Consider the following 205,212-nt stretch of genomic DNA (forward strand, 5'->3'; position numbering starts at 1 on the left):
ATCAGCCGGCTGGCGCTGAAAAACGGCAACGGCGCCGATGTTGTCGACATCGAATCGCTGCCGACGGCGGCCTTCGCCGATCTTGGCGCCGGCTCCGTCCACCATGTCGCCTTCGCCGTCGAGAACCGCGCCAAGCAGCTCGAAGTGCGCAAAGCGTTGATGGACACCGGCTATGGGGTGACGCCGGTGATCGACCGCGACTATTTCTGGGCGATCTATTTCCGCACACCGGGCGGTGTGCTGTTCGAAGTCGCCACCAACGAACCGGGTTTCGACAGGGATGAGGATACCGCTCATCTCGGGGAGGCGCTGAAGCTGCCGACGCAGCACCAGCATCTCAGACCCTATCTCGAACAGCATCTGCAGAAACTGGAAGGCTGAAGCCATGAGCAAGGACGCCTACATTCACAAGGTGCTGCCCGGTTCGCCCGGCGGTCCGCTGCTCTTCGTCTTCCATGGCACGGGAGGCGATGAGAGCCAGCTTGTCTCACTGGGGCGCGATCTCGCGCCCCAGGCCGCCATCATCTCGCCGCGTGGCGATGTGTCCGAACAAGGTGCGGCGCGCTTCTTCCGCCGTACCGGCGAGGGCGTCTACGACATGGACGATTTGGCGCGGGCGACGGGCAAGATGGCCGGCTTCGTCAAGGCGCATGTCGAGGCTGCGAAGCCCTCGGCGGTGTTTGGCCTCGGCTATTCCAACGGCGCCAACATCCTGGCCTCGGTGATGTTTGCCGCACCAGAGCAGTTCGATGCCACCGTGCTGATGCATCCGCTGATCCCGTTCGAACCACAGGTCAACGGCAGCCTCGCCGGCCGTCACATCTTGGTGACCGCCGGCAAGCGCGATCCGATCTGCCCGCCGAACCTGACGACGCGGCTCGAAGCCTATTTGCGTGCCGACGGCGCCGATGTCACAGTGGAGTGGCACGATGGCGGGCACGAGGTGCGGCCGAACGAAATCGAGGCGGCCCGGCGGTTTTTTGCCGGCGCCGCGCAAGGAGCTTAGAGATGCCCGACCAACTGCCTGAGATCGAACTGGAGGATCGCGGCTCCAAGGGTCGCTATGTCTTGCGCGGCCCCGGCGGAGCCGAGGCTGAGATGACCTTCACCAAGATCGGCGAGCACCAGATCATCATCGATCACACAGAAGTGCCGGACGCGTTTCGCGGCCAGGGTGCCGGTCTTCGGCTCGTAACCCGCGCCGTCGAGGATGCGCGAGCGGCGGGCAAGAAGATCATCCCGCTTTGTCCGTTCGCCAATGCCCAATTCCGCCGGCATAAGGAATGGGCCGACGTGCTGAAGCAATAGGACCGAACAGGCGGGTGATCAGCTGCGCGGGGACAACAGGTCAGCCGCCGGCACGGCTTTGTAATTTGCGCGGGTAGCACATCGTGCCTAAGTGGGTATGATAATCGCTCCCGCGCCGACAAACGAACCGAATGATCCCCCAATGACCGCATCCGATCTCGTCCCCGTCTTCGACGGCCATAACGACACGCTGCTCAGGCTGTATCAGTCCAAGGACCCTGACGTCGAAAAGCTGTTTAGCGAGGGGAAATCGGGCGGCCACATCGATCTGCCGCGCGCCAAGGCCGGCGGCTTTGCCGGCGGCATGTTCGCCATCTTCCCGCCGCCGGTCGAGAAAGCCAGGCGCAGCGCCGTACCCTCGGCACCGAGCGACAGCGAGCCTTTGCCTCCCGAAGTCCCGCGCACCGATGCGCTCAACTCGACGATCGCGATGGCCTCGATCCTGTTTCGGCTGGAACGGGCCGGAGCGCTTGCCGTTTGCCGCAGCGCCGCCGATGTCCGCGACGCCATGGCGCGCGAGACGATCGCGGCGGTGTTCCACATCGAAGGCGTCGAGGCGATCGATCCCGAACTCACCATGCTCGACGTGCTGCATGCCGCGGGCCTGCGTTCGCTCGGTATCGTCTGGAGCCGGCCGAATGCCTTTGGCCATGGCGTACCGTTCCGCTTTCCCTCTTCGCCCGACACCGGGCCCGGGCTGACCGACGCCGGCAAGGCGCTGGTCAAGGCCTGCAACGAGCTGAAGATCATGATCGACCTCTCGCATCTCAACGAGAAAGGCTTTCGCGACGTGGTTGGGCTTAGTGATGCACCGCTGGTTGCCACGCACTCCAACGTGCATGCGATCTGCGGCCATTCGCGCAACCTCACCGACTGGCAGCTCGGCGCGATCCGCGAGTCCGGTGGCATGGTCGGGCTGAACTTTGCCACCGGGTTCCTGCGCGAGGACGGCCGCATGAATGCCGACACCAGCCTCGATATCATGGTGCGCCATGTCGATTCCCTGCTGCAGGCCTTGGGCGAGGATGGCGTCGGTCTCGGCTCGGATTTCGATGGCGCCATGATCCCGGCAGTCATCGGAGATGTGGCCGGCCTGCCGAAGCTGATCGACGCGCTGGCCGCGCGCGGCTTCGGGCGGGCGCTGATCGAGAAGATCGCTTACCGCAACTGGCTGAGCATGCTTGAAAAAACGATAGGCTGAACGACCTATTCGAAGCCGATGCGCTTCAGCCAGTCCTTGCCGACGCCACGATCCCTGATGATCGGCAGCGGGTTTTCCGAATCGAGCCTTGCGCAGATGCGATAGACTTCGAGCGTCTCGGCGCTCATCTCGCCGCGTTTGTAGAAGTACATGGCGGCGGCATAGCGCGTGCGGCCGGACCATTTCTCGCCGAGCGGCGTGTTGACCAGCTCCCACTGCTCGGCGGCTTCCGCATCTTCTTCCTGCTTGTCTGTCTCGTCGGCCATGGTCAGAAATCCGCCGGCGGATTTGCGGTGCGGCGGTCGAGTTTTATGAAGGGCCGCGCCACCACCTTGGCCCGCTTCATCAGCTTTTGGTATTGCAGCTCGCGCATGGCGTAGATCTCGACCCACAGGTCCTCCACGACAGTATCACCGTAGGGCCGCGCCAGCGATGCGATGGCGATGTTGCGCTTGGCCATCGGCGACCACATGGCGGCGCTGACCAGACCGACCTCCTGGCTTTTCTTGTGGTAGACAATGGCGTGTTCGGCCGGGACGTTGCCTTCGATCTCCAGTCCGACCAGCACATGGCGGAGCCTGCGTTTCGCGCGGGCCTCGAGAATAGCGCTGCGGCCGTTGAAATGGCCTTTTTCGGGATCGATCATGAAGCCGAGCCCGATCTCGTCCGGCATGCGCAGGCGGTCGGCGCGAATGGCGTGCTCGGCTGTGGTGAAGTCCGCATTGGCGACGATCAGCCCGGCCTCGAGCCGCGCACGATTGAGTGCGGTGTAGCCGATGGCGCGGATACCACGCGGTTCGCCCGACGCCATCAGCCGGTCCCAGAGGCTTAGCGCTCTGTCGGCCGGCACGAACAGTTCGTAGCCGAGATCGCCGGTGAAGCCGGTGCGCGAAATGCTGACGGTACCGCCGTCATGGGGAAAATCGGCGAGGTCAAACACCTTGAGTTTCTCGACGCCGACGAACCCGGCATCGCGCAGGACAGCAAAGGAGGTCGGCCCTTGCAGCGCAAGGCCGGCGACGGCCTCGGTTTCTTCCTCGACCGTAACGCTGAAGCCAATGGCGCTGTCGAGAAGCCAGGGCAGATGCCGCTCCTGCGAACACAGCCGGAAATGGGTCGGCGACAGCCGGAACAGCGTGCCGTCGTCGAGGACGAAACCTGCGTCGTCGCACCACGCCGTATAGTGGACGCGGCCGGGCTTGAGTTTCGCCACATCGCGCAAGGTGACGCGGTCGAGGAAGGCTTCGGCGTCCGGCCCTTCGATCCGGTATTTGGTCATCGGCGAAATGTCGAACAGCGCCGCCTGGCTGCGGATGGCGAAATATTCGAGCTCCTCGTCCCACAGTGAATGCGGCGCGCGATAGCCGGCCCAATTGTACCAGTCCTGGGTCTTGGCCAGCGCATCGAGGCGCGGCTGGAACGGCGTGCCGAGGCGCAGCGTGCGGAAATGGGATTGCGCCGCGATACGGGTTTTCAGTTGCACCTTGTTGAGCTGGCTGGTCATGATGGCATTCCTTCGCGCCCCCCTCTGTCCTGCCGGACATCTCCCCCTCTTGGGGGGAGATTGGACGTCGTCGGCGATTTCGCCAATTCTCGACGTTGCAAGGAAAGCGCCGACCGAGCGGACTGCCAATCTCCCCCCAAGAGGGGGAGATGTCCGGCAGGACAGAGGGGGGCGCCGTAGGGCTGGACTTCCGTGAATAGAAAAACCATGCTCACCCCTTCATCGCAATAATACGCCGCGCGGCATTGAGCCCGGGTGCCCCGGAGACACCGCCGCCAGGATGCGAGCCGGCGCCGGCCAGGAACAGTCCGTCGAGCGGGGTGTCGTAGCCCGACCAGCCGGAAACGGGGCGTGAGATCAGCATCTGGTCGGCTTGCAGTTCGCCGTGGTGCCAATGGCCGCCGGGCATGCGGTAGCGCGCCTCGATGTCGGCCGGTGTCAGGAGCTCGGCATGGACGACGCTCTTGCCGATGCCGGGTGCGTAAGCCTCGAGCTGCATCATGATAGCCTTGAGGAAGTTCGGCTTGCCGGCAGCCCAGCCTTCTTTCAACGCGTAGGGGGCATATTGCACCACCGCCGACAGCACACAGGCGCCATCAGGCGCAAGCGACGGATCGGCAAGGCTGGGCAGAGTGATTTCCATCACCGGTTCGGGCGAGAACGCGCCATATTTGGATGGGTTGAAGGCGCGCTCGACGTGATCGGGCGAGGGAGCGATGACCAGGCGGCCCTTGTGACCGGCGGCATCGACGCCGGCGAATTGCGGCGGCCGGTCGAGCGCCAGATTGAGCTTTGCGGCATCACCCTTCATGCGAATGTTCTTCACCTTGCGCACGAAGCCGGTGTCGATCTGGCGCGGGCCGACAAGATCGAGGAAGGTGGTTGCCGGGTTGATGGCGGAGACGATTGTTCTGGCGCGCAGCTCCTCGCCATTGTCGAGCGCGACACCGACGGCGCGGCCGTTCTCGACAATGATTTTTGCGACCGGAACCGATGTGCGGATTGTCACGCCGGACTTCTCCGCCGAAGCGCGAATGGCGGTGACGACCGCACCCATGCCGCCTTGCGGCAGCATCTGCGCACCAGCCGCCCCGCCGGTCTCGCCGGCCAAGCGATAGTAGAGGCCAAGCAGCGAAGTCGGCGAGCGTGGACCGAGATGGCTGCCGAGCGTCGCGTCGAAGGCGAGCAGGCCTTTCAGCCTGATATCGGTAAGCTGTTCGTCGAGCAGGTCGGCCACGTTCATCAGCAGCACGCGCAGGAAATCGCGCATGTCTTCCTTGCCGAGCTTCTTCAGCGCCAGCGCGGCCTGGCCGAGGGCAGCCGTCTCAAGCAGCGACATACCGGCAAGATCGAGCGGCCGGCGGGAGAGGAACGGTTTCAATATGCCGGCGTAACGCAGCAGCTGCGCGCGCAATTCCTTCCAGGCCGATTGTTCGGAGGAACTGGCGCCGGTCAGCACCTCGCCATAGGCGCCATGCAGGACAAGCGGCGGACCATCCGTGGACAGAGCAACCGAGGGCATGAAGTCGGCGCGCGCGATCTTTAGCCCGTGCTTCTCCAGTTCCAGCCTTTTAACCACATCGGGATGCAGCCGGTTCAGCAGATGAGCGACGGACGAGACGCGAAAGCCGGGCGCGAATTCCTCGGTGCGCGCGGCGCCGCCGATTTCGGTTCCGGCTTCCAGAACCAGCGCCTTGCGGCCGGCTTTGGCCAGCGTGGCGGCGGCGATCATGCCGTTGTGGCCGCCGCCGATGACGATTGCATCAAATGACGTCATGGGCCGGGCTCACATGCGAGGTGGATTTGGCGAGATCGCGCAGGATTTCCGCCGCCGCGTTGCGGCCGGGCGCACCCATGACGCCGCCGCCTGGATGGGTCGAGGAGCCGCACATATAGAGGCCACCGAGCGGCGAACGGTATTGCGCGTAGCCGGGCACCGGGCGGTTGAACAGAAGCTGGTCGAAGGTCAGTTCGCCCTGGAAAATGTTGCCTTCGGTGAGGCCGACCTCGGCCTCGATCTCGCGCGGCGTGCGCACCTCCATATGGATGATGCGGTCGCGGAAACCCGGCGAGTACTCGGCGATCTGCGCGATCACGCTTTCGGCGAAGCCGTCGCGATCGGCGTCGGTCCAGTCGCGGCCGTTCACCTTGGGCGGCGCATACTGCACGAAGCAGCTCATGAAGTGCTTGCCCGGCGGCGCCATCGTCGGGTCGAGCGTTGTCGGGATCACCATGTCGAGGAACGGGTCGGCCGACCAGCGACCGGCCTTCCAGTCGTCGTAGGCGCGCTCCATGCGCTCCATCGAATCGGTGAAATGCATGTCGCCGCGATAGACTGGTGAATCCTTCGGCAGCGCCGGAAATTCCGGCAGCGAATCGAGCGCGATGTTGACCTTGCCGGAGGAGCCGCGGATCTTGAAGTTCCTGACCCGGCGCAGGAAAATGTCGGGCAGCTCCTTTTCCTCGACCAGCTTGAGGAAAGTGCGCTTCACATCGGCGTTGGAGACGACGAGCTTGCCGTAAATCTCCTCGCCGCCGGCCAGCACCACGCCCTTGGCCTTGCCTCGGTTCACCAGCACATGGTCGACCTCGGCGCCGGTGCGGATGGTGCCGCCCGAGGCCTTGAACGAAGCGGCCAGCGCTTTGGTCACCGCGCCCATGCCGCCGCGCGCATAGCCCCAGGCGCCGACCGAGCCGTCGACCTCGCCCATATAGTGGTGCAGCAGCACGTAAGCCGTACCCGGCGACATCGGCCCCAGCGCGGTGCCGATGATGCCGGACAAAGCGAAGTTCGCCTTGATGACATCGGTCTCGAAATATTCGTCGAGGAACTCCGAGATCGACATGGTCCAGAAGCGCAGCGTCAGCGCCATTTCTTCCGCCGACAGACCGGCGAATTTCTTGCCGAGATAGAGCAGCTCGCCGAGGTCGCGCGGCTTGAGGCTGGTCGGGTCGGGCGCGGTGCGCATCAACAGCGGCTGGATGAAGCGGCACTGCCGCGTCACATCGCGGGCGTAGCGGTCATAGGCCTCGGCGTCGCGTTTGGAGAAGCGGGCGAATTCGCGCCGATGGGCATCGTGGTCGCGGTAATTGGCGAGATAGTCGCCGTCGCGGGTGAACACCGCTCCACCTTCGTAGGAGATGACTTGCAGGCCGAAGCGCGGCAGTTCCAGGTCCCGCATGATCTCGGGACGGAACAGCGAGCAGACATAGGAGCAGTTGGAATAGAGGAAGCCCGGGGTCAACTCGCGGCTGGTGGCGGCGCCGCCGACCCAGTCGTTCTTCTCGACCAACAACACGTCGAGCCCGGCGCGCTGCAGATAGCAGGCGTTGACCAGCCCGTTGTGTCCGCCGCCGATGATGATCGCATCCCAAGCTTTCATTTTGGCCCAATTCTCACGTGCGACCCGCTGTTCATTTTTGCGTGATCTGTTCCCGATTGCGCGGAATTTGGCATGGCATCCGCCATTCTGTCCAGCCATACTGAATGAATGTTCAACAAATGATGTTGCGTTTTCCTTCGCATGCGCTACGCTTTGCCGACGTTCGAAACGGGCATTCATCGATTGGGGATCGTATGATCGAAACGGCAGATGCCGAGCCGGAGTATGACGACACCGCCATCCGCTTCCTCGAGGCGCTGTGGGGCGATGGTTACCTGTCGCCAGGTGGACCCGAGGAGGTCGACCGGGTGGTCCAAGGTCTTTCGCTTGAGGGCAGGACGATCCTCGATATCGGCTGCGGCTCGGGCGGCGTCACGCTGCATCTGGTCGAGCGCCATGGCGCCGTCCATGCAATCGGTTTCGATGTCGAACAGCCGGTGATCGAGGCGGCCCGACGGCGAGCCGCCGCGCGGGGGCTCACGGAGCGCGCCAGCTTCATCCAGGCGCCACCGGGACCGCTGCCTTTCGCCGATCGCTCCTTCGATGTCGTTTTTTCCAAGGACGCGCTGCTGCATGTGGCTGACAAGGACGCCTTGTTCGCCGAGATATTCCGCGTGCTGAAGCCCGGCGGTGTTTTCGCGGCCTCCAACTGGATGATTGGGCATGACGGCGAACCGTCACCCGAGATGAAGGCGTATGTCGACGCCGAAGGGCTGTCCTTCGCCATGGCATCGCCGGCGCGCTATGCGCAGGCGATGCGCGGTGCGGGCTTTGCCGATGTCACCATCAGGGACCGCAATCCCTGGTATCAGGAGGTGGCGCGCGGCGAGCTGGAAAGGCTGAAAGGACTACTCTATGCGCCGGTCGCAGCCGTGGTCGGCGCGGCCTATGTCGACAAGAATATCAGGACCTGGGAAGCCATGCAGAAGGTGCTTGACAGTGGCGAGCACCGTCCCACTCATCTGCGCGGTTGGAAGCCGGTTGGATAGCCGGCAATGCTGGAGACCGTCACATCCATGAAGACTTCCGAAGCCAGGGACATTCTCGCTGAAACGGCGCCAAAGGGCGATGCCGAAAAGCGCGGCCGCAAGGCCTCGAAGGAGGTCCGGCGGCTGCAGCTGATCGAGGCGACGATCGATTCACTGGCCAAGCGCGGCTATGCCGAGACGACGATGGCCGATGTCGCCGATGGCGCGGGCCTCTCGCGCGGCATCGTCAACTTCCATTTCGAGAGCAAGGAAAAGCTGCTGATCGCCACGCTGCAGCATATGTATGACGAGTATTCGGTGCATTGGCGCGCCTCCCTGCAGAAGGCAGGCGACGATCCGGCGCGGCAGCTGCAGCAACTGGTGTGGGCCGACTTCGACCGCTCGATCTGCAACAAGCGCAAGCTCGCCGCCTGGCTGGCCTTTTGGGGCGAGGCCAAGTCGCGGCCGACCTATCAGGCGCTGAGCAGTTCGCGCGACAACTATTACCAGCAGGTCTTCATCGACCTTTGCACGACGCTCAAGCACAGCGGCTCCTATGCCTATGAACCGCAGGCCATGGCGCTGGCGCTGTCGGCCATGCTGGAAGGCCTGTGGCTGCGGCTGATGATGGGAACAGAGGACACTACCCGCGAAACCGCCCTGCTGGCGGCCAACGAATTCCTGTCGGCGGCTTTCCCGAAGCACTACCCGCTGAAAGGCGCGACCAAAGCATAAGAAGACCACAGAGGATGGAACAGCAATGAAGACATTGACGAGACGCCTGACACTGACGCTCGCGCTGGCGGGAACGCTGGCGGCCTCGGCCGCCGCATTGGCGATCGCCGCCGACAAGGATCTGGTCGTGTTCGACTGGTCTGGTTATGAAGACCCCAGCTTCCACCCGAAATATGTCGAGAAGAACGGCGATTCGCCGACCTTCGCCTTCTTCGGCGACGAGGATGAGGCCTTCGAGAAGGTGCGCTCCGGCTTCAAGGCCGACCTCGGCCACCCCTGCTCTCAGAGCGTGACGAAATGGCGTGAGGCCGGCCTGCTGCAGCCGCTCGACACGTCGAAGATCACCGGCTGGAAAGACCTCAATCCCGGCATCATGGCGATGAAGAACCTTGCCACGACCGATGACGGCAAGGCGTGGTTCATGCCCTGGGACTGGGGCAACACGCAGCTGACCTACAATTCCTCCAAGATCGACGAGAAGGACGTCCAGTCGCTGAAGGCGTTTGCCGATCCGAAGTTCAAGGGACGGGTGTCGATCGGTGACAATGTCGACGATGCCTATGCGCTGGCGAGCCTTGCCATCGGTGTCAAGGACTGGACCAAGATGACAGACGACCAGTTCAAGCAGGCGTCCGACTTCCTGCGCCAGGTGCACAAGAACGTGCGCTCCTACTGGACCGACACCACCGACGTCGTTCAACTGCTGAGCGGCGGCGAGGTCGACCTTGCCTGGGCCTGGAACGATGCGACGGTGCAGTCGGTCGCGGCCGGCGTGCCGATCAAGTCGAAGAAGGACACCAATGAGGGTATCTCAACCTGGGTCTGCGGCTATGTGCTGTTCAAGGATGCGCCTGGCAATATCGACAAGGCCTATGACTATCTGAACGCCGTCAACGATCCGGAGACCGCCAAGGTGCTGGTCAAGGACTGGGGCTACGGCCAGGCCAACGCCAAGGGGATGGCGGGCGTCGATCAGGCGATCCTGAAGGAAAAGGGCTATGACGACGTGCAGAAATTCATCGACAAGACCCTGTTCCAGTCGCCGGTTCCCTCGGATCTCAAGCTCAAGATGATCGCTGAGTTCGAGAAGATCAAAGCCGGCTACTGAGCCGGTTTCGACTATCCGTCCACTCGCCGGGATGGCGGGTGGACGGGCTCGCCAAGAGAGCCGAATTCTCCTAACCTCGCAGCAGCTTTTTTCGCGATGGGGGAGTTTGCCATGACGTCAGTGCTACGCCGCCTTGCCCTTGCCACTGTCTGCATGATCGGCACCGGCGCGGTCCATGCCCTCGCCGAAGGCGGTGGCGATCTCGTGGTGTTCGACTGGTCGGGCTATGAGGATCCGTTGCTGCACCCGACCTACACGATCAAATATGGCGCCGAGCCTACCTTCGCCTTCTTCGGCGACGAGGACGAGGCCTTCGAGAAGATGCGGGCGGGCTTCAAGGCCGACATCGCCCATCCCTGCTCGCAAAGCGTGGTCAAGTGGCGCGAGGCCGGCATGCTACAGCCGCTCGACACCTCCCGGATCGCGGGCTGGAAGGATCTCAATCCCGGCATCATGGCGATGAAGGACCTTGCAGTCACCGCCGATGGCAAGGCCTGGTTCATGCCCTTCGACTGGGGCAACACGTCGTTGCTCTACCGCACCGACAAGGTAACGGCCGACGAGGCGCAGTCGCTCAGGATCTTCGCCGACCCGAAATATAGCGGCCGCGTCACCATCGGCGACAATGTCGATGACGCCTATGCACTGGCAAGCCTGGTCATCGGGCTGAAGGACTGGACCAAGATGACGGACGAGCAGTTCAGCCAAGCTTCCGCCTTCCTGCGCGACGTGCACAAGAATGTCCGCTTCTACTGGACCGACGACACCGATCTCAACCAGGCCTTCACCGGCAACGAGGTCGACCTGGTCTGGGGCTGGAACGAGACCTATGTGACGCTGAAGGGGCAAGGCCTGCCGATCGCCATGAACCGCGACAGCAAGGAAGGCATTTCGACCTGGGTGTGCGGCTATGTGGTGATGAAGGATGCGCCGGGCAAGCTTGATGAGGCTTATGACTTCCTAAACGCGGTCAATGCTCCCGCGGTTTCGGACTATCTGGTCAAGACCTTCGGCTATGGCCACGGCAACGGCGCCGGCATGGCCGCGATCGACCACAAGGTGCTGGCCGACCGCGGCTTCGACAATCTCGACAAGTTTCTCGACAAGACGCTGTTCCAGCAGCCGGTGGCGCCGGAACTGAAGCAACGCATGGTCGCCGAGTTCGAGAAGATCAAGGCCGGCTATTGACGAGCGAATTGGAAAGCACCGATGTCATCATCGTCGGCGCCGGTTTCACCGGCCTGTCGGCAGCGCTCGAGCTGAAGAAGGCCGGCATCGATTTCCTGCTGCTGGAAGCACGCGCCCGCGTCGGCGGCAGGGTCGAAGCTGTTCGCAACGGGCTTGGCGAACGGATCGACAGTGGCGGACAGTTTTTCTGCGAAGACATGCCGGAAGTGACGACGCTGGCCGCGGCGCGCGGCAAGGCCTTCGTCGAAACCTATGTGAATGGCGATTTCATCAGCCATCCGTCGATGTCGATCGAAGAGGCCGAGCGAACCTACCATGGTGCGATGGCGATCCGCGAGCGGATGAACAGGATCGATCCCGACGATGCCTCGATTGCCGGACTGACCGTCGCCGACTGGCTTGCCCGCCAGCACGATCCGGCCGATGCCAAGGCGGCCTTCCGTTCGATGATCGAAGGCCTGTGGTGCCTGGCGCTGGACCAGGTGCCGCTCTGGCATCTGATCGACAATGACCGGCGCATCACCAACGAGGTGCCGGAGCTGCAATATTTCCTGCGCGACACCATGCAATCGCTGGCCGACGATCTGGCGGGCGATCTGGGCCGCCAGGTGCGGCTCGGTGAACCGGTCACGCGCATCGAGCACGGCCCGCAAGGGGTTCGTATCGTCTCGGCCAGCGGCGCCATAGAGGCGCGAGAAGTGCTGGTCGCGCTGCCGCCGGCGACGGCCGCGAAGCTCGATTTCGCGCCTGCTTTGCCGGCGGTCCTCAACAAGGCGCTTGGCGTGTGGGAAAGCGGCGCGGTGATCAAGATCCTGGTGCGCTATGCCAGGCCGTTCTGGCGTGATCGCGACTTGTGCGGCATGGTGATGTGGCGCGACCTGCCGGGACTGTTTGCCTGCGACGCCAGCAAGGATGTCGACCATGCCGCGCTCGTCGTGTTCATTGGCGGCCCGCTGGCGCTGCGCTGGCGTGATCTTGGCGAGCCTAGGCTGCGCGCGGAAGTCACCGCCCGCCTGGAGGCAGCCCTCGGCCCGGATGCCGGCGCCGTCATCGATTTCAGTTGGCGAGACTGGACACATGACCGCTGGAGCGGCGGCGCCTATAGCGATCTCGTCGTCGACGTGACGGCGAGGGACGCCGAGCGAACGATCCTTGCCGGCGCGCCGCCCGTGCATTTCGCCGCGTCGGAACTGTCGCCGTCATTTCCGGGCTATGTCGAGGGCGCGATCGTGGCGGGGCGCATCGCTGCCAGGAAGATCGCGGCCGCGCTTCAGTCCGACATCGCCACCAAGGCCTCGGGGTCGTAGGCGAGGCGGATCGGGGTGCCGACCGGAATGTCGTCGGCACCGAAATCGTTGGTCTCGGTCACCGACAGCGGCTTTTCCAGGCCCGGTACCTCGACGATCAGATGGGTGATCTCGCCGAAATAGTGGCGCTCGACCACCTTGCCGGCGACCTCGAATTTCGCGGTTGCATTGTCCCACAGCACGCGCAGGCGCTCCGGCCTGATACCCAGCGTAGCGCCACCGCCATTGCGCACGAAAGCCTTCGGCTTGTCGGTCTTGACGCGGCCGAAGCCCAGCGTGTCGACGACCAGCGAGGCACCGTTCTCCTCGACGATCTCGGCCTTGACGAAGTTCATGCCGCCGAGGAAATCGGCGACCTGGCGATTGACCGGGCGCTGGTAGATCTCCTTCGGCGAGGCGACCTGCGCGATGCGGCCGCCGAACATCACGGCGATGCGGTCCGACATGGCGAGCGCCTCATACTGGTCGTGGGTGACCAGCACGAAGGTGATGCCGACCGCCTGCTGCAGGCGGCGCAGTTCGACTTGCATCTGCTCGCGCAGCTTCTTGTCGAGCGCCGACAGCGGCTCGTCAAGCAAGAGTACCTTGGGCCGCATCACCAGCGCGCGGGCGAGCGCCACGCGCTGCCGCTGGCCGCCGGAGAGTTCGGTGGCAAGCCGCTTGCCGAGCCCGGTCAGCGACACCTGCGCCAGCGCTTCCTCGACGCGGCGCTTCTCCTCGCCGCCTTGCAGCCTCAGCCGCTTCAGCCCGTAGGCGACGTTCTGCTCGACATTGAGATGCGGGAAGATCGNCTCGCCGCCTTGCAGCCTCAGCCGCTTCAGCCCGTAGGCGACGTTCTGCTCGACATTGAGATGCGGGAAGATCGCGTAGCTCTGGAACACCATGTTGGTCGGCCGGCGGTTGGCCGGGATGCCTTCCATCGGCTGGCCGCCGACCGCGATCGAACCGCTGGTCGGATTGTCGAAGCCGGCGATCATGCGCAGCAGCGTGGTCTTGCCGCAGCCGGACGGGCCGAGCAGCGAGAAGAACTCGCCTTCCCTGATGGTCAGCGAAGCATCGTCCAGCGCCTTGAATGCTCCATAGCTGCGGGTGACGTTGCGGATCTCGATCATGGATCGCTGCGCCTGCTCAGGCATAAAGGCCTCCCTCGTTCTGGGTGCGTCTGGCCGCGCGCCGACGCAGGATTTCGGCGATTGTCATCAGCAGGAAGGAGGCAACCAGAAGCAGCGTGCCCAATGCCAGCACGCCCGGCAGCTTCGCCGCGAAGCGCAACTGGCCCCAGATGTAGATCGGCAGCGTCGCTTCGGTGCCGGTCAGGAAGAAAGCGATGATGAATTCGTCGAGCGAGATGGTGAAGCAGACCAGCAGGCTGGAGATGATGGCCGGCGCCACCATCGGCAGCGTCACCCGCCGGAAGGTGCCGAAGGCGCTTTCGCCGAGATCGGCGGAGGCTTCCTCCAGGCTGCGGTCGAAGCCTTCGAAGCCGGAGGTCAGCACCGTCATCGAATAGGGAATGCAGATCAACACGTGGCCGAGCACCACGGTGAACAGCGAGAGGCTCAAACTGAGTTGCAGCATCACCAGCAGCATCGAGATGGCGACGATCACTTCGGGCAGCACCAGCGGTGCCATGATCAGGCCGTTGATGGTGCGGCGGCCGGGATAGCGGTAGCGGGTGATCGAGCGGGCGGCGAGGATNATCAGGCCGTTGATGGTGCGGCGGCCGGGATAGCGGTAGCGGGTGATCGAGCGGGCGGCGAGGATGCCGAGCACCGTGGCGAGAACCGAGGCGCAGACGCCGACCTTCAGGCTGTTCCAGGCGGCGTCGAGCAGGGCCGGGGTGTTGGGCAGATCCTCATACCATTTCAGCGTAAAGCCGGAGAGCGGAAACTTCGGCGTCGCTGCCGTGTTGATCGAGAAGATCGGCAGGAAGATTACGGGCAGATAGAGGAAGGCGACATAGAGGAAGGCATAGGCGGACAGCCAGCCGCTGGACAGGAAGCGCCGCACCGCCGTCATCGTGCCAGCCTCTGCAGCGCCCGAATGACCAGCACCGTGGCCCCGGCCATCAGCGTCACGATCACCATGGTGGTAACGGAAAGGGCGGCGCCCAGCGGCCAGTTGGAAGCCTTGCCGAACTGCGCCTGGATGGCGTTGGCGATCATGACGCCGTCCTTGCCGCCGACGAGCTTGGGCGTGACATAGTCGCCGACGGTCGGGATCATGACGATCAGGGCCGCCGAGATGACGCCCGGCGCCGACAGCGGCAAGGTCACGCGCAGGAACGAACGCAGCGGACCGTCGCCGAGGTCGGTCGCCGCCTCGACCAGCGTGCGGTCGACCTTTTCCAGCGAGACGAAGATCGGCAGGATGGCGAAGGCCGCCCAGGCATGGGTCAGCGTGATGATGACGGCGCTCGAATTGTAGAGCAGCGCGGTCGACGGCTCGTCGATGATGCCGAGGCCCATCAGGCCGGAATTCAAGACGCCGTTGTAGCCGAGAATGACCTTCCACGACATCACGCGCAGGAGATAGCTGGTCCAGAACGGGATGGTGATCAGGAACAGCCAGAGGCTCTTGTGACGGCCGCCATGGAAGGAAATGAAATAGGCGATCGGGTAGGCCAGGACGACGGTGAACAGGCTGACCGTCAGCGAGATGTAGAGCGAGCGCCACAACAGATCGCGATAGATCGGCTCGGTCAGCGCGACGCGGTAGTTCTCCAGCGTGAAGGTGCGGTCGATGGTCAGGTAGTGCTGCGTCCAGAAGGAGTGGGCGATGACCACCAGGATCGGCAGGACCAGCAGGATAAGCGCGTAGAGAAAGGTTGGGCTGATCAGGGCAAAGCCCTGTACGGGTTCGGATTGCAGAAGGGCATTCCGTCTGGCCCGCGTCATGCGCAACGGAGGCGACCCTTCCGCGGCCGCCGTCATTGCCAGACTCCGCAAGGCCAGACTTCGGGGGGCCAGACTCCGGGGAACAAGACTCCAGAGGGCACGGCTCCGGGTGTGATCTCGGTTGCTGGCCTGGACTGTCCCGCCATGCGGCATCCCATTGTGCTGGCGCCGGCTGTGTTCCCATTTTGGTTTCGGAGCGCGATCGGACGCAAAACCGGTGACCACTTTTGCTGATCGCGTTCCTAGCTTGCCGGCTTTCTTTCATCATGCGCGCATCCGCCGATTGAAATCAAGCGCTATTTCTGAGATATTGATTGAATGGACATTCAAAATAAGGTGAAGAAAGCCGCCATTTCCGGCATTTCCGCCGATTTCCAGTCCGAGAAAAGATTGACAGGCGGTATGGAGGCGACGATGGCGGCGGTGAGAGACCTGAAGGCGACTGAAATGGCAGCGCATGGCCGCGACGATGCGATCGAACTGGGAAAGCGCCACCTCATCCAGCCTTGGCCGTATGCCGGTTCCGTCGGTGCCGAAGCGCGCGCGCTGATCGGCGAGGGCGACGGGATCTACATTACCGACAGCACAGGCAAGCGGCTGATCGATGGGCCTGCCGGCATGTGGTGCGTCAATGTCGGCCACCGCCGCGAGGAGCTGGCCCGAGTGATGTACGACCAGGCGATGGCGCTGTCCTACAACACGCCGTGGTACACGATGAACGCGCCGTCGGCGGAGCTGGCGATGCGCATCGCCGGCCATGCGCCCGGCGATCTCAGCCACGTCTTCTACACCACTGGCGGCTCTTCGGCCGTCGAGACGGCGCTGCGCTTCATGCAGTTCTACAACAATGTGCGCGGCCGGCCGGAAAAGAAGCTGATCCTGAGCCGGGGCGGCGCCTATCACGGCTCGACCTATCTGTCGGCCTCGCTCAACGGCCGCCCGCGCGACCGCGACTGGATGGACGGCGCCGACGAACTGGTGATCAAGCTGTCTTCGCCCGATCCGTTCCGCCGCCCGCACGGCATGAGCCTTGCCGCCTTCACCGATTTCCTTGTCGACCAGTTCCGCGACACCATCGCCCGCGTCGGCGCCGACAAGATCGGCGCTTTCGTCGGCGAGCCGGTGCAGGCCTCCGGCGGCGTCGTCGTGCCGCCCGACGGCTATCTCAAGCGCATCCGCCAGATCTGCCGCGACAACGACATCCTCTATGTCTCCGACGAGGTGGTGACGGGCTTCGGCCGGCTTGGCCATGTCTTTGCCTCGGGTGACGTGTTCGGCATCGATCCCGACATGATCACCTTCGCCAAGGGCGTCACCTCGGGCTATTTCCCGCTCGGCGGCGTCATCATTTCGGAGCGGCTGCTGGAGGAACTGCGCCGCTCGAACCATCCCGACGCCTTGTTCGGCCATGGCTTGACCTACACCAGCCATCCCGTCGGCTGCGCCGTGGCGCAGAAAAACCTCGACCTGCTGGAACAGGGCGTGCTTGCGCATACGCAGGCGGTCGCGCCCTATTTCCAGGCGCAGTTGAAGACGCTGGAACAACTGCCGCTGGTCGGCGAGGTTCGTGGCATCGGGCTGATGGGCTGCGTCGAATGCGTCGCCGACCGCGAAAGCAAGGATCCGCTGCAGCTCGACAAGGACGTCGGCAAACGCATCGACGCGCATTGCCACGAGCTCGGCCTGCTGGTGCGGCCGCTGATCAATATGTGCGTGATGTCGCCACCGCTGATCATTTCGCGAGAGCAGATCGACGACATGGTCGCCATCCTGCGCGAAGGCATTTCGCGCACCATGGACGATCTCAGGAAAGAGGGCGTGTGGCGGGGGTGAGGCTTGTCCCTTCTCCCCGTTTCACGGGGCGAGGGTGCCGGCAGGCGGATGAGAGCCGGCGCCGGCGTTGGCGATTGTTCGCATTCGCATCTCGTTGCCTGCCCGATGCAATTCCGCAAGGCTGCCCTTCACCTGCCTGCCGGCACCCCCTCCCGTAGACCGGGCGAGAGGGACGCTCGCTTCGCGGTCAGCATCTTACGAACGCGACCTGAGCGCGTCGTTCAAGTTCCACATGTCCTTCTCCTCCGGCGCTGTCTCCAGGCCCAGCACCGGCAGCATCTTGCGCAGGTGGTCGTGGTGGGTGCGCACGCCATATTCGAGGTCGGAGAGGTAAAACCCCTCGAAGGCTTCGGACAGCATGGATTCGTTCGACCACACCGAGAGCTGCACGTCTTCCGACATCGTGTCGCGGTCGATGCGGAAGGAGAGGTAGCGGGCGGCGGCCTGCTCGCGGCTCTCGTCGCGGTAGCGGTATATGGCGCCGCGCAGCAGCGTCTGCCCGGTCGACAGCGGAAACTCCTGGTAGAACTGCACCGATTCCGGCATCACCGAAATGACCGCATTGGGGAAGATGCCGTAATAGACCCAGGCTTTCTTCAGATAGTCCGGCAGATGCGTGGGCTCGGGCGCGATCTTGACGTAGTTCCGCACGCTCCAGCGGCGGCCCGCATGCGGGTTGTAGGTGGCGAAGGAGCGCGACACGCCGTTGATGAAAGGCTCGTCGAAATAGGTCGCGCCATAAAGATCCTGCAAGGCAGGATGGGCCATGGCGACATGATAGCCTTCATTGTCGACATCGCGCACCGACTTCCAGTTGACCGGCGTCTTCTGGGTCCAGATGCCCCAGGAGGGCACCATGTCGGCGGCCTTGTAATGCGCGAATTCGGGCTCGATCGGCTTCATCAGTTCGGCGACCGAAGGCTGCGGCCCGCCATTGCGGAAACGGATGAAGATGAAACCCATCCAGATTTCGAGATCGAGCTGCATCAGTCCGAACTCGGTCTTGTCGAGATCGGGGAAAGAGCGCGGGCGCGCGGCGCCGCGCAGCGTGCCGTCGAGATTGTAGACCCAGCCATGGAACGGGCACACCAGCGCGTTCTTGCAATTGCCCTGGCTGTCGGCGACGACGCGGCTGCCGCGATGGCGGCACATGTTGTTGAAGCCGCGCACCACGCCATCCTTGCCGCGCACGATCAAGGCACGCTCGCCGACCACGTCCATGGTCAGATAGTCGCCGGCGTCGGGTACGTCGGAGACATGTCCGACGATCTGCCAGTGGTTGCGAAAGACATGTTCCTTCTCAAGCTCGAGAAGGGCATCGGAATGGTAACTCCAGCCCGGTAGTCCCCGCCGGTCCCAATCGTTGGGGATCACCACGTCACGGAGGTGCGGGTTCATAAAAGTCTCTTCTTTTTATTGAATAATCATTCAATAAAAGCATATTTTGCATTGAAATGCAATGGCTTGCGAATATCATCACGATTCATCGATGAAATCCGAGCTACGTTTCCGGTTGAATTTGATTGGGCTGTTGGCCGGGAAATCCCGGAGAATCCGGGTGTTAGTGATGGTTTCCAGGGTGCTGTCCCGGCTCGATTCCGCATGGCGTGCCGACGGACGGACAAGGCTTGTTGCGAGGGATCAAAATGGCGTGGCCGGCTCTGTTCCGCGCTGCTGCGGCGCCCGGGATCGGGTCCGAAACCGGCGGCGCGAACCTTTGTTCGACGAGCGTGCGGGCTGCGTATTGACCTTTTTGCCCGATTTTGCCCGGAACCATGTTTCGTTTCGGTTACATTGGCAGGCTCGCGTCACCTTTGCGCCGTTACAAAGTGCGGGTAGGTTCGTTTCATCACCAAAAAGAAACTCAGCGAAGGGGAAGGCAATGTATGCGAAAGTCGAGATCATCAGCAGCGAGCACCGCCTTGAGGCTCCAGAGCGCGCTGACATCCGCCCGAAACTGGCGTTACGCCAACGCGCCAGCGACCACCCGATGGCCATGTTCATGGGGCTGGCTGCTTGCGCCTTCCTCGGCATGGCGCTTACGCCGACGGTCGGGCCGGCTTTCGCTTCGCTGAACCCGCCGGCCAACGCCATCGATGGCGCGCCGACAACCATCAAGACCGCGCGCCTGCCGATGCGCGCAATCGACTTCGCCTGCAAGGGCCAGTCCTGGGGCGCCGAGAGCGTGGATTGCCTGCGCGCCATTGCCGAGCAGTCCGGTACGCACAAGAACCGCGCCATCCGCATGATCGCCAACGCCGCACCGTTGACCGACACGCCGAACGTTTTCTGATTTCCGTCGAGGCATGATCCCGAACCGGTTCCCTCTCGGGATCGTGTCCTGACCTCCCCGAGCGCTCCTCCAGCGCTCCATTCGGCTCCCGCGGCGCAATCCGCCGGGGGCCACTTTTTTATCCTTTGACCGTCGCCTGTTCGGCAATGGCGGACAGCACGCTACGCACATCGAGCGTGCTGAACGGCTTTTCGAGGATCTGTGGCCGCTGCTGCGCCGGCAAGGCTTCGATCTCCGCTTTCGCACCGATCAGGTCGCCGGTGACCAGCACGAAACGCCGCGCCAGATCAGGCCTTTCGGCCAGCAGTTCGCGATAGATAGCGATGCCGCTGATGCCAGGCATGCGCAGGTCCGAAAACACGATGTCCGGCGGCATGTAGCCGCTCAAGGTGGCGGCGCCCGATCCCCAGACGAGCGCGACCCGCGACTTGATCCCCATCAATTCGAGAATGTCGGACAGCGAGCCGGCGACGTCAGGCTCGTCGTCGATGATCAGGGCATGGCGCAGGCCACTCGAGCGCGGCTGGTTCTCTCCGGCGGCAGCGATGCCGGCTTCAATGGCCGGCAGCTGGACGACGAAACGCGCGCCTCTCGGCAACACTTCCTCGAACCAGACATTGCCATTGTGCCGCTCGATGATCGACTTCGAGATCGACAGGCCGATGCCGGTGCCGACCCCAACCGGCTTGGTGGTGAAATAGGATTCGAAGATGCGGGAGCGGATCGCTTCGGGCACACCGGGCCCGTTGTCCTCGACCGAAAAGCCGGGTTTGCCCAGGTCGCCGCGGAACGTCCGTACCTTGATCAGCCGATCGCCGGCGACGCCGGCCAGCGCATGCTGGCTGTTGATGAGGAAATTCGCCGCCACCTGCGTCACGTGGTCGGCATCGGCCATGGCCAGCAGCGGGCCGGCGGCGAAATCCGTGTCGATGATGATGCCGCTCGATCGTGCGCCATAGGCGGTGACCTCGAGAGCGGCGCGGATCACCTGGTTGAGGTCGGTTTCGGCCTGTGCCGCCGGATGAAGGCGGACCATCGACAGGAAGCTCTTGACGATGCGCCCGCAGCGCTCGGCGGCGGCGCGGACTTTCTCGGCACGAACCTTGGTCTGGGGGTCGGAAGCGAATTCGTGCAGCAGCGTCGATTGCGCGACCACCACCGCCAGCGGGTTGTTGAGCTCGTGCGAGACGCCGGCCAGCAGCGAACCCATCGCCGCCATCTTCTCGTTCTGGTGCAGCTTCTCGCGCTGCCGGTTGATTTCCTCCTCGGCGCGCAGCCTGTCGCGCAGGTCGCGGATCGAGCCGAAGATCAGGCGACGGTCGCCGACGCGCATCTCGGTCGCCGTCAGCTCGATCGGAAACACCTCGCCGGCGGCATTCTGCGTCACCGTTTCCAGCCGCTGGCCGACCATCGGCGCGCCGCGCCCCGACATGTAGTCGGCGCCCGACGTATAGCCCTTGCGGTAGTATTCCGGCACGACGGTGTCGAGCAGATCCTTGCCGAGGATGTCGCTGCGCTGGAAGCCGAACATCTTTTCGGCGGCTGGATTGAATTCGATGATCGATCCGGCCTCGTCGATGACGATGATGGCGTCCAGCGAGGCCTGCAGCATCGTGCGGCGGATGACCTCGCTGGCATGGGCGTCGGAGAGCGAATGTTCGATGGCGTCGCCGATGGCGAGCGCGATGATATGCAGGGTCGCCTCTTCCTCGTCGGTCCACTCGCGCTCGTCGACGCAGTCATTGACCGCCAGCGTGCCCCACAGATGGCCATGCGCGAAGACGGACACGGACAGGAACGACTTGATGTTCTGCTTTTCGAAGTCGGTCCTCAGGAAACCCTCGAGATCGCGCGTGTGTCCGGCGAAGATCTTGCCCTGGCGTTCGTCCTCGGCCACCCGCTCCAGCAGCGGATCCGAATTGACGATCGACTGCATGATGACGGTCGGCGCCGCCAGCTCTCCGCCGAAGTCGGGATCGATCCAATAGGCGGCGACCGACTGGGCAAAACCCTGGCCGGGCAGTTCGCGCAAGCGGAACAGGATACCGCGCTGGCATTCGATGGCGCGGCACAGCGTTTCCAGTATGCCGTCCATTTCGCGCTGCCAGTCGCCGGCCTCGCGCAGCCGGCGAACCACGCGCACGGCCGCCATCGCCGCGCCCTGCCTGAGCCCTTGCATATCCGTGCTTGCTGTTTCAGCGGTCATCGTCAGCCGTTATTCCCAAGTCCTGCCAATTCGCTCGGCCCAATTCGCTCGGCGAGCCACGGCTGAGAACCTGAAACTGTAGGCCTGGCTTTCAGTTGCCGTCGCCGGTCGGCAGCGAGAAGATATAGCCTTCGCCGCGCACCGTCCGCAGGAATTTCGGGTTGGCAGGGTCGGTCTCGATCTTCTTGCGCAGGCGCATGATGCGAATGTCGACTGCGCGCGATGATTCCGGATCCTCGGTGAAGCCGATCGCCTCGGAAATCGCGGCGCGGGTCAGCAGCCGGTTGGCACGCGTCAGGAAAACCTCGAGCACGTCGAATTCGCTCTTTGCCATGTCGATCACCGCGCCGTTGACGCCGGTCACCAACCTGCCGTCGAGATCGGCCTGGAAGGGGCCGAAGGCAACGGAGCGGCGATCCGTCCTGGCTTTCCTGTCCAGCAGTTCCGACGGCTGCGGAACACGGCGCAGCACGCTGCGCACCCGCGCCAGCACTTCGCGCAGCTCGTATGGCTTGACGATATAGTCGTCGGCGCCGAGCTCCAGCCCGACGATGCGGTCGAGCGCGGTGCCGGCGGCGGTCGCATAGATGATGCCTATCGGCATTCTCGAGCGCAGCCAGCGGCCGAGCGACAGTCCGTCCTCGCCCGGCATGGCGATGTCGAGGATGGCCAGATGGAAGGGCTGCGTCTCGATCAGGATGCGGGCCGCGGCGGCGGTTTCCGCGGTCGCAACGTCATAGCCGGCGGCGTCGAGATATTCGGCGACCGCGTCCCTCAGGTCGGGCTCGTCCTCGACGATGACAATTCTTGCCCGCACGATGCTCTCGCTCCCACTTTCAGTGGAAAGTAGATTGGGTATAAACATGATGTCCAGCACTCATATCGGGTTGCCAGGGAACGGTTGAAGAATATGGCCCCACGAGCCGTCATTGCGCTTGTTTCCGTCGCCGACGTGATTGCGACGGAACTTGCCGATCATCTCGAGCGGCGTGGCCATGACGTGCGTCAGGCGCGGCAGCCCTGGGAAGCCGAATCGTTGCTGTCTGGGAAGGGCGTCGATGTCGTCGTCGTCGGCGACAGCCTCAGCCAGGCGGATGGCCGGGATCTGCTGCGGCGTTACGGCGGTCAGGGGAATGGCGGCGAGGACGGACCGGATTTCATCCTGATCTGCCGGCCGGCCGACCTCGTCGACAAGGTGCTGGCGCTCGAGCTTGGCGCTGCCGATGTCGTCGAAAGCCCGCTCAATGTCAGGGAACTCGCCGCCCGTGTCGGCGGCCTGCTTTCGCGACGCGGCAGGGGCAACCAGGAACTGATCGTGCTGGAGAACGCGACCGTCGACTTGAGGTCGGCGATGGTCATGCATCGCTCCGGCACCGAAGAGCAGCTGTCGCCCGGCCAGGTGGCGCTGCTCAGGCTGTTCCTGGCCAGTCCGCGCAAGGTGCTGACGCGCGACGACATCATCGCGGCGGCGCCGGCCGAAAACGCCGACGCCTTCGACCGTTCGATCGATTCGCGCATCGTGCGGCTGCGCCGCAAGCTCGACACCGAAACCATCACCACCATCCGTGGCGCCGGCTACCGGTTCGATCCGCCGCGTCAATTCGCCGACTGACTGCTGGGCACTCTCGGTGACGGTTTGGCCGAGCATCGGATTTTCCTACTCGCCAATGCTCCCGGAGTTCAGCGTACCACCAGCAGCGACGGACCCGATGGCATGTCTTTGCTCATGACGAGTTCGTTTGCCTGGGCGCGCTCCTTGAGGAGCACCGTGGCAAGGGCGGCAAAGCCAAGCAGGCCCTGCGCATAAAGCAGTGCGGAAAGCACCGAGGCCGCGAATTTCGTTTTCATCGTCCGACTCCCAGAATGTGAATTCTTCAAAAAATGAATGTTTCGCGGGTCGCCTCGGGAAACTCCCGAAGTGCCCGCGCCGCCCACGGAGCCCCCCGCAGCGGCGCGGGCCTTCGGTCCTCTCGGCAGCAAGTTGCCGGAGGGGCCGCGCAATGCCAGCAGCCGAAGGCCAACCCGCCAGAGGGCCTTCAATCGGGCGATGCGCACGCTGGTGGTAATCCAGACCGAGGCAGAAAACAGAGCGACGTGCAGGGTAGAGATCTCGCTCGAACTCATCGCCAGCCTTGTCACGGGGGCGCCGGCAAGAATGCCGACACTACCTATGGCCGCTGCCGTGATGCTGATCCTGAAGAACCAGAACTGCGTGTTCGCTTTCGTTCCCGTGGCCGTTGCCGTCTGCTTTCGTTACGTCAACCTTGCCGGCCAGCTGTATCGGCTTCATGCCGCTTGATGCCGCGCTTTGTTGCAGATTGGTTTCGGGAAATCGGCTCTATCCTTTCATTAAGGGAAGTTCGAACTTTCGTTTCGGACTGAATACCTATGTGCGGTATTTGCACGCTCGTTCGGCGACAGCGATCGCGCCACCCGATGACTTAGGCCGTTAACCAGAGGAAACAGATTCGAAACACAAACGAGCATTTCGCGAAATCTCTCCGAAACATGCGGAGCCGATAAGCCCCCCATCGAATTGGAGCCGGCCAGACCGGCAGAGAGAGGGGACGTCATGCACACCACCATCACCGCGAAGCTCATCAACATCACCGCCGCCACGCTCACCGGCGCCGCGCTTCTGTTCGGCGCCAACGCCGCTCACGCCGCCAACAAGATCGTGGCGCGGGTCTCGCTTTCGCAGCAGGTCATGGAGATCTCGGTCGATGGCCGGCCGACTTTCGCCTGGAAGGTCTCCACCGGTGACAGGGCGCATGTGACTCCGACCGGCTCGTTCAAGCCGACCCGCATGCATGAGATGTGGTATTCGAAGAAATACGACAACGCGCCGATGCCGCACTCGGTCTTCTTCAGCGGCGGCTATGCGGTCCACGCCACCTATGCCATCAAGCGTCTCGGGCAGCCGGCCTCGCATGGCTGCGTGCGGCTACACCCGGACAATGCCGCCGATTTCTACCAGCTGGTCGAGACCTTCGGGGCCGCCAACACCAGCATCGTCATCGTCAAGTAGCAGGCTGAAGAAGCGGGCCGGTTTACCGCCGTGCCCGTGTTCAGGCTCCCGCCGGAAATGTCCGCGGTATCGAGCTCGCTCAAACCGGTGATATTGAGCCCGCTCAAACCGGCGGTTTGAGCACAGCCAAAAAAAGAGGCCGGGGATTTTTCCGGCCTCTTTTTTGTTCTTCGGCTTTTCTATCAGTCCGGCAGGGCCGGCATCAGCTTCGGATCCGGCTTTTCCGCCAGATGCGGCAGGTCCTTGCTGGCGATGAAGGTGTAGAACATGGGCACCACGAAGAGCGTGAACATGGTACCGACCAGGATGCCGGTGAAGATGACGAGGCCCATCGAATAGCGGGCCGCGGCACCGGCACCGCTGGACGTGATCAGCGGCACGACGCCGAGCGCCATCGCCGCCGTCGTCATCAGGATCGGCCGCAGGCGCACCTTGGCCGAGGCGATGATGGCATCACGCCGTCGCATGCCGTGGAGTTCGCGCTGCTGATTGGCGAACTCGACCAGCAGGATGCCGTGCTTGGTGATCAGGCCGATCAGCGTGATCAGGCCGACTTGCGTGTAGATGTTGAGGGTGCCGAGGCCCAGATTGAGCGGCACGATGGCGCCGAAGATCGACAGCGGCACCGCCATCATGATGATCAACGGGTCGCGGAAGCTCTCAAACTGCGCCGCCAGCACCAGATAGATGACGATGACGGCAGCCCCGAAAGCGATCAGGATCGTGTTGCCCTGCTCCTTCTCCTGCCGGGACTGGCCGGAGTAGTCGATGAAGAAGGTGTCGGGCAGGCTCTCCCTGGCGATGTCCTCGAGCACTTTCAAACCATCGCCGGTGGTAACGCCGGGCAATGGCAGCGCGGAAATCGTCGATGAATTCAGCTGGTTGAACTGCTCGATCGCGGCCGGCGAGGCATTGTTCGAAATTTTCACGACGGCCGACAGCGGCACCATCTCGCCCGTCACGCTGCGCACGAAGTATTGCCCGAGTTTTTCGGGGTTGTCGCGGAATTCCTGCGGCACCTGCGGAATGATGTCGTAGCTGTTGGAGTCGCGGTCGAATTGCGCCACTTCGGCGCCGCCGACCAGCAGCGTCAGCGTCCGGCCAATATCGGCGATAGGCAGGTTGAGGGCCGCGGCGCGATCGCGGTCGATGGTGACCGTCACCTGCGGCGAATCATAAGACATCGAGTTCTGCACGACGATGAAGCGGCCCGAGGCCTGTGCCTTGTTCTTGATCTGCTCGGCTTGCTGGTACACTTCCGAGGAATCGCCGGTCGAGCGCACCACCATGGCGATCGGCAGGCCGCCGCCGGACCCCGGCAGCGTCGGCGGGGCGAAGACGAAGGCCTGGACGCCCGCGACCTTGTTGATACGGGCCGTAATGTCGGCCTGCAGCTCCTTGGAATTGCGCTTGCGCTCAGCCCAATCCTTGAAGGCAAAGCCGACGAACGCGCTGTTTGTCGTGCCACCGAAGGCCACGGCGGAGAACTGCGCCCGTGTTTCGGGAATGTCCCTCACCAGGCCGAGAATCTGGTTGACGTAGGTCTCGGTGTAATCGGATGTCGCATAGGCCGGCGCGGTCACGAGCGAGAGCAGAAAGCCCTGGTCTTCTTCCGGCGCCAGTTCGCTCGAGGTCTTGGTAAACATGAAGCCGGTCACGCCGACCAGCGCCAGCACGATGAGCAACGTCAGCGGGCGATAGTTCAGCGAACCGGTGACGGCACGCTCGTAGACATGCTCGACCCGCGAGAAAACGCCGTCAACGATGCGCTGGAAACGGCCGGCGTTGCCGGGCTTCAAGAGACGCGCCGACATCATCGGCGTGATGGTGATGGCGATGACGCCCGACAGCACCACCGAGCCGGCGAGCGTCACGGCGAATTCGCGGAACAGCGCACCGGTCAAGCCACCCGTGAAAGCCAGCGGCGCGAACACGGCGGCCAGCGTCATGGTCATGGCGACGATAGCGGAGGCGATTTCGCGCATGCCGCTGAACGCCGCTTGCATGGGCGTCATGTGGTCTTCTTCCATGTGGCGGTGGATGTTTTCCACCACCACGATGGCGTCGTCCACGACAAGGCCGATTGCCAGCACCATGGCCAGCAGCGACAGAAGATTGATCGAATAGCCGACCGCGAACAGAAGGAAACAGACGCCGACCAGCGACAGCGGGATGGTGATGATCGGCATCATCACCGAACGGAAAGAGCCAAGGAACAGAAGGATGACGACGACTACGATGGCGACCGCCTCGGCGATGGTCTTGAACACCTCGTCAATCGAGGCGCTGATCTGCCCGGTGGCGTCGTAGACGACCTCGATCGTCATGCCTTTCGGCAGCGTTTCCTGGATCTGCGGCACAAGCTTGGTGAGCGCGGCCGCTGTGGTCAGCGGGTTGGCCGCCGGGGTCGGGAAGATGGCGAGGAAGGTGCCGGGCTTGCCGTTGAAGGAGACCCTGGTGTCGGTGTTCTCGGCGCCGAGTTCGACGCGGGCCACGTCACGCAGCCGCACGACATTGCCGTCGGTCGAGCGCAGCGGCAGTTCGGCGAAGGCTTCCGGCGTCTGCAGCGTCGAGCGCACGGTAATGGAGGAAACGACATATTCGTTCTGGGTGTTTCCGGGCGCAGACAGGAAGTTGGAGTTGTTGATCGCTGCCAGCACTTCCGCTGCCGTCACCCCGCGCGCGGCAAGCCGGACCGGGTCGATCCAAACGCGCATCGAATATTCCTGGGCGCCGAAGATCTGCACGTCGGCGACACCTTCGACCGTCGACATGCGGGGCCTGATGACGCGCTCGATATATTCGGTCAGCTGCTCCTTCGTCATGTTCGGATTCTGCATCGAGATGTACATCATCGCGAACTGCTGGCCGGTGCCCTTGACGATGACCGGGTCCTTGGACGCGTCCGGCAAGGTGCCGCGCACGCCCTGGACCTTGGACAGCACTTCGGTCAGCGCCACGTCGGGGTTGGAGCCGAGCTTCATCTGCACCGTCACGGTGCTGGACGACGGACGGCTGGACGAGGTGACGTAGTCGATGTTTTCGGTCGAGGCGACGGCGCGCGCGATCGGGGCGGAAATGAAGCCCTGGATCAGGTCGGCGCTGGCACCCGGATAGGCGGTCGTGATGGTGATCGCCGTTTCATCAACCTTCGGATACTGCCGGATCGACAGGTTGAAGATGCCCTGGAACCCGAGCAGCAGGATCATGCAGGCAAGGACCGTCGAAAGGACGGGCCGGCGAATAAAGAGATCGGAAAAGCTCATTGCTGGTCGGCCTGCTTGTTCGCCGATTTGGTCGGGTCGATGGTGTTGTCGACGTTGACGGACATGCCGTTGAAGAGGCGGTTTTGGCCCGCGGTGACGACCTCGTCGCCTGCCTTCAGCCCTTCGACGATCTCGACCATGCCCTGGTTGCGGCGACCGGGCTTGACGAAGACCTGCGACAACACCAGCGCTGGCTTGTCGCCTTCCGCCGCCGGCTTGGCCGCATCGGTAGCGGGCTTGTCGGCAGGTTTAGCCGCATCGGCCGCGGGCTTGGCCGCTTCAGCGGACGGCTTCATGGCATCGGTTGCCGGCTTCATCGCGTCCGCCGGCTTGGCATCCGCAGGCTTGGCATCCGCCGCCTTGTCGGTAGCCGCAGCGGGTTTTTCTTCCGGCTTGGCCGGCGCCGCCGCAGCCGGTTTGGCCGGTTGCACGACGAAGACGTAGTCGCCGTAGAGGCTGGTGGTCAGCGCCGTCTGTGGCAGTATCAGCACGTTCTGCTCCTCGGGCAGTTCGACACGCACCTGCACGAACTGGCCGGGGGTCAGCTTGCCGTCGGGGTTGGCGACCTCCGCCCGGATGTTCACCAGTCGGCTGGACGGGTCGATCTTGGGGTCGATGCCGCGAATGGCGCCGGCAAACGGCTTGTCGTCGCCACCAAGTCCCAAGCGAACCGTCTGGCCGATCTTGAGCAGCGGGAGCTCCTGTTCGGGAACCGTGAAGTCGGCCCGCATCGTGTCGAGATCCTGCAGTGTCACAACGGAAGTGCCGGGCGACAGATACTGGCCGAGGTCGATCTTCGGGATGCCGACCGTACCGGCGAAGGGAGCCGTCAGTTGCTTCTGCTCGAGCACGGCCTGGAGCCTGGTGACCTGGGACGCCGAAGCGGACGCCGCCGCCCGCGCGCTGTCCAGTGTCGAGTCGGAGCCGACGCCGCGTTTTGTCAGTTCGAGGGCGCGGTTCAGCGACACCTGATCGAGCGCGGCCTGCGCTTTCTGCGCGTCGAGATCGGCGCGCTCGACGGCGTCGTCGAGTTGCAGCAGCACCGCGTTGGCCGCGACTTTCTCGTTGGCATGAAAGGGGATTTCCTTGACGATGCCGGCGGTCTCGACCGTTAGGTCGACACCACGCACGGCTCGCACGGTGCCGATCGCCTCGACGCCGGGCGTCCAGCTCGATGGCTTGACGATGGTCGTCGACACGGTCGCCGCGGGCGGCTTCATGGTGGCGAAATACTGCTTGATGCCGTTGTCGCGCAGGAAGTTGAAGCCGACGATGCCGCCGACCACGATGACGAGCACGGCCAGGACCGCAATGATGATAATGATACGGAGTAAGCGCTTGAACAAGGAAGTCCCCTCAGTCGAAATCCGGCGCAAAGCGCGGACATCGGGACACATATCGACTGCAGGCCCCGATTTCAAATAGCGGCGGTCTTACTGTACCGTCTGGACGGTCTTGTCAATTGGGCCTAAGCTTGCCAAGGGAGGCGCCATGAGAGCCCAACGACCGAATTCGCGCGAGAAGATTCTCGCCGCGGCGGCAGATGTTGCCCGGGAAACCGGGCCCGGCAGCCTCTCGCTGGAGGCCGTCGCCAGCCGCGCCGGCGTGTCGAAAGGCGGGCTGCTCTACAATTTTCCGACCAAGGCCAAATTGATGCAGGGGCTGGTCGAGGACTATCTGCGCGAATTCGAGCGGGCGTTGGAAGTCGCCAATCGCAATGGCGAGGGTAAAAACCCGCTCGCCGTCTACATCAGGCTGTCGGCCAATGACTGCGAGGAAAAGCAGCCCTCGGCCTCCTGGATCTTTTCGGCGATCGCCGAGGATCCCGATTTCATGACGCCGATCAAGACGTTCAAGCGCCAGCTTTTCGAACGGCTGAAGGGCGAAACATCAGACCTCAAATCGCTGCTGGTCTGCTATCTCGCCATCGAGGGGTTGCGCAGCATGAACCTCTTCGATTCCGATGTGCTGTCGAAAGACGAGCGGGAGCTGTTGGTCTCCTCCCTGCTGGAGATCGCCAAATAGTCGGGGCGGTGCGAGCCGACAGCGCTGCCCCGTGCGCGGCTTGTCTCAGGCCGTTGGCAGGGCCTTGCCTGTCGAAGGGTCGAATAGGCGAAGCGCAGCTTCGTCGAAGGTGAGGCTGTGGTTTTCGCCCTTGGCGACCCGGGCTCGCGGCGGCAGGCAAGCGGTTAGCCTTTGCGTGCCGATCCGTGCCGTCGTGACCAGTTCGGGGCCGGTCAATTCGACAACCTCGATCTCCACGGGCAATGACAGTTCCGTCGCGGCGTCGCTCGCCACGCGAAGCGCTTCGGGTCTGATACCGACGATCACCGGAGCGCCTTCGCGAGCCGCGTTCGCATAGCGCGCGGGCAGAGGCATCCGCACATCGGACTCGGCAACGGCCAGCTTGCCGCCGGTGATGATGGCCTGAAGCATGTTCATCGACGGTGCGCCGACAAAGCCCGCGACATAGAGCGTTGCCGGCTCGTTGTAGATCTCTTCCGGCGTACCGAGCTGCTCGATCCTGCCGTCGCGCATGACCGCGATGCGCGTCGCCAGCGTCATCGCCTCGATCTGGTCATGGGTGACGTAGACGACGGTGGTCTGCAGCATCTGGTGCAACCGCTTCAGCTCGGTGCGCATTTCCAGGCGCAGCTTGGCGTCGAGGTTGGACAGCGGCTCGTCGAACAGGAAGACCTGCGGCTTGCGCACCAGCGCCCTGCCGATGGCGACGCGCTGGCGCTGGCCGCCGGAAAGCTGGCTCGGCTTGCGGTCGAGCAAGGTCTCGATCTGCAGGAGTTTCGCCGCCTCGCTCACGGCCGTCTCGCGCTCATCGGCCGCAACCCCGCGCATCTCGAGCCCGAAGCCGATATTGCGGCGCACGGTCAGGTTCGGATAAAGCGCATAGGACTGGAAGACCATGGCGATGTCGCGGTTCTTGGGGTGAACGCCGAGGATCGAGCGGCCGCCGATCAGCACATCGCCGCTTGTCGCTTCGGCGAGCCCGGCGATGATGTTGAGCAGCGTCGACTTTCCGCAGCCGGACGAGCCGAGCAGCACCAGAAATTCGCCGCTCTGCAGTGCGATGTCGATGCCCTTCAACGTCTCGACGCTGCCATAGCTCTTGCGGATGCCGCGGATTTCAAGCGCGCTCATGCATAGGCTCCTCGAGATGCATCGGCCCGCCATAGTTGCGGGGCAGAGTGGAAATGGCGCGCGAAGCGACACGCGTCGCGGCGAGAAGGCAGGCGGACAGCGGCCGTTCCTGGGCGAGGGCCGCCAGGAAGGCGGCGTTGAAGACATCGCCGGCGCCGATCGTGTCGACAACGCGGACATCGGGTGCCGTGGCTTCAACGAGGTTCTCGTCCGGACCGATGGCGATGGCGCCTTGCGGCCCGCGCTTGACGACGAAGGTCGCACCCTGCCGCATGCTGGAGCGGATCGCGCGCGCGGCTTCCACCGGGCTTGGGGTTGCCGCCAGCGTCACCGTCTCGACCTCGTTGAAAAGGGCGAGGTGGCAGCGCGAGAGCCATGCCCTTGTCGCGGCGCAGTTGGCTTCGGTCCAGCCGTCGATCGGCCAGCCGCTGTCGAGCGCGACGGCAATGCCGTGGCGGTCCGCCCAGTCGAAAAACGCCTCGTAGTCGCGCGTCAGGTCTTCGGTCAGGAAGGAGCCGCACAACAGCGCGTAGCCGCCAGAAAGCGCGTTGCCATCCAGAACGGACAGCACGTCGGCAAGGCTGAAGCGCGGCAGGTGGCCCCGGGTGGTGAAGAAGGTCCGTTCGCCGTCTGGATGGGTCATGCCGACCGACAGCGTCGTGCCTTCGGGACGCACCGGCCATTTTTCGGCGCGGCTTGCGAAAGCCTCGCGAAGCCAGCGGCCGAACTGGTCGTCGCCGACATTGGCGGCAATAGCGAAGTCGACGCCCAGCGCCTGCCAGGCCAGTGCGCTGTTGCCGGCCTGGCCGCCCACGCGCAATTCGTCATGGTCGACGACGGTCTCGGTTCCCGCCTTCGGCCACGGCGCGACCGGGCCGAGGATCAGGTCGACATTGACGTTGCCGATCACCGCGAGTGGACGCATCACTCGCTCCTGGTGATCTTGGTGGTGCGGACAGGGGTGCCGGCATTGTCGACACGGGCATCGGCGAAAGCGATCATGAGGCGCTGGGCGACCGGCAGCATGGCAAAGATGGCGGCCATGCCGGAGGCCGGCTTGAACGGAAGCGTGACGGCACCCGCCACGGGTGGTTGCCCCGACGAATCGAAGATGACGAGTGGCGCGCCGGCCTCGACCACGGAGGTGGCCATGGCGGTCACCAGCTCCGCTGTCGGCTCGTTGCCGCGAAACAGGATGACGCCGATCCGCGGGCCGAGCATCTCCATCGGCCCATGCCGCAACTGGCCGCCTTCGAGTGAAAAGCACGGCAACCGCGACAGTTCGGTGAGGCCGAGCGCCAGGGCCTCGGCGACGCCCTGCAGACGGCGACCGGAGGTGACGATGGTCGTCACCTTCTCCAGTGCCGCGAGCGCCTGCTTGATGTCCGTGTCGTGCGGCTGGTCCAGCGCGCCGAGCGCGGCATCCGGGTCGTCGCCGAGGGCTGCAAGGATGGCCAGGTGCAAGGCGAAGCTCACGGTCAGGCTGCGGGTCGCGGCAAAGGCCAGTTCGGTGCCGCCGGCGCCGACCAGGCAAGGCACCGTGCGCGCCAGGAAGGAGGTGCTTTCCAGCGTCAGGCCGAAAACATCGACAGTACTGCCGGCCTCTGCAAACCACCTGACGACCTCAGCGCTCTCGCCCGATTGCGAGGTGACAAGCACCGTCCGTCCCGCCAGCGGCAGGGGCTGGCCGAGCTGTTCGGAAAGCGGCAGCGCCAGGGCATCTATGCCGAGCGCGCGATAGAGCGGCTCGACAGCGCGTCCAACCGCATGCGAACCACCCATGCCGAGCAGAAGCAGGCGTCCGGTCTTCCCGATCGCGGCGGCGACCTGTTGCGCCACGGCGGCGTTCTGTTCGAACGAAGTGCGCGCGTCGGCATGCTGTCGCGCCATTTCGCGGTCGATCGCGGCCAGTCCGGCCGGCCGGGTTTTTGTCGCAGTCATCATCATCCTTTCACACCGCCGCTGGTCAGGCCCGAAATCAGCGCCCGCTGCATGACCAGGCCGATCAGCACCGGCGGCAGAGCGGCGAGTACGCCGGCGGTGGCGATCAGCCCATAATCGGAAACACGGCCGCCGGCCAAATCGGCGATGGCGACGGTCAGGGTCTTGGCGCGCTGGTCGGAGGTGAACAGCAGCGCATAGAAGAATTCATCCCAGGCGAGCAGCACGGCAAACAGCGCGGAGGTCGCCATCACCGGTGCGGCGAGCGGCAGCGTGATGATGCGCAGGGTCTGGAACAGGCCGGCGCCGTCGATCATCGCCGCCGCCTCGATTTCGCGCGGGATGGAATCGAAGCCCGATTTCATCAGCCAGGTGGTGAAGGGCGCCAGTATGGTCAGGTAAACCAACGCCAGGCCGAAGACATTGTTGAGCAGGCCGAGATGCGACAGGCCCATATAGAGCGGCACGGCCAAAGCCACCGGCGGCAGCATGTAGGTGGCGATGACCATCGACAGCGACCAGCCGATCGTGGGCGTGCGCGAGACCGCCCAGCCGGCGGGGATGGCGAGGGCCAATGCCGCCAGCGTCGCCATGCCGGCGATCTCCAGGCTGTTGCGCAGCGACGAGGTGAAGGCGGCGCCGGCGCTGTTTTCAGCGGTCGACAGCAATTGCCGGTAGCGCGAGAAGTCGGCGGCCTGCGGCCACCAGCGCAGCGGCTTGGCGGCAAGGTCGACGGCCGGCGATATGCTCATGATGAACAGCCAGGCGATGGGCGCCAGGATGATTGCGGCGAGCAGCAATGCGCAGGCGTGGATGAAGATGGTGAAGCCGAGGCTCTTGCGTTCCATCAGGCGGCACTCCCGGCGGTCTTTCGCACCAGGGTCGCATAGGCGACGGCGAGCACCGTCACGAGCAGCGTGACGATCAGCGCCAGCGACGCGCCGGAGCCGGCGCGCTGGAAGGAGAAGGCCTCCTGGTAGACGAGGATCGACAGCGTGCGCGTGCTGTTGGCCGGGCCGCCGCGGGTCATCACCCAGATAATGTCGAAGACCTTGAACGCCTCGATGGTGCGCAGCACCAGCGCCACCATTAGCGGGCCGACGAGATAGGGCAGGATGACGAAGCGGAAGCGGTTGAAGGGCCCGGCGCCGTCGACCAGCGAGGCTGCGGTGATGTCGCGCGGCACCGCCTGCAGGGCGGCCAGCGCAATCAGCGCCACCAGCGGAAAATTCTTCCAGCAGTCGGCGACGATCAGGGCCGCCAGCGCCGTGCCGGGCTCACCGAGCCAGGAGCGATAGGCGTCGATCAGATGGAGTTGCGTGAGAGCCGCGTTCAGCGCGCCATATTCAGGATTGTAGATCAGCCGCCACAGGGTGGCGTTGACCACCGTCGGCAACGCCCAGGGCAAGATCATCAGGGCACGCAGGACGGCGCGGCCGTGGAACTCCTGATTGAGCAAAAGGGCCGCGAGAACGCCGATCACCATCTCGGCGGCAACCGAAATGACCGCGAACAGCGCCGTGGTGACCAGCGTGCGCGAGAAATTCGTGCTCGACAGCATCTTCGTGTAATTGTCGAAGCCGACGAAATCGCCACCCGTGCCGACCAGCTTGGCATCGGTGAAGGAAAGGCTGACCGTATCGACCAGCGGCCAGCCGATGACGGCGATCATGACCACGAGCAGCGGCAGCATCAGCAACCACGCACGGGTGGTCATCCAGGTGCCCGACATCAGAGCAGCCTCTCTTCATTCATCGTGATTTCAGACATAGCACGGGCGGCACTAGGCCGCCCGCAACCGGAGAAAGGTGCTCAGAGACCGCTGTTCTGCGCGGCGGTCTTCAGGGCGTCTTCCGGCGAGGACTGGCCGAGCAGCGATTCCTGGATCGCCTGCTGCAGCGCGGTCGACAGCTCCTGGTATTTCGGCGTGGTCGGACGCGGATACATCGCGGCCAGGCCGAGCTTGGCGGCGGCGATCAGCTCTTCCTGACCCTTGGTGACGGCCGGGTCGTCATAGGATGAGGCCCAGATCGGCAGCGAGAGCTTGGCATACTGGTTCTGCGTCGCCTGCGAGGTCATGAACTCGATGTATTTCCAGGCCTCGTCCGGATGCTTCGAGACAGCCGTGACGCCAAGGCCCATCGAGCCATTGACGGCCGAAACCTCGCTGGTGCCGGCAACGCCCGGCGCCGGCACAACGCCGACCTTGCCGACGACCTTCGAATCCTTCGGATCGTTGGCCATGTTGTACATGTAGGTCCAGTTCAAGGCGAAAGCGGCATCGCCGTTTTCGAAAACCTTGCGCACGTCCTCCTCCAGGAACTCCTTGGAGTTCGGGTTGGTGAGGCCGGACTTGTAGCTGTCGACCATGTATCTCAGCGCCTCGAGGCCGCCGCCGTTCTGGAAGTCCGGCTTGCCGTCCTTGAGGAAGTCGCCGCCATAGGCGCTGACCAGCGTGGTGTAGTCGCAGATCGCGGCTTCGGCTTGCGACCAGCTCCAGGCGATCGGCGTCTTCAGCAGACCTTTGTCCTTGATGATCTTTGCCTGTTCGCCAAGCTCTTCCCAAGTCTTCGGCGGCGTCTTGATGCCGGCTTTTTCCAGGATTTCCTTGTTGTAGAACAGGTATTTGGTGTCGAGGATCCAGGGCATGCCATAATATTTGCCGTCGTAGCGGACGGTGGTCCAGGCGCCGGGCAGCACGCCTTTCTTCATGTCGTCGGTGATTTTGGACGACACATCGACCAGCACCTTGTTGGTGGCGTATTCGGCTGGCCAGATGACGTCGAACAGCACGACGTCGTAGCCGCCGCCCGAGCCTTGGGCGAGCACGGTCTTGTCGTGCAGGCCTTCATAGGGGACGAATTCGAGATTGACCTTGAGGTCCGGATTGGCCTTGGTGAAGGCATCCGTCATGGCGCGCACATCGGCCTCGCTGTAGGCGGCCTGGGCCATGAAAAGCGCGTTGAGCGTGGTTTCGGCGAAAGCGTGCGGAACGAACAGTCCGCCAGCGAAGACCGCGCCGACCAGTGTTTTGGTGATTGTCTTAAGCATCTTCTTCTCCCATTTCCGGCGTTGAGGGGCCGGCGGTGCGGATGTTTCGCATCGTCTTCCCGGATCCATGTCGCGTGACCTGATGATCACCCGGCTGCCCAGTGGCGACGGGCCGAGGCCCTGGCCATCTTGTTTTGCGGCATTCGGTTCGCATTAAGTCAACTCGCTTGACTTAATTAGTCGATCAATATTCTAATGGAGTCAAGAGGGGAAACGCCGATGGATGACATCAGCCCGATCCGCGCCAAAAGCGGCACCAATCAGGAAGGCACCAGCGCGCACAACCGCCGTGTGATGATCGAGGCGTTGCGTCTCAATGGTGCCCTGTCGCGCGCCGACCTGGCGCGGGCGACGCAGCTAACCAAGCAGGCGGTTTCCAACATCATCGAGGATCTCGAAAGCGACGGCCTAGTCGTGGCGCTCGATGCGGTGCGCAAGGGCAGGGGGCAGCCCTCGACACCCTACAGGCTGGTTCCCGAAGGCGCCTTCGCCATCGGCCTGCAGATCGATCGCTACCTGACGCGGGCGGTCGCGGTCGATCTGATGGGCAGTGTGCTGGCGCGCGCCGAGGCGAACCTGCCGTTCGATGAGCCGTCGAAGGGCGTCGAGGTGATCCTCGGCCTGATCAACGGCGTCCGGCGCGACCTGGCCGGGATTTCCTCGCAGTCGGAGAAACGGCTGGTCGGTCTCGGCGTGGCCATGCCCGGCCCTTTCGGGCTGAAGGATTCGGACGACAAATGGATGATGCCGGCCTGGCAGAAGTTTCCGCTGCTGGAGACGCTGGCCAAAGGCACGGGGCTGAATGTCGGCCTGCAGAACGACGCCGCCGCTTGTGCGACGGCGGAACGCATCGTCGGCGCGGCGCATGGCGTCGATCACGCGGTCTGCCTCTATGTCGGCTACGGCATCGGTACCGGACTGATCCTCAATGGCGAACTCTACAGCGGCGGCCACGGCAATGCCGGCGAAATCGGCATGGCCTTGCTGTCGCCGGCCGGCCCCGGCTCGACGCCGCTCGAACATCGCGCATCGCTGGCCTCGCTCTACCAGCATCTCGGCCTCAACCCGGCGGACAGCGATATCTACGAGCAGATGAACGCCCTGGTCCTGGCCGGGACCCCCGGGATGATGGCCTGGATCGACGGCGCGGCGCATGATTTGCGCTGGAGTGTGCATCTGATCGAGACGATCTTCGATCCGCAGACCGTCATCCTGACCAGCGGCGCGCCGGAAGCGCTGGCCCGCCGGCTGGTCGAGGCGATGCATCCGCTGCTGCCGTCGATCGCCGACCGGCCGGGCCGGACCTTGCCGCGCCTGCAGCTCGGCACCACCGACCCTTGGTCGATCGCGCTCGGCGCCGCCGCGGCGCCGATCAGCCGCGCCTTCGACCCGCTGTTTTCGGCAATCCTGAAGACAAGCTCCGGCCCGGCCTAGGAGCTTCAGGGGTCCACCCCGGCGTCACACAGGGTTCATCGTCCGGACATAGCGTCGTTCCCAGTTCTTTGCTGCAATGCAAAAGGAGTGGGACATGGTGGACATAGTTTCTAGCGAGGCGGGCATTCCGAGACCGGAGCATCCGCTGGATCATTCAGGTGGCGCGAAGTGGTTCCTGCCCGCCTTCGGTGTGCTGGTGCTGGTCGGCATCGTCTATGTCGGCTACGCGCTCAGCCAGGATCTGGCGGTGGCCAAGACCGTGCCGTGGATACTGCTCGGCATTGCCTTGCTGATCGCGCTCGGCTTCGAATTCGTCAACGGCTTCCACGACACCGCCAATGCGGTGGCGACCGTCATCTACACGCGCTCCCTGCCGGCCGAATTCGCCGTCATGTGGTCGGGCGTCTTCAATTTCCTCGGGGTCCTCACGTCCAGCGGCGCGGTCGCCTTCGGCATCCTGTCGTTGCTGCCGGTCGAGCTGATCCTGCAGGTCGGCTCCTCTTCGGGCTTTGCCATGGTGTTCGCGCTGCTGGTTGCCGCCATCCTGTGGAACCTCGGCACCTGGTTCCTCGGCCTGCCGGCCTCGAGTTCGCACACCATGGTCGGCTCGATCATCGGCGTCGGCCTTGCCAATCAGTTCATGGCGCCGGCCGGCAGCGCCACCAGCGGTGTCGACTGGTCGCAGGCGACCAATGTCGGCACCACCTTGCTGGTGTCGCCGATCGTCGGCTTCTTCGCCGCCGCCATCCTGCTCTATTTGATGAAGCTTCTGGTGCGCAATCCGGCGCTCTACGAGGCGCCGAAGGGCAATGCCCCGCCGCCCTGGTGGATCCGTGCTCTGCTGATCTTCACCTGCACCGGCGTCAGCTTCGCGCACGGCTCCAATGACGGCCAGAAGGGCATGGGCCTGATCATGCTGATCCTGATCGGCGTGGTGCCGACGGCCTATGCGCTGAACAGGACGCCCGACATCAACTACCTCGAAGCCTACAAGTCGGCCTCCGTCAATGTCGAGACGGCGCTCGGCAAATATGCAAAGCCCGGCATCACCGTCGCCGACGCCAAGGCCGCTGTCCAGGATGCCGTTCGCACCCGGACGTGGAGCGACCAGACCACCGTGGCGCTGCAGACCTATGTCCACAACACGACCGCCGGGCTGCAGCCCTATGCCTCGGTCGACAACGTGCCGACCGATCTGGTCAGCAACGCCCGTAACGACATCTATCTGATCGGCGAGGCGCTCAAGCTGATCGACAAGAAAAAGCTGCTGCCGATGGAAGCGGCCGACCTCAAGGCGGTCACCGACTACCACAAGGCGGTCGACAACGCGACGAAGTTCATCCCGCTATGGGTGAAGATCGCCGTCGCCCTGGCGCTTGGCCTCGGCACGATGGTTGGCTGGAAGCGCATCGTCGTCACCGTCGGCGAGAAGATCGGCAAGAGCCACCTGACCTACGGCCAGGGTGCGGCCGCCGAACTGGTGGCGATGGTGACCATCGGCATGGCCGACAGGCTCGGCCTGCCGGTGTCGACAACCCATGTGCTGTCGTCGGGCGTCGCCGGAACGATGGCCGCCAACGGCTCGGGCCTGCAGTGGTCGACGGTGCGCAACCTGCTGCTGGCCTGGGTGCTGACCCTGCCGTGCTCGATCGCGCTCGCCTTCGTGCTGTTCATCATCTTCCGCCAGGTGTTCTGAAGAGGCGTATAAGCTTCCAAGCAAAGGCAGCGCCGGTCGCCGGCGCTGCCTTTTTCATTCCGATGTGTCGGCGGGACAGCACCCCGCTCTGGCCTGCCGGCCATCTCCCCCGCAAGGAGGGAGATTAGCAGTTCATACGCCCCGCCAGTTTTGAGAGCTATTGGAGATTGACGAAGGCGCAGCCCTCATCGACCTCCCCCCATGCGGGGGAGATGTCCGGCAGGACAGAGGGGGGTGTGAAGGAACTCGACGGCGGATTGTCGCGGGTACCGCCCCTGCCCGACTCTAAGTCGGGTCCTCGCGGTGCAGGTCGTGGATGGCAACGCCATCGACATTGGTCGGCAGGGTCAGCCATTTGCGATGGCGCAAGGTGCGCTGGGTGTCCTCAAGGCCTGTCTCCCAATGCTCGCGCATCGAGGTGCCGGAGAACTCATAGTCCTTGGCGTGACCTTCATAGCCCTTGTGCTGGTAGATCAGGTGCACGATGTTGACGATGCCGGCGTCGGAATAGTCCGCGATCAGCACTTCCTCATCCGGCGTCAGCTGCTCCTTGGGCACCCGCTTCAGCGCGTCGAGCAGGCGCATCTTCAGGCCGTGGATGCGCTTGAAATTGTCGGTGTTCTGGCGCGTGCGGCTGGAATACATGATGTCCTTGTGACGCGACAGCACGTCGGGCATGCTGCGCGGCAGGACACCGCGGGCGCTGAACAGGTCGACCTGGAAGACGAGCGAAGAACGGTCCTCTTCCTGGTCGAGCAGATATTGCAGCGGCGTGTTGGAGACGATGCCGCCGTCCCAGTAATACTCGCCCTCGATGCGGATCGCTGGGAAAGCAGGCGGCAGCGCGCCGCTGGCCATGATGTGCTCCGGTCCGATGCGGACCTTGTCGGTGTCGAAATAGACGAAGTTGCCGGTACGGACATTGACCGCGCCGACGCTCAGCCGCTTCTTGCCGTCGTTCAGCACGTCGAAGTCGATCAGGCTCTCCAGCGTGTCCTTCAACTCGGCGGTGTCGTAGAAGCTGGTGGCGCCCTCGGCGCCCTGCTGCTCGAACCAGGGATTAGGGCTGCGCGGCTTGAAGAAGCCGGGCTGGCCCATGGTCATCGTCATCCAAGAGGAGGTGCGGTTGCGGATATCGCGATAGATATCGCCCTCGGGCGTATAGGACCAGATCTTGCGGCCCGAGATCGTCTGCCAGAACTGCTCCAGACGCTGGAGGCGGCGGCTTGACTCATTGCCGGCGATGATCGCCGCATTGATGGCGCCGATCGAGACGCCGGACAGCCATGTCGGCTCGCAGCCGGCGTCGGCCAGCGCCTGGTAGACCCCGGCCTGGTAGGCGCCGAGCGCGCCGCCTCCCTGAAACACCAGCGCGATACGGTCGTATTGCGCCGAGATTTCCTCGATGGTGGCGGTGGCCTCCTTCTTGCGGTTGCGTTCAAGCATGGGCTTTCTCCAACTGGTTGGCGGCGCACAGGCCGTGATCGCCGAGATAGTCGTGGACCACCTCGCCCAGTCCCAGCGTCAGGTCGGCTTTGAAATGAACGGCGGATACGATGTCGAGCACCGGCAGCTTCGCCACGTCGGCCATGACGTGTGGCCTGAGATCGAGCGCCGCCGGCGCAGTCCAGGCCTCCTTCAGCGTGATATCGGTGAGGTAGTAGCGCACCAGCTCGCAGATGCGCGGGCTTCCGTCGACATGCGGGATGATCTTGATCAGGAAATTGGGCGCGGCGAGCGCTGCGAGCACGGAATCGTGGTCGGCCTCGCGGTGCTTGTAGCCCATGGTGCCGGTGGCGCACAGAACGCTGCCATAGTGCAGCGTGCCGACGATCACCTCGCCCTCATGGACGATCTTGGGGTTGGCCAGCTTCTTCGGGAAACCCCACAGCTCGCGGCCGCCGGCGATCGGCGCGTCGTCGTCGAGATACATCGAATGGACGTAGCCGCCATGCTGGCCCTTGTAGCGCACGGGGATGACCTGGCCGGTCTCGGTATAGTCGCCGAAGCCGGTCGAGTCGGGCATGCGGATGAACTCGTACTTGACCAGCGGCTCGTCGATCTCCAGCGGCGCCGGCACGACCGCCTCGAGCGCTTCGCGCGTCGTGCGGTAGGTGATGATGATGTATTCGCGGTCGAAGAAACGGTAGGGGCCGGGCGGGAAGGACGGGTTGGTCAGCGGCATCGCATAGGCGCGCCTCACGACATCGGCGATTTCCAAGCTGCACCCCCAAGGTTTGTCAGACGAAGTTCTTTTCGGGCAATATTTTCGTCAGGAATGACCGCGCGAATGCGCAAGCGATTATGTTGCACGGCACCATGACAGGGCCGTGTCAGGCTCACGACCATGGTTCCGAACGGGGCGAGGGGCCGTGCCGACGCTGTCGTCTGGCTGTAATCGCATCGACACATGGCTCTGTCATTGTCATGTTGCGACGCACAATTATATCGTCATGTTCCCTCCCACTTCGCGCGAGATCACCATGGGTTCCCTGTCTTCGAAGAACGCCCTCGTCACCGGCTCGACCAGCGGTATCGGCCTGGCCATCGCCCGCGCCTTCGCCGCCGAAGGCGCCAACGTCACCATCAATGGCCTTGGCGATGCCGCCGCGATCGAGCAGGAACGCGCCGGCATCGAGAAGGATTTCGGCGTCAAGTGCCGCTACTCCGACGCCAACATGATGGACGGGGCGGCCGTGAGCGCCATGGTGCACGACGCTGAGGCCGCGTTCGGCAGCCTCGACATCCTGGTCAACAATGCCGGCATCCAGCACGTCGCACCGATCGAGGAATTCCCCGACGACAAGTGGGAGGCGATCATCCGCATTAACCTCCTGGCGGCGTTCTATGCGATCAAGGCGGCACTGCCGGGCATGAAGAGCCGCAAATGGGGCCGCATCGTCAACACGGCTTCCGCGCATGCGCTGGTCGCCTCGCCGTTCAAGTCGGCCTATGTTTCGGCCAAGCACGGCATTGCAGGCCTGACCAAGACGGTGGCGCTGGAAGTGGCGCAGGACGGCATCACCGTCAACGCGATCGCGCCGGGCTATGTCTGGACGCCGCTGGTCGAAAAGCAGATCCCCGACACGATGAAGGCGCGCGGCATGACCGAGGAACAGGTCAAGCACGACGTGCTGCTCGCCGCACAGCCGACGAAGGAATTCGTCACCGTCGAGGAGCTTGCGGCGCTGACGCTTTTCCTGTGCTCGGACGCGGCCAGGCAGATCACCGGCACGACCTTGCCGATGGATGGCGGCTGGACGGCGCAGTAGAGGGTAGCCAGCGCGTTCCGTTTGCCGGCTGATGCCGACGGCGTCGGCAGGCAAGCCTTCGGTCAGGACCATGAAAATCATCCAGCTCTCCGATCCGCATCTGATAGCACCTGGCGGTCGCCTGTACGGCAGCGATCCGCTGGCGCGGCTGGATGCCTGCCTTGCCGATATCGTCAAAAACCACGCCGACGCCGAGCTCGTGGTGATTTCGGGCGATCTCACCAATGACGGCGAGCGCGCCGCCTATGCGGCGTTGAAGGAAAGACTGGCGGCATTCGTTCCGCCTTGCCGGCTGATGCTCGGCAACCATGACGACCGGGCGCTGTTTTTCGAGATGCTTCCGCAGGCGGCCGCCGAAGGGGGCTTCGTCCAGAGCGTTTTCGATGGCAGCCAAGGCCGCCTGATCCTGCTCGACACGCTGGACAGCGGACATGTCGAGGGCAGGCTATGTCAAGCGCGTCTCGACTGGCTGGACCAACGGCTGCAAGAGGCGCGAGACCGGTCGGTCCTCCTGTTCATGCACCACCCGCCGTTCCGGATACACATTCCGGTGCTCGACGAGGCCAGGCTCGCCGGCGCCGATATCTTCCATGACGTCCTGTCGCGCCACGGCAATGTCCGCCACATCTTCGCCGGCCACGTTCACCGGCTGATCGCCGGCAGCTGGCGCGGCATCCCGGTCAGCACGCTGCGCAGCACCAACCACCAGACGGCGCTCGATTTTTCGGAAAGCTGGAGCCTGGGTCACGAACCTCCCGCCTATGCCGTGGTCTTCATCGACGCCGATGGGGTGGTCGTGCATTTCCACGATTTTCCCGTTGCCGGCGGCATCTGATCGAGCTCCGTAGGGCTCTCCACACTGAAGACGGTCCGCTTTCATAGCGGTCGTTATGGCCATGGACCGGCCTGCTTGTTCCCGGCGTCGGGAGGCCCCGCCGCCGCGCCCGCCTGTCGATATGTGTCCGGCGTGCGGCCGCCATTGCCTGGGGTCGACGCGGCCTCCGCGAAGGCGCGTCAAAAAGCACCGAATTTGGACATTAGTCTTGACAGGAATACATATGTTCAATACCCGTCAAGCACTTGAACATGGCCTGCACTACGGGAGGAATGAGCGGTATGGCTTCCAATGTTTCATTGACGGGCCTTGCCCGCGATCTCGAGGAACGCGGCAAGTCGGGCAAGCCCATTCGTATCGGCCTGATCGGCTCCGGCGAGATGGGAACCGATATCGTTACCCGCGTCGCGCATATGTCCGGCATCGAGATCGGCGCGATTTCCGAACTGAACCTGCCCGCCGCCAGCAAGGCGGTGGACATTGCTTTCCAGGAAACCGGTCACGCGCGCGAGGTGTCGAACGCTTCGGCGATGACGGCCGCCATGGAGGCCGGCAAGGTGGCGGTCACCAACGACGCCGACCTGGTCATCAACAATGACCTCATCGACGTCGTCATCGACGCCACCGGCGTTCCCGCTGTCGGCGCCGAGATTGGGCTGCGGGCCATGGAGCACGGCAAGCACCTGGTGATGATGAATGTCGAGGCCGACGTCACCATCGGCGCCTATCTGAAGAGCGAGGCCGACAGGCTCGGCGTCACATATTCGCTTGGCGCCGGGGACGAGCCGTCCTCCTGCATGGAACTGATCGAGTTCGTCTCGGCCATGGGCCATCCGATCGTCGCAGCCGGCAAGGGCAAGAACAACCCGCTCAATATCGACGCCACGCCGCCGGCCTATGAGGAAGAGGCCACGCGCCGGCACATGAATGTGCGCATGCTGGTCGAATTCGTCGACGGCTCCAAGACCATGGTCGAGATGGCGGCGATCGCCAACGCCACCGGGCTGGTGCCCGACAAGGCCGGCATGCATGGCCCGGCCGCGACGCTCGGCGAACTCTCGAAAGTGCTGGTGCCGCAGAAGGATGGCGGTGTGCTGTCCAGGGTCGGCGTCGTCGACTACTCGATCGGCAAGGGTGTCGCACCCGGCGTCTTCGTCGTCGCCGACATGTCGCATCCTCGCATTTCGGAGCGCATGGAAGATCTGAAGATGGGCAAGGGCCCGTACTTCACCTTCCACCGCCCCTATCACCTCACCTCGCTCGAAGTGCCGCTGACCTGCGCCCGCGTCGTGCTCTACGGCAAGGCCGATATGGTGCCGCTGGCCAAGCCCGTGGCGGAAGTCGCCGCCGTGGCCAAGAAGGACATGCAGCCGGGCGAAAAACTCGATGCGATCGGCGAATATTGCTACCGCGCCTGGATCATGACGGCGCCGGAAGCGCATGCCGCCAAGGCCATTCCCTGCGGCCTGCTGCAGGGCGGTTCGGTGACGGCGCCGATCAAGAAGGGCGAGCTCATCACCTATGCCAATGCGACCCCGGCTCCGGGCTCCAAGATCGCCGAACTGCGCGCGCGCCAGGACAAGCTCGTCTATGGAACCGTTGGAGCCTGACCATGGCTGGATTGAGCAAAGCCGTGGCGGACAGCCGCGCCAACCTGCCCTTCGTCTATCGCCAGTACAGCGCCGAGCAGCTCAAGCAGGTGCTCTACAAAATGTACCTCATCCGCCGCTTCGAAGAGGGCGCGGAGGAGTGCTACACGCGCGGCCTCATCCACGGCACGATGCATTTGTCGATCGGCCAGGAGGCCAGCGCCATGGGCATCTGCATGCCGCTTGGCGAGGATGACCAGATCACCTCGACCCATCGCGGCCACGGCCACTGCATCGCCAAGGGCGCCGAGGTCAAGCGTATGTTCGCCGAGTTCTTCGGCAAGACCACGGGCTACTGCAAGGGCCGCGGCGGCTCGATGCACATTGCCGATGTCGGCAAGGGCAATCTCGGCGCCAACGGCATCGTCGGCGGCGGCATTCCGATCGCGGTGGGGGCAGCGCTCTCCTCCAAGAGGATGAAGACCGGCAAGGTCGTGGTCTCCTTCTTCGGCGACGGCGCCAACAATGAGGGCGCCTTCCACGAGGCGCTCAACATGGCCGCGATCTGGAAGCTGCCTGTCATTTTCGTCTGCGAGAACAACGGTTACGGCATGTCGACGTCGACGGCCCGTTCCACTGCGGTGAAGAACATCGCGGAGCGCGCCGCCGCCTATTCGATGCCGGGCGTCGTCGTCAACGGCAACATCTTCTCCGAGGTCGCCGAGGCGTCCTACAGGGCCGTCGAGCGTGCCCGTGCAGGCGAGGGGCCGACGCTGATCGAATCCAAGACGTACCGTCATCGCGGCCACTCCAAGAGCGACCGCAACCGCTATCGCACCAAGGAAGAGATCGAGGACTGGATGTCGAACCGCGACCCGATCGCGCTGTTCGAAAACGAGCTGCGCGAATTCGGCTTCATCGACGACAAGGGCATCGAGGCCATCCGCGATGCGGTGGCGCGGGAAATCGCCGACGGCATCGAATTCGCCAAGGCAAGCCCGGCGCCGGACATCAGCGAGACCGGAAATTATGTCTATACGGAGCAGGCGTGATGGACGCGATGGTGCGTGAACTGAGCTACGCCCAGGCGATCCAGGAAGCCATGGCGATCGCCATGGACATGGACGAACGCGTCTTCCTGATGGGCGAGGATATCGGCGTCTATGGCGGCGCCTTCCAGGTGACCGGCGATCTGGTCGAGCGCTATGGCGCGGACCGCGTGATGGACACGCCGATTTCGGAACTGGGCGGCGCCGGCGTCGCGGTCGGCGCGGCCCTCACCGGCATGCGGCCGATATTCGAATTCCAGTTTTCCGATTTCGCGACGCTCGCCATGGAGCAGATCGTCAACCAGGCGGCCAAGATGCGCTTCATGCTGGGCGGCGAGGTTTCGGTTCCCGTGGTGATGCGCTTTCCCGCCGGCTCCGGCACCGGCGCCGCCGCGCAGCACAGCCAGAGCCTCGAAGCCTGGCTCGGTCATGTGCCGGGTCTCAAGGTCATCCAGCCGGCGACGCCCTACGATGCCAAGGGCATGCTTTTGGCGGCGGTCGCCGATCCCGATCCGGTGATGATCTTCGAGCACAAGCTGCTCTACAAGATGAAGGGCCCGGTGCCCGAAGGTTACTACACGGTGCCGATCGGCAAGGCGGACATCCGCCGCGAGGGCCGCGACCTCACCATCGTCGCCACCTCGATCATGGTGCAGAAGGCGCTCGACGCCGCGGCCACCCTGGAAGCCGAAGGCATCGACGTCGAGGTCGTCGACCTCAGGACCATCCGGCCGATGGACAAGCGGACCGTCATCGACAGCGTCAAGAAGACGTCGCGGCTGATGTGCGTCTACGAAGCGGTCAAGACGCTGGGCATCGGCGCCGAGGTCAGCGCCATGATCGCCGAGAGCGAGGCGTTCGACTATCTCGACGCGCCGATCGTGCGGCTGGGCGGCGCCGAGACGCCGATCCCCTACAATCCGGAGCTGGAAAAGGCCACCGTGCCGCAGGTTCCCGACATCATCAGCGCCGCGCGCGACCTCGTGAAAGGGGTTCGCTGAGAGATGCCGACCGAAGTCATTCTTCCCAAGGTCGACATGGACATGGCGACCGGACAGATTTCGCGCTGGTTCGCCGAGGAAGGCGCCCACGTCAACAAGGGCGACGTCCTGTTCGAGATCGAGACCGACAAGGCGGCGATGGAGATCGACGCACCGGCCAGCGGCGTGCTGCGCGACGTCACCGGCAAGGAAGGCGTCGATATCGCGGTGGGCGCGGCTGTTGCCTGGATCTATGCTGATGGGGAGGCGTATGGGGACAAGGCGCCAATCTCCCCCCTCGAGGGGGAGATGTCGGCGACGCCGACAGAGGGGGTCGTCTCAGGAGGCACCGCTCCTGCGTTGAGCCCGGTCGAACCGACCCCACCCGACCGGCCTGCGGCCGGCCACCCTCCCCTCGAGGGGGAGGGGAAAACCCGCGCGACGCCTTTGGCTCGGCGCTTGGCTCGTGAAGCAGGCATTGCACTTTCCAATATCGCAGGCACGGGTCCATGCGGCCGTGTTGTAAAAGCCGACATAGACGCCGCGCTTTCCCCCCCCCTCGAGGGGGAGGTGTCCGCGAAGCGGACGGAGGGGGTCGCCTCAGAAGGCACCTCCTTCGCGCCGAGCCTCGTCGAGCCGAGCCCAGTCGAGCCGACCCCACCCGACCGGCCCGCGGCCGGCCACCCTTCCCTCAAGGGGGAGGGGGACGTGCTGCGCCTGTTCGAACTCGGCTCCTACGAACTCGTCCCGCACGACAATATGCGCAAGACCATTGCGCGGCGCCTGGTCGAGGCCAAGACCACCATCCCGCATTTCTACTTGACGCTCGACTGCGAGCTCGATGCGCTCTTGGCGTTGCGTACGCAGATCAATGCGGCGGCGCCGGTGAAGAAGACCGACAAGGGCGAGGCACCCGCCTACAAGCTGTCGGTCAACGACATGGTGATCAAGGCAATGGCGCTGGCCTTGAAGGCGGTGCCGGATGCCAATGCCTCGTGGACCGAAAGCGCCATGGTCAAGCACAAGCATGCCGATGTCGGCGTTGCCGTCTCGATCCCCGGCGGCCTGATCACGCCGATCATCCGCAAAGCGGACGAAAAGACGCTGTCCACCATCTCCAACGAGATGAAGGACCTGGCGAGCCGCGCCCGCAGCCGCAAGCTGAAGCCGGAAGAGTATCAGGGCGGTACGACGGCGGTTTCGAATCTGGGCATGTTCGGCATCAAGGACTTTGCCGCCGTCATCAACCCGCCGCATGCGACGATCCTGGCGGTTGGTGCCGGCGAGGAGCGGGCGGTGGTCAAGAATGGCGAGATCAAAATCGCCACCGTGATGTCGGTGACGCTGTCGACCGATCATCGCGCCGTCGACGGAGCGCTCGGCGCCGAACTGCTGGTCGCCTTCAAGCGGCTGATCGAAAATCCGATGGGCATGCTGGTCTAGGCCCTCTGTTGCAAGCCGGTGCCGATTGGTGCGCCGGCTTACGACGGAAATGACTTGTCAGGCGCCGACCCTTGCCCCATCTTTTCTGTGGACCGCGATCCAGGGAGGCCAGCATGCCCGCATTCGACCCATCTGATGTCAAAACCCTGTTTGGCAAGGTCATGGGCGCCTCGCCATCCGACATCAAGCTGGTGGCGCAGCGCCTGCACGACCATGCCTTCGAACCGCGCATGTCGGCGGAAGAGACGAAGCAGCTTGTCGCAAGCCTCGGCTACGACAGCTTGGATGCATTCTGTGCCGATATCGGCCTGCCCATGCATATCGCCGAGCGGTGGAGCCGTTTTGGCGTTTCCGGCGAGATGAAGCAGGTGTTCACGCTGCTGGCCGCCCAGCGCAAGCGGGTGGCCGAGGCGATCGCCGAGTTCGAATCCATGACCCATGTCGGCGTCGAGGATTTTTTGCGCGAACGCGGACTTATCTAGTTCGAACAGGAATCGAAGCTCTCCTAACCGCTTTTCGCCAGCAGCGCGGTCGCCGTGTCGCTGTCGGTGATCAGCACATTGGTGCTGACGGCCTTCAGCGCGGCGAGGATCGCGGCCACCTTGCGTTTTCCGCCGGCGGCCAGCACGACATTCGGCACCTGGCCGACCATTTCGAGATCGATGGCCATGACGCGCCCATTGACCTCGTGGTCGACCAGCCTGCCCGCGGCATCGACGAAGTAGCACAGCATGTTGGCGACCGCGCCTTTCGCCTTCAGCGACGCGATCAGCGACGACGGCACGATGCCGTGCCGGAAGATGGTGGCGTCCGGCGACATGTCCCCGACGGTGAGCAACGCGATGTCGGCGGCGGCCGCACGCCGGCGCACATCCTGCAGGGTTGGCTGCGCCCACAGGAGACCGCGAAGCGAGGGATCGTCGACCGTCACCGGCGCGGTGATCTGGTAGCTGTCGACCTCGAAGACATCGGCGACCTTGGCGGCGACGATCGACGGGTTGATCCATTGCGAATGCGGCAGGCTGCCGACCAGCGCCACCACCGAGGCGCGCTTCAACTGCCGGCGGGCGAGAAAGCCCAGGCTGGCATGCAGCGTCGCGCCGCCGCCGATGGCGAGCGTCATGCCGTCTTGCATCTGCTCGCCGAGAAAGGCGGCGACGGCGTGGCCGATCGCCTTTTCCAGATGGTCCTGGGCCGAGGGCGTCGGAATGACGACCGCGGCATTGAGGCTCCAGCGCTTCTCAAGCGCCCGTTCGAGCGCCACCTGCTCGGCGGTCGGCGCGTTGATCATGGTGACGACGATGCCTTCGGCGGTGCAGGCGGCCAGCGTGCGCATGACCTTCACCCGGGAGACGTCGAGCTTCTCGGCGATCTGCTCCTGCGTGAAGCCCTCGACATAATAGAGCCAGGCCGTCTTGACGTTGAGATCGGACGACACCATCGGCAAAAGGGCCGGTGTGGATTTCTGCGTGGGCATGTCTTCTCGTCCCTCATCAGCCATGGCCGGGCCGCGTTCTCCTCATCGGAGAAACGCCGGCCGGATGTCAATCGGATGCCGGGTTGCGGCCTGCCGATAGTTGCACATCTCTGTTCATTTGTAATTGACATTGTACATATGAACATATTTTGTGGGTTTCACGCGCTGTGTCATCCACCAGTCATATGCGCCGTGCAGGGAGGAAGAGACGGGGAGCCGGCCTGGGCCGGACCGGTCATGCACAGACAAGACAGGAGGTCTCATGAAGACGCATTTCATCAAGCGGCTGGCCAGCCAGCTGGCGCTCGCGGCAACTTTGTTTGCCGGCGTGGCAAACGCCGAGACACTGACGCTCTACACATCGCAGCCCGAGGCCGACGCGGCCAAGACCGTGGACGCCTTCAAGAAGACGCAGCCCGGCATCGACGTGACCATCTATCGCTCCGGAACCAGCGACATCCTGACCAAGATGGCGGCCGAGTTCGCCGCCGGCAGCCCGCAGCCCGACGTGCTTCTGATCGCCGACGCGGTCTCGATGGAGCTGTTGAAGAAGGACGGCCGGCTGATGCCTTATCCCGAGGCAAAGCTCGACGGCATCGAGGCCGATGCCTATGATTCCGACAAGACCTATTTCGGAAGCAAGCTGATCACCACCGGCATCGTCTACAACACCGCGGCCGCCGAAAAGCCGGAGCATTGGGCCGATCTCGCCAAGCCCGCCTATGCCGATGGCCTGGTCATGCCGAGCCCGCTCTATTCGGGAGCAGCCGCCTACCTGCTCTCGGGCTTCGTCGGCGACGCCAATTATGGCTGGGATTTCTTCCAGAAGCTGAAGACCAACAACACCGTCAGCGTGCGCGGCAATGGCGCGGTGCTGAAGTCGGTGGCATCGGGCGAGAAGCCCTATGGCATCCTGGTCGACTTCATGGCGATGAATGCCAAGAAGAAGGGCTCGCCGGTCGAGTTCGTGTTCCCCAGCGAGGGCGTGCCCGCCGTGACCGAACCGGTCGCCATCATGAAGACCGCCAAGAATGTGGAAGGCGCCAAGAAGTTCGTCGACTTCATTCTTTCCGATGACGGCCAGAAGCTGGCGCTGTCCATGGGCTACCTGCCGGCGCGCGCCTCGATTGGCCGTCCCGACTGGATGCCGGAAGGCGTCAAGGTCAAGGTGATGTCGTTCGACACCAAGGCGATCGTCGCCAAGACCGACGCCGACAAGGCGAAGTTCTCCGAGCTGTTCGGCGGCTGAGCCGGCAATCGCTTCGGGGTGCCGCCTCGACGGCATCCCGAAGCGCTACGAACAAAGCCGTTCGCGGATCGATCTCAGGAAAATCAATCATGTCCACACGGATAAGGGAAAGTCGGGGCCAGGAAACGGCCCTGACGGCGGCGGTGGCCGTCGTCATCGTGCTGCTTTCCCTGCTGCCGATGCTGCGGCTCCTCAAGGAGATCGTGGCGCCTGGCGGCACGATGTCGACCGTGGCCATCGAGGCCGGGCTGAGAAGCCCGGCGACCTGGATCGCCACCTGGCACACGCTGGTCATCGGCATCGGCGGCACCCTGCTTGCGGTGCTGTCGGGAACGCTGGTGGCAGTTCTCGTCTCGCTGACGGACATTCGCGGCCGTAGCGCGCTGGTGCTTTGCTATGTCATGCCGCTGATGATCGCGCCGCAGGTGACGGCGCTGGCCTGGCTGCAACTGTTCGGCCCGGCCAGTCCGTTTCTCAAGCTGTTCGGCGCAGCACCGCCGCTAGGCACCAAAAACCCGCTCTATTCGACCTCGGGCATCATCCTGCTGCTCGGCGTGCAGTATGGCCCGCTGGTCTTCCTGCTGGTGCGTGCCGGCCTGCGCAAGCTGCCGCGCGAACTGGTCGAGGCGGCCCGCGCCGGCGGCGCCGGCTGGTTCACCGTGCTGGTCACCATCGTGCTGCCCTTGATGACGCCGTCGATCATGGCCGCGGCGGCACTCGCCTTCGTCTCCTGCGTCGGCAATTTCGGCATCCCGGCCTTCCTCGGCATTCCCGCCAACTATCTCGTGCTGCCGACGCTCATCTACCAGAAGCTGGCCGGCGGAGGCCCCGCCGTGCTTGGCGAAACGGCCTTCCTGTCGGTGCTGATCGGCGTCATCGCCATGGCGGGCATTCTCGCCCAAGAGCTCATGAGCCGCCGCCGCGACTACCGCATCAGTTCCACCTCGCTGTCGGCCGAGCCCTACGAGCTTGGCCGCTGGCGCCCCGCCGTCCAGGCCGGCATGTGGCTGCTAATCGTGCTGGTGCTGTTCCTGCCCTTGTTCGGGCTGGTGCTGACCTCACTGGTGCCCGGCTACGGCATTGCGCTCACCGCCAAGACGGCGACGCTCGACAATTATCGCTTCGTGCTGTTCGAGCACGATGCGGCGAGCCGCGCCTTCTTCAACAGTTTCTGGCTGTCGATCGCGGCGGCCTTCTTCGCGGTCCTCGTCGCAGTGCCGATCGGCTATCTGATCGCCTGGGGCAAGCAGCGCTGGGTGCGGCTGCTCAATCTGTCGGTGGAGCTGCCCTATGCCTTGCCCGGCGTGGTGCTGGCGATCGCTTCGCTGCTGCTCTTCCTGCGGCCGATCCCGCTGACCGGCATCCAGCTCTACAATACCGTCTGGATCATCCTCTACGCTTATCTCGCCCGTTTCCTGGTGCTGGCGCTGCGGCCGACCATCAGCGGCTATCACCAGATCGACCGGGCGCTGGAAGAGGCGGCGCAGGTGGCGGGCGCCGGGCTGTTCACGCGCATGCGCACCATCATCTTTCCACTGGTGGCACCGGCGGCGATCGCGGGCGGACTGCTGATCTTCATGACGGCGCTCAGCGAACTCACCGTCTCGGCGCTGCTGTGGTCGTCCGGGTCGGAGACGATCGGCGTCGTGATGTTTTCCTTCGAGCAGGGCGGCGATTCCAACTACGCGGCGGCGATGTCGGTCATCACGGTCGCGGTCACCTTCGTGCTGATGCTGGTGACCAATCTGCTTGCCCCTCATCTTCCGAGTGGAGTTCTGCCATGGCGCGACTGACCCTGGACCATGTGACCAAGAGCTTCGCCGATTTCGACGCCGTGAAGGACGTATCGATCGACGTCGCCGACGGCGAGTTCCTGGCGGTGCTCGGGCCGTCCGGCTGCGGCAAGACCACGCTGCTCAGGCTCGTCGCCGGATTCGAGAAGGTGACGTCAGGCGAGATCCGCATCGGCAGCGAAATCGTGTCGGCCAAGGGCGGCAGCGTCGCGCCGGAAAAGCGGCGCGTCGGCATCGTCTTCCAGAACTACGCGCTGTGGCCGCATATGACGGTCGCCGAAAACATCGGCTATTCGCTGAAAGTGGCGAAGCTCGACAAAGCGGTGGCGCGCCGGAAGGTCGAAGATGCACTCACCCTGGTCAATCTGCAGGGCTTGGGCGATCGCAGGCCCGCCAATCTCTCCGGCGGCCAGCGTCAACGCGTTGCCTTGGCGCGCTGTCTGGTCGCCGCCCCCTCGCTGGTGCTGTTCGACGAGCCGCTCGCCAATCTCGACGTGCATTTGAGAGCCTCGATGGAAGACGAGTTCGCCGCCTTCCACAAGCGCACGGGCACGACCATCGTCTATATCACCCACGACCAGGCCGAGGCGATGGCGCTGGCCGACCGCATCGCGGTGATGGATCACGGGCGCCTTGCGCAGCTGGCGACGCCACGCGAACTCTATCATGAGCCGGCAAATGAGATGGTGGCTTCCTTCATCTCGCAAGGAATTTTGCTCCCTGCCGATGTGCTGAGTGCCGAAAATGCCGGTCATTGCAAGGTCAGGGTTCTCGGAACCGAGTTGGTGGTGCGCTGCCGGGCCGGTGAGCAGCCACGCGCCGGCGCAAAGATATGCTGCCGCTCCGCCGATCTCGACGTTTCGCCTGACGGACCCGGCTTTGACGGCCTCGTCAAGCGGGTGATCTACCAGGGAGGTGCCGCGCGCATCGAATTCACGCCTTCCGCCGGTCCCGATCTCACCTTGCATTTCGAACAGCCCGATCCCGTGGTGCTGGAGAGCGGAGCCCAGGCACGGCTGCGCATAAAGTCCGGTTGGCTGATCCCGGGGACCCAACCGTGATGATGCTGGATTTGCTCGGCGGCTTTGGCGAAAAGGGCCGCACCAGCCTCGCAGTCAGCAGCGGCAGCGATCGCATCCTGCTCGATGTCGGCATCAAGGTTGGCGCGACGGGGGCGGAATACTATCCGGCGCTCGACGGTTCGGTTGCCGGCATCGACGCGGTCTTCGTCTCGCATGCCCATGAGGATCATGTCGGTGCGCTGAGCTGGCTGCTGTCGCGCGGCTATGCCGGCCCGATCTTCATGACGGCCGAGACCCGCGAAGAGGCGCCGGCGACGCTTGCCGCCTATGCCGATCCCGCGGACTTCAAGCGTTTTCCAATTCCTGACGATCGTATCGAAATCTTCGAACCCGGCGACACGCTGAAAAGCGGCAATCTGGCGATCAGGACGGGACGGTCGGGGCATGTCGTGGGCGGCGTCTGGTTCGCCATCGATGACGGGAAAAGCCGTGTCGCCTATTCGGCCGATGTCGTACCGGACAGCAATGTCTTCGTCATGGATACGATCCCGCACTGCGATCTCCTGGTCTTCGATGCCTCCTACGGCGCGGACCCTGTGCCGGGCGCGGCGCGGGCACGCGAAATTTCGCAGTGGGTGGCAAGGCATTCAGATGGGTGCCTGCTGCCGACGCCGCTGTCGGGACGATCGCTGGAACTGATCGCGGCCTTGCCGGGGCCGTTTGCCGTCCACGCCGGCATGCGAACGTCGCTGGAAACGCAGATCGGCGCCACGGCGGCCTTGCTGCCCGGCGTTTGCGAACTGCTGCGTGCTCGCTTGGCAAGTGCCGCCGACTGGACAGATGCGGATCCGTTGCCGCTTCTGCCGCTGCTCGCGGATGACGGCATGGGCGCCGCCGGTCCGTCGTCGCGCCTTCTGCCGCGCGCCGACCAGGCCGGGTTGCCGGTGCTTCTTACCGGACATCTGCCTGCCGGTTCACCGGGCGATCTCCTGCACAAGGCCGGCCGTGCCGACTGGGTGCGCATGCCCACCCATCCGACGCTTTCCGGCAATGTCGGTATCTGGGAGAAAGCGGGACGGCCCGACGCGCTCGGTCATTCCTGCACCACCGATCTCCTGGATGACCTGAAAAGCCACATCCCGTCGCTGCGCACCCAACGCCGTACCGGCCAACGCATCGCGGTGCCGGCTCTAAATCGAGGAGATCGAGCATGATGTCGTCCGAAAAACCGCTTCACACTTTTCGGCATCATGCTCTGGGGAGCGAACAATGAGAATCCTGATCTGCAACGATGACGGTATCGAAGCGCCGGGACTTGCCCGTCTCGTCAACGCGGTCACTGGTCTGAGCGACGATGTCTGGGTGGTCGCGCCCGATGGCAAGCGCACCGCCGCCGGGTCGTCGCTGACGATCGCGAGAGCCTTTACGATGCGGCGCGTCAAGCCGAACTGGTACTCCTGCTCCGGCACGCCGGCCGATTGCGTGGTGAGCGCGATGACATGGCTCTTCGCCGATGAGAAGAAGCCGGACCTCGTGCTGTCGGGCGTCAATGACGGCCGCAACGTCGCCGAGGATCTCGCCTATTCCGGCACGCTCGGCATTGCGCGAGAAGCGACCTTCTGGGGCGTCCCGGCGATCGGCTTTTCGCGTGTGAAGAATCCTGATTTTACTGATGGCGACGACCACTGGCTCGGCACGTTGATTGCTTCATTGTGGCAATCGCGCGGGGATTGGACGAGCGAGGGACATTGGCTCAGCGTCAACCTGCCGACTTCGCTGCCGGCCGAAATCCGGCAGCCGCGCATCGGCCGTGACAAGATTGGCCGCACCGCCGAAATCCTTGAAAGCGATGGCGATCGCACCGTCATCGCCGTGCCGCGCGGTCGTTCCCATGCAAGCAAGCCGGGCGACGAGAACGCGGCGATCGATGCCGGCTTCGTCAGCATCAACCGGCTGAACTGGTTTGGCGAAACGCGGCTGGACGAACGGTTTCTGGACGGGATTCTGGGCTGATCTTCTGCGCGTGATCATCCAGATCACCAAGCTGTCAGCGGCCAAATTGCGCCAATCCTGTGCTTATGCTTGAAGCCGCCGCTATTTCATTCCACATCGGTCAGGATGAAGGACGAGGCACGAGAACGGCGTCGGAATCTGCTGTGGGGCATTCCCGCATCGCTGATCCTGCACGCGCTTATCGCGGCGCTGCTGGTTTATGGCCTGCGCGTGCCTCCCCCACAGCCGCTGGAGGAGCAGCCGGTCAATGTCGCGATCGTGCCGCCGCCCGAGACGCCTAAGCCGAAACCTGAACCAAAGCCGCCGGAGCCGACACCTGAGAAGAAGGCTGAAAAGCCGCCTGAACAAAAGCCGCCTCCGGAACCGCCGAAACCACCAAACGACCAGGTTCTGAAGCGCGTTTTCCAGTACGGCCAGAAAGATACCGGGCCGGAGAAATCGCTCGACGGTGGCAGCGCCAAGCCCAACACGCCGTCGCCGGCCAAGGATCAGGCGGCGAAGCCGCCTGTAGCACCGACACCCACGCCGACCGAGCTTGCCCCGGCTGCAACGCCACAACAGAAGGCAGAGCCCAGCAAGCCGGACGAAAAGCCAGCCACCGTTGCGCCGGACGAAAAGCCCGCGCAAAGCGAGGAGAAGCAGGCGGCCGAGGACACTGACAAACAGCCGCCGGAGGTCGCACCGCAACCCGCCGAAAAGCAAGCGGCCGTGACGCCAGAGCCATTGCCGCCTGAGACGGGTGGCAAGCCGGCGCCTCCGGCCTCGGCCGAAAAGGCAAAGCCCAAACCTTCAAAGCCTATGAAGTTCAAATCCGCAAGAGCCTTGAAGGCCCCAGGCGGGAATGCAGGGAAGCCAGGTTCGACGAACAACGAGGTTGCGGGATCGCCGATCTATTCCGGCCTTCCGGGCGTCAGAAAGCTTTACTCGCAGGGGGCAACCGGCAATGCGTTCGCCACAAGCTCCATGGAGAACGTGCCGCGCGATCAGCGCATTGCCAACCTTTGCGCCAACGTACTGAATCAGGAATTGCAGCAGGCCGACTATTCTCCCAAATGGCTGCCAACCATTCCGCTCAAGGCAGGCAACGTTCTCAGCCGACCGGAGGCCGCCTTCAGCACGATGACCACTTGGTACCAGCTGAGCTTCCGGTGCGAGGTCGATACCGAGGCGACGAGGGTCTTGTCGTTCAACTTCCGTGTCGGCGCCGTGATCCCACGGAGCCAATGGCCGCGGCCTCTCTAGAATTGCTCCAACGCCTAGCCTAGGCGGGCACGCCGAGCCCAGACAATTGCCGGCTAACTTCATGCCAGTCGGCGCAGACGAAATCGGCGCCGGCCGCCGTCAACCGCGCGCCATGCTCGGAATAGGTGTGGCCGCCGCCGGTGTAGCCGATCGCCGTCATGCCGGCGGCGACCGCGCCCTGGATGCCGAAGGGGGAATCCTCGATGACGATGCAATCGGCTGGATTGGCGCCCATCCTGGCGGCGGCGAACAGGAAAATATCCGGCGCGGGCTTGCCGTTCTTGACCATCGAGGAACTGTAGATCGCGTCGCCGAAGAAATGCGCCAGGCCGGTGACGGCAAGGCTGTGGTTGATGCGCTCGACCGACGATGACGAGGCAACGCAGCGGTCGCCCTCGAGCGTTTCCAGGAACGCCGCGATCCCCGGCGTCGGGTTCAGCTCTTCGGAGAACAGGATCTTGGTCTCGGCCCAGATGTCGCCGTCCGCCGAAGCGGGAAACTGGTGACCGGTTAACTCTTTGATTCGGATGATGATGTCGGACTGCTTCATGCCGACGCACTGGGCGATGATGCCGCCATGGACGCCGGGCATGCCGTGCTTTTCATAGACGCGTTCATAGGCCTTGGCGGCAAGTGGCTCGCTGTCGACGAGGACGCCGTCGCAATCGAAAATGATGGGCCTTGGTCGCGCCACGCGCTTCTCTCCGGACTCGATTTCGCACATCGCTATCGGCAAAAAGTCAAATGTTCAATAGCGCGATGTTTTTAGCGGGGTCAAAGCTGGCGCAGTGCGTCGCTGGCGCGGGCGGATCCGAGCGCCCGTTGCATGGCTTGCCGGGACTGCGCGCGGTCGGGCGTGATCCAGTTCGGTTCGGCGCCGAGGAAGCGGTCGAGGAAAGCCACCGCGTAGGCCGGCATCTCGGTGACGTTCTCGCGATAGGACCACCAGGTACGCAGATCGTCGGCACATTTGTCGATGCTGGGTGCCGTGCCGAATTCCTGCTCGTAGATCGCCGAAATGACCGAGACGCAGTAGTTGGTGTAGAGGAAGCCTTCCGGCCAGAAGCGGATGATTTCCAGCGTGCCGGCATTCTGGTCCGTCTCGATGAGCTGCGCGAGGCCCGAGATTTCCCTGGCCGGCGCCTGCTTGATCAATTCGCGCAGCACGAGGCCGGCGGCGAAGACGATGAAGTCGGCGCGGTCGACCGCGGCGAAGCGCTTCTGCTCTTCCATGATCTCGACCCAGTCGAGAAAAGCCCGGGTCAGCTTCGCCTCGTCGATCTCGAAACGCACGCCGAACGTGTCCGAGACCACCTTGGCGCTGCCGCGGAAGGTGGCGCGGAACCAGCGCAGCTGCCGCAACCGGTGGCGCAGGTCGGGCATGAGGGCCAGTTCGTCCCTGAAGGGCAGTTCCATTTCACGCATCCCGTTTCGTCACAGGCTAGCACAGCCGTGCCGCCGCCGAAATCGGCCGACGGCCCGGTGGATGACCGTGACCAGGGTCAATATCATACATATTGACATTCGTGGAAACAAATGTTCTCACTTTGCTGTTGTCGCGCGCCGGTCCAAGGTGCGCTTCAACTGAGACTTCGGGAGGAGAACCGAATGGCGATTTGGCAGTGGGGACTGCTTCTGCTGGTTATTGTGTGGGCGCTGCAGTCGCTCGGCGTCTGGCTGCAGATGCGGCACTATTCGGATGTCTTCCGCGGTGTCACCGACCAGTACAAGGATGGCTTTGTCGGAGCCGGCAATTTTCGCGGCCGGCTGGCCAAGGGCACCATCGCGCTGGTCGTGGTGACGCCTGACCTGGTCGTGCGCCGCGTGATGGTGATGAGCGGCCGTTCCGTCTTCACCAAATTCAAGAGATTTCAAGAATTCGAGGGCGTTGCCCTCGATCGACTCCGGTCCAACCCTGCAATCATGGGGGAGGGGGAACCCGGTGTGGCCGAGGCCGTGAAGCGCGCGATCGAGCAGATCGACAAAGCACGGTCGGAGCCGGGGAAGAAGCCGGGCCTATCCGGTTTGAACGTAGCAAGGGCCTAAAGCACGCCGCGCACCGACTGGGATAAACCGGCGGGCGGCATAAGGAGGAGAAATGTCTGTATTTTCGTTGTTGGCGCAGCATGCCGACATGGCCGTGCACAATCTGCATGTCGCAGGTGCCATGGTCTCGGATGCTGCTTTGCATGGCAAGCTCGCCGTCGAGCATGCCTCCGACCATCTCGTTGTCCTCGCACAGGCGGACAGCGGACCGATCACCGTCGATCAGTTCAAGGAAAAGCTGAAAGAGGTCCAGCAGGAAGAGCAGCTCGGCTGGCTGACCGCCATCGGCAAATACTTCATCGGCATCTTCCAGAAGGGCGGCGAAGTGTTCGCCGGCTTCGTCACCGGCATCATCCCGACGCTGGTGGTGCTGATGACCGCCTTCTATGCCGTCACCGAGCTGGTCGGCGAAGAGCGCGTGCATGGCCTGGCGCGCGGTGCCGGCCGTATCGCGCTAACGCGCTACACGCTGCTGCCGCTGCTGGCGGTGTTCTTCCTCACCAATCCGATGGCCTATACGTTCGGATCGTTCCTGGAAGAAAAGCACAAGCCGGCCTTCTATGACGCGGCCGTGTCCTACGTGCACCCGCCGCTTGGCCTGTTCCCGCACATCAATCCCGGCGAATATTTCGTCTGGGGCGGCATTCTCGTCGCGTTGCTGGAGCTGGAAAAGAAGGGTGCGGTCGTTGCCGGTTACCACGTCAAGGTGGCGATCTGGTACGCCATCGTCGGCCTCGTCGTCATCCTGCTCAAGGGCATGCTGACCGAGCGCATCACCGCCATCATGGCACGCCGCCAGGGCGTCGAGCTGTAAGGGCGGGGAGGACAACATGGCCAAGACATACAAAGCCGTACGCATTTCCAGGGGCAACACAGGCTGGGGCGGCCCGCTCGTCATCGAGCCAACCGCGCAGCGCGACAAGATCGTCTCCGTTACGGGAGGCGGCATCCATCCCGTGGCACAGCTCATCGCCGACATGACCGGCGCCACGGCTGTCGACGGCTTCAAGGCGCCGCCGGTCGAAGGCGAGATGGCGGTCGTCGTCGTCGATTGCGGCGGTACCGCCCGCTGCGGCGTCTACCCGCGCAAGCGCATCCCGACCGTCAACCTGACGCCGGTCGGCCAGGCTGGGCCGCTCGCCCAGTTCATCACGGAAGACATCTACGTTTCGGGCGTGAAGCCGGCCAACGTCACAATGGCGGACGGATCCGAAACGGTCACCACTGCGGGGGGAGCAGCATCGATGAGTTCAAACAATAGCAATGCAGCCGCGGCACCACAGCCGCTGCCGAGCGAAGGCGGGCTTATCGGCCTGATCAGCTCGATCGGCCGCGTCATGGGTCGTGTGGTCGGCATCTTCTTCAATTCCGGCCGCCGCACCATCGACCAGGTCGTGCGCAACGTGCTGCCGTTCATGGCCTTCGTGACCATGCTCATCGGCCTGATCCTGTACACCGGCATCGGCGACGTGCTGGCCCAGCCGATGGGACCGCTGGCCAACAACATCGTCGGCCTGCTGATCATCTCGGCGATCTGCGGCCTGCCGTTCCTGTCGCCCATCCTCGGGCCAGGCGCGGTCATCGCGCAGGTCATCGGCGTCGCCATCATCGGTCCGCAGATCGCCAACGGCACGATTTCGCCGGCGATGGCCCTGCCGGCGCTGTTTGCCTACAACACCCAGGTCGGCTGCGACTTCGTTCCGGTCGGCCTGGCGCTGGGCGAAGCCAAGCCGAAGACGATCGAAATCGGTGTGCCGGCGGTGCTCATCAGCCGCCAGATCATGGGTCCGGTCTCGGTGCTGATCGCCTGGGTCGTCAGCCTGATCGTGTTCTAAGAAGCAATTCCAGGAAAAGTGTTCCACGGTTTTCCGTCCGGAATTGCTTCAAAACAAAAGAGATAGAGTGGCTCGCCGTTTCCATAAAACGATGAGCCACTCTATCTCAGGAGAGTTGGAAAATGAGGTTCGCCATATGACCGTTCTGTTGAGAACACGGGTCACAGCCATCGGACCCGAAGTGGCGGACCTTGCCGAAGGGGGCGTGGTCATCCTGTTCGCGGATGGCTCGCCGCCCGAGCTCGCCGAGGTTTCCGTGCTCCACAAGATGGAGCACGGACCTAGCGACGGCGCGCCCCAGAAGGGCGCGTCGATTACCCTTGGCGATGTTTCCGCGACCATAACCGCGGTCGGCTCCAGCGCATGGAGCAAGGTCCTCGAGATGGGCCACGTCGTCATCTCCTTCAACGGCGCCAGCGAGGCCGAGAGGCCGGGCGAAATCTGTGCATCGCAGGTCGATACACAAGCGCTCGTGGCCGCCCTGAAGACAGAGGCGATCATCACCATCGCCGCCTGAAAGCATCGCGCCGCGACCCATCTGGTTTTGGCGCTCAAAAAAGCAGAGTATTTGCCATGGAACGCTCGACCATCGTCAGAGTGCATGAAGGTCTGCACGCCCGTCCCGCCACGCGGTTCGTCAAGCTCGCCAAGGGTTTCGAATCCGATGTCGAGCTGGTCAAGGACGGCAAGGCGGTCAGCGCCAAGAGTTCCGTCAAGCTGATGCTGCTGTCGGTCAAGGAAAACCAGGAAGTCACGGTGCGGGCGAATGGCGCCGACGCCATCGAGGCCATCGAGGCGCTGATCGGCTATCTGGAAAACCCCAAGGCCGGTCTCGACGATGAAGAACCGCAGAGCCCGGCGAATGATGCCGCACCTGCACCGGCGCCCCAACCGGCGCCGGCCGCATCCAGCGAAGCAAACAGCTTGCGCGGTGTCGCCGCAAGCGAAGGCGTCGCCATCGGTCCGGCCTTCGCACATTTCCCGCCTGACATTGCCGGGCAGGGCCGCCTGTTGCAGGCCGATGAGATCGCCGGCGAGATCGACAGGTTTCGCGCCGCCATTGCCGCGGTCCAGGCGCGCATGGACCGGGCGTTGGCGCAGGACAGCCTGTCGGCCGGAGATCGCGGCATCGTCGCCGCACTCAGGGATATCGCCGCCGACGACAGCCTGACCGGCGAGGCCGAAAAAGCCATCAGGGGCGGCAATGATGCTGTTTCGGCCGTCATCACCGCCGCCTCTACCATCGCCGCCGATTTCAGCGCCGTTGACGATCATTATCTCAATGCCCGGGCCGACGATGTCCATGCCGTCGGGCGGCAGATATGCCTGGTGCTGCTGGGCCAAGACGACGTCAGCCTGGAAAATATCCCGGAAGGGGCCATTCTCATCGCCGACGACATCGGCGCCTGGGATCTGGCGCGCGCGCCGCTGAAACGCATCGGCGGGGTGGTTTGCGGCCATGGCGGCGCTACCTCGCACATCGCCATCATCGCCCGCTCGCATGGCATTCCGGCGGTGCTGGGCCTCGGCAACAAGGTCAATGCCCTGCGTGCCGCTCAAGAGGTGGCGCTCGACGGCAATAGCGGCCATGTGATCGTCGACCCCGATGCGGCGACGCGCGCCGATTTCGCGGGCCGCGTCGAGGCGGCGGCAAAGGAGCGTGCCGGGCTTAGCGTCTTCAAGACGGTGACGCCGAAGCGCGCCGACGGCAGGGTTATCGAGGTCGCCGCCAATATCGGCTCGCTGGAAGAGATCGAGGCGGCGCAGGAAGCCGGCGCCATGGGCGTCGGCCTGTTCCGCACCGAGCTTCTGTTCATGCGCCATATGCATCTCCCCTCGGAGGACATGCAGGCGGAGACCTATGCGGCGCTGGCCAAGGCCTTCGCACCCTACCCGGTCATCGTGCGCACGCTCGATATCGGCGGCGACAAGCCGATTGCCGGCATCGAATTCCCCGACGAGGAGAATCCTTTCCTCGGCTGGCGCGGCATCCGCATGTGCCTCGACCGGCCCGACATCTTCAAGCGCCAGCTCAGGGCGCTGCTCCGGGCAGCCGTGCACGGCAACATCAAGGTGATGCTGCCGATGGTGTCCGATATTTCCGAAGTCACGCGCACCCGCGCACTGGTCGATGAATGTGCCGCCGAGCTGAAGGCCGAAGGCGCGCCTTACGCAACGTTCGACCTCGGCGTGATGATCGAGACCCCGGCCGCCGTGCTGATCGCGCCGGCGCTGGCAAAAGAAGTGGCCTTCTTCTCGATCGGCACCAACGATCTCACCCAGTACATCATGGCCGCCGACAGGCTGAACCCTACGGTGGCCAAGCTCAACGACGTCAGCAATCCGGCCGTCATGTCGGCGATCGAGCTCACGGCCAAGGCCGGCGTCGCGGCCGGCATCATGGTCGGCATGTGCGGTGAGGCGGCCGGGCGGCCGGATCTCATCCCCACCTTCCTCGAGATGGGGCTGACCGAACTTTCGATGAGCCCGGCCTCGATCCAGCGCGCCAAGAAAACGATCATGGCCATCGCCGGGGACTAAATCCCTGAGCTACGGCAAATGCGCAAGCAGGGTGGCGAAGACAGGCGTCAGTTCATTGACCGGGCTCGCCCTGCCGCAGGCCTGAGCGATGCGGTCGTGACGTATATCGGCCGCCAGGATCGCGATCTCCAGCATGTCGGGCTCCGGCGCGCCGTCGCGGCCGGTCGTCGCCAGGCCGCAAGCCAAGACGACCGGTGCCAGACAGCTTATGTCGAGTGCCCGGTCACCCGCCGCCGTCGTTTCCGGGGCGGTTTCGCCAAAGCGGACCGGACGCTGGGCGAGGCACTCAACCAGCAGCGCCGAACAGGTGGCCGCGATCGCCTGCAGGCCGGCACCGGGCGCGGTCAGCGCGGCCAGCAGATCGCCATGCCGCTTGCGCATCGTGGCATGAACGGCGGCGAAATCGGCTTCATGGATACGGGCATTGTCGATCTTCAGCCCGGCAAGCACCGCCTTGGTCAGATAGTACATGTCGCGCCGGAACAGGCGCTCCGCGCTCAACTGCCGGTCCTCGTTTCCGGCCGGGAAATAGGTGCCGAGGCCCTTTACGGTCGTTCCGTCGACCTTGATCGGGCGCTCGTGCGGGACAAAGGATTCGGCGATCGACAGGGCTTCGTCGACGGCACTCGCGGCGTGGCTGAGCAGGCCTTCGATGCCTTTGCCCGGAAATGGCGGCAGGTGACTGGTGGCTTCGTGCAGCAGGCTGGCGTCGCCGGTGCCGTCATGGCGGCTCTGGCGGATGATGTCGCGGACTTCCCGCAACCGGTCCTTCAGGTTGACGCGGACATCTTCGGAGATTTGTCGGAGCATCGCGGGTCGCCTCGAAAGTGCCGTGGAGGGCCGTCAGCAGCAGCCAGCCACCAACACTACATTGTTCCTATCGATTGGCAGATCAATAGGCGATACTAAAACGGCACGCAGAATCGGCAATGGCGTGCTGGTCCATCGCTGCGGGGGAGGAATGATTTGGGCAGGCGACGACAAACCGGAGAGGGGCGGGTCGACGAGGGGCGGATCGGAGCCGGAGCGACCGAGCAGGTCGCCAGCGAGAGCCGGACGGATCGCCTCAGGATCCGCGCCGCCTGGATGTATTTCGTCGAGCAGATGACGCAGAACGAGATCGCCGACGTGCTCGGCGTCGGCCGCGTCACCATCGTGCGCATGCTGGCGGAGGCCCGCGCGCGCAACGAGGTGAAGATCACCATCGAGAGCGAGCTCCTGGAGATCGTGCGGCTGGAGCGTGCGCTCGAAAGGACCTTCGGCCTGCAGCAGGCGCTGGTGGCGCCGCTGACGGCGGCCAATGCCGATCCGATCCCGGCAATCGCCGCCAAGACCGGCATGTTCCTGTCCGATGCGATGAAATCGGGCATGCGGGTCGGTGTCGGCTGGGGTGTGACGCTGTTCCACACTTTGCCGTTCATCAGCGCCAAGTCGCTGACCGATTTCAGCGTGATATCGCTGCTTGGCGGTGTTGGCGTCGCGCGCCGGGTCAACCCGGCCGAGTTCGCGTGGCGCTTCGCCCAGATCTTCCAGGGTGACGGCTATCTGATGCCGACACCGGCCGTGGTCGACAGCATCGAGACCAAGATCGCGCTGGTCGAGCGCTGCGGCCTGCAGGAGATTTTCGAAATGGCCGACGCGCTCGATGCCGTCCTGCTGAGCGTTGGCGGCATCGCTTCGGCCACCACCTTCTCGCGCGGCGGCTTTCTCAAGGAAGCGGACCGGGAGGCCCTGCTTGCGCGTGGCGCCGTCGGCGACCTTCTGTTCCATTTCTACGACCGCAACGGCGATCTGGTCGACCATCCCGTCAACAGCCATGTGATGTCGGTGGATGTCGATCGCCTGCGCAAGGCGCCGATCCGCATCCTCACTTCCGGCGGCGAGGAGAAGACAGCGGCGCTGCTCGGCGCCATGAACCTGATCGCGCCGACGATCCTGATCACCGACGAGGAAAGCGCAAGGCGCATGCTTGATGCGGTCAGCGGAAGCTGAAGGAAGCAGTGATGTAGTCCGGCCAGGCCTGCTGTTCGTCGAAAACAGGGGCAAGATCCGATGTGTCGGCCAGGATTCCGCTCAGCACCAGCGCCGTGGCGACGCCGGCGCCATTTCCGCCCGCTATGTCGTGCTCGACGCTGTCGCCGACGCAGACCACCCTGCCACGATCCGGCTCGCCGGCCAGCGCAAGCGCGGCGTCGAAGATCGCCGGATAGGGCTTGCCGATGCGGGTGACGCTGCCGCCAAGGCTTTCGTAGAGATCGGCGAGTTCGCCCGCGCCGAAGCGGGGGCCGACCGCCGTCAGCATGATCCTGTCGGGATTGGTGCAGAAGCATGGCACCTGCCGTGCCGCCGCCGGAGCAAACAGCCTGCGATAGTGGTCGAGCTCGTAGCGGTCGCCCTCGCTGGCCGAGATCAGCACCAGTTCGGCCTCTTCGCCTGCCTCGGTCGGCACAAAGGGCAGGCCGTCGATCGCCGTGCGGTCGCCGTCGCGGCTGATCAGCAGGCATTTTGTCCCCGGCCGCAGCTTTCCCGATGCCGCCATGTCATTGAAGGAGCGCCATGCCACCTCGCCGGAGGAGACGAAATGATCCCAGCTTCCGGCGGCGAAGCCGAGCTTGAGCAGGCGCTCCTCGTTGGGCCTGGCGCGCTTGCCGGAATTGGAAATCAGCACCACCGTCTTGCCGGCGTGCTTCAACGCCGACAATGCCGCCACCGCGCCGGGATAAGGAGCCTGGCCGTCATGCAGCACGCCGAACTGGTCGAGCAGGAAAACCTGGTAGCGCTCAGCCAGCGGCGCGATGCCGTCGAGACGTTCGATCCTTTTCGCGATCATGCCAGTCCTGCCTTGGCCGCGCCCTTCAGCGCCAGCCTGGCGGTGCCGGCTGCAGCCTCGTCGGACAGCGTGGGCAGGAAATCGACGCCGAGCTTGCGCTGCCGGATCGCCGTCCATGCCGGATTTGCCGCGCCGCCGCCGACGCTCCTGACCGATGTCAGCGCCGGTGCGCCAAGCTCTGCCAGCCTGCTGTAGCCGAGCGCCTCGATCGCGGCCATGCCCTCGAGCATCGCTTTGAGATAGTCGGCGTCGTCTGCCGGCTTAGGGGTGAGGCGTGGCGGCAGGGCCGGATCGGCGATGGGGAACCGTTCGCCCGCTGTGCTCAGCGGATAATAATCGAGGCCGGTCTCGGTCGTAGGGTCGATCGCCGCACTGAGTTCGATGATCCGCGCTAGCGGAAAATGCTGGGCCAGTACCTTGCCGCCGGAATTCGAAGCGCCGCCCGCCAGCCAGGTGTCGCCGAGCCGATGGCTGTAGATGCCGAAGCGCGGCGCCGAGATCGGCCGGTCGGACAGGATCTTGATGGTCAGCGAGGATCCCAGCGCGGTGACGCCGTCGCCGGTGGCCGTAGCGCCGGTCGCCAGGAACGAGGCGCAGCCATCGGTGGTGCCGGCAACCACGGCCACATCGCGCGGCAGGCCGAACAGATCCGCCATGGCTGGGGTGAGGGTGCCGGTGACATCGCCAGGCTTGACCACGCGCGGCAGCAAGTCCATGCGCATGCCGGCTGCCGCGATCCAGTCCGGCCAGCGCCGGGCCTCGACGTCATAGCCCGTCTTCAGCGCGTTGTTCTCGTCGCTGACATCGAAACGTCCGGACAGGTTTCCCGCGATCCAGTCGGCCTGGTGCAGCACTGCCGCGATGCCGGGCAGATGCTGGAACAGCAAAGCCTTGGCGAGGCCCGACGTCGCCCCGTGTGCGGCGCTTGCCTCCGGCGCCTCGCGCGCGATCGCGGCCAGGATTCCGCCGTCGGCGACCTTGTCGTTGTACATCAGCGGTTCCGCCAGCGGCCGCCCGGCGGCGTCGACCGGCAGCAGCGTGCCCGACGTGCCGTCGACGGCGATGGCACGAACCGCGGCGCCGTCGATGCCCGAAAGCAGCTCCGTCAGCGCCGCCTGGACCGCCTGCCACCATGCCGAGGGCGCGCGTGGATCCTGGCTGAACGTGTCGAGGCGGACAGCGGACTGGCCTGCAATGGAAAAGTCCGGACGCATGGCGACGGCCCGCGCGCCCGATGTGCCGATGTCGATGCCGATCACAAGGGGCATCATCTCAGTCCTTTGCTAGCCGCCGGCCGCGTTGAGCTTCTGGCGATACTGCTCGGCGTCCCAGTTGACCAGTTCGTCGTTTTCGGCGGCAGTGAGATAGTTCAGACGCGCCGCCACGTCGACGCGTGCCGTCACGTCGGCGAGGCAACGCTGCATGGCATCGGCACCGGCACTGGCGTCGCCGCGCATCAGGATCCCGGCGCCGGGAAACAAGATCGCCACGGGTGCGGCGCCGAGCCGCGCGATGACACCGGCCGCGCCTTCGCCTGGCTCGGCCACGACCGAGCCCTGGCCGAGGAAGATGACATGGTCCGGATAGAGGCTGCCGGCCTCGGCCATGCGGCGGCTTTCCGGATCGAGCGCGACCGCATGCGCCTCGATATCCGCCGGCAATCGGTAGACGCTGTCGCCGGCAAGCGTTGTCAGGGCCGCGATGTCTGGCGCGGCGGTGACGCGTGCCGGTCGCGCCAGGAGCGACCGGACGCGGCGCAGCAGGAGGTCAGCCTCGGCCACGGTTTCGGCGGCGACGACCAGCCCGTGATTGCCAAGGACCAGCACATCGACACCGGGCCGCAGCTTCTCGGCAATGCCGCGGGCGAGCGGCAGACCTGGACGGAAATAGGGGACATAGGCCCATTCGATGCCGTCCAGCCGCCTGGCGACCTCGGTCTCGCCATTGGCCTGCACGGCAAGCGAAATCGTATCGACGCAGTGGACATGCAGAACCACGCGCTGCGGCATCAAGGCATGCACCGTGGTCTCGATCGATGGGCGCAGGCCGCGCGGATTGAGTTCATCGATGGCAAAGGCCTGCGGCTTGTCGGCTGCCGGATTGCGCTCTTCGACCGCCTTGAGCAACGGCGCCATCGCCACCGGCACCATGATGTCGTCGCTGAGCGCATCCTTCAGCCATGTGCCCGAAGCCTTGATCCACAGCGTGTCGCCGGCCTTGAGCGAGGTGTTGCCGCCCGCCGCCTGGGTCATGTGCGGGTTCAGCCCGATGCCGGCCGAAAGCGCCCGCAAGGCTGCCAGTTCCTGTGCATCAGCCTGGTTTGCCATGGCGCCTTCTTCTCCCTGCACGAAATCCCGTCGCCGGGACCGACATTTGGCGGAGATATCGCAGATATGAGTGATCTACGTCAACAGTGATCTAATATCCTCAAAACAGCTTGCAATCCGACTAATGTTGAGTAAGTTGCGCCAATTGTCATGAAAAATGGCATTTCGGGAGGGAAGTGTTGAGCGACTTCGGCCGCCAGCGTCAGATCGTCGAACTGCTGCGGGACCGCCCGTTCGCCTCGGTACGCGAGTTGCAGGAGCGGCTCGGCGTTTCGGCGGCGACGGTCAGGCGCGATATCGACAGGATCGACGAAGCCGGGGAAGCACGGAAGGTCTATGGCGGCATCTCGGCGCTCGACGGCGCTGCCCATGCGGGCGTCGCCTATGCCCGGCCCTATGACGAGAACCGTGACCTCGCCGTCGAGGCCAAGCGGCAGATCGCAGCCGTTGCCGCGACCATGGTGCGCGACGGTGATGCGGTCATCGTCCATGGCGGCTCGACCTGTTTCCATCTCGGCGTCAAGCTCGCCGAGCGCAACATCCGGCTCTACACCAATTCGATGCCGCTCGCGGCCTATCTCAGCGATCACGGCCATTGCAGCCTGACGGTTGCCGGCGGCGAGCTGCATCGCGAACCCGGCATCATCCATTCGCCGACCCAGGCCAACTCCTTCTACGCCTCGAAATTCTTTCTGGGCGCGCAAGGCCTCAATCAGGAAGGGCTATTGGAGTCGCACCCGCTGCTGGTGCGCTCGATCGTCGATCTCAGCCTGTGCGCCGACCAGATCGTGGTGCTGGCCGACAGCCGCAAGCTTTCCATCCACGCGCGCAATGTCTCGCTGCCGCTGTCGCGCATCGGCACGCTGATCACCGATGATGGCCTCTCCGATGGCGATGCACGCATGCTGGAAGATGCCGGCGTCATGGTGCGGATTGCTTCCACCTTGGGAGCCGTCCCATGAAACTGGCGGTGCTCGACTTCGGCAAGACCAATTCGAAGCTGTTCGTCTTCGGCCAGGACGGGCGCATCCTCGACGAGCGCCGGACCCAGCCGAAATGGACGCGCCAGAACGGCTTCAGCGTGCTTGACGAGGCCGACCTCCACGATTGGGCGCTCAGTGCCGTCACTGACGCGGTCGACAACAATGGTGTCGAAGGGGTGATGGTATCCGGCCATGGCTGCACCTTTGCCCTGGTGGACGATGAGGCGCTGACGCACCCGATTCTCGACTACGAGCAGGAGCCGCCGGCCGAGATCGCCGCTCGGATCGATCCTCGCATTCCGGGTTTTGCCGAGACGTTCTCGCCGCGCCTGCCGCTCGGTTTCAACTATGGCCGCCACATGCTGTGGCTGCAGGAGGTTGATCCCGACGCATTCGCGGCGGCGACATCGATCCTCGGCTATCCGCAATACTGGAGCTGGCGTCTGGGCGGCAGGCCGGTTTGCGAAGTGTCCTATCTCGGCTGCCATTCGCATTTGTGGGCGCCGCGCCGGCGTGATTTCTCTTCGCTGGTCGATACCGAAGGCTGGCGCGGCCGGATGCCGACCTTCGCGCGTGCCGGCGCCGTCATCGGCGAGCGGCATCTTGGCGGCGCCGCGCGGCCGGTCGCCGTCCACAACGGCGTCCACGATTCGAATGCGGCTCTCCATGCCTATCGCCGGCAGGAGCTTGGCCCGCTGACCGTGGTGTCGACCGGCACCTGGGTGGTCGTGCTCAATCCCGATTGCCCGCTCGAGGCACTCGACCGGGACCGCGACATGCTGGTCAATGTCGATGTCGACGGCGGCCCGGTGCCGACCATCCGCTTCATGGGCGGGCGCGAATTCGCCGTCATCAGCGATGGCTGGCAAGGCGCGATCCCGAATGGCTCGATCCAGCAGGCAATCGACGCCGGCATCATGGCGCTGCCGAGCTTCGCGCCGGGCGGCCCGATGCCGGATCGCCCAGGCCGGCTGCTTGGGCGCATGCCCGATGCCGGAGAGCGCGCGGCCGTGGCACTGCTGTATGTCGCACTGATGGTCGACCTCTGCCTCGACCTGATCCATTCGCAAAACACCGTCATCGTCGATGGCGGGCTGAACGCTGGCGGACTGCTTGCCGAGCTGCTGGCGCAGCTGCGTCCCGGCCAGGGCTTTATGCAGGGCGCCTCGCTGGAAGGCAGCGCCACGGGTGCGGCGGCGCTCGCCTTCGAGAGTGTCGGGCGCGAATTCGCCGCCGAGGTACCGGGACCGGTGACCGCGGCGCGCTTCACCGGCCTTGCCGGCTACCGCGACGACTGGCGCGATCTCGTCGCCGGCCGCGGCACGGCGGGCAAAGTGGCGGGAGGCGCGCGATGACCGCGACGGCCAAGGTCGAAAACACACGCCAGCCGGTGCTGGAGATGCGCCACATCTCCAAAACCTTCGGTGCGATCCGCGCCTTGCACGATGTCTCGCTCAGCGTCCATGCTGGCGAGCTGCACGCGCTGATGGGCGAGAATGGTGCCGGCAAGTCGACACTGATGAAGGTCCTGTCGGGCGCCTATCGGCCGGATCCCGGTGGCGAGATCCTGATCGACGGCGTGCCCGCCGCGACAGGCGATCCGATCAAGGCGCGCGCCGCCGGCATCGCGGTGATCTATCAGGAGCTGTCGCTGGCCCCCAATCTGACGGTGGCGCAGAACATCTTTCTCGGCAATGAGCCGCGCCGCTTCGGCGTCGTCGATCGTGACCAATGCAACCGGCGCGCCAGCGAGATCGTCGGCCGGCTCGGCGTCTCCTTCTCGGCGCGCGTCCTGGTCTCCAGCCTGTCGCTCGGCGAGCGACAGCTGGTCGAGATCGCCCGCGCTTTGTCGACCAATGCGCGTATCATCGTCATGGACGAGCCGACGACGTCGCTGACCTCGCGCGAGACCGACCGCCTGTTCGAGGTGATCGCGACGCTGAAGGCGCAAGGCATCGCCATCATCTACATCAGCCATCGCATGGAAGAGGTCTACCAGCTCGCAGACCGCGTCAGTGTGCTGCGCGACAGCGGCTATGTCGGCACGCTTGAGCGCGCCGACCTCAATGCCTCGCGCCTGGTGTCTATGATGGTCGGCCGCGACCTCTCGGCTTTCTACAAGAAGGATCATCGCCCACCGGACGAGAAGCGGGCCGTCGCGCTCTCGGTGCGCGGCATGTCCGACGGGCGGCTGCTGAAGAACTGTTCGTTCGATCTCCACAAGGGCGAGGTGCTGGCCTTGGCCGGTCTCGTCGGCTCCGGCCGCACCGAACTCGCCCGGCTGATCTTCGGCGCCGACAAGCGCAGCGCCGGCACGGTTGAACTCGACGGCGTACCGATCTCCATCGGCTCGCCGCGCGAGGCGCTCGACGCCGGCATCGCCTACCTCACCGAGGACCGCAAGGAACTCGGCCTGTTCCTCGACATGTCGATCTCCGACAATATCAGCATGGGTGTGCTGGCCAGGGACGCACGGGCGGGCGGATTCCGCGACTTCACCGCCGCCGACAGGCGCGCGGCAAAGGCCATTGCGGACCTCTCGATCCGCACCCGCTCGGCACAGGCCAATGCCGGCTCGCTGTCGGGCGGCAACCAGCAGAAGGTGCTGCTCGCCCGGCTGCTGGAGACCGAGCCGAAGGTCGTCATCCTCGACGAGCCGACCCGTGGCGTCGATGTCGGCGCCAAGTCGGAGATCTACCGGCTGATCGACAATCTCGCCAACCAGGGCATCGCCATCCTGATGATCTCCAGCGAATTGCCCGAGGTGATCGGCGTCGCCGACCGCGTGCTGGTGATGCGCGACGGCGCCATATCGGGCGAGGTGACGGCATCCGGGGGCGAGCCGCTTCGTCAGGAAGCGATCATGGAACTTGCGACGGGAGCGGCCCAGGAATGATCGACAGAACGACCGACAAGACGACCGGGACGGCGGCAGTGGACCAGGCGGCGGTCAGGAGCCGGCGGCTGAGCACCGTTTTCGCCGCGCTTGGCATGCTGCCGGTGTTGGTGCTGCTGGCGGCCGGCTTCCAGTTCATCAATCCCCGCTTCCTCACCCAGACCAACTTGTTGATCGTCACGCAGCAATCATCGATCAACATCGTGCTCGCCGCCGGCATGACCTTCGTCATCCTGACCGGCGGCATCGACCTGTCGGTCGGTTCCATCCTCGCCGCCTCGGCGATGGTGGCGGTGCTGGTGTCCCTGGTGCCGGACTGGGGCCTGCTCGGCGTGCCGGCAGCCATTCTCGTCGGCCTCGGCTTCGGCCTCATCAACGGGCTGCTCGTCGCCTACATCAAGCTGCCACCCTTCATCGTCACGCTCGGCTCGCTGACGGCGGTGCGCGGCGTTGCCCGCCTGCTCGGGCAGGACACGACGGTGTTCAACTCCGACCTGCCGTTCGACTTCATCGGCAATGGCTCGCTGTTCGGCATTCCCTGGCTGGTCGTCATCGCGCTGGCGGTGGTGGTGCTGTCCTGGCTGGTGCTCAAGCGCACGGTGCTCGGCACCTGGATCTACGCCGTCGGCGGCAATGCCGAGGCGGCGCGGCTGACCGGCATCAAGGTGCCGCTGGTGCTGCTCTTCGTCTATGGCGTTTCGGGCCTGCTCGCCGGCCTCGGCGGCGCCATGTCGGCGGCACGGCTCTACGCCGCCAACGGCTTGCAGCTCGGGCAGTCCTACGAGCTCGACGCCATCGCCGCCGTGATTTTGGGCGGCACCAGTTTTGTCGGCGGCGTCGGCTCGATCTGGGGCACGCTGATCGGCGGCCTGATCATCGCGGTGCTCTCCAACGGGCTCATCTTGGCCGGTGTCTCGGACATCTGGCAGTACATCATCAAGGGATTGGTCATCATCGTGGCGGTCGCCCTCGACCGCTACAGGCTCCAGGCAGGGGCAAGAACGTGAGTGACCTGGTCGCCGGCGCAAATGCCGGCTTGTGTAACGCACCGTGAGAGGCGCGGGCAATCGGAGGAAGTAAGCGTAATGAAGACCATCGCCAAACTGCTCTGCGGCGCCGCATTCGCGGCCGTCGCCATCGCGCCGGCATCGGCCAAGGATCTCAACAAGGTGGGCATCTCTGTCGGCCTGCTCGGCAATCCCTTCTTCGTCGCCACCATCAAGGGCATCGAGGACGCGGCCAAGAAGATCAACCCGAAGGTCGAGGTAACGTCGGTATCGGCCGACTACGACCTCAACAAGCAGGTTTCGCAGGTCGATTCCTTCATCGCCGCCGGCGTCGACGTGATCATGCTCAACGCGGTCGACGCCAAGGCGATCGCGCCGGCGGTGAAGAAGGCGCAGGCCGCCGGCGTCATCGTTGCCGCGTTCGACGTTTCGGCGCCGGGCGCCGACGTCACCGTGATGACCAACAACGTCAAGGCCGGCGAGGAGGCCTGCCAGTATCTGGTCGACAACACTGGCGGCAAGGGCGACTACGTCATCCTCAACGGCCCGGCGTCGTCGTCGATCCTGGAGCGGGTGAAGGGCTGCAAGAACGTGCTCGCGCAGCATCCCGACATCAAGATCCTTTCCGACGACCAGAATGCCGAAGGCTCGCGCGACGGCGGCCTGAAGGTGTTCCAGTCGCTGCTCACCCGCTTCGACAAGATCGACGCGGTGTTCGCCATCAACGATCCGACGGCCATCGGCGCCCAGCTTGCCGCCAAGCAGCTCAACCGTTCGGAATTCATCATCACCGCGGTCGACGGCGCGCCCGATATCGAAAAGGAGCTCGCTTCCGGCAAGTCGATGATCAAGGCCTCGGCCTCGCAGGATCCCTATGTGATGGCCGGCCAGTCGCTGACCATGGCGGCCGAGCTGCTGGCCGGCAAGAAGCCGGCGGAAGCCACCGTGCTGCTCGATCCCAAGCTGATCACCGCCGACAACCTCAAGGACTACAAGGGCTGGACCGCGGCCCGCTGATCGTTTCAACAAGCGCGGCCGGTTGATCCCGGCCGCGCCCATCCTTTTCGCCGCAATCCGGAGACGATCATGTCGCGCATCGGAATCCATTCTTTCGTCTGGTCGGCAAGCTCGGCGCAAGGCGAGCTCGAACGCACGCTGGCCAACACAAGGGAGGCCGGCTTCGAGCTGATCGAATTCTCCTATCTCGACCCGGCGGATGTCGACATTGGCGGGCTTGCCAAGCGCATCGCCGATCTCGGGCTTGGGGTGGCGATCAGCATCGGACTGCCCGCCGACGGCGACATATCGAGCGCCGACAAGGCGGTCGCGGCGCGCGGCGTCAAAATCCTCAACCAGACCATCGCGCTGACGCGCGACCTTGGCGGCCGCAAGGTCGCCGGCATCCTGTCGACCAGCCACGGCTTGCAGGCCGAGGCGCCGACACGCGATCAATGGAACCGCAGCGCAGCAGCGCTGGCCAAGGTCGCCGAGACGGCCAAGGCCGCCGGCGTCACGCTCAATCTCGAAATCGTCAACCGCTTCGAAAGCAACCTCCTCAACACCGCCGCGCAGGGGCTCGCCTTCATCGAGGACACCGGCTCAGACAACATCTTCCTGCATCTCGACACCTTTCACATGAACATCGAGGAGGCCGATGTCGGGCTCGCCATCCGCCACGCGGCGGCCAAGATCGGCTATGTCCATATCGGCGAAAGCCATCGCGGCTTCCTCGGCACCGGCAACATCGACTTCGCGGCGATCTTCGATGCGCTGACGGCTATCGGCTATGCCGACGATCTCAGCTTCGAATCGTTCTCCTCGGAGATCGTCGACGAGAACCTGTCGAAGAAGACCGCCATCTGGCGCAATCTGTGGACGGACAACATGGCGCTCGCCAAGCATGCGCGCGCCTTCATCGGCCTCGGACTGGAGACTGCGCGGCGCAAGGCGGAACTCGTCTCGGCCAGGCACAAGCCATAGGTCCGTTCGTCGAGGCGACTGTCCGGATGTCAGCCGCTTGCGGCGGCATTGCCGGTTGCGGGTGCATCGGATATCCCACCGTCCAGGCACATGATGCCAGCACAATTGACCAGACGGAGCCCTGACATGACAGACCAGACGATCTTCAAATTCGGCCCGGTCGAACACGCGGAGGCCGGCGATCTCGCCGGCTGGATCGTGGTCGAGGGCAGGCCGACCATGCAGACCGCCGTCCAGCACACGACCGAGGACGGCAAGGTGATGTCGGGCACGTGGCGGGCGACGCCGGGCACCTATCACGCGACTTATACCGATTATGAGTTCGTGCACATGATCGCCGGCCGCATCATCATCACCCCCGACGGCGGCACGCCGGTCGAAGTGGGTCCCGGCGACGCCTTCGTGGTGGAAGCCGATTTCAAAGGCACCTGGAAGATCATCGAGCCGGTGACCAAACATTTTGTGGTCAGGGTTGCCTGAGGCGGGGTGATCCGTCCGGCCGCATGAAAATCCCGCCATGGTTCGCCATGGCGGGCGAGTGTTCAAGCGACGCCTTTCGTGCCTCTGCGGGGCTCTGCCGTCTGGCTTGTGGAACATTCACCTGGTGCCAGCGTTTGCTTGTACGCTGTCTTTCAGGAATGAACTGCAGGCTGCGAAGGGGTGCGCTGCCTATTGGAGGCACTGCCATGAGCCGCAACCCACAAACCACGGCACGTGTTGCCGGCCATCCCATCCACCCGATGCTTATTCCGTTCCCGATCGCCTTTTTTGTCGCCACCTTCGTTTGCGACCTGATCTTCTGGCGAACAGGCAACCCGGGATGGGTCACCGCCAGCCTTTGGCTGCTTGGGGCGGGCCTGATAATGGCCGCCTTGGCCGCGCTTGCCGGCCTGACGGATGTCTTGGGCGATGTTCAGATCCGCAATCTGAGTGATGCATGGCTCCACGCTGGCGGCAATGTGGTCGTCGTCCTGATCGAACTCTACAACTGGTACTCGCGATACGCCCACAGCGAGGCGGCGGTGGTGCCCACCGGCCTGATCTTGTCGTTGATCGTGGTTCTCATCCTCCTGTTTACCGGCTGGAAGGGCTGGGAAATGGTTTACCGACATCGCGTGGGTGTAGCCGACGGCTCGGAGGAGGTGCGCTGACCTGTGCCGCGGTAAGCGTGTTCGCTGATCTGTGCATTTTCCTTCGCCGGGGCATCGGCCAGGCCACTTCGGCCATTGAGTCATGAAGGCGTCTGCGGCGTCATCCAGGCGGCCTTGACATCAGCGATATGGCACTCGCCAGCCAAGCGCTCTCATCGGTCCCTACCAGCTAAGTATCCTTGATACACCGGATTCATCCCCTAATTCCTTCACGGGCGCGGCAGTCGCGAGGTTGCCTCGGGGCAGCGGCGGTTCGCGCCCTTCTGGCTGCATGCCGCGGAAGGACGGTTGGACCGACGCATCCATGGAGGTCGTCGTGCGTCAATCGCGTGGATTCACCTGTGCGTATTTCGTCCTAGCTTGCTCGATCGCGGTGCTTTGCGCAGGAGCTGCAACCGGCGGCCAGCACGGCGGCGGCCATGGTTCTGGCGGCAGTGGCGGCGGAGGGCATGGCGCTGGCGGCCAAAATGGCGGCTCGCACAAAGGGACTAGCAATAATCCCGGCGGCTCCGGTTCGCCAGCGGACGATGAGACCAGCACAACCGGCACGCCGACGGCCCCGGGAGCGGCCACTGCCACCGCCGTCGCGTCCGCAAGAGGCGGACAGTCGCTCGACCTCCCGGCTGCTCTCCAGCCTCCCAGCGACAGCAACACTCAATTAACGGTCAGCCGAACCGAGGCGGTGCCGGGCGTTCCGGATGAAGTCATTCGGGCCTGCCATGATGCCATCGAATCGGCAGCCGCGCCGTTTGGCGCGACCAGGGTGCGCGTCAGCAGCGCGGGTCTCGTACGTCAGTTGAGTCGGGATACGATCTCGGCTCCCGTTGAGGTCAGCATCGACTATGTACGGCAAGGCAGCGTGGAAACACGGCAGGCGCCGATCAAATGCGAATTGAACGCGACAGGCAGCGTGATCGGGCTGACCTAGCGCATCGCGCAGAATTCCTCGCCGATGAGGGCGTGAATTCGAGCGCATTCATCCTTTGCCCGAAATGGCAGCAGGTCTCGCGCGTGCTGCCAAGGGGTGCGGGGCATTCAAAGACCCATGGCCTTCCACACAAGGGATCAGCCGGAAATCACTGCGATGTCGCGTATGTCGGCAAGAGCGAATAGGGAAGTGTGATCGAGCGCACCCGGGTCACCCGCGAAGGGTTGCGAACCTTGCCAGTCTTCTGGCTGACGGCCTTCACCTGGCCGGCGGCTGTCGCGCGGGCAGAACGTGGTTTCGCAGGCGGCTCGATCTGCGCGCTGCGGCGCTCGGTCCTGAGCCTGTCATTGTCCGCGCGCGCGGCGGTCAAGTCGCGGGCAAGAGAAACAGTGGCTTCGCGTTGCTTGTCCAGGGCCTCCTGCAGCTTGGCGACACGCAGCAAAAGAGCTTGGGTGGCCGCGCGCTCGATGCGAGCCTTGTCGGGATCCTCACGATTCAAGGCCGCTGCAGCACGTTCCCGCGCCAGAGCCTGCGCCGTGTCAGCTGCGGTCTGCTCAGCACGCTCTTTCGCTGAGACTGCTCTGGCTCGCTCCTGTTGAGCCGCCTCGCGCTCGATGCGAGCCTGTTTCAACTCTTCAAGGGTCGATGCTACCGCAGCGCGTTCTCGTGCCAGCGTCCGCTCCGTGTCAGCTGCGGTCCGCTCCACTTGCTGTCTCGCCTTGACCGCGCCGGTCAGCTCCTGCTCAGCCGCATCCGCACGCTTCGAGAGTGCGGCATTGGACAGGTTCGCTTCGGCGAGATCGCCACGAAGCTGCTCCGACTTCCGGCGCTCGTCGTCGAGCATGCCACTCGCCCGCGCCAGTGAAGCCCTGGCCGCGGCACGATCCTTGGCGGCCCCGGTCTCAAGCTGTTCAATTTGCGCCCGCGCTTGCGATAGATCGCGCGCCTGCCTCTGCGCTTGCTGCTGCTCGAGATGAGCAGCGGGCATCTCCTTGAAGACATAGCTGGTGGTCTCGTCCACCAGCGTGCGGGCATCTCCCGCAATGCGCTGTAACGCGTCAAGGGTGCGGGCTGCGGCGAGTTCGTTGCGCAATCGCTCCTCGCGTGCGTTGTCGGCAGCTGCCATGCTTGCCCTCAGCGTATCGATCTGCTTGCTCGACTCGAGGAGCGCTCCCTGCAGGGCGGCGCTCCTGGCACGCTCGCTTTCCGCCGCCCGGTGCTCCTGGTCGGCCAATTGTCTCGCGGCGGCCGCCTGAGCACGATCTGTCCCGGCCTGCACCTGGTTAGCCGTGAGATCCGAGCCTAGCAATTCGACACTCGCCGAAAGCTCCAAGGGGTGGGAAAGGTCTCGATCAGCTTCGCTTGGGGCTTGCGAAATGGCGGGGGCGCTTTCGACCCAGATTTGTCTCGTCGTCGCATAACCAATCGGCGCGGCCAGACAAATGGCGGCGAGCCCTAGGCGGAGCACAAGACCGATCGGCCTGCGAACGCCAGGGGGTGAAGCAGGCGCCGGGTCGGCTTCTCCCGTTTGAGCTGTGAAATTCAAACCGCGATCCGCGGCAGAGGCTAACGGAACAATTTGTGGCGAAGCCTTATGGCGCAGTTGGTCCCATGCCGATCCGCAAATCCGTTTCCCATGTTCCGCGACCGCCTTGATGGGCGCTGCAAGTCTTCCAGGTTCCAGCCTGTTCGGGGCAGGAGCATTGGTCTGGACCGCCGACGAACCTCCCGAGGCTTCGGGCGTCACGTTGACATGCTCGACTCGCACTCCGAACCGAGAGTAGTTGGCGTTTTGAGCTCGAACATCCAGGTCGGCGGTACCCAAGGGATTGGCAGCCCTGGAAGAAGCAGGTTCGGCGACAAGCCTGGCCGGGCTTTCCCATTCCCAAGAAGCCTCGTCGGCGAGATCGGATCTGCCTTCGTCAAGCGATGCAAGGCGGCGTCGTCGCACCGCGGCAAGGATACGCCGGAGCACAAGAAAGACGCCAATCGATACAAGCGTCACCACTGCGCCAAGAATGGCCAGATTTACATCGTTAGCATACATTTCGGCAAGATAATTTGGCATTGCCGTGCCCGTGCGGTCTGGGGTGTATTGTCAAGTCCATAAAGCGATGTCTGTCGCTGCGGAAAATTCGGCATCTCCCGGCTCTGGACTGTTCATCATGAACTTTAAGCTAGGTCACAGTGCAGCACGGTCAACCATCACCTCGTAATGGTCCTGCGGTCAGCCTTCGGCCGGATAAAAAGGCCATTGTAGCGGTCGTTCTTCGTGGCAAGGCTGGATCGTTCGTCCTGTGGAGATGCATTCCCGCAGACAATACAATTCGTCGTACCGTTTCGCGAAAAGTACGACGTCAACTTGCTAAGCCGTTGAAAACGCGTGGTGATCCCGACAGGAATCGAACCTGTGACCTACAGATTAGGAATCTGCCGCTCTATCCTACTGAGCTACGGGACCACGCGGCCCGACACATAGCCGCTTCGGATCGTTTCGCCAAGAGGCTGGCCGAAGGCAATTCAAGAGGCCGGCCGAAAGCAATTCGGCGGCCTCTTGTCATCGTCCGTTAACACGCGCCTCAGGCGGCCAGCGCGGTTTCGGCCAGTTTCACCCAATAGCTCATGCCGTGCGGGATGGCCTCGTCGTTGAAATCATAGGCCGGGTTGTGAAGACCGGCGGTGTCGCCATTGCCGATGAAGATGAAGGCGCCGGGGCGAGCTTCCAGCATGTAGGAGAAGTCCTCGCCGCCCATCACCGGCTGGATGCCGCGGTGGACATGGGCGTCGCCGGCGACGTTGGCCGCGACATCGCTGGCGAACACCGTTTCTTCCGCATGGTTGAAGGTGACGGGGTAATTGGCCTGGTAGTCGACCTCGATCTTGGCGCCGAAGGCGATCGCCAGCCCGTCGCAGATGGTGCGGATGCGCTCTTCGGACTTCTTGGCGATTTCCTTGCGCAAGGTGCGCACCGTGCCGGCGATCTCGGCCGATTCCGGAATGATGTTGTAGGCATCGCCGGCATGGAACTTGGTCACCGACACCACCACCGCCTCGACCGGGTCGGTGCTGCGCGAAGCGATGGTCTGCAGCGCGCCGACCAGCTGGCTGGTGATGACGATCGGGTCGATCGTGCCGTGCGGCATGGCGGCGTGGCCGCCACGGCCCTTCACGGTGATGGTGAATTCGGCCGTCGCCGCCATGATCGGGCCCGGGCGGATGGCGAACTGGCCGACAGGCAGGCCGGGCATATTGTGCATGCCGAACACCTTGGAGATGTCGAAGCGCTCCATCATGCCGTCCTTGACCATCTCGTTGCCGCCGCCGCCGCCTTCCTCGGCCGGCTGGAAGATCACCGCCACGGAGCCCGCGAAATTGCGTGTTTCGGCGAGGTATTTCGCCGCGCCCAGAAGCATCGCCGTGTGGCCGTCATGACCGCAGGCGTGCATCTTGCCGGGAACGGTCGAGGCGTAGGACTTGCCGGTGATCTCGTTGAGCGGCAGCGCGTCCATGTCGGCGCGCAGGCCGATGGTGGCGCCGTCACCCTGGCGGCCACGGATGATGCCAACGACGCCGGTCTTGCCGAGGCCGGTCACCACGTCGTCGCAGCCGAATTCTTTCAGCTTCTCGGTCACGAAGGCGGCGGTCTTGAAGACGTCGAAGTTCAGTTCTGGCGTCTGGTGCAGGTGTTGGCGCCAGCCGGCGACTTCGTCCTGCATTTCGGCGGCTCGGTTCAGGATTGGCATGGTGGTTCCATCTCGCTGTTGGAGCAGGCGGGCTGGCCCGCTGCCTTTCAATTGTGATCGTCAGGCACTTTGCCATGTTGGCGTCACATAGGGTAAATAGCACCGCAACGATGCGGTCCGTTTTTGAGGGGCGGACTCGTTATGCTGGCGGTCACGTAACGAAATCTTACGGAGCCAGGGGCGACTACGGCAAGAGGCGATTTCGGATTTGATCATGCGGCACAGGCATTTCCTCAAACTATTCTCGGCTGGCGCGATCGTGCTGTCGGTGCTGGCTGGGCCAGCGCTGGCCAATCCGGTGGTGGTCTTCGACCTGAAGAGCGGCCAGATCCTGCAGCATCAGGATGCCTTCAAGCGCTGGTATCCGGCGTCGCTGAGCAAGCTGATGACCGCTTACGTGACCTTCCGGGCGATCGCGGCCGGCGAAATCCAGCTCGATTCGCCGATCATGGTGACGAAACACTCCGCCGCCGAGCCGCCAAGCAAGATGGGCTTCAAGCCGGGCTCGGTGATGCGGCTCGACAATGCGCTGAAGATGATGCTGGTCAAATCGGCCAACGACATTGCGATGGCCGTCGGTGAGAATGTCGGTGGCTCGCAGGCAGCCTTTGCCGAGCGGATGAACGCCGAGGCGGTCCGGCTCGGCATGAACGGAACCCATTTCGTCAATCCGAACGGCCTTTATTCGCCGGACCAGTACACCACGGCGCGCGACCTTGCCGTGCTCGTGATGGCGATCCGCCGTGAGTTTCCGCAATATGCGCCATGGTTTTCGATCGAGGGGCTCGCGGTCGGCAAAAAGGCGATCCCGAACTACAATCTGCTGATCGGCCGCTATCCCGGCGCCGACGGCATGAAGACGGGTTTTGTCTGCCCTTCGGGCTTCAACATGATCGGTTCGGCGACGCGCAACGGGCGCACCCTGGTGGCGGTGGTGCTTGGCGAGAAGTCGGCCGTCAGCCGTGCCGAGACCGCGGCCAAGCTGCTCGACCAGGGTTTTGATGCGCCTGTCGCCGGCTCGACCACGGTCGCCATCCTGGCGCCTTACGGCGACACCACCTCGTCCAACGACATGAGTGACGAGATCTGCAAGAAGAAGAAGCCGCATGAGCAATCGGAGGCGCCGCCGGCTGTCGCCAAGGACGCGCCGAAATCGCCCTATCAGGAAAAGCTCGACCATGTGCCGACGCTGGTTGCCGTCGGTCTTGGCGGCGCCACCGGCCCGGCGCCGAAGGCGATACTCGACCAGGGCGGCCAGGAATATGCCGACGTGCCGATCCCGACCTGGCGACCGGACAAACCCCAGCCCGCGGGGACCGGTCCCAAGATAGCAGGCGCCGACGCGCAAGGTGACCAGTCCGCCAAGACCGCGAACTGACCGCAATGGCGGGCTTCCCGATACCCGTCTCGGTGCTGACCGGCTTCCTCGGCGCCGGCAAGACGACGCTGCTCAACCGACTGCTGAAGGATCCGGCGCTGGCCGACACGGCGGTCATCATCAACGAGTTCGGCGAGGTGGCGATCGACCATCTGCTTGTCGAGCAGGCCTCCGACGGCATCATCCAGCTTTCCGACGGCTGCCTGTGCTGCACGGTGCGTGGCGAACTGGTCGATACGCTGGCCGACCTGGTCGACCGGCTGCAGACCGGGCGCATCGCACGCCTTGCCCGCGTCATCGTCGAGACCACAGGGCTTGCCGATCCGGCGCCTGTGCTGCAATCGATCATGGCGCATCCGGCGCTGGTCCAGGCTTTCCGGCTCGACGGCGTCATCACGCTGGTCGATGCGGTCAATGGCGACGCCACGCTCGATGGCCATGTCGAGGCGGTCAAGCAAGTCGCGGTCGCCGACCGCATCGTGCTGAGCAAGGCCGACCTGGTTGCCGATCCCGCAGAGCTCGAAAGGCTGCGGGCGCGCCTGCGGCAGATCAATCCGGGTGCCGAACTGCTCGATGCCGGCGATACGGGGACGGGCGTGGCGGCGCTGTTCGACTGCGGCCTCTACAATCCAGCCACCAAATCCGCGGACGTGCGGCGCTGGCTCGGCGAGGAAGCGGCGCACGATCATCACCATCATGACCATCACCATGACGGGCACGATCATGATCACGGTCACCGGCACGACCAGCGCGTGCGCTCCTATTCACTGGTGCATGATGGTCCGGTGCCGTTTTCGGCTATCGAGATGTTCCTCGACCTGTTGCGTTCGACGCATGGCGAACACCTCTTGCGCATGAAGGGCATCATCGAATTGCAGGAAGATCCGTCACGGCCGTTGGTCGTGCATGGCGTGCAGAAAATCCTGCATCCGCCGGTGCAGTTGCCCTCCTGGCCGGACAGCCAACGTGGCACGCGGCTGGTGCTGATCACGCTCGACATGCCGGAAGACTATGTGCGCCGGCTGTTCGCCGCCTTCACCAACCGGCCCTCGATCGACACGCCCGACCGCGCGGCGCTGGAAAACAATCCGCTGGCGATTGCCGGACGGTAAACGCTACGATCCCTGCGCGCCGCGTTCGACCAGAAAACGGTGGCCGCCCACGACCGCCGCCGTTTCGATCAACTGATGGCCGGCGTCGGAACAGAAAGCGGGAATGTCGATGACGGCGAGCGGATCGGTGGTCTCGAGCCAAAGCCTGCTGCCCGGCAGCATGCCGGCAAGACGTTTTTTAGCTTTAAGCACGGGTAGGGGACAGTTCAGCCCCTTGAGATCATAGATCGCGGTGCGTCCGGCCAAGGATGGAACCTCAGCCGCCGAACATGCCGAGCAGCTTGTTCTTGAGCTTGGTAACCCGGCTTTCATCGGCATTGGCGGCCTGCGTTTCGGCTTCCGGCGCGGCCTCGGTCGGGGCGGCTATGGTGGCGGTGGCGGCAGGCGCCTCCTTGGCGGCCTTGGCCGCTTCCTTCTCGGCGAGCGCCTGTGCCTTGGCGGCTTCCTTGGCCTGCTTGGCAGCCTCTATGGCGGCCAGCCTCTGCTCCTCAGCCTTTTGCTTGGCGGCTTTCTCGGCGTCGAGTGCAGCCATCTTGCGGCCGGCCGGCGAATCGATGCGGCCCATGCGCGCCGTCTCGGTCACCGTGCCGTTGGAATTGAGCGAGGGCGGCTCGATCGGCACGCGCTCGCCACGCGCCCTGCGCTTCGACCAGTCGGAGACGATGCTGGCTTCCTTGATGCCGGCGATGGTCGGCCTGGGCGGCGGCACGCTGGCCTTGAGCGCGCCGGTGAACGCCGCGTCATAGGTGCTTTGATAGGCGTTGTAAGCGCTCTTCAGCGAATCCGGCTGCGTGGTCGCCGGGCACGGTCCGGTCGGATCGAATGTCTGGCCGTCGGGGGCGACCTGGTTGAAGACGTAGCGCTTTTCGCAGACGTCGACCTTCGGCGGCACCTTGGTGATCTCGAAATTGTCGTAGCCGACCTTGAGCATCTTCCAGAACTCGTAGTTCGGGTCGCTGCGATAGCGCGCCATGTTGGCGGCGGTCATGCGGAACGGAAAGGCCTCGACCTGGAACTCGGTCTGCCCGCCCTGGAAGGCGTCGCGGCCGAAGGCATAGATCTGCTCGATCTGCGCGTCGGTCATCGAATAGCAGCCCGAGGACGAGCAGGCGCCGTGCACCATCAGGTTCTGGCCGGTGCGGCCGTTGGCACGGTCATAGGCGTTGGGAAAGCCGATGTTGAAGGACAGATGGTAGTTCGAGCGCGGGTTCATCTGCGACGGGCGAACCGTGTAGAAGCCTTCCGGCGCCTGGCGATCGCCCTCGGTGTATTTCGGACCGAGCTTGCCCGACCATTTGCAGATGTCGTAGCTGGCGACCATGTCGTAACGGCCGTTGGTCTTGGCCTTCCAAATTTCGAGCTTGCCTTCTTCCTTGAAGATGCGCGCCATCACCGAGGAGGTGCGAACCATGCCCTTGGCCTTCATGTCGGCCAGGATCTTGTCCGGCAGCGGCTTGTTGGCCTCCGGGGCAAAGTCCTTCATCGACGAATCATTGCAGCCGGCGATAGCGATCGAGGCGACGAGGACTCCGGTATGGGCGAACTTGGCAAACATGGATACGGCTATGTCTTTTCCCTCGGGCCAATGGCTTCGAAACGGCCGAGCCCACATGCTGAACACCGACGGACCGTAAGCCCGTTAACCTTGAAAATTCCTTACCGCAAGCGTCGACTAGCCCCTCACGGCAACTTCCCAACCCTTCGTTGCAAATTTATTGACCCGAATGCGGCGGCATTTTTGTGGCGAAATTGCTCATTGACGCCACATTGCGGTGGGCAAACCGCTTCCGATGACCACGTTCCGGCGTCAGCCGGTCAGAGGCTGCGCCCCATCGCCAGGTATTTCTCGCGGCGCTGCTCGCGGAAATCGGTGTTGGCGCCGGCAAAGTCCTTCATCGTCTTGGCAATGAGGTCGCCGGTCGCGGCAATCACCGTCTCGGGCGCGCGCTGGGCGCCGCCCATCGGCTCAGGAATGATGGCGTCGATGATCTTCAATTCCAGAAGATCCTGCGCGGTGATCTTCATGTTGGTCGCCGCGTCCTTGGAGCGGGTGGTGTCGCGCCACAGGATCGACGCCGCGCCCTCCGGTGAAATCACCGAATAGATGGCGTGTTCGAGCATGTAGACACGGTTGGCGGTGGCGATCGCGATGGCGCCGCCGGAGCCGCCTTCGCCGATGACCACCGAAATCGACGGCACCTTGAGCGCAAGGCAAGCCGAGGTCGAGCGGGCGATGGCTTCCGCCTGGCCGCGCTCCTCGGCGCCGACGCCGGGATAGGCACCCGCCGTGTCGACCAGCGTCAGGAGCGGTATCTTGAAGCGATCGGCAAGCTCCATCAGCCGCACCGCCTTGCGATAGCCTTCGGGACGCACCGAACCGAAATTGTGCTTTAGCCGGCTGGTCGTGTCCGAACCCTTTTCCTGGCCGATGATCGCGATGGGCTCGCCGCGGAAGCGGGCGAAACCGCCGACGATCGCCTGGTCCTCACCGAAATTGCGGTCGCCGGCGAGCGGCGTGAAATCGCTGAACAGGCTCTTGATGTAGTCGACGCAGTGCGGCCTGTCGGAGTGGCGCGCCACCTGCACTTTCTGCCAGGGCGTCAGCGCCTTGTAGAGATCGCGCAGCGCGTCGCGCGACCGCTTCTCCAGCCTGGTGATCTCGTCGGCGACGTCGACCGCCTCGCCATTCTCGGCAAGCTTCTTCAGCTCGAGGATCTTGAGCTCAAGATCCTGCACCGGCTTTTCGAAATCGAGGTAATTGTACATGCGTGAGCGGACCGATACGTCGGAAGGCAATGACTGCGGAACCGTTTAATCCAAGGCCCCGGGCGGTGAAATGTCGTCCTCACATAGCGATATGAGGCCTAGTCGGCAAGCGGATGATGATCGTTGACCAGCCGCACCAGCCGCTCCTCCAGCACATGGGTGTAAATCTGTGTCGTCGATATGTCGGCATGGCCAAGCAGCTGCTGCACGGCCCTGAGATCGGCGCCGTTCTGCAGGAGATGGCTGGCGAAGGCATGGCGCAGCACGTGCGGTGAAATCTTGGCCGAGGCGATGCCGGCGCGCGCCGCCAACCCTTTCAGGTCGCGGGCAAAGACCTGGCGCGAGAGATAGCCGCTGTCGGAGGCGGCCGGAAACAGGAACGGGCTTTCGGCGAAGGCGGGCACTCCGGCCCGGGCGGCAAGCCAGGTTCGCATCGCCACGCGCGCCTTGGACGACAGCGGCACCATGCGTTCCTTGTCGCCCTTGCCGCGCACCATGAAGAACCGGTCGTCGCGCCGCGCCACCGTCACCGGCAGGCCGACCAGTTCGGAAACGCGCAGGCCCGTGGCGTAGAGCACCTCGACCAGCGCATGCAGGCGCAGGGCCGCCAGCCTGTCGGCATGGCCGAGCCCTGCGTCGCCGGCTTCGGTGGCGGCGCGGTCGATCAGCCTGCCGGTGTCGGCCTCGGACATCGTCTTGGGTAGCGGCCGTCCCTTTTTCGGGCTGTCCAGCGTGCCGGTCGGGTCGTCGCCACGCAGGCCCTCGGCGTAGAGAAACTTGAAGAACTGGCGGATCGCAGAAAGTTTGCGCGCCTGTGATGTCGACGCGAAGCCGCGGGCGGCGATGTCGTCGAGATAGCCGCGGATGTCGGCGGCGGCCGCACCGGCAAGCCCGCCATCGATCCCGTTCGAAGCGTCTTCGAGATCGCGGCGATAGGAGGAAAGCGTGTTCTCGGCGGCACCGCGCTCGGCGCTCATCATTTCCAGGAAGGCCTCGATGCGGGCGGCGCTGTTCATCCTTGAGGATCAGTTCTTCTTGGGACTCAGTTCTTCTTGGGATTCAGCTTTTCCAACGGGATGCGCACGCTCATCTCCGCTTTTTTCGGCTCGACGAACATCACCAGCGCGAACATCGTACCATAGGCAATGCCGGCCAGAATCGCGAGGGTCACGACAAAGCGAAACAGTGTCGGCATCAATTTTCGCCCGTCTTCTTGTTCTGCGTTTCCAAACCCTGTGCCCTTATGGGACGCCAATCCGGCCAATTCAAGGACGAAGCGGAGGCTTGTTAGCAACTTCTGACGCAGGCATTGCTCGGCCGATATAGGCTTGCCTTTACTCGGCATGCTTGACGCAAACGGGCTTTTCATGTCGATACGCCGGCAAAGAGGGTCCCGGAACCGTCATGGTGTCATGAACGCGCTACACGCAAATCCGCCAGGCGAGACCAGCGCCGCGCTGCTTGGCCGGCTGGGCAGCCGGTCCATTGTCTTCGTCGGGCTGATGGGCGCCGGCAAGACGGCGATCGGCCGCAAGGTGGCGACGATGCTTTCGCTGCCCTTCATCGACAGCGACCAGGAGATCGAAAGCGTCTCGCGCATGACCGTGCCGGAGCTGTTCGAGCGCTATGGCGAGACCGAGTTCAGGGCGCTGGAACAGCGTGTCATCCTGCGCGTGCTGGAAAATGGCCCCCAGGTGCTCTCCACGGGCGGCGGCGCCTTTATGAACGCACAGACGCGCGAGGCCGTCGCCACGCATGGCGTGTCGGTGTGGCTGAAGGCCGAGCTCGACCTCTTGATGGAACGCGTCTCCAAGAAGCAGAACCGGCCGCTGTTGAAGAGCGCCGATCCCCGTGCCGTGCTGGAGCGGCTGATGGGCGAGCGCTATCCAGTCTACGCAACCGCTGATGTCACCGTGCCGACCCGCGACGACCGCAAGGAAATCATCGCCGCCGAGGTGCTGGAGGCGCTCTGCCGGCATTTCGGCATTGAGGAAAATGCCGCGACAGGCGAGGTCGAATCGTGAGCGTGGATCAGCCTGTCACCGTCGAAGTCGGGCTTGGCGACCGGGCCTACGACATACTCATCGGCTCAGGGTTGCTGTCTCGCGCGGGTGAGGAGATCTCGCGCCGGCTGCCTGGTACGCGCGCCGCTGTCATCACCGACGCCAATGTCGCGGCGGTGCATCTCGAGGCGCTGAAGGCCGGGCTCGAAAAGGGTGGCATCCAGCCCGCCGTCATCACGCTGCCGCCCGGCGAGAAGACCAAGAGCTTCGCCCATCTCGAAGAGGTGGTCGACGGCGTGCTGGCCGCCAGATTGGAGCGTGGCGACATCGTCATCGCGCTTGGCGGTGGCGTCATCGGCGACCTCGCCGGTTTTGCCGCCGGCATCGTGCGGCGCGGCATGAATTTCGTGCAGATCCCGACCTCGCTGCTGGCCCAGGTCGATTCCTCCGTCGGCGGCAAGACCGGCATCAACAGTCCACGCGGCAAGAACCTCGTCGGCGTTTTCCATCAGCCGAAGCTGGTGCTGGCCGACACTGAAGTGCTCGATACGCTGCCGATCCGCGAATTCCGCGCCGGCTATGCCGAGCTCGCCAAATACGGGCTGATCGACCGGCCGCAATTCTTCGCCTGGCTGGAAGAAAACTGGAGGCAGGTGTTCGCCGGCGGGCCGGAGAGGGCGCAGGCGATTGCCGAGGCCTGCCGCGCCAAGGCCGACGTCGTCGCCCGCGACGAGTTCGAGACCGGCGACCGGGCGCTGCTCAATCTCGGCCACACGTTCGGCCACGCGCTGGAAGCCGCCACGCGGTATGACGGCGCCCGCCTCGTCCATGGCGAGGGGGTCGCCATCGGCATGGCGCTGGCGCATCGGTTCTCCTCGCGCCTCAATCTGGCCAGCCCCGACGACGCGGCCCGCGTCGAGACGCATCTGCGCGCCGTCGGGCTGCCGTGGCGCATGGCCGATATTCCCGGCGATCTGCCCGACGCCGAGGCACTGCTGGCCTTCATCACCCAGGACAAGAAGGTGTCGCGCGGCGCGCTGACCTTCATCCTGACGCGCGGCGTCGGCCAGGCCTTCATCGCCAAGGACGTGCCGGCCTCGGAAGTGCTGTCGTTCCTCCGGGAGAACCACCCGGCCAACGGGAAAGCCGGCTGAGATGAGCAACCAGACGGGCTGGGTCGTCGTCGCCGTCCTTGCAATCCTCATCCTGCTGATCGTTGCCCTGCGCACGCGCCTGCTTGCCATGTTCGGCTACGAGCTGTCGCGCATCGAGCCGCAGCGCTCGAGCCAGGACGAGTTGCGCGGTGCGGTCGACGATTTCCGCCGCGACGGCCAGGTGGTGCGCGAGGATCGTGATCGCATTGGCGGCCTGTTTGATCTCGAGGAGCTCGAAGTCTCCGACGTCATGGTGCACCGCACCAACATGCGCTCGGTCAATGCCGACAATGCGCCGGAAGCGGTGGTGCGCGAGATCCTGCAGAGCCCGCACACGCGCATGCCGTTGTGGAAGGGCTCGCTCGACAACATTGTCGGCGTGCTGCATGCCAAGGACCTGCTACGCGCGTTGAACGAAGTCGGCAACGACTTTTCCAAGATCGACGTGATGAAGATCGCCTCGAAACCCTGGTTCGTGCCGGACACCACGACCTTGCAGGAACAGCTCAACGCCTTTCTGCGCCGCAAGGCGCATTTTGCCGTCGTCGTCGACGAATATGGCGAGGTCGAAGGGCTGGTGACGCTGGAGGATATCATCGAGGAGATCGTCGGCGAGATCGCCGACGAGCACGATGTCGACATCCATGGCGTCAAGCAGGAGGCCGACGGTTCCGTCGTCGTCGAGGGCACGGTGCCGATCCGCGACCTGAACCGGGCGCTCGACTGGAACCTGCCCGACGAGGAGGCGACCACCATTGCCGGCCTCGTCATTCACGAGACGCAGTCGATCCCCGAGGAAAAACAGGCCTTCACCTTCCACGGCAAGCGCTTCACCGTGATGAAACGCGACAAGAACCGGATTGCCCGGTTGAGGATCAGGCCTGCCGCCGACACTTAAGCGCGTCGCGCTGAAACGGATCCCGTCCGGCGCTCAGCAATCCTTGGTCCAGCGTTCGCTGAGCGTTGCGTCTGTTTCCGCATCGACCGACGCCAGGCTGACCTCATAGCCCCAAAGGCTTCGGATGTGGCGAAGTGTTGCGTCGCGGCTCTCATTGTCGAGCAGGACGCCGTCCTTCACCTTGTGCTGCAGTCGCAAATGCCGGTCGCCGAGCAAGTCCACGTCCACGATCTGGATGTCGGGCCGGTTTGCGCCCCAATCATAGTTTTGGGCCAGCGCGGCTCGTATCTTGTTGTAGCCCCGCTCGTCGTGGATCGATGCGACTTCGTAGTGCGGTCGGTCGGATCCGTCGGCCAGCACGAAGAGCCGCCATTTCCGGATCAGGGTCGGACTGAGATATTGGCGAATGAAGGATTCGTCACGGTGATTGGCCCAGGCGTCGAGCAAGGTTTCGAGCCAGTCGCCGCGGCCGGCAATGTCGGGGAACCAGTCGCGGTCTTCCGCCGTCGGCTCGGTCGAGATGCGCTGGATGTCCTGCATCATGTCAAGGCCGAGGGCATAGGGGTTGATGCCGGAAAACCGCGGATCGTCGAAGGACGGCTGGAAGATCACGTTCGAGTGATTGCGCAGGATTTCGAGCATGGTGCCTTCATTGATCCGGCCACGATCGAACAACATGTTCATCAAGGTATAGTGGACGAAAGTGGCGCAACCCTCATTCATGACCTGGGTTTGCCGCTGCGGGTAGAAATACTGTGCGATGACCCGGACGATGCGGAGGATCTCGCGTTGCCAAGGTTCCAGGACGAGGCTGTTCTTTTCCAGGAAATAGAGCAGGTTCTCCTGGGGCAGGCTCAGCGATTTTTTCCGTTCGGCCAAGACTTCTTCCCCGGCTTCGGCATTGTCGGCGCCCTGCACCGGAGGCAGCGTCCGCCAAAGATCATTGTAGGAGCGCTCCTCGTATTCGAGACGTTCGCGTAGGCCTTCGCGTTGCTGCTCCGACGAGAGTTTCGGCGGCCGGTGGTATCGGAACACGCCTTGCTCCATCAGCGCGTGAGCCGAATCGAGAACCGCTTCCACGGCGGCCAGGCCGTAACGCTCCTCGCACCGGGCAATGTAGCCTTTCGCGAAATCCAGATAGCTCAGGATTCCGCCTGCGTCGGTCCACTGGCGGAAAAGGTGATTGTTCTTGAAGAAATGGTTGTGTCCGAGTGCCGCATGGGCCGTCACCAAGGCTTGCAGGGCCATGGTGTTTTCTTCCATCAGGTAGACGATGCAGGGATCGGAATTGATGACCAGCTCATAAGCCAGACCGCGTCCGCCTTTGCGGTAGAGAAGCTCGTTGTACAGGAAATGCTTACCGAACGACCAATGCCGGTACATCAGCGGCATGCCGACCGAGGAGTAGGCGTCGAGCATCTGCTGCGAGGAAATGACCTCCATCTGCACCGGGTAGGTGTCGAGGTGAAGCTGATCGATCGCGATTGCCTCGATCTCGTCATAGGCTCGCGACAGTGTCTTGAAGTCCCAGTCGGACCCTGAGAAAAGCAACCTGGATTTGCCGGCTTGGCTAGCCATCCGACGTCCCTCACGCGCTCGCACGCATCGCCGGCTGCCTGGCGAAGAGCTGGCGAAAGACGGGGTAGATATCCGCTGGGGATGCGATGCGCCGCATCTGGAAATTCGGCCATTTCTGCTCGATGGCGCTGTAGGCGCGCCAAAGCGAGGTGCCATTTTCGGTCGACCCAAAAATATGGCTTTCGCGCTCGTCGATGATCTCCACATAGGCGAAATACTGGCACAACCGCATCAGCTTGCCGCCGAGCAGCTCGATGCAGCGTTCGGAATCGGTGGCGAAATTGTCGCCGTCGGAGGCCTGGGCGGCATAGATGTTCCATTCCGTCGGGGGATAGCGCTGTTCGATGATGCGGTGCATTTCCTCGAGCGCCGTGGAAACGACCGTGCCGCCGCTCTGGGTATGGTAGAAGAACGTCTGCTCGTCGACCTCCTGGGCCTCGTGGGTGTGACGAATGAAAACGATGTCCGTCCGCTCATAACGCCGCGTCAGGAATAGGTGGAGCAGCACGAAGAAGCGTTTGGCCAGATCCTTTTCGCGCTCCCCCATCGATCCCGACACATCCATCAGGCAAAACATGACGGCGCTGGCATTGGGCTGCGGCTGGGGGTCGAAGCGGTTGAAGCGGATGTCGACCGGGTCGACATAGGAAATTCGCCGGCGACGACGCTCCATCAAATCGAGTTCTTCGCGCAGGGCAGCGATGCGTTCGCGCCTTGCCGCGTTCGGGGGTTGCGCTTCGAGCAGTGCAAGCTGGCGGGCGATCTCATCCAATTGCGCCTGTTTGGGACGCCGGAGCGCAATGCGGCGACCATGGCTGTTGCGCATCGTGCGGCCGACATTGATGTTGGTCGGCGAGCCGCTGGCGCTGAAGCCCGCCCGCTTCGGCTTGAACGTCAATATCTGCTTGAGATTGAGCTTGACCAGATCTGGCAGTTCAAGATCCTCGAAGAAAAGATCGAGAACCTCCTCGCGTGACAACATGAAACGAAAATCGTCTTCGGATTCGCTGTTTCCCGGAGACGAAGAGCCCACGCCTCCCAGACCAGGCTTTGGGATCAGATCTCCGGAAATGTAAGTTCTGTTGCCAGGCAAGATGTGCTGACGCCGGCCGCTGTCCCTGGCATCGCTGAAGACCGGCTCGCTGGTGCCTTTGCGGGGCATGGGCACGGCATGCTCCCGGTCAACCTCGGCGATACGGCCGGCGCGGACCTGGTCGCGGATATTTCGCTTGAGTTCCTCCCGCGCGCGCTTCAGAAACCGCTGGCGGTTGCCCAGGCTTTTGTCCTTCGGATTCAGGCGTCTGTCGATAAAGATCGGCATGGAAGCGTCCGGGCCTGCCTCAACCCGCCTTGTTCACACGCATGTACCAGTCGACAAGCCGGCGCACCTGCCGCTCGGTGTAACCACGTTGCACCATGCGCTGCACGAATTCATTGTGGCGTTTTTCCGTGACGCTGTCCTGTTTGGAGCCGAAACTGATCACCGGCAGGAGGTCTTCAACCTGTCCGAACATCCGCTTCTCGATCACCTCACGTAGCTTTTCATAGCTGGTCCATGACGGATTGCGGCCATGGTTGCGCGCCCGGGCGCGCAATGTGAATTTGACCACTTCGTTGCGAAAATCCTTGGGATTGGCGATGCCGGCCGGCTTTTCGACCTGCGACAATTCCTTGTCCAGGATCTCGCGGTCGAGGATCTGGCCGGTATCGGGGTCCTTGTAGTCCTGATCCTCGATCCAGGCATCGGCATAGGCGATGTAGCGGTCGAAAAGGTTCTGGCCATATTCGCTATATGACTCCAGATAGGCCTTCTGGATTTCGTGGCCGATGAACTCGGCATAGCGGGTCGCGAGTTCCGACTTGATGAATTCGAGATAGGCGGCTTCCGTTTCCTTCGGGAACTGCTCGCGCTTGATCGCCTCTTCCAGGATGTACATCAGGTGCACCGGGTCCGCCGCGACCTCGTTGGTGTCGTAGTTGAACGTCTGCGACAGGATTTTGAAGGCGAAGCGCGTGCTTACGCCGGTCATGCCCTCGTCGACGCCGGCTGCGTCGCGATACTCCTGAACGGACTTGGCCCTGGGATCGACCTCCTTGAGGTTTTCACCGTCATAGGCGCGCATCTTGGTATAGAGCGGCGAATTGTCGTGCTCGGCAAGGCGAGTCGAGACGGTGAACCGGCTGAGAATGTCCAGCACCTCAGGTGCGCAGGGGCTGCCGGCCAGTTCGCTCTCGCGCAGCAATTTCTCGTAAATATGCCTCTCTTCGGTGATCCGCAGGCAATATGGCACCTTGACCACGAGGATGCGGTCCAGAAAGGCCTCGTTGTTTTTGTTGTTCTTGAACTGCTGCCACTCCGATTCGTTGGAATGGGCAATGATGATGCCTTGATAAGGGAAGGCGCCGAAATTCTCGGTGCCATTGTAGCTGCCTTCCTGGGTCGCCGTGAGCAGCGGGTGCAGGACCTTGATGGGCGCCTTGAACATCTCGACGAATTCGAGCAGGCCTTGCGTGGTCCGGTTCAGGCCGCCGCTGTAGGAATAGGCGTCCGGATCGGACTGGCTGAAATTTTCCAATTGCCTGATGTCGACCTTGCCGACCAAGGCCGAGACGTCCTGGTTGTTCTCGTCGCCGGGCTCTGTCTTGGCAATGGCGATCTGGCGCAGCCGAGACGGCATCAGCTTGACGACACTGAACTTGGAAATGTCGCCCGACAGCTCATCGAGCCGCTTGGCCGCCCAGGGCGAGATAAGTCCGTTGAGACGGCGCCGGGCTATCCCGTATTTGTCCTCCAGCAGGTCGCCCATGCGGTCGGGATTGAAAAGGCCAAGCGGCGATTCGAAAATCGGACTGATCTGGCTGCCGACCTTCAGCGTGTAGATCGGCCGTTCCTCCATCAGTTTCTTCAGCCGTTCGGCAAGAGAGGATTTGCCGCCGCCGACGGGGCCGAGAAGATAGAGGATCTGCTTGCGCTCCTCCAATCCCTGGGAGGCATAGCGGAAATATCCGGCGATGCGCTCGATCGTATCCTCCATCCCGTAGAACTCGGAGAAGGACGGATAGACCTTGACGGTGCGGTTCGAAAAAATGCGGCCGAGCCGTTCATCCTTGCTGGTGTCGACCAGGTTCGGCTCGCCGATTGCCTCGACCATCCGCTCGGGGGCGGAGGCATACATCGACTTGTCTTCGCGGCAGGCCAGGAGATATTGCTGGAGGCTGATCTCTTCCTGAGCCGCATTGGCATAAATCTCCGAAAACAGATCGAAGATGTCGGACTGATTCTCGCGCATGATGCTTGCCCTCAGAGCCGTTTTGGCTGCCGGACGGCTCGTCACCTATTCAACTGCCGGGACGCATTGTTGTTCCCTTCACATCAAGGCGAGTATGCGTATTTGGCCATGAAACCGGGATGCCGCCCCGCGCGTTTGGACGTTTGCTGAGGATTATGGGTGATGGTGGTGGGAGCACGATGATCGATCGACGAAGCTTTGTTCTGGCTTCGATGGCGGCGCTGCTGCCACTGCGCGTGTCGGCGGGTTTGTGCAAGCCCCAACTCGTGCCAACGACCTTCGATTACGGCCCGGCCAAGCTCGACATCTACGCGCCGGATGGCGCGAAAAACCTGCCGGTGGTGTTTTTCGTCCATGGCGGGGCCTGGCAGTTCGGCAAACGCAGCCAGGTGGGTGCAAAGGCGGCTTTCCTGCTCGCCAATGGGTTCTGTTTCGTTTCCATCGATTATCGGATGCTGCCGCAGGCGGATGTCGCCACCCAGGCCAGCGATGTCGAACAGGCCTATGCCTATGTCAGGGCCAACATTGCCGGGCATGGCGGCGATCCCAGGCGCATCGTCGGCATGGGGCATTCGGCCGGCTGCCATCTGATTGCGCTGACGGGAATGCGCGGCGGGCTGCCAGGCGTCGCCGGGCTGCTTCTCGACGATACCAGGGCCTATGATCTCGCCAGGCTTGAGAAAAATGGCGGCATGGTGCGGGCCTATGCCGGGGTGTTTTCCGATCCATCGCAATGGGCGGCACTGTCGCCGGCCAACTATGTCGAGGGCCGCAACCATCCGCCGACCTTCATCGCCTATTCTCGTGCCCAAGGTCGCGGCGAGGAGTCGAAAGCCTTTGCCGAGCGCTTGCGCGCCACCGGTACCAAGGTCACGCTGTTCGACGGCAGCGCCTATACGCATACGTCGATCAATCGCGATTTCGGCGAGGACGGCGACGCGCTGACTGTCGCCGGGCTGGCATTCCTGAAGTCGACGGTCGGCTGATCTCACCTTAACGAAGGGCAGGCGTCAGCTGCACTGGATCAGACCAAAAGCGACGGCGGGATATTGCCGTGCGGCCATCGGCGAGTGCTATTTGTGTTCGTGAATGGGGAGAAAAATTGCATGAATGGCGCCGATGTCCTGTGCGATGTGCTTTTGGCCAATGACGTGACGGTCTGTTTCGCCAATCCCGGCACATCCGAAATGCATTTCGTCGCCGCGCTTGACCGCAAACCGCGGATGCGTTGCGTGCTCGGCCTGTTCGAAGGCGTGGTGACCGGTGCCGCCGACGGCTATGCGCGCATGACCGACCGTCCTGCCGCGACTTTGCTGCACACTGGGCCCGGTCTGGCCAATGGGCTGGCCAACATGCACAATGCCCGGCGTGCGCTGAACCCGATGATCAACATCGTCGGCGACCATGCCTCCTACCATTTGCCGCTTGATGCGCCGCTGACCAGCGACATCGAGGGCCTCGCGGCACCGATGTCCAATTGGGTCCGCCGCATCTCGGGACCAGCCGATGTACAACCCGCCACGGAGGCGGCGTTCCGCGCTTCGCTCACGCCGCCCGGCGTCACCACGCTGATCCTGCCGGCCGATACCGCTTGGGGTGGTGCCAACCCGGCCGCGCCAGGCAAAGTCGTTCTTTCGCCACCACCACCCGTCGACAAGGACGCCGTGCGCGCGGTGGCGGCAGCGGTCCGGGCCAAACCGGGCCGCGTCGGCATGATCGTTCGTGGCCGCGCGGCGCGCGCCGATGCGCTCGACATCGCCGGCCAGATTTCCACCGCTGGCGGTGTCCGGCTGCTGAGCGAGGTCTTGATCGCGCGGCTGCAGCGCGGACGCGGGCGCGTGGCGCCGACCCGCATCCCCTATCCTGTCGATGCGGCGACGGCGCTGCTCAAGGACATCGACGTCCTGGTGCTGGTCGGCGGCAAGGAGCCGGTCGCCTTCTTCGCCTATCCGGGAAAACCCGGACGGCTGGTCCGCGAAGACTGTCAGGTGCTGACGCTCGCAGCCCATGGCCAGGATCTGCACGCGGCGCTGGAGGCGCTTCGCGATGAACTCGGCATCAAGCCATCGCAGCAGACGATATCGGCGACGGCTTTCCCGGACGAAGCAACGCCGAACGGCGGACTGACGGACGATGCCATCGCGCTGTCAGTGGCGCGCAAGCTGCCCGACAATGCGATCGTCTGCGATGAAGCGGTCACCTCGGCGCGGCGTTTCTTCGCGCTGTCGGCCTTTGCGGCGCCGCACGACTACATGATGGGCACAGGCGGGGCGATCGGCGGCGGCATTCCGATGGCGACCGGGGCGGCGATCGCCTGTCCCGACCGCAAGGTGATCAATCTGGAGGCCGATGGCAGCGGCATGTACACGGTGCAAGGGCTGTGGACGCAGGCCCGGGAAAATCTCGATGTGGTGACGATCGTCTTTTCCAACCGCACCTACGCCATCCTGCATGGCGAGATGAAGAACGTCGGCGTCGGGGCGATCGGCGAGAACGCCAGGCGCATGCTCGACCTCGACCATCCGTCGCTGGACTGGGTGTCGCTCGCCAAAGGCATGGGCGTGGAGGCGGCTCGCGCCGACACTTGCGAACGGTTCGACGCGCTGCTGGATGGCGCCTTGTCGCGACGCGGGCCGTTCCTCATCGAGGCGGTGCTCTGAGCGCCTGTCGCAGGGCCGGCTGACTTACCAGCGCGTCTTTTCGCCGGGAGCCGCCGGTTCGATCGCCAGCGCGTGCACGCCGGCCTTCAACTCGTCGGCGAGCAGTTCGTTGACGGCGCGGTGGCGGTCGATGCGGTTCATGCCGGCAAAGGCGGACGAGACGACACGGACGCGAAAATGCGTTTCGCCGGTGCCATCATAGGTGCCGTGATGGTCGGAGCCGTCATGATGGTGGCCGGCATGGAGATGGCTTTCGTTGATGATCACCAGCCGCTCCGGCGAAAATGCCTTGTTGAGCTTGTCTTCCATGGTCGCCTGTATGGACATAGTCGTCTCCGTTCACCACATATGGCCGGCACGCCAGCGTGAAAACCGCAAACCGGTTCATACGGGGGTCGCTACCGCGCAACAAAATCCGCCATTCGCCTGCTTTATGCCGCGATTCAGCGGTTAGGGCGATGATCGCGAAAATGTCAATTCTTGTTTCGCATCTGCGAACGCCCCATAAATGGGTAAGATGAAGCTGTATCCCAAATATTTCGAGAAGATTCGCGTCCGCCCTGACAAGGACGCGGAGCTGAAGTCGCATTCGCCGATTTGCCAGTGGGACGGCTGCAAGGAGGCGGGGACCCATCGCGCGCCGGTCGGGCGGATGAAGGAGGGCGAGTATTTCCGCTTCTGCTTCGACCATGTGCGCGAGTACAACAAGGGCTTCAACTACTTCTCCGGCGTGCCGGACACCGAGGTCGCACGCTTCCAGAAGGAAGCCATGACCGGCCACCGGCCGACCTGGAAGATGGGCGTCAACGGCGCCTCGACACGGTCGTCGCCCGACATGGCGCAGATGCGCTCCGGCCGCGCCGGTTACTACAACCGCATGCGCGACCCGTTCGACCTGTTCAAGGGGCCGAAGGATCCGCGCGAGGCGCGCGAGCGCAAGGCCAAGCCGCTTGAGGCCAAGGCGCTGGAAACGCTTGGCCTTGATACAAAGGCGACTGGCAAGGATATCAAGGCGCGCTATAAGGAACTGGTGAAGCGTCACCATCCGGATGCGAATGGCGGCGACAGAGGTTCGGAAGACCGGTTCCGCGATGTGCTGCAGGCCTATCGCGTGCTCAAACAGGCGGGCCTGTGCTGAGCGACCCTACGGTTTGTGTCGTTTTCCAACTTTCATAAGGGTGGAAAAGGCTTTAAGACCGCCCCCGAACAAAATCGATTGCCGGCGAAACGGGACGTTTCGCCCGTGGAGACGTTGAGAGATATGAACAAGGTCGATCGCGACATCGCCAACCTGCCCGACACGACGGTCTCGGTGAAGGACAAGTTCGGCTTCGACTCCAAGATGGTGGTGCCGGCCTATTCGGTAACCAGCGAACATGTGCCGGATATCGATCCGGACTATCTGTTCGACAAGGCGACCACTTTGGCCATCCTTGCCGGCTTCGCCTACAACCGCCGCGTCATGGTCTCGGGCTATCACGGCACCGGCAAGTCGACCCATATCGAACAGGTCGCCGCCCGGCTCAACTGGCCCTGCGTGCGCGTCAACCTCGACAGCCATGTCAGCCGTATCGACCTGGTCGGCAAGGACGCCATCGTCGTCAAGGACGGGCTGCAGATCACCGAATTCCGCGACGGCATCCTGCCCTGGGCCTACCAGCACAATGTCGCGCTCTGCTTCGACGAATATGACGCCGGCCGTCCGGACGTGATGTTCGTCATCCAGCGCGTCTTGGAATCGTCGGGCCGCCTGACGCTGCTCGACCAGAGCCGTGTCATCCGTCCGCATCCGGCGTTCCGGCTGTTTTCGACCGCCAACACCGTGGGCCTCGGCGACACCACCGGCCTCTATCACGGCACGCAGCAAATCAACCAGGCGCAGATGGACCGCTGGTCGATCGTCACCACGCTGAACTATCTGCCGCACGACAATGAAGTGAACATCGTGCTGGCCAAGGCCAAGCACTATCGCGACGGCAAGGGCAAGGACATCGTCAACAAGATGGTGCGCGTCGCCGATATGACGCGCTCGGCCTTCATCAACGGCGATCTGTCGACGGTGATGAGCCCGCGTACCGTCATCACCTGGGCCGAGAATGCCGAGATCTTCGGCAATATCGGCATGGCGTTCCGGCTGACCTTCCTCAACAAGTGCGACGAATTGGAACGCTCGGTAGTGGCCGAGTTCTACCAGCGCGCCTTCGGCGAGGATCTGCCGGAGAGCGCCGCCAATGTGGTGCTGGGCTAAGCAGAGTCTCGATGGCGGGTCCGGGCGACAACACGCGCAACAAGTCGAAGACGGGGTCTGAAGCCGACAGCTTCAAGCGCGCCGTCACCGTTTGCATGCGCGCCATTGCCGGCGACAAGGAAATGGAAGTCGGCTTCGCCAAGGACAGGCCGGCTCTCGCCGGCAGCCGCGCGCGCTTGCCCGAACTGCCGAAGAAGGCATCGAAAAACGACATTGCGATTACCCGCGGCCTCGGCGATTCCATGGCGCTGAAGCGCGCCTGCCACGATCAGCGCATCCACACCAAGCTGGCGCCGGAAGGCAAGGCGGCGCGCGCCATCTATGACGCGGTCGAGCAGGCCCGCGTCGAGGCGATCGGCAGCCGCGCCATGCAAGGCGTCGCCGACAATATCGGCTCGATGCTGGAGGACAAATACGCCAAGGCCAACCTCATCGACGTCAAGGACAAGGCCGACGCACCGATCGAGGAAGCGCTGGCGCTGATGGTGCGCGAGAAGCTGACCGGCCGGTCGATCCCGAAGAGCGGCGAGCGGCTGGTCGAGCTCTGGCGCCCCTGGGTCGAGGAAAAGGCCAAAGCCGATCTCGACGGGCTTTCGGCCAAGCTCGACGACCAGCAGGCCTTCGCCCGGGTCGTGCGCGAGATGCTCGCCTCCATGGAGATGGCCGAGGAACTCGGCGACGACCAGGAGACGGAAGACTCCGAGGACAATGACGACAACCAGCCGCAAGGCGAGGAGCAGAGCGAGGAGGGCGGCGAAGAGGATTCCGGCTCCGAGCAGTCGCAGTCCGAGGATGCCGAGGCTTCGGCAGACGATGAGCAGTCGTCGGAGACGGAAGCGTCCGACGCCACCGCCGACGATCTCTCCGACGACGACGATGCCGATGCCGAGACGCCCGGCGAGGCGCGCCGCAACGACAATCCCTTCACCAACCTGCCGAAGGAAATCGATTACAAGGTCTTCACCACCGCTTTCGACGAGACGGTCGGCGCCGAGGAGCTTTGCGAAGAGGAAGAACTCGACCGGCTGCGCGCCTTCCTCGACAAGCAGCTTGCCAATCTGTCCGGCGTCGTCGGGCGGCTCGCCAACCGGCTGCAGCGCCGGCTGATGGCGCAGCAGAACCGGTCCTGGGATTTCGACCTGGAAGAGGGCTACCTCGACCCGGCCCGCCTGGTGCGCGTCGTCATCGACCCGATGCAGCCGCTGTCCTTCAAGCAGGAGCGCGACACCAAATTCCGCGACACGGTGGTGACGCTGGTGCTCGACAATTCCGGCTCGATGCGCGGCCGGCCGATCACGGTCGCCGCCACCTGCGCCGACATCCTGGCGCGCACGCTGGAACGCTGCGGCGTCTCGGTCGAGATCCTCGGCTTCACCACGCGGGCGTGGAAGGGCGGGCAGGCGCGCGAGAAGTGGCTGAAGGACGGCAAGCCGCCGAACCCCGGACGTCTCAACGATTTGCGCCACATCATCTACAAATCCGCCGACCATCCGTGGCGGCGGGCACGGCGCAATCTCGGCCTGATGATGCGCGAAGGCCTGCTCAAGGAAAACATCGACGGCGAGGCGCTGCTGTGGGCACACAACCGCCTGATCGCCCGGCCGGAGCAGCGCAAGATCCTGATGATGATCTCGGACGGCGCGCCGGTCGACGATTCGACGCTGTCGGTCAATCCGGGCAACTATCTGGAACGCCATCTGCGCGCCGTCATCGAACTGATCGAGACGCGCTCGCCGGTCGAACTCTTGGCCATCGGCATCGGCCATGACGTCACGCGCTATTATCGGCGCGCCGTCACCATCGTCGATGCCGAGGAACTGGCTGGCGCCATGACCGAGCAATTGGCCTCGCTGTTTGCCGAGGAAAGCGCGCGCGACACGCGGCGTGGCGGCATGCGGCGCGCCGGATGATCCTTTCGCGGGGCGGTTTTCGGCAAGCGCTTTTCGCCACCATTGCCATGTTTGCTGGCGTGGCTTCGGCGCCCGCCGGTTCGGCCCGCTCCAGCTCCGTCGAGCCGGTCGAGATCTCGGCCCGCCCGATCACCCGGTTTCATATCGGTCGCGCCGACAAGCAGTTCGGGCCGCTCGAATTCGTCGGCGGCCTGGAGATGACCTCGCCGACGCGCGATTTCGGCGCGTTGTCGGCCTTCCGCTTCGTGAAGGCGGGCGGCGATTTCATCGGGGTGGCCGACACCGGCTTCTGGTTCTTCGGCACGGTGGTTCGCGACGCCGACGAGCGGCCGGCCGGTATCCAGAATTTCCGCATGCAGCAGATGGTCGATGAAAACGGCCAGCCGATCGACGAGAAATGGATGGTCGACGCCGAAGGGCTCGACGTCAAGGACGGCATCGCCACCGTCGGCTTCGAACGCAACCATCGCGTCGCCCAGTTCAAGATCGACCCGAGTGACATGAAGGCGCCGTTCAAGCAGCTGGATTTCCTCATTCCAGCCTGGGAGTTGCGCCAGAATCGCGGTTTCGAGACCGTCACCCATGCCAATGCCAATGGCCAGCATGAGGGCAGCCTGGTGGTGGTGTCGGAAAAGAGCCTCGACAAATCAGGCAACATCTATGCCGCCATCATCGAAGGGCCGCACAAGGGCGTGTTCACCGTCAAGCGCAACGGTGATTTCGACATCACCGACGGTGCGTTCCTGCCGGATGGCGACCTGCTGCTCCTGGAGCGCAGTTTCTCGATGGCAGGCGGCCTCAAGATGCGGCTGCGGCGCATCTATGGCGAGAGTGTCGAGAAGGGCGCCGTCGCCGACGGGCCGGTTCTGCTGGAAGCCGACATGGGTTACCAGATCGACAATATGGAAGGGCTAGACGTCTGGACCCGCGACGACGGCGCGCTGATGGTGTCGCTGGTCTCCGACGACAACCACTCGATCCTGCAGCGCAACCTCTATCTGGAATTTATTCTCCACCAGGATTGACGTTGAGGGTCTTCAACAGCGGGTTCGATCTCCGGTGGATTCGATTTTGGTCGGGCGCCTTTCCCCACGTCGGGCGCCTTCCCCCACTAGGAAAGGTGCCTCCCGGCATAAGTTCGCGCCTTTCCTCTCCCCCGTCGATCGGGGGAGAGGTGGCGAGCAAAGCTCGACGGAGTGGGGGTCGACTGTTCATCAACAGAGTTACGACGGCGTCCGATCAGGATCGCGAGCCGTTGGTGGCGATCCAGATGACGTGACGCGCGCCGCGCTTGCCGTTGGCGCGCGTGGCGACCTCTTCGACGACGAAGCCAGCCTGCTTCAGCCGCCGCGTGAAGCCGCTGTCCGGCCCTTGCGACCACACCGCCAGCACGCCGCCAGGCTTCAGCGCCGTGCGTGCGGCCTTGAGGCCTGTCAGGCTGTAGAGCGCATCGTTGCCCTTGTGGACGATGCCTTCGGGGCCATTGTCGACATCGAGCAGGATGGCGTCCCAGCGGGAGGGCTCGGACCGTATCAGATCTCCGACATCGGTCTCCCGGACCTCGACCCGGGGATCGTCGAGACAGCCGCCAAACACTTCCGCCATCGGGCCACGTGCCCAGGCGACCACCGCCGGCACCAGTTCCGCGACGACGATACCGGCGTCACTGCCCAATTCGGCGAGAGCGGCGCGCAGGGTAAAACCCATGCCAAGTCCGCCAATGAGGACCCTCGGTTGGCGATGGCGGGCAATCTTCTGGCAGGAAAGCCTGGCCAGCGCTTCCTCGGAGCCGCTGAGGCGGCTGTTCATCAGCTCGTTGGTGCCGAGCATGATCGAGAATTCGGAACCGCGCCGCTTGAGGCGAAGCTCCTGCGCGCCATCCCCGGTCTTTGCCGAATCGAGCTGGACCCAGGGGATCATGGGCTTTGTCTGACCACGATCTTTTCGGAAAACCGGAGGCCACTTTTCGGGATCATGGTTTAAGCCGCGACCGCCGGTTGGCTCCAGCGGGCAGCGAGCAGCCGGTAGGGGATGAGTGCCACCACGGCAACGATCAGCTTCACCGAGAGGTCGCCCAGCGCCCAGGAAACCCAGCGCATCGCGTCGACATGGAAAACACCCAACAGCGGCGCCGTTTCGAGGGCAAAACCGTCATTGGGGCCAGCGAAGGCGAAAGCGGCGGAGAATGCGACGGTGAAGAAGACCATGGTGTCGAACACGGAGCCGACCAGCGTGCCGACGATCGGCGCCCGCCACCAGCTCTGCCGACGCAAACGGTTGAACACGGTGACGTCGAGCAATTGCGCGGCGAGGAATGCCGCCCCGGAAGCCGCCGCGATGCGCACCAGCCGGTCGGCGGCGGTCTCGAATTCGATCAGGCCATGACGGAACAGGAAGGGCGGAACGAGGATCGAGCAGACCACCGCCGTCATGAAGCCGACAAAGACGATCCGACGCGCCACGGCGGGGCCATAGCGGCGGTTGGCGAGGTCGGTGACCAGGAAGGAGAAGGGGTAGGTGAAAGCGCCCCAGGTCAAAAGGTCGGCCAGCGACAGGCTGCCGATCTGGCCCTGCATCGGGAACTGCACGAGAATGTTCGATGCCACGACGACAAGCGCCATGGCGGCCACGAAGGGCAAATACCGCGAAAATGAAGTCATTTTTTTATCCTGGGTAATGGAACCAGCGGAGCATTATGCTCGCTCGTATTCGAGCATCGGATTGTCAAACCTTGCGGCTTCTATCCGATGCCCCAGAGGCCAACAAGCGGTTGGCCAGAGACCAACAAGATGTTGACCAGAGACCAACAAGAGGTTGGTCAGAGACCAACAAGAGGTTGGTCAGGGCGGTTGTCCCCCGCCTTTAAACGATGTCAGGCAGCGACCTGCTCGGCCAGCTTCTTGGCGATCTGCTTCTTCAGCAGGCGCGCGCGCTGCGAAAGTTCCTTGATGTCGGCCTTGGCCAGGAATGCATCGAGACCACCGCGATGTTCGACCGAACGCAGCGCGTTGGCCGAGATGCGCAGGCGCACGTTCTGGTTCAGCGCTTCCGAGATCAGCGTCACATTGACGAGGTTCGGCAGGAAGCGACGCTTGGTCTTGTTGTTGGCGTGGCTCACATTGTTGCCGGTCTGGACTGCCTTGGCAGTGAGTTCGCAGGTGCGGGACATGGTTCTAACCTTCAGTTCTCTCGGGACCTGCCAAACCTTTGTGCCCACGCCGGGTGGCGCGCGGTTCTGGTCAGGCGGCCTTATGGAAAAAGTTGGCGTTCCATAGTTGCATTTCACCGGGGCGTCAAGCTCCGGCTTCCCCACGGAAGCGCCCGGCATTTCATATTAAGGCCGGAATTCACCCTATAAGCGGTCTCATAGGGACATGCCAGACCGGAGTTGCCCACCTCCGGCCGAAAATCAAGGATCCGATCCCGCCATGCCTCGTTCGTCTCGTGCATTTGTTGCCGTGCTTGCCATCGCCTTGCCCTCCGCCGCATCGGCGGCCTCGCCGCAGTCCTTCAAGGGCGAGTACACCGTGTCGTTCCTTGGTCTCTCGATCGCGAGATCGACCTTCGCGAGCCACTACGAGAATGGCGCCTACGCGATCGAAGGCAGCGTTTCGGCCGCTGGCCTGGCCAAACTGTTCGACGATACACGCGGCACGATCTCGTCCAAGGGCACGATTTCAGGCCAGAAGATGGTGCCGCAGGCGTTCCGCGCCGACTACACCTCGGGCAAGAAGGCGTCGGCGATCGACATTCGCTTCGCCAATGGCAACGTGACCTCGACGCAGGTCGTCCCGGCGCCGGGCAAGCGCGACCCCAAGGCCTGGGTGCCGATCGGCGCCGGCGACCTGGCGTCGGTGCTCGATCCGATGGCGGCGACCGTCATCCATGCCGACAGCCTCGACCAGGTCTGCGGCCGCAAGGTCAAGTTCTATGATGGCGAGATGCGCGCCGACTTGACGCTGACCTACGATTCGAAAGGCACGATATCGGTGCCGGGCTACAAGGGCGATACCGTCACTTGCCGGATGGGCTTCGAGCCGGTGGCGGGCTATCGCAAGGGCCGCAAGGCACTCAACTATCTCAAGAACAAAAGCCGCATGATGGTGACGTTTGCGCCGCTCGGCCAAACCGGGGTATATGCGCCGATCCATGCCACGGTCGGCACGCAGATCGGCACCTTGACCATCAGCGCCGGGCGTTTCGAGGCAGTGCAATAGACCAGGCCCGCCACTGGCGACAGAATGGGCGCGCCACTGGAGACGGAATGGCGCGCGCAACACTGATCGGCTTTTCGGCGGTCGCCATGTGGGCGCTTTTGGCGTTGCTCACGGACGCGTCCGGCAAGGTGCCGCCATTCCTGTTGTCGGCGATCACCTTCTCGATCGGCACCGGGGTCGGGCTTGTCGCGCGCCTTTTCATGCCTGCCTCGGATAAAAGCCAGAAAATACCATCACAGGTCTGGCTGATCGGCATTGCCGGCCTGTTCGGCTACCATTTCTTCTACTTCACCGCGCTGCGTAACGCGCCTGCCGTCGAGGCGAGCCTGATCGCCTATCTCTGGCCACTGCTGATCGTACTCGGTTCGGCGCTGATGCCGGGCGAAAAACTGGCGTGGAACCATGTCGTCGGCGCGCTGCTTGGCCTTGCCGGCACGGTGCTGATCGTCACCAAGGGCGGCGGGCTGGCCTTCGACGCGCGCTACGCCTTCGGCTACGCCATGGCCGCCGTCTGCGCCGTCTTGTGGTCGTCCTATTCGCTTTTGTCGCGGCGCTTTCCTTCAGTGCCGACCTCGATCGTCACCTGGTTCTGCGCGGCGACGGCTGTGTTGTCGCTCGCCTGCCATCTGCTGCTAGAACAAACGGTGCTGCCCGACGGTGGCGGCCAGTGGCTCGCCGTGCTCGGGCTTGGCCTGATGCCGGTGGGCGCCGCCTTCTACGCCTGGGACATTGGCGTCAAGCGCGGCAACATCCAGGTGCTGGGCGCCGCGAGCTATGCGGCGCCGCTGCTGTCGACGCTGGTGCTGATCGCGGCCGGCGTCGCCGAACCGTCGCTGCGCATCCTGGCCGCTTGCGTGCTGATAACCGGTGGCGCTGCCTTGGCGGCAAAATCGCTGTTCCAGCGCAAGCCGGCAGCGGCCCAAAGCGAGGCCGGGGCATCCGAACGCGGAGCCGGGGCATCCGAAACCGGAGCCCGGGCATCCGAAACCGGAGCTCGGGCATCCGAAACCGGAGCCGGGGCATCCGAAACCGGAGCCCGGGCATGACGATGCCGTTTGCCGGCGGCATCGACGCCAATGCCAATGCGACGCTGATCTTCTCACTGGTGGCCGCGATCATCTACGCCTTCACGCTCGGCATGCCGCCGTCGCTCGCCCGCTCGGCGGCAAAGACGCTCGCCGTGGCGATGCTCGCCGTGCTTTCGGCGCTGCAAGGCGGGCCGCTGTTGCTGGTGGCCGCCCTTGCGCTCAGCGCCGTCGGCGACGCCTTCCTGTCGCGCGACGGCGAGAAGGCGTTTCTGGGCGGGCTGGCGAGCTTTCTCATCGCCCACATCGTCTATGTCGCGTTGTTCCTGCGCAGTGGCGACGGATTGGGCGTTCTCGGCGCCGAATCCTGGCGCGGCGCGATCGCGCTGGCGATGGCGGTGTTCGTGATCATCACGCTTGCCGCGCTCTGGCGCCGCGTCGGTCCAGGCTTGCGTGTTCCGATCGCGGTCTATGTCGTGGCGATCCTGGCGATGGGCATGTCGGCGCTGACGACGAGCAGCAGCTGGGTGATCGGCGGCGCCTTGCTGTTCATGGCGTCGGATGCTCTGCTCGCCACGGAAAAGTTCCTGGTCGCCGCCATCTCGCCGCATCGCGCCTGGATGCGCTTGGCCGTCTGGGTGCTGTATTACGCCGCTCAACTCGCGATCACATTGGGCTTCCTGCTGGGGTAGGCTGCCAGCCCGGCGCGGCCAGTTCGAAGGCGTCGAAATCAAAGCCCGGTGCCACGGTACAGCCGACCAGCGTCCATTCGCCCAGGCTGCGCGCCGATTGCCAACAGCCCGCCGGCACGACGATCTGCGGCCGTTCACCCGCCGTGAGTTCGATGCCGAGCACCTGCTCGACGACGGCACTGCCTTCTTCCCACATCGACAATGCCAGCGGCGCGCCGGCATAAAAATGCCAGACCTCGGCGGCGTCCTTGACCCGGTGCCATGCCGAGACCTGGTGCTGTTCCAGCAGGAAATAGATGGCGGTCGAGTGGCCGCGCGCGCCACCGGCGGCGTCGCGAAAGGTCTCGGCGTACCAGCCGCCTTCCGGATGCGGCTTCAGGCCGAGCGTTGCGATGATTTCCGCGGAGCTGGTCATGCTGACGCGGCGCTCAGAAGTTGTCCTTGCGCTTGCGGATCTCGGCGAACACCTCGGCATCGCCGGCCTTTTCCATGCCGAGATGCTTGCGGATTGCCGGATCGTGCCAGCGCAGGAAGGGATTGGTCGACAGTTCCTCGCCGATCGTCGTCGGCAGCGTCGGCTTGTTGTCGGCCCGCAGTGCCTCGATCCTGGCGGCGCGCTCCTTCAATGCCGAGTTGGTCGGGTCGACCGTCAGCGCGAAACGCGCGTTGGCGAGGGTGTATTCGTGGCCGCAGTAGATGACCGTGGCGGCGGGAAGTGCCGCAAGCTTCTTCAGCGATTCATACATCACCGGCGGCTTGCACTCGAACAGCCGCCCGCAGCCGAGCGCGAACAGCGTGTCGGCGGTGAACGCCACCTTCGATGCCGGCAGGTGATAGGAGACATGGCCGGCGGTGTGACCGGGTGTGGCGATCACCTCGATGCGCTCCTCGCCGAGATGCAGAACAGAGCCTTCTTCGACGGTCTCGTCGATGCCGGGGATCTTGGCCTTTTCCGCTTCCGGGCCGATGATGCGCAGCTTGAAGCGTTCCTTCAACGCCAGATTGGCCTCGACGTGATCCATGTGGTGATGCGTGGTCAGGATCATCGTCGGCGTCCAGCCGGTGCGCTTGATCGCCGCCAGGATAGGCGCCTCCTCGGGCGCGTCGATGATCGCGGTCTGGCCGCTTTTGCGGTCATGCACCAGCACGCCGAAATTGTCGCTGCGGCACATGAACTGTTCGATTTCGACCGGCATTGCATCTCTCCATCTGTCGCCGCAGACATAGGGCGCCGGCGTGCGGATGTCATCCCGGAACGACGAATGTCATCCCCGGAGATGACAAGTGTCACTCCCGGAGATGACAAGTGTCACTCCGGGAGATGACGAGTGCCACTCCCGGAGATGACGAGTGCCACTCCCGGAGATGGCAAGTGTCACTCCAGGGATATGGCGGCCGCCTCGGAGCCTTTGTTGAATCCGGCCGATATCACGGCTACATCCCTCAAATGCATTCCGACATCGTCGATCTTCGCTCCTTCTATTCGACAACGCTCGGCCGGTTCGCCGAGCACTCGATCACCATGGCGCTGTCGTCGATATGGGCCACTGTCCCCAATGAGCGGCTGGTCGGCCTCGGCTACACATTGCCCTGGCTGGAGCGGTTCGGCTCCGACGCCGAGCGGGTCTTTGCCTTCATGCCGGCGACGCAGGGCGCCGTCGTCTGGCCGACGACGGGGCCGACGGCGACAGCCCTGGTTTTCGACGAGGAACTGCCGCTGGTCGATTCCTGCATCGACCGCATGCTGCTCGTCCATTCGCTCGAACATGTCGAAAACCCGCGCGAGACGCTGAACGAGATCTGGCGGGTGCTGTCGCCCGCCGGGCGCGTCGTCATCGTCGTGCCGAACCGGCGCGGTGTCTGGGCGCGTTTCGAGCACACGCCGTTCGGCAATGGACGGCCGTTCTCGCGCGGGCAGCTCACCGAATTGCTGCGCGAGGCGAATTTCACGCCGGCGGCCTGGTCGGATGCGCTGTTCTTCCCGCCGTCACGGCGGCGCTTCATGATGCGCTTCCACAATATGCTGGAGCGCGCCGGCCGGCGGCTGTGGCCGATCTTTTCCGGCGTGATCGTCGTCGAGGCGCAGAAACGGCTCTATCAAGGCGTGCCGGTGGCGCAGCGCGCGTCTCGCCGCGTCTTCGTGCCGGTGCTGTCGCCGCATGGCGCGACGCGGCTCGGCCGCCGGGCCGAGGCCACTGCATCGCCCTCTCAGGTGAAACCTTCGTGATCACGGCGGAAATTTGCACCGTGCGGCATTTCCCAACCTATCTGTCGTGGTGAATTCGCAGCCAGATTGATATGCGAATGCCGCTTGTTCTCTTCATCCGGTTTCAGCACCGCTTCTGAACGTTAAGGACCTCCGATATGGCTGATCAACTGGAAAACGGCGCCGCGGTCCAGCCCGTTGCCGTCGAAGCCAGCAGCCTGCGCGACCAGGTGGCGACAATCAGGCTGGCGCTGGTGGCGTCGCCGGTTCGCAAATGGTTGCTGTGGACGTCGGTCGGCATCATGGCCGTCATCATCGCGACGTCGATCGGCCAGGTCCTGCTCAATCGCTGGAACCAACCCTTCTACGACGCGCTCGCGCGCCGAGACATGGCGGCCTTCGTGCATCAGCTCGTCGTCTTTGCGATGATCGCCGGCGGACTTCTGGTGCTCAATATCGGCCAAACCTGGCTCAACCAGATGATCCGGCTGAAGCTGCGCGAGGCGCTGACGCTGGACCTGATCGACCAGTGGATGCGGCCGGCGCGCGCCTTCAGGCTTGCCAATGCCGGCGCCATCGGCGTCAATCCCGACCAGCGCATGCAGCAGGATGCCGCGCATCTCTCGGACCTGTCGACCGATCTCGGCGTCGGTCTCTTACAGTCGCTCATCCTTTTGGTGTCCTTCGTCGGCGTGCTGTGGCAACTGTCGTCGGGCTTCGTCTTCCACGTCAATGGCTGGTCGCTGGCCATACCGGGCTACATGGTCTGGGCGGCTTTCCTTTATGCCGGCACCGCTTCCTGGCTGAGCTGGCTGGTCGGACGGCCGCTGATCCGCCTCAACAGCGACCGTTACACACGGGAGGCGGAGCTGCGCTCCTCGATGGTGCGGGTCAACGAGAATGTCGATGCCATCGCGCTTTACCATGGCGAAGCCGATGCCAGGCGACGGGTCGAACTCGACCTCGGTACGGTGCTGGGCGCCATGCGGCGCATCTATACCGCCCAGATCAACCTGTCCTGGGTGACCGACACCTATGGCTGGATCACGGTGGTGGCGCCGATCCTGGTTGCCTCGCCGGTCTATTTCTCGGGCGATATCAGCTTTGGCGGGCTGATGATGGCGGTCGGCGCGTTCAACCAGGTCCACTCTTCGTTGCGATGGTTCATCAACAACATCGGCAGCATCGCCGACTGGCGCGCCACGCTGATGCGCGTCGCCGACTTCCGCATCGCGCTCTATGAAACCGATGTGCTGCACGACACCGAAAAGCGCATCACCTTCGATCAAAATGCCAATGGCAGCCTGACGTTCGAGAAGCTCCAAGTGGCCTCGCCCGAAGGCTGCACCAAACTCTCCGACCAGCATGTCGAAATCCGCCCCGGCGAGCGCGTCATGATCACCGGCGAACCGGGCGCCGGCAAGACGCTGTTCTTCCGCGCCATTGCCGGGCTTTGGCCCTGGGGCAGCGGAAAGATCGGCCTGCCGGCTGGAGAACCCCTCATCTTCGTGCCGCGTGTCCCGTACTTGCCGGCCGGCACGTTGCGCGAGGTGCTCAACCACGCGAACGGGCATGCGCCGGCGAGTGATGCCGAGATTTCGGCTGTATTGGCCGAGGTCGGCCTTGAACGGCTGTCGGGGTCGCTCGACCGTGTCGGGCGCTGGGACCATGAGCTGGGCGATGACGAACAGCGCTTGCTGGGCATCGCCAGGCTCGCCTTACGGCAGCCGAAATGGGTGATCATCGACGAAGCGATGGACGCATTCGACGGCCCGTCGCTGCGGCGTGTGCTGGCAATGCTGGAAAAGCACCTGAAGGGAGCCGCGATCATCAACATCGGGCGAGGGCAGCACAACAACCAATTCTTTCCGCGCGGCTTGACGATCGTCAAGGATCCCGACGCGCCGGCGCTGAAGCCTGTCCATGTCAGGGCCGGCGCAATCGAACCGCCGCCGGCAGCGGCTCATCGCAAAAAATAGGCGTTTTCTCCGGTTGCGGGCGCAAACCTTATTTTGCCGTGATCGCAATGGAAGATTTCCTGCAGAAACAACCTGGCATTGGCCATGCTTGATGCGCTGCGCCTGCTTGCTTGCCTTGCCTGCGCCCAGGCAACTCCCGTCGGCTCGCCACCGGAGGCATCGGCCGTCGACGTCGAGCTGGTGCTGGCGGTCGACATCTCCTTGTCGATGGATGAGACGGAGTTCGCCCTGCAACGCGCCGGCTATGTCGAAGCGCTGCGGCATCCCGACTTCATCCAGGCTGTCCGTTCCGGCAATACAGGCCGTATCGCGATTGCCTATTTCGAATGGGCCGGCACGGTGCGCGATGACGCGGTCATCGGCTGGCAGGTCATCGACGGCGCCGAGAGCGCCAACCGCTTTGCCGACAAGGTCGCGGCGCGCCCGTTCCGGAGTTTTCGCGGCACCTCGATTTCGACCGCGCTTGCCTTCGGAGCCGGGCTGTTCGACAGGACGGATTTCGTTGGCGAACGCAGCGTCATCGACATATCGGGCGACGGTCCCAACAATATCGGGCCGCCGGTCACCGCCACGCGCGATGCGGCCATTGCCAAGGGCATAATCATCAACGGCCTGCCGATCCTGATCAAGCCGTCGCCGACCTTCAGCCATCTCGACCAGTATTATGCGCAGTGCGTGACCGGCGGGCCCGGTTCCTTCGTGCTGCCGATTTATGCGTCCGCGGAGTTCTCGACGGCGATCCGGCGCAAGCTGATCCTCGAAGTGAGCGGCATTCAGGACAAGGCCAAGGTCACCCCCATTGAGACGGATGCGCCGATCGACTGCCTGCAAGGCGAGCGGGACAGGCGGTTCCTGTCAGATCCGTATTTCCCGGAACTCGACCGGTAAATCGTCGGCCGCGCCGGCGCTGCGGCAAACTAGTCGCGAACTTCATCGTAGAGATCGCGACGCCAACGCCGGCCATGGACGTAGCCATTGATCAGTTCCGGCAATGAATAGCCAAGCGCTTCCGACGAGCGGTTAGCCATGTAGCCTGCGAAGGCCTCTGGTATCCGACCTTTGAGAAGATCGGCGATGATCTGCCGCGTGATCATGAAGGGCGGGACGTGGGGGTAGCAGCGGGCGATATGCGGGTGCTTGCCAATCAGGTCCGCATAGGCTTCGACGTAACCCGCCCTGCGGCCAGAAATCGAATTCTGCGAATTGTGTTTCGTCCAGTCGATATCCCTGGACAATTGCGCGCCGAAGCGTCTTGCCAGGCGCAGCAACAATTCCCGATCCTGCATCCGGGTGATGTCGCTGTCGTAGCCGCCGATCGCCAGCAAGGCGTCGCGACGGGCCGTTATCGCGGAGCCGGCGACGAAGGCCGTCTGTGCCACCACCGCTCGCTCCAGCATTGACGGGGTCAGAAAGGCAGTCCGGTTGACGCTGTTGGTGGCTCGGTTTCCCTTCATTGAAACGTATGAAGAGAGCAGCACCTGAAGCGCCGGATTGTCATCAAACCATTTCAAGGTCCGTTCGACCCGATGCGGCAAGTAGACGTCGTCCGAATCAAGGAAGGTCACCACCGGCGCCCGCGCACGCTCGATGCCGGCATTCCTGGCGGCGTTGGCGCCCCGCCATTTCGCGCCGACATAGATCAGCCGCGGATCGCGAATACGGGCCAGCGCCGCCTCCGTACCGTCGGTTGAGCCGTCGTCGACGACGATATGCTCTAGCCTCGGCATGCTCTGGGAAAGCACGCTTTCGACGGCGCGCAACACCTTGTCGCGTCGGTTGTGGGTCGGCGTGATGACCGTGATGAGGGGAGAGCGCTCCGTTTTCGCGGTCATGGCGCGTCAGCCGCTTCCAGCGCAAATGTGCGCTTCCTGTCCGGTCTTTCGATCTTCAGGATGGTCGAATGGATCGGGCTTCCCCCCCTCCGTGACTCCTCGGTCGTGTTCGGCGTGAAGCTATAAAAAACAGCGGCCCCTGTCACGCGTCGTGCAACGGTACAATCGCGCGCGAGACGACGAATTGGTGCGGCGCGCGGTTCAAATGCAACACCGTCGCCCTCCAGTCTTCCCGTGAATCAGTCTTCCCGGGAATCAATCTTGCGAAGATGGCCAAACCCGGAGCGGAATTGCATGCATTCCTTTGCGTCAGACGTAATCGCATCGCCGCCGGAGCTTGGGCAGATTGTCCTAGAAACGGAGCATGAGCCGAAAACCGCTTCACACTTTTCGGCATCATGCTCTAGCGAGGCCGCTGATCGGCTTCGATCCGAAGGGAGCAAGATCATGACCGCCTACGCCGTTGCCCATATGCGCCAAGCTACAATGGGTCCGAAGATTGTCGAATATCTTCACAAGATCGATGCCACGCTGGAGCCCTTCGGCGGCCGGTTCCTGATCCATGGTGGCGATGTCGAGGTGATCGAGAACGACTGGCAAGGCCACCTCATAATCATCGAATTCCCTGATAGGAAGCATGTGCGCGGTTGGTACAATTCGCCGGCCTATCAGGCGATCCTCGCCCTGCGAACCGACAATTCGCAATCCGACGTCATCTTCGTCGACGGTGTCGAACATCCGCACAAGGCCACCGATGTCCTGGAATAGATGCGTGGTGCCTTATCGTTTCAGCAGGAACACTGCCTGCTGGCCGAAGAAGTTCCAAAACCACCAAGGCATCGACAGACCGATCTTCTGACCGTTGGCGTCGAGCGCGGTTGCCTTTTCCACCGTCGCGCCAAGCTCCTCGCACAGATTGACGAAGTCGCGGATAGTGCAGAAGTGGATGTTGGGCGTGTCGTACCAGGAATAGGGCAGGTCCGAGGTCACCGGCATGCGACCCTTGACGAACAGCGACAGCCGCACCCGCCAGTGGCCGAAATTGGGGAAGGACACAATTGCCCGGTTGCCGATCCGGAGCAATTCGTCGAGCACCAGCTTCGGGTTGCGGGTGGCCTGCAAGGTCTGCGACAGGACGACGAAGTCAAAACCCTTGTCGGGATAGAATTCGAGATCCTTGTCGGCATCGCCCTGGATGACCGAGAGGCCGCGTGCCACGCATTCGTTGACGCCACGCTGCGACAACTCAAGACCGCGGCCGTCGACCTGCTTGGTGTCCTGCAGCAGTTCGAGCAGCGAGCCGTCGCCCGAACCGACGTCGAGCACCCGCGACTGCGGCGGGATCAGGTTGGCGACGACCTCGAGGTCGACGCGCTGGTTGCCGTTGACGCTCATGATGTCGCCCCTTGCCTGACGCATGATCCCGATCCGAACAGTCTGCAACTGTTCGGGGTCATGCGCTGAGCCCTCTCGCCCTTGCCGCCGAGCCGATGAAGCCGTTGATGGCGGCGAACAGTTCCGGCTCGTCGAGCNCAGGAAGGCGTCGTGGCCGCGATCGGTCTCGATCTCGACGAAGGATACCGAAGCGCCGGCGGCGTTGAGCGCATGCACGATCGAGCGGCTCTCCTCGGTCGGAAACAGCCAGTCGCTGGTGAAGGACACCAGGCAGAATCGGGTCTTGGTGCCGGCAAAGGCGTCCGCCAACCGGCCGCCATGGTCGGCGGCGAGGTCGAAATAGTCCATCGACCGCGTCATGTAGAGGTAGGAATTGGCGTCGAAGCGGTCGACGAAGGTCATACCCTGGTGGCGCAGGTAGCTCTCGATCTGGAAATCGGCGTCGAAACCGAAGGTCAGCGCTTCGCGATCCTGCAGGTTGCGGCCGAATTTCCGGTGCAGGGCGGCTTCCGACAGATAAGTGATGTGGGCGGCCATGCGCGCCACCGCCAGGCCCTTTTCCGGGCGCTTGCCGTGCTCGAAATATTTGCCGCCATGCCAGTCCGGGTCGGCCATGACGGCTTGCCGGCCGACCTCGTGGAAGGCGATGTTCTGCGAGGAATGGCGCGCGCCGGTGGCGATCGGCAGCGCCGAGAAGACGCGCTCGGGATAGCTCGACGCCCATTCCAGCACCTGCATGCCGCCCATCGAGCCGCCGAGCACGCAGAACAGCTTCTCGATGCCGAAATGGTCGATCAGCATCTGCTGCGCGCGCACCATATCGCGGATGGTGATAATCGGCAGGTCGAGCCCGTAGGGCTTGCCGGTGGCGGGGTTGGTCGACGCCGGGCCGGTCGAACCCAGGCAGCCGCCGATGACGTTGGAGCAGATGACGAAGAAACGGTTCGTGTCGATGATCCGGCCCGGGCCGATCAGAACCTCCCACCATCCAGGCTTGCCGGTCACCGGATTGGTGCTGGCGACATGCTGGTCGCCGGTCAGCGCATGGCAGACGAGGATGGCGTTGGAGCGAGCATCATTCAGCGTGCCATAGGTCTGGTAAGCGATCTGGAACGGCGACAGCAGCGTGCCGGCGTCGAGCTTGAGCGGCTTGTCGGACCCGAAACGCAACACCGGGCTCGACGGCGTGTCGAACTCGTTGTTAGTCTTTCCTGCGCGCAGAGCGGCCATCAATTCTCTCTTGTTGCACCGTGCTTTTCTCGGAAATCGCTGCCGATCTCCGCGTCGCCGATGCGTTCGTCCGGCCGGCAGCGGACAACAAAAAACCGGCATTGCCTTCGCAAAGCCGGTTACGTCACGCAAACGGCCCTTTAGCGAATTGTTTAACGTGGCTGCAAGCCGACCGGCCAAATCACCACGGAACTGTCGCTGTCCTTCTAGAACTCGCCTGGCTCGCCGTCAATGCCGGTCCACTGGGCCGGTCACTGGGCCGGGTGCTGGGCCGGCCGCCGGCACCAATGGCACCTCTCGACATTGCGGGCCATGGCTTGTATTTCCGCAGCGGCCTCCGGGTGGAGGCGGTTTCGACGGATTTTGCAAAAAATGAACCATACACCGGATCGGGCACGTCCAACGCCGCGCGCGGGCATCATGGACATAGATGCCTACGTGCCCGGCAAGAGCACGGCGCCGGCCGGGGTCGCCAAGGTCTACAAGCTGTCGTCGAACGAGAACCCGCTCGGTCCGTCGCCGAAGGCGATCGAGGCCGCGCGGGAGGTTGCGGGAAAGCTCGACGTCTACCCCGATGGCACGGCGAGGCGGCTGCGCGAGGCGATCGCCGAGGTGCATGGCCTCAACCCGCAGAACATCATCTGCTCCAACGGCTCCGACGAGATCCTTGGCCTGCTGGCGCAGACCTACCTCGCGCCGGGCGACGAGGCCGTGTTCACCGAATACGCCTTCATGGTCTACAAGATCTACATCCAGTCGGCAGGTGGCGCGCCGATCGCGGTCAAGGAGACCGACGAGCGCGCCGACATCGATGCGATACTGGCCGCAATTACGCCGCGCACGAAGATCGTGTTCCTCGCCAATCCGAACAATCCGACCGGCACCTATGTGCCGTTCCAGGAGGTGCGCCGGCTGCATGCCGGCCTGCCCCGCAACGTGCTTCTGGTGCTCGACGCGGCCTATGCCGAATATGTCCGCCGCAACGACTACGAAGCGGGCATCGAATTGGTCGGCAGCACCGAGAACGTGGTGATGACGCGCACCTTCTCCAAGATCGGCCTCGGCGGGGCGCGGCTCGGCTGGATGTACGGGCCGATGCACATCGTCGATGCGATCAACCGCGTGCGCGGCCCTTTCAACGTCAACGCGACGGCGATCGAGGCCGGCATCGCGGCGATCCGAGACCGTGCCCATGTCGAGCGCAGCGTGGCGCATAACGAGACCTGGCTCGCCTGGCTGAGCCAGGAGATGACCGGACTTGGGCTGCGGGTGACGCCCAGCGTCGGCAATTTCATCCTCATCCATTTTCCCGACGACCAGAAGCATTCCGCGGCGGCGGCCGACGACTACCTGACGGCGCGCGGCTATATTTTGCGGCGCGTTTCCGGCTACGGATTTCCCAACGCGCTGCGCATGACCGTCGGCACCGAAGAGGCCAATCGCGGCGTTGTCGCCGCGCTCACGACATTCCTGAAAAGCTAGAACGCCTGAAAAGCTCAGAGCTGGTACACCATGACATCACCCATGTTTGAAAAGATCGCGCTGGTCGGCATCGGCCTGATCGGCTCGTCACTGGCCCGCGTCATTCGCCGCGAGGGTCTTGCCAGCCATGTCGCCATCTCGACCCGCAGCGCCGCGACGCTGGCGCGGGCGCAAGAGCTTGGGCTGGGCGATTCTTACACGACACAAGCCAACGAAGCGGTTCGCGACGCCGATCTGGTCATCGTCTCGGTACCCGTCGGCTCGTCGGGCGCGGTTGCCGAGGAGATCGCGCCGGCGTTGAAAAAGGGCGCGATCCTCACCGATGTCGGCTCGACCAAGGCCTCTGTCATCGCACAGATGCAGCCGCATGTGCCTGATGGCGTCCACTTCATTCCCGGACACCCGCTGGCCGGTACCGAAAAATCGGGGCCGGACGCCGGGTTCGCCGACCTGTTCGACAATCGCTGGTGCATCTTCACGCCGCTGCCCGACACTGATCCGGACGCAATGGAGAAGCTGGCGGGATTCTGGCGCCGCTGCGGCGCCAACATCGACACGATGGACCCGCAGCATCACGATATGACGCTGGCCATCGTCTCGCATTTGCCGCACATCATCGCCTACAACATCGTTGGTACCGCCGACGATCTAGAATCGGTGACCAAGACGGAAGTGATCAAATATTCCGCCTCCGGTTTTCGCGACTTCACGCGCCTCGCCGCCTCCGACCCGACAATGTGGCGGGACGTCTGCCTGCACAACAAGGACGCCATCCTTGAAATGCTGGCGCGGTTCTCGGAAGATTTGGCGTTCCTGCAGCGCGCGATCCGCTGGGGCGACGGCGACAAGCTCTTCGACCTGTTCACCCGGACGCGCGCCGTGCGCCGGTCGATCATCGAGGCCGGCCAGGACATCGACGCGCCCGATTTCGGCCGCCAAGCCGTCGAGCATCCCGCGAAAAGCTAAGCCTGTTCAGGCCAGGCCGCGGCGACCATCGCCAGTGTCTCGGCCCGGTTTGGCGCGCCGAGCCTGCCGCCGAAGCGCAGGCATTTGAGCGCGGCGGCGGCGCTGGCAAAGCGCAAGGCCTGCTCGACTGGCATGGCTTCCGCCAGCCCGACGGCAAAGGCGCCGTGAAAGACATCGCCGGCGGCCAGCGTGTCGACCGCCTTTATCCTCGGCGCCTCGACATGGCGGATACCTCTGCCCGCACGATCGGACCACCATGTTCCGGACGCGCCGGCGGTCACCGCGACAAAAGCATCGGTGCGGGAGGCAAGGTCGGCGCAAGCGGTCTCCAGATCCAGCGCCTGGCCGCATATGATGCGGACCGCCGGCTCGGAGGCGACGATGTGCGAAGCCAGCGGCAACAACTGCTCCAGCACCGCCAGAGGCGCTGTGTCGGCATCGAGGATGGCCGGACGGCCGGCGGCGCGGGCGGCCTTCAGGGCAAGTGCCGCCGCGCCGGGCCAGCGCACGTCGGCCAGCACGGCATCGAAGGCGGAGAGGTCGGCGACCGGCAACGCTTCGGGATCGGCCTGGGCCTTGCTGTCGTAAAACGGCACGATGATGCGCTCACCATGCGCGTCGACCAGGATCGAAGCCAGCGCCGAACGGGCGCCGCTGACGCGGCGGACATGGGTGCAATCGACGCCCTCCGCCTCGATCCCGGCAATCAGCTGATCGCCGACGTGGTCGTCGCCGGCGCTCGCCCACAGCGACACTTCCGCGCCGAGGCGCTGCGCGGCGCAGGCAGCGCTCGTGGCCATGCCGGAGGCGATCTGAACGCCGTCGGAGGCGATGAATTTTCCCTGATGCGCGGGGAGGGTGTCGACCCGAAGAATGGTATCGAGCGTCAGCGCGCCGACGCTCAGAAGCTTTGCCGGTTGGTCCATGCCGGAATGCTTAATTGACAGGCTTGAGCTTGCCCAGCGGAATGAAGCCGAGCGAGGCCTTGCCCTTGACGACCTTCAGCGGCATCGACGGTTCGCTGCCGAGCATGGCGAGTGCTGCGAAACCCTGTTCGATTGCGTTCTTCTGCTCGGGTATGGCGCCGGCCAGAATGGCTGCCACGGCCTTGGGATCCTTGATCCTGATCATCAGATCGGCATTGACCAGGCCTTCGGCATCGACCGACAGCGGCCCGGAAAGGGTGACGCGCGCTGTCCCCGACGACAAATCGAGGTTGCGGATCTCGATGCTCTGGCCGCGCAGGCTTTTCACCTGTGTGCCGACCAGCGCAACGCCGTTGTTCAGGGTGACGTCGCCGCTTGCATCGAGCGCCGGCAGCACGCGGCCACCGATCGCGTCGGCGTCGATCTCCAGATCGCCAAAGCTGCCGGCATAGTCGAGATTCCCGCCATTCGGCTGCAATTGGCCCGATGCCTTGCCGGCGCTGAACAGTTCGACAGGGTCGGTGTCGTCGGCCGGATCGGTCTGGCCCGACAGGCCTTCGGCCTGCAACGATATGCGGTGCGGCAGCGGATACCACAATTTGACATTGGCCTGCAGGTTGTCCCAGTCGATCCACAGCGGCATCATGCCCGGGACGGAAGTCCTGAGCGGACCGCGTAGATTGGCGACCGGCGACAAGGGCTGGACGATCTGGGCGACGGCATTGAAGCTGCCGGCGGACGCCGCAATGTTCTTGGCATCGTCCTCGTAGGCGAGATTGTCGCAGGAGACCGTGAAGTTTAGGGGATAGCCGCTGACCTGGAGATTGGCGCAATCGGCCTCGATGCCGCTCTTGTTGAGCGTGGCAACCGCCTTGTCGGCCTCGGTCCTGACCCTGTTGGCCAGATAGAACCAGCCGGCGCTGTAGATGGCGAACAGCACAACGATAAACGCCACAAGCCAGAACAGGCCGCGGCGGGATTTTGGTTGGCGTTCGTCACTTGACGTCATGCTTTGGCTCTCATTAACGCAATGGGTATCGTGGACGGACCTTCGATTCCGACAACACCAGGTAGATATTGACGAATAGGTAGACGGGGACGGACGGAAAAAACACCGGTTTCCGGTGTGGCATTGTCATTCTTTTTGCAATCAGGCGCGGCGATATGGGCGATTTTTGGGTGTTTGGCTATGGTTCGCTGATCTGGCGGCCCGGTTTCGCGCATGTCGAGACACGACGTGCCCGCCTGCACGGCTACCGGCGCTCGCTTTGTGTCTATTCCTTCGTGCATCGCGGCACGCGCCGGCGGCCCGGACTGGTGCTCGGCCTCGACCATGGCGGTTCCTGCGTCGGCCTGGCGTTCCGCGTCCCCGGCGAACTGCGCGACGAGGTCATTGCCTATCTGCGCGAGCGGGAGCTCGTCACCAGCGTCTATCTCGAGCGGACGCTGAAGGTTCGCCTCGATGGTGGCGGGACAGTCGAAGCGGTGGCCTACATCGTCGACCGCAAGCATGAGCAATATGCCGGCGCGCTCGACGCGGCGGATGCGGCAGCGGTGGTGCGGGGCGCGGCCGGCCAGTCCGGCGACAACGAGGATTATGTTCTCAGCACGCTGAAGCACCTGGAAGCACTCGGCATTCGCGATCACTGGCTGGAAGAGGTGGCGCGGGAGATAGCGCCTTTGTGAAGCGCTGGCTCTGCGGAAAAGGCGGCCAGGCCTTTGACCTAGAAGCCGCGAGACCTAGGTTAGGCTGCGAACCCAGCCAACGGGCGGCCTCCGCCCTGCCAATCACGGAGATCCGTCTTGCAGAAACGCCGTCTCGGTCGCACCGATCTTTCCATCGCGCCCCTGGTTCTGGGTGGCAATGTCTTCGGCTGGACCGCGGACGAGAAGACTTCGTTCGACCTGCTCGACCGCTTCGTCGGCGCTGGCCTGAACGCGGTCGATACGGCGGACGCCTATTCGCGCTGGGTGCCCGGCCACAAGGGCGGCGAATCGGAAACCATCATCGGCAAATGGATGAAAGACCGCGGCAATCGCGACAAGGTTGTCGTGGTGACCAAGGTCGGCTCTGACATGGGGCAGGGCCACAAGGACCTTTCCGCCGCCTATATCGAGAAGGCCGTCGATGCGTCGCTGAAGCGGCTGCAGACCGAAGTCATCGACCTCTATCTGTCGCACTGGCCGGATCCGGCCACGCCCTATGAGGAAACGCTGGGCGCCTACGAGAAGCTGCTCGCCAAGGGCAAGGTCCGTCATGTCGGCTGCTCGAACCTCGACGCCGGCCAGTTGCGCGCCGCTCTCGACGTGGCGAGCCTGCGCAGCCTGCCGCGCTACGAGGTGCTGCAGCCGGAATACAATCTCTACGACCGCTCGTCCTTCGACGGTCCTCTGCGCGATCTCTGCGTGGCAGAGGATATCGGCGTCATCACCTATTTCAGCCTGGCCAAGGGTTTCCTGAGCGGCAAATACCGCAGCGAGGAGGATCTTGGTCAAAGCGAGCGCGGCGAAGATGTCGGCAGCTATTTGAATGCGCGCGGCATGCGCATCCTTGCGGCACTCGACGCGGTGTCATCAAGGCATTCCGCCAAGCAGGCGGAAGTGGCGCTTGCCTGGGTGATCGCGCGGCCCGGTATCACCGCACCGATCGCCAGTGCGACCAAGCCTGACCAGATGGATAGCCTGATCAGGGCAGTGTCGCTGAAACTGACGGCGGACGACATGGCCGAACTCGACAAAGCGAGCGGCTGACGCTTCCGGCAACCACCGGCGCACGAACGTCCAAGACGATCCGCATCGCCTGCCATACCGTCCTTCGCACGGGGCAGGATAGAGGATCGGATGGCCGGACCGCTTGTTTCGCAGCCGGAGCTTTGGCGCCAGCTGCTCGCGCTGGTGCTTGCCGCCACTGTCGTCATGGGCAGTCCGGGGCCGGCGACGATAAGCGTCACCGCCGTCGGTGCCGCCTTCGGCCTGCGCCACTCGCTGCGCTACACCTGCGGGATCGTGCTTGGCACGGTCGCCGTGCTGGCAGTTGTGGCGACCGGGGTGACGGCGGCGCTCACCTCGATGCCGACGCTGGCACCGGTGCTGGCTGTCGCGTCCGCCGCCTATATCCTCTATCTCGCCTTCAGGATCGCCACCGCCCCGCCGCTGGCGGCCCGTGCCGCCGAGACGTCGCGCCCGACATGGCTGGCCGGGTTCCTCCTGGCGATAGCCAATCCAAAAGCCTATGTGGCGATCGCCGCCGTGTTTGCCGGCGCTGCTCCTAAGCAAGGCGCCGCCGAGCTTGGCCTGTCGTTGAAGCTGACAGTTCTCGCCGGAATGATCGTTGTCATCCATGCCGTGTGGCTGCTCGCGGGTGCAGCGTTCGCGCGCTTTCTGCGCCGGCCGGTGGCATCCCGGGTCATCAATCTGGTCTTTGCCGCGACGCTGGTGCTGACCACGGTGCTGGCTGTGTTCGGCTGACTTGTCTGGCAGCAAGGCTTCAGGATTTCGCGCTGAGTTCCCGCAGCCGCTTCACCGCCGTTGGCGGCAACGCCGGCGGATTCGGCGCTTGGGACGCTTCGACGAGGAGCTGGTCGCAGGCGGCTTCCGTGTCGCCGATCAGTCGCGCCATGAATTCGTCCTTGCCCAGGCCCGGCGGGATCGGTGGCAGGAAACGTGCCTTGATGGTGCCGGGATAGCGCAGGAACTTGCGGCGCGGCCAGTACAGGCCGGCGACATGCGCAACCGGCACCACCGGAACGCCAAGCTGTGCGTAGATTTCGACGATGCCGTATTTGTAGGCCGGCTCGTCGCCCGGCGCGCGGCGCGTGCCTTCGGGATAGATGATCAGCTGGCGCGGGTTGCGCGCCAGCTCCTCCCTGGTCGCCGCGACCACCGCCTTCAGGGCCTTGGAACGGCTGCCGCGATCAACCGGGATCATGCGCATCTTCATGATGTACCAGCCGAAGAACGGGATCCAGGTTAGCTCGCGCTTGAGGATGTAGAGCGGATCCTGGAGGAATGGGAAGAAGGCGATCGCGTCCCAGAATGACTGGTGCTTGGGTGCCAGAATGAAGGAACCCTCGGGCAGGTTTTCCAGCCCGGTGATGTCGTTCTTCGTTCCGGCGATCTTGGCATAGAGCCACATGCAGGTGCGCGACCAGAATTTCGGCACGAACCAGGCGCGGTGACGGGGCGACAGGAAATAGTAGGGGGTCCAGAGGATCATCTGGACGATCAGATTGACGTAGAAGACGAAATTGAACGCCAGCGATCTGACATAGAGCATGGAGGAGGTCCGGTGAGGAAGTGTGCGTTGGTTACACCAAGCAGGCGCAAAAAGGAAACGGTACAATACGGCTCATTCTACCAGGTCGCCTGCGCCAGACGTTCCCTGAGGCGCGGGCCGGCAAAGTCCAGGAAGGCGCGCAGTTTCACCGGCAGCCGGCCCTGGCCGGCATGCACCAGGTTTACCGGCCACGGCTCAGGTTCGAAATTCTCGAGCACGGGCTGCAGTGCCCCTGAGCGTACAGCGGCGACGATCTGGTAGGAGAGCACGCGCGTCATCCCAACCCCGGCGGTCGCCGCATCGATCGCTGCCTCGGCGGTGTTGACCCGGAGCCTGCTACGGACAGGGACAGGAATGTCAGCCTTGTCCGCCGCAAAGGTCCATGTGGCGAGTGAGCCTAAGCCCTCGAAGGTGATGCAGCTGTGGGTTTCAAGGTCTTTCGGCGTTTTCGGCGCTCCGTGCCCGGCCAGATATGCTGGACTTGCGCAGACGACATGCCGGATCGAGCCGACCCTGGTCGCAACCATGCGCGAGTCCGGCAACCGGCCGATGCGGATGGCGAGGTCGATATGGTCCTCGGCCAATTGGGCTATCCTGTCGCCGAGCGTCAGGCGGATATCCACCTGGGGGTAAGCGGTCAGGAACGCCGTGACGACCGGCAGTACATGGAGGCGGCCGAAAACGATCGGCGCGGTGATGATCAGCTCACCTGTCGGTGCGCTGTACTCGCCACCAGCGGTACGCTCGGCGTCTCCGACGTCTTCCAGGATACGACGGCAGGCGGCAAGATAGGCATGGCCCGCATCGGTCAGCGTCAGCCGCCGTGTCGACCGGTTCAACAAGCGTGTCTTGAGATGCCGTTCCAGTTCGGAGACCTTGCGGCTGACGGTTGCCAGAGGAGTGCCCAGATGAAGCGCGGCGGCGGAAAGGCTGCCGGACTCCGCCGCTGCGACGAAAAGGGACATGGCTTCGAGGCGATCCATGGTTTTTCCAAAAATTGAAAGGATGAATTGCAATTATGGCACCTACATCCGCAAGATGGAAGGATGCATATAGGAGGGGCAAATCCAGAGGAATTCTCATGCCCCGCATCGCCACGCCTTCATCCATCGCCACCGCTCCCGCAGCCGCGCAGCCCATGCTGCGGGCAGTGGAAAAACAGCTCGGTGTCGTGCCGAACCTGTTTCGGATGGTCGCCAACAGTCCAGCCGCGCTTGAAGGCTATCTCGGCATGTCGGGTGCGCTGGCCAAGGGCCGGCTGCCGGCGCCGACGCGCGAGCGCATCGCGCTGGCAATCGCCGAGATCAATGGCTGCAGTTATTGTCTTTCCGCGCACAGCTATCTCGGCAAGAATCTCGCCAAGCTCGACGACGCCGAGATGGTCGCCAACCGCCATGGCGGTTCCACGGATCCCAAGGCGGCCGCGGCGGTGCGTTTTGCCGCCAGGGTTGCGCAAAGCCGCGGGCATGTCGGCGATGAGGATGTCGCCGCTGTAAGGCTGGCGGGCTACGATGACGGGCAGATCATCGAGATCGTCCAGCATGTCGCCCTGAACGTCTGGACCAACTATATCAATGAGGTAGCCCGCACCGCGATCGATTTTCCGGTTGTTTCCGCCCGCGATGCTGCCTGAATTAGGGCAGGGCCGGCGGTGTCAGCCGGTCCCAGTCCTTCATGACGCAGAGGAATCCCATGTCTGAAAGCCGCCCGCCGCTTCCGCCCTTCACCGCCGAGACCGCAGCGCAGAAAGCGCGCATGGCCGAGGATGCATGGAATTCCCACGATCCAGCACGGGTCGCGCTCGCCTACACGACCGACAGCCGCTGGCGCAACCGTGCCGAATTCCTGCAGGGCCGCGATGCCATCCAGGCTTTCCTGACCCGCAAATGGAGCCGCGAACTCGACTACCGGCTGATCAAGGAGGTCTGGGCCTTCCACGGCAATCGCATCGCCGTGCGCTTCGCCTATGAATGGCACGATGACTCAGGTTCGTGGTTCCGCAGCTACGGCAACGAGAATTGGGAGTTCGACGAACACGGGCTGATGCGCCTGCGCATCGCCAGCATCAACGACCTGCCGATCGGCGAGGCCGACCGCAAATATCACTGGCCGCTCGGCCGCCGTCCGGACGATCACCCGACATTGTCGGAGCTCGGGCTCTAGCATCGTCTCTCAAGTGTTTGGACCGGAGACATCAAGGAGGTTTCGATGAACGCGCATGCTTTCACCAGCGACGTCGCCTTCACACCGACCGTCAAGGCGATCCAGGCCCGCAAGGGCTCGCGCCAGTCCTATGCGCGGGTCGAGGAGCGTGGCGGCTGGCAGGGCGTCATCACGCCTGAGCTTGCTGCTTTCCTCTCGATGCAGACCAGCGTCTTCCTGTCGACGGCCAATGGCGACGGCCAGCCTTACATCCAGCACCGGGGTGGGCCGGCCGGCTTTCTCAAGGTGCTCGACGAAAAGACGATCGGCTTCGCGGATTTTGCCGGCAACAGGCAATTCATCACCCAGGGCAATCTGGCCGACAATCCGAGGGCCTTCCTTTTCCTGATCGACTATATGCTGCGCCAGCGCATCAAGATCTGGGGCACGGCGCGCGTCGTCGAAAACGACGCCGAGCTGATGGCGAGGCTGATGCCGCAGGACTACAAGGCGCGGCCGGAGCAAGTCATCCTGTTCACGGTTTCGGCCTGGGATGCCAATTGCCCGCAGCACATTCCGCAGCGTTTCGAGGCGGCCGATGTCGCGGCAGCGCTTGGTGAGCGGGACCGGCGCATTCAACAGCTCGAACAGGAGATCGCGCGTCTCAAGGGAATTTCAGAGACTGCGGCCGAGGGCTGATACCGGTTCAGCCGCCAGCCGCGGTTTCGGCCAGCGCTATGCCGTCTGGGGTCGGCTTCACCGGCACGATGCCGCGCGCCAGCGCCAGCAGATATTTGGTGTATTCGGTAAACAGCACCCGCAACGCCCGCGGCTTGGTCAGCCAGCCGCCATTGTCGAGATTGGAATTGACCACCGGATAGGGCTCGAGCCTTGCGCCATGCAGCAGCCGGCCCATTTCCAGCAGGCTGCGCGGCATGTGATAGTTGTTGGTGACCAGGATCACCGTGCCATAGGCATGGTTTGTCACCCATTTGGCGCTTTGCTCGGCGTTGCCGATCGTGTCGAGCGCCGCGCGGTCGATGTCGACGCAGCAGGAAAACAGCTTCTTGTCGCCGCCGGTCGCGGCCTGGAGCTGGCGTCGGCTGGCGGAAGGGTGCACACCGCTGATCAGCAGTCGCTCGCCCTTGCCGGATGCCAGCAATTCCATCGCGGCGTCGAGGCGCGACTGGCCGCCGGTCAGCACGATGATGGCATCGGCCTTGGTCGGATTGGTAGGCGTGGTCAGATGGCTGACCTTGTTGGCGAACCAGCCGAAGCCGCCGGCGAACAAGGTTGCGAGGACGAGGAGCGAGAGTGCGGAGATCCGAATTGCCGTCTTTAAACGGCTAACCTTGTCGTGGTCGCGCGAACGAGCAACCACCACTGGCATCTGCCCAGCCGTCCCGGTCGAATCCCGCACGTCCATGGCCATATTGTTAATCCCGAAATGCGGCCTTTGATAGGTAAAAGACGCACTTTGCGTTACGCTGTTTCTCCATCCGTGATCCGTCTCGTTTCCACCCGCGCCCTCGACCCACAGACACGCTCCCTTTTCATGCGTCGGGTTGGCGGACGTCGATGTCGCTGAGATAGGCGACGACGGTGGCATGGGAGGTTGCCGCCGTCAGTGCGCCGATCACCAGCACCATCAGCACGACGCCGAAATAGCCGGCCGAGCCGATGGCGAAATTGCCGAACAGGGCAGTGGCCTGGTCGGCCTGCGGCGTCGCCATGTTGCGTGACGACCACCAGGAAAAGACGATGAAGACGAGCACCGCGGCCGCCCCGCCGGCGGCCGCGCCCTTCATGCCGGTGACCAGGAAATGCCGACGGAACTCGCGCGCGATGAAAGCCGCCTCGGCGCCGACGAAATGCAGCACCTCGATGATGTGACCGTTGCCGGCCATGGCGCCGCGGGTCGCGAACACGACCGTCAGCACGGTCGCCGCCAGCATCAGCGCCAAAACGGCGATACCGATGGTCACCGTGGTGCGGGCCATGGCCACCAGCCGGTCGACCCAGGTGCGGTGATCGTCGAGCGAGGCGCTCGGCAGCTTCGGCGTGATCGCGGCGCGCATGGCGGCGAAATCGGGCGGACTGTTCTCGTCGATGGTGACGATGATCAGGCGCGGCACCGGAAGGTCGTCGATGTTGAGGCCCGAGCCAAGCCACGGTTCCAGCAGCCTGGCGGTCGCCTCGCGGTCGATGATCCGCGTCGACTTCACGCCGGGGAACTCGCCGGCGATCTGCGAGGCCTGGGTGAGCGCTGCCTCCATGTCGAGGCCGTCGGCCGGCTTGACCTGGATCGTCGCCTCACGCGAAATCTGGTTCTCCCAGACCGAGGCCGTATCACGCACCAGCGTCACCGCGCCGAAGGTCAGGCAGGACAGGAAGGTCATGATGGCGATGACCAGCACCAGGGCGCGGCCGGCGATGTTCTGCGCCGGCACGATCGGCGCCATCTTGCGCTGGGCGCGTGGCCTTGCCTCGGCCGTGTCGGCTTCCTGTTCGTGCTCGTGGAGATGTTCGACGGACAAATCAGTCATAGATGTCCAGCCTTCCGCCGGCCAGGATCATGCGGCGTGCATCGACCTGTTCCATCAGGCCGAGATCGTGGGTCGCAATCACCACGGCGGTGCCGAGACGATTGAGTTCGATGAACAGTCGCAGCAGCCGCCGCGCCAGCGGCGGATCGACATTGCCGGTCGGCTCGTCGGCGAGCAGGATCTCCGGTTGCTCGATCAGCGCGCGCGCAATCGCGGCGCGCTGCTTCTCGCCGCCCGACAGGACCGGCGGCAGCACATGCATGCGCTCGCCCAGCCCCACCCATTTCAACAACTCGGTGACATCGGTGCGGTAGCTTGCTTCCTCGCGCCCGCGCACGCGCAGCGGCAGCGCGACGTTCTCGTAGGTGGTCATGTGGTCGAGCAGGCGAAAATCCTGGAAAACCACGCCGATGCGGCGCCGCAAATGCGGCAGTTCGGTGCGCGAGATGCGCGAGCGGTCCTTGCCGAAGATGGTGATCAACCCGCGCGTCGGCTTCAGCGACATGAACAAAAGGCGCAGCAAGGTCGTCTTCCCGGCGCCCGACGGCCCGCTCAGGAACTGGAACGAGCGCTCCGGTATATGCAGGGAAATGTCGCGGAGGATTTCCGGACCCATGCCATAGCGGAGGCCGACATTTTCGAAGCGAATCAATTTCGACGACCTGAATTTCGTGGCAGCGCATAACCTGCCTGTTCTGCGAAAAGACCATCGGCCGGCATGGTTAACCGGCGGTTAATTCCTGGGTTCTTTCGGCTCGTCACAAGGACTCCGGTGGGGAAGCGTTAACCATTTTTGTTTACGCAAAAGAAACGAAAAGCGAACACGTGCTGCAACGCTGGGGCCATGATGGCTGACGAACGAACCGCGCGCCCGGTTTCCGGCGAAATCATGACCGATCCCCCGGCAATTGCCGCGGCGGACCGGTTCATGCGCGGTCCCGCAGCCGACGTCGTCGATGCCGATTATGTGGTGATGTCGCGGCCCCCGGCCGAAAGCGTTCCACCGCCGCCGCGCGCGATCGTCACGCCGCCCATCGAGGGCATGGATATGCTGCGCAAGCCCGAGGCGCCGGTGGAGCGGCCGCCAGCCTCGCGCGGCGGGCCAATCTTCTGGATCGCCGGCATTGCCGCTGCCCTTGCCGCTTTCTGGGTCTCCGGCGGGCACGCGCTGGTGCGCCAGGCGTCGTTTGTCTCCGGTGGGCAAACATCGGCGCTGACGATTTCAGGCGTTACCTCTCGTGTCGACGCCTCCGGGGCCAATCCCGTGCTGTTCGTCGATGGCGAGGCCGCCAATGACGGCGCGAAGCCGGCACAGCTGCCGCCGCTCGAGATCCGGGTGACCGGCAATGACGGGCGCACGACCCGCTATACGTTGGGGACATCCGGCCATTCGCTGGCGTCGGGAGAAAGATTTGGCTTTGCCAGCCGGCTCGACGTGCCTAAGAACGGCGTAAGGACCGTTTTGGTCACTTTTGCGCAGTAGGCGATCACCGGGGAAGACGAGCAATGCCCATCGTACGCGACAAGGACATCGAGGTCCTATTTTCGGCGTCGGCGATTGCACGGCGCAATCTTGAGCTGGCCAAGGAGATCGCCGAGCACGACTATCACGATCTCCTGGTGATTTCGGTGCTGAAGGGCTCGTTCATCTTCGCCGCCGATCTGATCCGCGCCATGCACGACGTCGGCCTGTCGCCCGAGGTCGAGTTCATCTTCATCTCCAGCTATGGCGCCGGCACCAGCAGCGGCGAGGTGAGGGTGCTGCGCGACATCGACAATGAGGTCGCCGGCCGCGACGTGCTGCTGATCGACGACATCCTCGAATCAGGCAAGACGCTGAGCTTCACCCGTGACCTGATGCTGTCGCGTGGCGCGAAAAGCTGTTCCATCGCCGTGCTGCTCGACAAGCGCATGCGCCGCCAGACCGCGCTCAATGCCGACTATGTCGGCTTCGACTGCCCGGATTATTTCGTCGTCGGCTATGGTATGGACGTAGCACATGCTTTTCGCGAATTGCCGTTCGTGGGTGTTGTGAAAGGCAATGCGTAAGGCCTTTGCCTCGCGTGGCAATTCTGAAAAAGACCTTAACCGTGTCCAAGCAAATTAGCCCGCCGGCCAGCCGGGGCTTTCAGGAAAAGTCAACGTTTGGCCGCCAAATATGCCGGCCATGGCAAAGCTTCTGATCGTCGAGGACGATGAGTCCGTCCGCACCCTCGCCGCCCGCGCGCTCGAACGCGCCGGCCACACAATCGATATCGCCGCCGATGGCGCGCAAGGGCTTTCGCTGATCCGCGCCGCGAATGGCGGTTACGACCTCGTGGTCTCCGATATCCGCATGCCGGAGATGGACGGCATCGAGATGGCGATCGCGGCGGCCGCGCTTTTCCCGGCGATGAAGATCCTGCTGATGACCGGTTATGCCGACCAGCGCGAGCGCGCCGAGGAGTTGAACGGCATCATCCTCGATGTCGTGCAAAAGCCCTTCACGCTGGCTGAAATCCGCTCGCGGGTCGAACGGGCGCTGATCTGCTTCGCCTGATCAGGCTGGGTCGATGGCAGCCAACGCCGCTGCCGGGCTCTTGCGCAATCCGCTGTTGAGCGCCAGCAGGCCGGCGCCAATGATCAGGGCCGCACCGATGACGGTCGTCGACCGCGGCACTTCGGCGAAGAACAGAAAACCCCACAGCGGCGACCACAGGATGCCGGTGTATTCGAAGGTGGCGACGCGGTTGGCCGGCGCCAGCCGGTAGCCCTGCGACAACAGGATCATGCCGGCCGAAGCGACGAAGCCGCAGGCCGCCATCTTGAGGAAATCCGCCAGCGTCGGCCATATCCACGGCCGCACCAGGAATTCCAGGCTCGGGTGAACGGCGTGGGTGATGCCGGCAGAGTGGAACGCGCCGGCGACCATGGCGGCACCGATGAGATAGGCGCCGTTCTGATAGAAGGCCATGACGGTGGACGATTCGGTATCGCCGATCTTGCGGGCCATCAACTGCGAGAAACCGTAGAGCGCCGCCGAACCCAGCGACAGCAGGGCCGCCCAGTCGAACAGGCCGGCGCCCGGACGCACCATCACGACGACGCCAAGCAGCCCGATCAGCACGGTCGCCAGCGTGCGCCAGGAGACGCGCTCGCCAAGATACGGCCCAGCCAGCGCCATGATGAACAACGGTGCCATGAAGTAGAGCGCCACGGCATCGGCCAGCGGCAGGGCGGCGATGGCCAGATAGTACATGGTATAGGAGGTGAACTGGATGAAGGCGCGTATCGTCAGCAGGCCGAACCGCCGCGACAGGATTGCCGGCAGGCCGACATCGGCGTGGACAAGAAGGATCAGGATCGGCAAGGCGATGATCGAGCGGATCGCCATCACCTCGGTCACCGGGTAGCCGCTCGACACCGCCTTGACGAGCGGATCCTGCAGCGAGAAGACCAGCACGCCGAGGCACAGGCTCAGGATGCCGCGCACCATCCTATTTTGCATCCGCGTTCAGGCTCCCGCGCGTATGACCGGAGGCCCCCGCCTGCAGATCAAAAAGAACCCGCCACCGTTTCGGGCAGCGGGCACGAGTGAGGACTCTCGATTGGTCCGCGGCCGATTCGGCAGCCGCATATCCAATGGGTGAGGCGACTATCGTCCGACGTTTGACATGTTGCAAACGAATTGGAATGATACCAGCAATCAAATTTTCTTATGGCGGATTCCATGCGGCCGACCCTCGACAGCGATCTCCTGCGCACCTTCGTGGCCATTGCCGATGCCGGCAATTTCACCAAGGCGGCGGAACTGGCCGGCCGCACGCAGTCGGCCGTGTCGATGCAGATGAAGAAGCTCGAAAGCCTGGTCGGCGACAGCCTGTTCGAGCGCGGTTCGCGCGGCGTCGCACTGACGCGGCGCGGCGGCGAACTCATCGTCAACGCCCGCCGCATCGTCGCGCTGCTCGAGGAAACGGCGGCGTCGATGACGGCCGCGCCGCTCGGCGGGCCGGTGCGCATCGGCATTCCGGAGGAGTATGGCCACGCCATCCTGTCGCGGGCGCTCGGCGCGTTTTCGAAGCGCCACGCACAGGTCGAGGTCACCGTGCGCTATGCCCATTCCTGGGCGCAGATGGCGTCGCTCGCAGCCGGCGAACTCGATCTGTGCGTGGTGTTCGAATGGCAGGATGCTTCCGGCGGCGAAGTGCTGATGCACGATCCGACCGTGTGGGTAACATCGACCCTGCATCACATGCATGAGGAGCGTCCGGTGCCGATCGCGCTCTACAACCGGGCCGGCTGGTGCAAGGATTTCGCCATCAAATCGCTGGAGCAGCGTGGCCTTGCCTATCGCGTCGCCTATACCAGCGACACCAATGGCGGCCTGAAGCTTGCCGTCACCTCGGGGCTGGCGATCGCGCCGATTTCGCGCAGCAACATTCCGGACGGCTGCCGTGAGCTGACGTCGGCCGACGGGTTCGGCGACATCGATTCCTCCAATGTGGTGATGCATCGCAACCCGAACGCGTCGGGCGAGGCGATCGACGGCATGCAAGAGGCGATCCGCGAAGCGTTCGTCAACAGGCAAGCCCAGCCTGCCGTTGCATAAAGCAGCCGATTGCTCCGGCTGTCCTATTTCAATTCCAGCAGCCGTTCGAGATAGCTGCGCTCGACATCGGGGCTGAGCGCATTGCCGAGCCGCTTGCGGATCGCTTCCAGTATCTGGCGCGCGCGCTGGACGTCGATCTCGTCGGGCACTTTCACCGAATCGCCGAAATCCGGCCCCTTGCTGGCGCGTGGCCGGCCAAGCGGGTCGCGGTCGGCATTCTGCTGGCGGCCGCCTTGCTCGCTGCCGCCCTGGTCGCTCTGCATGGCCTGCATCTGTTTCATCATGTCCTTGGCGCCCTTGCGCAACGCCTCCAGCGCCCGGCCCTGGTGGCCGACGGCTTCGTCGCCCTGGCCTTCGCCGAGCGCCTGCTCGGCGTTGCCCATGGACTTGCCGGCCTCGCCAAATCCTTCATTGGGCTCCATGCCCATGCCTTCGAGGCCCTTCTTCAGCTTGTCGAGATCGCTTTTCAGCTGGCCCTGGCCTTCCTGCAGCTGCTTCAGCGCATCGGCGAATTCCTGTGGCGTCATCGGCTTCTGCCTGGCGAGCGGGTCGCGATCCTCGCCAACGCCCGGCTTGTCCTGGTCCTCGCCGCTGCCCTGGCCAAGCTGCTCGTCGCGGTTCTGTCCGCGCTGGCGTTCGCCGCGCTGCATCTGGTCCATGCGGAAGGTGTCGTTCATCATCTCCTGCTGGCGCCGCAGGATTTCGCCGAGCTTGTCCATCTGCTGGCGCATCTCGCTGTCCTGCTGGCCGCCCTGCTGCTGACGGCCGGCCTGGAGGTTGTTCATCATGTCCTGCAGCTGCGACAGCAATTGCTGCGCCTTGTCGCGATCGCCCGACTTCGCCAGGTTCTCGATCTGGTCCATCATGCGGTCGATGTCGCTCTGGCGCAGTTCCTGGCCATTCTGCTGCATCTGCGGTGCATTCGGGTTCTGCTTGGCGCGTTCGGCGAATTCCTGCAGGAACTGGTTCATCGCCTCGCGCAGTTCCTTCATCGCCTTTTCGATTTCCTGGTCGCTGGCGCCGTTCTTGATGGCGTCCTGCAACGCCTGTTGCGCCTGGCGCAGCCGCTTTTCGGCGGCAGAGAGGTTGCCCTCCTCGATGCCGAGCGCGATATCCCAGAGATAGGCGGCCTCGCTGCGCAGCTGATCGTCGCTTTCGGCCAGCTTCAGCCGGCTGCGCGCGCTCATGATGGCGAGGTAGTGGGACATGTTGTCGAACGTGTCTTCCGGCCGCAGCGTGATGGCGTCCATCAGGTCGAGCACGCGCGGCTTGGCATTGGCGTCGAGCGCCAGCAGGCGGCGCTGTTCGATCACCGCCCGGGCCAGCGGGTTGGCGAACGGCCGTTCGGGCATCACCAGCGTCTTGGTCTCGCTCGACGCGGTGTGCCCGGCGTCGTCGGTGGCGACGAGCGTCAGCTTGATGCTGCTGCCGGCCCAGACGTGCTCTGTCAGGTCCTTCGAGGTCTTGGCCGCATTCGACCTGCCGCCGCGGCGCGGCAGCGTCAGCGGCATCTCGGGCGGGCCGTAGAGCGGGCGTGCACCCGGCGCCTGCGGGTCGGCCAGCGTGAACACCGCCTTGGCGTTGGCAGCACCGTAGTCGTCGTCGATCTGGTAGTTGAGCTCGAAAGCGCCGTTGGCGGCGCGCTTGGGCTCGCCGACGAAGCGGATCTGCGGCGGCTTGTCGGGCACGACGGCGAAGGCCCAGCGGCCGAGCTGATCCTTACCCGACTTCAGCGTCAGCGTGCCGTCGCCGGTCAGCTTGCCGATGAACTGGCGTATCTTCGATGGCGAGGAGGATGGCGCTGGGCTTGCTGCCGGCTTGGCCGAGGCAGCCTGCTGGCTGGACGGGTCGATGGCGCGGGCGTTGCCATCCTTGTCGGCATAGGCGAGCGTTTCCTCGCCCGAGCCTCCGGTGACGCGCAAGGAGACCTCGCTGCCCTCGGGGACATGAAACGTCGGCATAGCCTGGTTGGCGTCGGCGGTCAGGAAGATCGGCGGCTTGCCGGTATAGGCCGGCGGCGTCACCCAGGCATCGATACGCGGCGGCACGATGTCGTATGTGCCATGGGCCATGAACCCATCGCTTAGCCGGCCGCCCGTCGGCCCGAAGGAGAAGGCAAAGGCGGTGACGAGCAGAAGTGCCGCTACAGCGCGCAACCCCCAAGGATCGCGCTCCGGCACGCGCGTGCGCGGCAAATCGGCGCCGAGGCTGTCGAGCTTTGCGGCCATGCGCTTCTGATGCTCGCGCCAGAGCGCCTGGGAGAAGCTGCTTTCCCGGCCGCTTGGCCGGTCGGCCTGTGTCAGCACGGGGCTGTGCAGCAGGCTGTTGGCGGCCTCGATGCGGCGATCGATCTCGGCAGCACCTGGCACGCGGAAGAAGCGCAGCGGATAGAGGGCGGCGAGCCCGGCGAGTCCGAATGCGGCGACAAGGCCGATGCGCATCATATCCGGCAGCCGGGAGAAAATGCCGAACCAGGAGGCGCTGAGGAACAGGGTGGCGACGATGACGAGCGGGAGCAGCAGCGGCCAGCCACGCTCGACCATCATCGAGACCCGTGTCGCCAGCCGGCTCAAGGCGAGGCGCCCGGCCAGGCCGCGGTCGTTGCTGAAGGTGGGTCGTTGCGTCATCGGCCCTTCCATGGGACGGGCAAAATAGCCCAAGCCTCACGACTCCAAGAATACCAGCAAACACGGCAAAGGCGAGGCAGTTTGAAAAAACGTGAAGCCGGCCGAAATGGTTGCAATCAAAAATTGGCGGGGTTCGCGTTGGCACCACAGACCAGCACGGCGACGCGTTCTCCCGACGCCGGCGCGTAGCGGCCGGACAGCATCGCGGCGAAAGCGGCGGCACCTCCCGGCTCGGAGATGATGCGAACGCTGTTCCACAGCGCTTTCTGCGCGGTGATGATGTCGTCGTCGCTGACCAGAATGGAGCGTTCGACGAAGGCTTCGGCGATCGGGAACATCATTTCGCCGACGCGCTTTGGCGCCAGCGAATCGGCGGCTATGCCTTCCGCCGGCGCGTCGACGGGGTGACCCGCCTCGAAGGCGCGGTGAAGCGTCGGCGCGCCTTCCGGTTCGACGGCGACGATGCGGATGCGGCCTGCATACCAGGCGGCGATGCCGCCGATCAGGCCGCCGCCGCCGACCGCGACCAGCAGCGTGTCGATCTCGGGCAGGTCGCTCTCGATCTCCAGCCCGAGCGTGCCCTGGCCGACCAGCGTCTCCTCCTGATTGAAGGCGTGGATCTGCAGAGCGCCGGTTTCCTCGGCGAAACGTTCGCTGGCGGCCAGCGCTTCGGCATAGCGGGCGCCGCCGACGACCAGTTCGGCGCCATAGGAGCGAATACGCTCCAGCTTGGCCTGTGGGCTGACTTCGGGAACGAAGATGGTCGCCTTGTGCCCAAGCCGCATGGCTGCGTAGGCGACGGCGGCGCCATGATTGCCGCCCGACGCGGCGACGACGCCGGCTTCGGGAACCTGCCGCTCGAGAAGATTGGTGAAGGCGCCGCGCGCCTTGAACGAGCCGGAATGCTGCAGGCATTCGAGCTTGAGGTCGACCGCCAGCGGCGGCCGGTCGAAGTCGGCCATGTCGACGCGCAGCACCGGCGTGCGCCTGATATAAGGGCGAATGCGCGGCTCCATCGCGGCAATGCGTTCGCGTGTGACGGTGTTGCCTTGCGGCATGGCGACCTCCTCGGGATTGACTGTAATTAGTAACTTGGCAAAATAGCTAAATGCAAGAGGTTGATATCTTCAAGGCGATTGCCAACGAGCGCAGGCTGCAAATCCTCGACTGGTTGAAGGATCCGCGCGCGCATTTCCCGGCCCAGGCAGACGGCGACCTTGTCGAGGACGGCGTTTGCGCACTGCTGATCGCGGAGAAGCTCGGCATTACGCAAGCGACGCTCTCCGAGCATATGCGCGTGCTTACCCATGCCGGCCTGCTGCGCACCAAGCGCATCAAGCAATGGACGTTTTATCGGCGTGACGAGGACAGGATCGCCGACACAAGGGCACTCATCCAGAACCGGCTATAGCTCGACAGGCGGTGCGGCTTCTAGAGCAATTCCAGGAAAAGTGTGGGCGGTTTTCCGTACGGAATTGCGTCAAAACAAGGAGACAGAGCGGGTCGCCGTTTCGATGAAACGGTGAAACGCTCTATGCCAGCCAATCGGGCACCGAATCCAGCCCGATCAAATCGTCATAGGTCAGGCGCGGACGCACGACGTGGAAACGGTCGCCATCGACCAGCACCTCAGGTACCAGAAGACGCGTGTTGTAGGTGCCGGCCTGCACCGCGCCATAGGCGCCGGCCGTGGAAACCGCTACCAGATCGCCGGCCTTCAGCCTGGGCAGGTCGCGGTCGAGCCCGATATAATCGCCGGTCTCGCAGACCGGCCCGACCACATCGACCATCATGCGCGGCGTGTCGGCCGGCGGCTGGACGACCGGCCTGATGTCGTGGAAGGCATCGTAGAGCGTCGGCCGGATCAGGTCGTTCATGGCGGCATCGACGACCAGAAAATTCTTGGCGTCGCCTTCCTTCACGAAGATCACCTCCGAGACGAGGATGCCGGCATTCCCGACGATCAGCCGGCCCGGTTCGAACATCACCTTGAGCCCAAGCTTGGTGACATGCTTCCTGACGATCTGGGCATAGGCATCAGGCAGCGGAGGCGGGTTGTTGTCGACACGGTAGGGAATGCCGAGGCCGCCGCCGACATCGATATGCTCGATGGCGTGGCCGTCGGCGCGCAATGCCCCGACCAGATCGACAAGCAGCGCGAAAGCATCGTCGAAGGGCTGCAATTCGGTGATCTGGCTGCCGATGTGGGTGTCGATGCCGGTAACCTTGATGCCCGGCAATTCGGCAGCGCGGGCATAGACCTGACGCGCCCGCTGCCACGGAATGCCGAACTTGTTCTCCGCCTTGCCGGTGGAGATCTTCTTGTGCGTCCTGGCGTCGACATCGGGATTGATGCGCAACGAGATCGGCGCCACCTTGCCGAGAGCCACGGCGCGGGAGGACAGGAGTTCGAGTTCCGGCTCGGATTCGACATTGAAGCAAAGGATGCCGGCGGTGAGCGCAAAATCCATTTCACGCGCCGTCTTGCCGACGCCTGAGAACAGGATCTTGCCGGCCGGGATGCCGGCGGCCAGTGCCCGGCGCAACTCGCCTTCCGACACCACGTCGGCGCCGGCGCCGAGCCTCGCCAGCGTCCGCAGCACCGCCTGGTTGGAATTCGCCTTCATGGCATAGCAGACCAGCGCGTCGAGCCCGGCAAAGGCCTGGGCGAATACGCGGTAGTGCCTGGTCAGCGTGGCCGTCGAATAGCAATAGAACGGCGTGCCGACCTCCGCGGCGATATCTGGTATCGCCACGTCCTCGGCATGCAGCACGCCGTCGCGGTAATCGAAATGGTTCACGAGAGTGTTTTCCGGAAAGTTGGGGCACTGTGAGATCAGGTTTGGAAGACCAAACCCGCTCTCTTCGGCTCTAGATCAGCGGGTCGAGGAAGAACTTCTTGTCCTTGACCGGTTTTTCCGGCTCCGGCGGCACGGGCTGCTTGGCCTTCTCGGCATCCTTGCGGGCCTGCACGGCCGCCTCGTAGGGCGTATCGAGGCCGGCCCTGCGGCCGCAGGCCGTCACCGCGGCGATCGCCACCAGAAGCGTCAGCGTCACCAAAATCCTGCTTCCGGTCATCGATCCATCCGTCCGAAACGTTTGCCAGCCGCCGCTTTTAGCCGAGTTCTCGGCGCATTGCACCCCGGATATTGTTGTTCGCAATATCCTGATATTGCCGATCGCAATGTCGGCATATTGCTGGTCGCAATATCCGGGTATTACGCCTTTGCGATGCGCTTTTTCCAGGCGCGGATCTGCTTCCTCACCTCCGATGGCGCCGTGCCGCCGAAACTGGTGCGGCTCTTGATCGAGTTCTGCACCGCCAGCACCGAAAAAATATCCGGGGTGATGCCGGCGTTGATCGACTGCAGATCCTCCAGCGAAAGCTTCTCCAGCCCGACCTTCCTCTCCTCGGCCAGCGCCACCGCGCGGCCGGTGACGTGATGCGCCTCGCGGAACGGCAGGCCGAGCGTGCGCACCAGCCAGTCGGCAAGGTCGGTGGCGGTGGCGTGACCGGAGCCGGCGGCCTTCTTCATCGCCACGGCGTTGACTGTCATGTCCGAGACCATGCCGGTCATCGCGGCGAGCATCAGGTCGAGCGTCTCGGCGGCATCGAAGACCGATTCCTTGTCTTCCTGCATGTCCTTGCCGTAGGTCAAAGGCATGCCTTTCATTACCGTCAGCAGGCCGACAAGATGGCCGTTGACGCGGCCCGTCTTGCCGCGCACCAGTTCGGCGGCGTCGGGGTTCTTCTTCTGCGGCATGATCGAGGAGCCGGTGGAAAACGAGTCCGACAGCCTGACGAAGCCGAACTGCGGCGTCGACCAGATGATGATCTCCTCGGCGAGCCGCGACAGATGCGTGGCGCAGATCGCCGCCATCGCCAGGAACTCCAGCGCGAAATCGCGGTCCGAAACGCTGTCCAGCGAATTGCGCATCGGCTCGCGGAAGCCGAGCGCCCTGGCGGTCTGGTGGCGGTCGATCGGGAAGCTGGTGCCGGCAAGGGCGGCAGCACCCAGCGGGCTCTCGTCCATCCGTTCGATGGCGTCGCGCACGCGCGACAGATCGCGCCCGAACATCTCGACATAGGCCATGCAGTGGTGACCGAAAGTCACCGGCTGCGCTGCCTGCATATGGGTAAAGCCCGGCATCACGGTCGCCGCGTGTTCCTCGGCGCGTTCCAGCAGCGCCCCGATCAGGCCCTTCAATGCTTCGGCGACGCGAAAGCACTCGTCCTTGACCCAGAGCCGCAGGTCGACCGCCACCTGGTCGTTGCGCGAGCGGGCGGTGTGCAGCCGGCCAGCCGCCGGACCGATGAGGTCGGCGAGGCGAGCCTCGATATTCATGTGGATGTCTTCCAACCGGGTCGAAAACTCGAAGCTGCCGGCCTCGATCTCTTTCAGGATCGTGTTCAGGCCGTGAGCGATTTTTTCTTGATCGGCCGCCGAAATAATGCCCGTTTGCGCCAGCATCTCGCTATGGGCGATCGAGCCTCTGATGTCCTGCGCATAGAGTTTGCGGTCGAACGAGATGGATGCGTTGATCGCTTCCATGATCGCGGCCGGACCCGAGGCAAATCGTCCGCCCCACATCTGGTTGCTGGTCTTCTTGTCGCTCATCGCTATAAAACCCGTGCTTCGGAGCAGTTTTGAGAAAATGGCAGACGGAAACAGATTTTTCCCGGCCCCGCGCCTGATCCTCGCCGCCCTAGTGGCGGGAGTGCTGGCCGGCGCGGTCGCGGTATATGTCAGCGAGAGCCGGTCTGGCAACAACGCCGCGCCGCAAGCGGCCGCCGACGACGGCAAGGACGACGTCGCCTGCGCCGCCAAGAGCGACCGTGCCAAGAAGGTCGCCGCCGCTGCCACCGGCGAGGTTGCGGCACTGTTGCCGGCCGATCCGCCGCAATCCATGAAGCGCCTCGCCTTCAACGGGCCGGACGGGAAGCCGATGACGATCGCCGACCATGCCGGCAAGACGGTGCTGCTCAATCTGTGGGCGACATGGTGCGCGCCTTGCCGTGCCGAAATGCCGGCGCTCGATGCCCTGCAGAAGGAAAAAGGCAGCGACGCCTTTCAGGTGGTCGCCGTCAATGTCGATACAGGCGACGATGTGAAGCCGAAGAAATTCCTCAAGGATACCGGTGTCGAGACGCTCGGCTACTACCGCGATTCGACGATGGCGCTGTTCAACGACCTCAAGACGCGCGGTCTGGCGCTCGGCCTTCCCGTCACCATGCTGATCGACGGCGATGGCTGCCTGATCGCCCATATGAACGGGCCGGCCGAGTGGTCGGGTCCTGATGCCAAACGGCTGATCGAGACGGCACTCGGATCGTGACGCCAACAGAATTCGGCTTCAAGCGACCGCTTTACGCCGAACGCACGTTTGGCTTGAGCAATAGGAGGCTGCCACCCTGGCGGTCGGCGCGCAGCGACGCGCGCTTGCCGAGGCCGGTCAGGTCGTCGAATGCCTCGATCGGCGCCGGTTTGCCGAGATAATAGCCCTGGCCGATCTCACAGGCCTCGGCGTCCAGGAACTTCAACTCGCCAAGCGTCTCGACGCCCTCCGCCAGGACCGGCAGGCCAAGGCCGCGCCCCAGCCCCAGCACGGCGCGCACGATCGCCGCGACCTGGCCGTTGGTGTCCACCGCCTTGATGAAGGAAGAATCGATCTTGATCTTGTCGAAGGGGAAGGCGCGCAGGTTGGAGAGGGAGGAATAGCCGGTTCCGAAATCGTCCATGGCCACGCGCACGCCAAGCGCCTTGACCTGCCGCAGGGTTGCCAGGGCGCGCGGCATGTCCTTCACCAGCGCGGTTTCGGTGATCTCGAGTTCCAGCCTTGTCGCTGCAAGGCCTGTCTTCAGCAAGGTCTCGTGCACCTTGCGGCTGAAATTGGGATTGTGGAGCTGTACGGCGGAGACGTTGACGGCGACCATGAGCGGGTTTTCCCAGCGGACGGCCTCCTCGCAGGCAGCCTCGAGCACCCAGTCGCCGATCTGCCCGATGGCGCCGCTGTCCTCGGCCACCGGGATGAATATGGCGGGTGAGACCTCGCCACGCTCGGGATGGCGCCAGCGGATCAGGGCTTCGAAGCCAACCATCCTGCCGCTGCTGATCTCCTTCTGCGGCTGATAGACGAGATAGAATTCGCCACGCGCCACGGCCTGGCGCAATTCGTGCTCCATCACACGCTTGTCGCGGGCCTCGGCACCCATCGACGCCTCGAAATAGCGATAGGTGTCCCTGCCTTCGGTCTTGGCGCGATAGAGTGCCGTGTCGGCATGGCTGATCAGGCTGGTCTGGTCATCGGCATCGAGCGGATAGATCGCTATGCCGATGCTGGCCGAGACCAGACCGCCGCCGACGGCTGCCCGGTTTTCCTGGCGCATGGCGGCGAGCACTGCGCCCGCGATGCGGCCCGCCGCCTGCGGGTCGGGCAGGTTGGGGGCGATGATGGCGAATTCGTCGCCGCCGAGGCGCGCCAGCATTTGCCCGGGACGCAGAACGCCGGCAGCGCAGCTTGCCACTCTCTGCAGCATCGCATCTCCGGCGCCGTGTCCATAGAGGTCGTTCACCTCCTTGAAGCGGTCGAGGTCGAGCAGCAGGAGTGCAAGATGCCTGCCCTTGACGTCTGCGCCGGTGTTCCCGATGCGGTTCATGGACGCGATTTCCGCGTCGAGACGGACGGAAAAGGAGCGGCGATTGGCAAGTCCCGTCAAGGGGTCGAAATGGGCGAGGCGAAGGATCTCCTGCTCCGCCTTTTTGCGTTCGCGGATGTCGCGGACGGCAATGACATTGTGGGGCTTGCCGCAATAATCGATGCTTCGGGCGATCAGCTCGACGGGAATTCGCGTTCCGTCGCGGTTTTTCAACTCCGCCTCTCGCGGCTGGCCCTCCAGGTTGGCCGTGCCGGATACGGCGTGTTCGTCGAAGAGACCGTCCAGCTCCGTGCCGTTCAGCATTGCGGCAACCGTGCCGGTCAGCTTGCCCATGCTGTCATTGGCGCTGACGATGCGGTTGCCGTCGCAGACGATCAGGCCCTCCACGGCGGCGTTGGCCAGGCCGTGCATGCGGTCTACCTCGAGCTTCTGGCGGCGAAAGCGCAGATCGATCCACAGCGCCGATGCCGACAACACCAGGATCACCAGCGTGGCGGCAGCGGCCGCGAAAGCCTGCGAGGTCGGCTCGATGGTGTATTCGGATATGACGATCGAGGAATCAGGAAAGATCGAGACCGCGCCCATGCCGATGAAATGCAAGATGCAGATCGCAAGCGTCAGCAGCAGCGCGCCGACCGATGTCGCCGACAGAGAGGGGCGGCGCAGAACGGCACGCAGCGCCAGCGCCGCGAGCGCCACGCCGGAGAGCAGGGAAGCGGCGACAAGCAGCAGGTTCCATTCGATCCGGCCCTGGACCTCGAATGCCGCCATGCCGATGTAATGCATGGCGGCGATACCGCCGCCCAGGATGGCGCCGCCGACGAGATGATGGTCGAACTCGTCCCGCAAGGTGGCGATCCACATGCCGGCCGCCGTCAGTGCGACCGAGGCAGCGAGCGAGAGCACGGAGAGCTCCGGATCGTAGGCGCTCGGTATGCCCGGCGTGAAGGCAAGCATGGCGATGAAATGCGTTGCCCAGATGCCGAAGCCGGTCGAGGTCGCCGCGATCATCAGCCAGACCAGACGGTTCCGGTCGGTCGAGCGACTGATGTGGTGAAGCAGGTTGACGGCGGAGAAACAGGAAATACCGCAGATCAGCGCGGCGAGTGCGACCAGTCTCAGATCGTGCTGGTTCACGATACAATTATAGACCGTCAACATCTTATTTCCCCCAACCCATTGGAAATAAAAGCGGAGATATGACTGATTAATGCTTGGCCGTTGAAGGATCTATGAAGACGCCTGCAACCACAGCGTGCCTCCCTGGCGTAGCCGTGCCGCGGCAACGGGATATTCGGGCCGAAGCCAGCTATTTCAGGCGAACGGTCACTGCCAGGGCTTCATGCACATGGCCTGCCTGTCGCACATGGCCTGCCTGTCGCACATGGCCTGCCTGTTGGCGACGGGTACATGCGTCAGCTTCCGCACCAGCATTTCATCATCCCTTTAGCCGGTTAATCATGACGGCCCTTGACGGTCTTTACGTCCTCGACAGCCGCCCTAGCTACCTAGGGCGCCGGTGTGACGTTTTCATGCCGGGGCAACCGCCGAGGGGGAGGAAAGACTGGCTGTCCACAGGCCCGAGAGGCCACAACAGAACTGTCACATACCTTCTCTAAGAGAGCGGGCAAGGATTTGCGCAAGACCCTTGTCAACAGCCATTCAAGAGGGAAGAAATCATGACCATCATCAAGCGGGGCCTCGCTGCCCTTGCCGCTGGCGCGCTCGGCAGCGCGCTGGCGGTTCCTGCCTTCGCGGAGCCGGTGAAATTCGACTTTTGGTTCGGCCTTTCGGGCGACCTCGCCCGCGTCGTCGACACGATGTGCAAGAACTTCAACGAATCGCAGAAGGACTATGAAGTCGTCTGCACCAGCCAGGGCAATTACGACGCCACGCTGCAGAACACCATCGCCGCCTTCCGCGCCGGCAAACAGCCCACCGTCGTCCAGGTCTATGACGTCGGCACCGCCACCATGATGCTGTCGGGCGCCTACAAGCCCGCCGACAAGCTGATGGAAGAGAATGGCTACAAGATCGACTACGCGGACTATTTCCCCGGCATTGCGCGCTACTACGCGACGTCGAAAGGCGAGATGCTGTCCTTCCCGTTCAATTCCTCGACCGCGCTGATGTACTGGAACAAGGACGCCTTCGCCAAGATCGGCAAGACCGAAGCACCGAAGACCTGGGAAGACGTCGGCGCCGACCTTCAGGCCATGAAGGACGCCGGCTATGAATGCCCGATGGCGATCAACATCTCGGCCAACGAAAGCTGGCAGTTGATGGAACAGTTCTCGGCGATCCACAACCAGCCGATCGCCACCAAGAACAACGGCTATGACGGCCTCGACGCCCGTCTCGAAGTCAACAAGACCAAGTTCGTCCAATATGTCACCGATCTCAAGAAGTGGTATGATTCCGGCCTGATCAAGATCAAGTCGAAGGATCTTGGGCAGGACATGGTCCAGGCCTTCGCTTCCGGCACCTGCCAGGTCATCCTGACCTCGGTCGGCGACCACGGCACCGTCGGCAGGACCCAAAAGGAAGGCATGAACTGGGATGTCGCCGAATTGCCGGTCTATGCCGGCACCGAGCGCAAGAATTCACTCGTCGGCGGCGCTTCGCTGTGGGTTCTCTCGGGCAAGTCGGATGCGGAATACAAGGGCGCGGCGGCGTTCCTCAACTTCATCCACGATCCCAAGACGGCGCTGTTCTGGTCGACCAACACCGGCTACATCCCGGTGACCAAGTCGGGCTTCGATTACATGAAGGGCCAAGGGTTCTACGACAAGGCGCCCTATAAGGGGCGTGAGGTCGCGATCGCCAGCCTGACCGCGTCCGAGCCGACCGAGATCACCCGCGGTATCCGCCTGGGCAATTTCACCCAGATCCGCGCCGAGTTCGGCACGCAGATGCAGGCGATCTTCGCCAACAAGGTCAGTGTCCAGGAAGGTCTCGACACGCTGGTCAAGAATGGCGACGCCATCCTCGACCGCTTCCAGCAGACCTATCCGGGCAAGACCTTGCCCTGATCGCGACAAACTCATGGCCGCCCGCGGACGCTTCCAGGCATGACCTTTCCGTTTCGGGATCTTGCCTGGGTCGACGGGCGGCCATTTCGTTATTAATCTCACTTTTGCTTAGAGCTAGCTGTCTAGCGGCGCCGGCGGACCGATGGAAAAACGCGTTACTTTCAGCAGATGGACGATCGGCATCCTCTTCGCGGTGCCGCAGTTGCTGCTGATCTTCACGTTCTTCTACTGGCCGGCAGGCCAGGCCGTATACTGGTCGCTGACGCTGCAGCAGCCCTGGGGCGGTGGCAATATCTGGGTCGGGCTCGATAATTTCCGCTCGATCCTGTCCAATGCCGACTATTGGAACTCGATCACCGCCAGCCTGGTCTTTGCCGGGATCAGCACCGGCCTGGCGATGTTCATCGCGCTCGTGCTCGCTGCGCTGACCGATCGGCAACTCACCGGCTCGCGCTTCTATCGCGTGGTGCTGATCTGGCCGTACGGCATCGCCGCGCCGGCACTGGCGCTGGCATTCCGCTTCATTCTGGCGCCGGAGGCGGGGTTCCTTTCCGTCATCAACCGGATGTGGCCGGGGATCTGGGATCCGGGTCTCGATGGCGCGGATGCCATGGCGTCGATCATCGTCGCCTTCTCCTGGAAATATGTCGGCTACAACTTCATTTTCTTCCTGGCCGCGTTCCAGGCCATCCCGCGTTCGCTGATCGAGGCGGCGGCGATGGACGGCTCCAGTGTCATCAGGCGGTTCTGGGATATTCAGTTCCCGCTGATCACGCCGACGATCTTCTTCCTGCTGGTCATCAACATCACCGAAAGCTTCCAGGATTCCTTCGGCATCGTCGACATCATGACCGCCGGCGGCCCGGCGAACGCGACCAACCTGATGGTCTACAAGATCTATTCCGACGGCTTCAAAGGCCTCGATTATTCAGGCGCGGCCGCGCAGAGCATCATCCTGATGCTGCTCATCATCGTGCTCACCATCTTCCAGTTCCGCTTCATCGAGCGGCGCGTACACTACGGGTGAGGATGACATGGTCGAGCGCACCCCATTCCTCAATTTCTTCACGCATCTGATCCTGTTCATAGGCTTTGTCTTCTGCGTCGCGCCGTTCTTGATCGTCGCTATCGCCGCATCGCACAATCTGAAAGACGTCAACGACGTGCCGATGTCGCTGCTGCCGGGCAGCGACTTCTGGGTCAACATCAAGACGGCGTGGGTGACGGCGGATCTCGGCCCCAAGCTACTGAACAGCTTCATCGTCGCCGGCGGCGTCGCGGCGGGCAAAGTGATCATTTCAGCGCTCACCGCCTTCTCGATCGTCTATTTCCGCTTTCCCGGCCGGATGTTCATCTTCTGGCTGATCTTCGTGACGCTGATGCTGCCGCTGGAAGTGCGCATCGTGCCGACCTACGCGGTCGTCGCCAATGTGCTGTCGCCCTATCAGACCATCCTCGACGTGACAGGCTTGAGCTGGCTGATCGAGAAGGTGTCGGGCGTGCAGGTCTCGCTCAGCCTTGGGTTGCTCAATTCCTACCCCGGACTGATCCTGCCGCTGGTCGCCACCGCCACCGGCACGTTCCTCTATCGGCAGTTCTTCCTGACCGTGCCGGACGAGCTGACCGAGGCCGCGCGCATGGACGGCGCCGGGCCGCTACGCTTCTTCATCGATGTCCTTCTACCGCTGTCGCGCAACAACATGGCGGCACTCGGCACCATCATGTTCCTGTGGGCGTGGAACCAGTATCTGTGGCCGCTGCTCATCACAACCGACCAGTCGCATGCGATGGCAGTGACCGAGTTGAAGCAACTCATTCCCAATGTCGGCGGCACTCCGGAATGGCACATCGCCATGGCCGGCACGCTGATCATCATGCTGCCGCCGCTGGCCGTCGTGGTGCTCATGCAACGTTGGATCGTGCGCGGCCTGATCGCCACCGAAAAATAAGGAGACAAACATGGCCTCCATAACAATACGCGGCGTCAAGAAGAACTACGCCAAGACGCAGGTCGTGCACGGCGTCGACCTCGATATCGCGTCGGGCGAATTCGTCGTCATCCTTGGTCCGTCGGGCTGCGGCAAGTCCACGCTGCTGCGCATGATCGCCGGGCTGGAGGATATCTCGGGTGGCGAGATCGCGATCGACGGCACGGTGGTCAACAGACTGGAGCCGCGCGAGCGCGGCTGCGCCATGGTGTTCCAGAACTATGCGCTCTATCCGCATATGAGCGTGGCGCAGAACATCGGCTATTCGCTCAAGGTCGCCGGCGTTCCCGCCGCCGAGCGTACCCAGCGCATCCAGGCGGTCGCGCGCACGCTGGAACTCGAACAGCTGCTCGACCGCAAGCCGATGGCGCTTTCCGGCGGCCAGCGGCAGCGCGTCGCCATGGGGCGCGCCATGATCCGCGAACCGAAAGTGTTCCTGTTCGACGAGCCATTGTCCAACCTCGATGCCAAGCTGCGCGTGCAGATGCGGTCGGAAATCCGCAAGCTGCACCGCCGGCTGAATGCCACCTCCGTTTTCGTTACCCATGACCAGGTCGAGGCGATGACGCTCGCCGATCGGCTGGTGGTGATGAATGGCGGACGGGTCGAGCAGGTCGGCACGCCTGGCGAGATCTATACCCGCCCGGCCAGCCGCTTCGTCGCCACCTTCGTCGGCGCGCCGGCGATGAACATGCTCGAAGGCACGGTCGAACTCGACGGGTTGTCGCTGCTCGACGGCAGCCGGCGCCTGACCATGGCCCGCGCCGGCCTGCCGGTCGGCACCAAGGTGGCGATGGGCATCCGGCCGGAAGCCGTCCGGCTGGTGGCGCCGGGCACGACGGGCTCCCTCAAGGCCTCAGTCGACCTGGTCGAGGAACTGGGCGCCGGGCGTGTCATCTATGTCGATCTCGACGGGGCGCCGTTTTCGGTGATGACGTCGGAGGCCGTGCACCCCGAGCCCGGCAGTACCGTCGGCCTGATGCTTTCGCCCAATGACATGCATTTCTTCTCGTCGGAGACCGGAACCCGCCTCGATGTCTTCAAGGCTTCCGTTCCCGAACCGGCGCTCTGATCCCGAGGCCTCCATCATCGCCGGAGACAGACTTCGCCTTCGGCATCTCCCGGAAAGCATCATGAAAATCATTCAGGTCACGGATGTGCATCTTGGCCGGCGAGGCGAGCGCCGCTTCGGCGCGGACCTGCATCAGCGGCTGGCCTCATGCATCGCACACATCAATGCGCATCACGCCGATGCCGCACTTTGCGTCCTCACCGGCGACCTGACCGAGACCGGCGCGCCGGAGAGCTATGCCGATCTCAGGACGGCCCTGAGCACGCTGTCGATGCCCTGGCGGCTGCTGCCGGGCAACCATGACAGGAGGGCCAATCTCGTCGCGGCGTTTCCGGAAATTCCGGTCGACGAGAACGGCTTCGTGCAGTCGGTCCATGACAGCGGAGACGAAGTCTTGCTGTTCCTCGACTGCCTGGCCGAAGGGCGCGTCGAAGGCGAACTGTGCGGAACGCGGCTTGCCTGGCTGGAAGCCCGGCTTGAACAATCGGCCGGCAGACCCGCCTACATTTTCCTGCACCATCCGCCGGTCGCGCTCGGCCTGCCGCAGCTCGACCCGCTGGCGCTCGAACAACCCGAGCGGCTGCTGGGACTGCTGCGGGACCATGGCAATGTCCGCCACATCTTCTTCGGCCATGTCCATCGCGACATCGCCGGCACGGTCGCTGGCATTCCGTTCTCGGCGCAGCGCGGCCTGCACGCCCGGTTCGAGCTTGCGCTTGACCGATCGAGCGAGACCGTCGAGCAGGCGCCGCCCTCCTATGCGGTCATCCTCATCGACAGCGCCAACCAGCGCGTGGTCGTGCATGGCTGCGATTTTCTCGAGCGGTGGCCGATCTATTCAGCCGAGACCGGCGCGCTCGTCTTGCCGGGCATTGCACCGGAGATGGACTGAGGCCGCATCTTGATCCGTGTTGGCGCCGGTCAGGCGAACACGTGCGCCTTGCCCGACACGGTGAGCCGCACGATCTCGCCGACCGCCGGTGCGTCCATGCCGGATTTGCGCAGGATCAGCGGCGTGTTGCCGATGGCGGCGGCGTCCGGCGGATCGAAATTGTTGAGGAGCCGCACCGCGATCGTGCATGTCGAGCCGGCGAATTCGGATTCCGTCACTTCGCCGAACAGCATGTCAGGGGTGCCCGACATGCCCTCGCGCGATGTCCGTTTCAGCGCGATCTGCTCCGGCCGCAGCATGATGCGGGCGACATCGCGGCTGTCCGGGGAATCGACCGCGATGCGGCCCAGCGGCGAGCTGGCGAAGCCGCCCGATATCCTGGCCGGCAGGATGATGGCATCGCCGAGGAACTCGGCGATCATCCTGTCCTTCGGCCGGAGATAGAGTTCGCGCGGCGTGCCGACCTGCGAGAATTTTCCGTCACGCATAACCGCCACCTGGGCCGCGAAGGACAGCGCCTCGGCCTGGTCGTGGGTCACCAGGATGGTGGTGATGCCGGCGGCCTCCAGCAGTTCGGCCACCGCCTTGCGCATCGAGGCGCGCAGGCCGGTGTCGAGCGCCGAGAACGGCTCGTCGAGCAGCATCAGCCTGGGCTTCATCGCCATGGCGCGGGCGAGCGCCACACGCTGCTGCTGGCCGCCAGAAAGCTCGTGCGGGCGGCGCTTGAGGATCGCCTTGTCCAGCCCGACAATATAGGCGAGCTCGACGATGCGTTCGGCGCGCCTGTCCTCGCTGCGGCTCATGCCGAAACCGATATTGTCCGATATGGTCAGATGCGGGAACAGGGCGCCGTCCTGCGCCACCACGCCAATGCCGCGGCGATGTGCCGGAACGGCAACGCCGCCATTGGCCAGCACCTCGCCGTCGAGCACGATGCGGCCCTGGTCCGGCGCCTCGAAGCCGGCGATCAGCCGCAGCAAGGTCGTCTTGCCGCAGCCGGATGGACCGACGATCGCCGTGCGGCTGCCGCTGGCGATGCTGAGGTCGACGCCGGCCAGTGCGGCGACCGGGCCGTAGTGCTTGTGCAGATCGCGGAGTTCAAGAAAGCTCATCGTCCGGCCATCCGTTTCGACTGGACATAGAGCAGCCAGGTCAGCGGCAGCGACATCGCCACCATGATGAAGGCGTAAGGGGCGGCCGAGGCATAATCGATCTCGCCGCTGTAGGACCAGAACGCCATCGCCAGCGTGCGGGTGCCGTTCGGCGCCAGCATCTGGGTCGCGGTCAGTTCGTTCATGATGCCGAGCGCCACAAGGGCCATGCCGGCCGCGGCACCCGGCGCCGACAGGCGGATCGTCGTCGACCACAGGGCGTTGAGCGGACGCCGGCCGAGGCTGGACGCGGCGCGCTCGAGCTCGACCGGTGCCTGGGCGATCGACGCCCGCAGGCTGACCAGGGCACGTGGCAGGAACATGAGGGCATAGGCGACCAGGATGGTGAACAGGGTCTGATAGAGCGGCAGGGCGATACGCACGGTGATGGTGACCAGAGCCAATGCAATGACCACACCCGGTAGCGAGCCGACGATGTAGTTGCAAGCTTCGAGCAGGCGCTGCAATGGCCCCGGCGCGCGGATCGAGATCCAGGCCATCGGCATGGCGGCGACGGTGGCAAGCAAAGCGCCGGCAAGCGACAGGAACAGCGTCTGGCTGAGAGCCAGGCCGATCTCGTCGAGCCGCCAGACATCGGCGCCGCCGGCGAGCAGCCAGCGGCCGATGGTCACGAACGGCACGCCAAGCGCCAGCAGCGTGACGACGGCAAGCAAGGCCAGGCTCGGGATGGTGGCATGGCCAAGGCGCGCCCTTTGCTGATGCCGCGCCGCGCCGGAGCCGACCCGGGCATAGCGTTCCTCGCCGCGCACCAGCACTTCCAGCCCCAGAAGCACGAAGCAGCAGGTCACCAGGACGCCGGCCAGCATGTTGGCGGCCGGTCCATTGAAGGTCGACTGGAACTGGTCGACGATCGCGGTGGTGAAGGTATCGAAGCGGATGAAGACATAAAGGCCATATTCGGCCAGCAGATGCAGTCCAACCAGCAGCGAACCGCCGCAGATGGCGAGCCTGAGCTGCGGCAGCACCACGCGCTGGAAGACGCGCCAGGGTCCAAGGCCAAGTGCCGCGGCCGCGTCCTCGAGGGCGGGATCGAGGCGACGCAGCGCCGCCGACACCGGCAGATAGAGAAAGGGGAAGTAGGCGATCACCGACACCAGCACGCCGGCCCACAGGCCGTGCAGCCCGGGCACCATGGTGATCCAGGCGTAGCTGTGCACGAAAGCGGGGATGGCGAGCGGCGCCACGCACAGCCAGGCCCAGAACCGGGCGCCGGGCAGGTCGCTGCGTTCGGTCAGCCAGGCGAGCGCCACCGACAGGACGATGGCGATCGGCACGGCCAGCAGCACCAGCAGGCCGGTGTTGACGAGCAGCTCGCCGACACGCGGCCGGAAGACCAGCACCGAGACGGTCTCCCAGCCCGTTTGCACCGCAGTCCATACGATGAAGGCGAGCGGCAGCAGCGCCAGTAGCGAGACGAAGACCGCGGCGGCGACGAGCCAGCGTGCCGCGCGTCGCCGCGCCTTTCGGCGCACCTTCGGCGGCAGGCCCGGGCGCGCGAGATCGACCGCCGACTGCATCAGCTCAGGCGCCGTTCGGTTGCGGCGCGGCGGCGGCAATCATGGGACCACGGTCGCGGTCAGGAACGCAGCGTGTAGTCATGGACGAATGCATCTCGAAAACAAAACGCTCCCGCGGAAGGCAAAGTCCCGCGGGAGCACGGTCGGTTGCCCTTATTAGGACGAACGACAACTAAAGCAAGCCGGCTGCCGTCATCAGGTCGGTGACCTTCTTGGAGTTCAGCGTCGCGGCGTCGACCTTCGGCGCCTGCAGGTCGACCAGCGGCACCAGCTTGGGATTGGACTCCGCGCCCTTGCCAACCGCGTATTCGAAGGAGGTTCCGTTCTTCAGCACGTCCTGGCCGCCCTTGCCGGTCACCCATTTCAGGAAAGCCTGGGCTTCCTTCGGGTGCTTGCTCGAGGCAAGCACGCCGCCACCGGAAACGGAGACGAAAGCGCCCGGATCCTGGTTCTTGAAATAGTGCAGCGCGACGTTCTTGCTGTTTTCGCCGGTCTTGGCCTGATCGCCGAAATAGTAATAGTGGTAGATCACGCCGCCTTCGATCTCGCCGGCGTTGACCGCCTTCATCACGGTGCTGTTGCCCTTATAGGCGGTGAAGTTCGCCTTCATCGCCTTCAGCCAGTCCGCCGTGGCGGCCTCGCCCTTGAGCTGCAGCAATGCGCTGACGATGGCCTGGAAATCGGCGCCCGAGGGCGATGCCGCCCAACGGCCTTTCCAGCTCGGGTCGGCGAGATCGAGTAGTGACTTGGGCAACTGGTCGGCCTTGAGCTTGGTGGTGTTGTAGGCGAAAACGGTGCTGCGCGCGGCCACACCCACCCATTTGCCGCTGGCCGCCTGATAGTCCTGCGGGACCTGGGCCAGCGTGTCGGCGTCGACTGGCGCGAACAGGCCGGCGTTCTCGACCAGCACCATGGCCGGCGAATTCTCCGTCAGGAACACGTCGGCGGGCGAGGCGGTGCCTTCGGCGACGATCTGATTGGAGAAATCGCTGTCGCCGCCATTGCGCAAGGTGACCTTGATGCCGGTTTCCTTGGTAAACCCTTCAGCCCATTCCTTGGCCAGGCTTTCGTGCTGGGCGTTGTAGACGATGATGCCGGCATCTTCGGCCATGGCCGGACTGGCGGCCAGGCCGATTGCAAGCGCAGTGGCACCGGCAAGGGCGCAAAGGGTGTATTTCATGGCGTCATCCTCGATCTCGTTGGTCTTGGCACGCTGCACCTACCTATACCTGACATCGGTAGTCAACATTGTCGATCTGCTTCAATCGGTCGCTGAGCTACGAGAGGGACAATTCCACGTGATGGAAGGCCGGATGGCGGCTTCTTCGCTAAGCGTACTCGCAACGCCTGTAAGGCGGTGGGCGGCCGGGCTTCAGGACCCGCAAACTTTCGTGACTTGCCCGTAGTTTGGCTTGGACATTATTTCGCCGGCCACGTAACAAATCAGTACCGAGGCGCGAAAATCGGGGAGTGAACTCTTGTGAGCGGCAAGGACGAGGCCGAGCTTTCCCGACTGTTGCGGGCCGCGATCGCGGGAGATGAAAGGGCCTACGCCGACTTTCTGCATCGGATCGCCGCGCTGGTGCGCGGTTTTGTCAGGCGCAAGATCGTGCAGGGCGGGGTCGATCCCGAGGATGTCGTGCAGGAAACCTTGCTGGCCATTCATGTGAAGCGGCATACCTGGCGCCAGGACGCGCCGGTATTGCCCTGGGTCTATGCGATCGCCCGCTTCAAGCTTATCGATGCATTCCGGCGGCGCGGACGGCGCATCGAGATCGACGTCGAAGACATCGCCGAGACGTTCGCCGAGCCGGAAACCGAGACCGTCAGCGAACGCGACATAAACCGGGCCTTGGGCGGACTACCGCCGGCACAGCGTTCCGTGGTCTCGGCCATATCCGTGGAAGGCCGCTCGATCGGCGAGACGGCGGCGAAGTTCGGCATCAGCGAGACGGCGGTGCGCGTGTCGCTGCATCGAGGGCTTGCCGCGATAGCCAAGAGATTTGGGCAGGGTCGGTTCGGGCGGGAATGACATGAGGACTGACGATCTCATCAAGGCGCTGGACGCCGATGCAGGCAGCAAGGCGATGCCGTTGCGCTCGGCGTGGTGGCTGGCCGCCGGTGCGGCAATTGTCATCGCGGCAGTCGTTTTCCTGCTCACGATCGGTCCGCGTCCCGACTTCATGGCGGCCGCGCACACGATGCGCTTTTTGTCCAAATTCGTTTTCACCATCGTGCTGGCCATCAGCGCCTTTGCCCTGATCCGCGCCCTGTCGACGCCAGGTGCCGCGACAGGCCGGGCCATGGCCGGGATGATTGCCGCGCCGCTGCTGGTGGCCGTGGCGGTGGGCCTGGAGCTCTTCATGGTGCCGGAGGAGCTGTGGAGCACGCGCATGGTCGGGTCCAACATGATGATCTGCATGGGCTTCATCCCGCTGATCGGGATCGGCCCGCTTGCGATCTTCCTTTGGATGCTGCGTTACGGCGCGCCGACGCGGCCCGTGCTAGCCGGCACGGTCGCGGGCCTGCTCGCCGGGGGGCTGGCCGCGACCTTCTATGCCGCGCATTGTTTCGACGATTCGCCGCTTTTCGTTGCCACCTGGTATACGATCGCGATCGCGGCGCTCGCCTTGCTTGGCGCGCTCGGCGGACGGTTTTTCGTGCGCTGGTAGCACGATACCGCGTCCCGGCCGATGCATACCGATCCTTAATCATGCCGGCAATTGTTTGCCGGTTTCCCATGCCGCCAGTACCCCAGACGCAACCTTTCCTTAAAATCGATCCTTCAAGGTTTTCACGGGAAGAAGCGATTGCCCACGGGGGTGGCACGGATCGTGACATTGCGAGGAACCATCGGGCCAGGATTTTACAGGCAGGCAGCGCTGGCGCTGCTTGTGGCCTGCGTTGCCATGGTGGCGGCCTCGATCCTGCTCGCGAGGCTGAGCCTCGATGCCAAGGCGCTCAAGCTCTCCCTGCAAGTGTCGGTCGCGGTGGCGGTCAGCGCGGTTTTCCTCGCCGGCCTGTTCATTCGCCGCATCTCCGACGACCGGCGGCAGATCGCGGAGAGCGAGCAGCGGTTCCGCCGGGCCATGGAGGATTCGGCGATCGGCATCGCGGTCGTCGGGTTGGACGGGCGCATCATCGAGGCCAATCCGGCCTTCGCGGCCATGCTTGGCTACAGCCGCGAGGAGATCGAGGCGCTGACCTTCTTCCAGATCACGCATCCCGACGACCTGCAGATCGGGCGCGAAACGATGGACGGCCTGAAGGCGGGCACCGTCCACGCCTTCCAGTTCGAGAAGCGCTACCTCAAGAAGGACGGCACACCCATCTGGGCTCATCTTGCCGGCTCCGTCATTCGTGACGAGACAAGCGGGCGGCCGCTCTATCTCGTGTCGCAGATCGAGGACATCGACGCGCGCAAGCAGGCCGAGGTGCGTATTGCCGAGGCCGAAACGCGCTGGAATTTCGCGCTGGCCGGCGCCGGTCAAGGCGTCTGGGACCTCGACATGCGCAAGGGCGGCACGACCTACTCCTCGACCTGGGTCAAGATGCTCGGCTATGCCGACGGCGAACTCGATGGCGACCCCGACCATTGGCTGACGATGATCCATCCCGACGATCGCGAGGCTGTTGCCACTGCGGATCGGGCGCATCTCGACGGCAACACGGAATTCTTCGAAGCCGAGTTCAGGATGCGTCATAAGGACGGCCACTGGGTGTGGATCCTCGACCGCGGCAAAGCCATCGAACGCGACGCGGCCGGGCGTTTGACCAGGGCCATCGGCAGCTTGACCGACATCACCCGGCGCAAGGAGGCCGAAGAGCGCCTGACGGTCTCAGCGGCAATGCTGGCCGACGAGAAGGAACGGCTCAGGGTGACGCTGCAGTCCATCGGTGATGCGGTCATCTGCACCGATGCCGCAAATCGCGTCACCTTCATGAACCCGGTCGCCGAGAAGCTGACCGGCGTTTCCGGCGACGAGGCGCTCGGCAAGACGCTCGGCCATGTCTATTGGGCGGTCGACGAGGAGACGGGGCAGAGGATCGGCGTGGCACGGCCGGCGATCGGAGCGGCGGCGCCCTCCGACCAGAACAGCCGAGCCGTGCTCATCCGGCGCGACGACACGCGCTGCAGCATCCGCCAGGTGGTGTCGCCGATCATCAACGAGCGCAACGAATTCTGCGGGCTGGTCATCGTCTTCCAGGATTTCACGGATGCGCGGGCCCTGCAGCGGCAGCTTGCCCATGCCGCCGCGCACGACGCGCTGACCGGCCTTGCCAATCGTTCGAGCTTCATCCGAACCATGGAGGAACTGGTCGATCAGGCCCGTAAGGACGCCGCGGCGGCTGGAGGCGGCAGGCATCAGTTCATGTTCATCGACCTCGACCACTTCAAACTGGTCAACGACACCGGCGGTCACGCTGCCGGAGACGCTTTGCTGAAGCGTGTCGCAGAGGCTGTTCGCGGCGTGCTCGACCCTGAAGATATCGTGGCGCGGCTGGGTGGCGACGAATTCGCAGTCATCCTGAAATCGGCTTCGACCGCTGGCGCCGGGATCGCGGCACGCTCGATCATCGATGCGATAGCCGGCCTTGATTTCATCTGGGATGATCGGCCGCACGCGATCGGCGCGAGCATCGGGCTTACCGCGATCTGCGCCGATTGCGGCGAAGTCGACGAGATCATCGCAAGGGCCGACGCCGCTTGCTATGCGGCCAAGGCGGCCGGCCGCGGATGCGTTTCCGTGGCGCTGGATGACAAGATCACCGACGACAGGTCGGAGCCATCCAGGCCGCTCGCCGCGGCATCCTGAACGGCCGACGCGTCACACTTTTCCTGGAATTGCGTCAGCGCGTCGGAACGGGGTGCTCGCCGCGATAGTCATAGAAGCCGCGTCCGGTCTTGCGGCCGAGCCAGCCGGCCTCGACATATTTGACCAGCAGCGGGCAGGGGCGATATTTCGAGTCCGACAGGCCGTCATGCAGCACCTGCATGATCGACAGGCAGGTATCGAGCCCAATGAAATCGGCCAGCTGCAGCGGTCCCATCGGGTGGTTGGCGCCGAGCCGCATGGCGGTGTCGATGGCATCGACCGAGCCGACACCTTCATAGAGCGTGTAGATGGCCTCGTTGATCATCGGCAGCAGGATGCGGTTGACGATGAAGGCCGGGAAATCCTCCGAGACCGTGATCGTCTTGTCGAGCTGCTTCACATAGGTCTTTGCCGCCTCGAAGGTCTGGTCCTCGGTGGCGATGCCGCGCACCAGTTCGACCAGCTTCATCAGCGGGACGGGATTCATGAAATGTATGCCGATGAAGCGTTCCGGCCTGTCGGTCTGCGCGGCGAGCCGCGTGATCGAGATCGACGAGGTGTTGGTCGCCAGGATGGCTTCGGGGTTGAGCTGCGGGCAGAGCTGGGCGTAGATCTTGCGCTTGACCGTCTCGTCCTCGGTGGCCGCCTCGATCACCAGGTCGGCGCCGGCCAGATCGGCCATCGCCGGTGCGGACGCAATGCGCGCCATCGCCTGGTTGCGCAGCTTCTCGTCGAGCTTGCCGGACCCCACCTGGCGGGCCATGTTGCCGCTGATGGTGGCGATGCCCTTCTCGATGCGGTCGGGCGAAATATCGTAGATCAGCACCTTGTAGCCCGATAGCGCGGAGACATGGGCGATGCCGCCGCCCATCTGGCCTGCGCCGATGATGCCGATCGTCTCGATCTTGCTCATTACACCGATCCCGTCCGGAGCCCTTCCGCCTGAACCGCGAAAGCGCTCCACCTCTTTGTCTTACCGCAATTCCGGACGCAAAACCGCTGCGCACTTTTGCTGGAATTGCTTTTAGCCTTTGCGGCCTGCTTTTTGTGCGGTGCAAACTAAAAGGGCGGGGCGACTTCGTCTACCCCACCCCTGGTATTTAATACGCTTTGCCAGAGAGCGTCAAAGCGCCTTCTGCAACTCCGGCAGGACGACGAAGAGATCGCCGACGAGGCCGTAGTCGGCAACCTGGAAGATCGGCGCCTCCTCGTCCTTGTTGATGGCGACGATGACCTTGGAATCCTTCATGCCGGCAAGGTGCTGGATGGCGCCGGAAATGCCGACCGCGATGTAGAGATCGGGGGCGACGACCTTGCCGGTCTGGCCGACCTGCCAGTCGTTCGGCGCATAGCCGGCGTCGACGGCGGCGCGGGACGCACCGACGGCGGCACCGAGCTTGTCGGCGACCGGCAGGATGACCTCCTGGAACTTCTCCGAGGAGCCGAGCGCACGGCCACCCGAGATGATGATCTTGGCCGAGGTCAGTTCCGGACGGTCGGTCTCCGACAGCTTGTTTTCGACAAAGGACGACAGGCCGGGGTTGGCCGCGGCCTTCACCGTCTCGACCGCTGCCGAGCCGCCCTCGGGCGCCGCCTGGAAGGAGGCGGTGCGCACGGTGATGACCTTCTTGGCGTCGGTCGACTGAACGGTCTGGATGGCGTTGCCGGCATAGATCGGGCGCTTGAAGGTATCAGGCGACACCACTTCGATAATCTCGGACACTTGCGCAACATCGAGCAGGGCCGCCACGCGCGGTGCGACGTTCTTGCCCGACGAGGTCGCCGGCGCGATGATGGTGTCGTAGCTGCATGCCAGCGACACGACGAGTGCCGCCGTCGGCTCGGCAAGGCGCTCGGCGAGCTCGTCGGCTTCGGCGAGCAGCACCTTGCTCACGCCCTTGAGCTTGGCGGCGGCGTCAGCCGCGCCCTTGGCGCTCTTGCCGGCCACCAGCACATGCACGTCCGAGCCGATCTGCAGGGCCGCCGAAAGCGCCTTGGCGGTCTGGTCGGAAAGGGTGGCGTTGTCGTGTTCGGCGATGAGGAGAATGGTCATGTTATCTGTTCCTTCCGATCTCAGAGCACGCCGGCTTCGTTCTTCAGCTTGTCGACCAGTTCGGCGACGCTCTTGACCTTGACGCCCGCCTTGCGGCCGCTGGGCTCCTCGGTCTTGATGACCTTGAGGCGCGGCTTGACGTCGGCGCCGTAATCGGCCGGGCTCTTCTCGTCGAGCGGCTTCTTCTTGGCCTTCATGATGTTGGGCAGCGAGGCGTAGCGCGGCTGGTTGAGGCGAAGATCGGCGGTGACGATCGCCGGCATCTTCAGTTCCACCGTCTGGAGGCCACCGTCGACTTCGCGGGTCACCTTGGCCTTGTCGCCGTCGAGCACGACCTTGGAGGCGAATGTCCCTTGAGCCCAGCCCAGAAGTGCGGCCAGCATCTGGCCGGTCTGATTGCTGTCGTCGTCGATCGCCTGCTTGCCGAGGATGACGAGCCCGGGCTGCTCCGCATCGACCACGCCCTTCAGCACCTTGGCGACACCGAGCGGCTCGGTCTGTTCGTCGGTCTTGACCAGGATGGCGCGGTCGGCGCCCATGGCGAGCGCGGTGCGCAAGGTTTCCTGCGCCTGCTGCGGTCCAACAGAAACGACGATGATCTCTTCGGCCTTGCCGGCTTCCTTCAGCCGGATCGCCTCTTCGACCGCGATCTCGTCGAACGGGTTCATCGCCATCTTGACGTTGGCGAGTTCAACCGACGAACCATCAGCCTTCACGCGAACCTTCACATTCGCATCCACAACCCGCTTCACGGGCACAAGGATCTTCATTTGCCTGTCACCTCTTCACGCTAGTTGGGCGCGCTATAACAGCCTGCGCCCCTTCTGAGTTGTCGAAAGCCGACATTCCTGACTGAATTCCGGCCAGACGGAATTCTGGCCGGATGGAAATTCTGGTCTTTGCCCGCCTTTAGGCTGCGGCGGAGACGTTTCCGTAGTTGCGGCAACCCTTGACGTCAATACGCCGCAAGCGGCTCAAATCGGTTCAGTTCGGGCCGGAAGGGTTTCCCCGGCCCCAGCGCGTCGTCGCGGCGGACGGCTCGGGCGTTGCCGGCCGGGCCGCGAGCGGCGGCGGCTCGGGAGCGGCGGCCNGGCTCGGGAGCGGCGGCCGGGATATCCTCGTCGGCGCCTGCAAACAGCGGCACCCCACGGCTGCGCAGGACAAGCACCAGCACGGCTCCGGCGATGATGCCTCCGATGTGGCAGGCCCAGGAAATCTGGTCCTCGCCACCGGCGGCGAACATGACGATCTGGAACAGCACCCACAGGACAAGCGGGATGAAGGCCGGAATACGCAAGGGAATACGGGCAAAGGCCAGCACCCAGACCTTCACCCTGGGGTAAAGGATGAGATAGGCGACGACCACGCCCGCGATGGCGCCGGACGCGCCGATCAGCGGCACTTGGGAGTCCCATGCGACCAGCCCCTGGAAGGCGGCCCCGGCGACAGCGCACAGGAGATAGAAGATCAGGTAGCGGATATGGCCGAGCGCGTCCTCGACATTGTCGCCGAACACCCACAGGAACAGCATGTTGCCGCCGAGGTGGAAGATGTCGGCGTGCAGGAAGGAGTAGGTGAGGTAGCTCAGGCTTTCAGGGATGACGATGAAGCGCGGGTCGAGTTCCGCCGTGTTGTGGACGACGGACGGGATGAAGCCGAGGCCGAGCACGGCGGCATTGGTGAAGTTCTCGCCGCCGAGTGCGGTGGCGCAATAAACCAGCGCGTTGGCCACGATCAGACCGATCGTCACATATTGCAGCCGGATATGGCGCAGCCTGTTGGTGTCGTAAAGCGGGATGAACATGCGTGTCTGGTTCCCTTCCGCTTTTCGATCAGTTCAGCGGTTCTTGCCGGGAACCCATAGCACGTCGCCATTTCCGTTGTCATTGACCGCGCGGGCGGCGACAAACAGGAAATCCGAGACGCGATTGATGTATTTCAGCCCGTCGCCATTGACGTGTTCCGCCGGATCCTGGGCGAGCGCCACCATCAGCCGCTCGGCCCGCCGCGCCACCGTGCGGGCGAGATGCAGGGTCGCCGCCGCCGGCGTGCCGCCGTTCAGCACGAAGGATTTGAGCGGCTGGAGATCCTTGTTGAGCAGGTCGATGTCCTTCTCGACACGGTCGGTCTGCGCGGCGGTGATCCGCAAGGGCTCATAGCCGAGCGGCTTGCCGTCGTCGGGCACCGCCAGGTCGGCGCCGAGGTCGAAGAAGTCGTTCTGGATGCGCGAAAGCATGGCATCGATCGCCGGGTGGGTTCCCGCCGTGTGCACGCGCGCCATGCCGATGCAGGCATTGGCTTCGTCGACCGTGCCGTAGGCATCCACCCGCAGATCGGATTTCAGCCGCCTTTCGCCGGTGCCGAGGCCCGTTGTGCCGTCATCGCCGGTGCGGGTGTAGATCTTGTTGAGCTTGACCACATCGCCTCCCGAACGACGTCACTTGCGGGTGAAATACACCGCCAGCAGGATCAGCAACAGCGCCACGGCCTGCAGCATGACGCGCGCCTGCATCAGCTTGTTCGATGTGACGCCGGAACCGCCGCGCATCATATTGATGAGGCCGCGGACCAGCACGATTGCCACGGCGACCATGACCAGAATGGCGAGGATGTTGAAGACGGTTGCCATGTTGCGTTCCAGTTGTTTCGGGTTAGGCGCGTTTGGCCATCAGGCGGTAGAGCATCGATGCCGGCAGCAAGCGCTTGAGCGCCGCGCCGATCCTGGCCGGCACTGTTACCACATAGTGCGGGCGCGGGCGCCGCGACAGAAGTGCATGGCGTAGAACCTTGTAGACCACTTCCGGCCCGGGCTTCAGCGCCGACTGGCTGCCGCCGGCGCGCAGCCGCTCCAACTGCGCCGCGTAGTCCACGCGATGCACGGAATTCTCGAGGTCGATGTTTTTCAGGAACCAGGGCAGGCCGTTGCTGGCGATCTTCGATTTGACCGGCCCCGGCTCGATCAGCGAAACATGGACGCCGCTGCCTTCCAGTTCCTGGCGCTGGCAGAGCATCAGGGCCTCGAGCGCATGCTTCGATGCCGAATAGGCGCCGCGAAAGCGCACCGGCACCAGGCCAAGGATCGACGAGCAATGGACGATGCGGCCGTGGCCCTGGCGGCGCATCACCGGTACCAGACGGCGGGTCAAGTCATGCCAGCCGAAGAAATTGACCTCGAACTGCTCCTTGAGCGCCGCCACCGACAAGTCCTCGACGGCGCCGGCCTGCGCGTAGGCGCCGTTGTTGAACAGCGCGTCCAGCCTTCCGCCGGTGCGTTCGAGCACTGAAGTCACCAGGGCGGCGATCGAACCCGGATCGCTGTAGTCGAGATGGAAGGCCTCGATGCCGTCGGTTTCGAGAGCGGCGATGTCTTCGGGTTTTCGCGCCGTCGCGAACACCCGCCAGCCCTCGGCCTTCAATGCGCGTGCGCAAAAGGCGCCTATGCCGGAGGACGCACCGGTGACGATGATGGTGCGCAACTCTGTTGCGGGCGAATTCGTGTTTTGACGAAGGGTTGCCATTTGTCGCATTCACTTCCCATATTCGCGGCGTCGAGACAATCGAAGGGAGCGCGCGTTCTTGCTGCGGAATATTGTCGCCCTGCGCCGCGTGCTCTACGACGCGATCGGCCATTTCAATACCGATGACGGCTGGGCGATGGCCAGCCATCTGGCGATCACCTCGCTGATGGCGCTGTTTCCGTTCCTGATCTTCGCCACCACGCTGGGCAGTTTCCTCGGCGCCCAGGCCTTCGCCGACACGGCCGTGCATCTGGTCTTCGACACCTGGCCGGATCAGATCGCCAAGCCGATCGCGCATGAGGTGCTGAACGTGCTGACCGTCAGGCGCACCGACCTGTTGACCTACGGCGTGCTGCTGGCGGCCTATTTCGCCTCGAACGGCATCGAGGCGCTGCGCACGTCGCTCAACCGGGCTTACCGCGTCACGGAGACGCGCGGCATCATCTATCGCCGGGTGCAGAGCATCTTCTTCGTGCTGATCGCCACCGCCGGGTTCCTGGCAATCAGCGTGCTCCTGGTGTTCGCGCCGCTGCTGGCGCGGCTGGCGGAAGCCCATTTCGAGTGGATCAAGCCCTATACCGGCACGATCACGCTGTGGCGCTACGTCATCGCCTCAGCCGTCATCATCGGCGGCTTGTTTGCCGTCCACTACTGGCTGCCGGCCGGCCAGCGCCGTTTCGTCTCGCTGGTGCCCGGCATCATCTTCACACTGGCCGCATGGCTTATCGGCTCGACCATATTCGCCACCTATCTCGACCATTTCTCGTCCTATGTGACGACCTATGCTGGTCTCGCCTCGATCATGATCGCGGTGGTTTTCCTCTACATCGTCTCGGCGATCTTCATCCTCGGCGGCGAGCTCAATGCCGCGATCAGCCGCTATCTGGAGGCACGTGCGCGGGTGGGATGACGGGCCGAATTGGAAGAACTGAGGAATTGAGGAACTGAAGAATTGGAGAAGAAGTAGACAGCGCCAAATATGGCCGATTTTTCCCTCAATTCCTCAATTCCTCAATTCCTCAATTCCTCAATTCCTCAATTCCTCAATTCCTCAGTTCCTCAATTCCACAGTTCTTCCCTTCGCCTGCCGAGCCGTTGCCAGGCCGACGCCGAAGGTCGTGATCGCCATGCCGACGATCTGCAGTGCGTTGAGCTGCTCGTCGAAGAGTGCCCAGGCGATGATCGCTGTCACCGCCGGCACCAGGTAGAATAGCGAGGCGACTTTCGACATCTCGCCGTCGCGGATCATCACCATCAGCAGGAAAATGGCGCCGAGCGACAGCACCAGAACCAGCCAGGCCATGGCGAAGATCAGTTCGCCATTGATGATGACGGTATGGGTTTCGAAAGCGAGCGCGGCCAGGATCATCAGGCAAGCACCGCCGACATATTGCCACATGGTGGCTACGACGAGGTCGCCGCCGGAAGCGAAGCGCTTCTGCCAGATGGTGCCGGCGCTCATGCCGAGCACCGAGACCAGCGAAGCGATCAATGTCGCCGCCGTCACTCCGCCGCCGAGCGCGCCGAGCTTGGGCCACAGCACGATGACGATGCCGATCAGGCCGATGCCAAGGCCAAGCCAGTGGCGCGGCAGGATGGCCTCGCCGAGGAACTTGCCGGCAAGCACGGCCGTGATCAGCGGCTGCAGGCCGACGATCAGGGCTGAAAACCCGGCCGGCATGCCCCTGTGGATGGCCCAGAAGACGGCGCCGAGATAGACGCCATGCATCAGCACGCCGGCGCCAGTGGCGTGCAATGCCTGCTTGCGGGTGGCTCGTTTCGAGCCCAGCACAAGCGTCAGGATGGCCAGCAGGATCGCGGCTATCACGAACCGTGCGGCAAGGAAGGTGAACGGTTCGGCCCATGGCATGGCGTAGCGGGCGCCGATGAAGCCGGTCGCCCACAAGACGACGAAGGTGGCGGGGATGAACCGCTTGATGCTGTGCATTTTTCCGGAGACCGCCACGCTGGTGAGAATTGACCGTGGCGCTGCTCTAGTCCCGTTCAAGCCGGCGCGCAAAACGAAACGATTGATCCATGCATCACTGGAATTCAACGGGCAGTGCGATTTTCTGGACCAGCCGAGAGGTCAAAGCCCCACCATTCGCCTGATATCATCAGGTGATGCGCCGGCATCGCGCAGCTTGGCAAGGCCGGTGTCGCCGAGGCTCTTCGACAGTTTTCGCCCATCCGGCCCGAGGATGAGCCGGTGGTGGAAATAGGTGGGCTGCGGTAGCCCCAGAAGCTCCTGGAGCAGGCGCTGCACGCTTGTTGCGGAAAACAGATCCTGGCCGCGCACGACATGGCTGACGCCTTGCAAAGCATCGTCCATGACGACCGCAAGATGGTAGCTGGTCGGGATGTCGCGGCGCGCCACGATCACATCGCCCCAGTCCTGCGGGCGGGCGGCGACCGCGCGCGTCGCCGACAGCGCCTCGTCGGTGAATTCGGCCCATGCGAGATCCCTGCCGACACGCGCCAGGGCGGCGCCGACATCGAGCCGCCAGGCGAAGGGCGCATTTTCGGCGATCCGCCGCTTGCGTTCCCTGACCGGCAGCGCCTTGTCGGCCGGGGGGTAGAGCGGCACGCCGTCAGGGTCGCGCGGCCAGTCGCGCCCGCGCCTTTCGCTGTCGGTGATGAAGGCACGGATCTCGCCACGGCTCATGAAGGCCGGATAGACGAGTTCCTCGTTTATCAGTCGATCGAGCATCGTCCCGTACTCGGCAAAATGCCCGGACTGGCGGCGCACCGGCTCCTCCCAGTCGAGACCCAGCCATTCCAGATCGGCCAGCACGCCCGCCTCGAATTGCGGCGTGCAGCGCGTCGTGTCGATGTCTTCGATGCGCAGCAGCAGGCGCCCGTCATTCGCCTTTGCCAGCTTCTGGTTGAGCAGCGCCGAATAGGCATGACCAAGGTGCAGTTCGCCGTTGGGGCTGGGCGCGAAGCGGAATGTCAGGAGCGTCATGTCTCGAACGGCAATCGGGTTGTGCGGCGGTTTTGGCAGTTGCTACCTTGCGGCACATTCGCGGACAAGGATACCATGCAACGCATCGCCACACTCGACGACATCGCCCGCGGGCTCGATGCGCTTTGCGCGATCGACCCGCGTCTGGACAAGGTGCGCGGCATGGCGGGCGAGGTGCCGCTCAGGCTTTCCGAGCCTGGCTTCCGGAGCCTGGCCTCGATCATCGTCTCGCAGCAGGTGTCGCGCGCCAGTGCAGATGCGATCTTCGGCCGGCTGACCAGGCTTGTCGACCCGCTGACGCCGCAGGCGATCTTGGCCGCCGGCGAGGACATGTTCCGCGAAGCCGGCCTGTCACGGCCCAAGCAGCGCGGCCTGATCGCGGTTGCCCAGGCCGTGGCCGACGGCCTCGACCTTCATCACCTCTGTTCGCTCGACGCTGTCGAAGCTACCACCGCGATGACGGCGGTGCCGGGCATTGGTCCCTGGACGGCGGAAGTCTATCTGTTGTTTGCCGCGGGCCACCCCGATATCTTCCCCGCGCGTGACGTCGCGCTGCAAACGGCGGTCGGTCATGCGCTTGGCATCGACCCGCGCCCACCCGAGAAAGCACTGATCGCATTGGCCGAATCATGGAGCCCCTGGCGAGGTGTCGCATCGCGGCTTTTCTGGTCCTATTATCGCGAAACCAGGGGCCGGGACGCCGCGCCGCCGGCCTGAATCTGCAAAAAAGCATAAAAATCATGCGTTTTTGACGCTTCGGCGACGCGACAATCCGCTTCACATCCCTGTCATGTCAGGCTTACAGTATCCCCGCCGTTCGGGTCTAGAACCAAGGAGGTAAACACGTGACGGTTGCCGTATCTCCGGATGGGCTTCCAGCACTGGTGCTGAATGCGGATTACCGTCCGCTCAGCTATTACCCGTTGTCGCTCTGGTCCTGGCAGGACGCCATCAAGGCCGTCTTCCTCGACCGGGTGAACATCGTCGCCGAATACGAGCACGCGGTGTCGTCGCCGACCTTCTCGATGAAGCTGCCGAGCGTGGTCAGCCTGAAGGCCTATGTGAAGCCGTCCAGGCATCCGGCCTTCACGCGCTTCAACGTCTTCCTGCGCGACCGCTTCCAATGCCAATATTGCGGCACGCCCGACGACCTGACCTTCGACCACGTCATCCCGCGCCATCGCGGCGGCGCGACGACATGGGAAAATGTGGTCGCCGCCTGTTCGCCCTGCAATCTGAGGAAGGGCGGCATGATGCCGGCGCATGCCAAGATGTGGCCGCTGCAGAAGCCCTACCAGCCGACGGTGCACGATCTGCACAACAACGGCCGCCTGTTCCCGCCCAACCATCTGCATGAAAGCTGGATGGATTATCTCTATTGGGACGTCGAACTCGAACCTTGAGATCGTTCGAGAATTCGGGAGGCTGGCCGCTCACTTATCAGCGGCTTCGCGTTTAAGGACCGGCTTCCCCCGCTCCNGTCGCTGCGAAGCAGCGACGGAGCGGGGATCGACCTAGCTCGGACTCTAGAGCAATTCACCGTTTCACGGAAACGGCGAACCGCTCTATCTTTTTGTTTTTACGCAATTCCGGACAGAAAACCGTGTCACACTTTTCCTGGAATTGCTTTAAAGCCGCGCCATACGACCCAGCCTGCCGAATTCCTTGAACGATCTCGCGCCAGATCAGTCCTTGGCTAAGGCGCCGCGGAAGGCGACGGCTGCTAGGACAAGGCTGGCGATGGCGTTCCAGCCGGCGAGCGACAGGCCAAGAATGCGCAGGGCGGCCTTGTCGCAGGAAGGCGGCACGAATTTGTCGAGCGCGTCGAGCACGCCCTTGCCGCCGGTGTCGACCGGCCCGGCACCCGCCGTGCAATCGGTCGGGCCCGCCCACCACTGCCATTCGACGCCGGAGTGGTAGACGCCGAGATAGAGGCCGTAGAGCATCAGCAGGCCGCCGATGCCCAGCAGGCCGCGCGTCAGCCAAGCGGGTGCGCGCAGCATCGATGCAATCACCGCCAGCACCATCAACGGCACGCCGATATAGTAGGGGGTGCGCTGCTCCAGGCAGAGATGGCAGGGGATGTAGCCGCCGATATACTGGAAGCAGAGCGCCGAGCCGACGGTGGCGGCCATGGCGACGGCGAGAAACAGGGCGGTTCGCGTCCGCTGGCGTCCGGTGTCGGCATTCATGATGGCTGTCATGGGGTCTTTCGTCCGCTGAATTCGTCGGGCTATTTCCTTGTCCGTGTCGTTGTCCCAAAGCCGCTACACAGTTTTGGGCGACATGGATCAGAACGCGTATTTGACCAATATATAGAGCAAAATCAGGGCAGCCGCGCCGGCGCCGACGATCAATCCCAGGCGCTTCTCGATGAATTCCCTGATCGGCTCGCCATAGCGGCGCAGCAGCCAGGCAAGCAGCAGGAAACGAGCGCCTCGCGCCAAGATGGCCGAGACGATGAAGACCACAAGATTGATGTGAAGCGCCCCGGCGAGAATAGTGACCACCTTGATCGGCGGCAGGTGCGCAACGCCGGACGTGACGAGCAGCACCAGCATCAGCCCGGTGCCGGACGACTGCCACTTCTCGAAGGTGGCAATGCCGCCGAAGTGCTCCAGGATCGGCCGTGCTATCGTGTCGTAGGCATAGTAGCCGATCAGCCAGCCGGCAATGCCGCCCAGCACGGACGCGGCAGTGGCGGTCAGCGCGTAGCGATAGGCGCGTTCTGGCCGCGCCAACGCCATGGGCAGGAACAGTACGTCCGCCGGGATGAAGAACACCGAACTTTCGACGAAGGCGATGAAGGCCAGCCACCATTCGGCGGATTTGCGGGCAGCCAGGGACAAGGTCCAGTCGTACAGTCCACGAAGCATCGGCACTCCTAATGCATGTCGCCCGCAAGGTGTGTATCGGTTTCGGGACAGAACAAGGACCCAAAGCGCAGGGCATCCATCCATGTTCAGATGGGCATCGCTTTGACACGCCGCCTGTCTAGAAAGATTTTCCGCGCTGCACAATGGCAGCACAGCCACGAAATCGGAAGGCGCAGTTTGGTCGCATCCGGCCGATCCCGAGATTTGGCCAGTTGACGAACAGGCCTCCGACCGTATAGTCCGCGCCCATCCAGGCCGTCCGGCCTGAGCCCCTATGGCGGAATTGGTAGACGCGCTCGACTCAAAATCGAGTTCCGCAAGGAGTGCTGGTTCGATCCCGGCTAGGGGCACCACCCTTCGCTCTTCGAGCTTCGGGTGGCAAGCCATTCCAAGCTTTGTAAATGGCGTGTCCTCCGTAGCCTTGGTGAACGAGGAAGCCTTGGCGAAGGAGGATCACCGCCGCCGCAACAGGCTCCTCATGCGGTTGCGCAGCAGGCGGGCCATGTTGCGGGTCTCGCGGTAGAGATGCAGCTGCGAAGCAGCCTGGCGTGCCAGGCGGTCGGCGTCGGGCGTCAGTCCGATCACCAGCGTGCCGATCGGCTTGCGCTCGGTCCACAGCCGGCTCATCACGGGATGGTCGGGCACGGCGCAGGAATCGGTCATCATGATGTTGGGATCGTCGAGGTGCTGCTTCGTCACTTCGATCATCAACAGCGTGCCCGGCGAATAGGCGGCCAACGTCTCGTCATAGGCCGTCTTCCAGGTGTAGGCGACGCCGGCTTCGACGAAGACGATCAGGCAGGCGATGGTGCGGCCGTCGAGCGTCAGCGAATGGATGCGGCACATGTCCTGTTCGGCGAGCCGATGCACGGCCTCGCGCGCGAAGGCGGCGCGGAAGCGGTCGATCGCCATGGCGGTGCGCTCGCGGCCCTTCCAGCCGGACGCTTCCAGCGTCAGGAAGCTTTCGATGGCGTGGCGGATCTCTTCGGGGCCGCGCGCCACCCCATGCTCCAGCCCGCCGAGGTCGCCGAGGCGCCGCTTCAGGCGGCGGAATTCGCGGTAATGGTGTGAGCGCAGCGAGGCCTTCAGATAGTCGTCGCCGTCGAGTTCGCTCTCCAGCGCGGGGCGCTGGGTCTGGCCGGTGGTGACCAGCGTCAGGCCACGCGTCTCGGCCACGGTGCCGAGCAGGCTCGCCACCGGACCGTCGAGCCTGATGTCGGGCAGGACGAAGACTTTCGGCAGTTTCAGGTGCGGGCGCGACAGCATCGCGAAGAAGTCCTCGACGACGCCGACCGGATCGTCGCGGTCGATCAGCGGCGTGCCGAGCGGACCGAACGGGCTCGACCAGGTGCGCATCACAGGCACGCCAAGCGGCACCACCGGGCGTTCCACCGAGAACGGCACCAGGAGGCGCAGCCGGTTGCGGTATTCGTCGCCGTCGCGGATCACCGCCAGCCGCACCTCGCGATCCTCTAGCCGGGGCATGGCCGGCGCCAGGAAGCGCGGGTTGAAGAAGACGTTGGGCTCGATCGTGCGGGCGCAGAGATAATCCAGCTCCTCGACCAGGTCGAAGCCGGCCGATGCCGGATAGATGGCGAGCTTGCGCTCGGGCCGGTTGTTGGCGAGGATTTCGATATGGGCAGGGTCGGCGTCGCGCGCCAGCCCGGCAAGGCCGGATACCATGGCGCCGGCCGTACCGCCGCTGGTTTCCTCGAGCAGGGGGACTGCGGCCATCACGCGGCTCCTTTGACTGGCACGAAGATCGCCATGACAATGCCGAGCTTGCGCCAGACCGTAAAAGACAGCGCGGCGGCCTCGAAAATCATGGCGAAGGCGGTGGCCATCGCCGCGCCCCACAAGCCGAAGAGCGGGATGAGCACGACGTTGAGGCCGATGTTGAAGGCCAATGTCATGGCATAGACGGCGGCACAGATGTTCTGGTTGCCACTCATGGTGAGCAGGCTCTCGCAAGGCCCGACGGCGGCGCGCGCCACCACGCCGAAGACGAGCAGGAACAAGAGCGGATAGCCCGATGTGAATTCGGGGCCGAACAGCACCAGCATCGGTTCGCCCAGCGCCAGCACCAGCAGCGCCATCAAAAGCGACGGCCAGAAGGTCCACGACACCGTCTCGCGGGCGAAGGCGGCAAGCTTTTCCGGCTCGCCATGGGTGAACTGCGCATAGCGCTGGGCGACACCGGCCTTGACCGCGAAATAGACGAAATGCACCAGCGCCAGCGTCTTGACCGTGGCGAAATAGACGGCGACGTCGTTCGGATTCATATAGGCGCCGACCATCAGCACGTCGGCGTTGGTGAGCAGGAAGAAGAAGCTTTCGACCAGGAAGATCGGCAGCGAGACGACGAACCATTGCGCGAAATGCACCTTCATCGGCCCGGCGGGGATCTTCCGTTCCATGCGCTGGGTGACGCCGATGAGTTGGGCGAGCGTGGTGACGTAGGTGGCGGCGATCGAGGCGAAGATCGCTGTCTTGGCGTCGGGCGCGTAGCCGGCGAAAAGCATCAGCGCCATGAACAGCAGGATCAGCACGGGGCGTATCAGGTAGGTCGGCGACAAGGCGAACAGCGCCCATGAATTGGCCCGCGCCAGCCCTTGCAGCAGGTCCGACAGCGCGATCATCGGCAGGCAGATGACGCCCAGGACGAACGGTATCACGTAGTAGTTCTCGATCCATGGTGCGGCCAACCAGACGCCAAGCGCGCCGAGCCCGGCGATGATCGTCGAGGCGATCAGCACGAACAGGCGGCTGGCCACGACGATGCCGCGCAGTTCATCCATCAGGCCGCGCTCGCGGTATTCGGGGATGAAGCGGATAACAGAGGTGTGGAAGCCGAGGCAGGCGAGATTGCCGACGATGACCATCGTCACCCAGACGAGGACGAAGATGCCGTATTCGAACGAGCCCATCCAGCGCGCCATCAGCACCTGGCTGACGAAGGCGATGACGGCGCTGACGATGCGGATGGAGAAGGCGATGACCGACATGCGGCCGGCTTCGCCGCGCTCGTCGGCGGTGAACAGCACGGTGTCGATGCGGTCGAGCAACGGCCCCATGCGCAGCGCCAAGCGCTGCGGCAAGAACCGCCCGGCAGTCGTGGCCGCGGAAAAGCGCACCCCGAATTTTCTCCGTTTTCCGCCTCTTTTTCAGGGTTGGGTGTAGCGGAGACACATTAAGAAAACGTGGGCGGGGGCTCCCTTCGCCCCGTTCAACGGGGGTGAGGCGTGGTCCGCGCAGCGGACGAAAAGCCAATTGCTTGGCTTTTCGAACAACGAACGCCCGAGCGGTAGCGAAGGGCTTGCCGGCAGGCGGATGAGGGGCAGCGCAGGGTTTGGGAGATTTGCGCTGATGCGGGCAGGGCCAGGGAAATTATCCCGGACGAAATGGCTGCGCGGGGACTGCGTCTGACAATCGCTGATGTCAGCGTCGCCCCTCATCCGCCCTTCGGGCACCTTCTCCCCGTTCACGGGGAGAAGGAAGAGCGCGGTCCTTACGCGAACGCGCCGTGGCAGTGCTTGTATTTCTTGCCGGAGCCGCAGGGGCAGGCTTCGTTGCGGCCGACCTTGCCCCAGGTGGCCTGGTTGTTCGGGTCACGATCCTCGGGGGCGACGATGGCGTTGCTTTCCTGACGCACCAGGAGGGCGGTCTCGCCGTCGCCGAAATCATTCTCGCCGGTGGTGCCGTCGATATGGCTGCCGAACATGTCAGGCGCTTCCGGGGGCGGCGCTTCGGCGGCCTGGCGGACCAGTTCGACGCGCATCAGCTGGGCGGTGACGGCCTGGCGCAGATTGCCGAGCATCGCCTGGAACAGCTCGAAGGCCTCGCCCTTGTACTCCTGCAGCGGGTCGCGCTGGGCGTAGCCGCGAAAGCCGACGACGGAGCGAAGGTGGTCGAGGTTGACGATGTGCTCGCGCCACAGATGGTCGAGCGTCTGCAGCACGACCGAGCGCTCGACATAGGTCATCACCTCGGGGCCGAAGCGCTCGGCGCGTTCCTTGGCGGCGGCATCGGCGGCCTGCGCGATGCGCTCGCGGATGTCGTCCTCGGCGAGGCCCTCTTCCTTGGCCCAGTCCTCGATCGGCAGGTCGAGATTGAGGAATTCGGCGACTTCGGCCTTCAGGCCGGCGACATCCCATTGCTCGGCATAGGCGTTTTCGGGGATGGCCTTGGCGACGATCTCTTCGATGACGCCCTCGCGCATCTCGGCGATTGTTTCCGACAGGCCTTCGCCGTCCATCAGTTCGATGCGCTGCTCGAACACGACCTTGCGCTGGTCGTTGGAGACGTCGTCATATTTCAACAGGTTCTTGCGGATGTCGAAGTTGCGCGCCTCGACCTTCTTCTGCGCCTTTTCCAGCGCCTTGTTGATCCAGGGATGGATGATCGCCTCGTCTTCCTTGAGGCCGAGCTTCTGCAGCATGCCGTCCATCCGCTCGGAACCGAAGATGCGCATCAGGTCGTCCTGCAGCGACAGGAAGAATTTCGAACGGCCGGGGTCGCCCTGGCGGCCGGAGCGGCCACGAAGCTGGTTGTCGATGCGGCGCGATTCATGGCGTTCGGTGGCCAGCACATAGAGGCCGCCGGCGGCCAGCGCCTTCTCCTTCAGCCGCTCGACATCGGCGTTGATCTCTTTTTCCCGCGCCTCGCGCTCGGGGCCTTCAGGCATGTCGCCCAGTTCCTCGGCGATGCGCATCTCGGCATTGCCGCCGAGCTTGATGTCGGTGCCGCGGCCGGCCATGTTGGTGGCGATGGTGATGGCGCCGGGTTTGCCGGCCTGGGCGACGATGGCCGCCTCGCGCTCGTGGTGGCGGGCGTTCAGCACCTCGAAGTCATTGAAGCCTTCCTTGCGCAGGCGCTCGGCCAGCTGCTCGGACTTCTCGATCGAGGTCGTGCCGACCAGCGTCGGCTGGCCCTTGGCGCTGGCCTCGCGGATCTCCTTGACGATCGCCTTGTATTTCTCCTCGACCGTCCGGTAGACCTCGTCGTCCTCGTCTATGCGGATGACCGGCAGGTTGGTCGGGATTTCGGTGACCTCGAGGCCGTAGATGTTGCCGAATTCCTCGGCCTCAGTCAGCGCCGTGCCGGTCATGCCGGAAAGCTTCTTGTAGAGACGGAAGTAGTTCTGGAAGGTGACGGAGGCCAGCGTCTGGTTCTCCGGCTGGATCGCCACATGCTCCTTGGCTTCCAGCGCCTGGTGCAGGCCTTCCGAATAACGGCGGCCCGGCATCATGCGGCCGGTGAACTCGTCGATGATGACGATCTCGCCGTTGCGCACGATGTAGTCCTTGTCGCGCTGGAACAGGCGGTGCGCCTTCAGCGCGTTGTTGACGTGGTGGACGATGGCGACGTTCTCGACGTCGTAGAGCGACTCGCCCTTCAAAAGATCGGCATCGCGCAGCAGGTTCTCCAGCTTCTCGGTGCCTTCCTCGGTGAAGATCGAGGTCTTCTGCTTCTCGTCGATCTCATAATCCTGCGGCTGCAGCTGGATGATGAAGGTGTCGATGGTGTTGTACATTTCCGAACGGTCCTCGAGCGGACCGGAAATGATCAGCGGCGTGCGCGCCTCGTCGACCAGGATCGAATCGACTTCGTCGACGATCGCGTAATTGTGACCGCGCTGCACCATCTGGGCGCGCTCGTATTTCATGTTGTCGCGCAGATAGTCGAAGCCGAGTTCGTTGTTGGTGGCGTAGGTGACGTCGGACGCGTAGGCGACGCGGCGCTCCTCGTCCGACAGGCCGTGGACGATGACGCCGACCGAGAGGCCGAGGAATTTATAGACCCGGCCCATCCATTCGGAGTCGCGGGTGGCGAGATAGTCGTTGACGGTGACGACATGGACGCCGTTGCCGGCGAGTGCGTTGAGGTAGACCGGCAGCGTCGCGACCAGCGTCTTGCCTTCGCCGGTGCGCATTTCGGCGATGCCGCCATTGTGCAGCACCATGCCGCCGATCAGCTGGACGTCGAAGGGACGCATGCCGAGCACGCGGCGCGCCGCCTCGCGGGCGGTGGCGAAGGCCGGGACCAGTAGGTCATCAAGGCTGGCGCCATTGGCAATATCCTGGCGGAACTTTGCCGTGCGGCCGGCAAGCTCGGCGTCGGAAAGAGCCCGCATCTCGTTTTCCATGGCGTTGATCGCCTCGACGCGGGGCCGGGTCGATTTGACCCGACGGTCGTTGGAGGAACCGAAAACCTTACGGGCGAGACCGCCGAGACTGACCATCCAATGGTCCTTTCGATAGAATTCTCAATCTTGAGACAGGCGCCGGCCGGCCCCATCAAATCCGCGTGAACGCACCGCTTGAATGCGGGCAAACACAAAAAGCGCCCGGAAAACGGTTCTGGACGCCAAGTCGTTGGACAGATAAGAGGGGGCTCAACTGATGTCAACGCCGCGCTGGCCCTGCCGGTCGCGCCAAATTCCGCCACAATCTGGCTGATCTGGAAGCCGTCCCTCCTTACAATCCTCCACCGGAGTCATCCTTATGTCCTTGTTGTTCCGCCGTGCGTCGCTTGCCAGCCTTGGTCTGGCTTTCGGGCTGTCGGCTCTTAGCCTGTCGCCGCTGATGGCGCAGGAGACCGCTCCTGCTCCCGCGCCGGCCGATGCGGCGGCTCCAGCACCCGCGGCGGCACCGGTCGACCCGAATGCCGTGGTCGCCACCGTCAACGGCCAGCCCTTGACCGAAGCCGACCTCACGCTTGCCGAAGGCGAGCTGTCGCAGCAGTTCGCGCAGCTGTCGCCCGAACAGCGCCGCGCCGCGGCACTTTCGGCGGCCATCGAGATCCGCGTCATGGCAGCCAAGGCCGTTACCGACGGTCTCGACAAGGATCCCGACTTCCAGCGACGCATGGCCTTCCTGCAGCAGCGCGCCCTGCATGGCGAGATGGTCGAGAAGGGCGTCGTTGCCAAGGTCACCGATGCCGAAGTCCGCGCCCGCTACGACCAGGAGATCGCCAGCACGCCGCCGGTCAACGAGGTGCATGCCCGTCACATCCTCGTGAAGACGAAGGAAGAGGCCGAGGCGATCATCAAGCAGCTCGACGGCGGCGGCGATTTCCAGAAACTCGCCAACGAGCACACCAGCGATCCCTCGGGCAAGACCAGCGGCGGCGACCTCGGCTGGTTCGGACCTGGCCAGATGGTGCCGGAATTCGACAAGGCCGCCTTTGCGCTCGAGGTCGGCAAATACACCGAGCAGCCGGTGCAGACGCAGTTCGGTTGGCATGTCATCAAGCTCGAGGACAAGCGCACCAAGCAGCCGCCGGCCTTCGACGACGTCAAGGACCAGGCCAAGCAGGCGGTCATCCGGGACAAGTATTTTGCCCTGGTCAAGTCACTGCGCGCCGGAGCCAAGGTCGAGATCCCCGATGCCAAGCTGAAGCAGGCCGTCGATACGATGGAAGCGGGCAAGTAAGCCTGAACGACGTTTTTCAAAAAGGGCGCGGCAGCCAAGGGTTGCCGCGCCCTTTTTTTGTTGGCCGCCACTATCTGCCTGATGCCGCTATGCCTTGCAGGAGATAGTGGACCACCTTGCGTATCGTCGCCTCGGGCTCATCGAGCCGGTTGGTCAGGAGATGCCGCCAGGCATAGGAAGCGACGAGATCGGCGACCACGGCCGGATCGATATCGTTGGCGATCTCGCCCCTGGCCTTGGCGCGCTCGATGATCTGCCCGGTATGGGTGCGGCGTCCGCCGGCATAGCCGGCAAGGGCTGTCGCCGCGGTTTCGTCCGTCTGCGCCTCGGCGATCAGCGACCTGAACACGCTGCCCGACGATGTCTCGCGCCAATGCGCGAAGAGGTTCTCCAGGAAGCCGACGAGATCCTCCTCCAGTTTTCCGGTATCGGGCACGTCGACGCGTTTCTGGCGCTGGTAGACTTCGAGCAGCAATGCCGCCTTGCTCGGCCACCAGCGGTAGATGGTCGGCTTGCCGGCACGGGCGCGGCGCGCCACGGCTTCGATCGAAAAGCCTGCATAGCCGGCCTCAACCAGCACGGCTTCGGCGGCTTCCAGAATGGCTTCGGCGCTGTCGGGATTGCGCCTGGCGCCAATCGATTTGCGTGCCGGATCCGCGTCCTCGGCCATTCCCGTCGTCCTCGCCAACAGTTTCGCCGGCAATCATAGGTGAGCGCGCGATGAAACGAAACGGGCCGTTTTCTTCGAATCAGGCGAAGCCGCAGCGCGGTCGTCCCGCCGTTCATTGCATCGCTTGCGAGGTTTCCGACTCGATGCGCCACCCGTCCTCGGCCTTGACCAGCCCGAGCGTGACGCGCGCCTTGCCGGTCAGCCGTGCCGCCGACTTGTCCTTCGGCACATAGTCGTAGCGCATGGCGAAAGCGGCATCGGCGCGATCCTCCCCATGCGGCGTGATCTCCAGGCTGCCGGGTTCCAGGCCAAGCGACCACGAAGCCCATTGCGCGAACCAGTCGGCCTTCATCTTGAGGATGGCGGCGGCGTCGTAGCGTGCGCCGAAAATGGAGGCGGACGAACCGTAGAGCCGCTGGACGGTGCCGGCTATCGCCCTGGTGTCCGGCCCCAGATAGTCCTGGCGCAGGAATTTTTCGATCGAGGCCTTGTCGTCGCCCACGGAGCGCTCGAGTGCAGCGACCTGCGGGGCCGGCGCGGGTGCCGCCGCCACTTTGGGCGACAGCACCGGCTCGCCGCCCGGCACGAACTCGAAGCGTTCGAGCAGCGAACCCTGTTCCCATGGTCGCTGGGCCTCGCGCGTTTGCGAGACCACATCGCGGCGCACCGCGATCATCACGTCGTTGATGCTCTGGCCGGGCTCGGCGATGTGCCGCAGCAAGGCGGCGGCAAAGGGCGAGTTGCGCCCGGTGCCGTCCATGGCGACCGCACCCGGCGCCGTCGAGAAGGCGATGAAGGAGCCGCGCGTCGAATCGAATTGCGCCAGCCCCGCCAGCGCGTTCGCCGAGCGGGTTGTGGCGCTGCGGCTCAAGCTGCGGGCAAACGGATTGTTGCGGCAGGCATCGAGAAACACCAGGCTGACCTTGGTTTGCTGTTCCATGATGTCGAGGACTTCGTCGATCGGCACCGCTTCGAGCTGGAGCTTCACCGGCATGTCGAGCCTGGCGTCGACCGGCACGACATAATTGCGGCCGTCCACCTGCAGGCCATGGCCGGCATAGTAGAAAAGCCCGGCGCCGGCGCCCTGCAGGGCATCCGAGAACTCGCCGATCTTGCGTTCGAGCTCGCGCTTGCCGAGGTCGTTGCCTTCGATGACCTCGAAGCCGATCGAGCGCAGCTTGTCGGCGATATCGAGCGCGTCGTTCACCGGATTGGCCAGAGTGCCGGCTTCGGCATAGGTGCCGTTGCCGATGACGAGCGCGACGCGCCGTTGCGGCTCAGCGTCGGCGCCCAGCAGCAAAAGTCCCAGAAACGCCCAAGCGAGGATCGCAAGCCTGCCCATGGGAAGCGATGATAGCGCCACAGCCCCCGGCGATGCCAACAGATTTGAAACGCAAGCTTGATCCGCGGTGGTTTCGCGCCCGGCAGGCGCGGCGAAAACGCCCTTGCGCATGGGCTTCGTATCGGGCAAACCGGCCTTCCCCTTGCGATTTTCCCGCCCGAGGTCCCCATGTCCACGACGATTTCGCCGCTCGCGCCGAAGAAATACCCCAAGATGCCTGTTGTCGAGGGCGTGCGCATCGCCACCGCCGAAGCGGGGATAAAGTACAAGAACCGCACCGACCTCCTGGCCATGGTCTTCGACGCGGGCACCACGGTCGCCGGCGTTTTCACAAAGTCGAAATGCCCCTCGGCGCCGGTCGATTTCTGCCGGCAGAACCTCGGCCCCGGCAAGGCCCGGGTGCTGGTCGTCAATTCCGGCAACGCCAATGCCTTCACCGGCAAGAAGGGCCGCGAGTCCACCGCGCTGACAGGCGAGGCGGCGGCCAAGGCGGCCGGCTGCACGGCGGGAGAGGTTTTTCTGGCGTCGACCGGTGTCATCGGCGAACCGCTCGACACCACGAAATTCAGCCATCTGCTGGCCGGCCTGGTCAGCGACGGCAAGCCGGATCTGTGGACCGAGGCGGCCAAGGCCATCATGACCACGGACACCTATCCGAAAGTGGCCACGCAGACCGTCAAGCTCGGTGACACCGATGTCACCATCAACGGCATTTCCAAGGGCGCCGGCATGATCGCGCCGGACATGGCGACGATGCTGTCCTTCGTCGCCACCGATGCGCCGATCGCGGCTCCCGTGCTGCAGGATCTTTTGTCGCGCGGCACCGCCAAGACCTTCAACGCGGTCACCGTCGACAGCGACACCTCGACCAGCGACACGCTGCTGATCTTTGCCACCGGCAAGGCCGCCCAACGCGGCGCGCCTGAAATCACCGATCCCAGGGATGCCCGTCTCGGCGCGTTCCGCCGGGCGCTCGGCAAGGTGCTGAAGTCGCTGGCGCTGCAAGTGGTGCGTGACGGCGAGGGCGCCCGCAAGCAGGTCGAAGTCACCGTCACCGGGGCGAAATCGGCGCGCTCGGCCAAGCGCATCGCGCTGTCGATCGCCAATTCGCCGCTGGTCAAGACGGCGGTTGCCGGCGAGGACGCCAATTGGGGCCGCGTCGTCATGGCTGTCGGCAAAGCCGGCGAGCCAGCCGATCGCGACAGGCTGTCGATCTGGTTCGGCGACAACCGGCTGGCGCATGAGGGCGAACGCGATGCGGCCTATTCGGAAGAGAAGACTTCGGCCTACATGAAGCGCGACGACATCCGCATCCGCGCCGATATCGGCATCGGCCGCGGCAAGGCGACGGTGTGGACCTGCGATCTCACCAAGGAATATGTCGCCATCAACGGCGACTACAGGAGCTGATCGCCTTGGTTTCGCGCCATCCGGCAAGCATGCTCGCAACCGTGCGCCGCTACGAGGCGGCCGGCTTTCGCGCCTGGCCGGCGGCCGCGGTCCATTACGACGGCACCTGGGTGGTGCGGCTGACCGCCGGCCATCCGGCCAAGCGCCTGAATTCGGTCAATCCGCTCGATCCCGGCGACACGCAGCACATGGCCGACCGTATCGGCCGCGCCAGCCGCCGTTTCGACGCCTATGGCCGGCCGCTGACCTTCCGCATGTCGCCGCTGTCTGGGCCTGATCTGGCCAGTCATCTCGACAAGGAGGGCTGGAACCGGTTCGACGAATCCCTGGTCATGCGGCTGCCGCTGGCGGCCGCGCAGCTCGACACCGCCATGGACCAGATACCGCTCAAGGACATCAGCCGCTTCATCGGCGCCTCGCTCAAGGTCAGCGGCTCGGATGTTTCCTTGCGGCCCGGCCTGTCGGAGATCATCGGCGCCATTCAGCCCGAAGCCGGGCTGTTCGCGCTCGAAGACGGGGCAGAACCGCTGGCGACGCTGATCTGCGTGCATGACGGCGATCTTGCCGGGCTGTTCGAGGTGGCGACCGACAGGTCGGCGCGCAACAAGGGCCATGGCCGCAACCTGATCTTGTCGGCGCTGAAATGGGCACGGCTGCGCGGCGCGCGGGAGGCTTGGCTGCAGGTCGAGGCCGGCAACGTGCCGGCGTTGGCACTCTACCATTCGCTCGGCTTCGAGGAAGTCTATCGCTACCACTACCGCCGGCCGCCCGGTCATGAGTGACGTTGGGCAGGAATGAGCTGGTGAATACATGAATGATCTAGCAAGCACGGGCAAGCGCCTGCTGCTGGTCGCGGCCTGTGCGCTGGTCGATACCGATGGCCGCGTGCTCTTGGCGCAGCGACCGCCAGGCAAGCAGCTTGCCGGCCTGTGGGAATTCCCCGGCGGCAAGGTCGAGCCCGGCGAGACGCCGGAACAATGCCTCATCCGCGAACTGCAGGAGGAGATCGGCATCGAGACCGAGATCCCATGCCTGGCGCCACTCACCTTCGCCAGCCATTCCTATGACGACTTCCATCTTCTGATGCCGCTGTTCATCTGCCGCCGTTTCCGCGGCATTGCCCAGCCCAGGGAAGGGCAGGCGCTGAAATGGGTGCGGCCCAAGCAGATGCGCGACTATCCGATGCCTCCGGCCGATGCTCCGCTGATCCCGTTCCTCATCGATCTTCTGTGAGCAGGGCAAGGCCACATGCCGCCGGTGGCCGAGCCAGATCCACGGTATCGGGCCATATCAGCCGGCGTTAATGGAAGATTTATCTCATCATGAAAAATTGATGCATGGCCGTGTTGTCGCGGCCGTGCCGCCGATTCGCTGGGGAGCGACAGCATGAGCCTAGACAGGGATTGGGACTCGATCCGGTCCGACCGCAGCTTTCGTGTCGCCGATGCCGGCATGGGGGTGCTGCGCATCACCCTGCTGTTCGGCTCGGCCGCGGTGGCACTGGCGCTGATCGCGACACCTTTCCTCGACAGCCGGACGCGCTCGCAATCGGTTCGTGACGATTTTTCCGGTGGTCTCGACATGACGGCCACGGGTTCGGTCAGTCATCGCAGCATCTATACGGTGCGTCGCAGCGTGCTGCAGGCTCAGCCAAGTTCAGTCTGCATCATTCGGTCCGACGGCAGGAGCAGCGGCGACTGCTGATATGGTTAAGAGATTTTCCAGAGGGCGGTGATTTCACCGCCCGTTAAGCCTTTGCCGTTAACCTTTCTTAACAGATCGGCGGTAGGGTTCCGGCAAGAGGGATCGAGGCGATGAAAACAGTGCTGCTGCGTTTTCTGACGGATGAGACCGGCGCCACCGCCGTCGAATACGCCTTGATTGTCTGCGTGCTGTCGCTGACCATCATTGGCGGCATCGGCCAAGTCTTCAACTCGATCACCTGGCTGTTCAGCGACAATGGCAGCAGGCTTGCCAACGCTTTCGCGCGTTGACCTTGGCGCGCATTGATCCTGGCTTGCCCGCGTCGCGGACAGTTCAATGCTTTTCAGGCCCTTCCAGCACAGTCTTCAGCGATACCTTTGCCGAACCTGGCTTCAGCGGTTTTTGCTGCGACGCATCGGGCGCCCAGCCGGACATCCAGACGAGCGAGAAACTCGCCCTTATCCGGCCATCAGGGTCGGAAAACCGCTCGCCGTAGATTTCGGCGGCACGCGCGAACAGCTTGCGTGAACCCGGCCGCCGGCTGCGGTCGGCAAGCGCGCTGGTTTCGCCCATGGCGCGCAGGTCGGCCATCAGGGCAAACAGGTTGGCATAGCGCACCGTCACGGTTTCGACATCGGCGACCGGCAGGGCGAGACCGGCCCGCTGCAAAAGCGCACCGGCATCGCGCACGTCGGTGAACGGGATGACGCGCGGGCTGGCGCCGCCGTAAAGCTCGGTCTCGGCCGCAAGCAGGCTTTCGCGCAATTCACCGAGCGTGCCGGCGCCCGCGAAGGCGCCGAGGAAAAGTCCGTCCGGCCGCAGCGCGCGGCGGATCTGGATCAGCATGCCCGGAATGTCGTTCATCGCCTGCAGCGACAGAAGCGACACCGCCAGATCGAGGCTTTCCGGCTCGAACGGCACGGTTTCCAGCGGTGCGATCATGCCTGCGGCACCGTCCAGGAAAGCCGCGTCCGTCTCGACGCGGACGATCTCCGTCACCTTGCCGCTCGCGGCGAGGACGTTGGCCGCGGCCGGTGTCTGGCAAAACAGCACCGCCGCCTTGCCGAACCTGCGCTCGACGGCACCCAGCCGGTCGGCAAGGTCCTCGGCGGCGCGGTTCATGAGGAAATCGGCACCGTCAACCGGAGCGTCAAGCGCGCGCCGCTTGTGCGCCAGCCACAGAGAGGTATCCATTATCGGCTGCAACGGGCGGATCCTTGTTTGTCCGCGCCCTGATATACCTGGTATAGCCGGTACGGAGAACCAACCACGTGGCCGATCCGAGGTCCAAGATCAAGTCCGTCGAGATCGGAAGCCTGGCCCGCTCGGCCCTCGGCTGGCCGGCGCGCATCCTGTTTCCGCCGGTTTGCGCCGGCTGCCGCCGGCATGTCTCGCAGCCCGGCGTGCTGTGCGGCGCCTGCTGGCCGAAGCTGCGACTTCTGGAACGGCCCTGGTGTCCGGTGATGGGCACGCCGTTCACGCACCACATGGGCGAAGGCTTTCTGTCGGCCGAGGCGATTGCCGATCCGCCGCCCTTCGACCGGGCGCGGGCGGCCGTTGCCTATTCCGGCGTTGCCCGCCAGATGGTGCAGGGGCTGAAATACCAGGATCGTACGGATCTTGCCCCATGGATGGCGCGCTGGATGGTGCGCGCCGGCGCCGACCTCATCGCCGAGGCCGATGTGGTGGTGCCGGTGCCGCTGCATTGGCGGCGTTTCTTCAGGCGGCGGTTCAACCAGTCGGCGGAACTGGCGCGCGCGGTCTGCGAACTCAGCGGCCTGTCTTTCGCACCCTCGGCGATGCGGCGCGTCAAGCTCACCCGGCAGCAGGTCGGGCTGGAGCGGCAGGAACGCGAGGACAATGTGCGCGCCGCTTTCCGGGTGCCGGTGGAAGCCGAGATCGAGATTGCCGGCCGCAGGGTGCTTCTGGTCGACGATGTCTACACCACCGGCGCCACCGTGCGTTCCGCTACCAAGGCGCTGAAAAAGGGAGGTGCTGCCGCAGTCGACGTGCTGACCTTTGCCCGTGTGTTGCCGGGGGACTTTCGGGCGGACGAGTCCGCGACTATATAAGTCGGCAATGGACGTATGAGCTTGGAAGAGACTACGGAATTCGTCATGGCCGATGTCACGATCTATACGCGCATGATGTGCGGCTACTGCACGGCAGCCAAGCGGCTGCTGGAGCGCAAGGGTGTCGCCTATACCGAGCATGATGCCTCGTTTTCGCCGGAACTGCGGCAAGAGATGATTTCGCGTGCTCACGGGCGCACGACCTTTCCGCAGATTTTCATCGGCGATATGCATGTCGGTGGCTGCGACGAACTCCATGAACTGGAGGCCGAAGGCCGGCTGGACAGGCTGCTCGCCAACGGCGCGACGATTTGAGGGTGTGACGATGGGTGTTTTCAAGGCTGCTGCGGTCCAGATGCGTTCAGGCGAGAGCCCGGAGCGCAATGCGGTCGATGTCGAACGGCTGGTGCGCGAAGCCGCGGCGCAAGGCGCGACCTACATCCAGACACCGGAAATGACCGGAGCGCTGATCCGCGACAAGGAAGCGCGTGCCGCTTCCTTCACCTCCGAAGACAACGACATCGTTGTCGCGACCGCTCGCAGGCTGGCGCGCGAACTCGGCGTCTTCCTGCATATCGGCTCGACCGCGATCCTGCGTGCCGACGGCAAGCTCGCCAACCGGGCGCTGCTGTTCGGACCCGATGGCGCCACGCTCGCCACCTACGACAAGATCCACATGTTCGACGTCGATCTCGACAATGGCGAGAGCTGGCGCGAATCCGCCGCTTACGAACCGGGCACCGAGGCCGTCGTGACCGAGATCGCGGGCGCCAGGCTTGGCTTCGCGGTCTGCTATGATCTGCGTTTCCCGCAACTGTTCCGAGCCGAGGCCATGTCCGGCGCGGATGTTTTGACCGTACCCGCCGCCTTCACCCGCCAGACGGGCGAGGCCCACTGGCATGTGCTGCTGAGGGCTCGCGCCATCGAGAATGGCGCCTATGTCGTTGCCGCAGCGCAAGGCGGCCTGCATGAGGATGGCCGCGAGACTTTTGGGCATTCGCTGATCGTCGATCCGTGGGGCCGCATCATCGCCGAGGCCGCGCATGACGAGCCCGGTGTGATCGTCGCCGAGATCGACCCGGCGCAATCGACAGCGGCGCGCAAGAAGATCCCCAATTTGAAGAATGCGCGGGATTTCATCGTCAATGCCGGTTCAGCGGAGGCGCCGCTTCTCAGGGGTGCTGCCTCTTGATCCGTTTTTCCTTGATCTGCGAGAACGAGCACGAGTTCGAGGGCTGGTTTCGCAGCAATGACGATTTCGACACCCAGAAGAAGCGCGGCTTTGTCGACTGCCCGAGCTGCGGCTCGCACAAGGTGCAGAAGGCCTTGATGGCGCCCGCCGTTTCCACGGCCCGCAAGCAGGAAACGATAGCACTCGCCATGGGCGAGGCGCAGAAGCAGGCTCTGGCGCAGTTGAAGGCGATGGCCGAGAAGGTGCGCGAGAATGCCGACTATGTCGGCGACAAGTTCGCCGAGGAAGCCCGAAAAATCCACTTCGGCGAAACCGATGCGCGGGGCATCTATGGCGAGGCGACGCTGGACGAGGCCAAGAGCCTCGCCGAGGACGGCGTCGACTTCATGCCGATCCCAGTGTTCCCGGACGACCGCAACTGAGCGGTTAGCCCATACTGCCGATCAATTTCCCAAGCAGGCGCGACAGCGTTTCCCGTTCGGCCTGTGTCAGGCCCGCGAGGATCTCGTGTTCGTTGGCGACGTGCGCGGTGACAGCCTCGTCGATGAGCGCAAGGCCTTTTTCGGTCAGCCGCACCACAATGCCACGCCGGTCGTTGGGGTGCGGTCCGCGCGAGATCAATCCGGATGTCTCGAGCCGGTCGAGCCGGTTGGTCATGGCGCCCGACGTCACCATCGTCGCTTCGTAAAGCGCGGTCGGCGTCAGCGCGTAGGGTGATCCGGAGCGGCGCAGCGTCGCCAGCACATCGAACTCCCCGGACTGCAAACCGTAACGGGCAAACAATGGCGCGAGGCGATCGCGGGCGATCAGGGACGATGCCTCGTTGAGCCGTCCGAGTACGCCCATCGGCGAGACATCCAGGTCCGGTCGCTCCCGTTTCCACTGCTCGATCGCTCGCGCTGCCCTGTCCATTGTCTCACCGCTATATATCTTGACGTTAAGAATCTTTGCATTATCTTACCGCAAGATTCAATGCCGGCCAAGGGCCGCACGACAGGGCTCGATCAAATGAAATTTCTCTGGGATTCGGCGCTCGGCCTGCTCATCGTCACCGGTGGCTTGCTCGGCCTGACGCTGCCTTTCGGCAAGCTTGCAACGGCGGCTGGGGTGCCGGCCATGGTCTGGGCCTTCGTCATCTCGTTCGGGGCCGGCGGCGTGCTGCTGTGCGTGCTCTTGGCACGCGGCCAGCGCATCCGGCTCAGCGCCCACAAACTGCGCTATTTCTTCGTCACCGCGGCGGTATCCTACGCCGTCCCCAATCTCTTGATGTTCTCGGCCATACCGCATCTGGGGGCCGGCTACACCGGCATCATGTTCACGCTGTCGCCCGTCATCACGCTGGTGTTTTCGATTCTGCTGCGCGTCCGGCGCCCCAACCTTCTCGGCATCATCGGCATCGCCGTCGGCTTCGTCGGCGCCGTCATGGTGGCGGTGACACGCGGCGAGGCCGGCCAGCCCGCCGATCTGTTCTGGGTGGTGATGGGCCTGCTGATCCCGGTCAGCCTTGCCGCCGGCAACATCTACCGCACCATCGACTGGCCGCAGGATACCGGGCCGATCGAACTGGCCGTCGGCAGCCATCTGGCAGCGGCGACGCTGCTGCTCGCCGGCATACTTGCGTTGTTCGGCGTCAGGGCTTTCGCACCGCTCGGCGGCGTGCCGCTGGTCGTCGTCGGGCAGGTTGCGTCGGCCGCGGCGATGTTCGCCTTCTTCTTCCGGCTGCAGGCGGTCGGCGGCCCGGTCTATCTCAGCCAGATCGGCTATGTGGCGGCCGCCGTCGGGCTGTTTGCCGGCACGATTTTTCTTGGCGAGCACTATCGGCTGCTGACCTGGGCCGGTGCGGTCATCATCACCATCGGCGTCATCATCACCACCAGGGCGCAAAGCCAGAAGCCGTAGCTATTCTGGATCTAGTCGGCACCTCCGCCGCCGGGCTCCGGCCTTGGATGCCGGTCATTTCTCCAGGGAGTGTGGTCGTCAGACCGATGCCTTTTCGGCCAGCACCATGTAGTTGACGTCCATGTCCTTCGACCGTGACCAACGATCGGCAAGCGGATTGTAGGTGACGCCGGTGCGATCGATGACGGTCAGGCCGGCGCCGCCGAGTGCCTTTTCCAGCTCTTCCGGGCGCACCAGCTTGCCGAATTGGTGGGTGCCGCGCGGCAGCCAGCGCAATACATATTCGGCGCCGATGATGGCGAGACCCAGTGCCTTCAGCGTGCGGTTGATGGTGGCCACGAACATGATGCCGCCGGGGCGGACCATCTGCCCGCATTTGGCGACAAACAGGTCGATGTCGGCGACATGCTCGACCACTTCCATGTTGAGGATGACGTCGAACGTCTCGCCGGCGTCGGCAAGGTCCTCGGCGGTCGTGGCGCGATAATCAACGCTCACATTGCCGTCGGCCGCGTGCAGCTTCGCCACTTCGATGTTGGTCGCCGAAGCGTCGGCGCCCACCACCTCGGCGCCAAGCCGGGCCATCGGCTCGCACAGGAGGCCGCCGCCGCAGCCGATGTCGAGGATGCGCAGACCTTCGAAAGGCCGCGCCGCGCGCGGGTCACGGCCGAAGCGCACCGCTATCTGGTCGCGGATGTAGGAAAGCCGGACCGGATTGAATTTGTGCAACGGACGAAACTTGCCGTTCGGGTTCCACCACTCCGCGGCAAGGGCGGAAAAGCGTTCCACCTCTCCGGCATCGATCGTCGATCGTCGGGGCTCGGGCATCGGTTGGTCTCCTCGGCACTGCAGCGCCGCATGTCCTTGGACGCGCAAAGGACGCTGTAGCACTTTGAATCTGCGCATGACCCCGAAATCGAGATCGATTTCGGGGCCATGCGCTAGGAAGTCGGGCGTGAGGCCGCGAATGTCAAGGCAGCATTTTTCCTCCACTGGCAGAGCAACCCGCCCTGTCAGGACCCGCCCTGTCAGGACCCGCCCTGTCAGGACCAGCCCTATCAGGCCCCGCCTTGTCAGGCCCCGCCTTGTCAGGACATGTCACCAGCCGGGCATTGGGGCGAAACACGATCGGCCTGGCGGGCGAAGAGAGGATAGGCTTTGAGTTAGAGAGACGACGATGACACGGAAGACGGCTTCGATCCTGTGGCGCCGGCTGGATGTGGAAGGACACGAAGCTTGCCTGCTTTCGCAAACCGACGACAGGTTCCGTCTCAAGGGACAGGCCATCTTCGTCCAAACGGCTTCGTCGTCGACTATCCCGGCTTATGGACAGGCGTGGCCGCGTCGGGCTGAAGCGGAGTTCTGGCGGCCAACATGCATTATTTCGTGTCCAGCACCTCGCGCAGCTTCGCGGCCAGTTGCTCGATGGTGAACGGCTTGGCCAAGAAGTTCACGTCATGGTCGAGCACGCCGTTGTGGACGACGGCATTCCTGGTGAAACCAGTGGTGAAGATGACTTTCAGGCCGGGTTGGCGCGCCACCGCCTCCTCAGCGAGCTTGCGGCCGTTCATCACCGGCATGACGATGTCGGTGAAGAGAAGGGCAATGCCAGGTGTGGCGGCCAGCTTCTCAAGCGCCTCCTGACCGCTTCCAACGTGGATGACCTCATAGCCGAGTTCGCGCATGGCGTCCGTCGTGGCCGCCCGCACTTGGGCATCGTCCTCGACCACGAGGATCGTCTCGGTGACCTTGGCGGTGCTGTCGCCGCGCTCGGCCGGTATTGCCGGCTCCTCCGGTCCGAAAAAGCGCGGCAGGTAGATCCTGACCGTCGTGCCCTGGTCCCGTTCGGAGTAGATCTTGACGTGGCCCCCCGATTGCTTGACGAAGCCGAACACCTGGCTCAGCCCAAGTCCCGTGCCCTTGTTGACCGGCTTGGTCGTGAAAAAAGGCTCGAATGCCCTCGCCATCACATCCGCCGACATGCCCTCGCCGGTATCGCTGACGGCGATCATCACATATTGGCCGGGGATCACGTCGGCATGGGTGGCAGCGTAACCGTCGTCGAGATGGCTGTTGGCGGTCTCGATGGTCAGCTTGCCATCTTCGCCCATCGCGTCACGGGCATTGACGGCCAGGTTGAGGATCGCGTTTTCGATCTGGCTTGGGTCGGCGTGGGTTTTCCACAGGCCGCCCGCCAGCACCGTTTCGATTCGGATGCCTTCACCCAGGGCACGACGCAAAAGGTCGGACATGCCGGTCACCAGGCGATTGGTGTCGACGACCTGCGGCGCGAGCGGCTGCTGGCGCGAGAAGGCAAGCAGACGCGAGGTCAGCTTGGCGGCGCGGCTGGCCGCGTCGGTCGCGGCCTCGATGAGCTTTTCCAGGTCGTACTCGCCGCGCTTCAGCTTGCGCTGGGCAAGGTTCATGGCGCTGATGATCACCGCCAGCATGTTGTTGAAATCGTGAGCGATACCGCCGGTCAGTTGCCCGACGGCCTCCATTTTCTGCATCTGGCGTATCTGGGACTCGGCCTTTTCACGTGTCTGGATCTCGTTGCCGAGTTCGATGTTCTTGCGCATCAGCTCTTCCTGGCCGACCACAACGTCGCGGAAGCGGCGGCGGGATTCGCGGATGGTGTAGACGCCGAGGAGGAAGATCGCCAGAAGGGCCGCCAGCGAACCGATGCGCAGCCAGGCTTCAACCCGGTCCGTTTGTTCGTCGCGTGCGGCGATGTCGGCGGCGCTGATGCGGCGGATCGTATCCATGCTGGCGCGGATTTCGTCCATGGCGGCCTTGCCCTGGCCGCTGCGGACCAGTTGCAGCGCCGCGGCAGCGTCGCCCTTGTCATAGAGGGCAATCGTCCGGGCCTGTTCAGCCTGCTTTTGCGAAAGCGCATCCTTGATATGATTGATCTGCTGGACGATTTGGTCGTCCGAAGCCGTCATGGCGCCGATGCGGGAGAGCTGTCCCGGAATGGCATCGACGGCCTTCCGGTAAGGTTCGAGATAGGATTTCTCACCGGTCAAGAGATAGCCGCGCTGGCCGCTCTCGGCGTCCTGCGCCATTGAAAGCAACCCCGACAGCAACTCTTGATATTCGATTGTCTCGCGAGCGGCGGCGCGATTGGCTCGTTGGTTTTCGACGAGCACGGCACGGGTGCCGACGATCATCGCCAACACGGCGAAGCCGGTGACGAGTGGTACCGACTGCCATCGCATGGCACGCCGAAGACGGGCAATCATCTATTTTGCCGAACCAAAAGAAATTTCTCGCGGGCAATATTTGGTAAGCGGCGCAAGCTTGGAAGGCAATATGCTGCCTTCTTGAAAGCGGCGATCAGCCGCCAGCCTTGCGAAACCGTCATCATTTGGCTAAGGAGGCCGCGCATTCAGCGGCCGGCGTCAGCCGGGCGCTTTCTCCCGCTTTCGGCTCCTGGCCGGCTTCAGTCAAAGGCATTTCGCTTCCATGGCGCGTATCGTGATGAAATTCGGCGGAACCTCCGTCGCCGACATCGCCCGCATCCGCAATGTGGCGCGTCACGTCAAACGCGAGGTCGACGCCGGCCATGAGGTGGCTGTCGTGGTCTCAGCGATGGCCGGCAAGACCAATGAATTGGTGCAATGGACGCGCGAAGCCTCGCCGATGCATGACGCACGCGAATATGACGCGGTCGTCGCCTCGGGCGAGCAGGTCACTGCGGGCCTGCTGGCGATCACCTTGCAGAACATGGGCGTGCATGCGCGCTCCTGGCAGGGCTGGCAGATCCCGATCAAGACCGACAACGCGCATGGCGCGGCGCGCATCCTCGACATCGACGGCGCCTTCCTGATCAAGCGCTTCGGCGAAGGCCAGGTGGCGGTGATCGCCGGATTCCAGGGCATTGGGCCCGACAATCGCATCGCCACGCTTGGCCGTGGCGGCTCCGACACCAGCGCGGTGGCCATCGCTGCCGCTGTCAAGGCCGACCGTTGCGACATCTACACCGACGTCGACGGGGTTTACACCACCGATCCGCGCATCGAGCCGAAGGCGCGGCGGCTGGCCAAGATTTCGTTCGAGGAAATGCTTGAAATGGCTTCGCTCGGCGCCAAGGTTCTGCAGGTGCGTTCGGTCGAGCTTGCCATGGTGCACAGGGTGCGTACCTTCGTGCGGTCGTCCTTCGACGATCCCGATGCGCCCGGAATGGGGGATTTGCTCAATCCTCCGGGAACGCTCATTTGCGACGAGGAAGAGATCGTGGAACAGCAGGTCGTCACCGGAATTGCCTACGCCAAGGACGAGGCCCAGATTTCTCTGCGCCGCGTCGGCGACCGGCCAGGCGTCGCCGCCGGCATCTTCGGGCCGCTGGCCGAGGCCAACATCAATGTCGACATGATCGTCCAGAACATCTCCGAGGACGGCAAGTTCACCGACATGACCTTTACCGTGCCGTCGGGCGACCTCGACAAGGCGCTTGCCGTGCTCGACCGGCTGAAAGCCGAGGTCGGCTACGACGTCGTGCAGTCTGAAGCCGGCATGTCGAAAGTTTCGGTCATCGGCATCGGCATGAGAAGCCATGCCGGCGTCGCCGCCACCGCGTTCAAGGCGCTGGCCGACCGTTCGATCAATATCCGCGCGATCACGACCTCCGAGATCAAGATTTCGATACTGATCGACGGTCCATACACTGAACTCGCGGTTCGTACTTTGCATTCCGTCTACGGTCTCGATAAGCAGTAGCAAGACTGAATCAGTTGTTGCGTGAGTGCCGGCCGCGGCGGAAACTGCGCCGGCAAGAAGCCCATTGGAGAACAAGCCGCGATGCGTGATCAGGCCAGTGGCCCGCGCGTTTTGCTCAAACGGCTCCGCGAGCTCATGCAGGAGCCGCTGGAGCCGCAGGAGCGGCTCGACCGGATCGTGCGCGACATCGCCTCCAACATGGTCGCCGAAGTGTGCTCGCTCTATGTGCTGCGCGCCGATTCGGTGCTCGAACTCTATGCCACCGAAGGCCTGAACCCGAACGCCGTCCACCTGGCGCAGCTCAGGCTGGGACAAGGCCTGGTCGGCACGATCGCGGCGAGCGCGCGGCCGCTCAACCTGTCCAACGCGCAGGAACACCCGGCCTTCGCCTACCTGCCGGAGACCGGGGAGGAGATCTACAATTCCTTCCTCGGCGTGCCGGTGCTGCGGGCAGGGCGCACGCTGGGCGTCTTGGTCGTCCAGAACAAGACCATGCGCCACTACCGTGACGACGAGGTCGAGGCGCTGGAAACCACCGCGATGGTGATCGCCGAGATGATCGCCACCGGCGATCTGGCGCGGCTGACCCGGCCCGGCCTCGAACTCGATTTGCGCCGCCCGGTCAGCTTCACCGGCCTGTCGTTCAACGATGGCGTCGGGCTTGGCCACGTCGTGCTGCATGAGCCGCGCATCGTCGTCACCAATCTGTTCAACGAGGACAGCGAGGAGGAGGTCCGGCGGCTCGAAGCCTCGCTCGGGTCGCTGCGGTTGTCGATCGACGACATGCTGGAACGCCGCGACGTCGCCTTCGAAGGCGAGCATCGCCAGGTGCTGGAAGCCTACCGCATGTTCGCCAATGACCGCGGCTGGGTGCGCCGGCTGGAAGAGGCGATCCGCAACGGCCTGACGGCCGAGGCGGCGGTCGAAAAGGTGCAGAGCGACATGCGTGCGCGCATGCTGCACATGACCGATCCTTATCTGCGCGAGCGGATGAGCGATTTCGACGACCTCGCCAACCGGCTGCTGCGCCAGCTTATGGGGCGCGGGCCGGAGGATGTCGCCGCCTCGCTGCCGAAGGATGCCATCATCGTCGCCCGTTCGATGGGCGCGGCCGAACTGCTCGACTATCCCCGCGACAAATTGCGCGGGCTGGTGCTCGAGGATGGCGCGGCCACCAGCCATGTCGTCATCGTCGCCCGCGCCATGGGCATTCCGGTGGCCGGCCAGATGAAGGGCGCCGTCTCCATGGCGGAGAACGGCGATGCCATCATCGTCGACGGCGAGGAAGGCGCGATCCATCTGCGGCCGCAGTCCGATCTCGAAGCCGCCTATGCCGAAAAGGTGCGTTTCAGGGCACGCCGGCAAGAGGTCTATCGCGAGCTGCGCAAGAAGCCGTCGACGACCAAGGACGGTGTCCAGGTCGATCTCTTGATGAATGCCGGGCTGGCCGTCGACCTTCCGCAACTGGCCGAAGCCGGCGCGGCCGGCATCGGCCTGTTCCGCACCGAATTGCAGTTCATGGTCGCCTCGACCTTTCCCCGTGCCGAGGCCCAGGAGAAACTCTACCGCGACGTGCTCGAGGCGGCACGCGGCAAGCCGGTCACCTTCCGCACCATCGATATCGGCGGCGACAAGGTGCTGCCTTATTTCAAGGGCGCCATCCAGGAAGAGAACCCGGCGCTCGGGTGGCGAGCAATCCGCCTGACGCTCGACCGTCCCGGACTGTTGCGCACGCAGATCCGCGCCCTGCTGAAGGCCAGCGGCGGGCGCGAGCTCAAGCTGATGCTGCCGATGGTGACCGAGCTCGGCGAGATCGCCCAGGCGCGCGAGATCATCGACCGCGAGGTGCGGCATCTGTCGCGCTTCGCCCATCATCTGCCGACCAGCCTCAAGCTCGGCGCCATGCTGGAAGTGCCCTCGCTGCTGTTCCAACTCGACGAATTGATGAAGGCCGTCGACTTCGTCTCGGTCGGATCGAACGACCTGTTCCAGTTCGTCATGGCGGTCGACCGCGGCAACACGCAGCTGGCCAACCGCTTCGACACGCTGTCGGCGCCGTTCCTGCGCGTGCTCAAGCAGATCGCCGACGCCGGTGCCCGCAACCACACGCCGGTCACCCTGTGCGGCGAACTCGCCGGAAAACCCATTTCGGCGATGGCACTCATCGGCCTCGGTTTCCGCTCGATCTCCATGTCGCCGGCCTCGATCGGCCCGGTCAAGGCGATGCTGACGGAGCTGCCGCTGGAAGAATTGAAGGCGTTCTTCGACGACAATCTGATGGCGCCGGCGCAGGGGTTGCCCATGCGGGCGCTGCTGCAGGCCTTTGCCGACGACCGCTCGATCCCATTGTAGCTGCCTCATCATGGTCAACCTGCCACGCGATCGTATGGATCAAGTCGTCAAGCGTTTCGAGATGCTCGAGGCGCAGATGTCGGCCGGACCGGCGCCGGACGCCTATGTGAAGATGGCATCCGAATATGCAGAGCTGCAGGAGATGGTGGCCAAGGTTCGGGCGCTGCGCTCGGCCGAGCATGAGCAGGCCGATCTCGAGGCGATGCTCGCCGACAAGGGCACCGATGCCGAGATGCGGGCACTGGCCGAGGCGGATCTGCCTGGTGTCGAGGAGCGCATCGAGGCGCTGCAGAAGGATATCCAACTCCTGCTGCTGCCCAGGGATGCCGCTGACGACAAGAACGCCATCCTCGAAATTCGCGCCGGCACCGGCGGCGACGAGGCCGCGCTCTTCGCCGGCGATCTGTTTCGCATGTATGAGCGCTATGCCGCCGAACATGGCTGGCGCTTCGAGACGGTGTCGGCCAGCGACGGCGATGCCGGCGGCTTCAAGGAAATCATCGCCACCATTTCCGGCAGAGGCGTCTTTGCCCATCTGAAATTCGAATCCGGCGTGCATCGCGTGCAGCGCGTGCCGGCGACCGAAGCCAGCGGCCGCATCCACACCTCCGCCGCCACCGTAGCAGTGCTGCCGGAAGCCGAAGAGGTCGATATCGACATTCGCGCCGAAGATATCCGCATCGACACGATGAGGGCCTCCGGCTCGGGCGGCCAGCACGTCAACACCACCGATTCGGCGGTGCGCATCACCCATTTGCCGACCGGCATCATGGTGGTGCAGGCGGAAAAGTCGCAGCATCAGAACCGGGCGAAGGCCATGCAGATCCTGCGCGCCCGGCTCTACGACATGGAGCGCAGCAAGGCGGACGAGGAACGCTCGGAGGCTCGCAAGTCGCAGGTCGGCTCCGGCGACCGTTCGGAGCGCATCCGCACCTACAATTTCCCGCAAGGCCGCGTCACCGACCATCGCATCAACCTGACGCTCTACAAGCTCGACCGGGTGATGATGGGCGAGCTCGACGAAGTCATCGACGCGCTGATCGCCGATCACCAGTCGAAGCTGCTCGCCGATATCGGCCTTGATGGCTGACAGCCTGCCAGAGGCGCTGGGGCCGCTGCTGCGGGAAGCGCGGGCTCGGCTCGTGGCCGCCGCTGTCGATGATCCGACGCTCGACGCCAGGCTGATCGTCGAGCATTTTTCCGGTACCACGCGCACCCAAGCGATTGCCGATCCGGAGCTCAAGGTTCACGGGCGCGCCATCGAGGCGATCGACGCCGCCTTGAGACGAAGGGCCGGTGGCGAACCGGTGCATCGCATCCTCGGCTATCGGGAATTCTACGGTTTGCGCCTGTCGCTGTCGCCCGAAACCCTGGAGCCACGGCCGGATACCGAAACGCTGGTCGAGGCGATCTTGCCGTTCGTCAAGGCAATCGCGGCGCGCGAGGGCGCATGCCGCATCCTCGATCTCGGCACGGGGACGGGCGCCATCGCCCTGGCGCTGCTCAGCGCCGAGCCGGCCGCGACCGCCACCGGTGTCGATATCGCCCCCGGTGCGCTGGCGACGGCGACCGGCAATGCCGGGCAACTCGGGCTCGGCGGCCGGTTCACGGCGCTGCAGTCGGACTGGTTCGAAAAAGTTTCGGGCCGATACCATGTAATTGCCGCAAACCCTCCCTATATAACTTCTCAAGACATTGGAAATCTGCAGGACGAAGTCCGCGATTTCGACCCGCGCCTGGCCCTCGATGGCGGCGTGGATGGGCTGAACCCCTACAGGATCATCGCCGCCGAGGCGGCAAGGTTTCTGGAAGCCGAAGGCAGGGTTGCGGTCGAGATCGGCCGCACGCAGCAGGACGAAGTTACGGATATATTCAGGTCTGCGGGTTATGGACTGGTCGGTGCTTTCCGCGACCTTGGTGGAAACGACAGGGTTCTTGTCTTTCAACGGGGAAAGCCTTGACGCAGTGCGAAAAAAGCGCTTGGCAATGCCGGGGAATGCGGCTAGGGTCGCCTTAACCGGATGAGACGAAGCAGGCAGTGCTCTTAGCGATTCGGTTTCCTTGGAAATAGCTGCCTTCTTGCGCAAACGACGCCCAAGCTTCGTGCGGGAATCGTCCGGCAAGTGATGTAACCGGAACAGGATGGCACGTGGCGCCAACGCAATTGATGCGGGCGAACGCCGGTGAAGAAACCGAACGGCTGGCTGCATGAGCGCCACCGTTCGTTACGAGTTTTCAAAAATTTCAAAATGAAGAGAGTCGAATGAGGCCACAACAGCAGAACAGGCGCATGCGCGGTCGCAACAACAATGGCGGCGGCGGCGGCAATAACAATAACAACAACAACAACCGCAAGGGGCCGAATCCCCTGACGCGCAATTACGAGAGCAACGGTCCGGACGTAAAGATCCGTGGATCGGCTCAGCAGATCGCCGAAAAATACGCCACCCTGGCACGTGACGCGCAAAGCTCCGGCGACCGGGTCATGGCGGAGAACTATCTCCAGCACGCAGAACATTACAATCGCATCATTGCCGCCGCCCAGGCGCAGATGCCGATCCAGAACGTCCAGCAGAATCGCGACGATTTCGATGATGACGGCGACGAGGATCGCGACGAGTTCGACAATGCCGGGTCCGGCAATGGGGCAGGAAACGGCGGCAACGTTGGTTCCGAACCGCAAGTTCCGGTGGTCAACCATGGCGCCGGGCCGCAACCGGTGATCGAGGGCATGCCGGCCGAGGTGGCGCTGAACCGGGAAAGCGGCCGCGATAATCGTGATGGCGGGCGTGACAACAATAGCGGGCGCAACAATGGCGGCCGCGACAATGGCGGACGCCACCGTGATCGCCGCCCCAATGGCGGCTATGGCCAGAACGGCCAGCGCGATTATGCTTCCGCAGAGCAAGGCGGCCAGCAGCAGCGCAACGACGCCCCGGTTCAGGCGGAAGAAGCCGCGTCGCCGGCCGAGAGCGTTGCGGCAGCCGAGCCAGCTCCATCATTCGAGAATTTTTCGCCCGCCGGTCTGGCGGCCCAGGCCGAACTCAAGGAGGCAGCCGCCGAGAGCGGTGCCGCCCGCCGCCCGCGGCGTCCGCGCCGTCCTCGCACCAATGCCGACCAGGTCGACGCCGGTGGCGGCAACGCCGATACGGGTGAGATGACCACGGCCCCCGCCGACAGCGGCAATGCCGAGNCAATGCCGAGCCGGCCACCACCGATATCGACAACTGATCGAGGGCATCTCAAGACATTGAACGGCGGGGAGAAATCTCCGCCGTTTTCGTTTGGGCTGACGTGGAATATTATGCGTTGACCGATATCAAGGCGTCTTGAGACGGCATGGCCTATGCACCATATCTCGGCTGAACTGGATCCGGCTCGAATGGGCGGGTCCGTCACCGTAATCTGATCCGGTGCCGCAAAGCGGGCCGGTGACGGAAGGAGACAGATATGAACCTTGAGAAATATTCCGAGCGCGTGCGCGGCTTCATCCAGTCCGCGCAGACCATGGCGCTCTCACGCAATCACCAGCAATTCACCCCCGAACATATCCTGAAAGTCCTCGTCGACGACGACGAAGGCCTGGCCGCGTCGCTGATCGAGCGCGCCGGCGGCAATGTCCGCGACGTCAAGCTCGGCGTCGAGACGGCGCTCGAGGCGATGCCCAAGGTGGAAGGCGGCAACGGCCAGCTCTATCTGGCGCAGCCTCTGGCCAAGGTGTTCTCGACCGCCGAGGAACTGGCCAAGAAGGCTGGTGACAGCTTCGTCACCGTCGAGCGGCTGCTGCAGGCGCTCACCATGGAGAAATCGGCCAAGACCGCCGACATCCTGGCCAAGGCCGGCGTCACCGCGCAGGCGCTGAACCAGGTCATCAACGATGTCCGCAAGGGCCGCACCGCCGATTCGGCGAGTGCCGAACAGGGCTATGACGCGCTGAAGAAATACGCGCGCGACCTGACGGCGGATGCCCGCGCCGGCAAGCTTGACCCCGTGATTGGTCGTGACGACGAGATCCGCCGCACCATCCAGGTGCTGTCGCGCCGCACCAAGAACAACCCGGTGCTGATCGGCGAGCCGGGCGTCGGCAAGACCGCGATCGCCGAAGGCCTGGCGCTGCGCATCGTCAATGGCGACGTGCCGGAATCGCTGAAGGACAAGCAGCTGATGGCGCTCGACATGGGCGCGCTGATTGCCGGCGCCAAGTATCGCGGCGAGTTCGAGGAGCGGCTGAAGGCCGTGCTTTCAGAAGTCACCTCGGCCAACGGCAGCATCATCCTGTTCATCGACGAGATGCACACGCTGGTCGGCGCCGGCAAGGCGGACGGCGCCATGGATGCGTCGAACCTTCTGAAGCCGGCGCTGGCGCGCGGCGAACTGCACTGCGTCGGCGCGACCACGCTCGATGAATATCGCAAGCATGTCGAGAAGGATCCAGCCCTTGCCCGCCGCTTCCAGCCGGTCTTCGTCGATGAGCCCACGGTGGAGGACACCGTCTCGATCCTGCGCGGGCTGAAGGAGAAGTACGAGCAGCACCATAAGGTGCGCATCTCGGACTCGGCGCTGGTGGCGGCGGCGACGCTGTCCAACCGCTACATCGCCGACCGTTTCCTGCCCGACAAGGCGATCGATCTCGTCGATGAAGCCGCGTCGCGGCTCAGGATGCAGGTCGATTCGAAGCCCGAGGCGCTGGACGAGATCGATCGCCGCATCATGCAGCTCAAGATCGAGCGCGAGGCACTGAAGGTCGAGACGGACGATGCCTCGAAGGACCGGCTCGCCCGCCTGGAAAAGGAGCTGGTCGGCCTCGAGGAGGAATCGACCGAGATCACCGCCAAGTGGCAGGCCGAGAAGCAGAAGCTTGGCCTCGCCGCCGACCTGAAGAAGCAGCTCGACGAGGCACGCAACGATCTGGCCATTGCCCAGCGCAAGGGTGAATTCCAGCGCGCCGGCGAACTTGCCTATGGCAAGATCCCGGAGCTGGAAAAGAAGCTGAAGGAGGCCGAAGCCCAGGACGGCAAGGTGGGGATGGTCGAAGAGGTGGTCACCCCCGACCACGTCGCCCATATCGTCTCGCGCTGGACCGGCATTCCGGTCGACAAGATGCTGCAGGGCGAGCGCGACAAGCTGTTGCGTATGGAAGACGAGATCGGCAAGCGGGTCGTCGGCCAGGGCGAGGCGGTGCAGGCTGTTTCGAAAGCCGTGCGTCGGGCCCGTGCCGGCCTGCAGGATCCGAACCGGCCGATCGGTTCGTTCATCTTCCTCGGGCCGACGGGTGTCGGCAAGACCGAACTGACCAAGGCGCTGGCAAGCTTCCTGTTCGACGACGACAGCGCCATGGTGCGCATCGACATGTCGGAGTTCATGGAAAAGCACTCGGTCGCCCGGCTGATCGGCGCGCCTCCCGGCTATGTCGGCTATGAGGAGGGCGGTGCGCTGACCGAAGCCGTGCGGCGCCGGCCCTATCAGGTCGTGCTGTTCGACGAGATCGAGAAGGCGCATCCGGATGTCTTCAACGTCTTGCTGCAGGTTCTCGATGACGGCCGCCTGACCGATGGCCAGGGACGCACCGTCGATTTCCGCAACACGCTGATCATAATGACGTCGAACCTCGGCGCCGAATATCTCGTCAATCTCGGCGAGGACCAGGATGTCGACGCGGTACGCGACGAGGTGATGGGCGTCGTCAGGGCATCGTTCCGGCCGGAGTTCCTCAATCGCGTCGACGAGGTGATCCTGTTCCACCGGTTGCGACGCAAGGACATGGATCGCATCGTCGAAATCCAGCTCAAGCGGCTGGAAAGCCTGCTTGTCGATCGCAAGATCACGCTGGCGCTGGATCACGAGGCGATCGAATGGCTGGCGGCCAAGGGTTACGACCCGGCCTATGGTGCGCGACCGCTGAAGCGGGTGATGCAGAAGGACCTGCAGGATCCGCTGGCGGAGAAGATCCTGCTCGGCGAGATCCTCGACGGTTCGACCGTCAAGGTGACGGCCGGATCCGACCGGTTGAATTTCCGCTCGAAGCCGACGATTGTCGCGGCCGAGGCGGCGGCCTGACCCCAATGCCGCGCATCCAGTCCGGATGCGCGGCATTTTCTTCTAGGCATTCCTATCAACAGCGAGGCCCGGATGACGCTGGACGACTACAACAGCTTCTGCGCCTCGCTGCCGGCCACAAACCATGTCGTCCAGTGGGGCGGCGCCCATGTCTGGAAGGTCGCGACCAAGGTCTTCGCGATCGGCGGCTGGGACGACGGAAAGCAACTCTTCGTCACCTTCAAATGCTCCGACATCGCCTATGAGGTGCTCAAGGAACAGCCTGGCTGTCGGCCCGCGCCCTGTCTTGCATCGCGCGGCATGAAATGGATCCAGCGTCAGACAAGCCAGAGCGTGGATGATGCGGCGCTGAAGGACTACCTGCGCGAGAGCCATCGCCTGGTCGCCCTGAAACTGACGAAGCAGGCGCGCAAGCAACTGGGGCTTGGCGCAAGCTAGCGAATATTCCGAGAGACGCCGGAAGCCGCCATCTTCATGCCCGGTTCATGTTGGAACCATAAGGTGGTTAACTGGTTTGCTGGCGAGGGGGTTCGCCTACCGCATCGGTCCGAAAATCGTTTCGATTTCGGAAGGCATGATGTGGCATCCTAAAGAACAATGCCGGGCGGCGGCAATTTACGGACCGGAGAGTTGGCTACAATGTTCCGCACGATCTTTGCCCTTTCGGCGCTCGCCGCCGGGCTTGTGTCCTCCGGTGCGTTTGCCGCACCGACGCAGGACGATGCACCAAGGGTTGTCCGTGCTGCCGATGCCGGCGGCATCCTTGTCGCGCAGGACGGCAATCTCGATATCTACTACGACGCCAGGGGCAATCGCGTCATCGTCGATGCCGATACCGGCAAGGTCGTCGCCATCCAGCCACCGCAGTCACGGCTCGACCGGCGCGCGCTGCGCCGCGAGATGCGGCTGCGCGAGCTGGGCCGCGGCCCCGCCGACGATGACCGCTACTATCTCGACGATCCGGAAGACATGGCACGCTTCCGCCGCAAGCAGTTGGAAGAGGAAGGCCGGGTCATCCCGCCGCCCGCGGATGACGGCGACAATTCGGTGGAAGCCTATCCGCCGGCACCACAGGACGACGGCAGCTACGACAACAATTACCCCGACGCGCCGCAGCCCGCAAAGCCGCATACCATCAAGCGCCAGCCGCTCGATGAAGCCTCGATAGATCCTCTCCAGCCGGCAGCGCCCGAGGATCAGGACGCGCCCACCGATCAGGCGGCGCTGCCGCCGAATGCTGGCGGCAACACAGCGGTCGACCCGTCGCTGTCGCTGGGAGCGCGGCAGGATGTCGCCGCCCTGCAGGTGCTGCTCGACCGCGGCGGTGCTTCGCCCGGCGTCATAGACGGGCGCTTCGGCTCGAACGTCGACAAGGCGCTCGCCGCCTACAACGAGATCACCGGCAGCAATTTGAAGTCGACCGATGCGGTCGGTATCCAGGCCGCTCTTGCGCAATCGGGCGGCGATGCCTTTGCCAACTACACCATCACGCCAGAGGATGCGGCCGGCCCCTACGTCGCCTCGATCCCGGAAGACTACAGCCAGAAGGCGCAGCTCGACCGCATGGGCTACACGTCGGTGCCCGAAGCGCTGGCGGAGCGCTTCCACATGGACGAAAACTATCTGAAGTCGATCAACAAGGGCCTCGACTTCAATCGCCCCGGGACGATCATCAAGGTTGCCAATTTCGGCAAGCTGGTGTCGACCCCGGTCGCGCGCATCGTCGCCGACAAGGGCAAGAAGGAAGTCTACGCCTACGATGCGGGCGGCAAGCTGGTCGCAGCCTATCCCGCGACCATCGGCTCGGCCGACACGCCGTCGCCCACCGGTATCCACACGGTGTCGCGCATCGCGCTCGACCCGAACTACACCTACAATCCCAACATCAATTTCAAGCAGGGCCAGAACGACAAGATCCTGACCATCCCGCCAGGTCCCAACGGGCCGGTTGGTTCGGTGTGGATCGCGCTGGACAAGCCGACCTACGGCATCCATGGCACGCCGGAGCCGTCGAAGATCGGCAAGACCGAAAGCCATGGCTGCGTGCGCCTGACCAACTGGGACGCGCGCGAGCTTGCCAAGCTGGTGTCGCCAGGCGTCACCGTGGAGTTCGTCGGTGGACCTTCAACCGATGACTTTGCGCAGCAATGAGCCGCGCAGCGCGGCGGCATAGACCAGCTGCACCACCAGAATGAAGCCGACGCTGAGCAGAGGGGTGACCAGGCAAAGTGCGGCGCCGATCGCCCATAGAATCTGTGCCTTGACGATGCGCAGATAGACCGTGCGTTTCGTTTGCGCGTCGACATCTTCCGCCACAAAGCCGTTCTTCTCGGCGTAGCGCCAGCTGGCGAACAGCGTGACGCCGAGCATCAGCAGATTGAGCCAATAGACAAGAACCGCGGTCCTGAATTCGAGGAAGTCGGCCAGAAGGTCGGTCGAGAATGGCAGCAGGGCGATGAAGGCGAGAAAGCAGAGGTTCAGCGTGGCGAGCCGCCGGTCGGATTTGGCGATCAGCCCATGTTGCGCCTGCTGGCCGAACCAGAAGATGGTCAGCGTCAGGAAACTCAAGGCGTAGGTCAGGAAGCGTGGCGCCAGTGCCGCGATGGCGGCAAGCAGATCGCGCTCGGAATGAACAGCCTCATGCGCCGGCACCCTGATCTCGAGCACGATCAGGGTCAGCGCGATGGCGAACACGCCGTCGGTGATGCCGACGATGCGGCCACGTCCCTCCGCCGATGCTTCAAGTGGGCGCTTCATCGATTTCTCCCCGCCTGCTGCTCGCCGGAACCTAGCATGACTGCGGCCGTTTGCATCCGGATAGGGCGTCATCCTGGCCAACTGGCTGGTTTCAAGGACCGCAAGGCGCTGGCCGGTTGTTGCAAACACAATGGCGGTCTAAGCAGGGTTCCATGCATTCACCAAGCAAAGCAGCCGCCATCCCGCTGACCAGCCCGGTCACCACCGGAACCTTCTGTCCGCAATCGCAGCGGCGATACGTGTTGATCGCAGCGATCCTTGCTTCGGCGCTCGGCTTCATCGACGGCTCGATCCTGGCCATCGCCATGCCGGCGATCCGCGTCGATCTCGGCGCCAGCCTCGCCGAGGCGCAGTGGATTTCCAATGCCTATGCGCTGACGCTGTCGGCGCTGATCCTTGCCGGCGGTGCCGCCGGCGATCGGTTCGGGCTGCGCCGCGCCTTCGTGGCCGGCATTGCGCTTTTCGTCGCCACCTCGCTCGCCTGTGCGCTGGCGCCGAACGCTGTCGTGCTGATCGCGTTTCGCGCCCTCCAGGGCATTGGTGCCGCGATCATGGTGCCCGGCAGCCTCGCCATCATCGCCAAGGCCTACCCGAAAAAGGAGCGCGGCCGAGCGATCGGCATCTGGGCAGCGGCCTCGGCCTTGACCACCGCGCTTGGTCCCGTGCTCGGCGGTCTGGTGCTTTCTGCTTTCGGCGACGGCATCTGGCGGGCGATCTTCGCCGTCAACCTGCCGCTCGGCCTGATCTCGATCTATCTGCTGCTCGTCAAGATCCCGGCCGATGCACCGACGGAGAAGCGCAGCCTCGATCTTGGTGGCGGCGCGCTCGCGACATTGGCTTTCGGCGCGCTCGCTTATGGACTGACCTCCATGAGCTCCAGCGGCGAGGGCCATATGGCTGGGCCCAGCATTGCCGCCGGTGCCGTGCTGCTGGTCGTCTTCATCCTGTTCGAGCAGCGGCAGCGTGAGCCGATGATCGACCTCAGCCTGTTTCGCATCGGCGCTTTCGCCGGCGCCAATGTGGCGACCTTCTTCCTCTATTTCGCGCTGTCGGCCAATCTTTTCTACCTACCCATGTTGCTGATCGCCGGCTGGCGGCTGAGCACGGCCGAAGTCGGCTTCATCTTCCTGCCGCTGTCGGCATCGATCGCGCTTCTGTCGGGACCGGTCGGCCAATTGTCGGACCGGATCGGACCGCGTTTCCCGATCGCCTGCGGCAGCCTGATCGTGGCGGTCGCCTTCGCCGGGCTTGCCTTGCTCGCCTATGTTGGCTTCCATCATTTCTGGACGGGGATATTTCCGCTGATGNGCCTTCGCCGGGCTTGCCTTGCTCGCCTATGTTGGCTTCCATCATTTCTGGACGGGGATATTTCCGCTGATGGCGCTGATGGGGCTTGGCATGGCGCTGGTCGTCTCACCTTTGTCGACCGCGATCATGACGGCGGTGGAAGACAAGGATACAGGCGCTGCCTCCGGCATCAACAATGCCGTCTCGCGCATCGGCGGCCTGATCGCCGTGGCGGCGATGGGGTCGCTGGCCGCCTGGGTCTACGCCAACGCGCTGGACGGGAGTGCGGCGCCGGGCGTGCCCGGCTTCGGCGAACCGGCGCCGGCCGGACTTGCGCCGGCGCTCGATGCGGCGAGGCTCGCGGCCAGCGATGCGGCGTTTTCCGCCGTCTCCTTGGTGACGGCGCTGCTATGCCTGCTTTCGACAGTGATTGCCTGGACGACCATTTCCGGGGAGCCATTGCCCTGGCAGCGGCAAGCCAAAACGTCGCCGCAAGCCAAAACCCGGCAGGACTGAAATTCGAAGGCTCAGCCTTCGATCTTGGCGCTGGCGACCTTCAGCGAATTGCCGTCTTCCTGCTTCAGGAGATCGTCGATGCGCTCGCGCTCGCGCTTGAAGGCGACGAGATCGTCGCCCTTCAGCACCTTGCCGACCGGCAGCCGGACGCGCATAGAATCAACCTTCGTGCCATTGACGATCAGTTCGTAGTGGAGGTGTGGACCGGTGGAGAGGCCGGTCTGGCCAAGGTAGCCGATGACCTGGCCTTGCCGGACACGAACGCCAGGCGCGATGCCTTTGGCGAAAGCGCTCTGGTGATTATAGGAGGTCTCGTACCCGTTGGCATGGCGCAGGATGATCTGCTTGCCATAGCCACCGGCCCAGCCCGCTTTCTCGACCA

191 protein-coding genes, 2 tRNA genes, 3 pseudogenes and 1 riboswitch (2 of these 197 cut by a window edge) are annotated in these 205,212 nt (G+C 64.0%); of the genes and pseudogenes, 109 read left to right on the plus strand and 87 right to left on the minus strand.

Going from position 1 to position 205,212, the window contains the following annotated elements:
• The 4 genes from X743_RS165935 to X743_RS165920 form a co-directional block, all read left to right on the plus strand.
• Nucleotides 1-381 carry the 3' end of a VOC family protein gene (locus X743_RS165935; protein WP_023763760.1) on the plus strand. 552 nt of this gene lie to the left of the window's left edge, so the window shows 381 of its 933 coding nt (coding positions 553-933); the start codon falls outside the window, past its left edge; the stop codon is at nucleotides 379-381.
• Nucleotides 382-385: 4 nt separating this feature from the next.
• Nucleotides 386-1,006 carry an alpha/beta hydrolase gene (locus X743_RS165930; protein ID WP_023763761.1) on the plus strand — a complete coding sequence of 207 codons (621 nt, stop codon included), beginning with the start codon at nucleotides 386-388 and terminating at the stop codon, nucleotides 1,004-1,006.
• A 2-nt stretch (nucleotides 1,007-1,008) separates the two neighbouring features.
• The gene (locus tag X743_RS165925; RefSeq protein ID WP_023763762.1) at nucleotides 1,009-1,308 is read left to right on the plus strand and encodes a GNAT family N-acetyltransferase; all 300 of its coding nucleotides are present in this window, start codon (nucleotides 1,009-1,011) and stop codon (nucleotides 1,306-1,308) included.
• Nucleotides 1,309-1,450: 142 nt separating this feature from the next.
• Nucleotides 1,451-2,509, plus strand: coding sequence for a dipeptidase (locus tag X743_RS165920; RefSeq protein ID WP_023763763.1), 1,059 nt, complete (start codon nucleotides 1,451-1,453; stop codon nucleotides 2,507-2,509).
• A 5-nt stretch (nucleotides 2,510-2,514) separates the two neighbouring features.
• Here X743_RS165920 and X743_RS165915 read toward each other — a convergent pair whose 3' ends face one another.
• The 4 genes from X743_RS165915 to X743_RS165900 all read right to left on the minus strand — a co-directional run bounded on the left by X743_RS165915 (nucleotide 2,515) and on the right by X743_RS165900 (nucleotide 7,396).
• A complete protein-coding gene (locus tag X743_RS165915) occupies nucleotides 2,515-2,775 on the minus strand; it encodes a hypothetical protein (RefSeq protein ID WP_023763764.1) in 261 nt (86 codons plus the stop codon).
• A 2-nt stretch (nucleotides 2,776-2,777) separates the two neighbouring features.
• Nucleotides 2,778-4,013 carry an aminomethyltransferase family protein gene (locus X743_RS165910; protein ID WP_023763765.1) on the minus strand — a complete coding sequence of 412 codons (1,236 nt, stop codon included), beginning with the start codon at nucleotides 4,011-4,013 and terminating at the stop codon, nucleotides 2,778-2,780.
• A gap of 211 nt (nucleotides 4,014-4,224) precedes the next feature.
• Complete coding sequence (locus X743_RS165905; RefSeq protein ID WP_023763766.1) at nucleotides 4,225-5,790, minus strand: NAD(P)/FAD-dependent oxidoreductase; 1,566 nt, start codon at nucleotides 5,788-5,790, stop codon at nucleotides 4,225-4,227.
• Complete coding sequence (locus X743_RS165900; RefSeq protein ID WP_023763767.1) at nucleotides 5,777-7,396, minus strand: NAD(P)/FAD-dependent oxidoreductase; 1,620 nt, start codon at nucleotides 7,394-7,396, stop codon at nucleotides 5,777-5,779. The genes X743_RS165905 and X743_RS165900 overlap by 14 nt, the downstream gene beginning before the upstream one ends.
• A gap of 194 nt (nucleotides 7,397-7,590) precedes the next feature.
• On the opposite strand from X743_RS165900, the gene X743_RS165895 reads away from it, so the two are divergent.
• From X743_RS165895 to X743_RS165875, 5 genes are all read left to right on the plus strand, one after another.
• Nucleotides 7,591-8,385: a methyltransferase domain-containing protein gene (locus tag X743_RS165895; RefSeq protein ID WP_023763768.1), complete on the plus strand. Its 795-nt coding sequence runs from the start codon at nucleotides 7,591-7,593 to the stop codon at nucleotides 8,383-8,385.
• Between the two features lie 6 nt (nucleotides 8,386-8,391).
• On the plus strand, nucleotides 8,392-9,099 hold the full coding sequence (gene betI / locus X743_RS165890) for a transcriptional regulator BetI (RefSeq protein ID WP_031257403.1): 708 nt from the start codon (nucleotides 8,392-8,394) through the stop codon (nucleotides 9,097-9,099).
• Between the two features lie 25 nt (nucleotides 9,100-9,124).
• Entirely contained in the window at nucleotides 9,125-10,207 is a 1,083-nt protein-coding gene (locus X743_RS165885) for an ABC transporter substrate-binding protein (protein ID WP_023763770.1), read from the plus strand.
• A gap of 111 nt (nucleotides 10,208-10,318) precedes the next feature.
• Nucleotides 10,319-11,395, plus strand: coding sequence for an extracellular solute-binding protein (locus X743_RS165880; protein ID WP_023763771.1), 1,077 nt, complete (start codon nucleotides 10,319-10,321; stop codon nucleotides 11,393-11,395).
• Nucleotides 11,392-12,702: a flavin monoamine oxidase family protein gene (locus X743_RS165875; protein WP_023763772.1), complete on the plus strand. Its 1,311-nt coding sequence runs from the start codon at nucleotides 11,392-11,394 to the stop codon at nucleotides 12,700-12,702. Before X743_RS165880 ends, X743_RS165875 begins: the two co-directional genes overlap by 4 nt.
• Here the strand turns inward: X743_RS165875 and X743_RS165870 are convergent.
• The 3 genes from X743_RS165870 to X743_RS165860 all read right to left on the minus strand — a co-directional run bounded on the left by X743_RS165870 (nucleotide 12,666) and on the right by X743_RS165860 (nucleotide 15,635).
• Nucleotides 12,666-13,814: an ABC transporter ATP-binding protein gene (locus X743_RS165870; protein ID WP_023763773.1), complete on the minus strand. Its 1,149-nt coding sequence runs from the start codon at nucleotides 13,812-13,814 to the stop codon at nucleotides 12,666-12,668. The two genes, X743_RS165875 and X743_RS165870, sit on opposite strands and share 37 nt — an antisense overlap.
• A gap of 16 nt (nucleotides 13,815-13,830) precedes the next feature.
• Entirely contained in the window at nucleotides 13,831-14,721 is an 891-nt protein-coding gene (locus X743_RS165865; protein ID WP_023763774.1) for an ABC transporter permease, read from the minus strand.
• Entirely contained in the window at nucleotides 14,718-15,635 is a 918-nt protein-coding gene (locus tag X743_RS165860; RefSeq protein WP_031257404.1) for an ABC transporter permease, read from the minus strand. Before X743_RS165860 ends, X743_RS165865 begins: the two co-directional genes overlap by 4 nt.
• 378 nt (nucleotides 15,636-16,013) lie before the next feature.
• On the opposite strand from X743_RS165860, the gene X743_RS165855 reads away from it, so the two are divergent.
• Nucleotides 16,014-17,432 carry an aminotransferase gene (locus tag X743_RS165855; RefSeq protein ID WP_023763776.1) on the plus strand — a complete coding sequence of 473 codons (1,419 nt, stop codon included), beginning with the start codon at nucleotides 16,014-16,016 and terminating at the stop codon, nucleotides 17,430-17,432.
• A gap of 195 nt (nucleotides 17,433-17,627) precedes the next feature.
• Here X743_RS165855 and X743_RS165850 read toward each other — a convergent pair whose 3' ends face one another.
• A complete protein-coding gene (locus X743_RS165850; protein WP_023763777.1) occupies nucleotides 17,628-18,830 on the minus strand; it encodes an aromatic ring-hydroxylating dioxygenase subunit alpha in 1,203 nt (400 codons plus the stop codon).
• Between the two features lie 484 nt (nucleotides 18,831-19,314).
• Here X743_RS165850 and X743_RS1000000174095 point away from each other — a divergent pair, with 484 nt between their 5' ends.
• On the plus strand, nucleotides 19,315-19,725 hold the full coding sequence (locus X743_RS1000000174095) for a hypothetical protein (protein WP_023763778.1): 411 nt from the start codon (nucleotides 19,315-19,317) through the stop codon (nucleotides 19,723-19,725).
• A 118-nt stretch (nucleotides 19,726-19,843) separates the two neighbouring features.
• Here the strand turns inward: X743_RS1000000174095 and X743_RS165840 are convergent, their stop codons facing one another.
• Entirely contained in the window at nucleotides 19,844-21,931 is a 2,088-nt protein-coding gene (locus X743_RS165840; RefSeq protein ID WP_031257405.1) for a PAS domain S-box protein, read from the minus strand.
• A 91-nt stretch (nucleotides 21,932-22,022) separates the two neighbouring features.
• A complete protein-coding gene (locus tag X743_RS165835) occupies nucleotides 22,023-22,796 on the minus strand; it encodes a response regulator transcription factor (protein ID WP_198023938.1) in 774 nt (257 codons plus the stop codon).
• Between the two features lie 45 nt (nucleotides 22,797-22,841).
• On the opposite strand from X743_RS165835, the gene X743_RS165830 reads away from it, so the two are divergent.
• The gene (locus tag X743_RS165830) at nucleotides 22,842-23,543 is read left to right on the plus strand and encodes a response regulator transcription factor (RefSeq protein WP_023763781.1); all 702 of its coding nucleotides are present in this window, start codon (nucleotides 22,842-22,844) and stop codon (nucleotides 23,541-23,543) included.
• Nucleotides 23,544-23,611: 68 nt separating this feature from the next.
• Here the strand turns inward: X743_RS165830 and X743_RS1000000170295 are convergent, their stop codons facing one another.
• Nucleotides 23,612-23,779, minus strand: coding sequence for a hypothetical protein (locus tag X743_RS1000000170295; RefSeq protein ID WP_023763782.1), 168 nt, complete (start codon nucleotides 23,777-23,779; stop codon nucleotides 23,612-23,614).
• Nucleotides 23,780-23,978: 199 nt separating this feature from the next.
• Here X743_RS1000000170295 and X743_RS1000000171890 point away from each other — a divergent pair, with 199 nt between their 5' ends.
• Together X743_RS1000000171890 and X743_RS165820 are read left to right on the plus strand one after the other, a co-directional pair.
• Nucleotides 23,979-24,230, plus strand: coding sequence for a hypothetical protein (locus tag X743_RS1000000171890; RefSeq protein WP_023763783.1), 252 nt, complete (start codon nucleotides 23,979-23,981; stop codon nucleotides 24,228-24,230).
• Nucleotides 24,231-24,503: 273 nt separating this feature from the next.
• The gene (locus tag X743_RS165820; RefSeq protein WP_023763784.1) at nucleotides 24,504-24,959 is read left to right on the plus strand and encodes a L,D-transpeptidase; all 456 of its coding nucleotides are present in this window, start codon (nucleotides 24,504-24,506) and stop codon (nucleotides 24,957-24,959) included.
• 182 nt (nucleotides 24,960-25,141) lie between these two features.
• Here the strand turns inward: X743_RS165820 and X743_RS165815 are convergent, their stop codons facing one another.
• Both X743_RS165815 and X743_RS165810 read right to left on the minus strand, forming a co-directional pair.
• The gene (locus tag X743_RS165815) at nucleotides 25,142-28,225 is read right to left on the minus strand and encodes an efflux RND transporter permease subunit (RefSeq protein WP_023763785.1); all 3,084 of its coding nucleotides are present in this window, start codon (nucleotides 28,223-28,225) and stop codon (nucleotides 25,142-25,144) included.
• On the minus strand, nucleotides 28,222-29,571 hold the full coding sequence (locus tag X743_RS165810) for an efflux RND transporter periplasmic adaptor subunit (RefSeq protein WP_023763786.1): 1,350 nt from the start codon (nucleotides 29,569-29,571) through the stop codon (nucleotides 28,222-28,224). Before X743_RS165810 ends, X743_RS165815 begins: the two co-directional genes overlap by 4 nt.
• Before the next feature lie 145 nt (nucleotides 29,572-29,716).
• Between X743_RS165810 and X743_RS165805 the strand changes: the two genes are divergently transcribed.
• Nucleotides 29,717-30,250, plus strand: a complete 534-nt coding sequence (locus X743_RS165805) for a TetR/AcrR family transcriptional regulator (RefSeq protein ID WP_023763787.1) — start codon at nucleotides 29,717-29,719, stop codon at nucleotides 30,248-30,250.
• A gap of 45 nt (nucleotides 30,251-30,295) precedes the next feature.
• Here the strand turns inward: X743_RS165805 and ugpC are convergent, their stop codons facing one another.
• The 6 genes from ugpC to X743_RS165775 all read right to left on the minus strand — a co-directional run bounded on the left by ugpC (nucleotide 30,296) and on the right by X743_RS165775 (nucleotide 36,373).
• Entirely contained in the window at nucleotides 30,296-31,381 is a 1,086-nt protein-coding gene (ugpC, locus tag X743_RS165800) for a sn-glycerol-3-phosphate ABC transporter ATP-binding protein UgpC (RefSeq protein WP_023763788.1), read from the minus strand.
• Nucleotides 31,368-32,306, minus strand: coding sequence for a PfkB family carbohydrate kinase (locus X743_RS165795; protein ID WP_023763789.1), 939 nt, complete (start codon nucleotides 32,304-32,306; stop codon nucleotides 31,368-31,370). Before X743_RS165795 ends, ugpC begins: the two co-directional genes overlap by 14 nt.
• On the minus strand, nucleotides 32,306-33,328 hold the full coding sequence (locus X743_RS165790) for an SIS domain-containing protein (RefSeq protein ID WP_031257406.1): 1,023 nt from the start codon (nucleotides 33,326-33,328) through the stop codon (nucleotides 32,306-32,308). Before X743_RS165790 ends, X743_RS165795 begins: the two co-directional genes overlap by 1 nt.
• Complete coding sequence (locus X743_RS165785; protein WP_023763791.1) at nucleotides 33,325-34,170, minus strand: carbohydrate ABC transporter permease; 846 nt, start codon at nucleotides 34,168-34,170, stop codon at nucleotides 33,325-33,327. Before X743_RS165785 ends, X743_RS165790 begins: the two co-directional genes overlap by 4 nt.
• Nucleotides 34,170-35,054 carry a sugar ABC transporter permease gene (locus X743_RS165780; RefSeq protein WP_023763792.1) on the minus strand — a complete coding sequence of 295 codons (885 nt, stop codon included), beginning with the start codon at nucleotides 35,052-35,054 and terminating at the stop codon, nucleotides 34,170-34,172. Before X743_RS165780 ends, X743_RS165785 begins: the two co-directional genes overlap by 1 nt.
• 80 nt (nucleotides 35,055-35,134) lie before the next feature.
• Nucleotides 35,135-36,373 (minus strand): extracellular solute-binding protein, encoded by a 1,239-nt coding sequence (locus X743_RS165775; protein ID WP_023763793.1) that lies wholly within the window; start codon nucleotides 36,371-36,373, stop codon nucleotides 35,135-35,137.
• A gap of 219 nt (nucleotides 36,374-36,592) precedes the next feature.
• Between X743_RS165775 and X743_RS165770 the strand changes: the two genes are divergently transcribed.
• Nucleotides 36,593-37,807 carry an ROK family transcriptional regulator gene (locus X743_RS165770; RefSeq protein ID WP_023763794.1) on the plus strand — a complete coding sequence of 405 codons (1,215 nt, stop codon included), beginning with the start codon at nucleotides 36,593-36,595 and terminating at the stop codon, nucleotides 37,805-37,807.
• 94 nt (nucleotides 37,808-37,901) lie between these two features.
• The gene (locus tag X743_RS165765) at nucleotides 37,902-39,503 is read left to right on the plus strand and encodes an inorganic phosphate transporter (RefSeq protein WP_023763795.1); all 1,602 of its coding nucleotides are present in this window, start codon (nucleotides 37,902-37,904) and stop codon (nucleotides 39,501-39,503) included.
• A 285-nt stretch (nucleotides 39,504-39,788) separates the two neighbouring features.
• On the opposite strand, the gene X743_RS165760 is transcribed toward X743_RS165765, so the two are convergent.
• Nucleotides 39,789-40,949, minus strand: coding sequence for a patatin-like phospholipase family protein (locus X743_RS165760; RefSeq protein WP_013892714.1), 1,161 nt, complete (start codon nucleotides 40,947-40,949; stop codon nucleotides 39,789-39,791).
• Nucleotides 40,942-41,724 carry an acetoacetate decarboxylase gene (locus X743_RS165755; RefSeq protein ID WP_023763796.1) on the minus strand — a complete coding sequence of 261 codons (783 nt, stop codon included), beginning with the start codon at nucleotides 41,722-41,724 and terminating at the stop codon, nucleotides 40,942-40,944. The genes X743_RS165760 and X743_RS165755 overlap by 8 nt, the downstream gene beginning before the upstream one ends.
• A 262-nt stretch (nucleotides 41,725-41,986) precedes the next feature.
• Between X743_RS165755 and X743_RS165750 the strand changes: the two genes are divergently transcribed.
• The 7 genes from X743_RS165750 to X743_RS165720 all read left to right on the plus strand — a co-directional run bounded on the left by X743_RS165750 (nucleotide 41,987) and on the right by X743_RS165720 (nucleotide 49,153).
• Entirely contained in the window at nucleotides 41,987-42,775 is a 789-nt protein-coding gene (locus X743_RS165750) for a 3-hydroxybutyrate dehydrogenase (protein ID WP_023763797.1), read from the plus strand.
• Nucleotides 42,776-42,845: 70 nt separating this feature from the next.
• Nucleotides 42,846-43,610: a phosphodiesterase gene (locus X743_RS165745; protein ID WP_023763798.1), complete on the plus strand. Its 765-nt coding sequence runs from the start codon at nucleotides 42,846-42,848 to the stop codon at nucleotides 43,608-43,610.
• Nucleotides 43,611-43,891: 281 nt separating this feature from the next.
• Nucleotides 43,892-45,220 carry an NAD(P)H-dependent oxidoreductase gene (locus X743_RS165740; protein ID WP_023763799.1) on the plus strand — a complete coding sequence of 443 codons (1,329 nt, stop codon included), beginning with the start codon at nucleotides 43,892-43,894 and terminating at the stop codon, nucleotides 45,218-45,220.
• A 2-nt stretch (nucleotides 45,221-45,222) separates the two neighbouring features.
• Nucleotides 45,223-46,251, plus strand: a complete 1,029-nt coding sequence (locus tag X743_RS165735) for a thiamine pyrophosphate-dependent dehydrogenase E1 component subunit alpha (RefSeq protein WP_023763800.1) — start codon at nucleotides 45,223-45,225, stop codon at nucleotides 46,249-46,251.
• Nucleotides 46,251-47,249: an alpha-ketoacid dehydrogenase subunit beta gene (locus X743_RS165730; protein ID WP_023763801.1), complete on the plus strand. Its 999-nt coding sequence runs from the start codon at nucleotides 46,251-46,253 to the stop codon at nucleotides 47,247-47,249. Before X743_RS165735 ends, X743_RS165730 begins: the two co-directional genes overlap by 1 nt.
• A 3-nt stretch (nucleotides 47,250-47,252) precedes the next feature.
• On the plus strand, nucleotides 47,253-48,671 hold the full coding sequence (locus tag X743_RS165725; RefSeq protein WP_023763802.1) for a pyruvate dehydrogenase complex dihydrolipoamide acetyltransferase: 1,419 nt from the start codon (nucleotides 47,253-47,255) through the stop codon (nucleotides 48,669-48,671).
• A 113-nt stretch (nucleotides 48,672-48,784) separates the two neighbouring features.
• Entirely contained in the window at nucleotides 48,785-49,153 is a 369-nt protein-coding gene (locus X743_RS165720; RefSeq protein ID WP_013892722.1) for a hypothetical protein, read from the plus strand.
• Nucleotides 49,154-49,176: 23 nt separating this feature from the next.
• On the opposite strand, the gene X743_RS165715 is transcribed toward X743_RS165720, so the two are convergent.
• On the minus strand, nucleotides 49,177-50,148 hold the full coding sequence (locus tag X743_RS165715) for a sugar-binding domain-containing protein (RefSeq protein ID WP_023763803.1): 972 nt from the start codon (nucleotides 50,146-50,148) through the stop codon (nucleotides 49,177-49,179).
• 262 nt (nucleotides 50,149-50,410) lie between these two features.
• On the opposite strand from X743_RS165715, the gene X743_RS165710 reads away from it, so the two are divergent.
• From X743_RS165710 to X743_RS165685, 6 genes are all read left to right on the plus strand, one after another.
• Nucleotides 50,411-51,397 (plus strand): ABC transporter substrate-binding protein, encoded by a 987-nt coding sequence (locus X743_RS165710; RefSeq protein ID WP_023763804.1) that lies wholly within the window; start codon nucleotides 50,411-50,413, stop codon nucleotides 51,395-51,397.
• Nucleotides 51,398-51,486: 89 nt separating this feature from the next.
• Nucleotides 51,487-53,190: an iron ABC transporter permease gene (locus tag X743_RS165705; protein WP_023763805.1), complete on the plus strand. Its 1,704-nt coding sequence runs from the start codon at nucleotides 51,487-51,489 to the stop codon at nucleotides 53,188-53,190.
• Entirely contained in the window at nucleotides 53,178-54,251 is a 1,074-nt protein-coding gene (locus X743_RS165700; protein WP_023763806.1) for an ABC transporter ATP-binding protein, read from the plus strand. Before X743_RS165705 ends, X743_RS165700 begins: the two co-directional genes overlap by 13 nt.
• A complete protein-coding gene (locus tag X743_RS165695) occupies nucleotides 54,251-55,426 on the plus strand; it encodes an MBL fold metallo-hydrolase (RefSeq protein ID WP_023763807.1) in 1,176 nt (391 codons plus the stop codon). The genes X743_RS165700 and X743_RS165695 overlap by 1 nt, the downstream gene beginning before the upstream one ends.
• 55 nt (nucleotides 55,427-55,481) lie before the next feature.
• Complete coding sequence (locus X743_RS165690; protein WP_023763808.1) at nucleotides 55,482-56,225, plus strand: 5'/3'-nucleotidase SurE; 744 nt, start codon at nucleotides 55,482-55,484, stop codon at nucleotides 56,223-56,225.
• A gap of 105 nt (nucleotides 56,226-56,330) precedes the next feature.
• On the plus strand, nucleotides 56,331-57,467 hold the full coding sequence (locus X743_RS165685; RefSeq protein WP_023763809.1) for a DUF930 domain-containing protein: 1,137 nt from the start codon (nucleotides 56,331-56,333) through the stop codon (nucleotides 57,465-57,467).
• 19 nt (nucleotides 57,468-57,486) lie between these two features.
• On the opposite strand, the gene X743_RS165680 is transcribed toward X743_RS165685, so the two are convergent.
• Nucleotides 57,487-58,161 carry an HAD family phosphatase gene (locus X743_RS165680; RefSeq protein ID WP_023763810.1) on the minus strand — a complete coding sequence of 225 codons (675 nt, stop codon included), beginning with the start codon at nucleotides 58,159-58,161 and terminating at the stop codon, nucleotides 57,487-57,489.
• 80 nt (nucleotides 58,162-58,241) lie between these two features.
• Complete coding sequence (locus tag X743_RS165675) at nucleotides 58,242-58,883, minus strand: hypothetical protein (protein ID WP_023763811.1); 642 nt, start codon at nucleotides 58,881-58,883, stop codon at nucleotides 58,242-58,244.
• A gap of 192 nt (nucleotides 58,884-59,075) precedes the next feature.
• Between X743_RS165675 and X743_RS165670 the strand changes: the two genes are divergently transcribed.
• The 5 genes from X743_RS165670 (at nucleotide 59,076) to ptsP (X743_RS165650) (ending at nucleotide 63,889) form a co-directional block, all read left to right on the plus strand.
• Nucleotides 59,076-59,513 carry a transcriptional regulator GutM gene (locus X743_RS165670; protein WP_013892732.1) on the plus strand — a complete coding sequence of 146 codons (438 nt, stop codon included), beginning with the start codon at nucleotides 59,076-59,078 and terminating at the stop codon, nucleotides 59,511-59,513.
• 52 nt (nucleotides 59,514-59,565) lie between these two features.
• Nucleotides 59,566-60,327, plus strand: coding sequence for a PTS glucitol/sorbitol transporter subunit IIC (locus X743_RS165665; RefSeq protein WP_013892733.1), 762 nt, complete (start codon nucleotides 59,566-59,568; stop codon nucleotides 60,325-60,327).
• A 16-nt stretch (nucleotides 60,328-60,343) separates the two neighbouring features.
• On the plus strand, nucleotides 60,344-61,348 hold the full coding sequence (locus X743_RS165660; protein ID WP_023763813.1) for a PTS glucitol/sorbitol transporter subunit IIB: 1,005 nt from the start codon (nucleotides 60,344-60,346) through the stop codon (nucleotides 61,346-61,348).
• A 136-nt stretch (nucleotides 61,349-61,484) separates the two neighbouring features.
• Entirely contained in the window at nucleotides 61,485-61,865 is a 381-nt protein-coding gene (locus X743_RS165655; protein ID WP_023763814.1) for a PTS glucitol/sorbitol transporter subunit IIA, read from the plus strand.
• Between the two features lie 56 nt (nucleotides 61,866-61,921).
• Entirely contained in the window at nucleotides 61,922-63,889 is a 1,968-nt protein-coding gene (ptsP, locus tag X743_RS165650; protein WP_023763815.1) for a phosphoenolpyruvate--protein phosphotransferase, read from the plus strand.
• A gap of 9 nt (nucleotides 63,890-63,898) precedes the next feature.
• On the opposite strand, the gene X743_RS165645 is transcribed toward ptsP (X743_RS165650), so the two are convergent.
• Nucleotides 63,899-64,699, minus strand: a complete 801-nt coding sequence (locus X743_RS165645) for a hypothetical protein (RefSeq protein WP_023763816.1) — start codon at nucleotides 64,697-64,699, stop codon at nucleotides 63,899-63,901.
• Nucleotides 64,700-64,855: 156 nt separating this feature from the next.
• On the opposite strand from X743_RS165645, the gene X743_RS165640 reads away from it, so the two are divergent.
• Entirely contained in the window at nucleotides 64,856-65,881 is a 1,026-nt protein-coding gene (locus tag X743_RS165640; RefSeq protein ID WP_023763817.1) for a sugar-binding transcriptional regulator, read from the plus strand.
• On the opposite strand, the gene X743_RS165635 is transcribed toward X743_RS165640, so the two are convergent.
• From X743_RS165635 to X743_RS165625, 3 genes are read right to left on the minus strand one after another with little or no spacing between them, the layout of a single operon-like run.
• Complete coding sequence (locus tag X743_RS165635; protein ID WP_023763818.1) at nucleotides 65,868-66,719, minus strand: TIGR01459 family HAD-type hydrolase; 852 nt, start codon at nucleotides 66,717-66,719, stop codon at nucleotides 65,868-65,870. The two genes, X743_RS165640 and X743_RS165635, sit on opposite strands and share 14 nt — an antisense overlap.
• A complete protein-coding gene (locus X743_RS165630; protein WP_023763819.1) occupies nucleotides 66,716-67,990 on the minus strand; it encodes an FGGY-family carbohydrate kinase in 1,275 nt (424 codons plus the stop codon). The genes X743_RS165635 and X743_RS165630 overlap by 4 nt, the downstream gene beginning before the upstream one ends.
• A gap of 12 nt (nucleotides 67,991-68,002) precedes the next feature.
• On the minus strand, nucleotides 68,003-69,046 hold the full coding sequence (locus tag X743_RS165625) for a class II aldolase/adducin family protein (RefSeq protein WP_023763820.1): 1,044 nt from the start codon (nucleotides 69,044-69,046) through the stop codon (nucleotides 68,003-68,005).
• 179 nt (nucleotides 69,047-69,225) lie between these two features.
• On the opposite strand from X743_RS165625, the gene X743_RS165620 reads away from it, so the two are divergent.
• From X743_RS165620 to X743_RS1000000170305, 9 genes are all read left to right on the plus strand, one after another.
• Entirely contained in the window at nucleotides 69,226-70,008 is a 783-nt protein-coding gene (locus tag X743_RS165620) for a DeoR/GlpR family DNA-binding transcription regulator (RefSeq protein ID WP_023763821.1), read from the plus strand.
• The gene (locus tag X743_RS165615) at nucleotides 70,005-71,384 is read left to right on the plus strand and encodes an FGGY-family carbohydrate kinase (protein ID WP_023763822.1); all 1,380 of its coding nucleotides are present in this window, start codon (nucleotides 70,005-70,007) and stop codon (nucleotides 71,382-71,384) included. The genes X743_RS165620 and X743_RS165615 overlap by 4 nt, the downstream gene beginning before the upstream one ends.
• Nucleotides 71,381-72,925 (plus strand): sugar ABC transporter ATP-binding protein, encoded by a 1,545-nt coding sequence (locus X743_RS165610; RefSeq protein ID WP_023763823.1) that lies wholly within the window; start codon nucleotides 71,381-71,383, stop codon nucleotides 72,923-72,925. The genes X743_RS165615 and X743_RS165610 overlap by 4 nt, the downstream gene beginning before the upstream one ends.
• Nucleotides 72,922-73,932 carry a ribose ABC transporter permease gene (locus tag X743_RS165605; RefSeq protein WP_023763824.1) on the plus strand — a complete coding sequence of 337 codons (1,011 nt, stop codon included), beginning with the start codon at nucleotides 72,922-72,924 and terminating at the stop codon, nucleotides 73,930-73,932. Before X743_RS165610 ends, X743_RS165605 begins: the two co-directional genes overlap by 4 nt.
• Before the next feature lie 78 nt (nucleotides 73,933-74,010).
• Nucleotides 74,011-74,949, plus strand: coding sequence for an ABC transporter substrate-binding protein (locus X743_RS165600; protein WP_023763825.1), 939 nt, complete (start codon nucleotides 74,011-74,013; stop codon nucleotides 74,947-74,949).
• Between the two features lie 69 nt (nucleotides 74,950-75,018).
• A complete protein-coding gene (locus X743_RS165595; RefSeq protein WP_023763826.1) occupies nucleotides 75,019-75,912 on the plus strand; it encodes a sugar phosphate isomerase/epimerase in 894 nt (297 codons plus the stop codon).
• A gap of 126 nt (nucleotides 75,913-76,038) precedes the next feature.
• Nucleotides 76,039-76,392, plus strand: coding sequence for a cupin domain-containing protein (locus X743_RS165590; RefSeq protein WP_023763827.1), 354 nt, complete (start codon nucleotides 76,039-76,041; stop codon nucleotides 76,390-76,392).
• Between the two features lie 206 nt (nucleotides 76,393-76,598).
• A complete protein-coding gene (locus tag X743_RS165585) occupies nucleotides 76,599-77,063 on the plus strand; it encodes a DUF2231 domain-containing protein (protein ID WP_023763828.1) in 465 nt (154 codons plus the stop codon).
• A gap of 304 nt (nucleotides 77,064-77,367) precedes the next feature.
• Nucleotides 77,368-77,991: a hypothetical protein gene (locus X743_RS1000000170305; protein ID WP_198028407.1), complete on the plus strand. Its 624-nt coding sequence runs from the start codon at nucleotides 77,368-77,370 to the stop codon at nucleotides 77,989-77,991.
• A 148-nt stretch (nucleotides 77,992-78,139) separates the two neighbouring features.
• Here the strand turns inward: X743_RS1000000170305 and X743_RS1000000173210 are convergent, their stop codons facing one another.
• The 3 genes from X743_RS1000000173210 to X743_RS165575 form a co-directional block, all read right to left on the minus strand.
• Nucleotides 78,140-80,059, minus strand: a complete 1,920-nt coding sequence (locus X743_RS1000000173210) for a hypothetical protein (protein WP_245264149.1) — start codon at nucleotides 80,057-80,059, stop codon at nucleotides 78,140-78,142.
• A 316-nt stretch (nucleotides 80,060-80,375) separates the two neighbouring features.
• Nucleotides 80,376-80,452, minus strand: a tRNA-Arg gene (locus X743_RS165580).
• Nucleotides 80,453-80,570: 118 nt separating this feature from the next.
• Nucleotides 80,571-81,734, minus strand: coding sequence for a M20 aminoacylase family protein (locus tag X743_RS165575; protein WP_023763831.1), 1,164 nt, complete (start codon nucleotides 81,732-81,734; stop codon nucleotides 80,571-80,573).
• A 214-nt stretch (nucleotides 81,735-81,948) separates the two neighbouring features.
• Between X743_RS165575 and X743_RS165570 the strand changes: the two genes are divergently transcribed.
• Both X743_RS165570 and X743_RS165565 read left to right on the plus strand, forming a co-directional pair.
• A complete protein-coding gene (locus tag X743_RS165570; protein ID WP_023763832.1) occupies nucleotides 81,949-83,112 on the plus strand; it encodes a D-alanyl-D-alanine carboxypeptidase family protein in 1,164 nt (387 codons plus the stop codon).
• A 5-nt stretch (nucleotides 83,113-83,117) separates the two neighbouring features.
• The gene (locus tag X743_RS165565; protein WP_023763833.1) at nucleotides 83,118-84,224 is read left to right on the plus strand and encodes a GTP-binding protein; all 1,107 of its coding nucleotides are present in this window, start codon (nucleotides 83,118-83,120) and stop codon (nucleotides 84,222-84,224) included.
• Nucleotides 84,225-84,227: 3 nt separating this feature from the next.
• On the opposite strand, the gene X743_RS165560 is transcribed toward X743_RS165565, so the two are convergent.
• From X743_RS165560 to X743_RS165540, 5 genes are all read right to left on the minus strand, one after another.
• On the minus strand, nucleotides 84,228-84,470 hold the full coding sequence (locus X743_RS165560; RefSeq protein WP_023763834.1) for a sulfurtransferase TusA family protein: 243 nt from the start codon (nucleotides 84,468-84,470) through the stop codon (nucleotides 84,228-84,230).
• Between the two features lie 10 nt (nucleotides 84,471-84,480).
• The gene (locus X743_RS165555; RefSeq protein WP_023763835.1) at nucleotides 84,481-85,779 is read right to left on the minus strand and encodes a murein L,D-transpeptidase family protein; all 1,299 of its coding nucleotides are present in this window, start codon (nucleotides 85,777-85,779) and stop codon (nucleotides 84,481-84,483) included.
• A gap of 260 nt (nucleotides 85,780-86,039) precedes the next feature.
• Nucleotides 86,040-86,990 (minus strand): acetyl-CoA carboxylase carboxyltransferase subunit alpha, encoded by a 951-nt coding sequence (locus X743_RS165550; protein WP_023763836.1) that lies wholly within the window; start codon nucleotides 86,988-86,990, stop codon nucleotides 86,040-86,042.
• A gap of 98 nt (nucleotides 86,991-87,088) precedes the next feature.
• Complete coding sequence (locus X743_RS165545) at nucleotides 87,089-88,006, minus strand: site-specific tyrosine recombinase XerD (RefSeq protein WP_023763837.1); 918 nt, start codon at nucleotides 88,004-88,006, stop codon at nucleotides 87,089-87,091.
• A 26-nt stretch (nucleotides 88,007-88,032) separates the two neighbouring features.
• Nucleotides 88,033-88,185, minus strand: a complete 153-nt coding sequence (locus X743_RS165540; protein WP_013892767.1) for a hypothetical protein — start codon at nucleotides 88,183-88,185, stop codon at nucleotides 88,033-88,035.
• A 217-nt stretch (nucleotides 88,186-88,402) separates the two neighbouring features.
• On the opposite strand from X743_RS165540, the gene X743_RS165535 reads away from it, so the two are divergent.
• Genes X743_RS165535 through X743_RS165525 form a run of 3 tightly spaced genes read left to right on the plus strand, consistent with a single transcriptional unit; the run spans nucleotide 88,403 to nucleotide 91,045 of the window.
• On the plus strand, nucleotides 88,403-89,014 hold the full coding sequence (locus X743_RS165535) for a shikimate kinase (RefSeq protein WP_023763838.1): 612 nt from the start codon (nucleotides 88,403-88,405) through the stop codon (nucleotides 89,012-89,014).
• Nucleotides 89,011-90,147: a 3-dehydroquinate synthase gene (gene aroB / locus X743_RS165530; protein WP_023763839.1), complete on the plus strand. Its 1,137-nt coding sequence runs from the start codon at nucleotides 89,011-89,013 to the stop codon at nucleotides 90,145-90,147. Before X743_RS165535 ends, aroB begins: the two co-directional genes overlap by 4 nt.
• Nucleotide 90,148: 1 nt before the next feature.
• Nucleotides 90,149-91,045 carry an HlyC/CorC family transporter gene (locus X743_RS165525; RefSeq protein ID WP_023763840.1) on the plus strand — a complete coding sequence of 299 codons (897 nt, stop codon included), beginning with the start codon at nucleotides 90,149-90,151 and terminating at the stop codon, nucleotides 91,043-91,045.
• Nucleotides 91,046-91,078: 33 nt separating this feature from the next.
• Here the strand turns inward: X743_RS165525 and X743_RS165520 are convergent, their stop codons facing one another.
• From X743_RS165520 to X743_RS165510, 3 genes are read right to left on the minus strand one after another with little or no spacing between them, the layout of a single operon-like run.
• On the minus strand, nucleotides 91,079-92,623 hold the full coding sequence (locus tag X743_RS165520) for a SpoVR family protein (protein WP_023763841.1): 1,545 nt from the start codon (nucleotides 92,621-92,623) through the stop codon (nucleotides 91,079-91,081).
• Between the two features lie 10 nt (nucleotides 92,624-92,633).
• Nucleotides 92,634-93,944: a YeaH/YhbH family protein gene (locus X743_RS165515; RefSeq protein ID WP_023763842.1), complete on the minus strand. Its 1,311-nt coding sequence runs from the start codon at nucleotides 93,942-93,944 to the stop codon at nucleotides 92,634-92,636.
• 19 nt (nucleotides 93,945-93,963) lie between these two features.
• On the minus strand, nucleotides 93,964-95,913 hold the full coding sequence (locus tag X743_RS165510) for a PrkA family serine protein kinase (RefSeq protein ID WP_023763843.1): 1,950 nt from the start codon (nucleotides 95,911-95,913) through the stop codon (nucleotides 93,964-93,966).
• Nucleotides 95,914-96,092: 179 nt separating this feature from the next.
• On the opposite strand from X743_RS165510, the gene X743_RS165505 reads away from it, so the two are divergent.
• Both X743_RS165505 and X743_RS165500 read left to right on the plus strand, forming a co-directional pair.
• Nucleotides 96,093-96,899 (plus strand): alpha/beta hydrolase, encoded by an 807-nt coding sequence (locus X743_RS165505; RefSeq protein ID WP_023763844.1) that lies wholly within the window; start codon nucleotides 96,093-96,095, stop codon nucleotides 96,897-96,899.
• A gap of 120 nt (nucleotides 96,900-97,019) precedes the next feature.
• Entirely contained in the window at nucleotides 97,020-98,573 is a 1,554-nt protein-coding gene (locus X743_RS165500) for an acetolactate synthase large subunit (RefSeq protein WP_023763845.1), read from the plus strand.
• A 24-nt stretch (nucleotides 98,574-98,597) separates the two neighbouring features.
• On the opposite strand, the gene X743_RS165495 is transcribed toward X743_RS165500, so the two are convergent.
• Nucleotides 98,598-98,900, minus strand: coding sequence for a BolA family protein (locus tag X743_RS165495; protein ID WP_023763846.1), 303 nt, complete (start codon nucleotides 98,898-98,900; stop codon nucleotides 98,598-98,600).
• A 181-nt stretch (nucleotides 98,901-99,081) separates the two neighbouring features.
• Between X743_RS165495 and X743_RS165490 the strand changes: the two genes are divergently transcribed.
• From X743_RS165490 to X743_RS165475, 4 genes are all read left to right on the plus strand, one after another.
• The gene (locus tag X743_RS165490; protein WP_032922849.1) at nucleotides 99,082-99,711 is read left to right on the plus strand and encodes a J domain-containing protein; all 630 of its coding nucleotides are present in this window, start codon (nucleotides 99,082-99,084) and stop codon (nucleotides 99,709-99,711) included.
• A 123-nt stretch (nucleotides 99,712-99,834) separates the two neighbouring features.
• Nucleotides 99,835-100,821, plus strand: a complete 987-nt coding sequence (gene cobS / locus X743_RS165485; protein ID WP_023763848.1) for a cobaltochelatase subunit CobS — start codon at nucleotides 99,835-99,837, stop codon at nucleotides 100,819-100,821.
• A gap of 11 nt (nucleotides 100,822-100,832) precedes the next feature.
• Nucleotides 100,833-102,731 (plus strand): cobaltochelatase subunit CobT, encoded by a 1,899-nt coding sequence (cobT, locus tag X743_RS165480; protein ID WP_023763849.1) that lies wholly within the window; start codon nucleotides 100,833-100,835, stop codon nucleotides 102,729-102,731.
• Nucleotides 102,728-103,756, plus strand: coding sequence for an esterase-like activity of phytase family protein (locus X743_RS165475; protein ID WP_023763850.1), 1,029 nt, complete (start codon nucleotides 102,728-102,730; stop codon nucleotides 103,754-103,756). The genes cobT and X743_RS165475 overlap by 4 nt, the downstream gene beginning before the upstream one ends.
• Nucleotides 103,757-103,970: 214 nt before the next feature.
• On the opposite strand, the gene X743_RS165470 is transcribed toward X743_RS165475, so the two are convergent.
• The 3 genes from X743_RS165470 to rpmB form a co-directional block, all read right to left on the minus strand.
• Nucleotides 103,971-104,651 (minus strand): spermidine synthase, encoded by a 681-nt coding sequence (locus tag X743_RS165470; protein WP_023763851.1) that lies wholly within the window; start codon nucleotides 104,649-104,651, stop codon nucleotides 103,971-103,973.
• Nucleotides 104,652-104,710: 59 nt separating this feature from the next.
• Nucleotides 104,711-105,391 carry a queuosine precursor transporter gene (locus X743_RS165465; RefSeq protein ID WP_023763852.1) on the minus strand — a complete coding sequence of 227 codons (681 nt, stop codon included), beginning with the start codon at nucleotides 105,389-105,391 and terminating at the stop codon, nucleotides 104,711-104,713.
• Nucleotides 105,392-105,603: 212 nt separating this feature from the next.
• The gene (rpmB, locus tag X743_RS165460) at nucleotides 105,604-105,900 is read right to left on the minus strand and encodes a 50S ribosomal protein L28 (RefSeq protein ID WP_023763853.1); all 297 of its coding nucleotides are present in this window, start codon (nucleotides 105,898-105,900) and stop codon (nucleotides 105,604-105,606) included.
• A gap of 259 nt (nucleotides 105,901-106,159) precedes the next feature.
• Here rpmB and X743_RS165455 point away from each other — a divergent pair, with 259 nt between their 5' ends.
• Genes X743_RS165455 through X743_RS165445 form a run of 3 tightly spaced genes read left to right on the plus strand, consistent with a single transcriptional unit; the run spans nucleotide 106,160 to nucleotide 108,665 of the window.
• Nucleotides 106,160-106,948 carry a DUF3108 domain-containing protein gene (locus X743_RS165455; protein ID WP_023763854.1) on the plus strand — a complete coding sequence of 263 codons (789 nt, stop codon included), beginning with the start codon at nucleotides 106,160-106,162 and terminating at the stop codon, nucleotides 106,946-106,948.
• Nucleotides 106,949-106,995: 47 nt separating this feature from the next.
• A complete protein-coding gene (locus tag X743_RS165450; protein WP_023763855.1) occupies nucleotides 106,996-107,994 on the plus strand; it encodes an EamA family transporter in 999 nt (332 codons plus the stop codon).
• Nucleotides 107,991-108,665, plus strand: a complete 675-nt coding sequence (locus X743_RS165445; RefSeq protein WP_023763856.1) for a lysoplasmalogenase — start codon at nucleotides 107,991-107,993, stop codon at nucleotides 108,663-108,665. The genes X743_RS165450 and X743_RS165445 overlap by 4 nt, the downstream gene beginning before the upstream one ends.
• Here the strand turns inward: X743_RS165445 and X743_RS165440 are convergent.
• Nucleotides 108,640-109,080, minus strand: coding sequence for a cupin domain-containing protein (locus X743_RS165440; RefSeq protein ID WP_023763857.1), 441 nt, complete (start codon nucleotides 109,078-109,080; stop codon nucleotides 108,640-108,642). The genes X743_RS165445 and X743_RS165440 overlap by 26 nt on opposite strands.
• A 13-nt stretch (nucleotides 109,081-109,093) precedes the next feature.
• Nucleotides 109,094-109,861, minus strand: coding sequence for a hydroxyacylglutathione hydrolase (gene gloB / locus X743_RS165435; protein WP_023763858.1), 768 nt, complete (start codon nucleotides 109,859-109,861; stop codon nucleotides 109,094-109,096).
• Nucleotides 109,862-110,112: 251 nt separating this feature from the next.
• On the opposite strand from gloB, the gene X743_RS165430 reads away from it, so the two are divergent.
• From X743_RS165430 to X743_RS165420, 3 genes are all read left to right on the plus strand, one after another.
• Nucleotides 110,113-110,892 (plus strand): methyltransferase domain-containing protein, encoded by a 780-nt coding sequence (locus X743_RS165430; RefSeq protein WP_023763859.1) that lies wholly within the window; start codon nucleotides 110,113-110,115, stop codon nucleotides 110,890-110,892.
• Nucleotides 110,893-111,029: 137 nt separating this feature from the next.
• Nucleotides 111,030-112,850, plus strand: coding sequence for an ABC transporter ATP-binding protein/permease (locus X743_RS165425; protein WP_023763860.1), 1,821 nt, complete (start codon nucleotides 111,030-111,032; stop codon nucleotides 112,848-112,850).
• A gap of 84 nt (nucleotides 112,851-112,934) precedes the next feature.
• Nucleotides 112,935-113,738, plus strand: coding sequence for a DUF1194 domain-containing protein (locus X743_RS165420; protein WP_023763861.1), 804 nt, complete (start codon nucleotides 112,935-112,937; stop codon nucleotides 113,736-113,738).
• A gap of 29 nt (nucleotides 113,739-113,767) precedes the next feature.
• Here the strand turns inward: X743_RS165420 and X743_RS165415 are convergent, their stop codons facing one another.
• Complete coding sequence (locus X743_RS165415) at nucleotides 113,768-114,682, minus strand: glycosyltransferase family 2 protein (RefSeq protein WP_023763862.1); 915 nt, start codon at nucleotides 114,680-114,682, stop codon at nucleotides 113,768-113,770.
• Between the two features lie 447 nt (nucleotides 114,683-115,129).
• Here X743_RS165415 and X743_RS165410 point away from each other — a divergent pair, with 447 nt between their 5' ends.
• A complete protein-coding gene (locus X743_RS165410; protein WP_023763863.1) occupies nucleotides 115,130-115,450 on the plus strand; it encodes a DUF1330 domain-containing protein in 321 nt (106 codons plus the stop codon).
• Between the two features lie 12 nt (nucleotides 115,451-115,462).
• On the opposite strand, the gene metW is transcribed toward X743_RS165410, so the two are convergent.
• Both metW and X743_RS01000000168580 read right to left on the minus strand, forming a co-directional pair.
• Nucleotides 115,463-116,101 carry a methionine biosynthesis protein MetW gene (gene metW, locus X743_RS165405; protein WP_013892793.1) on the minus strand — a complete coding sequence of 213 codons (639 nt, stop codon included), beginning with the start codon at nucleotides 116,099-116,101 and terminating at the stop codon, nucleotides 115,463-115,465.
• A 34-nt stretch (nucleotides 116,102-116,135) separates the two neighbouring features.
• A pseudogene (locus tag X743_RS01000000168580) lies at nucleotides 116,136-117,307 on the minus strand (homoserine O-acetyltransferase).
• A gap of 120 nt (nucleotides 117,308-117,427) precedes the next feature.
• A riboswitch (SAM riboswitch) is annotated at nucleotides 117,428-117,505 on the minus strand.
• Between the two features lie 174 nt (nucleotides 117,506-117,679).
• On the opposite strand from X743_RS01000000168580, the gene hisC reads away from it, so the two are divergent.
• Nucleotides 117,680-118,789 carry a histidinol-phosphate transaminase gene (gene hisC / locus X743_RS165400; RefSeq protein WP_023763864.1) on the plus strand — a complete coding sequence of 370 codons (1,110 nt, stop codon included), beginning with the start codon at nucleotides 117,680-117,682 and terminating at the stop codon, nucleotides 118,787-118,789.
• A gap of 30 nt (nucleotides 118,790-118,819) precedes the next feature.
• Nucleotides 118,820-119,755, plus strand: coding sequence for a prephenate/arogenate dehydrogenase family protein (locus X743_RS165395; protein ID WP_023763865.1), 936 nt, complete (start codon nucleotides 118,820-118,822; stop codon nucleotides 119,753-119,755).
• Here X743_RS165395 and X743_RS165390 read toward each other — a convergent pair.
• A complete protein-coding gene (locus tag X743_RS165390) occupies nucleotides 119,752-120,681 on the minus strand; it encodes a sugar kinase (protein ID WP_023763866.1) in 930 nt (309 codons plus the stop codon). The two genes, X743_RS165395 and X743_RS165390, sit on opposite strands and share 4 nt — an antisense overlap.
• Before the next feature lie 10 nt (nucleotides 120,682-120,691).
• Nucleotides 120,692-121,690 carry a DUF2125 domain-containing protein gene (locus tag X743_RS165385; protein WP_023763867.1) on the minus strand — a complete coding sequence of 333 codons (999 nt, stop codon included), beginning with the start codon at nucleotides 121,688-121,690 and terminating at the stop codon, nucleotides 120,692-120,694.
• Nucleotides 121,691-121,845: 155 nt separating this feature from the next.
• On the opposite strand from X743_RS165385, the gene X743_RS165380 reads away from it, so the two are divergent.
• The 3 genes from X743_RS165380 to X743_RS165370 all read left to right on the plus strand — a co-directional run bounded on the left by X743_RS165380 (nucleotide 121,846) and on the right by X743_RS165370 (nucleotide 124,149).
• Entirely contained in the window at nucleotides 121,846-122,367 is a 522-nt protein-coding gene (locus X743_RS165380) for a gamma-glutamylcyclotransferase (protein WP_023763868.1), read from the plus strand.
• 117 nt (nucleotides 122,368-122,484) lie between these two features.
• Entirely contained in the window at nucleotides 122,485-123,432 is a 948-nt protein-coding gene (locus X743_RS165375) for an aldo/keto reductase (protein ID WP_023763869.1), read from the plus strand.
• A gap of 90 nt (nucleotides 123,433-123,522) precedes the next feature.
• On the plus strand, nucleotides 123,523-124,149 hold the full coding sequence (locus tag X743_RS165370) for a LysE family translocator (protein ID WP_023763870.1): 627 nt from the start codon (nucleotides 123,523-123,525) through the stop codon (nucleotides 124,147-124,149).
• A 19-nt stretch (nucleotides 124,150-124,168) separates the two neighbouring features.
• Here the strand turns inward: X743_RS165370 and X743_RS165365 are convergent, their stop codons facing one another.
• Together X743_RS165365 and X743_RS165360 are read right to left on the minus strand one after the other, a co-directional pair.
• A complete protein-coding gene (locus tag X743_RS165365) occupies nucleotides 124,169-124,957 on the minus strand; it encodes a 1-acyl-sn-glycerol-3-phosphate acyltransferase (protein WP_023763871.1) in 789 nt (262 codons plus the stop codon).
• 77 nt (nucleotides 124,958-125,034) lie between these two features.
• Entirely contained in the window at nucleotides 125,035-125,940 is a 906-nt protein-coding gene (locus X743_RS165360) for a LysR family transcriptional regulator (RefSeq protein ID WP_023763872.1), read from the minus strand.
• 98 nt (nucleotides 125,941-126,038) lie between these two features.
• Here X743_RS165360 and X743_RS165355 point away from each other — a divergent pair, with 98 nt between their 5' ends.
• From X743_RS165355 to X743_RS165345, 3 genes are read left to right on the plus strand one after another with little or no spacing between them, the layout of a single operon-like run.
• The gene (locus X743_RS165355) at nucleotides 126,039-126,590 is read left to right on the plus strand and encodes a carboxymuconolactone decarboxylase family protein (protein WP_023763873.1); all 552 of its coding nucleotides are present in this window, start codon (nucleotides 126,039-126,041) and stop codon (nucleotides 126,588-126,590) included.
• Nucleotides 126,591-126,649: 59 nt separating this feature from the next.
• Complete coding sequence (locus X743_RS165350) at nucleotides 126,650-127,120, plus strand: DUF1348 family protein (RefSeq protein WP_023763874.1); 471 nt, start codon at nucleotides 126,650-126,652, stop codon at nucleotides 127,118-127,120.
• A gap of 45 nt (nucleotides 127,121-127,165) precedes the next feature.
• A complete protein-coding gene (locus X743_RS165345; RefSeq protein ID WP_023763875.1) occupies nucleotides 127,166-127,798 on the plus strand; it encodes a pyridoxamine 5'-phosphate oxidase family protein in 633 nt (210 codons plus the stop codon).
• Between the two features lie 7 nt (nucleotides 127,799-127,805).
• Here X743_RS165345 and X743_RS165340 read toward each other — a convergent pair whose 3' ends face one another.
• From X743_RS165340 to ftsE, 3 genes are all read right to left on the minus strand, one after another.
• A complete protein-coding gene (locus tag X743_RS165340) occupies nucleotides 127,806-128,531 on the minus strand; it encodes a YdcF family protein (protein ID WP_023763876.1) in 726 nt (241 codons plus the stop codon).
• A gap of 121 nt (nucleotides 128,532-128,652) precedes the next feature.
• Nucleotides 128,653-129,645 (minus strand): ABC transporter permease, encoded by a 993-nt coding sequence (locus X743_RS165335; RefSeq protein WP_023763877.1) that lies wholly within the window; start codon nucleotides 129,643-129,645, stop codon nucleotides 128,653-128,655.
• Nucleotides 129,638-130,297, minus strand: coding sequence for a cell division ATP-binding protein FtsE (ftsE, locus tag X743_RS165330; RefSeq protein ID WP_010911739.1), 660 nt, complete (start codon nucleotides 130,295-130,297; stop codon nucleotides 129,638-129,640). Before ftsE ends, X743_RS165335 begins: the two co-directional genes overlap by 8 nt.
• 192 nt (nucleotides 130,298-130,489) lie before the next feature.
• On the opposite strand from ftsE, the gene X743_RS165325 reads away from it, so the two are divergent.
• The 3 genes from X743_RS165325 to X743_RS165315 all read left to right on the plus strand — a co-directional run bounded on the left by X743_RS165325 (nucleotide 130,490) and on the right by X743_RS165315 (nucleotide 132,184).
• Complete coding sequence (locus tag X743_RS165325; RefSeq protein ID WP_023763878.1) at nucleotides 130,490-131,128, plus strand: hypothetical protein; 639 nt, start codon at nucleotides 130,490-130,492, stop codon at nucleotides 131,126-131,128.
• 23 nt (nucleotides 131,129-131,151) lie between these two features.
• Nucleotides 131,152-131,694, plus strand: coding sequence for a hypoxanthine phosphoribosyltransferase (gene hpt, locus X743_RS165320; RefSeq protein ID WP_023763879.1), 543 nt, complete (start codon nucleotides 131,152-131,154; stop codon nucleotides 131,692-131,694).
• Between the two features lie 118 nt (nucleotides 131,695-131,812).
• Complete coding sequence (locus X743_RS165315; protein WP_023763880.1) at nucleotides 131,813-132,184, plus strand: response regulator; 372 nt, start codon at nucleotides 131,813-131,815, stop codon at nucleotides 132,182-132,184.
• Here the strand turns inward: X743_RS165315 and X743_RS165310 are convergent, their stop codons facing one another.
• Complete coding sequence (locus X743_RS165310; protein ID WP_023763881.1) at nucleotides 132,185-133,132, minus strand: EamA family transporter; 948 nt, start codon at nucleotides 133,130-133,132, stop codon at nucleotides 132,185-132,187.
• A gap of 222 nt (nucleotides 133,133-133,354) precedes the next feature.
• Here X743_RS165310 and X743_RS165305 point away from each other — a divergent pair, with 222 nt between their 5' ends.
• Entirely contained in the window at nucleotides 133,355-134,233 is an 879-nt protein-coding gene (locus tag X743_RS165305) for a LysR family transcriptional regulator (protein WP_023763882.1), read from the plus strand.
• A gap of 23 nt (nucleotides 134,234-134,256) precedes the next feature.
• Here X743_RS165305 and X743_RS165300 read toward each other — a convergent pair whose 3' ends face one another.
• A complete protein-coding gene (locus X743_RS165300) occupies nucleotides 134,257-136,860 on the minus strand; it encodes a TIGR02302 family protein (RefSeq protein ID WP_023763883.1) in 2,604 nt (867 codons plus the stop codon).
• A gap of 116 nt (nucleotides 136,861-136,976) precedes the next feature.
• Nucleotides 136,977-137,918, minus strand: a complete 942-nt coding sequence (locus X743_RS165295; RefSeq protein ID WP_023763884.1) for a threonine/serine dehydratase — start codon at nucleotides 137,916-137,918, stop codon at nucleotides 136,977-136,979.
• 50 nt (nucleotides 137,919-137,968) lie between these two features.
• Here X743_RS165295 and X743_RS165290 point away from each other — a divergent pair, with 50 nt between their 5' ends.
• The gene (locus X743_RS165290) at nucleotides 137,969-138,271 is read left to right on the plus strand and encodes a metalloregulator ArsR/SmtB family transcription factor (RefSeq protein WP_023763885.1); all 303 of its coding nucleotides are present in this window, start codon (nucleotides 137,969-137,971) and stop codon (nucleotides 138,269-138,271) included.
• Nucleotides 138,272-138,392: 121 nt separating this feature from the next.
• Here X743_RS165290 and lysA read toward each other — a convergent pair whose 3' ends face one another.
• From lysA to argH, 3 genes are all read right to left on the minus strand, one after another.
• Nucleotides 138,393-139,661: a diaminopimelate decarboxylase gene (gene lysA, locus X743_RS165285; protein WP_023763886.1), complete on the minus strand. Its 1,269-nt coding sequence runs from the start codon at nucleotides 139,659-139,661 to the stop codon at nucleotides 138,393-138,395.
• A 70-nt stretch (nucleotides 139,662-139,731) separates the two neighbouring features.
• The gene (locus X743_RS165280; protein WP_023763887.1) at nucleotides 139,732-139,938 is read right to left on the minus strand and encodes a hypothetical protein; all 207 of its coding nucleotides are present in this window, start codon (nucleotides 139,936-139,938) and stop codon (nucleotides 139,732-139,734) included.
• A 140-nt stretch (nucleotides 139,939-140,078) separates the two neighbouring features.
• The gene (gene argH / locus X743_RS165275; protein WP_023763888.1) at nucleotides 140,079-141,479 is read right to left on the minus strand and encodes an argininosuccinate lyase; all 1,401 of its coding nucleotides are present in this window, start codon (nucleotides 141,477-141,479) and stop codon (nucleotides 140,079-140,081) included.
• Nucleotides 141,480-141,516: 37 nt separating this feature from the next.
• On the opposite strand from argH, the gene X743_RS165270 reads away from it, so the two are divergent.
• Nucleotides 141,517-142,197 (plus strand): TlpA disulfide reductase family protein, encoded by a 681-nt coding sequence (locus X743_RS165270; protein WP_023763889.1) that lies wholly within the window; start codon nucleotides 141,517-141,519, stop codon nucleotides 142,195-142,197.
• A 31-nt stretch (nucleotides 142,198-142,228) separates the two neighbouring features.
• Here X743_RS165270 and X743_RS165265 read toward each other — a convergent pair whose 3' ends face one another.
• Entirely contained in the window at nucleotides 142,229-144,679 is a 2,451-nt protein-coding gene (locus X743_RS165265; protein ID WP_023763890.1) for an EAL domain-containing protein, read from the minus strand.
• A 518-nt stretch (nucleotides 144,680-145,197) separates the two neighbouring features.
• Between X743_RS165265 and X743_RS165260 the strand changes: the two genes are divergently transcribed.
• From X743_RS165260 to X743_RS165240, 5 genes are all read left to right on the plus strand, one after another.
• The gene (locus X743_RS165260) at nucleotides 145,198-146,550 is read left to right on the plus strand and encodes an extracellular solute-binding protein (RefSeq protein ID WP_023763892.1); all 1,353 of its coding nucleotides are present in this window, start codon (nucleotides 145,198-145,200) and stop codon (nucleotides 146,548-146,550) included.
• A 142-nt stretch (nucleotides 146,551-146,692) separates the two neighbouring features.
• Nucleotides 146,693-147,577, plus strand: coding sequence for a sugar ABC transporter permease (locus tag X743_RS165255; RefSeq protein ID WP_023763893.1), 885 nt, complete (start codon nucleotides 146,693-146,695; stop codon nucleotides 147,575-147,577).
• Between the two features lie 7 nt (nucleotides 147,578-147,584).
• On the plus strand, nucleotides 147,585-148,499 hold the full coding sequence (locus tag X743_RS165250) for an ABC transporter permease subunit (RefSeq protein ID WP_023763894.1): 915 nt from the start codon (nucleotides 147,585-147,587) through the stop codon (nucleotides 148,497-148,499).
• Between the two features lie 10 nt (nucleotides 148,500-148,509).
• Nucleotides 148,510-149,610 (plus strand): sn-glycerol-3-phosphate import ATP-binding protein UgpC, encoded by a 1,101-nt coding sequence (locus X743_RS165245; RefSeq protein WP_023763895.1) that lies wholly within the window; start codon nucleotides 148,510-148,512, stop codon nucleotides 149,608-149,610.
• A 61-nt stretch (nucleotides 149,611-149,671) separates the two neighbouring features.
• Nucleotides 149,672-150,502: a phosphodiesterase gene (locus X743_RS165240; RefSeq protein ID WP_023763896.1), complete on the plus strand. Its 831-nt coding sequence runs from the start codon at nucleotides 149,672-149,674 to the stop codon at nucleotides 150,500-150,502.
• 29 nt (nucleotides 150,503-150,531) lie between these two features.
• Here X743_RS165240 and X743_RS165235 read toward each other — a convergent pair whose 3' ends face one another.
• The 3 genes from X743_RS165235 to X743_RS165225 form a co-directional block, all read right to left on the minus strand.
• A complete protein-coding gene (locus X743_RS165235) occupies nucleotides 150,532-151,614 on the minus strand; it encodes an ABC transporter ATP-binding protein (protein ID WP_023763897.1) in 1,083 nt (360 codons plus the stop codon).
• Complete coding sequence (locus tag X743_RS165230; protein ID WP_023763898.1) at nucleotides 151,611-153,191, minus strand: iron ABC transporter permease; 1,581 nt, start codon at nucleotides 153,189-153,191, stop codon at nucleotides 151,611-151,613. Before X743_RS165230 ends, X743_RS165235 begins: the two co-directional genes overlap by 4 nt.
• Nucleotides 153,192-153,363: 172 nt before the next feature.
• The gene (locus tag X743_RS165225; protein ID WP_023763899.1) at nucleotides 153,364-154,371 is read right to left on the minus strand and encodes an iron ABC transporter substrate-binding protein; all 1,008 of its coding nucleotides are present in this window, start codon (nucleotides 154,369-154,371) and stop codon (nucleotides 153,364-153,366) included.
• A 300-nt stretch (nucleotides 154,372-154,671) separates the two neighbouring features.
• Between X743_RS165225 and X743_RS165220 the strand changes: the two genes are divergently transcribed.
• From X743_RS165220 to X743_RS165210, 3 genes are all read left to right on the plus strand, one after another.
• Nucleotides 154,672-155,223, plus strand: a complete 552-nt coding sequence (locus X743_RS165220) for a sigma-70 family RNA polymerase sigma factor (RefSeq protein WP_023763900.1) — start codon at nucleotides 154,672-154,674, stop codon at nucleotides 155,221-155,223.
• A 1-nt stretch (nucleotide 155,224) separates the two neighbouring features.
• Nucleotides 155,225-155,863 carry an NrsF family protein gene (locus tag X743_RS165215; protein WP_023763901.1) on the plus strand — a complete coding sequence of 213 codons (639 nt, stop codon included), beginning with the start codon at nucleotides 155,225-155,227 and terminating at the stop codon, nucleotides 155,861-155,863.
• 162 nt (nucleotides 155,864-156,025) lie between these two features.
• Nucleotides 156,026-158,008 (plus strand): PAS domain S-box protein, encoded by a 1,983-nt coding sequence (locus tag X743_RS165210; protein WP_245264150.1) that lies wholly within the window; start codon nucleotides 156,026-156,028, stop codon nucleotides 158,006-158,008.
• 34 nt (nucleotides 158,009-158,042) lie between these two features.
• On the opposite strand, the gene X743_RS165205 is transcribed toward X743_RS165210, so the two are convergent.
• The 7 genes and pseudogenes from X743_RS165205 to X743_RS165180 all read right to left on the minus strand — a co-directional run bounded on the left by X743_RS165205 (nucleotide 158,043) and on the right by X743_RS165180 (nucleotide 163,579).
• A complete protein-coding gene (locus X743_RS165205; protein ID WP_013892834.1) occupies nucleotides 158,043-158,921 on the minus strand; it encodes a 3-hydroxybutyryl-CoA dehydrogenase in 879 nt (292 codons plus the stop codon).
• Nucleotides 158,922-159,131: 210 nt separating this feature from the next.
• Complete coding sequence (locus tag X743_RS165200) at nucleotides 159,132-160,061, minus strand: electron transfer flavoprotein subunit alpha/FixB family protein (RefSeq protein WP_023763903.1); 930 nt, start codon at nucleotides 160,059-160,061, stop codon at nucleotides 159,132-159,134.
• A gap of 20 nt (nucleotides 160,062-160,081) precedes the next feature.
• A complete protein-coding gene (locus tag X743_RS165195; RefSeq protein ID WP_023763904.1) occupies nucleotides 160,082-160,831 on the minus strand; it encodes an electron transfer flavoprotein subunit beta/FixA family protein in 750 nt (249 codons plus the stop codon).
• 214 nt (nucleotides 160,832-161,045) lie between these two features.
• Nucleotides 161,046-161,865 (minus strand): annotated as a pseudogene (locus X743_RS01000000168585) (rhomboid family intramembrane serine protease).
• Nucleotides 161,866-161,898: 33 nt separating this feature from the next.
• Nucleotides 161,899-162,480, minus strand: a complete 582-nt coding sequence (locus X743_RS165190; protein ID WP_023763905.1) for a cob(I)yrinic acid a,c-diamide adenosyltransferase — start codon at nucleotides 162,478-162,480, stop codon at nucleotides 161,899-161,901.
• A gap of 18 nt (nucleotides 162,481-162,498) precedes the next feature.
• The gene (locus X743_RS165185) at nucleotides 162,499-162,690 is read right to left on the minus strand and encodes a twin transmembrane helix small protein (RefSeq protein WP_013892839.1); all 192 of its coding nucleotides are present in this window, start codon (nucleotides 162,688-162,690) and stop codon (nucleotides 162,499-162,501) included.
• 22 nt (nucleotides 162,691-162,712) lie between these two features.
• Entirely contained in the window at nucleotides 162,713-163,579 is an 867-nt protein-coding gene (locus X743_RS165180) for an SDR family oxidoreductase (RefSeq protein WP_084555423.1), read from the minus strand.
• Nucleotides 163,580-163,637: 58 nt separating this feature from the next.
• Here X743_RS165180 and X743_RS165175 point away from each other — a divergent pair, with 58 nt between their 5' ends.
• Entirely contained in the window at nucleotides 163,638-164,489 is an 852-nt protein-coding gene (locus X743_RS165175; protein ID WP_031250575.1) for a YihY/virulence factor BrkB family protein, read from the plus strand.
• A 141-nt stretch (nucleotides 164,490-164,630) separates the two neighbouring features.
• Here X743_RS165175 and X743_RS165170 read toward each other — a convergent pair whose 3' ends face one another.
• Nucleotides 164,631-165,527 (minus strand): DMT family transporter, encoded by an 897-nt coding sequence (locus X743_RS165170; protein WP_023763908.1) that lies wholly within the window; start codon nucleotides 165,525-165,527, stop codon nucleotides 164,631-164,633.
• Nucleotides 165,528-165,668: 141 nt separating this feature from the next.
• Entirely contained in the window at nucleotides 165,669-166,544 is an 876-nt protein-coding gene (gene gluQRS / locus X743_RS165165) for a tRNA glutamyl-Q(34) synthetase GluQRS (protein WP_023763909.1), read from the minus strand.
• Between the two features lie 75 nt (nucleotides 166,545-166,619).
• On the opposite strand from gluQRS, the gene X743_RS165160 reads away from it, so the two are divergent.
• A complete protein-coding gene (locus tag X743_RS165160; RefSeq protein ID WP_023763910.1) occupies nucleotides 166,620-167,261 on the plus strand; it encodes a DNA-3-methyladenine glycosylase in 642 nt (213 codons plus the stop codon).
• A 128-nt stretch (nucleotides 167,262-167,389) separates the two neighbouring features.
• Nucleotides 167,390-167,947: an HNH endonuclease gene (locus X743_RS165155; RefSeq protein WP_010911702.1), complete on the plus strand. Its 558-nt coding sequence runs from the start codon at nucleotides 167,390-167,392 to the stop codon at nucleotides 167,945-167,947.
• 282 nt (nucleotides 167,948-168,229) lie between these two features.
• Here the strand turns inward: X743_RS165155 and X743_RS165150 are convergent, their stop codons facing one another.
• The gene (locus X743_RS165150; RefSeq protein ID WP_023763911.1) at nucleotides 168,230-168,748 is read right to left on the minus strand and encodes a disulfide bond formation protein B; all 519 of its coding nucleotides are present in this window, start codon (nucleotides 168,746-168,748) and stop codon (nucleotides 168,230-168,232) included.
• 87 nt (nucleotides 168,749-168,835) lie between these two features.
• Nucleotides 168,836-169,420, minus strand: coding sequence for a YqaA family protein (locus tag X743_RS165145; protein ID WP_023763912.1), 585 nt, complete (start codon nucleotides 169,418-169,420; stop codon nucleotides 168,836-168,838).
• A gap of 268 nt (nucleotides 169,421-169,688) precedes the next feature.
• On the opposite strand from X743_RS165145, the gene X743_RS165140 reads away from it, so the two are divergent.
• Nucleotides 169,689-169,773, plus strand: a tRNA-Leu gene (locus X743_RS165140).
• A gap of 100 nt (nucleotides 169,774-169,873) precedes the next feature.
• Here the strand turns inward: X743_RS165140 and X743_RS165135 are convergent.
• The 3 genes from X743_RS165135 to secA all read right to left on the minus strand — a co-directional run bounded on the left by X743_RS165135 (nucleotide 169,874) and on the right by secA (nucleotide 175,661).
• Nucleotides 169,874-171,154, minus strand: a complete 1,281-nt coding sequence (locus X743_RS165135; RefSeq protein WP_023763913.1) for a GNAT family N-acetyltransferase — start codon at nucleotides 171,152-171,154, stop codon at nucleotides 169,874-169,876.
• Nucleotides 171,154-172,554, minus strand: a complete 1,401-nt coding sequence (locus X743_RS165130; RefSeq protein ID WP_023763914.1) for a lipopolysaccharide biosynthesis protein — start codon at nucleotides 172,552-172,554, stop codon at nucleotides 171,154-171,156. Before X743_RS165130 ends, X743_RS165135 begins: the two co-directional genes overlap by 1 nt.
• A 374-nt stretch (nucleotides 172,555-172,928) precedes the next feature.
• Nucleotides 172,929-175,661: a preprotein translocase subunit SecA gene (gene secA, locus X743_RS165125; RefSeq protein WP_023763915.1), complete on the minus strand. Its 2,733-nt coding sequence runs from the start codon at nucleotides 175,659-175,661 to the stop codon at nucleotides 172,929-172,931.
• Between the two features lie 262 nt (nucleotides 175,662-175,923).
• On the opposite strand from secA, the gene X743_RS165120 reads away from it, so the two are divergent.
• Nucleotides 175,924-176,853 (plus strand): peptidylprolyl isomerase, encoded by a 930-nt coding sequence (locus X743_RS165120; RefSeq protein WP_023763916.1) that lies wholly within the window; start codon nucleotides 175,924-175,926, stop codon nucleotides 176,851-176,853.
• A 70-nt stretch (nucleotides 176,854-176,923) separates the two neighbouring features.
• Here X743_RS165120 and X743_RS165115 read toward each other — a convergent pair whose 3' ends face one another.
• Together X743_RS165115 and X743_RS165110 are read right to left on the minus strand one after the other, a co-directional pair.
• Nucleotides 176,924-177,523, minus strand: coding sequence for a TetR/AcrR family transcriptional regulator (locus X743_RS165115; protein WP_023763917.1), 600 nt, complete (start codon nucleotides 177,521-177,523; stop codon nucleotides 176,924-176,926).
• Nucleotides 177,524-177,635: 112 nt separating this feature from the next.
• Entirely contained in the window at nucleotides 177,636-178,865 is a 1,230-nt protein-coding gene (locus tag X743_RS165110; protein WP_023763918.1) for a caspase domain-containing protein, read from the minus strand.
• Nucleotides 178,866-179,033: 168 nt separating this feature from the next.
• On the opposite strand from X743_RS165110, the gene argJ reads away from it, so the two are divergent.
• The 5 genes from argJ (at nucleotide 179,034) to X743_RS165085 (ending at nucleotide 182,269) form a co-directional block, all read left to right on the plus strand.
• Nucleotides 179,034-180,275 carry a bifunctional glutamate N-acetyltransferase/amino-acid acetyltransferase ArgJ gene (argJ, locus tag X743_RS165105; protein ID WP_023763919.1) on the plus strand — a complete coding sequence of 414 codons (1,242 nt, stop codon included), beginning with the start codon at nucleotides 179,034-179,036 and terminating at the stop codon, nucleotides 180,273-180,275.
• Nucleotides 180,276-180,304: 29 nt separating this feature from the next.
• Nucleotides 180,305-181,057, plus strand: coding sequence for a GNAT family N-acetyltransferase (locus X743_RS165100; protein WP_031250572.1), 753 nt, complete (start codon nucleotides 180,305-180,307; stop codon nucleotides 181,055-181,057).
• Between the two features lie 28 nt (nucleotides 181,058-181,085).
• Complete coding sequence (locus X743_RS165095) at nucleotides 181,086-181,508, plus strand: (deoxy)nucleoside triphosphate pyrophosphohydrolase (RefSeq protein WP_023763920.1); 423 nt, start codon at nucleotides 181,086-181,088, stop codon at nucleotides 181,506-181,508.
• A 153-nt stretch (nucleotides 181,509-181,661) separates the two neighbouring features.
• Nucleotides 181,662-181,979 carry a hypothetical protein gene (locus X743_RS165090; protein WP_023763921.1) on the plus strand — a complete coding sequence of 106 codons (318 nt, stop codon included), beginning with the start codon at nucleotides 181,662-181,664 and terminating at the stop codon, nucleotides 181,977-181,979.
• 110 nt (nucleotides 181,980-182,089) lie between these two features.
• Nucleotides 182,090-182,269, plus strand: a complete 180-nt coding sequence (locus X743_RS165085) for a Flp family type IVb pilin (RefSeq protein WP_023763922.1) — start codon at nucleotides 182,090-182,092, stop codon at nucleotides 182,267-182,269.
• 43 nt (nucleotides 182,270-182,312) lie between these two features.
• Here X743_RS165085 and X743_RS165080 read toward each other — a convergent pair whose 3' ends face one another.
• Nucleotides 182,313-183,185 carry a methyltransferase domain-containing protein gene (locus X743_RS165080; RefSeq protein WP_023763923.1) on the minus strand — a complete coding sequence of 291 codons (873 nt, stop codon included), beginning with the start codon at nucleotides 183,183-183,185 and terminating at the stop codon, nucleotides 182,313-182,315.
• 65 nt (nucleotides 183,186-183,250) lie between these two features.
• Between X743_RS165080 and X743_RS165075 the strand changes: the two genes are divergently transcribed.
• From X743_RS165075 to X743_RS165060, 4 genes are read left to right on the plus strand one after another with little or no spacing between them, the layout of a single operon-like run.
• Complete coding sequence (locus X743_RS165075; protein ID WP_023763924.1) at nucleotides 183,251-184,051, plus strand: ComF family protein; 801 nt, start codon at nucleotides 183,251-183,253, stop codon at nucleotides 184,049-184,051.
• Between the two features lie 45 nt (nucleotides 184,052-184,096).
• Nucleotides 184,097-184,366 carry a glutaredoxin 3 gene (grxC, locus tag X743_RS165070; RefSeq protein ID WP_023763925.1) on the plus strand — a complete coding sequence of 90 codons (270 nt, stop codon included), beginning with the start codon at nucleotides 184,097-184,099 and terminating at the stop codon, nucleotides 184,364-184,366.
• 10 nt (nucleotides 184,367-184,376) lie between these two features.
• On the plus strand, nucleotides 184,377-185,243 hold the full coding sequence (locus tag X743_RS165065) for a carbon-nitrogen hydrolase family protein (protein ID WP_023763926.1): 867 nt from the start codon (nucleotides 184,377-184,379) through the stop codon (nucleotides 185,241-185,243).
• Nucleotides 185,240-185,665, plus strand: a complete 426-nt coding sequence (locus X743_RS165060; protein WP_013892863.1) for a DUF1178 family protein — start codon at nucleotides 185,240-185,242, stop codon at nucleotides 185,663-185,665. The genes X743_RS165065 and X743_RS165060 overlap by 4 nt, the downstream gene beginning before the upstream one ends.
• Nucleotides 185,666-185,669: 4 nt before the next feature.
• Here the strand turns inward: X743_RS165060 and X743_RS165055 are convergent, their stop codons facing one another.
• On the minus strand, nucleotides 185,670-186,155 hold the full coding sequence (locus X743_RS165055) for a MarR family transcriptional regulator (RefSeq protein ID WP_023763927.1): 486 nt from the start codon (nucleotides 186,153-186,155) through the stop codon (nucleotides 185,670-185,672).
• Nucleotides 186,156-186,251: 96 nt separating this feature from the next.
• Here X743_RS165055 and X743_RS165050 point away from each other — a divergent pair, with 96 nt between their 5' ends.
• Entirely contained in the window at nucleotides 186,252-187,142 is an 891-nt protein-coding gene (locus X743_RS165050; RefSeq protein ID WP_023763928.1) for a DMT family transporter, read from the plus strand.
• 78 nt (nucleotides 187,143-187,220) lie between these two features.
• On the opposite strand, the gene ubiG is transcribed toward X743_RS165050, so the two are convergent.
• A complete protein-coding gene (gene ubiG, locus X743_RS165045; protein ID WP_023763929.1) occupies nucleotides 187,221-187,970 on the minus strand; it encodes a bifunctional 2-polyprenyl-6-hydroxyphenol methylase/3-demethylubiquinol 3-O-methyltransferase UbiG in 750 nt (249 codons plus the stop codon).
• Nucleotides 187,971-188,521: 551 nt separating this feature from the next.
• Entirely contained in the window at nucleotides 188,522-190,384 is a 1,863-nt protein-coding gene (locus tag X743_RS165040) for a CHASE3 domain-containing protein (RefSeq protein ID WP_245264152.1), read from the minus strand.
• 223 nt (nucleotides 190,385-190,607) lie between these two features.
• On the opposite strand from X743_RS165040, the gene X743_RS165035 reads away from it, so the two are divergent.
• The 8 genes from X743_RS165035 to X743_RS165000 all read left to right on the plus strand — a co-directional run bounded on the left by X743_RS165035 (nucleotide 190,608) and on the right by X743_RS165000 (nucleotide 202,421).
• The gene (locus tag X743_RS165035; RefSeq protein ID WP_023763931.1) at nucleotides 190,608-191,861 is read left to right on the plus strand and encodes an aspartate kinase; all 1,254 of its coding nucleotides are present in this window, start codon (nucleotides 190,608-190,610) and stop codon (nucleotides 191,859-191,861) included.
• Nucleotides 191,862-191,942: 81 nt separating this feature from the next.
• Nucleotides 191,943-194,213: a phosphoenolpyruvate--protein phosphotransferase gene (ptsP, locus tag X743_RS165030; RefSeq protein ID WP_023763932.1), complete on the plus strand. Its 2,271-nt coding sequence runs from the start codon at nucleotides 191,943-191,945 to the stop codon at nucleotides 194,211-194,213.
• A 10-nt stretch (nucleotides 194,214-194,223) separates the two neighbouring features.
• Entirely contained in the window at nucleotides 194,224-195,303 is a 1,080-nt protein-coding gene (prfA, locus tag X743_RS165025; RefSeq protein ID WP_013892871.1) for a peptide chain release factor 1, read from the plus strand.
• Nucleotides 195,296-196,174, plus strand: coding sequence for a peptide chain release factor N(5)-glutamine methyltransferase (gene prmC / locus X743_RS165020; protein WP_023763933.1), 879 nt, complete (start codon nucleotides 195,296-195,298; stop codon nucleotides 196,172-196,174). The genes prfA and prmC overlap by 8 nt, the downstream gene beginning before the upstream one ends.
• 302 nt (nucleotides 196,175-196,476) lie before the next feature.
• Nucleotides 196,477-197,526, plus strand: coding sequence for a DUF4167 domain-containing protein (locus tag X743_RS165015; protein WP_023763934.1), 1,050 nt, complete (start codon nucleotides 196,477-196,479; stop codon nucleotides 197,524-197,526).
• A gap of 137 nt (nucleotides 197,527-197,663) precedes the next feature.
• Entirely contained in the window at nucleotides 197,664-200,270 is a 2,607-nt protein-coding gene (clpB, locus tag X743_RS165010; RefSeq protein WP_023763935.1) for an ATP-dependent chaperone ClpB, read from the plus strand.
• Nucleotides 200,271-200,342: 72 nt separating this feature from the next.
• On the plus strand, nucleotides 200,343-200,708 hold the full coding sequence (locus X743_RS165005) for an MmcQ/YjbR family DNA-binding protein (RefSeq protein ID WP_023763936.1): 366 nt from the start codon (nucleotides 200,343-200,345) through the stop codon (nucleotides 200,706-200,708).
• Between the two features lie 201 nt (nucleotides 200,709-200,909).
• Entirely contained in the window at nucleotides 200,910-202,421 is a 1,512-nt protein-coding gene (locus X743_RS165000) for a L,D-transpeptidase family protein (protein WP_023763937.1), read from the plus strand.
• Here X743_RS165000 and X743_RS164995 read toward each other — a convergent pair.
• Nucleotides 202,395-203,027 (minus strand): TMEM175 family protein, encoded by a 633-nt coding sequence (locus X743_RS164995; protein ID WP_023763938.1) that lies wholly within the window; start codon nucleotides 203,025-203,027, stop codon nucleotides 202,395-202,397. The two genes, X743_RS165000 and X743_RS164995, sit on opposite strands and share 27 nt — an antisense overlap.
• Nucleotides 203,028-203,179: 152 nt before the next feature.
• On the opposite strand from X743_RS164995, the pseudogene X743_RS01000000168590 reads away from it, so the two are divergent.
• Nucleotides 203,180-204,830 (plus strand): annotated as a pseudogene (locus X743_RS01000000168590) (MFS transporter).
• Between the two features lie 11 nt (nucleotides 204,831-204,841).
• On the opposite strand, the gene X743_RS164990 reads toward X743_RS01000000168590, so the two are convergent.
• Nucleotides 204,842-205,212, minus strand: the 3' portion of a protein-coding gene (locus X743_RS164990; protein ID WP_023763942.1) for a M23 family metallopeptidase. The gene runs 1,600 nt beyond the window's last position; only the last 371 of its 1,971 coding nucleotides appear in the window; its start codon lies beyond the right edge, outside the window; the stop codon is at nucleotides 204,842-204,844.

It is taken from the genome of Mesorhizobium sp. LNHC232B00, assembly GCF_000502435.1.
Classification (GTDB): domain Bacteria; phylum Pseudomonadota; class Alphaproteobacteria; order Rhizobiales; family Rhizobiaceae; genus Mesorhizobium; species Mesorhizobium opportunistum.

What these genes read in the sequence shown, in the direction of transcription:
- X743_RS165930 (WP_023763761.1), top strand. Translation starts at nt 386, where the DNA reads ATGAGCAAGGACGCCTACATTCACAAGGTGCTGCCCGGTTCGCCCGGC.
- X743_RS165925 (WP_023763762.1), top strand. Translation starts at nt 1,009, where the DNA reads ATGCCCGACCAACTGCCTGAGATCGAACTGGAGGATCGCGGCTCCAAG.
- X743_RS165920 (WP_023763763.1), top strand. Translation starts at nt 1,451, where the DNA reads ATGACCGCATCCGATCTCGTCCCCGTCTTCGACGGCCATAACGACACG.
- X743_RS165915 (WP_023763764.1), bottom strand. Translation starts at nt 2,775, where the DNA reads ATGGCCGACGAGACAGACAAGCAGGAAGAAGATGCGGAAGCCGCCGAG.
- X743_RS165910 (WP_023763765.1), bottom strand. Translation starts at nt 4,013, where the DNA reads ATGACCAGCCAGCTCAACAAGGTGCAACTGAAAACCCGTATCGCGGCG.
- X743_RS165905 (WP_023763766.1), bottom strand. Translation starts at nt 5,790, where the DNA reads ATGACGTCATTTGATGCAATCGTCATCGGCGGCGGCCACAACGGCATG.
- X743_RS165900 (WP_023763767.1), bottom strand. Translation starts at nt 7,396, where the DNA reads ATGAAAGCTTGGGATGCGATCATCATCGGCGGCGGACACAACGGGCTG.
- X743_RS165895 (WP_023763768.1), top strand. Translation starts at nt 7,591, where the DNA reads ATGATCGAAACGGCAGATGCCGAGCCGGAGTATGACGACACCGCCATC.
- betI (WP_031257403.1), top strand. Translation starts at nt 8,392, where the DNA reads ATGCTGGAGACCGTCACATCCATGAAGACTTCCGAAGCCAGGGACATT.
- X743_RS165885 (WP_023763770.1), top strand. Translation starts at nt 9,125, where the DNA reads ATGAAGACATTGACGAGACGCCTGACACTGACGCTCGCGCTGGCGGGA.
- X743_RS165880 (WP_023763771.1), top strand. Translation starts at nt 10,319, where the DNA reads ATGACGTCAGTGCTACGCCGCCTTGCCCTTGCCACTGTCTGCATGATC.
- X743_RS165860 (WP_031257404.1), bottom strand. Translation starts at nt 15,635, where the DNA reads ATGACGGCGGCCGCGGAAGGGTCGCCTCCGTTGCGCATGACGCGGGCC.
- X743_RS165855 (WP_023763776.1), top strand. Translation starts at nt 16,014, where the DNA reads ATGGCGGCGGTGAGAGACCTGAAGGCGACTGAAATGGCAGCGCATGGC.
- X743_RS165850 (WP_023763777.1), bottom strand. Translation starts at nt 18,830, where the DNA reads ATGAACCCGCACCTCCGTGACGTGGTGATCCCCAACGATTGGGACCGG.
- X743_RS1000000174095 (WP_023763778.1), top strand. Translation starts at nt 19,315, where the DNA reads ATGTATGCGAAAGTCGAGATCATCAGCAGCGAGCACCGCCTTGAGGCT.
- X743_RS165840 (WP_031257405.1), bottom strand. Translation starts at nt 21,931, where the DNA reads ATGACCGCTGAAACAGCAAGCACGGATATGCAAGGGCTCAGGCAGGGC.
- X743_RS165835 (WP_198023938.1), bottom strand. Translation starts at nt 22,796, where the DNA reads ATGTTTATACCCAATCTACTTTCCACTGAAAGTGGGAGCGAGAGCATC.
- X743_RS165830 (WP_023763781.1), top strand. Translation starts at nt 22,842, where the DNA reads ATGGCCCCACGAGCCGTCATTGCGCTTGTTTCCGTCGCCGACGTGATT.
- X743_RS1000000170295 (WP_023763782.1), bottom strand. Translation starts at nt 23,779, where the DNA reads ATGAAAACGAAATTCGCGGCCTCGGTGCTTTCCGCACTGCTTTATGCG.
- X743_RS1000000171890 (WP_023763783.1), top strand. Translation starts at nt 23,979, where the DNA reads ATGCGCACGCTGGTGGTAATCCAGACCGAGGCAGAAAACAGAGCGACG.
- X743_RS165820 (WP_023763784.1), top strand. Translation starts at nt 24,504, where the DNA reads ATGCACACCACCATCACCGCGAAGCTCATCAACATCACCGCCGCCACG.
- X743_RS165815 (WP_023763785.1), bottom strand. Translation starts at nt 28,225, where the DNA reads ATGAGCTTTTCCGATCTCTTTATTCGCCGGCCCGTCCTTTCGACGGTC.
- X743_RS165805 (WP_023763787.1), top strand. Translation starts at nt 29,717, where the DNA reads ATGAGAGCCCAACGACCGAATTCGCGCGAGAAGATTCTCGCCGCGGCG.
- ugpC (WP_023763788.1), bottom strand. Translation starts at nt 31,381, where the DNA reads ATGAGCGCGCTTGAAATCCGCGGCATCCGCAAGAGCTATGGCAGCGTC.
- X743_RS165795 (WP_023763789.1), bottom strand. Translation starts at nt 32,306, where the DNA reads ATGCGTCCACTCGCGGTGATCGGCAACGTCAATGTCGACCTGATCCTC.
- X743_RS165790 (WP_031257406.1), bottom strand. Translation starts at nt 33,328, where the DNA reads ATGATGATGACTGCGACAAAAACCCGGCCGGCCGGACTGGCCGCGATC.
- X743_RS165785 (WP_023763791.1), bottom strand. Translation starts at nt 34,170, where the DNA reads ATGGAACGCAAGAGCCTCGGCTTCACCATCTTCATCCACGCCTGCGCA.
- X743_RS165780 (WP_023763792.1), bottom strand. Translation starts at nt 35,054, where the DNA reads ATGTCGGGCACCTGGATGACCACCCGTGCGTGGTTGCTGATGCTGCCG.
- X743_RS165775 (WP_023763793.1), bottom strand. Translation starts at nt 36,373, where the DNA reads ATGCTTAAGACAATCACCAAAACACTGGTCGGCGCGGTCTTCGCTGGC.
- X743_RS165770 (WP_023763794.1), top strand. Translation starts at nt 36,593, where the DNA reads ATGGATGACATCAGCCCGATCCGCGCCAAAAGCGGCACCAATCAGGAA.
- X743_RS165765 (WP_023763795.1), top strand. Translation starts at nt 37,902, where the DNA reads ATGGTGGACATAGTTTCTAGCGAGGCGGGCATTCCGAGACCGGAGCAT.
- X743_RS165760 (WP_013892714.1), bottom strand. Translation starts at nt 40,949, where the DNA reads ATGCTTGAACGCAACCGCAAGAAGGAGGCCACCGCCACCATCGAGGAA.
- X743_RS165750 (WP_023763797.1), top strand. Translation starts at nt 41,987, where the DNA reads ATGGGTTCCCTGTCTTCGAAGAACGCCCTCGTCACCGGCTCGACCAGC.
- X743_RS165745 (WP_023763798.1), top strand. Translation starts at nt 42,846, where the DNA reads ATGAAAATCATCCAGCTCTCCGATCCGCATCTGATAGCACCTGGCGGT.
- X743_RS165740 (WP_023763799.1), top strand. Translation starts at nt 43,892, where the DNA reads ATGGCTTCCAATGTTTCATTGACGGGCCTTGCCCGCGATCTCGAGGAA.
- X743_RS165735 (WP_023763800.1), top strand. Translation starts at nt 45,223, where the DNA reads ATGGCTGGATTGAGCAAAGCCGTGGCGGACAGCCGCGCCAACCTGCCC.
- X743_RS165730 (WP_023763801.1), top strand. Translation starts at nt 46,251, where the DNA reads ATGGACGCGATGGTGCGTGAACTGAGCTACGCCCAGGCGATCCAGGAA.
- X743_RS165725 (WP_023763802.1), top strand. Translation starts at nt 47,253, where the DNA reads ATGCCGACCGAAGTCATTCTTCCCAAGGTCGACATGGACATGGCGACC.
- X743_RS165720 (WP_013892722.1), top strand. Translation starts at nt 48,785, where the DNA reads ATGCCCGCATTCGACCCATCTGATGTCAAAACCCTGTTTGGCAAGGTC.
- X743_RS165715 (WP_023763803.1), bottom strand. Translation starts at nt 50,148, where the DNA reads ATGCCCACGCAGAAATCCACACCGGCCCTTTTGCCGATGGTGTCGTCC.
- X743_RS165710 (WP_023763804.1), top strand. Translation starts at nt 50,411, where the DNA reads ATGAAGACGCATTTCATCAAGCGGCTGGCCAGCCAGCTGGCGCTCGCG.
- X743_RS165705 (WP_023763805.1), top strand. Translation starts at nt 51,487, where the DNA reads ATGTCCACACGGATAAGGGAAAGTCGGGGCCAGGAAACGGCCCTGACG.
- X743_RS165700 (WP_023763806.1), top strand. Translation starts at nt 53,178, where the DNA reads ATGGCGCGACTGACCCTGGACCATGTGACCAAGAGCTTCGCCGATTTC.
- X743_RS165695 (WP_023763807.1), top strand. Translation starts at nt 54,251, where the DNA reads ATGATGCTGGATTTGCTCGGCGGCTTTGGCGAAAAGGGCCGCACCAGC.
- X743_RS165690 (WP_023763808.1), top strand. Translation starts at nt 55,482, where the DNA reads ATGAGAATCCTGATCTGCAACGATGACGGTATCGAAGCGCCGGGACTT.
- X743_RS165685 (WP_023763809.1), top strand. Translation starts at nt 56,331, where the DNA reads ATGAAGGACGAGGCACGAGAACGGCGTCGGAATCTGCTGTGGGGCATT.
- X743_RS165675 (WP_023763811.1), bottom strand. Translation starts at nt 58,883, where the DNA reads ATGGAACTGCCCTTCAGGGACGAACTGGCCCTCATGCCCGACCTGCGC.
- X743_RS165670 (WP_013892732.1), top strand. Translation starts at nt 59,076, where the DNA reads ATGGCGATTTGGCAGTGGGGACTGCTTCTGCTGGTTATTGTGTGGGCG.
- X743_RS165665 (WP_013892733.1), top strand. Translation starts at nt 59,566, where the DNA reads ATGTCTGTATTTTCGTTGTTGGCGCAGCATGCCGACATGGCCGTGCAC.
- X743_RS165660 (WP_023763813.1), top strand. Translation starts at nt 60,344, where the DNA reads ATGGCCAAGACATACAAAGCCGTACGCATTTCCAGGGGCAACACAGGC.
- X743_RS165655 (WP_023763814.1), top strand. Translation starts at nt 61,485, where the DNA reads ATGACCGTTCTGTTGAGAACACGGGTCACAGCCATCGGACCCGAAGTG.
- ptsP (WP_023763815.1), top strand. Translation starts at nt 61,922, where the DNA reads ATGGAACGCTCGACCATCGTCAGAGTGCATGAAGGTCTGCACGCCCGT.
- X743_RS165645 (WP_023763816.1), bottom strand. Translation starts at nt 64,699, where the DNA reads ATGCTCCGACAAATCTCCGAAGATGTCCGCGTCAACCTGAAGGACCGG.
- X743_RS165635 (WP_023763818.1), bottom strand. Translation starts at nt 66,719, where the DNA reads ATGATCGCGAAAAGGATCGAACGTCTCGACGGCATCGCGCCGCTGGCT.
- X743_RS165630 (WP_023763819.1), bottom strand. Translation starts at nt 67,990, where the DNA reads ATGATGCCCCTTGTGATCGGCATCGACATCGGCACATCGGGCGCGCGG.
- X743_RS165625 (WP_023763820.1), bottom strand. Translation starts at nt 69,046, where the DNA reads ATGGCAAACCAGGCTGATGCACAGGAACTGGCAGCCTTGCGGGCGCTT.
- X743_RS165615 (WP_023763822.1), top strand. Translation starts at nt 70,005, where the DNA reads ATGAAACTGGCGGTGCTCGACTTCGGCAAGACCAATTCGAAGCTGTTC.
- X743_RS165610 (WP_023763823.1), top strand. Translation starts at nt 71,381, where the DNA reads ATGACCGCGACGGCCAAGGTCGAAAACACACGCCAGCCGGTGCTGGAG.
- X743_RS165605 (WP_023763824.1), top strand. Translation starts at nt 72,922, where the DNA reads ATGATCGACAGAACGACCGACAAGACGACCGGGACGGCGGCAGTGGAC.
- X743_RS165600 (WP_023763825.1), top strand. Translation starts at nt 74,011, where the DNA reads ATGAAGACCATCGCCAAACTGCTCTGCGGCGCCGCATTCGCGGCCGTC.
- X743_RS165595 (WP_023763826.1), top strand. Translation starts at nt 75,019, where the DNA reads ATGTCGCGCATCGGAATCCATTCTTTCGTCTGGTCGGCAAGCTCGGCG.
- X743_RS165590 (WP_023763827.1), top strand. Translation starts at nt 76,039, where the DNA reads ATGACAGACCAGACGATCTTCAAATTCGGCCCGGTCGAACACGCGGAG.
- X743_RS165585 (WP_023763828.1), top strand. Translation starts at nt 76,599, where the DNA reads ATGAGCCGCAACCCACAAACCACGGCACGTGTTGCCGGCCATCCCATC.
- X743_RS1000000170305 (WP_198028407.1), top strand. Translation starts at nt 77,368, where the DNA reads ATGGAGGTCGTCGTGCGTCAATCGCGTGGATTCACCTGTGCGTATTTC.
- X743_RS1000000173210 (WP_245264149.1), bottom strand. Translation starts at nt 80,059, where the DNA reads ATGCCAAATTATCTTGCCGAAATGTATGCTAACGATGTAAATCTGGCC.
- X743_RS165575 (WP_023763831.1), bottom strand. Translation starts at nt 81,734, where the DNA reads ATGCCAATCCTGAACCGAGCCGCCGAAATGCAGGACGAAGTCGCCGGC.
- X743_RS165570 (WP_023763832.1), top strand. Translation starts at nt 81,949, where the DNA reads ATGCGGCACAGGCATTTCCTCAAACTATTCTCGGCTGGCGCGATCGTG.
- X743_RS165565 (WP_023763833.1), top strand. Translation starts at nt 83,118, where the DNA reads ATGGCGGGCTTCCCGATACCCGTCTCGGTGCTGACCGGCTTCCTCGGC.
- X743_RS165555 (WP_023763835.1), bottom strand. Translation starts at nt 85,779, where the DNA reads ATGTTTGCCAAGTTCGCCCATACCGGAGTCCTCGTCGCCTCGATCGCT.
- X743_RS165550 (WP_023763836.1), bottom strand. Translation starts at nt 86,990, where the DNA reads ATGTACAATTACCTCGATTTCGAAAAGCCGGTGCAGGATCTTGAGCTC.
- X743_RS165545 (WP_023763837.1), bottom strand. Translation starts at nt 88,006, where the DNA reads ATGAACAGCGCCGCCCGCATCGAGGCCTTCCTGGAAATGATGAGCGCC.
- X743_RS165540 (WP_013892767.1), bottom strand. Translation starts at nt 88,185, where the DNA reads ATGCCGACACTGTTTCGCTTTGTCGTGACCCTCGCGATTCTGGCCGGC.
- X743_RS165535 (WP_023763838.1), top strand. Translation starts at nt 88,403, where the DNA reads ATGAACGCGCTACACGCAAATCCGCCAGGCGAGACCAGCGCCGCGCTG.
- X743_RS165525 (WP_023763840.1), top strand. Translation starts at nt 90,149, where the DNA reads ATGAGCAACCAGACGGGCTGGGTCGTCGTCGCCGTCCTTGCAATCCTC.
- X743_RS165520 (WP_023763841.1), bottom strand. Translation starts at nt 92,623, where the DNA reads ATGGCTAGCCAAGCCGGCAAATCCAGGTTGCTTTTCTCAGGGTCCGAC.
- X743_RS165515 (WP_023763842.1), bottom strand. Translation starts at nt 93,944, where the DNA reads ATGCCGATCTTTATCGACAGACGCCTGAATCCGAAGGACAAAAGCCTG.
- X743_RS165510 (WP_023763843.1), bottom strand. Translation starts at nt 95,913, where the DNA reads ATGCGCGAGAATCAGTCCGACATCTTCGATCTGTTTTCGGAGATTTAT.
- X743_RS165505 (WP_023763844.1), top strand. Translation starts at nt 96,093, where the DNA reads ATGATCGATCGACGAAGCTTTGTTCTGGCTTCGATGGCGGCGCTGCTG.
- X743_RS165500 (WP_023763845.1), top strand. Translation starts at nt 97,020, where the DNA reads ATGAATGGCGCCGATGTCCTGTGCGATGTGCTTTTGGCCAATGACGTG.
- X743_RS165495 (WP_023763846.1), bottom strand. Translation starts at nt 98,900, where the DNA reads ATGTCCATACAGGCGACCATGGAAGACAAGCTCAACAAGGCATTTTCG.
- X743_RS165490 (WP_032922849.1), top strand. Translation starts at nt 99,082, where the DNA reads ATGGGTAAGATGAAGCTGTATCCCAAATATTTCGAGAAGATTCGCGTC.
- cobS (WP_023763848.1), top strand. Translation starts at nt 99,835, where the DNA reads ATGAACAAGGTCGATCGCGACATCGCCAACCTGCCCGACACGACGGTC.
- cobT (WP_023763849.1), top strand. Translation starts at nt 100,833, where the DNA reads ATGGCGGGTCCGGGCGACAACACGCGCAACAAGTCGAAGACGGGGTCT.
- X743_RS165475 (WP_023763850.1), top strand. Translation starts at nt 102,728, where the DNA reads ATGATCCTTTCGCGGGGCGGTTTTCGGCAAGCGCTTTTCGCCACCATT.
- X743_RS165470 (WP_023763851.1), bottom strand. Translation starts at nt 104,651, where the DNA reads ATGATCCCCTGGGTCCAGCTCGATTCGGCAAAGACCGGGGATGGCGCG.
- X743_RS165465 (WP_023763852.1), bottom strand. Translation starts at nt 105,391, where the DNA reads ATGACTTCATTTTCGCGGTATTTGCCCTTCGTGGCCGCCATGGCGCTT.
- rpmB (WP_023763853.1), bottom strand. Translation starts at nt 105,900, where the DNA reads ATGTCCCGCACCTGCGAACTCACTGCCAAGGCAGTCCAGACCGGCAAC.
- X743_RS165455 (WP_023763854.1), top strand. Translation starts at nt 106,160, where the DNA reads ATGCCTCGTTCGTCTCGTGCATTTGTTGCCGTGCTTGCCATCGCCTTG.
- X743_RS165450 (WP_023763855.1), top strand. Translation starts at nt 106,996, where the DNA reads ATGGCGCGCGCAACACTGATCGGCTTTTCGGCGGTCGCCATGTGGGCG.
- X743_RS165445 (WP_023763856.1), top strand. Translation starts at nt 107,991, where the DNA reads ATGACGATGCCGTTTGCCGGCGGCATCGACGCCAATGCCAATGCGACG.
- X743_RS165440 (WP_023763857.1), bottom strand. Translation starts at nt 109,080, where the DNA reads ATGACCAGCTCCGCGGAAATCATCGCAACGCTCGGCCTGAAGCCGCAT.
- gloB (WP_023763858.1), bottom strand. Translation starts at nt 109,861, where the DNA reads ATGCCGGTCGAAATCGAACAGTTCATGTGCCGCAGCGACAATTTCGGC.
- X743_RS165430 (WP_023763859.1), top strand. Translation starts at nt 110,113, where the DNA reads ATGCATTCCGACATCGTCGATCTTCGCTCCTTCTATTCGACAACGCTC.
- X743_RS165425 (WP_023763860.1), top strand. Translation starts at nt 111,030, where the DNA reads ATGGCTGATCAACTGGAAAACGGCGCCGCGGTCCAGCCCGTTGCCGTC.
- X743_RS165420 (WP_023763861.1), top strand. Translation starts at nt 112,935, where the DNA reads ATGCTTGATGCGCTGCGCCTGCTTGCTTGCCTTGCCTGCGCCCAGGCA.
- X743_RS165415 (WP_023763862.1), bottom strand. Translation starts at nt 114,682, where the DNA reads ATGACCGCGAAAACGGAGCGCTCTCCCCTCATCACGGTCATCACGCCG.
- X743_RS165410 (WP_023763863.1), top strand. Translation starts at nt 115,130, where the DNA reads ATGACCGCCTACGCCGTTGCCCATATGCGCCAAGCTACAATGGGTCCG.
- metW (WP_013892793.1), bottom strand. Translation starts at nt 116,101, where the DNA reads ATGCGTCAGGCAAGGGGCGACATCATGAGCGTCAACGGCAACCAGCGC.
- hisC (WP_023763864.1), top strand. Translation starts at nt 117,680, where the DNA reads ATGAACCATACACCGGATCGGGCACGTCCAACGCCGCGCGCGGGCATC.
- X743_RS165395 (WP_023763865.1), top strand. Translation starts at nt 118,820, where the DNA reads ATGACATCACCCATGTTTGAAAAGATCGCGCTGGTCGGCATCGGCCTG.
- X743_RS165390 (WP_023763866.1), bottom strand. Translation starts at nt 120,681, where the DNA reads ATGGACCAACCGGCAAAGCTTCTGAGCGTCGGCGCGCTGACGCTCGAT.
- X743_RS165385 (WP_023763867.1), bottom strand. Translation starts at nt 121,690, where the DNA reads ATGACGTCAAGTGACGAACGCCAACCAAAATCCCGCCGCGGCCTGTTC.
- X743_RS165380 (WP_023763868.1), top strand. Translation starts at nt 121,846, where the DNA reads ATGGGCGATTTTTGGGTGTTTGGCTATGGTTCGCTGATCTGGCGGCCC.
- X743_RS165370 (WP_023763870.1), top strand. Translation starts at nt 123,523, where the DNA reads ATGGCCGGACCGCTTGTTTCGCAGCCGGAGCTTTGGCGCCAGCTGCTC.
- X743_RS165365 (WP_023763871.1), bottom strand. Translation starts at nt 124,957, where the DNA reads ATGCTCTATGTCAGATCGCTGGCGTTCAATTTCGTCTTCTACGTCAAT.
- X743_RS165360 (WP_023763872.1), bottom strand. Translation starts at nt 125,940, where the DNA reads ATGGATCGCCTCGAAGCCATGTCCCTTTTCGTCGCAGCGGCGGAGTCC.
- X743_RS165355 (WP_023763873.1), top strand. Translation starts at nt 126,039, where the DNA reads ATGCCCCGCATCGCCACGCCTTCATCCATCGCCACCGCTCCCGCAGCC.
- X743_RS165350 (WP_023763874.1), top strand. Translation starts at nt 126,650, where the DNA reads ATGTCTGAAAGCCGCCCGCCGCTTCCGCCCTTCACCGCCGAGACCGCA.
- X743_RS165345 (WP_023763875.1), top strand. Translation starts at nt 127,166, where the DNA reads ATGAACGCGCATGCTTTCACCAGCGACGTCGCCTTCACACCGACCGTC.
- X743_RS165340 (WP_023763876.1), bottom strand. Translation starts at nt 128,531, where the DNA reads ATGGCCATGGACGTGCGGGATTCGACCGGGACGGCTGGGCAGATGCCA.
- X743_RS165335 (WP_023763877.1), bottom strand. Translation starts at nt 129,645, where the DNA reads ATGACTGATTTGTCCGTCGAACATCTCCACGAGCACGAACAGGAAGCC.
- X743_RS165325 (WP_023763878.1), top strand. Translation starts at nt 130,490, where the DNA reads ATGATGGCTGACGAACGAACCGCGCGCCCGGTTTCCGGCGAAATCATG.
- hpt (WP_023763879.1), top strand. Translation starts at nt 131,152, where the DNA reads ATGCCCATCGTACGCGACAAGGACATCGAGGTCCTATTTTCGGCGTCG.
- X743_RS165315 (WP_023763880.1), top strand. Translation starts at nt 131,813, where the DNA reads ATGGCAAAGCTTCTGATCGTCGAGGACGATGAGTCCGTCCGCACCCTC.
- X743_RS165310 (WP_023763881.1), bottom strand. Translation starts at nt 133,132, where the DNA reads ATGCAAAATAGGATGGTGCGCGGCATCCTGAGCCTGTGCCTCGGCGTG.
- X743_RS165305 (WP_023763882.1), top strand. Translation starts at nt 133,355, where the DNA reads ATGCGGCCGACCCTCGACAGCGATCTCCTGCGCACCTTCGTGGCCATT.
- X743_RS165300 (WP_023763883.1), bottom strand. Translation starts at nt 136,860, where the DNA reads ATGACGCAACGACCCACCTTCAGCAACGACCGCGGCCTGGCCGGGCGC.
- X743_RS165295 (WP_023763884.1), bottom strand. Translation starts at nt 137,918, where the DNA reads ATGCCGCAAGGCAACACCGTCACACGCGAACGCATTGCCGCGATGGAG.
- X743_RS165290 (WP_023763885.1), top strand. Translation starts at nt 137,969, where the DNA reads ATGCAAGAGGTTGATATCTTCAAGGCGATTGCCAACGAGCGCAGGCTG.
- X743_RS165280 (WP_023763887.1), bottom strand. Translation starts at nt 139,938, where the DNA reads ATGACCGGAAGCAGGATTTTGGTGACGCTGACGCTTCTGGTGGCGATC.
- argH (WP_023763888.1), bottom strand. Translation starts at nt 141,479, where the DNA reads ATGAGCGACAAGAAGACCAGCAACCAGATGTGGGGCGGACGATTTGCC.
- X743_RS165270 (WP_023763889.1), top strand. Translation starts at nt 141,517, where the DNA reads ATGGCAGACGGAAACAGATTTTTCCCGGCCCCGCGCCTGATCCTCGCC.
- X743_RS165265 (WP_023763890.1), bottom strand. Translation starts at nt 144,679, where the DNA reads ATGTTGACGGTCTATAATTGTATCGTGAACCAGCACGATCTGAGACTG.
- X743_RS165260 (WP_023763892.1), top strand. Translation starts at nt 145,198, where the DNA reads ATGACCATCATCAAGCGGGGCCTCGCTGCCCTTGCCGCTGGCGCGCTC.
- X743_RS165255 (WP_023763893.1), top strand. Translation starts at nt 146,693, where the DNA reads ATGGAAAAACGCGTTACTTTCAGCAGATGGACGATCGGCATCCTCTTC.
- X743_RS165250 (WP_023763894.1), top strand. Translation starts at nt 147,585, where the DNA reads ATGGTCGAGCGCACCCCATTCCTCAATTTCTTCACGCATCTGATCCTG.
- X743_RS165245 (WP_023763895.1), top strand. Translation starts at nt 148,510, where the DNA reads ATGGCCTCCATAACAATACGCGGCGTCAAGAAGAACTACGCCAAGACG.
- X743_RS165240 (WP_023763896.1), top strand. Translation starts at nt 149,672, where the DNA reads ATGAAAATCATTCAGGTCACGGATGTGCATCTTGGCCGGCGAGGCGAG.
- X743_RS165235 (WP_023763897.1), bottom strand. Translation starts at nt 151,614, where the DNA reads ATGAGCTTTCTTGAACTCCGCGATCTGCACAAGCACTACGGCCCGGTC.
- X743_RS165230 (WP_023763898.1), bottom strand. Translation starts at nt 153,191, where the DNA reads ATGCAGTCGGCGGTCGATCTCGCGCGCCCGGGCCTGCCGCCGAAGGTG.
- X743_RS165225 (WP_023763899.1), bottom strand. Translation starts at nt 154,371, where the DNA reads ATGAAATACACCCTTTGCGCCCTTGCCGGTGCCACTGCGCTTGCAATC.
- X743_RS165215 (WP_023763901.1), top strand. Translation starts at nt 155,225, where the DNA reads ATGAGGACTGACGATCTCATCAAGGCGCTGGACGCCGATGCAGGCAGC.
- X743_RS165205 (WP_013892834.1), bottom strand. Translation starts at nt 158,921, where the DNA reads ATGAGCAAGATCGAGACGATCGGCATCATCGGCGCAGGCCAGATGGGC.
- X743_RS165200 (WP_023763903.1), bottom strand. Translation starts at nt 160,061, where the DNA reads ATGACCATTCTCCTCATCGCCGAACACGACAACGCCACCCTTTCCGAC.
- X743_RS165195 (WP_023763904.1), bottom strand. Translation starts at nt 160,831, where the DNA reads ATGAAGATCCTTGTGCCCGTGAAGCGGGTTGTGGATGCGAATGTGAAG.
- X743_RS165185 (WP_013892839.1), bottom strand. Translation starts at nt 162,690, where the DNA reads ATGGCAACCGTCTTCAACATCCTCGCCATTCTGGTCATGGTCGCCGTG.
- X743_RS165180 (WP_084555423.1), bottom strand. Translation starts at nt 163,579, where the DNA reads ATGGCAACCCTTCGTCAAAACACGAATTCGCCCGCAACAGAGTTGCGC.
- X743_RS165170 (WP_023763908.1), bottom strand. Translation starts at nt 165,527, where the DNA reads ATGCACAGCATCAAGCGGTTCATCCCCGCCACCTTCGTCGTCTTGTGG.
- gluQRS (WP_023763909.1), bottom strand. Translation starts at nt 166,544, where the DNA reads ATGACGCTCCTGACATTCCGCTTCGCGCCCAGCCCCAACGGCGAACTG.
- X743_RS165160 (WP_023763910.1), top strand. Translation starts at nt 166,620, where the DNA reads ATGCAACGCATCGCCACACTCGACGACATCGCCCGCGGGCTCGATGCG.
- X743_RS165150 (WP_023763911.1), bottom strand. Translation starts at nt 168,748, where the DNA reads ATGACAGCCATCATGAATGCCGACACCGGACGCCAGCGGACGCGAACC.
- X743_RS165145 (WP_023763912.1), bottom strand. Translation starts at nt 169,420, where the DNA reads ATGCTTCGTGGACTGTACGACTGGACCTTGTCCCTGGCTGCCCGCAAA.
- X743_RS165135 (WP_023763913.1), bottom strand. Translation starts at nt 171,154, where the DNA reads ATGGCCGCAGTCCCCCTGCTCGAGGAAACCAGCGGCGGTACGGCCGGC.
- secA (WP_023763915.1), bottom strand. Translation starts at nt 175,661, where the DNA reads ATGGTCAGTCTCGGCGGTCTCGCCCGTAAGGTTTTCGGTTCCTCCAAC.
- X743_RS165120 (WP_023763916.1), top strand. Translation starts at nt 175,924, where the DNA reads ATGTCCTTGTTGTTCCGCCGTGCGTCGCTTGCCAGCCTTGGTCTGGCT.
- X743_RS165115 (WP_023763917.1), bottom strand. Translation starts at nt 177,523, where the DNA reads ATGGCCGAGGACGCGGATCCGGCACGCAAATCGATTGGCGCCAGGCGC.
- X743_RS165110 (WP_023763918.1), bottom strand. Translation starts at nt 178,865, where the DNA reads ATGGGCAGGCTTGCGATCCTCGCTTGGGCGTTTCTGGGACTTTTGCTG.
- argJ (WP_023763919.1), top strand. Translation starts at nt 179,034, where the DNA reads ATGTCCACGACGATTTCGCCGCTCGCGCCGAAGAAATACCCCAAGATG.
- X743_RS165100 (WP_031250572.1), top strand. Translation starts at nt 180,305, where the DNA reads ATGCTCGCAACCGTGCGCCGCTACGAGGCGGCCGGCTTTCGCGCCTGG.
- X743_RS165095 (WP_023763920.1), top strand. Translation starts at nt 181,086, where the DNA reads ATGAATGATCTAGCAAGCACGGGCAAGCGCCTGCTGCTGGTCGCGGCC.
- X743_RS165090 (WP_023763921.1), top strand. Translation starts at nt 181,662, where the DNA reads ATGAGCCTAGACAGGGATTGGGACTCGATCCGGTCCGACCGCAGCTTT.
- X743_RS165085 (WP_023763922.1), top strand. Translation starts at nt 182,090, where the DNA reads ATGAAAACAGTGCTGCTGCGTTTTCTGACGGATGAGACCGGCGCCACC.
- grxC (WP_023763925.1), top strand. Translation starts at nt 184,097, where the DNA reads ATGGCCGATGTCACGATCTATACGCGCATGATGTGCGGCTACTGCACG.
- X743_RS165065 (WP_023763926.1), top strand. Translation starts at nt 184,377, where the DNA reads ATGGGTGTTTTCAAGGCTGCTGCGGTCCAGATGCGTTCAGGCGAGAGC.
- X743_RS165055 (WP_023763927.1), bottom strand. Translation starts at nt 186,155, where the DNA reads ATGGACAGGGCAGCGCGAGCGATCGAGCAGTGGAAACGGGAGCGACCG.
- X743_RS165050 (WP_023763928.1), top strand. Translation starts at nt 186,252, where the DNA reads ATGAAATTTCTCTGGGATTCGGCGCTCGGCCTGCTCATCGTCACCGGT.
- ubiG (WP_023763929.1), bottom strand. Translation starts at nt 187,970, where the DNA reads ATGCCCGAGCCCCGACGATCGACGATCGATGCCGGAGAGGTGGAACGC.
- X743_RS165040 (WP_245264152.1), bottom strand. Translation starts at nt 190,384, where the DNA reads ATGATTGCCCGTCTTCGGCGTGCCATGCGATGGCAGTCGGTACCACTC.
- X743_RS165035 (WP_023763931.1), top strand. Translation starts at nt 190,608, where the DNA reads ATGGCGCGTATCGTGATGAAATTCGGCGGAACCTCCGTCGCCGACATC.
- ptsP (WP_023763932.1), top strand. Translation starts at nt 191,943, where the DNA reads ATGCGTGATCAGGCCAGTGGCCCGCGCGTTTTGCTCAAACGGCTCCGC.
- prfA (WP_013892871.1), top strand. Translation starts at nt 194,224, where the DNA reads ATGGTCAACCTGCCACGCGATCGTATGGATCAAGTCGTCAAGCGTTTC.
- prmC (WP_023763933.1), top strand. Translation starts at nt 195,296, where the DNA reads ATGGCTGACAGCCTGCCAGAGGCGCTGGGGCCGCTGCTGCGGGAAGCG.
- clpB (WP_023763935.1), top strand. Translation starts at nt 197,664, where the DNA reads ATGAACCTTGAGAAATATTCCGAGCGCGTGCGCGGCTTCATCCAGTCC.
- X743_RS165005 (WP_023763936.1), top strand. Translation starts at nt 200,343, where the DNA reads ATGACGCTGGACGACTACAACAGCTTCTGCGCCTCGCTGCCGGCCACA.
- X743_RS165000 (WP_023763937.1), top strand. Translation starts at nt 200,910, where the DNA reads ATGTTCCGCACGATCTTTGCCCTTTCGGCGCTCGCCGCCGGGCTTGTG.
- X743_RS164995 (WP_023763938.1), bottom strand. Translation starts at nt 203,027, where the DNA reads ATGAAGCGCCCACTTGAAGCATCGGCGGAGGGACGTGGCCGCATCGTC.